This window comes from Rhodococcus qingshengii JCM 15477 (genome assembly GCF_023221595.1).
GTDB classification, from domain to species: domain Bacteria; phylum Actinomycetota; class Actinomycetes; order Mycobacteriales; family Mycobacteriaceae; genus Rhodococcus_F; species Rhodococcus_F qingshengii.
In genome coordinates this window covers 660172-890857 of record NZ_CP096563.1, presented here as the reverse complement: position 1 = coordinate 890857, position 230686 = coordinate 660172, and the positions used below count along the sequence as shown (strand labels likewise).

Here is a 230686-nt window from a genome sequence, read left to right as displayed (position 1 = left end):
ACGCCGCGGCCCGGACGCGTCCTCGAAGTCGTGCCGATCGACCTGCCGCGCCCACGTACACCCGAGATGATGCGTACACCCGAGTTCCACGAGATCCACGACTACCTCTCCGGACTGCTCTTCGGAAAAGCAGGCGTCGCATGACAATTACCGATATCGAGAACGTCGCGACCGCGGCGGCGCAGCCATCTGTGCCGCGCCGGATCCGATTGAAGCGTCCAACGTGGTTCGGCGGTGCAGTCGGCATCTGCGGACTGATCGCTCTCTGGTGGATTCTGGCGGCGGCCGGTGTTGCGGGAGGCACGATTCCGACGCCGTGGGTAGTTGTCTCGACGATGTTCGACGACGGTTGGTCGCTGTACGGACCCAATTTCACCGTCACGGCTTCCGGTGCGCTGCAGGGCTTCCTCTGGGGAAACCTGCTGGCGATCACGCTTGCCGTGCTTGTCGTTCTCATTCCGCCCATCGAGGGATTGGCCACACAACTGGCGATCCTGAGCTACTGCACACCGCTGTTGGCGCTTGGCCCAATCATCCTGGTCGTCTTCGGCGGCCGGACCCCCACAATCTTTCTCGCCGCAATGTACTGCTTCTTCACCACGATGGTCGGCACACTCGCCGGCCTGAGATCGGCCGACAAGACGAGCCTCGATCTCGTCGCCGCCTACGGCGGTGGGCGTTCGCAGAAGTTCACCAAAGTTCAACTTGTGAGCGCACTTCCGAGCACCTTTGCTGCCCTCAAGATTGCTGCACCTTCGGCCGTACTGGGTGCAATTCTCGGTGAGTATCTCGGCGGGGTGGACAGCGGGATCGGCGTCGCACTAACGGCCGCTCAGACGTCGTACAACGTCCCGCGAACGTGGGGAATGGCTATCGCCGCCGCCTTGCTCGCCGGTCTGGGGTACGCCGTCGTCGCAGCGATCGCCCAGCTCGTCACGCCGTGGACCAGCGCTCCGGGAGCACAGAAATGACTTCGGTACGAGGAACATTGAGATTCCTCGCCCCGATTGCCATCGCCTCGGCGCTGTTGCTTGTCATCTGGGTGGTCTTCCTCAACGCCTTCCCCCAGGTCGGCCCGCGTGTGGGAAAGACGCCGGCCGACGTCTGGGAGTACCTGTTCTCCGGCCCAAAATCCGCCGACGCTCGTTCGGGCATCATCGACAACCTGTTCATCACTCTGCGCGACGCCGGTGTCGGCTTTGCCGTCGGAATGACTGCCGCGCTCGTGGTGGCATCGATCTTCGTCGTTTCCCGCACTGTCGAACAGACTTTCATGCCCGTTGCAATGCTTCTACGATCTGTTCCTCTCGTTGCGATGACCCCGATCATCGTCCTGATATTCGGCCGCGGAATCGTGGGTGTGACGGTCATGGTTGCGATAGTGGTGTTCTTTCCGGCCCTGGTCATGATCATGGTCGGTCTGCGCGCCGCTCCAGCTCAGGCACAAGACCTCATCGCTGCGTACGGCGGGAGTCGTTGGACCGCATTGCGAATGGTGTCCGTACCGTCCGCACTTCCGGCGGTGTTCGCCGCCGCTAGGGTGTCAGTGCCCGGCGCTTTGATCGGAGCACTGATCGGCGAATGGCTCGGTAGCGGTCAAGGCTTGGGTTCGAGCATGATCAAAGCCATTCCGCGCTACCAGTACAACGAATTGTGGGCATCTATCGTGGTGATCACCGTGGTGTCGATCGTCCTCTACGCCGTGGTCGGGATCTTCGAAAGCATCGCTCTGTCTCGTTTCGGTCCTTCGGCGGGCAAGTCGTGACATCTGTTAACACGACCTCAACAAACTCTCTCTCCCAAGCAAACTGAACGAAACCGACTGGCCCTAGTGTTCCGATTCATGACGCCATTCAAGCCCGTCCGCCAGCTGGACCGCAGGGCCTTCTTCCGCTACTCCGCGCTGACCGGCATCGCAGTCGCCGGTAGTGCGTCATTGCTCGCGTGTAGCAGTGACTCCAGCAGTTCGAGTGGCGGAACCACGGACGACGGTTCCGAATTCGGAACAGTTGCAGTGCAGTTGTCCTGGATCAAGAACATCGAGTTCGCCGGTGAGTACTTCGCTCTCGACAAGGGGTACTACAAGGATGCAGGGTTCGGGAATGTAGACCTGGTGGCAGGTGGCGCAGCCGGCACCGGCGTCGAAGCCGGCCTGGACACCGGCAAGGTGTGGATCGGAATGTCCGCACCGCAGCTCACAGCCCCCGCCGTACTCGACGGACTGGAGGCAAAGATCGTCGGTGCGACATTCCAGAAGAATCCGTTTGCGATTGTCAGTTCCGCTGCGGCACCGATCAACTCACCACAGGACATGATCGGCAAGAAGATCGGCGTCCAGGATTCCAATCAGCTCGTCTTCGGAGCTCTCCTGGCAGCAAACGGCCTGACCGAAAGCCAGATGACGATCGTGCCCGCGCAGTTCGATCCGAGCCCCTTGGCGAACGGCGAGGTGGACGGCTGGGTCTCCTACGTGACCAACGAGCCGATCACACTGGCCGCCAAAGGTTTCCCCAACGCCCACTTCCTCTTCGCGGACTACAACCTGCCGTTGGTCGCCGAATCGTTCACGGTTCTCCAGTCCACCATCGACAACGAGAGGGACAAACTCAAGGCATTCCTGAAGGCCGAGATCCAAGGATGGAAGGATGCGGTCGCCGATCCGGCAGAGTCGGCACGGCTTGCCGTCGAGGTCTACGGCAAGGACCAGAACCTCGAACTCGAAGAGCAGATCAAGGAAGCCACCGCACAGAACGATCTTGTGGTGTCGGCAGATACCAAAGCAAACGGGTTGTTCACGATGACACCCCAACTGATCGAACAGAACATCGCGGCACTGTCGAAAGCTGGGCTGGAGATTACAGCGGAGCAACTGTTCGACATGTCGATCCTCGAAGAGGTGTACGCCGAGAATCCGGAGTTGATCTGACTGAGCCGAGCGTCAGCGAACCTCTCGCGCGAGTACGCCCGAGATGAATAGCTGTACAAGGACCTCGGCCTTGTACCGGTCATCGGACCCAGCACCGATACAAAGGTTCCCAATGCCTTTGAGCACGTTGTACGCATCGACCCGCGAAGCAGTGCCAACGGACTCGAGCGCTGCCGCGAGGAGGGAGTCACATACCGGGACGAGGCGGTCGACGAAGTAGGTATGCAGAGCGTCGGACCCGGCGCTGTCTCCCTGCAGTGCACCGGCGAGCCCATGCTTGGTGACCAGGAACTCCACGAACAAAGCCACCCATGCCCGCAAAGCCGCCTCGGGCGTTGCACTCTCCGCGAGCATCTGTGGGCCCGCGTCCGCACACGCCTCGACTTGGTGTCGGTATACGGCGACCACCAACTCGGGACGCGTCGGGAAGTGGCGGTAGATCGTCCCCATGCCGACGCCGGCCTTCGCCGCAATCTCCCGCACCGGAGCGTCGACCCCGGACTCTACGAACACTGCTGCCGCCGCGTCGAGCAGCGCCTGCTCGCTCCGACGTGGGCGACCGACTTGCTTGGGAGACGCGACGCGCGACTGCTCGTCCTGCGCATCAGCCATGTGCACTCCTCGCTGACTCACGACATATGTTTGCATTACGGAACAACGCTCCGTAATGTTGCGGAGCGACGCTCCGATAAAAAGTATCGCAGGGTGCAGCCTCAGCAAGGAACTTGCCATGACCTCATCAATGATCGACACTCTGAACGGCATTATCGGCGCCGGCGCCCCGGTCGTCTCCGTTGCCCCCGTCGAGTTGTTCGCCCCCGATCGACCTGTCCCGCTGGAAGTACGTGTGTCTGCTCCGGCAGCAGGCACGAACCTCCCCGTTGTGGTGTTCTCCCACGGCAACGGCTGGAACCTCGATGGATACTCGCCACTCACGGCATTCTGGGCATCCCACGGATTCGTGGTGATCCAGCCGACACATCTGGACTCGCGCCGGAACGGTTTCGGGTTCGACCACCCGGTTTTCCCGACGATCTGGACCGAGAGAATCGCGGATCTCACACGCATCCTTGATCAGCTCGACACCATCGAATTTGCCGTGCCCGGGCTTGCCGGCCGCATCGACCGCAGTCGAGTTGCCGCCACTGGTCACTCCTGGGGCGGGCAAACCGCTCAGTCGCTCCTCGGAGCAAGGATCTTCGACGAGGCCGGCCAGGTCGGCCAGGACATGTCCGACAGTCGCGTCACCGCGGGAATCCTGTTCGCGGCAACCGGTCTCGGCGGCGAGAACCTGCATCCGTTCGCGCAGGCGAACTTCCCGTTCATGCGCCCCTCGTTCCAGGAACTGACGACGCCGACACTCGTCGTCGCGGGCGACCACGACCAGTCCAAGATGTCCAGCCGCGGACCTGACTGGTTCACCGACGCCTACACGCACAGCCCCGGAGCCACCGACCTCCTGACCTTCTACGGTGCCGAGCACGCACTCGGCGGAATCGTCGGATACGAAGTCGCCGAGACCACTGACGAGAACCCAGAGCGGGTCGCCGCCATCCAACGGATGAGTACTGCCTACCTTCGGACCACGTTGCGCATCGATGAGACCAGCTGGCCAGCGGCCCGGGCCGCATTCAGCGACAACGCCGACCCGATCGGCCGAGTCGACACCAAGTAATGCGGCAGTGATCCGACTTATTGGCCGAAGTTGAACCTGAGATTCGCATTGATCAAGGTGTTGAGCCGCTTTCGCATTCTGACAACCTCTGCCTCGGGCGGTATCGGATCGTCCAAGAAAAGCGTCCAACGCAGCATCGTACTGTTTCCGACCGCCTCGATGTCGAATCGGATGACGGCGTCGGGTCGGTCCGGCCAGATCGACGACCAGATCACCAGCTCCGGTTCTTCAGCCCTGACGATCTCCGGTGCGATCTCGCTCTCGAGAAGTTCCAGCCAGTGCCGGGCGGGCTGGCGGTACGGATCGATCAATGCCTCGAACATGAAGCGCGCAGGCGGCGGCTGGCTCCGGCGCCTCGTCGCGACTTGCAGCATGGCACGAGCGTAACCGCCTCTCAAGGGCATACCTCTGCCTTCGCAGTGCTGGATCCACGAAAACTGGGATAAACCGGGCATCGACGGAGGACACTCAGGAGCACATCCGTCTGGGAGGGCCGCTCATGCGTAAACGCCATCAGGTTCTGCTTGCAGTGTCCGCAGCGATCGGGCTGTCTCTGACGCCGATCAATGCGTCGGCGACACCGAGCACGGGAGTACACGGTGAAATCCTCGGGCAGGTGACTTTCGACGGCAAGGACTACATCCTGCGCCAGATCACCATCGACCCCGGCGGTTCCACCGGTTGGCACTTCCACGACGGGACGCTCTACGCGCTGATCGCGCAGGGCACGTTGAGCCACTACCGATCCGATTGCTCCGTCGACGGGATCTACAGCGCCGGAAATACTTTGATCGAACCGAGCGGTTCAGATCATGTGCACATCGGAAACAACTCGCAGACAACACCATTGGTGCTCGAGGTCGTCTACGTCAATCCGGCGGGCAGCCCCCTCTCCGAAGATGCTGCGCCTCCTAACTGCCAACTACCCGGCTGACGGGGCAGAAGAGTTAAACCGCACCGGCATCGATTCGAGCCCGGACACGAAGTTGGCCGCACGCCGCTGCAACGGCGCGTCGGTGGCAAGTTCCATGTCCGGCAGCCTGGCGAAGAGTTGCTCGAACATGATCCGTCCCTCCAACCTGGCCAGCTGATTACCCAGACAGAAATGAGTTCCGAAGCCGAAGGCCACGTGCGGATTCGGTGTGCGGCCGACATCGAACCGTTCGGCGTTCAGGAACACGGACTCGTCGAAATTTGCCGATTCGAAGAGCAGCAGCATCTTCTCACCTGCCTTCAGCTGCGCGCCGAAGAAATCGGTGTCACGGGTCAGGGTTCGAGCCATGTTCTTGATCGGCGAGGACCACCGCAGCATCTCCTCCATTGCCAAGGGAATGGCATCGGGATCGTCGACTAGCTCCCGGCGCTGGTCCGGATGGCGCAGTAGCTGTTCCATGCCGCCGCTGAGCACGTGCCGTGTGGTCTCGTCACCGCCGATCAGGATCAGCAGGGATTCGTTGACGATTTCCTGATCGGAGAGGGCTTCGCCGTCGACCGCACTGTGAATCAACGTGCTCACCAAATCGTCGGCCGGGTCGCTCCTCCGCTCGGCGATGGTTCGCATCATGTACGCGGTGAAATCGACGTACGCAACCATCATGGCCTGCAGTTGATCCTGGGAAGCGTTGCTTCCCAATGCCTTCACCAGATCATCCGACCACCGCAGAAACAACGCGCGTTCCTCGGGACGGACACCCAACATGTCACCGATGACGGCCATCGGCAGCGGTGCTGCCAGGTCTGCGACGAAGTCGGCTTCTCCTTTCTCACAGACGGCGTCGATCAGTTGATCGCAGATCTCCCGGATACGGCCGGCCTTGGCTTCGACTTTCTTACGTGTGAAACCCGCGTTGACCAAGCGTCGACGTGTGAGGTGCTGCGGGTCGTCCATGTCGATCATCTGCGGCAATGGACCGGTTTCGGGGCGGATGCCACCGGCGTTGGAGAACAGTTCGGGATCCCGCTCGGCTGCGACGACGGCGTCGTAACTCGCGGCCGCGGTGATTCCGTTGGCGTCGTCTCGGTACGCGGGCTCGTGATCACGCATCCAGGCGTATGCGTCGCGCACATTCCCGAGGTCTCCGCTGTAGAAGCGTCCGTCGATCAAATCGAAGGTCGGTCTGGTAGCCATCACTCCACCTCTCGCACAACCCTTGCCTCAATAAGTAGAACCTGTTCCTATATAGCGTGGGGCGTTTTCACCGAAGCCGGACCGGAAAACCTCCAGAAGCAGCACGCGAGCCCGCCGGAGCAACGACCAGGAGACACGCATGGACGACGACACCGCCTCAGCGGGCATACCCACTTTCACCGGCACATCGATACTGGTGACCGGCGGCGGTAGTGGCATCGGCCTGGGCATCGCTCGTTCGCTCGTTGCGTCCGGCGCTCACGTCACGATCTGCGGACGCAACAAGGAGAAACTCGATGCTGCCGCCGAATCGATCCGGCAGGCGACTGCCGCAGGATCGGTCAGCGTCTCCCCCGCCGACGTCACGATCGAGACAGACGTCGTCGCCGCTGTCGCCGCGGCGGTGTCCGTCACCGGAAAGCTCGACGGAGTCGTGGCCTGCGCCGGCGGGAACGAAACCATCGCACCGGTCACGCAACTCGACGTCGACGCCTGGCGCCGCACCGTCGACCTCAACGTCACGGGGACCATGCTGACGATCAAACACGGCGCGCGGGCACTGGTGGCAGGAGGCGGTGGATCCATCGTCGCGATCTCGTCGATCGCCAGCAGCAACACACATCGCTGGTTCGGCGCGTACGGCGTCTCGAAGTCCGGCGTCGACCACCTGGTGCAATTGGCGGCAGACGAACTGGGCGCCAGCAACATTCGTGTCAATGCGATCCGGCCGGGTCTGACCCGAACGGATCTGGTCGCGCTCATCACCGACGGTGGCCCCATCCTGGACGACTACCTGGCCAACACGCCGCTCGAACGCGTCGGCGAGGTCGAGGACGTCGCCGGACTCGCTTCTTTCCTACTCGGACCGCAATCCACCTGGATCACCGGGCAGATCATCAACGTCGACGGAGGCCAAATGCTGCGCCGCGGACCGGATTTCCGCTCGATGCTCGAACCCGTCTACGGCTCCGACGGACTCCGTGGGGTGGTAGCGCCATGAGCTACACGATTCTGGGCAAGAGGGTCGAGATGCCCGTCGAAGTTCGCACCGCGTCGGCCTTCATGGCGTTGTACTCGGTACCGAGCACAACCGCGCAGTCGATCATCGACTACACCGGCTTGACCGTGCTCCAGTACCGCCCCGGCCGGGCGCTGTGCGGCCTGGTTTTTGTCGACTACATCGACGGGGATCTGGGTCCGTACAACGAATTCGGAGTGACGTACATGGTGCGCAGCCACACTGCGCCTCCCGAAACCTCGGTGCTGGGAGATCTACGTTCGCTCGCTGCCGGAACTGCAGGGGCACTCATACACGAGTTGCCGGTGGACGGAGAGTTCACCAAGGCCGCCGGCCGGGAAATCTGGGGATTCCCGAAGGTGCTCGCCGAGTTCGACACCGAGCACGTCGGCTCGGTCAAGCGCGGATCCGTCTCGCGCGACGGCAAACTCATCACACAGTTGAGTGTGAAATCCGGCGTCAGCGTGCCTGGCGGCGGAGCCAACATGTCGTTGGCCGCGTACTCACATCTCGACGGCGCCACCAGGTGCACGTCGTGGGACATGGCACCGACCGGCGTCAAATCTCGCCCTGGTGGAGCCGAGGTTCAACTGGGCAGTCACCCGATGGCGGCGGAGCTTCGGAAACTGGGACTCCCCCGCCGGGCCCTGATGACCACGACCATCAAGAACCTGGCGATGACGTTCGGGGAGGCCACAACAATCTGAGTGTCGGCCGACGGCACCCCTTTCGGTCACGTGTGACTCGGGCTACACTCCTGGACGGTTGACCAACTCGCGTCAGACCGCCCGAAAGGACACTCGTGCAGATCACCCGACGCACCGTACTGGCAGGCGCTGCCGCCGCACCTGCGCTCGCCGCTCTGTCGACGAACCAGGCCGTCGCAGCTTCGCCGGCACGCACCGTTTCACCCGCACGCACCGACAAGTCGTCGGCGTCACTGCAGGTGGGCGTCGGAATTTCCGACGTGACCGGACCGGTCGCCGAAGTCGGCATGATGGGCTACTCGAGCTTCGATCAACGCGCCGAAGGCCTGCACCAGCGAATGCGCGCACGCGCCTTCATCTTCGAGTCCGGCGGGTCGCGGGTCGCCTACGTGTGCGTCGACAACTGCATGATCTTCCAGTCCGTTCACGACGAGGTCCTGCGCCGACTGGCCGGGAGGTTCGGTGACATCTACGCCGAGCGCAACGTCATGTTGACGGCCATCCATTCACACGCGGCATGTGGTGGGGCCTCGCACAACTACGCGTACAACCTCGCAGTTCTCGGCTTCGAACTGCAGGTGTTCGAAGCCGAGGTCAACGGCATGGTCGAGGCGATCAGCGCTGCGCACGAGAACCTGGCGCCAGGCACGGTCCGTTTCGGGCGGTCCGATCTCACCGATGCCAGCGTCAACCGATCGCGAGTGGCGTTCGATCTCAATCCCGAAGAGGACAAGGCCTACTACCCCGGTGGCAACGACCACCACATGCGTGTCATGCGGATCAGTCGGGGCAGCAAGGACATCGGGGCGATCAACTGGTTCGCCACCCACTGCGCCTCGCTCACGAACGAGAACCATCTCATCTCCGGGGACAACAAGGGCGCCGCGGCGTACTTCTGGGAGCACGACGACCAGGGCGTGCGCTACCTCGACGGCGACACCAGCTTCATTGCTGCGTTTCCGCAGACCAACAGCGGCGACATGTCACCCAACCTCTTCCTCGAGCCCGGACGCGGACCGACCGAAGACGAATTCGAGAACGCACGCATCATCGGGCTGCGCCAGGTAGCGGCAGCTCGAACTGCCTTCGACGCGGCGTCCGACACCGTCACCGGTGGCGTCGACAGTCGGATCATGTACCTGGACATGGCAAATCAGGTGGTGAGCGGAAGATTCACCCCCGACGGACGCGAGCACCGCACCGCTCCGGCCGCGATCGGCGCGGCAATGAGCGCCGGAAGCGTCGAGGACGGACCGGCAATCCCGATCTTCCCCGAGGGCACCCGAAACCCCATGATCGACGCCCTGGGCGGTATGGATGCTCCTGTGCCTCAATGGCTTCAGGATGCACAGGCGCCCAAACTCGTAGTCGTTCCGGTCGGCCTGCTGCCACCGGGAGGATGGGTGCCGAACGTACTCAAGATCCAGATCCTGCGGATCGGTCAGTTCTACATCGTCGGTGGCCCTGCGGAATTCACCATCGTCTCCGGATTACGAGTGCGTCGAACCGTCGCCGAGGAGCTTGGGGTTCCCCTCGAGAACGTCATCTTCCAGGGATACGCGAACTCGTACTCGAGCTACTGCACCACACCACAGGAATACGATTCGCAGCAGTACGAGGGCGGTTCGACGATGTTCGGTCGTTACACACTGCCGGCCTATCAGCAGGGGTATGCCGCCCTTGCAGCCGCGATGCGCGACGGCACCGAACCTCCTCGCGGCCCCGCTCCGGCCGACCTGTCCGGGTTCCAACCCAGCTTCGGACCTGGCGTCGACTTCGACGAGCCCTTGCCGGGAACACAATTCGGCGACGCAACCGTCCAACCCGGCGACACCTCACCGGGTGGGCAGGTTGCCGTCGAGTTCGTCACCGGCCACCCCAAGAACGACACTCACCGAAACGGGACCTTCTACGAGATCCAGCGCAATACCGGCGGATCCTGGACACGGGTCGCCGACGACAACGACTGGTCCACCAAACTGCACTGGCGCCGGGTCGGGAGCAACGGTTCCGTCGTGCGCATCACGTGGGATGTTCCGGCCGATACTCCGGCGGGTACGTATCGAGTCCAACACTTCGGTGCGTCGAAGGCTCGGGGTAGCGGCGCGATTTCGCCGTTCTCCGGGGTGACCGCCGAATTCCGCCTCACCTGACCCGCGTGAACGTATCGCTCCCCTTGTTGGACAAGGGGAGCGATACGTTCACGCGATGGGGTCAGAGCGCAGTGGACAGGTTCAGGCGGCGGTCGGGTGCAGCGAGGTGCTCGGCGTCGACGGCTCTGACGCTGCCGGGCGGTCGATCTTCGCCGCGACGAGCAAGACCAGCAGACCGGCGACAGTGACTGCCGCTCCCATCCAGATCGGGGAGGTGAAGCCGAGTCCCGCGGCGATGGTGATTCCGCCCAGCCATGCCCCGAGTGCGTTGCCGACGTTGAAGGCGGCGATGTTGGCACCCGATGCCATGGTCGGTGCTGCCGACGCGTAGTTCATGATCCGCATCTGCAACCCGGGTACCGTCGCAAAACCGAAGGCGCCCATGAAGAACAGTGAGATCACTGTCATGACCTTGCTCTCCGCGGTGGCGGCGAACACGATCAGAACGACGGTCAGGATCGCGAGAATCCAGACCAGCGCCTTCGTGAGCGAACGGTCGGCCGCCTTGGCGCCGAGGAAGTTACCGACGAACAGGCCCGAGCCGAAGAGGATGAGCAGCCACGGAACGCTGGACGTCGCGAAGCCGGTGACCTCGGTGAGGGTGAAGGCGATGTAGGTGAAGGCTCCGAACATTCCGCCGTAGCCGAGGATGGTGATGGCGATCGAGAGCCATACCTGCTTGTTGCGGAATGCCCCCAACTCTCCGCGCAATCCGCCACCGGTCGTGCTGGCGGGCGTCGTCGGGACGAGTGCTGCAATTCCGATCAGGGCGATGACGCCGATGACGGTGATGGCCCAGAACGTCGAGCGCCATCCGAGTTGCTGGCCCAGCAGCGTGCCGAACGGAACGCCGAGAACGTTGGCGATGGTCAGGCCCGCGAACATCATCGCGATGGCGCCGGCGCGCTTGTTGGGCGCGACCATGTCGGCGGCAACCACCGAGCCGATTCCGAAGAACGCACCGTGGCACAGCGCCGCGACGATGCGTCCGCCCATCATGACCTCGTAGGAGGGAGCGAGCGCGGACATCAGGTTGCCGATGATGAACAGCACCATGAGCGAGAGAAGGACCTTCTTGCGCTCGAAGCGGGTGACGGCAGCGGTCAGGAGGATCGCGCCGATCGCCACCGACAGTGCGTAGCCCGAGATCAGGTAGCCCGCGACGGACTCGGTGACCTCGAAATCAGCCGAGACCTCGGGCAGGAGGCCCATGATGACAAATTCGGTGAGGCCGATCCCGAACCCGCCCATAGCGAGGGCAATGAGACCCAATGGCATCTCGATGTTCCTTTCACAGATTTACGCGTAAGCCGTTAGCGGGCGTGTGCATTAGTTGCAGGCGCGCTATAAATAGTTGCACGCGCGCGCTACATGCGCAAGCTGGTAACCTGGAGTCGCAGGAAACGGACAAGGAGAATCACATGGGGATCGCCGACGACGCCGTCGAAATCCGTTCGCAAGGGTGGCGCACGCTCGCAGCACTGCACGGCGCCCTCGACACCGAACTGGAACGCGCGCTCCAGCGTGAGCACAAACTGTCCGTCGTCGAATACACCGTGCTCGACGCACTGAGCCGCCAGGATGGCTGGCACATGCGGATGGCTCAGTTGGCTCGCGCTGCCGCACTGAGCAGCAGCGCCACGACGCGCTTGGTCAATCGACTCGAAGATCGAGGACTATTGACGCGCATCCTGTGCGCCGACGACCGTCGAGGCATCTACACCGAGCTGACGCCGGCCGGCCGCGAGCTTCTCGAAAGCGCACGGCCGACGCACGACGCCACCCTCGAAGCCGCACTCGACGAGGCATGCAAGACACCCGAACTCGCGCCACTGGTGCGCGCCCTCCACGAGCTTCCCGTCGGCTAGAAAGCTGCCGGAAGCAGCGCACGCTCTTTGATGCCCGAGACCACCTGAGCGACAAACACACCCGCGTCGACGACCGCCCGCCCACCACGCGCGGGGACCAGAACGTCGACGGTGCCGCCGTGCACCTCGTTGTCCCCGATCACCGCGATGTACGGGTCACGGTGAGTGCGTGCCTCGCGGATGCGACGTCCCAACGATCCGTCAGGCGCGATCGCCACTCGAACATCGCGAGCCTCGAGATCGGCCCGCAAACGCTCGGCCTCAACCTGGTGCCGGTCGCCGACGGGCAGAATCGAGACTTGGTTGGGTGCCAGCCACGGCGGCATCCGCCCTTCGAACCTTTCGATCAAAAGCGCAGTCATGCGTTCCATCGACCCGAGCAAGCCCCGATGGATCATGACGGGGCGAACCTTGGATCCGTCCTCAGCGGTGTACTCGAGGTCGAACCGCTCCGGTTGATTGAAGTCGAGTTGCACGGTCGAGAGTGTTTCCTCGCGGCCGTGCGCGTCTCGCACCTGGACGTCGATCTTGGGACCGTAGAACGCTGCCTCCCCCTTCGCTTCCACGTACTCGATCGAGCGTGCATTCAGTGCTCCGCGAAGGTGATCCTCGGCGTCCGCCCACTGCTCGTCGGTGCCGAGGTACTGCCCCTCTCCCCCTCTGATCGAGAGGCGGTACTTCCGTTCGGCAATCCCCAGAGTCGAGTAGCAGCGCTCGATCGCGTCGAGCGCGACGATCACTTCCGCTTGCACTTGTTCACGACTACAGAAGACATGTGCGTCGTCGAGATTGATCTGTCGGACTCGACTCAATCCGCTGAGAACTCCGGAGAGTTCGCTACGGAACATCGAGCCGAGTTCACGAACGCGGAAAGGTAGCTCGCGATAACTACGACCGCGAGCGGCGAATACCTGAGCGTGATGAGGACAGTTAGCCGGACGAAGGAGAAATGACTCTCCGCCTATCTTCATTTCGGGAAACATGTCTTCCGAGAACTTGGACCAATGACCAGATCTCTCGTACAACTCTTTCTTCGCCATAACCGGGGTATAGACACCCCGACAACCGGAGCGCGCTGCTTGTTCGGCGGCGAACTTTTCGAGTTCGTTCCTGATGACGGCGCCGTCCGGTAACCAGAGCGGAAGGCCGGCTCCGACTATGGGGGTGGTGGCGAAAAACTCCAGGTCGCGCCCGAGTTCGCGGTGGTCAACGCTCATGAGAGCTCTCCAAATCGTTCAAGGGGAGACGCACACGGAGCGACGAAACAGGAAAGCCCCGGGGCGATAACTCCCGGGGCTGAAAGGGTTCGGTCAGCAGTCGCTAAACGATGCGCCGGAAGAGAACCGGCGTCGTCGTGTTGTGCGCAATACTGACCATGTACGTGAGGTTACATCAACTTCCTACCCACCTACAGCCCGAATTGTCGGGCCTCTATGCTGACGCAACTGGGAAGGCGCAGCAGTAGCCAACGAAACACCCACGAAGAGCGAAGTTTCGGCAATCATGTCCGAACGTGAGGTTCTCGGATATGAGGAGGATGTGCGACGGTGCCGGACCACTTGCTCGAACAGTTGATCACCATTCCTTTGTTCACGGGAATCATCGGGTACATCACCAATTGGTCGGGCGTCCTGATGCTTTTTGCGCCGATCAACTTCCACGGGATCAAAGTGCCCGGACTCAAACTGCTCTTCCCGTTCCTCCCCCGGCGCGTTCAGGTGATCCCCGCGATCACCAGCGACGGCAGATTCGGTTGGCAAGGCATCGTCCCCTCGCGGGCGGAGAAGATGGCGTCGATCGCCGTCGACAAATCCCTCGCGAAAGTCGGCAGCATCGCCGATTTCTATCGCGTCCTGGACCCGGACAGCATCGCCGAGCACTTGGTGAACATTTCTCGCAGTGAAGTGCGCGGCGTGGTCACCAGAATCATGACGGCCGAGAATCCTCAGCTCTGGCACAACCTTCCGACGTCGGTGAAGGAAGCCGTCTTCCGCAAAGTGGAGGACGATCTGCCGGCCAGCGTGCGCATGATCACCGACCGCATCGAAGAGGACATCGACGAGTTCATCGACGCGAAGCTGATGGTGATCCGCTACCTCTCTTCGCACCCCAAACTGCTCAACGACATCTTCCGCACGATGGGCAACAAAGAGCTCAGGTTCATGCAGAACTTCGGCTTCTACTTCGGATTCCCGATGGGCTTCGTGCTCGTCGGAATCCTCCATCTGGTTCCGCAGTGGTGGGTGCTTCCCATCGGCGGTGTGATCATCGGATACATCGTGAACTACCTCGGCATCACGATGATCTTCGAGCCGATCACCCCCAACCGTTGGGTGCCGTGGAGGCAGGGGCTCTTCCTGAAGCGACGCACCGAGATCATCGCCGGGTACGCAAAAACCCTCGCCGATCACGTCGTGACGCTCGAGAACATCGGCACCGAACTCCTCGAAGGTCCCCGCTCGGACCGAACGCGGCGGATGCTCGATCAGGTACTGCGCGAATCCGTCGACGACGCAGCCGGCTGGGCAAAGTCGGTGGTCAAGATGACCGTCGGTTCGCAGAGCTACAAGCGTCTGCCCGGGCTGGCCACCACCGAAGTGCTCGACCTGTACCCAAGGGTCTTCGAGGACGCGGAGTTCGCCGAGAACCAGTCGGAGAAGATTCGTGTCTTCGTCACCGAACGCATGAGCATCCTTTCACCGGAAGATTTCAGCGAACTACTACGCTCAGCCGTCAAGCAGGACGAGTGGCTGTTGTTCGTTCACGGGGCCGTGCTGGGCTCGTTTGCCGGTTTCCTACACCTCGCAATATTCGGAGTATGAGCATGAGTGAGCACGACCATCGCATGATCGTCGAAGCGGAATCGTACGACTGGGCTGCGGACATCACGCCGGTCGAATCCGTCGAAAAGCGTCTGATCCGTAGCCTCGTCGGGCTGACCGCCACGACGACGCTCACGTCGATCAAGCTGACGGGTTGGGCTTTCGGAACGGCGAAGGAGGCGACGCGGCAGATCGTTCAGGCTGCGGCCGAAGCCGCGGCAGAGGCCGCTGAATCGGCCAATATTCAATCCGAACGTCGGGCCGAGAACTCCAACGGAGACGGCTCGCGGACCGAGAACCTACGGGCAGCAATGGCAACTCGTACCAATCGCAAGCAGAGCGTGGAGGCCACTCTCGCGGCGCTGCGGGCACGTGGCGACAGGTTGCTGGACCGTTCCGCGGACGTGACCGATCGTGACGATCTGCACCCGGCCTACGACCGGATCCTCGACGAGATCGCACCCGACGAAGCTCGAATTCTTCGGCTGTTGGCCACCTCCGGTGCGCAACCGAGCGTGGACGTACGCACGGCGCGGCCGTTCGGTGTCGGCTCGGAGATGATCGACGAGGGTCTGTCGATGATCGGAGAACTGGCAGGCTGTCGTCATCTGGACCGCATCAGCGCGTACCTGAACAACCTGCATCGGCTCGGTTTGGTGGCGTTCTCACGCGAGCCCGTCGAGGCCGACCGGTACCAGGTGGTCGAGGTGCAGCCGTCGGTGATCGAGGCGGTCAAGCGCGCAGGCCGATCGAACAAGATAGTGCGTCGTAGCATCCTGCTGACGCCGTTCGGTGACGACTTCTGTCATACCTGTTTTTCGCTGTAGGGCCTCCGGCCCTGTGCGCCTTTTTGGTAGTTACCACTACCAAAAAGGCGCACAGGGGGCTTGCCCCCTACAGCCAGGTATCTTCTGTCGTGGTCGTCAGGAACGCTTCCAGATCGTCACGCCAGGTAGCCGGAACAGTCTTGTCCGGCTCGATGCCCGTGTACTGCCCGCGATAGAAGAGCAGCGGGCGTTCGGTCTTGATCTCACTCATCGACGAAACCCGACCGAAGACGACGTAGTGATCGCCACCGTCGTGGACGGTTTCCACCGTGCAGTCGATGTGTGCAAGGGACTTGTCGATGATCGGCGAGCCCAGAGGCGATGGCGTCCAATCGATGCCGGCGAACTTGTCCGGCTCACGTGACCCGAAACGAGCACACACCGCCTGCTGTTCCTCCGCCAACACGTTGACGGCGAACTTACCGGTCCGCTCGATTGCCGCCCACGACCGAGAACCCTTGGTGGGGCAGAACAACACCAAAGGCGGGTCGAGTGACAGGGCCGCGAAAGACTGACATGCGAACCCGACAGGCTCACCGTCGTCGACTGTCGTGATGATGGTGATACCCGTGCAGAATTGCCCGAGAACCGTGCGGAACTGGCGTGGATCGATCGCCTGCTCCGCACTCACCGACGCGTCGGGCGAACTCACGGCTTCATTCCCACCGTGAAGTCGTGACCCCACAGGCTCACGGCCGTGCTTTCCCTCGCGATCCAGTTTTCGTCCTCGACCTCTAGCCCCTCACAACCGAATTCGATGTCGAACCCGCCTGGAGTCTTCATGTAGAACGAGAGCATCTCGTCGTTGACGTGGCGACCGAGAGTCGCCGACATCTTGACCTTCTTGCGCAGTGCCCGGTCGAGGCACAGTCCGACGTCGTCGGAGTTCTCCACTTCGAGCATCAGGTGCACGATGCCCGTCGGGTTGGGCAACGGCAGGAACGCCAAGCTGTGGTGACGCGGGTTGCAGCCGAGGAACCTCAGCCACGCCGGGTCGCCGTCCGCGGGCCGGCCGACCATCTGCGGAGGCAGACGCATCGAGTCGCGAAGCTTGAATCCGAGTACGTCGCGGTAGAACCGCAGCGAAGCATCGTCGTCATCGGTGGTGAGCACGACGTGGCCGAGGCCCTGCTCGCCCGTCACGAACCTGTGCCCGTACGGGCTCACGATCCGGCGGTGTTCGAGAGCAGCTCCGTGGAACACCTCGAGGGAGTTGCCCGAGGTGTCCTCGAACGCGATCATCTCGACGACGCGACGGTCCTTGAGCTGCTCCGCCGTGCCTTCCTTGAACGGAACACCGGCTGCCGACAACCTGTCACGGATATCCTGCAGCTCAGCGGCATTCGCGGTTTCCCAACCCGAGACGAGCAGACGGTCCGTGTCGTTCGGAACGATGACAAGACGCGCCGGGAAGTCGTCCATACGCAGATACAGCGATTCCGCGTCGACGCCCTTGCCCTCGATCATTCCGAGGATCTTGAGTCCGTATTCGCGCCACGCAGCCATGTCGGTGGCCCCGATGCGCATGTACGCCAGAGATCGAATACCCATCATTTACCTCCGTCGAGCAGGAAGTCGGTTGCGAGCCGGTTGAATTCGTCGAACTTCTCGAGCTGCGCCCAGTGACCGCAACCGCCGAAGACGTGGAGCTGCGCGCGCGGGATCATCTTGAGCGCGACCAGTGCGCCGTCGAGAGGGTTGACCCGATCCTCACGGCCCCAGATCAGCAACACACGCTGACGAAGCTTGTACGCCTCGCGCCAGAGCATGCCGAGCTCGAAGTCACCGCTGGAGAAGGACTTACCCATCGCCTTGGCCGCAGCCAGCGACTCGGGAGTGCTGGCGGCAGCAAAACGTTCGTCGACGAGTTCCGGCGTGATCAGCTTCTGATCGAAGACCATGATCCGCAGGAATGCTTCGAGGTTTTCTCGGGTGGGCTGGTAGCTGAACTTTCCGAGGTTCTTGACGCCCTCGGTGGGGTCCGGCGCAAACAGGTTGACACTCAGACCGCCGGGGCCCATCAGAACGAGGCGACCCGCACGGTCCGGGTAGTCGAGCGCAAAGCGAACAGCAGCGCCACCACCGAGCGAATTGCCCAGCAGATCAACGCGACCGGTGATCTCGAGCGTGTCCAGGAGATCGTTGAGCGCCGACGCACTGTGAACGAAGTACTGCGGATGCTCCGTCGGCTTGTCGGACTGCCCGTAACCGGGCTGATCGACCGCGATGACGTGAAAGCTCTTCGCCAACACCGGAATGTTGCGGGCGAAGTTAGACCACGACGACGCGCCTGGGCCACCGCCGTGCAGCAGCACGATGGTCTTGTCGTTTCCGACGCCCGCCTCGTGGAAGTGCAGTTTCAGATCGGGGCGCACTTGCGCGAACCGTGAAGTGGACTCGTAGGTGAGGGCTTCTTCGGTGGTTGTCACTGAGCCTCCTCTAGACCATCGTGTCGGTGATCGGCAGACCGAATTCGCCGGTTCCGAACATGACGTACGCGCGTTCGGGATCGTTGGCGGCGTGGACGCGACCAGCGTGAGCATCGCGCCAGAAACGCTGAATAGGAGTGCCGTTCTGCAGCGCCGTGGCGCCGGAGTTCTCGAAGAGCTTGTCGATCGAGGCGATCGCGCGGCCCGTGGCGCGCACCTGGTCACGTCGAGCGCGCAGCCGCAGTTCCATCGGAACCTCTTCGCCCGCAAGGATCAACGCGTACTCGTCGGCGACGTTGCCGGAGAGCTGACGCCACGCGGCGTCGATGTCGCTGGACGCTTCGGCGATGCGCACCTTGGCAAACGGATCGTCCTTCGACTTCTCGCCGGCGAACGCAGCGCGCACACGCTTGCCCTGGTGCTCGACGTGCGCTTCGTAGGCGCCGTAAGCCATTCCGACGATCGGTGCCGAGATCGTGGTGGGGTGAATGGTTCCCCACGGCATCTTGTAGACCGGCGCGGTGTTCTTCTCGAGGCCCGGGGCGGTCAATTCGCTCATCGCCCGGAAGCTCAGAACGCGATGCTTGGGAACAAAAACATCCTTGACCACAACGGTATTGGAGCCGGTTCCACGCAGACCGACCACATTCCACACGTCGTCGATCTGGTAGTCCTCGCGAGGAATCAGGTAGCTCACGAAATCGACTGCGCGGCCGTCCTTGAACACCGGACCACCGAGAACGGCCCAGCTGGCATGGTCGCAACCCGAGGACCACGCCCACGCACCGTTGACCTTGTATCCGCCCTCGACTACTTCACCCATACCCATCGGGGCGTAAGAGGACGAGATGCGAACGTCAGTGTCGTTGCCCCACACGTCTTCCTGCGCCTGCTGAGAGAAGAGGGCGAGGTGCCAGTTGTGTACCCCGATGATCGAGGAGACCCACCCTGTGGAACCGCACGCGCTGGCGATCTTCTTGACCGCGGAGTAGAACAGCACCGGATCGGCTTCGTATCCGCCCCACTGCTTCGGCTGCAGCAAGCGGAAGAAGCCTGTTTCCTGAAGAGCCTTGATGGACTCGTCGGGGATACGACGCAGATCCTCGGTCTCCTGTGCGCGCTCGCGCAGTGCCGGCAGTAGTGCGTCGAGCCTCTGCATCACCTCGTGGCTGTCATGGTTACCCACTTCGACGCTCCCGTCTTCCTCGATCGGTTGGTTCACTTACACTTGAGACTAGAACACGTTCTCTTTTCTGTCGAGACGCTGACAAAGGTCCCGTTTGTGGCCGCAATGCTGTAACAAGTGCTCCCAAAATCTGGCGGAACCGGATCGAGTTCTATAACGTGTTCTACTAACAGCTAGAAGGGATGTGAGGTCACAATGGCGCAGATTCGCGAGATCGACGTCGGAACGGTGCAAACTCGTTTCGCCCGCGGTTGGCACTGCCTGGGTCTACTGAAGACCTTCAAGGACGGCAAACCGCACGCGATCGAGGCTTTCGGTACGAAGCTCGTGGTGTTCGCCGACAGCAAGGGCGACATCAAAGTTCTCGACGGATACTGCCGTCACATGGGTGGTGACCTCACACAAGGCGAGGTCAAGGGCGATTCCATCGCCTGCCCCTTCCACGACTGGCGCTGGGGCGGCAACGGCAAGTGCACCGGCATTCCTTATGCTCGCCGCGTGCCTCCGCTCGCACGCACCCGCGCGTGGACGACCCTCGAGCAGAACGGTCAGCTCTTCGTCTGGAACGACCCCGAGGGCAATCCGCCGCCCGAAGAGATCGTGATTCCTCGTATCGAGGGCGCGTACAGCGACGAATGGACCGACTGGACCTGGAACTCCATGGTCATCGAGGGGTCCAACTGCCGCGAGATCATCGACAACGTGGTCGACATGGCGCACTTCTACTACATCCACTACGCCTTCCCGACGTACTTCAAGAACGTCTTCGAAGGTGAGATCGCCACTCAGTACCTCAACACCACGGGCCGTCCCGACATCGGAATGGCCTCCCAGTACGGCGGCGACACGCTGCTTCGCTCCGAAGCTGCGTATTACGGACCGTCGTACATGGTCAATCCCCTGTGGAACAGCTACAGCGGATACGAGGTCGAGAGTGTTCTGATCAACTGCCACTACCCGATCAGCCCGGACTCGTTCGTGCTGCAGTGGGGCGTGACGGTGAAGAAGCCGACGGGTGTCTCCGACGAGATGGCCGACAAGTTGGCCGGCAAGTTCACCGAGGGCATCAGCGAGGGATTCCTGCAGGACGTCGCGATCTGGAAGAACAAGACCAAGATCGAGAATCCCCTTCTCTGCGAAGAAGACGGCCCCGTCTACCAGCTACGACGCTGGTACGAGCAGTTCTACGTGGACAAGGCCGACGTCACCGAGAAGATGACGCAGCGCTTCGAGTTCGAGGTGGACACCACCAAGGCAAACGAAGCCTGGCACGCCGAGGTCGAGGAAAACCTCGCACGCCAGAAGGCCGAGAAGGAAGCTGCAGCAGAAGCGGCAAAGAAGGAAGCAGAGGTCTAGTCGTGAGCGCCTCGATCGGAACCGACGCACGGTGGGCTCGTTGGGCCAAGGCACCGGACTTTGCCGGGCAAACGGAACGACTCGAGGCGATCGCGGCCCAGACGATCGAGGACAAGCACGAATACCTCGACTCGGGTCTGCAGGAAGTCGACTGCAAGGCATGCGGCGCGTGCGTACTGGTTCGCAAGAACACGTACAAACACACCAGCGTTCAGTGGACTTCCGACCCGGCGCTGCGTTGCCACACCTTCAAAGAGGCAATTGCTTCCGGGCAGTCGTCGGCATTGAAAGACGGATGCCCGAAACTGCACGACAGCATCGCCGACGCGGTTAGGGACGGCACCATCACGGTGCGTGATCCCGAGGTCAGCTGACCTGATTGTGTAGAACGAGGGCCGACCCACGGGTCGGCCCTCGTTTTACGTTCCAGCGCCCGCGCGTCCGTCAGGCAGGCGGTCGCACCTTTCGTGCAGCCACCGCGTAGACGTCGCTCGACGTGGTGAGAGAGTTCTTTCCGCTGGCCGCCGGCACTCCCCCGCGTAGATTCACGGCCCAGTTGAGCGCACCCAGCGGTCCACACCCGCTGGCTCCCGGCGCCGCAAACACCGCATCCGAATGTGGGACTGCCGGGAACACTGCACCGGGGAACTCACCGATAGGTTCCGACGGAGGGTTTCCGGTTGTGGTCAGGTGAAGGTTGATCGGATTCGAAACCGAACCGATGTAGCAATCGTCACCGAGCAAGGGATTAGACAGTTTCAATCGAACAGGCATGGTGAGTTCCTGCTCGAGAACCTTCAGATCCGGCACTCCCACCGATTCCACCGTCGCGCTGATCTGAGTCAGTCCCAGCGGAGTATCGATCCCGAGAGCACCTCCCGGTACCGAAATCGGATTGGAATAGACCCCGTTGGACCCGTCCTGCTTGGCGACGAACGTCTCGATGAAACTGTTGTCCGGCTGGGTCGCGTATTTCACTCCGCCCGCAACCTTGAGGCTTCCGTCCGGGATCGGCACCGAAAGTGCGCCCAATTTCATGGTCCCTCCGCGAACTACGACGCTGGCGCACGTCGTCACCTCGAGATCCTCGATCGGGCACGTGCCCCAACCGTCGAAGGTCAACGGATCAACCGCTGCCGCACCGGAGGAACCGAGCGATCCGCTGCCGGAAGACCCTGACGATGATTCGTCGGCAATTGCCACACCTGCACCGGCCATGACAAATGTTGCAACTAGCGCGACTGTCGACATCACTCGAGATTTGTTGCGGCTCTTCATCTTCGAATTCCTCCACCGTTGACGGAAATTCACGAGAGCCACCCCCTGCGGATCGCACCTCGATCTACGCCCGGCACGCTACCGAGAAGTGAGACGCGGATTCACACATAACGACGATATTTCCCACCAAAGAACTACGGCGATCACGCTCGATCGAACTTCCGTCCTAGCCCGGAAACCGTATCGATCCTGTCGGCTCAGTTCGGTTCGACTGTGCCCGAACCGATGACCTGATCGAGGAACGGCCCGAACATCTCCCCCAGGTTCTCGGCGATCTGATCGGGGGTACCGAAAGACAACGTCACGTGACTGATCGCCAGACGCACTATCGTGCTGCCGAACATCTCGGCATGGATGCGGTCGACGTTCGCCCAACTGGTCATGAAGATCTCGGCCAACCTCGCGCTCGCATGTTCGAGCAGCGGAGTCCCGTCAGTGGTGACCAAGCTCAGCAGGTCGTGCTGCGGCCGGGGACCGACAATGCTGACCACCATCGGATCCCGGGCACCGGCGTCGAAGAAGGCACGGAAGGCTGCCGAGACCGCGCCCCGCGGATCCGAATGATGGAGCGTTACTTCGCGTTCCACCTCTTCGAGGAACTCGTCAACGAAACGGATGAGGTATCCGGACGCCAATCCCTGGCGGGACGTGAACTCCTTGTACAACGTCTGCCGGCTCATGCCCGCAGCTTCCGCGATATGCGCCATCGTGATGTCGTTCCACGATTTCTCGGTCAAGAGTTCGCGTGTGGCGTCGAGCGCTGACGCACGGAGGAGTTGACGAGCTGCCTCGTGGTACGGGACACGGGCACGAGCGGTGGACATATCGGGAAGATTTCCATCGCCCGTGCTCGGTGTCAAAACGGTGGACACGCAAGCCACAGAAGTCACGAGTGCACTCAGAGCACCGGTGAGGCGACAAGACCCGCCGCAAGTTCGGTCAGATCCCTGTTTGTATCGGCGAGTACGTCGGCGCTGATGTCCGGGGAGCGTTCGATAAGGGTTCGCACGGCACGAATGTCCTTCGGCCGGCCCACGCTCACAGCACCGACGATATTTCCGTCGCGCATGCAGATCGCAGTGAAGTCATAGGAGTCCAAGTCTCCTCGAACTATTACGGTGTCGTCCGCGCCTGGCCAACCAGCTACTTGAATGTTGCGGCCGAATTGGTTCGACCAACTCCAAGGGACGGATTCGAAGGGTTCTTCCTTCCCGACGATGGTCTTGGCAACTGCAACTGCGTGGTCCTGCGCGGTGTTCCAGTGCTCACCACGGTGCATGCCGCCGAGAAAACCGTTGGGCACGTTGGCCACATCGCCGATCGCGTACACATCAACGACGGAGGTCCGGAGGTATCGGTCTACCGAAATCCCGTTGTCCACCGCAATACCCGCAGCAGCAGCCACATCGGTATCGGGCAAGGATCCGATTGCGACGACGGCCAAGTCCGCTGTCCACTCGCGTCCGTCACGCGCGCGTGCGGTGACACCGTCGGCACCTGTCGTCAGCGTCTCGAGGTCGACTCCCGTCTGCAAGTCGACGCCCGCCAAGGCGTGCAGCGCGGCGATCTTCTCCGCTATCGACGGTGGAAGCAGCCTGGACAGGGGCAACGGTTGCGCTTCGAGAACCTGCACACTGCAACCCAAGTCGCGTGCCGTTGACGCCACCTCCGATCCGATCAAGCCACCGCCGACCACCAAAAGCGAGGATCCTTCGATCAGCTGGGATTGCAAGCGTCGCATGTCTGCGATATCTCGAAGATAGTGAACACGCTCGGAATCTTCGTTCTCCAACCGTCGGGACCGTCCACCCGTGGCAAGAATCAGAACGTCGTAGTCGATGCTGTCACCGTCGGCTAAAAGTACTGTGCGGGAATCTGTGTCGATACTCGTGACAGTTGCGCCGATCCGAAGATCGATACTCTGCTCGGTCCAGAAAGTCGACGGCCGCAACCGAACCCGATCGAACGACGCTTTCCCGGACAGTAGCTCCTTCGACAGCGCCGGGCGGCGGTACGGCTCCTCAGGTTCGCTGCCGATCAGGATGATGCTGCCGCCGAACCCTTCCTTGCGCAGGGCCTGCGCGGCACCGGAACCGGCGATGCCCGTGCCCACGATCACGACGGTGCGTGTGTCGGGCTCGCTGACCGCTGTCATCAGCGGTTCACCTCCACCATATCGATACTCTGCTCGGTCCAGAAAGTCGACGGCCGCAACCGAACCCGATCGAACGACGCTTTCCCGGACAGTAGCTCCTTCGACAGCGCCGGGCGGCGGTACGGCTCCTCAGGTTCGCTGCCGATCAGGATGATGCTGCCGCCGAACCCTTCCTTGCGCAGGGCCTGCGCGGCACCGGAACCGGCGATGCCCGTGCCCACGATCACGACGGTGCGTGTGTCGGGCTCGCTGACCGCTGTCATCAGCGGTTCACCTCCACCATTTCGAAATCGACTTTGGCGGCACCACAATCAGGGCAGGACCAGTCTTCGGGAATCTCGTCCCAGCGAGTACCCGGCTCGATACCGTCGTCGGGCCAGCCGATCGCTTCGTCGTATTCGAACCCGCACTGGAGGCAGCGGAACAATTTGTAAGCAGTGGCAGTCTCGGACATCGGTTTTCCTTTCACCGGTGGGTATTTCGATCAGGATTGCGTGACGAGGGTGAAGTCGACCTTCTCGCGGACGCCGCAGTCGGGGCAGCACCAGTCGTCCGGGATACTCGACCACGGCGTGCCGGGCGGAAAGCCTTCTCGCGCAGCACCTGTCGATTCGGTGTACGTGTAGTCGCAGATCGGGCAGATGTAGGCGTTCATGCGTTCACCCCGTAGGCTGCGAGGATCTTGGCCCGCTTCTTCGGCGCGATGTTGACCTGGGTGATGTCACCTCGGTAGTGCTCGAGAACGCGGTGGTCCATCACCTTGCGCCACAGGGGCGGAACTGTGGCGAGCATGATCATGCTGGCGTAGCCGCTCGGGAGCTGAGGGGCCTCTTCCATACTGCGAAGCGCCTGGTAGCGCCGTGTCGGATTCGCATGATGATCGCTGTGCCGCTGCAAGTGATAAAGGAAGACGTTGGTGCAGATGCGATCACTGTTCCAGCTGTGCGCCGGCGTGCATCGCTCGTACCGTCCGCTTGCGGTTTTCTGACGCAGGAGTCCGTAGTGCTCGAGGTAGTTGATCGCTTCGAGCAGCGAAAACCCGATGAACGCCTGGATCACGAGGTACGGCGCGATGCCGATCCCGAATACTGCAAGCGCGACACCGAACAGAACAACCGACATGAGCCAGGCGTTGAGCACGTCGTTCTTGATGCTCCAGTGCGTGGTGCCCAAACGCTCGAAGCGGGTCTTCTCGAGATGCCACGCCGACTTCAATCCCCCGCCGACGCTGCGCGGCCAGAAACCGTAGAGGGTCTCACCGAAGCGCGAGGTCGCCGGATCTTCCGGAGTCGACACTCGCACATGGTGGCCACGGTTGTGCTCGAGGTAGAAGTGACCGTAAGCACTCTGTGCGAGAACGATTTTGGACAACCAGCGCTCGACGCTCTCCTTCTTGTGCCCGAGTTCATGGGCTGTGTTGATGCCGATTCCGGCCGTCACACCGATCGTCACTGCGAGTCCGATATTGGAGAGAACGCTCAAATCCCAACGCGCCCAGATGTAGCAGGACAGGAAGAAGGCCGTGTACTGCAGCGGCAGATAGGCGTAGGTGCACCACCGGTAGAAGCGGTCGTTCTCGAGTTCGTCGATCACCTCGTCGGGCGGATTCTTCCCGTCCTCACCCGCCAGGATGTCGATGACGGGAATGAGAGCAAACGCGATCAGTGGGCCGGTCCACCAGAAGACATTCCATCCGGTGGCGGTAACAAGCCCCACGGCGATGAAAGTTGCCGATGACGGAATCAGCGCCAGCAGCCACAAGTAGCGTTTCCGGTCTCTCCAAGTTGCGAGCCGACCATCTGGCTCGGTGTACACCAACGCCGCCATCGAATTCTCCAGTTCTCGTTCGGATCAGTGAGTGCGTCCTGCGCGGCAATCCGCGACACGAACAACATCTATGTATAGAGAGTGGACAAATGATGGCGTTTTGTCAACGATTTTTGAGGTAAAAGTTTTACAAACACGCAGATTTGTACATCACTTGGATTTGGCGGCAGATCAGCGTTCAAGGAATCGAGGGCGCAAAAGTGCGCCGAAAGGCGCTCGCGCCTCAGGCGGAACGTAGGCCGCCTCGCCATGCCGGGAATACAGGTGGTCGTCCTCGTATCGCGGAAATACGTGGACGTGGTGGTGCCAGACGTCCTGGTTGCCCGCCGGTTCGTTGTGCTGCCGGGTCGAGACGCCGTCGCAGCCGTAGGCTTCACGAATTGCAACAGCCACGGCCTGAACCAGGTCGAAAACCGAGTGCCCGACGCTCGTGGGCAAAGTGTAGAGATTCTCGAAGTGCTCGATCGGCGACACAAGTACGTGGCCGGGGTTGCCCGGCCACCACTTCGGGGAAATCCGAGCGATTGCGTGGTCGGTTCGAGCAACCAGGTCGGTCGACGAGTTGTGCTCGTCGAACTCGCCCAGCGCGAAGCGACAGAACGGGCACCGGTACCCCGGCGGCTCATGATGCAACTCGCCTGCCTTCACGTCGCGATCTTCCCACGACCTCAACGTCTGCAACCCGTGCGGAAAGCCCCAAAATGCCCGATCTGCGCGAATTTCCCCAAAACAAAAGTTCGCTTACCCATACTGAAATGACCGACTGTCCCCGACGTGAGTGGGTCCTGATGGATACCGACGTATTGGTAGCGGGCGCCGGCCCGATCGGCTTGACCACCGCGATCGAGCTGCGCAGACGCGGTATCTCGTGCCGAATAGTCGACCCGCTCGACGAACCGCGGCAATACGCGAAAGCCGTCGGGATTCAGCCACGCACTCTCGAACTCTTCGAGAACATGGGGGTGCTCCGCCAGGCACTCGACGCCTCGACATTGATGCGCGGTCAGATCATGTACACGAACGGCGTCGAGGTCGGCCGCGTCGACCTCACCCTCCCCGACGACGTTCCTTACTGGTTTCTCTGCCTGCCTCAGTACTCGACGGAGCGCATCCTCACCGAGTTGGGAACAACCGTCGAACGCGGAGTCGGCCTCACTGCATTCGAACAGTCCGACGACGCCGTCACCTGCACCCTCAGCGACGGCAGCACTGTGACAGCCCGGTACCTGGTGGGTTCCGACGGCGCGCACAGCGTGGTCCGCAAAGGGCTGGGCCTGAGCTTCGAGGGCGGCGCGTTTGCCGAGAGCTACATGCTCGGCGACGTCGAAGTCGACTGGTCGATCCCCAGCGGCTACTCCGTCCGCGCCAACCACACCACCGACGACGGAACCACCGACGACCTACTCGTCTGCATCCCACTTCCCGGACACAAGCGGTACCGCATGTCGATGCTCGTTCCGGACGAGTTGATGCCGGGCGAATCGTCGAACAAAGCCGCTGTACAACACGGTTTTTCAACCGGCAAGAAACCGGAACTCCATCACATCCAGGCCGTGCTCGACAGACTGTCCCCAGAACCGACAACCGCCTCGATGCTGCGATGGTCCTCGGTCTTCCGCATCAGCCACCGCATCGTCGACGCTTACGGTCGCGGACGGGTTTTTGTCGCCGGCGACGCCGCGCACATCCATCCCCCGACTGGCGCGCAGGGCATGAACACCGGGATCCAGGACGCCCACAATCTTGCGTGGAAGATAGCGCTCGCCGTCAAAGGCGTTGCAACAGCAGATCTTCTCGAGACCTACGATGCCGAAAGACGGCCGGTCGGTGAAGAAGTCGTCGGGATGACCGTCCGAAATGCTCGAGAAGGAATCGGTTCGGGAGAGTCTTCCATCGACACGGCAATGCGGCGCCAGGCTCAATTGTTGATCGACTACTCGGAGAGTCCGCTGAACACCGGGCGTAATTCTTCGAGTCCACACGTTCAACCGGGCGAGCGTGCACCCGATGCACGCGGAATGCGCCGAGACGGTGTGCAGTATCCAATTCGGTTGTTCGACTTGCTGTCAGGAGTCGACCACACGTTACTGCTGACTTCGGACGGATCCGCGGAGAGCATCAACAGCTTGGAGAAGGTCGCCGACGCCGCAATTCGATCAGCGCACGGCTTGCTGGACGTCTACGCGATAGTGCCACCGGGAACCGTGACCGTCGACTCGCTGGTGCCGATCATCGAGGACAACGCCTCGCAACTGTGCGCCGCGTATGGGGTCGAAGGTACGGCGGCGCTGGTCATTCGCCCCGACGGCTACCTCGGATTCCGTGGTCACCCGGAGAACGTTTCCGATTACTTCACGAAAGTGTTTGCCGTCAATCAGGAATGAGCGAAGCGAACATCAACCGAATCTCGGGCGAGAGCTTCATCAACTCGACGTATCCACCCAACGGCCCGGCATCGAGGTAGGAGAAGTCCATGCCGGCGCCCTCTACCCGACCTTGTTGCACCACCGACATTCCGCGACGTTCGGCCTCGAGCAACGTCGCCTCGTAATCGCCTGGAACCCAAGCCATGTGATGAACTCCGACGCCGTGAGTCTCCAGGAACTCCGTGTACAGGTTGCGTCCGGACACTGGTTGGATCAACTCGAGCTGTTGGCTGCCCGCATATCCGATCGACACGTGAACGACATAGTCCGCGGGCTCACCTCGATACGTTGTGCTCTCGGGACCAAAGGCGATGTCTGGCATACGTAGCCATCGCTCCACTCCCCACTGCCGAGTGAACTCCTGTTCGGCGGCCTCGATCTCCTCGACCACCCAGCAGATCTGGAAGATCGGTCCCGAGACCAACGGGGTCATGCCATTTTTCCGTTGTCCACCGAGTAGACGGCCCCGTGTATCGCCGCGGCGTCGTCGGAGGCAACGAAAGCCACCATCTTCGCAACGTCCTCGGCTTCCATCAAGCCACGTGGCGAGGCAACCTTCATGACGAGGTCGAAGTCGACTCCGTCGGGGAAGGTGAATCCGGTAACTTGAGGAGTCATCATGCCGCCGGGGCAGATTGCGTTGACACGCAGAGACTTTCCGGTGAACTCCATCGCCATCGCTCGGGTCAGTCCGATGAGTCCGTGCTTGGCAGCACAGTATCCAGCCGAGTACGCCTGCCCTTCCAGCCCCGCGATCGAGGAGACGTTGACGATGTTGCCGCCCCGTTCCAGCAAGTGCGGCAGTGCTGCTCGGGAAAGGAAGAACGGTCCGTTCAGATTGACCGCAAGGTCATGTGCCCATTCGGAATCCGCAATATCCGCCGTATGACGAAGCGAGTGCGATCCCGCCACGTTGACGAGGATGTCGATACCACCGAGTTCGTCGACACACGCTTGCACGGCCGCATCACACTGAGCGGAATCCGAGACGTCCGTCGCCGCGAAACGACGCTCTCCATCCGCGCCGACCACCTCGACCATCGACTGTCGCAGCTTTTCCTTTTCGCGGGCGATACCGAAAACCTCCGCGCCCCTGCGGTGGAGAATCTCGGTGACGGCGCGCCCCAACCCTGAGGACGCGCCGGTCACCAAGGCCACTTTTCCGGCCAGTACGTCTGCCATGGGCTAGGAAGCCGCTGCTTCGCGCTGGAGTTCCAGCGCAATGTCGATCAACTGATCTTCCTGTCCGCCGACCAACTTGCGCTTACCTGCGCGCACCAACAGTTCCGCGGACGACACTCCGTACCGCTCGGCCTGACGCTCGGCATGCTTGAGGAAGCTCGAGTACACGCCGGCGTAGCCCATCATCAGTGCCTGACGATCGAGCAGGCACTCCTGCGGCATTGCCGGGCGCACAACGTCTTCGGCTGCATCGGCGATCGCGAAGAAGTCGATACCGGTCTTGACTCCGATCTTGTCGCAGACACCGACAAACGCCTCGACCGGGGCGTTGCCGGCGCCGGCACCGAACCGACGGGTACTACCGTCGATCTGCTTGGCTCCCGCACGAACTGCCGCAATGGAATTGGCGACGCCCAGGCCCAGGTTCTCATGTCCGTGGAAGCCGACCTGAGCGTCGTTGCCGAGTTCCTGAACCAGCGCCTCGACGCGATCGGATACCTGCTCGAGCACAAGTGCGCCGGCGGAGTCGACCACGTACACACACTGGCAACCCGCGTCGGCCATGATGCGAGCCTGCTTGGCCAGCTTCTCCGGCGGAATCGAGTGAGCCATCATGAGGAATCCGACTGTTTCGAGTCCACGCTCACGCGCGAGGCCGAAGTGCTGGATGGATACGTCTGCCTCGGTGCAGTGAGTTGCGATGCGGCAGATGGACGCACCGTTGTCCTGTGCGATGACGATGTCGTCCTTGATGCCCAGTCCGGGCAGCATCAGGAAGGCGATCTTCGCGTTGGTCGCCGTCTCGACTGCAGCTTTGATCAGTTCCTGCTCGGGAGTCTTCGAGAAGCCGTAATTGAAGGAGGACCCGCCGAGGCCGTCGCCGTGAGTGACCTCGATGACCGGCACTCCGGCTCCGTCGAGGGCACCGACGATGGCTCGTACTTCGTCAACGGTGAACTGATGACGCTTGTGGTGGGAGCCGTCGCGCAGCGACGTGTCGGTGACGCGGATGTCCCAGCTCGAATCGAAATGAATCATGTCGCTCATGCCTTCACACTCAGAAGCTTCTGGGCGATTTCCTCGCCCACCTTGGTGGCTGCTGCCGTCATGATGTCGAGGTTGCCCGCGTACGGCGGCAGGAAATCGCCTGCGCCTTCGACCTCGACGAACGTGGTGACCGTTGCATAGCCACCGGAAACGACGCTCGGTTCGTCGAACTGCGGTTCGTTGAGCAACCGGTAGCCGGGCACGTACTGCTGGATGTCCTTGACGACGCGGTGAATGGAGTCGGTGATCGCGGCCTGATCGGCGTCTTCGGGGATAGCGCAGAAGATTGTGTCGCGCATGATCATCGGGGGGTCCGCGGGGTTGAGGATGATGATCGCCTTGCCGCGCTGTGCGCCGCCGATGGTCTCGATACCGCGGCTGGTGGTCTTGGTGAACTCATCGATGTTCGCGCGAGTTCCCGGGCCGGCGGACAATGATGCAACGGAGGCGACGATCTCGGCGTACGCCACGTCGACGACACGCGACACCGCGTAGACGATCGGAATGGTTGCCTGCCCACCGCAAGTGATCATGTTGACGTTGGGCGCGTCCAGGTGCTCACGCAGGTTCGCGGGCGGAACCACAGCCGGGCCGACCGCGGCCGGAGTCAGGTCGACGGCACGGATACCGGCGGCCTCGTAGCGTGGTGCTGCCTCGCGGTGCACGTATGCCGACGTCGCCTCGAAGACCAGGTCCGGTTTCTCCGCCTGGCTGAGCAACCAGTCGACGCCCTCGGCGGAGGTCTCGAGTCCCATCTTGCGGGCGCGCGCCAATCCTTCACTCTCGGGATCGATTCCGATCATCCATCGCGGTTCGAGCCACTCGGAACGCTGCAGTTTGTACAACAGATCGGTACTGATGTTTCCCGATCCGACGATCGCCACACTTGCCTTGGTCATGACTACTCCTACGTGAACTGAAGAGAGACGGAACCGAGGCCGCTGAACTCGGCTCGGAAGTTGTCGCCTGGATGAGCGTCGATCGCTCGCGTGCACGAACCCGGCAGAACGATGTCGCCGGCCTTGAGCCGAACTCCGAACGTGTCGACCTTCTGCGCCAACCACGCGACAGCGGTGACCGGGTTACCGAGAACCGCATCGCTGCGCCCCTCCGCAATCCGCTCCCCGTTGCAGGTCAGCACCGCGTCGATGGCCTTGATGTCGATGTCCGACGGGCGAACTCGTTCCTTGCCGAGGATGAACCCGGCGGAGGACGCGTTGTCCGCGATGGTGTCCGAGAGGCCGATCTTCCAGTCCTTGATCCGGCTGTCGATCAACTCGATGGACGGCGCATAGGCGACAGTAGCGTCGATGACGTCTTGTTCGGTGCACCCGGCGCCCGGCAGATCTGCTCCCAGAATGAAGGCGACCTCCACCTCGACGCGCGGGAAGCAGAAGCGCGACGTGTCGACCGGACGGTTCTCGAACTCTTCCATCTCGGCGAGCAGGTGACCGTAATCTGGCTCGTCTACGCCCATCATCTGCTGCATCGCCAGTGACGAGAGTCCGACCTTGTGTCCGACCACCTTTGCGCCACCGGCAACACGACGCCGGATGTTGATGAGCTGGATCTCGTAGGCGTCGACGACGTCGATGTCCGGATACGTGGCGATCAGCGGGCTGATCGGAGCGCGATCCCGTTCCGCCGAATCAAGATGGTCGGCAAGTTCGCCGCGGATCTGCGTCGAGAGCATCGTTCAGGCCTTTCCGACTGTGGAGAATGCGGCTGCGTGCTGACCGGCTCGTCGTCCGGAGAATACGCAGTCGGCGAGCGACAAGCCGCTCACATACGAGTTGGAACAGATACCGACCGCGGTACGGCCGGCGGCGTACAGACCAGGGATACCCTCCCCGGCCTCGTTTTTCACCATGCCGGACGATTCGTCGACCACCAATCCACCGAGCGTGAGCATCGGGCACGGATTCATCATGTTGGGCTTGATCGAGACGTCGTACATCGTGAACGGCGCAGACAGTATCGGCCTGACGAAGTCCGACGGTTTACCCATCGGATCAGGTTGTCCGGCAGCGGCAGCGGAGTTGTGCGCGTCGACGGTGGCTTGAAGGCCGGCGACGTCTATCCCCGCTTTGCGGGCGACCTCGGCAATGGTGTTGCCACGCACTGCAGTACGCATCATTCCGGTGGTCTGCACCCGCTGGAACCACATCGACTGGTCACCTATCTGCGATTTCGCTTCGCGAACGAGTTCGGAATCTGCCAGCAGCCAACCGATTCCGCTGCTCTTCTCCGCCATCGCCTGACCGAGAGCGGCACCGTAACGGGACTCGTCGACGATTCGCGCACCGGATTCACCCACCAAAATGGAACCGAGAAAAGCACTCGGCGGGACGATGAATCGCCAGGCGGACACATTGCCGAGCTTGTCGGTGGCTCCCCCGGCTTCGACACCGAGGTTGATGCCTTTGCCATCGTCCCCGGAGGTGCCGAGCGGGATACCGCCCTTGTAGGCGGGAGCATGGGTACGCATCATCTCGCGATTGGACACGAAGCCGCCGGCGCTGAGGATCACGCCGCCGCGTGCCTGGATACGAATCCGCTTGGCGTGCTTCTTCTCGATCTTCGCGATCAGTGCGTCGAGAATCGTGCGCAACTGCGGTGCGTAGACGCCGGGCTTGGAGGACAAGGACCCGAGCGTCGCGTGACGGCGACGAACTCCGGCGGGTGCGTCACGCAGCGTCAGTGCTTCGACGCCGATCACCCGGCCGTCCTCGATGATCAGCCGGTCCGCTCGCGTCTGGCCGAGCAACTGGACGCCCTTCGCCTCCGCGGACTTCGCGAGCGGGCCGTACAGCATCTTTCCCGACGTGCCACGCCCCTTGGCGCGATGACCACGCGGAGCAGGTTTTGCGATGTCACGGAACCCGCCGGCCGATTCGCTACCCGAGAAGTAGAGGTAGTGCTTGTTGCTCGGGTACGACGTCTTGTACGGACAGAGTGAGGCCTCGAACGGCACGCCGTGACTGCGCAGCCAGTCGATCGACGCCGGGCTCTCGTCGACGAACCGGCGCAGAGTCTGCGGCGTCACCGCGTCACCGACCTCGCGGTTCAGGTAGGCGAGCATGGCTTCGGGACTGTCCTCGACACCGGCTTCCTTTTGAATCACGGTGCCGCCGCCGGCGTAGTAGATTCCTCCGGAAATCGTGCTGGCACCACCACCGAGTGCTCGGTCGATTGCCAAAACCGACGAACCGGCCGCTACAGCTTCGAGCGCCGCACTGGCGCCCGCCACACCGAACCCGACCACAAGGACGTCAACCGAAGTATCCCAGGTCACACCGCACCATCCTCAATCTCACTGCAACGTGTTTCGTTATCAATGACAACGTCCGGAAATACTTCCTGGCAGAAAGCATGGACTGACACCCCCATCATTCTATAACGTGTTCTACATGAGCAAGCAGGAATACGACATCGTCGTCGTCGGCAGTGGTGCCGCAGGTATGACAGCGGCCTTGACCGCAGCCCACCAGGGCTTGAGTGTGGTCATCGTGGAGAAAGCCGCCCACTACGGCGGATCGACCGCCCGTTCCGGTGGTGGGGTCTGGATCCCCAACAACGAGGCACTTCAAGCGGACGGTGTCACCGATACACCGGAGGCCGCACGTTCCTACCTGCACAGCATCATCGGCGACGTTGTCGCTCCCGAACGCATCGACACCTATCTCGAGCGCGGTCCCGAGATGCTCTCGTTCGTGTTGAAGAACAGCCCGCTCGAGCTGCAGTGGGTTCCCGGCTACTCCGACTACTACCCGGAAGCACCCGGCGGACGCCTCGGTGGCCGCAGTGTCGAGCCCACCCCGTTCGACGGCAACAAGTTGGGCGCCGACCGCAAGAACCTCGAGCCCGACTACGTCAAGGCCCCCAAGAACTTCGTCATCACCCAGGCCGACTACAAGTGGCTCAACCTGCTGATGCGCAATCCTCGCGGACCCCTGCGCGCCATGAAGGTCGGCATGCGATTCCTCGCAGCGAAGGCCACCAAGAAGGATCTGCTGGTTCGCGGCCAGGCACTGGTCGCCGGTATTCGACTCGGACTTCAGTCCGCCGGAGTACCCATCCTGCTGAACACCCCGCTGACCTCCCTGTACACCGAAGACGGCGCAGTTCGCGGCGTCAACGTCATCGTCGACGGCGAGGAGCAGGTCATCCGCGCTCGCCACGGAGTCGTGTTGGGATCCGGCGGATTCGAGCACAACAAGGAAATGCGTGAGAAGTACCAGCGCGCACCTATCGGCACCGAATGGACCGTCGGCGCGAAGGCAAACACCGGCGACGGTATCCGCGCAGGCCAAGAAGTGGGCGCTGCAGTCGATTTCATGGACGACGCCTGGTGGGGCCCGTCCATTCCGCTGACCGGCGGACCGTGGTTCGCTCTCTCCGAGCGCACCCTCCCGGGCTGCATGATGGTCAACATGTCGGGCAAGCGCTTCGGCAACGAGGCGGCTCCGTACGTCGAGGCGACCCATGCGATGTACGGCGGTGAGTACGGTCAGGGCGAGGGCCCCGGCGAGAACATCCCGACGTGGATGATTCTCGATCAGCGCTACCGCAACCGTTACACGTTTGCCGGTATCACTCCCCGCTCCCCCTTCCCCGGCCGCTGGCTCAAGGCCGGCATCGTGGTCAAGGCGGGAACCATCGCCGAATTGGCCGAGAAGACAGGGCTTCCCGTCGCATCGCTGACCGAAACCGTCGACCGGTTCAACGGCTTCGCACGCAACGGCAAGGACGAGGACTTCGGACGCGGTGACAGTGGTTACGACGCGTACTACGGCGATCCCCGACTGAAGAACCCCAGCCTCGCCGAAATCAGCAAGGCTCCGTTCTACGCCATCAAGATGGTTCCGGGTGACCTCGGCACCAAGGGCGGAATCTGCACCGACGTCAACGGCCGAGCATTACGCGAAGACGGAAGCGTCATCGACGGCCTCTACGCGGCTGGCAACGCGAGCGCTCCGGTCATGGGCCACACCTACGCCGGACCAGGCGCGACCATCGGTCCCGCAATGACTTTCGGCTACCTGGCCGTACTCGACATCGTCGAGCGTGCGAAGAAGGCCGAGACAACCGAAGCACCTGCAGCTGAAAAGACGGCGGTCGACCATGCCAATTGATCCGAAGATCGCACTCGGCGCCGAGCTTGCGCCACAAGAGTTCTCGTGGACCCCGTCGGACGTGCAGCACTACCACTTGGCACTGGGGGCAGGCGCTCGTCCGCTTGATCCGAACGAGCTTCGGTACCTCGACGACGAAAAGCCTCAGGTACTACCCACCTTTGCCACCGTCGCCGCCAACTTCCACGCCACCGAAGCACCGAAGGTGTCGTTCCCCGGCGTCGAAATCGATCTGGCGAAGGTGGTGCACGGAAGCCAGGAAGTGACTGTCCATCAGCCGATCCCGGCAAGTGGAAGTGGCCGCACCACAACTCGAATCGCCGAGATCTGGGACAAGGGCAAGGCCGCGGTGATCGTGCAGGAATCCGTCACGGTTGACGCCGAGGGCAACCCGCTGTGGACAGCTCGCTCGTCCATTTTCGCCCGCGGCGAGGGTGGTTTCGAGGGTGAACGTGGTCCGTCGGAGTCGATTACGCTTCCGGATCGCGAAGCAGATGAGACAGTGGTGACGCCTGTGCTTCCACAGCAGGCTTTGCTGTACCGGATGTGTGGTGATCGGAATCCGTTGCACTCGGATCCGCAATTCGCCTCCGCGGCAGGCTTTCCAGCGCCTATCCTGCATGGACTGTGTACTTACGGAATGGTCTGCAAGACCGCAGTGGATACCATGCTCGACGGCGACAGCAGTCGGGTAGCCGGATTTCGGGCCCGCTTTGCCGGGGTCGTATTTCCCGGCGAGAACTTGAGTATCCAGATCTGGAAAGACAATGGGCGACTCCTGATCTCAGCTTCCGTACTGGAGCGCGAAGCTCCTGCCCTGGCTGACGTAGTTCTCACTCTTGTCTGATACCAACCTGTCTGATACCCACCTGTTAGAACTCACCGTAGTTCTCGAACCCGATGGAGTAGCCCGAAGATGACGGCACAAGACGAAAAGTTCCGACTGTCCCGACGAGGTTTCATGGCCGCTGGAGCCGGCGCCGTGGCAGCGACCGCATTCGCCGGCTGGACGCCGGCCTATGCCGTCCCCGCCGGCTCCTCCGGCTCCGCGGGTGGTCCTGTCTCCACCCTCACGCCGCCGCCTGCCTTCCCCGAAGGCATCGCGCTGTACCAGCAGGCATATCAGAACTGGTCCAAAGAGATCATGCTCGACGCGATCTGGACCTGTTCGCCCAAGACGCCCGAAGACGTAGTCCGCCTCGCGAACTGGGGCCATGCCAACGGCTACACCATTCGTCCCCGCGGTGCCATGCACGGCTGGACGCCGCTGACCATCGTCAACGGTGCGCCGGTCGACAAGGTCATCCTCGCCGACACCACGGTCCACCTCACCGGCGTCTCCGTCAACGCCGGTGGCAGCCCAGCCACCGTCACCGCAGGACCCGGCGCGACCCTCGACGCCATCACCACCGCACTGCAGGCACAGGGCCTCGGGTTCGCGAACCTGCCGGCGCCGGGTGTGTTGACCATTGCCGGCTGCCTCGCCGTCGACGCTCACGGCGCAGCTCTTCCCGCCGAAGGCGAAGCACACGTTCCCGGACAGACTTTCGGCTCACTCTCCAACCTCGTCACGTCCCTGACCGCAGTGGTCTGGAACGGCAGCGAGTACGCACTGAAGACGTATGCACGTAGCGACGCGGCGATCAAGCCGCTGCTGACTCACCTCGGACGCACCTTCCTCACCTCCGTCACCTTGCAGGCCGCCCCCAACTACCGCATGCGCTGCGTCAGCCACACCGACATCGGTTGGCAGGAACTCTTCGGCGCCCGCGGAGCGTCCGGACGCACCTTCGAGAAGTTCGTCCGCGAAAACGGTCGCGCAGAAGCAATCTGGTACCCCTTCACCGAACGCCCGTGGATGAAGGTGTGGTCACTTGCACCCACCAAGCCGCCGTTCTCGCGTGAGGTGACCGGACCGTACAACTACATCTTCTCCGACAACCTCCCGGAGCCGGTCACCGACATGATCGGCCAGATCAACTCCGGAAACCCGGGCATCGCACCGGCATTCGGGCAGATCATGTACGCCACCACCGTTGCCGGACTCGCCGCGACGTTCTCCAACGACCTGTGGGGATGGTCCAAGGACGTCCAGTTCTACATCCGGGCCACCACCCTGCGCCTGACCGAGGGCGGCGGAGCCGTCATCACCTCGCGCGCCAACATCGGCCAGGTCATCCACGACTTCACCCAGTGGTTCAACGGCCGCATGGAGTACTACCGCTCTATCGGACAGTTCCCCCTCAACGGCCCCGTCGAAATCCGTTGCTGCGGCCTCGATCAACCGTCGGATGTCGAGGTCGACTCGGCAGGCGCCCCCACCATCTCGGCCATGCGCCCGCGCCCCGACCATCCGGAATGGGACACCGCCATCTGGCTCAACGTCCTCGGCGTCCCCGGAACCCCCGGCATGTTCGCGTTCTACCGCGAAATGGAACAGTGGATGCGTAATCACTACAACAACAACGACGCCACCTTCCGCCCCGAGTGGTCCAAGGGCTGGGCGTTCGGCCCCGACAAGCCGTACACCGACACCCCGATCATCACCCAGGGCCTCCCCCAGACCTACCGCGACGGCGTCCCATCGAGCGACAACTGGGACACCGCCAACGCCGCATTCAACGCGTTGGATCCGCACAAGGTCTTCAGCAACACCTTCCTGGACCAGTTGCTGCCTTGAGGTTCAAGTACTGAGCGCACACTCTGACAACTCGACGGTCGTCGCCACTCCCTTTACTTTCGGGAGTGCGGCGGCCGTCGTGCGTTGCAGTGAGCGGGATGAAGGAGTCCCCCCGCATCCCGACGAGGCAGCTGCCTCAATCGCGATCAGGATGGATCGCCTCGTGCATACTTTCCACTGCCCTGGCGTGAGTTGAGAGCTCGGACCGAGCCGACCGAATCGTGGCGCTGTCGCTGCGTGCCCCCGGCTCGGACGACGACGAGTCCTCTCCGGGGTTCGGCGCGCCACCAGCTGGATGCTCGGAGGAGCCGGTGCGCTCTTCCCTCTCCGCGCGGGCGCGCAACAACGACTCGGACTTCGGGGTATTTCGCATCGGAGCATTGTCCCAGATCCATCTCCTATGACTCACATTGAGCGCTCTCACCCCCGGCGACCAGGCCGTTCCTGAATATCAACACCTAGTATGTTCGCAACAAAATATCTACAGCGGTCAGGGTAGACATTCTCGCGAGGCTGTTGTATCTTTTTTCTCGTAGCAAGGAACGAGTCAAGAGATGCGGGAGAGATGAACTACCCGCAAGCAGTACCGCAGGGCAGGGACGTGCCGGGGCCGAATTCGTGTGTGAGTGTGTAGTCGGACCCGGCACCCCCCTTCAAAGCGGCTACCGGATGTCTTGTGCGAGTCCGGAAGTTCGAAAGAATGCAGTTATGTAAGTAAGTTCAACCCCATCCGGCCCCCGGCGCTCCTCGCGCCGGGGGCCCCGTCCGTTCAGCGAAAGAAGCGAGCCATTCCGGCAGATACACCACCGGGGGACCCCTCCGGCAGATTCGACGACGAGAACTATCCTGCGTACAGCATGGGACATGCGGCCGAGATCCTCGGTGTCAGGCAAGCTTTCCTTCGTAGCCTCGATGCCGCGAAACTGCTTACCCCACAACGCTCTGAGGGCGGACATCGCCGCTACTCCCGCTACCAGCTGCGCATCGCAGCCCGCGCGCACGAACTCGTAGCCAACGGCACGGCGCTCGACGCGGCTTGCCGCATCATCATCCTCGAAGACCAACTCACCGAAGCCCGTCGCATCAACGCCGAGCTTCAGCAAGCGCAGGACCTGCGAGAGGAACCGGACGCGGCACCCGAATGAGGACTGCACTGGAACAGCAGTTGCGCCTATACGGTCGATCTGACCCCTCCTCCTTCCAACTGCGGTAAATTCGGCCAATTGGGACATTGCTCGGCGTCGGTTGCTCGATTTCCACATCGAAGGGATCGCAGGCATGACTTCCTCCCACCACCGCGCTCGGGTGCGGCTGTCTGCTCTGTCGATCGCCTTGACCGTTGCCATTGCAACCGCTGCGTGCAGTTCCGACGATGACTCCGCAACAAACACGGGCAGCGCCTCTCCCAGCACCTCGAGCAGTCGGGAATCCACCGAGATCACGGACATCGTCCGCCGCCAAGTGGCCGACTTGGGCCTCAGTGCCGCTGTGTTCGGGGTGTGGCGAGGCGACGACGAAGTTGCTCTCGGCGCCGTCGGAGAGTCCCCTGTCGGAGTTCCGGCGACAACCGACATGCAGTTGCGCGTCGGCCAACCGATGGAACCGATGCTCTCGACAGTCCTGCTGCAACTCGACGAAGAGGGAACGCTTCCCCTCGATCAACCGATCGCGAAGTGGGAACCGAACTTTCCACGCGCAGACACCATCACTCCGCGAATGCTGGCCAACAGCACGTCGGGCATCTCCGACTACGTGACCGATCCACAGTTCCTCAAACTCTTCACGGACAACCCGATGAAGGGCTGGACTTCTCGAGAGATCCTGGATCTTGCCAACTCCCGCCCGCCGTTGTTCGAACCCGGCACCAGTTGGGCGTACGCGCACAGCGACCTGACGCTGCTCGGCGACGTCATGGAGAAGGCGACCGGAAAACCGCTGGGCGAACTACTTCAGCAGCGCGTCTTCGATCCACTCGGGATGGATCACAGCAGCGTTGTACTCACGTCGCAGATGGACGAACCGATCCTGCACGGTTACACCAATGAACGTGGAGTATTCGAAGACTCCACTTTCTGGAATCCGACGGCGTTCCTGCACAGCGGAAACATGAACGCGCCTGTCGCCGACGTCGGAAAGTGGGTGCGCGCGCTGGGAACGGGAGAGTTACTCTCCGACAAGGCTTTCGAGCAGCAGATGGCGCCGACGACTGCGGGCTTGGGAAGTATGACGGCGGACAAGTTCTTTTCCTTCGGGACCGGGCACCTCGACGGCTGGCTGGTGATGAACCCGTCGTACGGCGGTTACAACGGTCTCGCGCTCTACTATCCCGACTCGAAGACGACGATCGTCGTCTACGCCACACTCGGGCCGACAACCAACGCGGACCTCAACAACGCCGTGTCGATGGGGAAGGAGATCGGAACCCTCCTCGAGCCGGATCACCCGCCGCAGGTACCGACGCCGTGACGCCCCACACACGCTGGTAGTAAACAGCGCCGGTCGGCAACTTCCTGTTTACGCACGGATTACCTCCAGGACTTATCGCCCCATCACCATTCTCTTCAGTACCGAACGAAACGCGTCGGACCGCGGGTTGTCTCGCCAGTGAACGAGAACGTAGATAGATGGGGACAGGCCCGATGAGGAAATACGCGATGTCAGTGGCATGCACGGTTGCAGTCACAGCGGGGGTGACTCTTGTGATGTCGGTACCTGCCGGAGCGGACCCGAATGACGGTGGGTCGTGCCCGGCCGGTGCGGTATTCGCGGTCGGCGGAACGTGGGATCCGACGGGACAAACGACGCAACCCGTCACCGACCGCTACGTCGCCCAGGGTTACGCCTCCAAGCCGGTGACCTACCCCGCCAGCTTCTGGCCGCTCGGCGAACAGACGTACGACCAGAGCGTTGCCGCCGGCGCCCAGACGCTTCGCACCGAAGTCAACGCTTTCCACGCTCAGTGCCCGGGCAGCGAGATCGTCGTCACCGGATACTCACAGGGAGCACGGATTGCCGGCGACGTTCTCGGGGACATCGCACGTGACGGATCCATTCCCCAATCGCAAGTCGAAGGCGTCCTCTACGCCGACCCTCGCAACTCGGCCGGGGGCATCGAAACCGTAGTGCCCAATGTCGTTCCGGGAGCGACGATGTCCGGAGCACGCGGCGGATTCGGAGACATCGCAGTGCAGGAAGTCTGCATCGAGGGTGACGGCATCTGCAACATGCCCAAGCCGCGTGATGCGCCCGAGGTGTTCGTGGATTCGGTCTTCGGCTACTTCACGAAGCACAACACCTACACGCCGATGATGTCCGAGCCCGCTCCGCCTGCTCCCCCGGCGCTGCCGCAGACACCGTCGGTGCCACTGCAACCGGCTGACGTCGCCACTGCGATCGTGACACGGGTCGTCGAGAACATCACTCCGTATCTGAGCGCTGCACTCGCCACCGTGCTGACGAAGTAACGCGACACCGCTTGTTCGGCTGACTGAAAGTCGACCGATTCGTACAAGTCGAGGACCACCCGCGCCGTGCACCATCGAATACATGCTCACCTTCATCGTCAGATACGGGTACGTCCCGTTCATGCTCTTGGGAATCAACGGAGCCGCAATCGCGCTGGCGGCATCCGGCGCGCCGAAATGGTCACTGGTGGCATTGATTCTCTTCGCAGTGGCCTGCTCTTTCGCGGCCGAACGGGCGCTTCCCTACGAATCTTCGTGGAATGCCCCGGGACCGGACAGGTTTCGCGACGCTGTCCATGCGTTTGTCAACGAATCCCTCATCTTGGTCAGCGTCGCGGTAATCCCGTTGATGGCCGCGGTGATTCCGTTCGACGGGCTGTGGCCGAGCGGTCTTCCGTTTGTCCTTCAGGTCGTCTTCGCAGTGTTGGTTGCCGATTTCGGCATCACCGTGGTGCATTTGATCAGCCACAAGGTTGGATGGTTGTGGCGTTTCCACGCGGTTCATCACAGCCTCGAACGGTTCTACGGTATGAACGGACTGATGAAGCACCCCGTGCATCAGACTTTCGAAACCGCCGGTGGCGTCCTGCCACTGATCCTCCTCGGGATGCCCGTTCCAGTTGCCTCGGCGCTCGCGGTTTGTGTCGCTGTCCAACTCCTGCTTCAGCATTCGAATGCCGACTACCGCATCGGCCCCCTGCGCCCGATACTCGCCCTCAACGCCGGCCACCGATTCCATCACCTGAAGTGGGCGGGAATCGGTGACGTCAATTTCGGTTTGTTCACTCTGATCTGGGATCACCTGTTCCGCACTTATTCTTTCGATCCGGAAAAGCGCTTCAGCAGTGACGATCTCGGAATGGCGGCCAAGCCCGACTACCCGGACGACTACCTCGGCCAGTTGGCCGAACCGTTCCGGAGACAGAACTGACGGACGAGGGGCGGAGATTCAGCCCGCGAGTACCCGTCGCATGACGGGCTTGGCTGCAAACGCACTGGCCAACACCAACGCGATCCCCACAGCCAGGGTGACGCCCAACTGAACCAGCGCCATCGGAGTGGTCAATACGGCTGCCCCTGCCAGTGGGAAGAGGAACAGCAGTGCAGCGCCGGCACCGGCCAGTGCCATCACCACCACGGGAGTGCGAACGTGCCGCATGCGGGCGCTGTCCATCACCTCGACAGGTGTACCGGCCAGAGTCAGACTCCGATACAGCTCACGGTTGTCGAGGATCCCGGATACCTGGGTGAGCGCAGACGAGATTGCCGCCAACGTGAATGTTGCTCCGAGAGTGAACAACACGCCGGTTCTCATGTCCGCGAACAGGAACTCCTGCCCTGGCTGCAAATCCTGCCCTTCCCCGTTGCCTATCGCGGCGAGGAGAGATGTGCCTGCGGCAACAAAGCTGGCCATCGTCACACCGCTGACCGTGCGCCACACAGCCTTCGGATTGTCCAAGACCCGACGCGCCGCAATCAGCGAAGCACCGTCTTTGGCGCATTTGAGCATGATCCGTCCAAGCAGCGAAATGACGAACGGACCGACCAACGCAACAACGCCGAAGCAGAGACCAAGGCCCACCAGGATTGCCGCGATGCTTGCCGCGGAGCCCCCGAATGCACTCCATCCCACAAGAACCCCCACCCCAGCCACCGCGAAGATCATCTTCGGTGCGGCGCTGGGATTGCCCGCCGTGACGCCCAACGGGCTCACGAACACCTGGCGCATCCCGAGCATCGACGTCAAAGCAGCCAGGATGGTCATTCCGAATACGATGCCCACCAGCGGAAGTGCGCCTACCCAAAGCTCACTCCACTCGAATGTCCGACCTTGAAATCTCAAGAGAGCTACGAGCGGCAACGCGAGGAGGTATCCCACCACACCGATCAACGCACCGGCCAAGCCCTGGATACCCGATTCCGCAGCGCACAGCGCAACGATCTGGCGAGGGGTGGATCCGATGAGTCGCAGCGAGGCAAGTCGTTCGTCGCGACGGCGCGCGCCCAAGCGGGCCGCCGCCAGGCCGAGAGTGACGGCTGGAACGATCATCAACACCGAAGCAACCCCTGCGAGTGCTAGGTACGCCTCGGCTTCGGGTTCGCTCGATCTGCCCGCAAATGCACCGTAGCCGCCGAGCACCGTCAGCAACAACGTCGTCGAGGCGGCAAAGGCCGTTACGGGAAGCGCGAAGGTACTCAAGGCCTTTCGGCCTTCACCTCGCACCGTCATCAATGCAACGCGCGCTGTGGCCTTCATGCCGCCACCTGTGTCCCGACGAGCGAACCGGCCTGCATCATCATCGTGCGATCACACCACCGAGCGACTTCGGCATCGTGAGTGACGACGACCAACGCAGAACCGATCTGTTGAGCCGAATCACGCAACACCCTCATCACTTCCCAACTCGTCTGCGCGTCGAGGGCACCGGTCGGCTCGTCTGCGAAGAGAACGGCGGGTTTGGTCACCAACGCTCGCGCAATCGCCACACGTTGCGACTGCCCACCCGACATCTGACCCGGGCGACGGTCCTGCAGCCCGTCCAGTCCCAATGGCGCAAAGAAGCCGTGCGCCGTCCGCTTGGCTTCGGCGATGGACAACCCGTTGAGCACCAAGGGCAAAGCGACGTTCTCGATCGCCGGAAGCTCCGGCAACAGTTGGCCCGATTGAAAAACGAATCCGTACGACTCGCGTCGGAGGCGGCTGCGGTCGTTCTCACCGAGGTTCTCGATATGCCTGCCGCTCAGCAGGATTGCTCCCGAGTCGGGCTTGACGATTCCTGACATGCAATGCAGCAGAGTCGACTTGCCCGACCCTGAAGGACCCATGATGGCCGTAGCAGTACCGGCGCGCACTTCCAGCGATACACCTCGGAGCACTGGAACGTCGCCGTACGACTTGCCCAGCGCGTGGACCGACAGGACTGCGGGTGCTTGTGCGTTGTTCATGATTCCACCTTCTCGTGAACCCCCTCGCCAGCACATCGGCCCAGCGCACGATCTTCGAACCGAGTGCGGTCCTACCGGAGGATGACCGGACCCCGAGCTCTGTCAGGGTCGTCACTATGATTTCCGACATGACCTGGTCCGGCGCCGTCCACATGGAGCCCGGAATTCTCATGTTCACCGGCGCAGTGGGATCCGCGCACATGCATTCGCATGCCGCTGTTCAGATCATGATCGTCGACGACGGGGACGTCACGGTCACGGACGGGGACGGCCACAGTGAAGTCGTGCGGTCCGTGGTCATTCCATCCGGGGCGGTCCACGCGTTATCCGCCTCCGAGGGTGCGCGGGGACGAGCGATCTACGTGGACTCCACCACGGGGATGGGCCGGCGCATCAGGCCGCCTGTATCCGAGCACGGTGGTGTGGCCGACTGGTCGGACCGTGGGCGGACCGCAGTAGCGATGACGGACCGTGGCGCTGATTCGGATCTGGAATACGCAGCGAGGCTGATCGATTCACTGTCCGAAAGTAGACAGCCGTCGAGCGTACGCGCTCTTCACCCTGCACTCGAGCATGCTCTGACGATACTGCCCGAGCGACTTTCGGGGCCGATAACGATGACGGACACCGCCGCGCTGGTCTCCATCTCGCCCGGCCGATTGGGAAGAATCTTCAACGATCAACTGCAGATGAGTTTTTCGACCTACATTCGTTGGTTGCGGCTACGACGCGCCATGGAAGTGATGAGCGGTGGCGCAAGCCTGACAACCAGTGCCCACGAGGCCGGTTTCACCGACAGCGCCCATCTCAACCGGATCTGCCACAGCATGTTCGGACTCACGCCCAGCGCCGCGACCGGCGATCTCACCTGGAATTGACGCTGCTCCTCAACTGATGCTGCCCACCGCCGACCTCGCCAGTAGCGACAGACGACTGTAGAGGCGCGCCAACCCCGGCACGTCCCGGAGGCTGCCTGCCACTTCTTCGACGTAAGCGTCGGCGTAGATCGTCAGCCGCGCATCGACGTCATAGAGAACATCGACGACATTCGCGAAACGGCGAAGGGCAAATTCCGACGCCTCGGCGAGCACCGGCACTCCGAAGATCACCCAGTCGTCGAAGCGGGCGGCGAGCGCGAGATAATCGGCAGCCGCGGTCGAACCAGCGCACAGCACCTCGAAATCGAACCAGACGACACCGTCTCGAATCGCCGAGCACTCCAATGTGCGTGTGCCTATCGTCAATTCGACACTTTCGCCCGAAGGCCGCGTAATTCCCGAGCCGACGAGGAATTCCCCTGTCGCAAAACGGTAGTCCCCGGCACCTGGCTGTCCCGCCGTCCGATAGTCGACGGAGCCACCCAACTCGATCACCTCGAGAGTCCGTTCGATCAACTCGATCGACGGAACGAACTGCTCGTGAAAAAGCGGATTGGGAAGAAGATCGGTCGGCGGAACATTGGACGTGACGACAACAGTCACGCCTTTCGCGACGATTGTGTCGAGAACCCTTGCCATGAACATGGCGTCGGCGACGTCGTCGATGTGGAACTCGTCGAAACAGAGCACGCGGATTCCATCGACGACGTGATCCAGTGCCACGCCCATCGAGCCGAGTTCATGCGCCCGAGAGTGCAGATCTGCAAAGAACCGATGAAAGTGAATGCGCCGCTTGCCGACCGGGAGCCTGTCGTAGAACTCGTCCATGAGCATCGTCTTCCCGCGGCCGACGCTACCCCAGAGATAGATCCCACCCCCGACCTCACCGCCCGAGATCCGGGCCTGCAGTGCGTCGAGGGCTTCGCGTGCCGCCAACTGCTCTTCGTCCAGTAGCATAAGACTCCTCTACGTCTGTAGAGTCGAGGCTAGTGATCGAAGGCAAATCGAGTCAATGTGACCCTCACGACGCACCATCTGCAACATTCAACTCCGGCAGCATGCAACATCGACAACAAGGAACGACATGAAGCCTGATCGCAGAGCCCTCATCGCGGCATCCGCCGTCACGATCATCGCCGAGCAGGGCCCGCGTGCACTCACCCATCGGGCGGTTGATCAGTCCCTGGAACTTCCTGCCGGTTCGACGTCGTACTATTTCCGCACTCGCGAGGCACTACTCGAAGCAACCGCATTGCACATCGTGCACCGGTCACGTTCGATATTCGACGAACTCCGCGAGAGGCCCAGCGATCCTGCTGCCCTGACGGCCGAGTATCTCGATGATCTTCTCTCGCACCGCAGACACGAATTGATCGCGAGATATGCACTGCTCTTGGAAACTCCCCGAGATTCGGCATTGCACCAACTCCTCGAAGACAGCCTGTTTTCACGGGAGAAGGCAAGGCCTGTCTTCGACATCGTTGGCGTTGACGATCCTGACGTCGCCGCCGCAAATTTTCTGAGCCTTCTGGAGGGCTTGATCTTCGACTACTGCCTCGGAGCGCGTAGCCGAGATCCCCGCTCCTCCGAAACCGTTCGGCAACTTCGGATCCCGATCGACATCTATCTGCGCGGAGTTGGTTCCGCCTGAAAGGTGTTGGTCAGCAGAGGCTTCCGGTGCATGGCCGTTGACCAGAGAACAGTGCCGCGACAAACGGGGTACTGTCTGGAACCGAAGCCGGAACGGTTCCCAGATGATCAGTGGGATAGGTATGGAATGCAAAGTCGACACCGTTGGCAGTAAGGTCGGCCGCGAACTTCAGTGTCAGCGGTGCCGGAACATCGATGTCCGACAACCCCTGACCGATGAAGAACGGGCGGTCGTATCCTGCGGTCGGCACAGTGAGCAGGTCACGCGCAGCCTCCATGAATACTGGATTGTCCAGCGACTTCGTCAGCACCTGCCCGAGCGTGACGGTGCCGTACTTCGTGCGCGCCTCGGTGTAGCACATGTTGTTCTCGACGTCGTCGAGGATGGTCTTGCCGAGCGGGGTCAGATACGAGTCGATGTCGATATCCGGCCGCGAAGCACGCAGTCCGTCAAGAACGTTCGCGATGTAGACCGTCGAACCCTTGAGCGGAAGCGCCGGGAAAGCCGGACCACCGAGCGGTAGAAGATTCTCGATGTTCGAGGGGACACCAGTGGCGACAGCGCCGCGGTAGTCCAACTCCGGCGCGTAAGCAGTGGCAAGCGAAGCGGTGAACATAGTCGCCTGCCCGCCCTGCGACTGCCCCATCGCAACCCATGCGCTCGACAGGTCGTCGTCGACCGCACGAGCGGCACGCACCATGTCCACAACGCTGTGTGCAGCGGAACGACCGTCGAGATACGGGTGAACACCGGGTGTTCCGAGCCCCACGTAGTCGGTGGTCACGACCGCGTATCCCTGCTCCAGCCAGTGACCCAGATGCGTCGCGGTCCGTTCGAGTGGAACACTGCTGCTCGGCGCACACTGATCCGCGACACCCACCGTCCCGTGCGCGTAGGAGATGATCGGCCAACCACCCTCGGGCGGAGCTCCCTCTGGGCGATACACCACACCGGTACTCGTCATCGGCGCATCCTTCGGGCCCGTCGACCAGTACGTCACCTTCGTTGCGCTCACGGCACCCGGGATCACCCGGTCGGGACCGAGCAACTCCTGACTCACGACAGCACCCGGAGCATCGTTCGGTTCCGCTCCGGCCGGCGCCGCAACTGTCAACGCCACCAACGCACTCGCACTCAGTCCGACGAGCGTCCTACACAGTCGCTTACTCACGTACTTCTCCTACCGATTGCGGTGACGATGCATATGTGGTGATCGGCCCCACATCAGCTGATCGAGTTCAGACCATAGAACAGCCTTACCATTTGGTCAACCTAAATTCCCGCTCCGCATCGACCGTCGTGACACGCCTGCTCGGGTAGGGTGGCGGTGTTCGATACGTGCAGGTCCCCCGCGAGATCAGGAGGCCGAAAGGCTCTCTCATGTCAGCACCTGATCTCCCGACCTTTCCTGCTTCGCAGCAGAAGTCGGTGGCCGCGATCCTCCGAGCAGCAGGTTGCGTCTTCGCCGAAGACGAGGCTCGCCTACTTCTTCACACCGCACGCTCTCGCGATGAACTCGACGCGATGGTCGACCGACGAGTTGCCGGCGAACCACTCGAGCCCGTCCTCGGATGGGCCGAGTTCTGCGGCTTGCGCATTCACATCGACTCCGGAGTCTTCGTCCCACGCCGGCGCACCGAGTTCCTCGCCCGGCAGGCCTGCTCACTTGTCACCACAGGAAGCGTCGTCGTCGACATGTGTTGCGGCTCAGGAGCTGTCGGTGCTGTCCTGCAGTCGACGCTCGACGCCGTCGATTTGTACGCGGTAGACGTGGAACCGGCCGCAGTGCGGTGCGCTCGCCGAAACATCACACCGCCCGAGCGTGTACTCGAGGGCGATTTATTCGGACCACTGCCGACGAAATTACTCGGTCGCGTGGATGTCGTCGTCGCCAATGCACCTTACGTCCCCACCGAATCGATCAGGCTGATGCCGCCCGAAGCCCGTCTTCACGAACCGCTGGTCTCGTTGGACGGCGGTACCGACGGACTGGACCTGCAGCGTCGCATCATCGCGGACGCCGCGCCGTGGCTACGACCGGGTGGCTGTCTTCTCGTCGAGACGAGTACGGAGCAGGTCGAAATGACTGTTGAAACATTCACTCGGGGAGGGTTTCTCACTCGGGTAGCAACCTACAGCGAGACCGCGTCGACCGTGGTGATCGGTCAGCGTTGAAGGCGATCGGATCCTGGCGTGGACCACTCCCGAGCGCGGGCGGCAAAGCCGTCGACAAAAAGCCCGAACGCGCGATCGACGCGGGCCCGGTCCCCGGTGGCCAGAAGATCCATCGACAGACCCCGCATTTGCGAGAGCAACAGAGTAGCGACAGAGGCAACATCGTCCTCGGGGCAACCCGCTTGTCGTAGACCGGCTTCCAGTGCCTCGATCCAATCGCCCACAAAACGGTCCAGGAACCGTCCGTAGCGGTCGCGGTCGCCGAGCGCGAGGGCGTAGATCTCGACCATCACCCGGAACCGCGGCAGGACCTCCGGCGTCGTACGTTCGGTCCACCACGCAGTCAGCACTGTCGCCGGATCGACCCCCGGTTTCATCGGCACCGCAATCGGAATGGACTCACCACGCATGTTCTCGATGACCTCGGAGAGCAGATTCTCCTTGCTATCGAAATGGTTGAGCAACGACGCATGCGACACACCCACGGCCTTGGCGAGCTGCCTCACCGTCAATTCCCCGACACCGTTGTCGATGACGTAGCGGGTCAGCGCGTCGAGCAACTCCTCACGTCGCCCGGCGTATCTCAGGCTGCGTTTGTCGATGCGATCGGGCTCCGGCACATATCCACCCTACCGGCCGGAATCACCAGGTCAGCGGCTGACTGCCTTCTGATACCGACGAATAGCGAACGGCACGAAGACGATCAGCAAACCGAAAGTCCACAACAACGACGCAATGACCGGATTCTGCAGTGGCCACGCATCCGGAACCGTCATCGCAGGATTGGTATTGCCGAACAATTCACGCACCGCCTGGGTAACCGCCGACACCGGATTCCATTCGGCGATCACTTTGAGCGGGCCGGGAAGATTGGTGGTCTCGACAAAAGTGTTCGCGATGAACGACAGCGGAAAGATGACGATGAAGCTCGCGTTGTTGAATACCTCAGGCGTCCGGATCCAAAGCCCGACAACAGCCATGACCCACGACAACGCGTACGCGAAGAACAGAAGCAGCGCATAACCCGCCACCGCTTCGAGGAAACTGGAGTGAATCCGCCACCCGACCAGAAGACCGGTCAACGACATGACCACCAAACTGATGACGTTGATCAACACGTCACTCGATGTTCGGCCTGTCAGCACGGCAGACGGAGCCATGGGCAGCGATCGAAATCTGTCGATGATTCCTTTCTGAATGTCTTCGACCATCCCCAAACCAGTCCAGGTAGCACCGAATATGACCGTCTGCGTGAAGATTCCGGCGATCAGGAATTCTCGATACGACGTGCCCGGGACGGAGATCGCACTGCCGAACACATACGCGAACAAGAGCACGAACATGATCGGCGACAAAGTGGTGAACACCAGCAGATCCGGAACGCGCTTGATCTTGATCAAGTTTCGCCTGGCGATGGTCAAACCGTCTTCGAGCGCCATCTGCACGGTCATTTCTGATCCTCCAGTTCAGCCTGGTGCCCGGTCAGTGTGAGGAAGACATCGTCGAGAGTGGGTCTGCGCAAGCCGACGTCGAATACGCGGATGCCTCGTGCCGACAGAAGATTCAGCGCCGCGACCAACGCGTCGGTGCCGTCGTCGACAGGAACGGTGACGCGACGGACATTCTCTTGAACCTGAATGTCCCCCACGGCAAGCGAGCGCAATTCCTCGCGGACGATGTCGAGATGTTCGACCTCGTGCACGCTCAATTCGATGCGCTCACCCCCGACCCGCGCCTTCAACTGGTCTGCAGTACCGCGCGCGATGACCGAGCCGCGGTCGATGACGGCGATCTGGTCGGCCAACCTCTCGGCTTCCTCCATGTATTGCGTCGTGAGCAACAGCGTGGTCCCCTGAGCCACCAACCCTTCGATGACGTCCCAGAGACCGAGTCGCGCCCGAGGATCGAGGCCCGTGGTCGGCTCGTCGAGAAACAACACCTGTGGCCGAGCAACCAATGCGCCGGCGAGATCGAGACGTCGCCGCATTCCACCGGAATAGCCCTTGACCGGCCGATCTCCAGCCTCGACGAGATCGAACTGCGCGAGCAATTCACGCGCTCGGGCCTTACTGCTTCGGGCGCCGAGATGATACAGCCGCCCGACCATGTCCAAGTTCTCATAGCCCGTCAGGTACTCGTCGACCGCGGCGTACTGACCCGAAGCACCGATCTTGGATCGCAACGCCCGCGCATCCTCGACCACGTCCAGCCCGGCAACCTTGGCGCGTCCACCGTCGGGAATGAGCAGCGTCGTGAATATCCTTACCGCAGTGGTTTTTCCGGCGCCGTTGGGGCCCAACAGAGCCATCACCGAACCCTCGCGCACTTCCAGGTCGATGCCGTCCAATGCCGTGACGTCGCCGTACTTCTTGACCAGCCCCTCGGCCACAATCGCTTCGGTCATGAGCCCTCCCGCGTCGGTAATCCGTCGGTAGTCCGTTCCCCAGTGTGACCCAGGAGGCCGACACATTCCAGGAAATTTCGTCAGTTGCCCGGCTGCAATCACCTCCCTGGTTTCGCCGGTGCCTTTCGGCCACGAGGTACGGAACAGACCACACCTCCCAGTCCTGTCCAATACAGCCGATAAATTTCACCGACCTTTCGACGGATATATACCGGAAAGAAAAACCCGAAATTCTTGAACAAAGACCGCTTTCAGGTATTCATGATGAACGCGGCAGCGTTACACTCGTTCAGCAAGTGACACTCGGGCCGGTGACGGTTGACTTATGGTGTCGAATCTCGAATTACAAATCAGACAGAGGCCGAAAAGAATTGAATCACCGATTCAGTGCACGCGGGGAAGACTCACACTTCGGGGGATCGAGAAAGGCTGACTGTGCCATGAGTATCAGAACTCGATACATCCGAACTCCGTGGATCCGAAAAACGGCGAAATATTCCTTCGAGACCATCTGCTTCACCCTGGCCGTGATTGTCGCGGCCGCACTGATCGCCGCGTACAACACACAACCACGCTCCGCGTCGACGTACACGCCGGCCTCGTTCTCGGCGAATCCTGAATCTGCAGCGCTGCCCTTCGACATTCCACCCAAGTCAGCACTGAACGGAAAGTTGGTTTTCGCTCACTACTTCCCGCCCTATCCGGTTTCGATCGACAATGCGAATCCGTCTGGCGATTACTATGCGACACAATATCTTACGGTCAACGGCGAGAACAACAAACACGTTCGCTACGGAGGATTCCTCCGCGATCGGCCGACACCGCGGCAACCCATCGCCGATACGCAGTGGCGCCAACGCGACCTCGAAAACGAAGTTCGTTCGGCAATCGCCGCGGGCATCGACGGATTCTCCGTCGACATCATCGCCAAGGCAACCGACACCAGTTGGTGGGGTTCCACCGTGCCCACAGCCCTGATCAAAGCGGCCGCAGCAGTCGATCCGAATTTCAAGATCATGCTCATGCCTGATATGAACGGCGCGTTCAAAAACATGACCGCAGCTCAAATGGCAGCAGAGATGAAACCGTATTCGACCATGGCATCATCGTTCAAATTGAGCGACGGACGACTAGTGATCTCGCCATTTCTTGCCGAAAACAAGACTGCGGGCTGGTGGTCGGAGTTCATCACTATTATGAAAAATTCTTACGGAATAAATGTGGCATTTGTTCCGGTTTTCCTCGACGCTGCAGCCAACCGGAATTCTTTTGCATCGATCAGCTACGGGATGTCGAATTGGGGTAATCGAAATCCGGCAGGAAATCCGCTCTCGGGATCGAACCCGAACTCTCCGATGGGACTTGCCGCTGCCGCTCACTCCTTGGGAAAGATATGGATGCAACCAGTCGCCTTCCAAGATGTTCGTCCAAGTCAGTCGATCTACGACGAGGCACAGAATTCACAGAATCTGCAGAACATGTGGCAGATTGCGATTGCGTCCAACAGTGAATGGGTACAGCTCGTCACCTGGAACGACTACAGCGAGGGAACGTCGTTCGCACCCAGCGCCGGTCATGGGCGCGCGTTACTCGACATGAGTTCCTACGGGCTGTACAGCTTCCGCTCCGGCGCCTCAGCCGCGATTGTTCGCGACACCGCGTATCTCATCTACCGCAATCAGTCGGTCTCCGCGGTCCCCGTCAATCGCTCTGCTGCCCCTATGACACTGCGCCAATGGTCATCCCCCGCTCGCGATACCGTCGAAGTCCTTTCCTTCTTGACGGCGCCGGCGGTCGTCAAAGTGACGGTGGGAACCACGACAACCACCTGCAATGCCCCGGCCGGGATGAGCAGCTGCATCGCCCCGTTGAAAGTAGGTTCCATCAAGGCCTCTGTCGTTCGCGGCACTACCGAGGTGTCTCGGGTGAGTTCGCACGCGGCGGTGACGGCCACGCCGTACAACCAGAATCTCGAGTACCTGGTCGATTCCAGTCGGAGATAACGGTGACGAAGATCGGGTGAGTCCGTCGACTCACCCGATCTTCGTTGCGCCATCGGTTTCAGCGGCAATTGGTAACTCGGGCCGCGATACCGCCCCCGTCCGCTCCACCCTCACTGCCAAGGTCACCGCGGCCGCCAGTGCCGATACGCCCGCTCCGATCCAGTACAAAACCGCGAACGAATGCAGGGTCGGCACAGCGCTCGCACCGATCACCACCGTCGAACCGGCCAATACCGCTGCCGCAACGGCGCTTCCGGTGGAGGTACCGACCGAACGGAGCAGGCTGTTGAATCCGTTGGCCGAGGCAGTCTGATGGATCGGCGCAGATTCGGTGATCAGAGTCGGCATGGCTGCCAGGGAAAATGCCACACCGGCCGATACCACGGCAGCGCCGATCACGATATTGACCAGCGTCGGCGTCAACAGCACACGCAAGACGTATCCGATTGCGATGACGATCGCTCCTGAGGCCAACGTGGCCTTCGCTCCCCATCGCCTCGTCACCTTCGACGACACCGGCGCCAATCCGATCATCAGGACTCCGCCCGGCATCATCGCCAGTCCGGCTTCGGCAGCCGAGAGTCCGAGACCGTCCGCCGACGCCAGGGGCAACTGAAGTTCCTGCGTTGCCGCCAACGCGCTGATGAACATGGCAAAACCGAGTAATACTGCGCAGACGTTCGAAACCAGAATCGGAGCGCGAAGGGAAGTCCGCAGATCGACCAGCGGTGCCGGCGTGTGCAGTTCCCACGGAATCCATCCACAGAGCAAGACCACGCCGGACGCGATCAGAACCAGAACCTCGGGGCTTGCCCAGCCCCATTCGGTTCCTTTCGAAACGGCCAGCAGCAGTGCAGTCATAGCGAGCGTGAGGACTGTGGCTCCCAGAAAGTCGAAGCGTCCGCGACTCTTCACAGCCGATTCCGGCACCACCAGAGGCAAGACGACTATCAGTACGACCCCGAATCCACCGGTGACCCAGAAAAGCGCGGGTAGCCCCCAGTGCGCCGAGATCACCCCCGCCATCGGCATACCGAACATGCCGCCGATCCCCAACGTCGCACTCATGAGAGCTACTGCACCACTGAGCTTTTCCGGAGGAAGGACATCGCGCATGATGCTGATTCCGACGGGCAGAAGTGCCGTCGCGAACCCCTGCAACGAGCGTCCGAGGATCAGTAACCAGAAACTCTGGCTGAGCGCAGCAACCATGCAGCCGACGATCATCACGGCAAGGCAGACGAGCATCATCGCGCGCTTTCCGAACATGTCGGCGAGTCTGCCGATGAGAGGGGTCGCGACGGCACCGGTCAGCAATGTCGAGGTCACCAGCCACGAAGCGGTGGCCGACGATACTCCCGATGCCGTCGCGAACGCAGGCAGCACCGGCACCACCAAGGTCTGTTGCAGCGCGACCACCACGCCGCTCAGACTCAGGACGCCGACGACCCACCCGGTCCGCGCTTTCGCGCGAACGGTCTTGTCCGTCAAGCGTTCGAGCGAGCGGCGACTCCGGCGTCGACAGGAACCACGATGCCACTCATGTGGGCACTCGCGTCGGCGGCGAGGAACAGGACTACTCGCGTGATCTCGAAGGGATCCAGCCAACCGACCGGCTGCGCATGCAGAGTCGCGTACACGGGTTCGACGTCGTCTGCCGTCGGCGATTCGAGGTCAGGCCGCATCATCGCGTACATCATGTCGTTGTGAATCATCGGCGTCGAGATGTTCCCCGGTGCAATAGCATTCACGGTCACACCCGAGTTTGCCAGTTCGAGCGACACACTCTTCGTCAAACCGATGACGCCCCACTTGGAGGCGCCGTACGCAGCCATCTGGGTGCCACCGGAGCGACCCATCATCGAGGAAATCGTGATGATGCGACCGTAACCACGTTCCGCCATTCCACCTGACACGGCCGCAACGGTGTTGAACACACCTGTCAGGTTCGACGAGATGACTTCGTTCCACTGCGCCGACGTCATCGACGTGATCGGAGCGGGCACGGACACACCGGCATTCGCGACGGCGATGTCGACACGGCCGAACTCGGCTTCAGCGCGGGCAACGAGCGCGTCCATTGCGTCGCGATCAGCAGTGTCTGCCTTGACGGCAATGCACCGACGACCGGTGGCTTCCACCAAACGAACGGTTTCCTTCAGATCCTCCTCGTTTGCGAGGGGGTAGGCGACGACATCACTGTTCTCGCACCGGTCGCAGATCACGATGTCCGCGCCACGCTCCGCGAATGCGACAGCGTGGGCGCGCCCCTGACCGCGTGCGGCGCCGGTGATCAGTGCAACTTTTCCTTCGAAGCTGCCTTCGAGGCTGTTCATGCCGTCTCCTAGTTCGTCGTATGCAAGCGTGCGCTGTACTGCATGCGTACTCCGAACCCGCCCGAAAGAAACAGTCGATCCCGGACAGCGGGAATCCAGCCGGTTACTGGTAAACGGCGGTCTCGAATTCCAGGTATCCGTTGATGGATCCAGGGTCCGCGAACGGCAGAATCTGCGTTGCCCAGAACCCGCCGACGCCGGTCTGCCGGTCGATCCAGTAATAGAGGTTGGCAAGACCCGCCCAAGCCAGCGATCCGGCCGGCCTACCGGTGGGTGCCACCTCTTCATTTGTCATGAAGGAGTATGCCCATCCCTTGGGTACACCGGGGAAGAATTCCGCATCGTTGGACAGCGTCGGGAGAACTCCGGGCAACAACCCCACGTGCTGGCCTTCGAGCCCGTTCTGAACGGCTGCAGCTACCGTCTCCGGCGACAACACGCGACCGGATGTGCCCGCGCCGTCGTTGAGCCACATACGAATGAACTTCATGTAGTCGCCGACAGTGCCGTGCAAACCGTGACCACCCATGTGCACCTCGGGTTCGGCCGGAAGCTCGAATCCGATGAGCGGAGTGAGGCTTCCGTCGCTCTCACGCTGATGGATCGGCGCAAGTCGATCCTTCATCGACGGGCTCATCGTGAATGCCGTATCGGCCATCTCGAGAGGTTCGAAGATGCGCTCACGCATGACATCGCCGAGTCGATGACCTCGAATCGACTCGACGACCTGTCCGGCCCAGTCGATGTTGGTGCCGTACTCCCACTTCTCACCCGGGTCGAAGAGCAGCGGTGTCGTGAGCGCCGCTTTGCTACACGTGATCACGCTGGGCTGCCCATGTTCCTGCGAGAGCCGGTTGTACGACTCGTTGAAGAAGTCGTAGCCGAACCCTGCAGTGTGAAGGAGCAGCATGCGAGTGGTGATGTCACGCTTGGGTTCCCGAAGAACGGGGTTTCCGCCGGCGTCGAAACCGTCCAGGACCTTCAGCTCACCGATGTCGGGAACATAGGTCGCTGCAGGTGCATCGAGATCGAGCAACCCCTCCTCCACACATTGCAGGACAGCGGTACCGGTAATCGCCTTGGTGGTGGAGAAGAGCGCAAAGGTTGTATCGAGGGTCATCGGTTCGCCGTGACCGAGAGCCCGCTCACCGGCTGCACCCTCGTAGATGTTGCCTTCTCGATCCGTGATCATCGCGACGACACCCGGGACTCGGTCAGCCCGCTGAGTTGCTCGCGCCAGCACGTCGTCGAGGTGCTGCTTCGAAAGGGGCTTCCGCGCAATATCTTCGATCGTCACTGCATTTCTCCATCCGACTTGCAACTTGTCTTGTCGAACAGAATGTAACGTCGATCACATACCCGGTTCTGCCTCGAAACGGCAGGAAAACTGTCTCGTTTCGGCAGAACCGGGCAGAGCTTGGAGTCAGCTCTGGGGCGCTCCGATATTCACCAGCCAGGAAATGCCGAATTTGTCTGTACAGGCGCCGAATTCGTCGCCCCACATCTGCTTCTCGAGCGGAACGCTGACCGTACCTGTTCCCGACAACTGCTCCCAGTACCCGCGCAGCACGTCGCCGTCGTCGCCGCTGAGGCTGACCGTGATGTTGTCGCCGGGGTTGTACGGCATACCGGGCGGAGTGTCGGCACCCATCAGGGTGTATCCCTGATCGGTTTCGAGCATTCCGTGCATGATCTTGTCGCCGCCTTCACCGGGATTGCCGAACTCACCGAACGTGCTCAGCGCCAGCGTGCCACCAAAGATTTCTTTGTAGAACTCCAACGCCTCACGGGCATTGCCGTTGAAGCTGATGTACGGATTGAGTCGAGTTGCCATGACGTACTCCTAGCTCGTGGGATTGCTGTCACGTTCGATTTCAATCCTTGCAGAACGCTCCGACACGAAACAACGGATCACGGCAGTTCATCGAGTGCGTAAAACGATCGTCATGACCGTTCAAACAACTGTCCTCAGAGTCGATTCCGGGTCTCGGAAGGCAACTCTCCGAACCGTTTCCGGTATGTGGCCGCAAACATACCCAGATTGACGTAGCCCCAGGCGTTGGCGATTTCGGAGACGGTTCTCCCGTCGGAACGCAACAGTTCGCCGCGTACACCCTCCAACCGACGCGCGCGCAATCGTTGCCCCGGCGTGGTGTCTCGGTACCGTCGAAATCCCGCAGTGAGCGCCCGGACACTGACACCCACCGCAGCCGCGATCTCCGATGCCGTCGGCACCGAGCGAGCAAACGTATCGATGTACTCCTCTGCCGATCGCACGTAGGCAGGTTCGGCGGAGGCGACGTCGACGCCGAGTTGCAGCCCGGCCTGCGTCGCCCACTCGTCGAGAAGCTGAGCCGCGATGAGTTCTTGAACCCTGGCACCCAGCCTTTCGCTCGACATCGCCTCAGGCGACTCTGCAATTGCGCGAACGACGTAGTCCATCAATGCCAGCCAACTCGAGCCCCGCCCGCCGATGGTGCACTTGTGCCGCCACAGACGGTCGTCGGGAACCGACCCGAACCATTGCATGGCGTGATCGGCGACAAGCTGATGCGGCACAGTGAGATTCAGCTGCAGATGATCTTCGTCGAATTCGACGAAGTAGTCGGTCCGGCTACAGTCGGCGACAAAGGTCTCCCCCACGGCAGTATTCACCGCAGTTCCTCCGCCGAGGGCATGTCGACCGTTGCCTCTGATAGTCGTCAGAACCAGAATGTTTCCGGCCTCAGGCGAACATTCACCGACGGAGACCGGAATCCCGTAACAGAATCTGGTGACGTCGATCTTGCCGACTGCCGCGGAGTACATGTCCGAAGCCGGCTTCAACCGACTTCCGATCGGCGTGACCGTATACGGCATGTAGATGTTGTCGGACCACTCCTTGATGCGGTCCCAGTCCCGAGAAAAGGCCTGGTGATGCTGCATAGTGGGCCGGCCGGCCGCGTCGATGAGCAAGGCATCCTCGAACATGGTTCGAGTATCGCACCAGGGCCCGGGAAGGTCACGCGAAGTGAGATGACGTGATCTCTGGCTGTACGGCGGCGGGTCGTGTTGCAGCAAAAAGCAGCGAATCCACCGCGGTCCCCCGGATCACCATGTGTGCCCTCATTCGCCCCTCCTCCTCCATTCCGATTTTGGTGAGCACCGACGCCGACGCCGAGTTCTCGGGACGACACGTTGCTTGCACTCGCTGCGCTCCGAAGCGAGCAAAGGCGAATTCCAGAACCGCGCGCCCCGCCTCCGACGCATAGCCTCGCCCTTGGAACTTCGGGTCCACGACAAAACCGAGTTCCGCCCGCCTGTGCACGGCGGATACTTCCCACACAGCTACCGAACCGATGACCGTTCCATCGGCCTTCGACGTAATGGCCAGGGTGAACGTGCGACGTTCGACGAGCGCAGCTTCTAGTGCAGCGTCAGCCAGGAACGCCCTGGTCACCGCAGGGGTGTTCGGCCCCCAATCAACATATCTACAGACGGCAGGGTCGGATGCGTACCGATGGACGGCACCTTCATCCGCGGCAGTGAAATCTCGAAGAACAAGGCGTTCCGTAGTCAACGTGAACATCCAGCGATCCTAGAGCGAGCCCAAAAGCACCTCTTGACTCGAACGCATGTTCGAGTATGATTTGGGGAGGGGATCGGGGGATTCGATGAGTGTCTTGTTGTCGGACGTGGTTTCGGGTTCTGCGGTGGGGTTACGTGGACGTCTGTGGCAGTTGTCGGCTGCTGAGTTACGTGCGGCTGCGGTGTCGGCGAGCGCGGAGATTCTTCGTCTCGAGGCTGTGCGGGTGGCAGTGGTCGACGAACTCTCGATGCGCCCGGATGATCAGGTGATCGCCAGCCGCGGGGTCGGTTCGTGGTTGGCAGCCAACACGATGCTGCAGGTTCGGGACGGGAAGAAGATCGCCGCGTTGGGTGCTGCTTTGCGGCCGCTTCCGGCGGTGGCTGCTCGGTTCGATGGCGGGAATTGCTCGTTCGAGCATGCCGTGTTGATCGTGGCGTTCTGCGAATCACCACCGAAAGGCATGCCGGAGGAGGCGCTACCGAAGTGCATCGACCTACTGTTGGCTGCTGCATCCGGTGTCGAGTCCACGACCACGAAGGTGCGGAACGTGATCGCGACCTTGGAGCGGTTGTTCGAATCGGATGAGATTCCACCCACCGAAGACGTCGACCGGAACGAGTTGCGGATCGCGTCGACATTGAACGGTCGAGTGGTGGTGCGCGGTGATTTCGACGCCCTCACCGGCGAAATGGTGTTGTCGGCGTTGTCGAATCTGACGATACCGACCCCGGCACCGGACGGAACCCCCGATGCCCGGTCGGCGGCGAAACGCACGGCCGACGGGTTCACCGAACTGATCCGCCGCTATCTCGATTGCGCCAAGACCGGCACCGATGGTGGTCAGCGTCCACACGTGAACGTGCACATCAACGCTCGGGATCTGGCGGAGCACCGAGACTGCGCCGCCGCACCCGCTGCTTCTGATGACGGAATGGCTGTGTCGGATCTTGATGTCGGGCACATGCCCTGGCTCGGACCGCTGTCCGTGTCGCAGACCAGGCTTCTCGGGTGTGACTGCTTCCTGTCCACCGTCCTGCTCGACGATCACGGCGCGCCCTTGGATGCGCAACCAGGAAAGAGGCTGGCCACCGCCGAACAACGGACTGCGTTAATTGCCCGCGACAGAGGCTGCGCGTTCCCGGGCTGCACATGCGTGCCCGCCTGGACCGATGCGCACCATATCCGGCACTGGGCGAACGGCGGCCCGACGGTGATGAACAACCTGGTCCTGCTGTGCCGTTCACATCACCGACTGATGCACCGGAAATCAGGGTTCGTCGGCAAATGGGAAATCCGAATCGGCGCCGACAACAAACCCTGGTTCATCCCGCCGCCCTCGATCGACCCCGGGCAGCAACCCAGGCCGGCGAACACCACCTTCAAAACCTGAGAGGTCAAACCTCTTTGGCGACAACAGAACACGGACCGAGCACCGCATCGAAGGAGACCCCGATGCGGTGCCAACCGGCCGTGACGCTTGATGAAGCTGTGCCCACGATAATCAGCGAGTCAGCACAAGCCCCGATGTCGGAACGCCCGTTCCCGCAGTCACCAGTACATTCTCGACGGAGTCGACCTGGTTGACCGAAGTACCGCGGATCTGCCGAACACCCTCGGCGATACCGTTCATCCCGTGAATGTATGCCTCGCCGAGCTGTCCACCATGGGTGTTGATCGGAAGCTTGCCGCCGAGTTCGATTGCGCCACCGGCGATGAAGTCCTTTGCCTCTCCCCTGCCACAGAAACCGAGTTCCTCGAGCTGCATCAGAACATAGGGCGTGAAGTGGTCGTAGAAGATCGCCGTCTGCATGTCCGACGGGCGCAGCCCACTTTGTGACCAGAGCTGATCGCCGACAAGGCCCATCTCCGGTAGGCCGGTCAAACCGTCGCGGTAATAGCTGGTCATGATGTATTGATCTGCCCCGCTGCCCTGTGCGGCGGCAGCGATAACGGCGGGGGTGTTCTTCAGATCTTTGGCTCGTTCTGGCGAGGTGACGACGATCGCGATGCCGCCGTCGGATTCCTGGCAGCAATCGAGGAGATGCAAAGGTTCAGCGATGAATCGCGAGTTCTGATGGTCCTCGAGGGTAATCGGTTTTCCGTAGAAGAACGCCTTCGGATTGGTGGCTGCATGCTTACGGTCGGCGACGGCGATTCGACCGAAGTCCTCGCTGGACGCTCCGTATACGTGCATGTATCGCTGCGCGACCATCGCGACAAAGGATGCGGGAGTACCCAATCCGTGAGGATAGGAAAAGGCGTTGTCCGTTCCCGACGAATTGACCTGCGCCACAAGGCCGGAGTTCACCTGCCCGAAACGCGCACCCGATCGCTCGTTGAACGCGCGGTAAGCGACGACGACGTCTGCGACGCCGGTGGCAACAGCCATGGCGGCCTGCTGAATCGTCGCCGCAGCGGCACCACCACCGTAGTGAATACGACTGAAGAACTTGAGGTTCGGGATACTCACCGAACGAGCCACTGCCACTTCGGTGTTGGTGTCCATGGTGAACGAGGTAAGACCGTCGACGTCGGCGGGTGTCAGACCTGCGTCGTCCAACGCGGCTTGAACAGCCTCGGCGGCCAGTCGCAGTTCACTGCGACCGGAGTCCTTCGAGAAATCCGTGGCTCCGATTCCGACGATCGCTGCCTTGCCGGACAATGCGCTCATTCAATGTCTCCGTTTTCAATGTCTCCATTCGAGCCCGACGCCGGAAATGCCAGTGTGACCTGTGCGGTGATGTGATCTCCCAGGCTGTTCTTGCCGACCACCGCGAGCGACACGAGATCCTCGTCGTAGGAGGTCACCGTTCCGGAGAGCGTCAAGGTGTCGTAGGCGTACCAGGGGACTCCGAGGCGGAGTTTGATCGACGTGAGTACAGCCCGCGGTCCGGCCCAATCGGTCACGAATCGCTGCACCAAGCCGGTGTCGGTGAGGATGTTGACGAAGATGTCCTTCGAGCCGCGTTTCTGTGCGAGATCGCGGTCGTGGTGAACATCTTGAAAATCGCGGGTAGCGAGCGCCGCCGAGACCACAAACGTCGGGTCGCCGTAAATCGAGAGCTGCGGAAGAACCTCTCCCACAGTGATATCCGTCGTCAAAGTCATCGTCACTCCTTCACCGCAGAAACCGCAGACACCGAAACCGGCTGCCAGGCGTACAGAGTCCAGGGAGTTCCCCCGGTCTCGTCGTCTCCGGGGAAGTCGAGGTAGACCGCCTCCACCTCCATCCCGATCGACACACTCGACGGATCGATACCGCGCAATTCGCCGAGCATCCGCACACCCTCAGGCAGTTCGACCAGGGCAACGACGAACGGCAACGACCGACCAGGAACCTTGGGGGCGTGGTGAACGACAAAGCTGAAGACCGTTCCCCGACCTGACGCCACCACGTAGTCGGTCTGCTCCGACTTGTCTTTCCAGATCGCGGGCACCGGCGGGTGCTGTACCGAACCGTCCGCACGCAGTTGAATACGCAACTCGTGTGCGGCGACACCGTCCCAGAAGAACTGCGTGTCGAGGGATGCTGTCGGACGCAGCATTCGAGATGCGTCCAGGTCCGCAGGGACGTCAGTGGAGGAACTCTCGCTGACTGGCGGCGCGAACTTCAAGATCCGGAACATCATCTCCGAGACCAGTTCTTCGCCGACCCGCCAGAAGCTACGGGTAGTGAAGAACCACCCTTCACCAAGACCTGTCTTCTTGGGTCCCACTACGTCTTCCAACACCGAGGAGATGGTGACTTCTTCACCCGGCTTCAAGTAGCGGTGGTAGATCTGATCGCAGTTGGTCGCGACGACGGAGGTGAATCCGGCCTCGTCGAGGATGTCCGTCATCCGGCCCAACGGATCGTCGGCTTCTCGAATTGCCCCCAGACCGCGCATCGTCCATACCTGCGCCATCGCCGGCGGCGCGACTATTCCGTCGTGTCCGGCGGCGCGGGCAGCCGATTCGTCGACGTAGATCGGGTTCTCGTCACCGATCGCCTCGACCCAGTTGCGGATCATCGGCAGGTTCACGGGGTCCCGGCCGGCGCGAGGAGCGCTTGGCCCGTCCTCTCGAACCCGCTCGGCAGCAGTGAGAATGGGATCTGACACGATTTGTTTCCTATCTCGGAACGCGAGGAAGCTTCAGGCCGGCGGTCGCAATCAATTCGCGCATCACCTCGTTGACTCCACCGCCGAAGGTGATCACCAGGTTGCGCTTGATCTGCATGTCCAGCCACTCCATGAGATCAGCAGTTTCGGGATCGATCGGATTTCCGTACCGCCCGACGATCTCTTCCGCCAGTCGACCGACCCGCTGGATACGCTCGGTCGCAAACACTTTGGTTGCCGAAGCGTCGGCGATATCCACCGACTCCGAATCACTCGACGCCACTTGCCAGTTGAGCAGTTCGTTGAGGCGGTACGTCGCATGAATTTCGCCGAGCGCGCGCCGTACGTCAACGTGATCAAGCAGGTTTTCACGCTTGGCCCAATCGAAGACGTGGTCGTAAATCCCTGCGACACGACCTGCCGGACCGAGCATGACGCGTTCGTGGTTGAGCTGCGTCGTGATCAAGCGCCAGCCCTGATTCTCCTCACCCACAAGCATGTTCGCCGGAACGCGAACGTCCTCGTAGTAGGTGGCGTTGACGTGATGCGCACCGTCGCAGGTGATGATCGGGGTCCAGGTGTAGCCGGGATCTTTGGTGTCCATGATCAGGATGGAGATGCCGCGGTGCCTTGAATCGGCAGACCCTGTCCGCACGGCGAGCCACACGTAATCGGCGTCATGCCCGCCGGTGGTGAAAATCTTCTGGCCGTTGACGACGTACTCGTCACCATTTCGTGCCGCCGAAGTGCGCAGTGCTGCAAGGTCGGTGCCGGCTTCCGGTTCGGTGTAGCCGATCGCGAAGTGCACTTCACCGGCGAGGATCGCGGGCAGGAATTTCTGCTTCTGCTCCTCGCTGCCGTACTTCTGCAGGGTCGGACCGACGGTCTGCAACGTCACCGAAGGCAGTGGGACATCCGCCCGCACAGCCTCGTTGACAAAAATCTGCTGCTCGACTTCACCGAACCCACGTCCGCCGAACTCCACCGGCCAGCCGACGCCGAGCCAGCCGTCCTTGCCCATACGACGGATGACCTCGCGATAGGTAGGGCCATGCCGCTCCACGCGCATGATCTTGGCCTCTTCGGGCGAGATCAGCGTCGAGAAGTAGCGTCGAAGTTCAGCTTGCAATGCGCGCTGACTGTCGGTCAGATCGATGAACACCGGGCCCCCACGAGGTCGAGTCGCTGCGAAGCACCGCCGAGCAGGCGTGCCAGGTCTTTTGCAGTCGAGTAGTAACGATGAAGTGGATACGTGACGTCGACGCCCAGACCGCCGTGCAGGTGGTGAAGCACCTGCATCGTGGCAGGCACTTCTTGGGCGATCCAGTACGCCATGACGTCGAGGTCCGACTGGGCGTCCAGGCCCTCCGACACGCGCCAGGACGCCGACAACGCCGCGACATGAAGGGTCCGGGAGGTGACGTACGCGTCGGCTATCTGTTGTGAGACTGCCTGGAACGTGGCGAGCGGCTTACCGAATTGCTCACGCGAGCCGACATGTGCCGCAGTGAGATCGACGGCGCCGGACACCAAACCGTCTGCAACGGCTCCGATGCTTGCCGTGGCGATCCGGTACAGCGTCTGGACGGCTTCCTCGCCGGCACCGAGAAGTTCACCGACTGCCTCGTCCATGGTGACTGCGAACTCCGGACTGCCGGACGCACTGGGAGTCGGCGTCAATGCGACGCCGGCGGCGGTCGGATCGACGAGAACGACTCCGGCGTCGGTGGGCACAAGAATTCTGTGTGCGCTCGCCGCGAAAGGCACGGCAAGCACCGTCCCGCTGACGCGATACCAGTCGCCCGACTGATGGGCGGTGGTCGACGGCTGTGCCGGGAACTGCTGACCCGGCTCACCGAGCGCCGCGGTGAACACCCGTCCGGCGCCGACTCCGGTGAGCAATTCGTCCTGTTGAGCGTCGGTCCCCAGTGCGACTATGGGGAGTACACCGAAGCCGAGGGTTGCGAGAGCCGGAATTGGAGCGGCGGCCCGGCCGACCTCGACGAGGAGGGAACCGACGTCGGCGACGGAGAGTCCCTCGCCGCCCAGACGCTCGGGCAGGGCCAACGTGAGCAGGTCGGCATCGGCGAATGCCGCCCAGAGCGCGTCCGGCTCCAGTTCGCGGGCAAGGAGCGCGGTAGCCACCTCGGCTACCGCTTCCTGGGTTTCATCGGGAGTGAAGTCCACGCTGGCAATCCTGTCTCTGATGTAGAACGTGTTCTAGTTGTATCACCAACGTGGACATTTCTAAAGGCCTCTACTCACGCCGTCTAATCACGGGGCAGGCCCAGAATTCTCTCCGCGGCGACGGTCAACAGAATCTGCGTGGTTCCGCCGGCAATCGACAGGCATCGCGTGTTGAGGAACTCACGCGAAAGCGGGCCCTCCACCCACCCGGCAGTACCACCCAATTCCATGGCGAACTCCGCGACATTCTGACGCTGGCGCACGCCCACCAGCTTGCGGACGCTCGACGCCGGACCCGGATCCTGACCGTCCAATTGCCGCAGTGTCGTGCGCAATTCCAGCAGTGAGCCCACCATGGCGGTTCCGATCAGCCCACCGAGCTTGTCTGCCACCACAGGATCGGGGTCGCCGGCCAGCTCGAGCAATTCCTCCATCGCACCGCCGAGCGAAGAGCCACCGCTCATTGCGACCCGCTCGTTGGCGAGGGTCGTTCGGGCCAGTTTCCAGCCTCCACCGAGCTGGCCGACGACGCACTCGTCCGGGACGAAGACGTCGTCGAGGAAGACTTCGTTGAACAGGGCATCTCCGGTGATCTCGCGCAGCGGCGAGATCCGAATCCCAGCCGTCTTCATGTCGAGAAGGAAGTACGTGATGCCCTTGTGTTTGGGAACCTCGCGATCGGTCCTGGCGAGGCAGATGGCCCAGTCAGCTTCACGCGCAAGCGAAGTCCAGACTTTCTGGCCGTTCAGCTTCCAACCGCCGTCGACCTTTTCCGCGGTCGTGCGCAGTGCCGCAAGATCCGAACCTGCGCCGGGTTCACTGAAGAGCTGGCACCAGGTGATCTCGCCCTTGAGCGTCGGAGTCGCAAATCTTTCGATCTGCTCCGCACTGCCGTGCTCGAGGATGGTCGGCACTGCCCACCAGCCGATCACCAGATCGGGTCGGCCGATACCGACGGCCGCCAATTCCTCTTCGATCAGAATCTGTTGCGCGGCCTTGGCGCCCCGGCCGTACGGCTTGGGCCAGTGCGGTGCAAGGTAGCCCGATTCGGCCAACGCGTTGCGCTGCTCGGATTCGGGCAGCGCCACCAATTGCGCTACCTCTTCGCGAATTTCGGACCGGTCGGATTCGAGCTCACTCAAGTCGATCTGAAGGTGACGCCGTGCGCCGCCGATCGTCAATTCCGCGACGCGTGCGCGCCAATGAGACGATCCGCCCAGAATCTGCCGGAGCGACAGTGCTCGACGAAGGTAGAAGTGCGCCTCGTGCTCCCAGGTGAATCCGATGCCGCCGAGCACTTGAATGCAGTCCTTTGCCGTGTCGACAGCGGCATCCAGCGACACCGCGGCGGCCACTGCTGCGGCGATCGGAAGTTCGTCGCCCGACTCGGCAGCGACCGCACCATCCCAGGCGACGGCTCCGGCATTCTCTACGCGACACAGCATTTCGGCGCAGATGTGTTTGATCGCCTGGAACGAGCCGATGGGCTTTCCGAATTGTTCGCGAATCTTCGCGTACTCCACCGCAGTACGCAGGCTCCACGCCGCAATTCCGGCAGCTTCGGCAGCCCCCAGTACCGCCGCTAGGTCGGAAACCGATCCTGGCGCAATGTCATCGAGGATTCGGTCGGCATCGACCGTCACTCGATCGAAGGAGACTCGCGCCAGTGGTCGCGACTTGTCGATCGTGTCGACCGCTTCGTAGGTCACGCCTTCGCTGTCTCCGTCGACGAGAGCCCAGACGACACGCGAGCCTTCGTCTTCGGACACGACGCCCGCCGACACGAGTACCGATACGCCCGAATCGCCGCCCCAGGCGTAACCTCCTTCGCCATGAAGCTCGATGCCGCCGGACGCATTCGCCGTTGCCGCAACTGGACTTTCGTCCAATACGACGGCACACGGCAGCGCACCGTCGGCGAGCGTTTCGGACCATCGCTTGGCAGCGGGCGACGAACTACGCCCCACCACCAGAGCTGCGAGTGCAGTCGTGAGAACAGGACCCGGCACGAGTTCGATTGCCGCCTGCTCGAGCATTGCTGCGAGATCGACGATTTCGGCCCCGGCTCCGCCTACCGCTTCGGGAACGGCGACCGAAAATATCCCGAGAGACGCGAACTCGGACCATTTCTCCCGCCACGAAACTGCTGGTCCACGGCGTACCATGTCCATCGGCGTGGCCGAGCGAGCCCAGGCCTCTATCGATTCCTGGACCGCCCGCTGTTCATCGGTCGTGGCGATTGTCACAACTGGTTCCCGCCTCTCGATAAGTGACACAATTGTTTAGAACGTGTTCTAATATGACACCTGGCCAAGAGTCAAGGCGCGAAGGAATTTGTCGATGACCACAACATCCCGATCCCGCTCCAACGCGGTTGCTTCTGCAACGCTCGGGGACGACGATCTCAGCTCCAACGCGCAACGTGAACGCCGCAAGCGGATTCTCGACGCAACACTCGCCTTGGCGTCCAAGGGGGGCTACGAGGCTGTTCAGATGCGCGCCGTGGCCGAGCGTGCCGACGTCGCAGTCGGAACGCTCTATCGCTACTTCCCGTCCAAGGTTCACCTACTGGTGTCCGCCCTGGCACGCGAATTCGAGAAGATCGATTCCAAGGGCAAGATCCCACCTGGAACCAGCCCGCTCGAGCGGATGCAGCTGATCCTCAGCCTCATCACCCGCGCGATGCAGCGCGATCCGCTCCTCACCGAAGCGATGACTCGCGCGTTCATGTTCGCCGACGCCTCCGCAGCGGCCGAGGTCGATCAGGTGGGCCAGTTGATGGACCGCCTCTTCGCACGAGCGATGACCGAAGAGGAGCCAACCGAAGAGCAGTTGGCGATCGCGCGCGTGATCTCCGATGTGTGGCTGTCCAATTTGGTGGCATGGCTCACGCGACGCTCTTCGGCTACCGATGTCGCCAATCGACTGGAATTGACGGTTGAACTGCTGCTCGGTGACGGAACTCGGAAACCCGAATAGACATCCTTTGTCGCATCTGTCATTTTTGCACTGATCGGCCGGAAACGTATCGAGCCAGGAGTCGCTGCATCACCTAGATTTGAAGAGGTGAGCGCACAAGATCTGTCCATCGAACTCCGCCGAGCGCTGTCAGGCGTGGCACGCACGCCGCGTCTGCTCGTAGCCTCCGACTACGACGGGACGATGGCACCCATCGTCGCCAACCCGGACAAGGCGTATCCCCGGGCGGAAACGGTGCGTGCGCTTCGCTCTCTCGCCAGCCTCGCGTCGACGACGGCTGCCGTGATCTCGGGCCGCGCCCTCAAGGATCTGGCTGCGCTGTCCCGACTTCCCGCCGAAGTGCAATTGGTCGGCAGCCACGGCTCCGAGTTCGACATCGGATTCGTTCACGCGATCGACGCCGACGCCAGGAAACTGCTCGACGAGATCGTCACCGAGTTGGGCCGAATCGCCGCCGACACCCCTGGGGCAACGGTGGAGAAGAAGCCCGCCAGCGTTGCACTGCACGTACGCAACACCAGTGCCGACGACGCCGAGAAGGCGCTCATCGCCGTCCGCACCGAATCGGCACTCTGGCCAGGCGTTCAGGTCACCGAGGGCAAATCGGTGGTCGAGTTGGCTGTCATCGCCACCGACAAGGGGCACGCACTCGACTTGATTCGCCATCAGGACGGCGCAACCGCTGCCGTCTTCATCGGCGACGACGTGACCGACGAAAAGGCGTTCAGCAGGCTTCAGGGGCCGGACATCGGAATCAAGGTCGGCAGCGGGGACACCGTCGCCGACTATCGCGTCGACAGCACCGAGGACGTCGCTGCTGCTCTGGCGTTCCTGCTCGACGAGCGTCGTACGTGGCTTTCCGGCGCCGACGCTCCGCCCATCGAGCGGCTCTCGATGCTCGCCAGTCCGCGCACCGTCGCTTTGGTGACCCCGGATGCGACGCTGACCTGGTTGTGTCACCCGGAACCGGATTCAGCGGCCGTCTTCGCACACCTTCTCGGCGGAACCGGGGCCGGCCACTTCTCGGTCGGGCCTCGACGCACAGCCTTGCCGCTGAGCCAGAAGTACATCGACAGCACGATGACAGTTCAGACCCGCTGGGCGAGCCTGTCCGTCACCGACTACCTCCCCCACGACGTCCCACAGGGACGAACCGACCTGACCCGCATCATTTCCGGTCAGGCCGACGCGATCGTCTCGTTTGCACCCCGTCCCGAGTTCGGCCAGGGTCAGGTCACGCTCGAGGTCGTCGACGAGGGCATTCGGGTCCTCGGCACCAACGAGCCGTACGTGCTCCGCTCCCCCGGTGTGCTGTGGAACATCGCCACCGACGGAAACCAGCAGACCGCCCACGCCATCGTCGAGCCGTCCAAGGGTGACGTCGTCCTCGAATTGCGCTGCGGAACAGAAGAAATCGGCCCGTCCGACGTTCCGGAGCTCGAGCGTCGAGCGACCTCGGAGGCCTACTGGTCCGATTGGGCCAAGACGCTCGAACTCCCGAAGCTGAAGCCGGACTTGATGAAACGCTCTGCACTGACCTTGCGCGGGCTGGTCCACGCCGATTCCGGTTCCATCATGGCTGCCGCGACGACGTCCCTGCCGGAAGAGATCGGCGGAGTCCGCAACTGGGACTACCGCTATTGCTGGTTGCGCGACGCCGCCCTCACCGCAACAGCTCTCGTGAGCGTCGGATCCACCGACGAGGCCGAGAACTACCTGGACTGGGTCCACCGCGTGCTCGAAACACTGCCGGGACCCGAGCGCCTGCACCCCCTCTACACGCTCCACGGGACTTCGCTACCGCCAGAGGCCGTCATCGATTCACTCCCCGGATACGCCGGCTCCCGGCCGGTCCGCGTCGGAAACGCCGCGAATCAGCAGGTTCAACTGGACGTGTTCGGCCCGATCGTCGAGCTCATCGTCGAACTGGCGAATGCACGCGAAAAGGCCGGTGATCCCGATCCTTTGAGCGACCGCGACTGGGAACTGGTGTGCGCCATGGTCGAAGCAGTGCAGCGGCGCTGGTTCGAACCCGATCACGGCATCTGGGAAATTCGCGACAACCCGCGCCACCACGTCTATTCCAAGGTTATGGGCTGGGTCACCGTCGACCGCGCCGTCGATCTTGCGACCCGCTTTTCTCGCGAGGCTCTGCCGGAATGGGCGGAACTGCGTGACCAGATCGCCGACGAAGTACGACACAAAGGCTGGAAGGACGACGTCCAGTCGTACACCGCAGCCTACGACGGTACCGATCTCGACGCGGCGACTCTGCACATCGGACTGTCGGGGCTGATCGATCCGACGGATCCGCGCTTTGCAGCGACCGTCGTAGCCACCGAGGCTGAACTACGCAGCGGCTCAACGGTATACCGATACCATCACGACGACGGTCTGCCCGGCATCGAAGGTGGGTTCCACCTCTGCGCCGCCTGGCTCGTCGAGGCCTACCTGCTGATCGGACAACGCCTGCAAGCAGAGGCACTGTTCGATCAGTTGGTCGCGGCAGCGGGTCCTACCGGACTACTCGCGGAGGAGTACGACCCCATCGCGGAACGCTCGCTGGGCAACCACCCCCAGGCGTACAGCCATCTGGGATTGTTGCGCTGCGCCCAACTCCTGGCGTGAGCGCTACCCCTTGATCCGACCTGATGTTCGCCCGGCCAGTAGTTCGGTGTCGAGCATCTCGACTATCGGAACGCCGGATCCGGACGGCGACATCAGGAGCGCACCGGCGCGCCGGCCCTTCTCTTCCTGGGGCTGGCGCACCGTTGTCAGTGATTCGCGCAGCGCCTCGTCGACGCCGTCGAATCCGGTGATCGACAGTTGGCCAGGTACATCGATGCCCTGCCAGCGCGCCCAGTCCAAGGCGCCGAGAGCCAGCACGTCGGTGGTGCAGACCAGTGCGGTGATCTCGGGGTTGGTCGCGAGAGCTTCCGCCGCCGCCGAGTGCCCGGACTGCGATGTGTGGACGTACCGCTCGATCACGGTGAGTGAGAGTGGGTCCATGTCGGCCGCCACCATCGCGTCGCGCACTCCTTCGATCCGCTCACGCTGGACGTGGAAGTGTGGGGACTTGAGTCGTTCCTGGCTGACGACGCCGTCCATCCGGTCGCGCCCCAGCCTCATGCAGAGCACGCCGATGTCACGGTGTCCGAGACCGATGAGGTAGTCGGCGACCTTGCGCATGGCAGCGCGGTCGTCGATGCCCACGAGGGATGCACCGGGAATCTCGCGGGGCTGGTCGCAGACGACGATCGGAATGTGACGCTCGAGCACGGCGGCAAGATACGGGTCGTCGTCGGCCACGGAGTAGACGACAAAGCCGTCGACGCCCGCCTGCTGGACCACGGCTGCAGCATCCACCTCGTCGCGGCCGGGCCCGGCCGGGATGAGCAGCAAGCCCTGGCCGGCGTCCTCACACGATTCCGAGAGACCGGCAAGGAAGCTCATGGCGGCCGGGTCACGGAACGAATAACTGAGTGCTTCGGTGAGCAGAAGACCGACGGCACCGGCTTTGCGAGTTCGCAAGGAGCGGGCGACCGGATCAGGTCCGGGGTATCCGCGTCGCTTGGCCGCTTGGAGCACTCGATCCCGCAGCTCGACGGAGAGCTGATCGGGTCGGTTGTACGCGTTCGAGACTGTAGTTCTCGACACATTGAGCTCGGCGGCAAGCGACGCCAAAGTGGCTTGACGGCGTGGCTGACGGGACCGGGGCATAAACGGACGTTAGCCGTAGTGCCCGCAGACGGCGCGTTGGGGCTGAACCGAAGGTGAACTACCAGCGACTATGCGCTAATGTGTAACGGTAACGGTTTCCAATAGCATTTAGCCCAGCCTTTGTTCAGGAGAAAAGCACGTGCGTTCGTCGTCGAAATTCCGCACCGCCACCGCCCTCGCGGCCGTCTCGGTCGCCGCAGCATTCGCGCTCACCGCGTGCAGCTCAACCTCCTCGAAGGACGACGGCATCACCGTCGTCGCATCGACGAACGTGTGGGGCGACGTCGCGCAGGCCGTCGCCGGCGACAAGCTGACCGTGACGTCGATCATCAACGAGCCGTCCGCGGACCCGCACTCGTTCGAAGCGACTCCCGCCGATGCCGCCAAGATCACCGACGCATCGCTCGTCGTCTACAACGGCGGCGGCTACGACCAGTTCATCACCGACGTCCTCGACGCAGGCAAGGGCGAGCAGAAGACGGTCAACGCCTACAACCTGCTCGACGGCGGCATCCACGCCGGCGAAGCCGCGGGCGAATCGCATGACGGTCACACCCACGGCGCAGTCAACGAACACGTCTGGTTCGACATCCCGACCGTCGACGCCGTCGCACATTCGGTGGCCGATCAGCTGAGCGCTCTCGATCCGGACAACGCGGCGACCTACGAGGACAACGCGAAGGCATACAGCCAGAAGCTCGCCGGCGTCACAGCGATCACCGATTCCATCGCCGCTGCCCATGCGGGCGCACCGGTGGCTCAGACCGAGCCGATCGCGCACTACCTCCTGGTCGCAGCTGAACTGAAGGACGCAACTCCCGAGGAGTTCACCAGCGCCATCGAAGACGGCAACGATCCGTCACCGGCCGCAATCGCCGCAACCCGCCAACTCCTCTCGGAGAAGCAGGCCCGCGCATTGGTCTACAACATCCAGACACAGGACAAAGTGACCCAGGATATGCGCACCACCGCCGAAACCGCCGGAGTGCCCGTCGTCGAGGTTACGGAGACTCTCCCCGAGGGCCTGGACTACATTCAGTGGCAGACGCAGACCGCGGAGTCGCTCGCAAACGCCCTCTCTGCCCAGTAATTATTTGCCCCACCATTTCCGAGAAGAACCGATCGGCTTGTGACAGAAACTTCCGCGAATACTCCTGTGCCCCCTGGTAACACCGTGCCTTCTGGTAACACCGCGCCTTCAGCGGCCTCCGTGCCCGCTGTGACGCTGAAGGACGCTCGATTGTCCTTCGGCGCCCGCACATTGTGGGACGGGCTCGATCTCGAGGTACAGCCAGGTGAGTTCATCGCCGTACTCGGGCCGAACGGGTCGGGCAAGACCTCGCTCCTGAAGATTCTGCTGGGCCAACTACAACTCAGCGGCGGCAGTGCACAGATCGTCGGCACGCCGGCACGGGCCGGGAACTCACACGTCGGGTACATCCCGCAGCAGAAATCCATCGACGACGGCCTCCCGCTCCGCGGCCGCGACCTGGTCGGCCTCGGCGTCGACGGTCACCAGTGGGGTACGGGGTTACTGCGTCGGGGTCGTCGCCGCAAGATCGTCGACGACGCCATCGCACAGGTCAGCGCCCAGTCGTTCGCCGACGCTCCCATCGGTTCCATGTCCGGCGGTGAGCAGCAGCGACTGCGGATCGCACAGGCTTTGGTCGGCGACCCGCGGATCCTGCTGTGCGATGAGCCGCTGCTCAGCCTCGACCTCGCCAACCAGCACCTGGTCTCGACGCTGATCGACAAGCGTCGGCGCAGCCATGACACCGCGGTGCTGTTCGTGACGCACGAGATCAATCCGATCCTGCCGTTGGTGGATCGAGTGCTCTATCTGGTGGACGGCAAATTCCGGATCGGGACGCCGGCCGAAGTGATGACGTCCGAAGTTCTCTCGGATCTGTACAACACCGACGTCGAAGTGTTGCAGGTTCGTGGCCGCCTCGTCGTGATCGGCACCGGCGACGCCATCGACGCGCTCGGCAGCGCAGGCGGACTACGCCCGGGAGAAGGCGTTCACCATTCTGATGAGGATCACCACCAGTGAGTAACAAGTTCACCGACGCGATGTCGCGGATGTTCGACGTGTCCGCCACCGTCGACCTACTGCAGTACGACTTCGTCCAACAGGCGTTGATTGCCGGTGCCATCCTCGGATTGTTGGCAGGCATCATCGGGCCGCTGATCGTGAGCCGTCAGATGTCGTTCTCGGTGCACGGAACGAGTGAGCTGTCACTGACGGGCGCATCCGCCGCACTTCTCGTCGGTGTGGGCGTCGGCTTCGGTGCCATCGTCGGATCCGTGGTCGCGGCAGTGCTGTTCGGACTGCTCGGAGCCAAAGCGCGCGACCGAGATTCGGTGATCGGCGTGATCATGGCTTTCGGCCTCGGCCTGTCGGTGTTGTTCCTCTGGGCGTACGACGGTCGCACGGGAACCAGCTTCTCGTTGTTGGTCGGACAGATCGTGGCGCCGGGAAACAGCGGTCTCGAACTTCTGCTGCTGTGCGCGGTCATCGTGATCGGCACACTCGGATTCATCTACCGCCCTTTGCTGTTCGCAAGCACCGACCCCGAAGTTGCTGCAGCTCGCGGTGTTCCGGTTCGGGCACTGTCGATCGTGTTCGCAGTGTTGGTCGGCATCACCGCAGCACTCGGCGTACAGATCGTCGGTGCTCTGCTGGTGATGTCGCTGCTGATCACCCCCGCAGCGGCCGCCGCGTACGTCACGGCAAGCCCACTCAAGGCCACGATCCTCTCCGTCGTGTTCGCCGAACTGGCAGCCGTCGGCGGCATCCTTCTCTCGCTGGCCCCCGGCGTTCCCGTCTCGAGTTTCGTCACCTCGGTCTCGTTCGTGATCTACCTGATATGCCGACTCTTCGGATCCGCACGTCGCAAGAATGCCGGACGGATTCCGGCGCACGCCTGAACACCGAGAGCCCATACCTACCTAGAATCGAGGTATGGGTTACAGCGTTGATCTGAACAGCGACCTCGGCGAGGGCTTCGGAGCCTGGACCCTGGGCGACGACGACGCCATGCTCGAACTTGTCACCAGCGCGAACATCGCCTGCGGATTCCATGCCGGCGACCCGACGACGCTGTTGGCGACTTGCGAATCCGCCGCCACCCGCGGCGTCCGGATCGGCGCGCAGGTGGGGTACCGAGACCTCGCCGGTTTCGGCAGACGCTTCATCGACATGTCCCCGAAAGACCTCACCGCCGACGTCATTTATCAAATAGGGGCACTCGACGGTTTGGCTCGTGTCGCCGGATCGCGGGTCACGTATGTCAAACCCCACGGCGCGCTCTACAACGCAATAGTCCATCACCGACGGCAGGCGCGGGCAGTGGTCGCCGCCGTCGTTGCCTACGACAGTTCGCTACCTGTTCTCGGACTACCAGGTTCGGTGTTCCTGGAAGAGGCGCGCGAAGCCGGTCTCGACGTGGTCGCCGAGGCTTTTGCCGATCGTGCGTACACGGCGGAAGGCACCTTGGTCCCCCGCACCGAGTCGGGCGCCGTTCTGCACGACCCGACGCTTGTTGCAGAACGGGTTCGGCGAATGGTCGTAGACGGCGAGTTGGACGCAGTCGACGGGAGCACGTTGAAAGTCGCTGCCGCATCGGTGTGCGTGCACGGTGACAGTCCGGCAGCCGTCGACATGGCCGTGGCAATCCGCGCTCTCCTCGAATCTTCCGATGTCGAGATCACGCCGTTCACATGATCGCGATCCTGCCCGCCGGTGAATCCGCAGTCCTCGTCGAGTACGACGAACTGCCGAGTGTGCTGGGCAACTTCAGGGCTCTCGACGCCAGTCGGATCCCCGGAGTGATCGACCTGATTCCCGCGGCGCGAACCATCTTGATCGAGTACGACAACACGATCACCGCGCACCAACTGGTGGAGAAATGGGTACGTGGGGCCGTACCGATCGAACTCACAGCTGACGAGAGTGGGCGGCCTGCCGTCGAGATTCCGGTCCGCTACGACGGCCCCGATCTCGTAGAGGTGGGCAAGCTGACCGGCCTCGGGGTCGACGGTGTGATCGACGCTCACACGGCTGCGTCGTGGACCGTCGCGTTCATCGGTTTCGCCCCCGGCTTCGCGTATCTGACCAGCAACGAGAGAAAGCTCGAAGTTCCACGTCGATCGGACCCGCGCAGGCAGGTCCCGGCCGGTGCAGTCGGGTTGGCCGGACCGTTCTCGGGCGTCTACCCGCGTAGCTCCCCGGGCGGCTGGCAGTTGATCGGAACGACGGAACTGTCGGTGTGGGATGCCGAGCGCCGCCCGCCGGCGCTGCTTCTACCCGGCACCACAGTCACCTTTGTCCGTGCATGATTTGGGTGCAAGCATGATTTTGGTGTCTTCACCGCGCTGTTGCGGGACAATGGATTCATGGCCTGGCTCGAGGTTGTGCGTACCGGCCCGCTCGCCACAGTTCAGGACCGCGGGCGGAGAGGCTACGGTGCCCTCGGGGTCGGAAGATCCGGCGCCGTCGACATGATCTCGCACGACAGCGCCAACAGACTCGTAGGCAACACTTTTCGAGCAGCAACCATCGAAGTCACCGCTGGCGGTTTCGCTATGCGGGCCGTCGGTTCGATGACGGTGGCAGCGACAGGCGCGCGGGTGCCGCTGGCCGTCGACGGACGGCCGGCACCTGACTACGCGAGCATCCATCTGGGTAGTGGCAGCATTCTCGAATTGGGTTACAGCACAACCGGGTTGAGAACGTATATCTCTGCACGCGGTGGCGTCGACGTCCCGCAGGTACTCGGAAGCAGATCCACCGACACGCTCTCCGGACTCGGGCCGCCGCCGCTCGCCGCCGGCGATCTAGTCCTCCTCGGGGCCGAGGAAGGGACGTGGCCCACCGAAGAGTTGATTCCACCGCCCGCACCTGCACTCGGCGCGGTTCCGATCGAGATCACGCTCGGCCCCCGAAATTCCTGGTTCACCGCCGCATCCGTTCACGCGCTCCTTCACACCACGTGGAAAGTCACCGAACACACCAACCGAGTCGGGGTCCGGCTACAGGGCCAAGGGCCTTTGCATCGCTCACGCACCGGGGAATTGCCGAGCGAAGGCGTCGTGACGGGATCCATCCAGGTGCCGCCAGGCGGCCAGCCCGTCGTGTTCCTCGCCGACCATCCCGTGACCGGCGGATACCCGGTCATCGCCGTCGTTTCCGACGCCGGGATTGCGTCGCTGGCACAGCTGCGGCCCGGCAGCACCATTACCTTCAAGGCCACTACTCGGCCGTCGTAGCGCTGATAGTCTCAGCCGCGCCAGCAATGCTGCCGGCGGCGCTCGGCCGTCGCCAAAACCTGAAGGACTGTCACACTATGAGCCCTAAGAGCAGCACACTTGCTCTCGGAATAGCGTCACTGATCACTGCTGCACTCGTCTTGTCCGGATGCAGCAGTTCGGAAAGCGGCGACGCCGTCTCCAGTGATACCAACACCAGTGAGACCACTGCTTCCGAAAGTTCTGCATCCTCGTCGTCTGCCGCTGCCGCGACGCCGACTTTGCGGGACGGAACACCGTTCATCGGTGAGCGGACGACGATCGAAACCGGCGACGACCCCGAAGCGCCGAGCATCAGCGTCAGCCTCCCGCCGAGCTGGACTCACGGCGAGAACATCCCTGCCGGCGTTACGGACGCATTGTCCAGCAACAGCCAGGAACCCAGCGGTTTCATGCCGAACACCACGGTGACGGTCGAAAACCAGGGCACCGCAACAAAAGACGAGGTTCTTGCCGCTGCGCGTGAAACGATCGCCACTCTCGACGGGTGGACCGAGGTGAAGTACACCGAGATCGACGTCGACGGACAGCAGGGTTTCCGCCTCTCCGGAACCTGGACCGCCCCAAACCTGGACGTTCCGCTCTACGCCGTCATGACGGTCGTCGCTTACCAAGCCGACGACAACTCGCCGGTCTACCTGGTCAGCTTTGCAAACCAGTTCACCGACACGACGAACATGCAGACCTCCAACCAGGTGGAAGAAATCAACACCTCGATCGAATTCGGCTGAGCACCTGATGGTTTGAATACCCGATCACCGAACAACCGCGGCGGGCCGAGACCACGACAGTCTCGGCCCGCCGTTTCACAACTCTCGCCTAGCTGGAGCCGAACAGGCCGCTGAGGGAACCGAGGCCACCACTCAACGAGCCGAGCGATCCGGTTCCGCCACCGGTACCGGGGTTCGTGCCGGGGTTGGTTCCGGGATCAGTACCAGGATCAGTACCTGGGCCGGTCGGATCCGTCGTCTGCACCACGATGGCGGGCCCCATTTCCGGGAAGCTGGCGCTGGTTCCGGCCCCACCACCCATGAGCGTCGCGTCGACAGTCAACCCACTGCCGTAGGTACCCGGATCACACTTCACGACATAGCTGGTCTTCATCGTTATCGGGTTCTTGCTGTTGTTGTACCAACCGTTACTGGTGAAAACCTTCGTGGTTGCGGTCGACTGGGAGGCATTCGGGGTTTCCACAGTTTCCTTCATGACACCTCCCAAACCTGGGAGGCCGCCCATCAGTTTCGAAATCTTTGCCGAGCCCGGCACGAACTCGAGACAGCCGGCATGAATCTCGGTCAGCCGGTTGACATACCCTTCGAGCCCGTTCTTACTCGACACTGTCGTGTAGGTGATCGTGTCACCGACCTTCGGGGATGCATTGTCCACGGTCCGAGTAAATGTGTAGGCACCGGAAGTTGCTGTCTCGGCAGTCGCGACTCCCGCACCCAGCGCGCTTGCACCCACAGCAAGAGCGATCACCCCCAAACCAACACCAACGGTGGACAGATTACGATTCCTGGATCCGAACTTTGCCACGAACAATCTCCACTCTGTGAGGTTCCAGGACAACTGAATTCGTTGATTACTGAAACTTGTTGCAACCCGACTCTCGAAGTACGATACAGTCGACCTGGACATTCGCCCAGCTTTTCGTCGAAATAAGCGACAATCAGTTAACGGCAGGCAATCGACACCGAAAAGGTCCTCTCAATTCGGACTTTCCCGTAAATTCTGCCGAACTGATACATAGGCAAGCGTCCGATAGGTTTCAATGGTTACCGCGACGCAACCTTTGAAGAGTCATCCCATCGCCGTCAGCGTGAACCCCTCGAACGGAGAATTTCATGTCACGTTTTTCAATGCGCAAAACACTCACCGGAATCGCAATCGCTGCACTTGCCACCAGCGGACTCGTGATGACCGCAGGCACCGCGAGCGCCGATGCCACCCACCCGTCCGCGGCAACGGTCAACTCCTCCAACGTCCGGATCACCAAGAGCATCGTGGGCGACGGCGAAGTTGCACCCGGCGGCAAAGTCACCGTACGCACGGTCATTTCCACAACAGGCCACCCCGAGCGTTACGTCGACCAGTTCGTCGACCGCTACCCCGCCACGTTCAAGTACATCCAGGGCACGGCGACGGTCAACGCGTGGCACTTGATCGGCGGTCAGAAGACCGAATCCGTCACGCCTTCGGTTGACACTGCCGCCCGAACCGTGAATGTACCCAGCACCGGCTGGCTGATCTCACCCACCGGAAGCAAGACCGTGACGATCGAGGCGCAGTACCTCGTCGCCGCCGATGCACCGATCGGCTCGTACCAGGAAATGTCGAGCTCGATCGGTATCTCGACGTTCAAAACTGAACAGAACATCAGCGGCGTCTACGCCAAGATCCGCGCCAAGAACCCCGGCGAGGCGGCCGCATCGGGCTCGGCAGATCTGGGCTTCGGCTCTTCTGACGGCGAGGGCGGAACCGGTTCGGCCGGATCCTCCATCCTCGACAACCCGGCCGGCTTCATCTCCGACATCATCAGCGGTGTCCTGGCCAACGGCAGCTGATTCACTCGCTCCGCCTGCTCCACCTGTAAACACTCCGTCGGGGAATGTGTTCGAGGGTGGCATCGAGTCTTCGGACTCGGTGCCACCCTCGATCTTTTGTGGCGATCACACTTCCGTCGCGCCTGCATCAAGAATCAAATAGGAAAGCATTACCTAAGTCATTCGCGGTATGATCCACCGATGAGTTCCACAGGATTTCCGTACTGGGCTGTGCCGGCAGGCCGGTACGTTCCGCTACCCTTCTCGATGACGACGTCCACCATCGGGCGTGATCAGAAGCGCGCGTGGCGTGAGATCCGCCATCCCGAACACGAACTCCTCTGGGGCGCTTCCGGCGAGATGAGCGCGTACATCGACGACGTTCGTTGGCAGATACCACCGACGGTCGGCATGTGGATTCCGGCTGGAACTCCACGGCGCATCACGCTCGGCGCATCCACCGAGGCTCGTTTCACCTATTTCCGGCCCGAGTCGTTCCCCCACCCGTGGACAAAACCCGCGATCATCGGCATCGACGACGTCGTCAAGACGATGCTCATCCATCTGCACCAGCGAAATATGCCTACCGAGGCTCGCTTGCGCGCCGAATCCGTAGTCTTCGACACGCTCGCGCCCATCGAGGCGGCTGATGTCGCAGTACCGATGCCCGCCGATCCCCGGGCCCTCGCCGTCGCACGCCGCCTGATCGCCGACCCCGCCGATCAACGCGGGCTTGCCGATTGGGCCTACGTGGTCGGCGGAAGCCCCCGCACCCTGAGCCGCGTGTTCTCTCAAGGCACGGGGATGTCCTTCACCGAGTGGCGAATTCAAGTTCGCGTCCGCGCTGCGATGTCCTATCTCGCTGCGGGCGTTCCTGTTTCGACGGTAAGCCGTCGCGTCGGATACGAAACCCCCAGCGCCTTCACCAGCGTGTTCCGCAAGGTCACCGGACGCACACCGAAGAACTACTACTCGGACGCGTGCGAGTTGTCAGCCTAACTGGTCAGAACCCGTTCATCTTCGAGACCAGTTCCGCGAAAGCATATTTGACGCTCAGCGACGTGGGTGAAGCCAAGGCCATGACTCGTGCCAGACCGAGCTGCTGAATCAGCCTGCCGTCCTTGACTGCCGGCAGGTCGGCAAACAACTTGTCCCCCATCAATCCGGGGAGCCCCTGCCCACTCGCGTCGTTGAGCACGATCACGTCCGCGTCCAGTTCGTTGTACTGTTCGCGCGATGCAGTCACCGACCCCTGGGTGTCGCCGCACAGCTCTGCGCTTCCGGCCGACTGCTTCAGTCCGAGCTGGGACATCAGGATGACTCGGCCGTCGTCAGCGCAGTAATTGGTGAGCCCGTCGATGTTTCCCGAGAGGAAGGTCAAGGTTTTCCCGTTCAGATTCGGGGATCCGGCAGCCAGGTCGGCTATGGAATCGTCAGTTTCCTCGATCAGCTCGGCAGCCCGCTTCGGTTGGCCGAGTACTGATCCGATGGTCGACAACTGTTCCTGCCACGTGGTCGCCCATGCGGTCTCCTTGAACGGAATGGTGGGTGCGATCTGGGAAAGACGTGCGTAGTCGTCTTCGGTGATTCCCGAGACCACTGCGATGATCACGTCCGGCTCCAACGCCAGGATCTGCTCGAACGGCACACCGGACGTGCTGTCGAGCAACGTGGGTTCGACATCGCCCAACAATTCTTCGTCCCACGGCAGGATGCCGTTCTCCAAGCCTGCCCCACTGAACGACTCCATGGCGACGGGTGTCTTGCCCAGTGCGAGGACCGAATCCTGGCTGTTCCAGCCGATCGTCACGATCCGCTGAGGTTCGGTCTCGATGGTGGTCGACCCGTACGCGTGATCAACGGTGACCGGCAGCGCGCCGGCCTCGGCCAACTGCGTCGTGCCCTCCGACGCTGTTGACTCGGTGCTGCTCTGGCAGCCTGCGAGCAGGGCAATCGCGGCCAACGCAGCCACTATTCGGGTAGTGCTCTTCATCTTCTGTCAGCTCTCTTCGCAAACGTACTTTGTTTCGACCAGCCAGGTATATCGAGACCCGATCCCGGTAATGGGGTGTCGATACTCCATCTGGCCGCTGCCGCGTAGCCCTTGGCATCTGCGAGCACTTTCCGCACTCGCACCGGCTCTACCGTAGAACTGCACAACGAGTGTTCAGATCTGGGCGAGGAGTTTCACGAGTGTCAGCGCTGCCCGAAACTCGTTCCGGTCCGATGGAGATGATCCGAGTCGGATCATTCTCCTCCGGACGCGGCCCGCGACTGGTTGCAGCCGTCACCGGGCAGGCGTCGTATCAGGTAGCTCAAGCCCTCATCCCGGTGCTGATCGGCACCGTCGTCGACCGGGCAATCGGAAAGTCCGACAGCACAGCACTTCTCGTGTGGCTTGCGGTGCTGTGTGCTCTGTTCGTGGGACTCGCTCTGTCGTGGCGCATCGCAGTTCGCCTGAACACGCAGGTCTTCGTCTACGGCGAACACGACCTACGACTGAATGCTGCCAGACGAGTACTCGATGCCAGGGGGATGAAAGCTCAGCGTTCGACCGGTGAAGTTCTCACCATCTCTACCTCGGATGCCTCACACGTCTCGGGCTTTTCCTGGGTTGTCGCCGAACAGGGCTCGGCTTTTGCGGGGCTCGCCGCGGCAGTGATTTCGCTTGCCTTCGTCTCGTGGCCGCTCGCACTGATCGTCGTACTCATCACCGCTGCGCAGCTCATATTCATCCACAGGATCAGCGGTCCACTGGACGAGCGCGTGTATGCAGAGCAGAAGAAGGCAGCCGAGGCAGGCATGCTTGCAACGGATTTCACGCTGGGCCTACGAGTACTGAAGGGTTTCGGGGCTGAACCCACCGCCCTGTCGCGATACGTCAACGCGAGCCGGGAGTCGATGAAGGCAGCGATCCGGACGGTCAGAGCAATGTCCAGCCTGACCGCGCTCAATTCCGGGGTCTCCGCGTTGGTGCTGGCTTCGGTTGCGCTTGGAGCCGCGTGGATGGCGCATCAAGGCACGATCACCGTGGGCAATTTCGTCACCGTTGTCGGCTTGAGCAGAGTGATTGCCGGTCCGATGGAAACGCTGGGGTTCTTCGGTGCCGAACTCGCTGCCAAGCGAGGTTCCGCGCGCAGACTTTCCGAACTTTTGGCCGAGCCACACCTGATCGAATCGCTGGCCGCCACGGCCACGACCGAACCTGCCAGAAGTGAAGACGCCCTATTGATTTCGGCGGACAACGGAACTGTCGTCTCAGCTCGACGCGGAGAAGTGGTGGGCGTGCGCGCTGACGATTCCGCCGATCGACTGGCACGACAACTCGCCTTTCAGACTCCGCTGGACCCCGACTCTTACTTCGTATTCGGCACCGATGCAACCGACCTCGGCCCGGACGGAGTTCGTGATCAGGTGTTCGTCTCCGCTCATGAAGGAACCGTGTTCACCGGCACCGTCTTCGACAATCTGGCTGCACCGAACGTCGACTCGTCGGCAATGACGTCATCTGCGCTCGACGACGTGTTGACGCATCTGCCCGACGGCCACCTCTCCGAGGTAGGCGAGCAAGGAAAGAAACTCTCCGGAGGTCAACGCCAACGCCTTCTCCTCGCCCGCGCTCTCCATCAACCCCAGCCGATCCTGGTCCTCCACGAACCCACCACTTCCGTGGACTCTGTCACCGAGCATCGAATTGCACACTCCCTGAGAAACTTCCCCGACAAGGCCATTCTGGTGATCACCTCGAGCCCGACCCTGCTCCATTCGTGTGACCGTGTCGTCACGATCGACCACGGCGTTCGGGAGGGAGAGTCGCTGTGACCGATACCCTTCCGGATGCATCTGCTGTTCCGGTTGTATCTGCCCTGCCGATCGCGTCGACCAAGCAGACCGTCCGCGCATTGATCGCACTGCTTCGGCCACGCAAGCGAGCGCTCGCACTCACGACCGTCGTGCTTCTCTCTGCTACGGCCTGCGGCCTGTCCACCCCGGCACTGCTCGGACTCATGGTCGATGCGGTCACGGAGGGCAAACCGTTTGCCTCACTCCTGCGTATCACCGCGTTCATGCTCGGCGCAGCGGCAGCAGGAGTTGCGCTGACCTGGTGGAGCACACAGCTTCTGGCGAATGTCGCGCAGAACGTGCTGGCCGATCTTCGCGAGGACGTGTTCGCCGCCACCCTCGCGCAGCCGTCGTCACTGGTCGAGGATGCCGGAACCGGTGATCTGATTTCCCGGGTCTCGGGCGACGTCGAAGCGGTAAACACCGTCATCGCGCGAGTACTACCCGCCACCGTGTCTGCCCTGTTCATGATTTCACTGACGCTTGTCGGTGTGGGAGTGATCGATTGGCGCTTCACCGTGGCAATCGTTGCCGTTGCGCCGATTCACTATTTCGCTCTTCGTCATTTCCTCCGACGCTCCGGACCCGTCTACCGACGCTCTCGCGCTGCGCAGGCCAGGCGGGGACAACAGCTCATCGAAACTCTCGGAGGCGCAGGCACTGTCACTGCCCTGCGGCGAACAGACGAGCACATCGGCCGAATCGCCGAGACCTCCGAGCATGCCATCAGCTTCGACATGCAGGCAGTTCGCCTGCGCACCAACTTCTTCGCCCAACTCAACGGCGCCGAACTGCTCGGACTGGCCGCCGTCCTGAGCGTCGGCTACTGGCTCGTGACCACAGGCTCGGTGTCCATCGGGGCCGCTACCGCCGCCGCCCTCTACTTCCACAGTCTGTTCAGCCCCATCGCGGTATTTCTCTCGAACATCGACGAATTGCAGGATGCGGGTGCCAGCCTGGCTCGCCTGATCGGAGTCACCGCGATGCCCGGGCGGCCCACGAGCATTCCTGCCTCGGCTCGGTCCGAACCCATCGGCGTCGAGGTGGACCGGGTTTCCTACTCGTACGACAACTCCACCCCGGTGATCGATTCGATCTCGATCTCGATCGCACCGGGGGAACGAATCGCCGTCGTCGGAAGCAGCGGCGCCGGAAAGACCACGCTCGCCAAACTGATTGCCGGCATCATTCCCGTCGGGGACGGGCGAATCACCGTCGACGGCACACTGATTGACGACCTGAGTGATGCCGAACTTCGGCACGACGTCGTCCTCGTCAGCCAGGAAGTTCACGTGTTCGTCGGGACGATCGCCGACGATCTCCGGTTGTGTGCACCAGATTCGGACGATGCGAAGATCGCCGAAGCCGTCGACACGATGAAAGCTCAATGGATTCATGAACTTCCGGACGGACTCGAGACCAGGGTCGGGGCCGGTGGGTACCAGTTGACGGCGGCGCAGGCACAGCACATAGCCCTCGTCCGACTGGCTCTGCTCGATCCTCCCGTCGTCATCCTCGACGAGGCGACTGCCGAAGCCGGAACCACCGCAGCCGGTCTACTCGATCAGGCAGCCGAGCTCGCAGTCGCCGGCAGGACCGCCGTGGTGATCGCACACCGGCTGAGCCAAGCAGTCCGCGCCGATCGCATACTCGTCATGAGCGGTGGCCGCGTAGTCGAGAGCGGGACACATGACGAACTGATCGGCGCGGACGGTTCCTACGCTGCACTGTGGGAAGCCTGGTCGGTGCGGAGCTAGAACCCCGCCAGACTCACCCGAAAGCCGTTACAACTCAGCTGCTACGACGCCTGCGGGCGATGTCCGCCAGGACGACTCCGGCGGCAACCGAGGCGTTGAGCGACTCGACCGGACCTGCCATCGGAATCGACAGGATCGCGTCGCAGTTCTCGCGGACGAGGCGCGAAAGGCCCTTGCCCTCGGAACCGACCACGATCACAACGGGACCGCTGCCGTCGAAATCGTCGAGAGTGGTGTCGCCCTCGGCGTCGAGACCGACGACCTGAACACCCTTCGATGCCCAGTCCTTGAGCGTGCGGGTGAGGTTGGTTGCCCGAGCAATCGGCAAACGAGCGGCAGCGCCGGCGCTGGTGCGCCAAGCGACAGCACTCACGCTCGCGCTACGACGCTCCGGAATCACGACGCCGTGTCCACCGAAAGCTGCGACCGAGCGCACGACGGCACCCAGGTTGCGGGGATCGGTGATGTTGTCCAGCGCGACGAGCAGCGGCGGCTCGGCATGCTTGCGTGCCTCCGAGAGAAGATCGTCCGGGTGCGCGTAGCGGTACGGCGGAACCTGCAGGGCGATGCCCTGGTGAAGACCGTTGGCGCTGAGGCGATCCAGATCGGTGCGGGGGACCTCGAGGATCGAGATGCCGGCATCCGCAGCGAGCTGAACGGATTCCTTCAGTCGATCGTCGCTCTCGGTGCCGACGGCGACCCACAGTGCAGTCGCCGGAACGCCGGCGCGTAGGCACTCGACCACCGGGTTGCGTCCGAGCACTGTCTCGGGACCGTCGAGAACCTTGCGGCCCGGACCCGGACGGCCACCGCGGCCCTGCTTCTCGTCGGCACGTGCGGCGCGCGCTGCACGCTTTGCCGCGGGATGCTTGGTGCGTGCCTCGGCGGGCGGCGTAGCGCCACGCCCTTCGAGACCGCGACGGTGCTTACCGCCGGAACCGGCAACCTGGCCCTTCTTGGTGCCGCCCTTACGGACTGCGCCGCGCCTGCTCGAGTTTCCAGCCATTGTTACTGCCCTGCCTTAAGGGACCATTCGGGTCCGTCGGGAGTATCGGTTACTTCGATACCCGCCTTGATGAGGCGATCGCGGACCTCGTCCGCCACCGCCCAGTTCTTTTCCGTACGTGCCTGCTGCCGACGATCGAGATCGGCCCGCACCAACACGTCCAAAGCTTCCATTGCCGTCTCGGTGTCGCCACCGGACTGCGTCCAATGCTCGTCGAGTGGGTCGACGCCCAGGATCGCGAGCATGGCCCGCACCTGGCCGGCAGCCACCCGAGCCGCGTCGAGATCACCGGCAGCGAGCGCGGAATTACCCTCGCTCGCCTTGCCGTGAATCTCGGCCAACGCGATCGGCACCGACAAGTCGTTGTCGAGAGCCGCCGCGAAACCTTCGGTCCACGTACCGAGTTCGACGCCGCCCGCACGCTTGTGTGTGCGCAGGACGAACGACTCGAGCCCCTGGTAGGACTTCGCACTTTCGTCCAACGCCTCGTCCGAGTACTCGAGATTGGAACGGTAGTGCGCACTACCGAGGTAGTACCGAAGTTCTTGCGGACGAACCTTCTTGAGCACGTTCGGCACCGAGAGAACGTTGCCCAACGACTTGGACATCTTCTCGCCACTCATCGTGACCCAGCCGTTGTGCAACCAGTACTGAGCGAAATCGTCGCCGGCGCACTTGGCCTGCGCAATTTCGTTCTCGTGGTGCGGGAAGACGAGATCGCGTCCACCACAATGGATGTCGAATGCCGCCCCGAGATAGAACTCCGCCATGGCCGAGCACTCGAGGTGCCAGCCCGGACGGCCGGGTCCCCACGGTGTCGGCCACGAGGGCTCACCGGGCTTGACGGCCTTCCAGAGGGTGAAGTCGCGAGGATCACGCTTTCCCTCGGCAGCGCTCTCGCCCTGATGAACGTCGTCGAGTTTGTGGCCGGACAGTGCGCCGTACTCGGGGTAGCTCTGCACGTCGAAGTAGACGTCACCGCCCGCCGCGTACGCGTGGCCGTTCTCGATCAGACGTTCCATCATCTCGACCATCTGCGTCACGTGGCCGGTGGCCCGTGGCTCGATGGACGGTGGCAGCACACCCAGTTGGTCGTAGGCCCACGTGAACGACCGCTCGAACGTCGCCGCCCACTCCCACCAAGGTCGACCGGCGCCGGCGGCCTTGTTGAGAATCTTGTCGTCGATGTCCGTCACGTTGCGCACGAAGGCAACGTCGTTGCCGTGCGCCAACAGCCAGCGACGCAGCACGTCGAAAGCGACGCCGCTGCGAACGTGTCCGATGTGAGGATCACCCTGAACTGTCGCCCCACACAGGTACACCGATGCATGTCCGGGGGCCAACGGAACAAAATCCCGAAGGGCCCGCGTACCGGTGTCGTATAGGCGCAGGGTCACGACCAGCGATCTTACCTGTCGTGTTCGGTTGTCATGACCAACGCGGTGGCCATGGCGGCGATCCCCTCGCCTCGACCGGTCAAGCCGAGGCCGTCCGTGGTGGTCGCGGACACAGAAACAGGCGCGCCCAGTATCTCGGAAAGCACCTTCTGCGCCTCGTCGCGACGCGGCCCGATCTTCGGACGGTTGCCGATGACCTGCACCGCGGCGTTGCCGACGGTGAACTGGTTCACTTCGAGCAGTCGACGAACCTCGGCAAGCATTCGAGCGCCGCTCACGCCGTCCCATTCGGGCCTGCCGGTGCCGAAAACCGAACCGAGGTCACCGAGGCCCGCCGCAGAGAGCAACGCGTCACACAGCGCGTGGACGGCGACGTCGCCGTCCGAATGGCCCGAGCACCCGTCTGCTTCCTCGAACAGCAACCCGGCCATCCAGCAAGGACGACCGACCTCGATGGGATGAACATCCGTGCCGAGACCGACGCGCATCTAATTTCCGTCCTGTGAATCCGCACTCAACGCTGTCTCCGAGCTCAGGAGCGCCCGTGCAAGGACCAGGTCGAGCGGAGTGGTGATCTTGAAGGCGAGAGCGTCGCCGGGAATCGTCTGCACCGAAACACCGAGACGCTCGACCAGAGCGGCGTCGTCGGTCGCGGCGACGTCACCGGCGTCGTACGCACTGCGCAGGACGTCGGTGGAGAATCCTTGGGGAGTTTGAACCGCACGCAACTCCGAACGCAGAGGCGTACCGGTGACTGCGCCGAGTACGTCGACCGACTTGATCGTGTCGGTAACCGGAAGTACCGGGATAACAGCGGAGCTGCCGGCTCGGAGAGTGTCGACGACGCGCGCGATCAACGCCGGCGGTGTCAATGCCCGTGCGGCATCGTGCACGAGCACAAAATCTGCGTCGCCGGCAGCACTGAGGCCGGCTCGAACCGAATCGGTTCTTTCGGCACCACCACCGACGACGTCGACGTCCGCTGCACGACCGAGGTCGGCTACGACGGATTCGACCAGTTCAGGCGGCACAATGACAACAACGCGGTCGATCGCTCCGGATTTCCGGAGTCCATCGACCGCGCGTGCAAGCATGGTGCACCCACCGAGTTCGACAAATGCCTTGGGCAACTTCTCGCCCAATCGCACTCCCCGACCTGCGGCAGGTACCAGGGCTACTACTGCCACTGTCAGCTTTGTTGTGTTGCAGTCAGGACGCGGCCGCGAGGACCTCGTCGAGAATGGTCTCTGCCTTCTCGGTGTCAGTGCCCTCGGCGAGCGCGAGCTCTCCGACGAGAATCTGACGAGCCTTGGCGAGCATGCGCTTCTCACCAGCGGAAAGTCCGCGGTCCTGCTCACGACGCCACAGGTCACGAACAACTTCTGCAACCTTGTTCACGTCACCTGAGGCAAGCTTCTCGAGATTTGCCTTGTATCGACGAGACCAGTTGGTGGGCTCTTCGGTGTGCGGTGCTCGCAGAACCTGGAAAACCTTGTCGAGGCCTTCTTGGCCGACCACGTCACGAACTCCGACGTACTCTGCGTTGTCTGCAGGAACCCGTACTGTGAGATCGCCTTGAGCGACCTTCAGAACCAGGTACTCCTTCTGCTCACCCTTGATGGTGCGGGTTTCGATAGCTTCGATCAGCGCCGCACCGTGATGGGGGTATACGACGGTGTCTCCGACCTTGAAAATCATGTGTCCCGTGCCCCTTTCGATTCCACTAGTTTAACACGTGAAAGAACCGACCACTCATCAACTGTGCAGGTCAGGGGCATCCTTGCTCGAGCGTAGGGGTTGACAGGGCTTGTTGTACGTGCATTCAACTGGTCTGGAGCACCCCTGCGTAACGGACTGAAAGCCCACGCAGACAACCGTTGTGGCGACCCGACGGCCAGCCCGCGGGACCTTATCTACTACTCTGCCTAGTGGAGTGCGAACCTGACGCCGTGGAGGACAAATCGTGACTGCTATCCGTAAGCCGACTCGTCGAGTCGCTACCGCCATTGCACTGGCTGCAGGCGCAGCCATCGCGCTGTCCGCTTGCGGTTCCGGACAGGTGAGCCAGACCGCCGTCCAGCAGGCCGCCGTGAACGGCAACAGCGCCGACCTCGGTGAGATCGCACTGCGCAACGTGCACATCGCTTACCCCTCGTCCGAGGAGTACAGCATCGAGCCGGGCGGCAACGCCGTGCTCGCGTTCACCGTCGTGAACGACAGCGCCGAGACCACGGACAAGCTCGTCAGCATCACCACCGATTACGCAGCACGCGTCATCGCAGGTGAAGAGGTAGGTGGCTTGACGATCAAGCCGCAGACGTCGCTGCAGGCCGGTCAGTTGCCCGCAGGCGAAGGCGCCGCGACCGAGGCCGAGACCCAGATCAAGAACAACGAAGAGAACGACGACGCACCCGCTGCGCTCTCTCTCGTCGTTCTGCAGGACATCAAGGCAGGCGTTCGCCCCGGCTTGACCGTCCCGATCACCTTCAAGTTCGAGAAGGCCGGATCGGTCACCGTCGACGTACCTGTCGACGCAGGCCCGCAGCTCGAGCGCAACGAGTCGGACAAGTCACCCGACGTTGCAGAAGCTGGGCACTGAGCCTCGAATCACCAAGGCGCACAATGCGCCTCGCAGAACAACTTCAGAATCACAATAGAGGCGGGGTCCATGTCGGACCCCGCCTCTAGTCTGTCCCGGTGGCCAAAGTGAAATCGAACTACCGCTGCTCCGAATGCCAGTCGGTAGTGCCCAAGTGGGTCGGTAGATGTCCGGACTGCGATTCGTGGGGCTCGATGACCGAGGTCGCCGTAGTGGCACCCGTCGCCAGTCGCGCCGGCGCCTCACTCGCCAAAGCAGGATCAAGCGCCGTGCTGCCTACGACGCCGGCCACGCCGCTGACACAGATCGACAGCACCTCGACGCAGGCCAAACCCACGGGGATCGGTGAGTTGGACCGCGTCCTCGGCGGTGGCGTCGTACCGGGTTCGGTGGTGCTGCTCGCCGGAGAACCCGGCGTCGGAAAATCGACGCTACTTCTCGAGGTCGTCTACCGCTGGGCGATGCGCAGCGCGGATGATCGAGCGTTGTACGTCACGGGCGAGGAGTCTGCCGGTCAGGTTCGGCTTCGGGCAGATCGCACCAACTCTGTCCACGAACGGATGTATCTGGCGGCCGAATCCGATCTCGCGACCATCCTCGGCCACATCGAGCAGGTCAAACCGACACTGGTCATCGTCGACTCGGTGCAGACCATGCTTGCTGCCGACGTCGACGGGGTCGTCGGCGGCGTGACTCAGGTCAAGGCCGTCACCAGCGCCCTGACCTCCCTGGCCAAGGCCAGTGGAATCCCGGTGCTTCTGATCGGCCACGTCACCAAGGACGGCGCCGTCGCCGGTCCGCGCTCGCTCGAGCATCTCGTGGACGTGGTTCTGCACTTCGAAGGTGACAAGCACTCCACCCTGCGCATGGTCCGCGGCGTGAAGAACAGATTCGGTGCGGCCGACGAGGTCGGATGCTTCGAGCTGAGCGAGCAGGGCATCAACGAGATCAGCGATCCGTCCGGCCTGTTCCTGCATCACCGTGAAGAAGCTGTGGAAGGCACTGCCGTCACCGTGATGATGGACGGTAAGCGACCTCTACTCGGTGAAGTTCAGGCGCTCGTCGCCGCCACGCCGCTACCGACACCTCGCCGAGCCGTCAGCGGGCTCGACACCGCCCGTGTGGCCATGGTTCTGGCCGTGTTGGAACGCCGCGTCGGAGTGTCGATCTCGAAGGCCGACGTCTACGCCGCGACCGTCGGCGGTATGCGGATGACCGAGCCGGGTGCCGATCTGGCTCTCGCCATTGCGGTCGCTTCCGCCGTGAAAGCCAAACCCGTCCCCAAGGGGCTCGTCATCCTCGGCGAGGTCGGACTCGCCGGGGAGGTTCGACGGGTTGCCGGGGTGAACCGACGGCTGATCGAAGCTGCCCGACTGGGATTCACCAGCGCCATCGTGCCGGTCGATTCCGGCCCGAACATTCCCGGCATGCGCGTCAACGAAGTGGCGAATCTGGCCGAGGCACTGGCCTACGCCGGATTGATGGGCGGCAAACAAGCCCCGTCTCGCCCCAAGCTCACGCCGGTGAAGTGATCGTCGTTCGGCCGACTACCTCGTCAGACCGACGAGGTGCCGAACGGGGACGTCGGTTCGCCGTCCACGAACTCCTTGGTCTTGGCGAAGTGTTCCGAGGTGATGGTCAGAAACAGTCCGCGGGAGGTTCCCACCACCGTGTCCGGATCCGCTGTCGGACCTTCGACGATCACCGCTTCTGCACTGGTGTAGACCTTGCGGCGTACAACACCGTCGATGCGAGCCCGGAATTCGAGCACCGATCCCAACGGGATCGGCCGGGCGAAGTCGATCTCGAGGTGCCCGGTCACCACCGGCGAGCCGAGAGCCATACATGCCATACCTTGAGCCTCGTCGAATGCCGTCGACAGAATGCCGCCGTGAATGACACCTGGACCGCCCTGATACTTCTTGGCGACCTCCAGACGACCGGTCACTTCCAGTCCGTTACCAGCCCTGAAACTCATCGCCATTCCCGCAGGCTGGTCGTCGCCGCAGCCGAAGCATTTCGACCAGTGCTGAGGCAGCTTCTCGCCGGCGGCCGGAAAGAATTCGACCGGCTCCGGGACAGTCAGGTCATCAGGCAGGGTCCAGGTACTACTCATGGATAGGTAATCTAAACGGGGATCCGTCCGGCGCAGGCATCGGACCCGACCGAAGTGACATCGACCTCAGCAGGGAGTTTCTCAATGATCAGTGCGATGGCGGACACACAGTCGTCGTCGGCATTGCGAGAGACCATCGCCAGGTTGGCGCCGGGTACCGCTTTGCGAGACGGGCTCGAACGAATTCTGCGCGGCCGTACCGGCGCGCTGATCGTCCTCGGATACGACGAGGAAATGGAAGCGCTGTGTGACGGCGGATTCAACCTCGACGTGGAGTTCGCACCGACCCGATTGCGCGAGCTGTCGAAGATGGACGGCGCGGTTGTCCTCTCGACGGACGGCACACGCATCGTGCGTGCCAACGTCCAGCTGGTTCCCGATCACAAGATTCCCACCGTCGAATCCGGCACGAGGCACCGCGCTGCCGAGCGCACGGCAATTCAGACCGGCTATCCCGTGGTCTCGGTCAGTCAGTCGATGTCGATCGTCAGTGTGTACGTCGGCGGCATTCGGCACGTCATCGACGGCTCGGCCACCATACTTTCGCGCGCCAACCAGGCCGTCGCGACGCTCGAACGATACAAAGCGCGACTCGACGAAGTGACACGGCAACTGTCGGTCGTCGAGATCGAGGATTTCGTGACTCTGCGCGACGCGTTGACCGTCGTACAGCGCCTCGAAATGGTTCGCCGCGTGTCGATCGAAATCGAACAGGATGTCCTCGAACTCGGCACCGACGGTCGCCAGTTGGCACTGCAGCTCGAAGAACTGGTCGGCGACAACGACATTGCACGTCAACTCATCGTTCGGGACTATCTTGCCGGTCCCGAACCCATCGGCACCGCGGCGATGGACAACGTCCTCGTCGCACTCGATCGCGTCACCGACGCCGATCTACTCGATCTCACGACTCTTGCGCGTGTTCTCGGTTATCCGGGCACGATCGAAGCCCTCGACACTCCGATGACTCCTCGCGGATATCGCGTGCTGATGCGTGTACCTCGATTGCAGTTCCATCAGATCCACCGGTTGGTCGGATCCTTCGGCACTCTCCAGTCGCTGCTGGCCGCTACGGCTGCCGATCTGCAGTCGGTCGAGGGCATCGGCGGGCTGTGGGCCCGTCACATCCGTGAGGGACTTTCCCGGCTCGCGGAAACGTCGATCACCGGATCCTTCAACTAGCGGGCCTGTTCAGGCTTGCCCGCGCTCATGCGATGTTGAACGGCTCCGGGGAGCTTCGCAGTGCACCGAGCTGCCCGACAACCGTGTAAGCGCCTGCGCCCACCGGATTGCGCTCGGGGTTCTGCGCGGTCGCGCACTCGGGGGTCGACGTCGTGGCCGACCAGGCGACCTTGAACGCAGCTTGCTCGCCGGGCGCGAGATTGCGTACGTCGGCTGCGGGCTGTGGGTAGCAGTCGACGTTGGACCACAACCGGGTCTTGCCGTCGATGCTGTAGACGAGCACCTGCTGAAGGCCGCCCGCCAGATCTCGATCACAGGGTGCCGAACCGATGTTGGTGATGACGATCGTGAACGACGGCTCTTCGCCGGGAGCGAAGGTCGCCTTGTCTGCGGTGGCCTTGACTGCCAGCGACGAGTCGGCGCACTGACCGGCCGGGACCGGAGCCCCGGTGGTCGACGAAGAGGAAGAAGACGAAGACGATCCCGAAGCCTGCGTGCCCGAGCCACCTGATCCACCGGCAGCGCCGCCACCCGAGCCACCGCCACCCTCCGGCGCGTTGGAACCGGAAGGGTTGGGGGTGAAGGAGACGTCCGTCGTCAGCGAGGAACTCGCAGCGGCCGAATCGGCCTCCGGGGTATCACTTCCACCGCCGAAGAGGGCGGACGCCGCCCAGATGATCAACGCCAGTGCAATGACGGCGGCACCAATGGCCAGCGCCCGGCGACGCCAGTAGATCTCGGGGGGCAGTGGTCCATTAGGTTCCAACACGGACTCAACGGTAGTTGGCGCAGGGTCCACTAACCGTCAGCTGAGGCGGCGTGTCGGTACCCATTGTCTGCTGCCAGGTACCACTGCCCCGGAAGATCTAACCCTCGACGGTCTCGACGCTCTCGCCGATGTCGCCGACCGCGCCCTGAACTCGCATGTGACCGTCGGACAACGTGTACGTGACGCCGACGATCGCGCACGCACCCTTGTCCACCTTGTCGGCGATGATCCGGGACCTCTGCATGATCAGCGAGCCGGTCTCCACGACGTGACGGCCTTCGAGTTCGTCCACGGTGGACAAGCCCTCGTTGCGGCCCATCAGGATGGACGGAGCAACACGCTCGACCACACTGCGGATGAATCCGTCGGGAACTGCGCCCTTGTCCAGGGCGTCGAGCGTTGCCTTCACGGCACCGCAACCGTCGTGCCCGAGGACGACGATGAGCGGCACGTTGAGCACGTGAACCGCGTACTCGATGGAACCGAGCACCGAATCGTCGAGCACGTGACCTGCAGTGCGCACGACGAACATGTCGCCGAGACCCTGGTCGAAGATGATCTCGGCGGCTACGCGCGAATCACCGCAACCGAACAGCACCGCTGTGGGGTGCTGCCCATCGACGAGTTTCGCGCGGTCCGCGATTCCCTGGCTGGGGTGAATGGACGCGTCGTTGACAAATCGCTCGTTGCCTTCGCGAAGGGACTTCCAAGCGGAAATGGGGCTTGATCGTGGCATTCACTCATTGTGCACCCGCCGCATTTCGGGCTCTCGCCGGGAAGGTTGCGTGGACGCAAACGAAAGTTCCGCGTCGACATTCGCGCCCGGTGATGAAGTGGCCGAAATGGAACTTACTTCAGAGTCAGTTTCCTGATACCGTCTCCGAACGTGACCTGGAGCACTTCGAGCTCCCGAGTGTGATCGAAGAAACCCGACCAGAACGATTCGGCCGGAGAGGGGGATGGCGTGAGCACCGAAGCTACGACGACCGGGAATGGAACAACCGGGGAAACAACTGCTGTCTCCCCCGCCAAGACGAACATGTTCTCGAACCTGCTCTCCGAGATCGGACTGCTCTTCACCTTCACCGTTCGCGTGTGCGTTGCGGCGTTCACATCTCTTCGACACAAGCGCCTCGCCTGGCGTGAGGCGCTCGACCAGATGTGGTTTCTCGCCAACGTCACCTCGGTCGCATCCGCTCTGGTGATGATTCCCCTCGGTGTCGGGGTAGCACTGCAGATCGGTGCGCTCGCAGATCAAATCGGCGCGGGTGCGTACAGCGGTGCCGTCGTCGCGTTCCTCATCATCGGACAGGCCGGCCCCCTGGTGTGCGCCCTGATCATCGCCGGTGTCGGCGGTTCCGCAATCTGCGCAGATTTGGGAGCGCGAACGATACGCGAGGAAATCGATGCACTCGAAGTGCTCGGTCTACCCGTGCTCGAACGCCTGGTCGTACCCCGGATGATCGCCATTGCCGTCGTCTGCCTCCTACTGAACTCGATAGTTCTCGTAATCGGTTTGGGCGCAAGCCTCTTCGTTCACGTCCTGATACTCGACGGCAACGCACAGAGTTTCCTGCGCAATCTCGTTCAATTCAGTCAACCCAGCGACTTCGTCGTCTCCGGCATCAAAGCCGTTGCCTTTGCTCTCATCTCGGGAATCGTGGCCTGCTACAAGGGCCTGACCGTCAAGCGCGGAGCTCAAGGCGTCGGCGACGCAGTCAACGAGACCGTCGTGCTCTCGTTTGTCCTCGTGTTTGTCGCCAACCTCGCAATTACTCAGTTCTACCCACTGTTCGTCTCGGTGAAAGGTGCCTATTGATGCACCTGCCCATCGCAATTCGTGCCAAGCGGGTCAGTTCGCGGACCGTCGACGGCCTGAGTCGACTCGGCGATCAGTTCACGTTCCACGCGCGTGTCATCACCTCGATTCCCGCAACCCTCAAGCGCTATTGGCGTGAAGTCGCCCGTCTCGTCGCCCAGGTGGCATTCGGTTCGGGCACCCTGCTCGCCGGAGGCGGCAGCGTCGTCGTGATCTTCGCGATCTCGTTCTTCGCCGGTTCCCAGATCGGACTCGAGGGCTACCGCGGACTCAACCTCGTCGGCCTCGCACCGCTGTCCGGCGTGATGTCCGCCATCGCGAATACTCGCGAGGTGGCACCACTCGTTGCCGCAATCACCCTGGCAGCCAAGGTCGGAACCGGATTCACCGCGCAGCTCGGAGCGATGCGGATCTCCGAGGAAATCGACGCGCTCGAAGTCATGGCGATTCCCTCGCTGCGGTACCTGGTCACCACCCGAATGATCGCGGCGCTCATCGCGGTGGTCCCGCTGTACCTGGTCGGCCTGTTTGCTTCGTACATGGCAACGGCGCTTGCGGTGATCCGGGTCAAAGGCCAGTCGGAGGGAACGTACGGCTACTACTTCAGTCTTTTCCTCTCTCCCAACGACATCTGGTTGTCCTTGATAAAAGTCATGGTGTTCGCGGTCGTCGTGACCCTCGTGCACTGCTACTACGGTTACACCGCGACGGGTGGACCCGAAGGCGTCGGACGAGCCGCCGGACGAGCGTTGCGCACCAGCATCGTCTTCCTTGCATTCACCGACGTCGCGATGACCATTGCGCTGTGGGGACTCAAACCTCACGTACCCGGGCTGACCGGATGATCGTCACGAATTCCAGCCGAATCACCCTGGCACTGCGGGGTTTACTCGCCGTGGTCATCCTGATCCTCGCCTACGTCTTCTTGTTCAGCAGAGGTACGGACTCCACCGGTTCCACACCGCAGGTCAGTGCTGTCGTCCCCGCCAGTGCCGGTGCGCTGCGAGTCGGATCCTCGGTACAGTACCGCGGCGTCGTCGTCGGCGCTGTGGCCGAGATCGAGCCGGGCACCACCGCTTCGACTGTCTCACTCGCGATCGACGAGGGAGCGTTCGAGGACATACCGTCGACAAGTCAGGTGCGACTGATGCCCCGCAACATCTTCGGTGACTTCTTCGTAGACTTGATTCAACCTGACGGACTCTCGCGTGGTCCTGCTCTCGTGCCGGGTACCGAATTGGTATCCGATCAGTCCGAAGTCGCGGTCCAGCTCTACCAATCGATCTCACGGATCTACTCGCTCGTTTCTTCCCTCGACCCCGCCGACATCAACGTCGCACTCACGGCAGTCTCGGACGCGTTGAGCGGCAAGGGAAACCAGATCGGCGAATCGCTCGATTCAGTCCACCAAGCGTTGGTCGGTGCGCAGCCCGTCATCGACGGACTCGGTGACGACCTCGACGACATAGCCACCCTCGCCGACAGTCTCTCGACGAGTGCGCCGGACATGCTCGCCGCATTCGAGAACTCCATCACCACATCCAAGACCGTCGTCGAGAAATCCGACGGGTTGGCGGGGCTTCTGCGTGCCGGCACCAGCACGGGAGCTGCTGCCACGAGTCTGATCGGTGACAATCGCGACCGCATGATCACCTTGGTCGACGACGCCGATTCCCTGACCGGCGCAATCACTTCGCGGCCGGACCACATCACCACCTTCTACAACGGCCTGCGCAATCTCACGATCAAGCTCCCGCCCGCGTTGGCGCATGGTCCGTGGCTCAGCACCGATCTACGGCTGTCCGTCACAGATCTGTATCCGTACGGAAAGACCGACTGCCCACGGTACGACGGAACACGCGGACCCAACTGTCCTGCCGCCGCGACCGCGTTCGGCGGAACCGTCGGCCCGGTCGGCAGCCCTGCCGAACAGTCCCTGATCTTGGCTCTCACCCAGGGCGGTACAGCTTTGGACACTCTCGTGGCGGGGCCGGTATTTCGCGGCACGACGGTGGTGGGCGGATGAGCGTGAAGAAATCTCTGATCAGGTTCGGACTGTTTGCTGCACTGTCGATTCTCGCCACCGTGGTTGTGGTGAGCACCCTGATCAACCCAGTCTCCGGGTCGAGTTCGCAGTACCGGGCCGTCTTCGTCAATGCCTCCGGCCTGGTCACCGGCAGCGATGTTCAGATCGCCGGGGTGCGAGTAGGGCGCGTCGACAGCGTCGAGTTGGTGAACAACCAAGCCGTCGTCGGCTTCGAACTCGAATCTGCACAACGTATTCCGTCCGACGGTCGCGCTGTGGTGAGGTACGCAGACCTGTTGGGAGCGCGAACAATTTCGATCGAACCCGGACAGGCCGAACGCGCAACAGGCAACTACCTCTCCCCCGGGGCCACAATTCCCGTGGAACAGACTCAGCCGGCGATCGACCTCACCGACATCCTCGGCGGATTCCGTCCCCTGTTCGACGCACTTGACCCCGCAGAAGTCAACGAACTTGCCGCACAGGTCGTCCAGGTATTCCAAGGACAAGGTTCCACCATCGAAAGCCTGCTGGAGCGCACTGTTGCCGTCACCGAGAACTTGACGTCCCGGGACGCGATCTTGGACCAACTACTGAACAACCTCGACCGGGTCCTTACCGTGACCACGACGAATCGACCCAACTTCGTCGAGATGATCAACACGCTCGACACACTGGTCGGCGGTTTGGCACAGGACCGCCAACAGATCTCGGCCGCAGTGGATTCCGCAGGCGCCCTGACTTCTTCACTTCAGGACTTGGTGACGCGCGTGGAACCGGACTTGGCTGGCGCGCTGACTTCGATCGATCAGTCGGCTCGCGTCGTCGTCGACAATCGTGAGTCGCTGGCGACCGGTATCACCGCTTTCGATCAACTGTTCACCCAGTTGGGGATCGCGATGAGCTACGGAAGCTGGGCGAACATCTACATCTGCAACTTCCGGCTCAGCGCGCTGGACCAATCGGTGACCCTCGGCGGCCCCGAGCGTTCGGCGGTGTGCCGATGAACTGGCTCACCGTCAAGAACCCGGTCCGCAACGGAATTATCTGCATCCTCGTCGGAGTCGGTGTGGTTCTGGCCGCACTCGTTGTCCCTCAACTGATCTTGAAGGTCAAGACCAACGAGTACCACGCCGTCTTTGCCAACGCCACCGGGTTGACGCAGGACGATCCGGTCAACGTCGCGGGAGTCCCGAGCGGGGTGGTCACCTCGTTGGCGGTCAGCGGCAACTCGGTTGAAGTCACCTTCCGACTCGACGACGGCGTCACTCTCGGCGAAGACTCCCGTGCGGACATCAAGATCTCGACTCTGCTCGGCCGACGCTCGCTCGACGTCACTCCGAACGGATCGCGCTCGTTACCCGCAGGTTCGACCATCCCCATCGAGAACACGAGCGTTCCGTTCACTCTCGACGATCTCGGTCGAGGAGCACAATCCACGTCGGAAAACCTTGATCTGCAACAACTGCGAAACATGCTGACCGTGGTGTCCGACAACTCACCGGACGATCCCGAACTCATTCGCCGCTCACTCGAGGGAATCGACGCACTCTCCGGAGTAGTCAACGACAACGACGTTGCGCTCCGTTCCCTTCTCACCGGAGCGCAGCAGACGACCGCAACACTGATCGAGCAGAAGGACACTCTGGAAACCCTTCTGGGGAATGCGGATCTGGTGATGTCCACGATCGCCGACCGGCGAGATGTGCTGAATGCGCTTGTACAAGACCTGAATCAGTTGAGCACCACACTTGCCCAGTTCCTGGGCGACAACCAGGCTTTGATCGACTCGGTCATGGGAGACATCCACGTGGTGACGGGAGTTCTGTCCGAAAACGAACAATCACTGACCACACTGCTCGACAACTTCGCCCCCAGCGTCCGCTACGTCACCAACGCGACCGGTAACGGCAACTGGCTCGACCTCAACTCGCCCTCCACCCTCATCCCGGACAACTGGTTGTGCGTCGTCGGGCTCGTTCAGGGGTGTCGATGACCACGACCGTCAAGAAACTCGCCGTGCTGGCAGCGATTGTGATCTGCGCGATCGGTGCCGTCCTGTTCGTCACGCGTGACGAACACAGACTCACTCTCACCGCCGAATTCACCTCGACCGACGCTATCTTCACCGGGAACACAGTGACGATTCTGGGAGTTCCCAGCGGGAGGGTCGAGAGCGTCACGCCGGAAGGGTCCCGGGTACGAGTGGCGCTGAGCCTGCCATCCGGAACACGTATACCCGCCGACGCGCAGGCCTGGGTCCTGTCTCCCTCGGTCATCAGTGACCGCACGATCGAACTCGGGCCCGGCTACGAGGACGGTGAGTTCCTCACCGACGGCGCGGTGATCCCTCTCGAACGCACTCACTCCCCGCTGACGTGGGACCAACTCACCGCATCGGTGAACGAATTGACGGTGGCGCTCGGCCCTGGCGCCGACGGCGGCGGGATCGGTGACCTCATCGGAGAAGGCGCCCACGCGTTGGACGGCAACGGGCAAGCATTCAACGATGCCGTTCGGTCCATCTCACAGGCCAGTTCGGTACTGGCGGGTGCAAGTCCCGACATCTCCGAACTGGTGAAGAACCTGAACACCCTCGTGCAGTTGATCGCGGACAACCAGACCAAGGTCGACTCCCTGTCGAACTCGGTGACAGTCACCGCCCGCACGTTCAGCGCCCAGCGAGAAGACATCAGCGGGGCGCTCGATTCCCTGACCACGTTGCTCGGACAGGTCTCAGCGCTACTCGCCGAACACGGCGAGGCGGTCACCGCCGATCTGGGTACGCTCGCACAGTTGGCCGGTGCAGTCGCGACCAAACAGGATCAACTGCGCGAGATCATCGAAACGGCACCAACGGGATTCGAGAACGTCGCCAACCTCGTCACCGAAGAAGGCCGAGCCAGAGCACGATTGAACGTCGCCACCGATCTCTCACAGTTCGACACGACGCGAGAACTGTGCGAGAAGATGCCGATACCGCTGTGCACAGGGCCGGGAATCGTCAATCCCATCGAATTTCCTTCGGCAGGCAGCTCCGACCTGGCACGCATCCTCGGTGGGGGCAACTGATGGCGTCGAACAAGTCCGTAGTGAGCGTTGTCGTGGCACTTGTCATCGCGGCGCCATTGACCGGCTGCAGTCTCAACTTCCAGCACCTCCCCCTCGGACGCGGTCTGCCAGGAGAGTCGTACCCGCTGAACATGGAATTCGTCGACGCGTCGTTACTTCCCGTCGGCGGTGAGGTGCGGATCGGCCAGGCAGTGGTCGGCAGAGTCATGTCGATGAGCGCGCAAACCTTTGCAGCCGTGGTACATACCGAAATCGCGTCGGACATCGAACTACCTGTCGGCACCCGCGCTCGGATCGAACTGTCGACCCCGATCGGCGATGCGTTCGTCAACCTCGAAGTTCCGGTCGATCCAGCGGGCCCCATTCTCGAACCGGGTTCCACCATCGAGCGATCGGAGACCGTGCGCGGACCCGATGTCGCACAACTGCTCGGCGCCGTCGGAACTCTGTTGAACGGCAGTGGGTTGGCGCAGGTCAAGAACATCGTCAGTGAGGCTGATCAGATTCTCGACGGCAGGGAGGAGACGATCCGCGATCTGCTTGCACGCCTTGACACTTTTCTCGGAACACTTGACGACCGAAAGGAATCGATCAATTCGGCACTGGATTCACTGAACCGGCTCAGCGCTCTGATCGGAGACGAGAGCGCCACCATCGACGAAGGCTTGCGCACACTCACACCCGCATTGGGCGTGATCGCCGACCAACGACAACCGCTCCTCGATCTACTCGACGAAACCGATCGGCTCAGTACCGCAACCAATTCCGTACTCGACCAGTCGGCCGACCAGATTTCCGAGATCACCGGACGACTGTCACCCATCCTCGACCAGTTCTCGGCAATGGGCCCGACACTGGGTGAGACGATGGCCAACCTGGACAACGCAAGAGTGCTCCTCGAGCGTGCCAGCCCAGGCGATTACGTGAACATCGACCTCGACGTCGATGTCGAGGGCACCGTGACCGGAGTGCTCAACGAGATAATCCCGGGCGCCGCACCGCCACTGCCACCTCTGCCCGCCTCCGATCGGGAACTGCCGATCACGACACCCCTGCAAGGAGGAACGCGATGAAGAACCGAACCGTCTATTTCGAGATCGCCGCCTTTCTCCTCATCGCGGTGGTCAGCACGACGTACGTACTCCGGCAAGTCGGTGCCGGAGATCCGTTCACCGGAACCTTCTCGGTCATCGTCGAATTGGAGAACGCGGCCGGAATCGCTCCCGGTTCGGAAGTGGCCTATCGCGGAGTCACCGTCGGCGACGTCGAGTCGGTGGAGGTGGACTCTGCCCAGGACCTCGTCGTGATGACGTTGAGCATCGCCGCCGACAAACAGATCCCCAACGATTCGCATGTGGCCATCAGCCAGGACACCGCCGTTCCGGTATTGAAAGTTCAGTTGTCCTCGCAGACCGACGGCGGCCCGTATCTGGTTGAAGGTTCCGTCGTTCCGACTGAGCGCACTTCGATCCCGGTCGCGTTGGGAACCGTGATTGCGAATTTCAACGCTGCTGCCGACACCGTCGATCCGGCAGACCTGCGAACCCTCTCGCACGAACTCGGCGAGGGATTGAACGGATTGGGTCCGGATCTGCAGGCGCTCGTCGACAACTTCGACGTGCTCGCGCGCACTGTCCAATCCGATCAACCGCGTGTCAACACACTCGTCGAGAACTCGCGCTCACTGTTCACTGCGAACGAGGAAAATGTTGACGCTCTTCCCGAAGTTGCACTCACACTTCGCCAATTGACAGATCAGGTACGAAACTCCGATCCGCAACTGCGCACACTCCTCGATCGAAGCCCGAGTGTTCTCGACAATCAGATACTGCCTCTCATCGAACAGAGTCGTGAGCCGTTCAGTCTGCTGTTGGCCAATTCTCTCGTCTCCACTCAGATCGTCACTGCACGGATGCCCGCCGTCGATGCCTTGTTGGTGGTGGTGCCCAAAGGATTCGAGAAGTTCGGAAGTATCGTCAAAGACGGACGGGCACAGCTTGATCTGATCACAGCACTCGGCCCGGTCTGTATCTACGACACGCCCCGGCGATCGGTACAGGACACCTCACCGACCACGCTCGACAAGAACCAACACTGCGCGGACCAGTCGGGCCGGATTCAGAATCGCGGATCGCAGAACGTCCCCACCGGAACTGGAACGATCGACGGGGTTGCTGAATACGATCCTGCCCTCGGAACGGTCGCAGCCGGTGACGGAACGTCGATTCGTCTGGGCCTCAACGGTGGTCAGAACACCGTTCTCGGTGACAACTCGTTTGCCGCACTACTAGTACAAGGAACGCAATGACCGAGACAACCGAACCCCAGACGCCCACAATCGTCGACAAGCCCAAGCGGCTTCGCAAGCAGACCGTAGCGATCGTTGCCGGCGCCCTGGTCGTGGTCGCGGCGCTCGGATGGGGCGCATTCGCGACCTGGCAGAAATCGGTCGACGAAAACGCGCGTATCAGCGCCCTGGACAGCGGACGGCAATTCGCCACTGATCTTGCGACGTACAACTTCCAGAACCTCGATCAGAATCTCTCCGTGGTCCGTGACAATTCTGTCGGCGAATTCGCCGGTCAGTACGCCCATGTGGCAGCCAACCTTCAGAATATGATCGTGCAGTATCAGGCGACCTCGTCCGCTCAGATCATTTCAGCCGGGCTGGCGAGCAGTGATCGCGACAACGCCGAGGTTCTCGTGTTCCTCGATCAGACGATCACGAACACCAACTCCCCCGATCCGAGAATCGACCGCAACCGGATGCAACTTTCTCTGGTCCGCGAGGACGGCGAGTGGAAACTGAGCAACGTGCAGTTGTTGTGACCCGGCGGTCGGGCGTCAAAGACAGCCGTGTCGGCGACTGCCGATAAAGTGGCCCCCACAAGTCGACGTCTCCTTCGTCGACCGGGAGCGCAGGTTCGAGGAGTGTGTCGGTAGCAGTGGCAGTGGAATCTTCGGTGCTGCTGAAGTGGTACTCCGAGACGGCTCGCGACCTGCCGTGGCGACGCGAGGGCGTCAGTGCCTGGCAGATCCTGATGAGCGAGATCATGCTCCAGCAGACGCCGGTGGTGCGCGTTGCGCCAATCTGGGAAGAGTGGGTCGAGCGCTGGCCGGTGCCGTCGGCGATGGCAGCGTCGAGCCAGGCAGAGGTGCTTCGCGCGTGGGGCAAACTCGGTTATCCACGACGCGCGCTGCGGTTACACGAATGCGCGGGCGTCCTGGCTGCCGAGCACGGTGACGTGGTCCCGGAAGACGTCGATACCTTGCTCTCGCTACCGGGAATCGGTTCGTACACCGCCCGCGCCGTCGCGTGTTTCGCCTACGGACAGCGAGTGCCTGTGGTGGACACCAACGTACGACGCGTAGTTGCGCGAGCCGTCCACGGCAATGCGGAACCCGGGAACCCGTCCAACACGCGAGACCTCGCCGACGTCGCGGCGCTGCTGCCGAGGACGCGTGCGCGCGCCGCCACCTACAGCGCAGCTCTCATGGAACTCGGTGCACTGATCTGCACGGCGCGGAACCCGAACTGCGAGAACTGCCCTTTGCCGAACTGCGCGTGGGTCGCTTCGGGCAAACCGGCACACACCGGACCACCCAAGAAGGTGCAGAAGTTCGCGGGCACAGATCGCCAGGTTCGTGGAAAATTGATGGCCGTTCTTCGCGAGAGTCACCGTCCGGTCGAGCGCGCGCAACTCGACATCGTCTGGCCGGCCGATCCGGGTCAGCGTGACCGTGCGTTGCATTCACTGCTGGTCGACGGACTGGTCGAGCAGACCGACGACGGCCTGTTTGCGCTGGCCGGAGAGGGTACGGCTTAGCCGACTCGCAGCGGGGTGCATTCTTCGGCTGTGGGTTCGTCGGTCTGGAGCGGTGCGACTTCCGGATCAGAACGCCGAAGTACTGCAGGAACGGCAGGCACCACTGGATCGCAAGGCGCAAGTGTCGGAATCTGTAGGGCAGCGCCGGGCGGGGGCCCGCTGGTGGAGGTCGCCGACTCGGCGCCGATGTTCGGGCTATCCGTGGACACCGCGCGCGACCCGTCTGGGGACAGCGCGATCAGCAACCCCGTCAACATGAGTAGAAGCGGCAGTACTATTGCCGCCGCCCACCGGACCCTGTTGACGGGCCGGACAGCCATGCCGCCACCGGACCGAACTTCGCTTCCGCGATCGGCCGCTACCAGCGCAGCCCCTATCGCCAGTTGGGTCCGCTCGCCGAGAAACAGGAAGCCGAGACCTGCCAGTTCAGCGGCTTCCGCGGACGGCTGCCGAGAGTCTTCCTTCACGAGCATCGCGACGAGCATCTTGGGCACAGGGTCTCGTTCGGCGACGAGGAGGTCCAATGTCGCAGCAAATGTCGAGCTGTCCGCAAGCAACTCGGCCGTGTCGTAACGATGCGCCGAGTCCACGACGCCTGCTCTCGGGTCGACGGCCGCGATCACGGTCTCACTGCCGTCCGGCCAGAACGCGAGAATCGGCGAAACACCAATGAGAGCGTCGACCGTCCGCAGGTAGGCAAGCCGTGCGTCGAGACCGTTGACCAACTCGATGTTCTCGAAAGGACTGGAGGACAACGAATCCGAGACATGTTCGCGCACGTCCGCACGCTCGCACATCACTCCGACGACGGTGGGGCACAGATTCGAGCGCAGGGCTCGACCGGTGGCGACCTCGGCCGCGGAGGCGAGTGCGCGCGCCGACGCTTGCGGAGAGGGAACAGTCCCGTCTGCACCCCAGGGGTGACGGAACTCGTCGATCGAGCCAAGAAGGGGTGTGTCCGCATCTACGAGAGCTGTTGAAATTGACTGATTTTCGAATACAACGCCCAGGCTTTCACGCACTGGATCCTCCATTGACTGCTACTGACTGTTACGAGTGTTGCCATTCCTGCGAAGCTGTATCAGAACGTCAGGCCACCGACCGCCATTGCACCTGGTTCCAGCACCACATCCACCGGCGCTCGGCCGTCGACCGTGACGCGATACGTCCCCGGTAGCAGTCCGACAAACGAGAAGTGACCCTCGAACGGTTTCACCGTCCGCGCTGTCGCGTGCCCGCATTGATCGACGCCGTCGATCACCACCGCCTCCGAGATGCCCGATGTCACCAGACCTGAGATTCGTCCATCTGCCGAGACAGCAGCCCACTGGCTTCTCTGACCACCAACAGAAATCCCGTACGGATCACACACTCCCGGGGTGGTCGCCACCCGCACCGTGACATCGCCCGACCGCACGCGAACCGCCCCCCGATCTGCGGTGACCAGTGCAGCGATCGGTAGACCGTCGGCGTCTTCCCGCTTTCCCGCAGTCATCGTCGCCGTTCGGGTGAAGTACCGGTCCGCTTCCAGATTGCCTATCAGGCAATGTAATCCGACCTCGTCGACACCCGAGCCGTCTCCGCAGTAATCAGGCACGGACGGCAGAACGAAACCTCGAGGCACCGGAAGTTGCACGACCACGTCGGAGAGCGGGTTGCCCCGGACACCGATGTCGATGACATACGTCACCGGATCACCCTCTCGGACAATGCCGTTGGACGGTCCCGAATCGAGCCCTGGACCGTCAGCGGGATCGAAGGGCGGTGCACCGTCAATCACCGTCAGCTCGACGGCGAAGGGAGGCACGAACTCTCCCTCGGCCGCCAATCGAACATCCGACTGCATCGGCAGCAAGCCGAGCGCAGCAGCGCCGACCACCAGAGCTCCGGTCACGACAACTATGCCGATACCTCGCACTCCTCGGCGCCACGCTCTCGGCCGGAGTCCGACGACAACGGCCTTCGACCGCACCTCTGACAGACGAGTTCTCACGACGCTCCTTCGATGTCTGACTCTCGGGCCTCCGACAGGCGCTCGCGGCCACATTTGGCGAATCCCGAGCTACGTTCAATAGAAGTCGCTCGAGGGACTCGAAAGCCAATGGTGACGGCGTGATTGTGTGGGTGAACTTCTCTCAGCCGGGGTGAATTCCCGGGTGAATTGCCCGGGATGGCACGCTCTGGATTCGCACCAGCTACGCTCCTCCCTGTAGATAGATGGATCGAGACAATCCGCCCAAACTCTTCAATCATTGCGGGGCGCGAAAGCAGAAAGGGTCCGCGTTGATGTTCGGGATGGACGGCCACGACTGGGCAGCTATTCCCGAAAGGCGCACCCTCGCGACGTCGATTCCCCGGCAAGCGCTCTTCGACAAACTTGACCGACGTGCCGCGCTGACCATCGTCCGTGCACCGAACGGCCACGGGAAATCGTCGTTGATCGCATCGTGGCTGCGCGCCCATTTGGCATCCGAACGAATACTCGTCTGGGTCTCGGCCCCACGGCCCTCGTCGACACTCGAAGATTTCTGGGCCGTTGTCCTCGATCGAATCCACGCTGCCGGAATCGCACTGCCCGACGTCGACGATCTCGCCGATCCTTTCACCGCTGTCGCCAAATCCCTGAACGCCCTCAGCCGCCCCGTGCTGCTCGTGCTGATCAGGCCGGATCTGATATCGGAACCAGAGTTGGACGATCAGTTGATCGAACTCCTCGCCCTCTGCCACAACCTGGACCTCGTGGTCACGCTCTCGGGCTTCGGCATGTTCTCCGAGCCGTACCTGCTCGACACGGACCACGAGGTGATAAGCGCGAGTGAGCTGTTGTTCACGAGAGCCGATACCGCCCATTTGCTCGCACAAGCTGACGTACACACGACTGACGGTGATGCCGAACAAATCACATCCCTGACAGGTGGGCTGCCAGCGCTGGTTCGTGTCGCCGTTCCCGCCGTCCAGACATCGGGTAGCCGCAACCGCGAGCAGATGATCAGGAAGAACATCGCGCAGGCGATCGACGACTACGTGAACAAATCCGTTCTCATGACCGCTGATCATGTGGAACAACTCGAGTTCCTGCTCGCGACGGCCTTTGCGCGATCGATCACCGTCGACATCGCCGCCATGCTGTTCGAGTCCCAACACCCTGAGGATGGCGAGACCGTTCATCAGATTCGCGTGCGCCTGGCGATACTGGAGACAGCCGGGTTGTTGTCACGGGTCGAGACCGAAGCCGAAGAAACCTGGGAGCTGCCTCCCGCCATTCGTCGATCGATACTCGCGCACCAAAAGCGCGCTGGAGTCGATCCGGCGCAACGTCTTTCGTTCCTCGCACACAACCGACTCGACCACGGTCATCACGCGTCGGCGCTGGACTACGCGGTCGAGGCACAGAACTGGACCCTGGCAGTAGACATCGTCGAGCAACACTGGGTGACGATGATCGTCCACAATCTGGACTCGGTTCGCTCTGCTCTCCAACGGATTCCGGCGGAAGCAGCGGACAAACACTCTGCCGTGGAGGCAGGGCGCGCACTGTTCACGATGCATCCTAGCGAGCGCTCGACGGTAGTCGACTTGCTACCCGAATCGCCGGCAGAACTGTGGGCTCTCGGCGCTGAAGCCGGCGCGAAGGACGCCTTGAGCATTGCCTGCGTTCAATCGATCATGCTCAGGATGGCAGGCGAGTACGGGCTCGCAGCAGAAACCACCAGGCGCCTGTCTCATCTCAGTCGCAGTGCGCTGGAGAACAACCCGGAAGCGGTCAGCGCACAGCTCCCTCTCATGCGACTTCAATGGGCGATCAATTTTCAATTGAGCGGCAGGTTCACAGAATCCACGATCAAGGCTCGAATGGCGTACCACGGCGCCCTGTCTCATGGAGTCGACTTCATCGCTCGTAACTCTGCGGGAAGTGCCGCCCTGAATTGGGCGCTGGCTGGTGAGCCGCGGCAGGCCACACACTGGTCCGAACTCGAACAGAAGCATCCGGACCCCGGCGGTTGGCTCGAACCTGTGGTCAAGATCGCCGGCCTGACAGCACGGGCGCTCACTGCTCTCGACACACTCGACTTCGACGACGCACGTCTCGCATTGACCGAACTCGGTCTTCCGTCCGACACCGAGGAACTGTGGGCATTCGTCGTCTATGCGCATTGCCAATTCGCCTTGACCTCCGGCGACCACACTGCGGCACTACTGTTGCTCCACAATGCGATCGAAGCACATTCCAAGCAGTACACGGCTACATCTTTCGCGCTTCCTCTGTTGCAATCCGCAGAGATCGATCTCTTGCTCGCTCTCGGACAGGGGAACAATGCCGTAGCACTGGCCAAGGAGATCATCGATCCTGCAGCCAACCCGTGGACGCTCACGTCGGTGGCGCGTTTACGTCAGCGGATCGGCCAGAACGAGGCCGCGGTGGCGCTGTGTCACCAGTTCGACTGGTCTGGCGTATCCTATCCGCGGGCACAGATGGAATCGCTTCTGGTGCAAGCGGTTGCCCACTCCGAGCTGGGTGAGCCACGCCTCGCCTCTCAGGAGTGGTCCAGAGCGTGCAGCATCGCGGATCAGACCGGACTTCTACGTTCGTTCGCGACCATCGCATCGTCGGACGTCGAGAAACTCGAATCGATGGCCGAAACGAAATCGCGTGCACTGGCCGAATTCTCGAAAAGGGCTCCTGCGGAATCTTTTCCGGAATTCGTACATATCGTGGAGCTGACCGAACGCGAACAGAAAGTCCTCTCACTCCTGGCGCTCGGCATGGGGTCGGCTGCGATGGCCGACAAACTGTACGTGTCCGTCAACACCGTCAAGACTCAACTGCGCACTCTCTACAAGAAGCTCGACGTACACAATCGAAACGAAGCGATCACGAGGGCACGCCAACTGCGCTTGCTGTAGTCGGGGTCGGATCTGATTTCGGACTACATTCTGTAGGCATGAGCACCGATTCCTGCGTCTTCTGCAAGATCGTCGCGCTGACCGAGCCGGCGATTCTCGTTCACGAGAGCGAGACAACTCTCGCATTCCTCGATGCACGGCCGGTGAGTCGCGGACACACCCTGGTGGTCCCCAAGCGTCATGCAGAGAACCTCGATGCTCTCGAAAGTCACGAAGGCGCAGAGATGTTCCGCGTCGGCACGCTCATCGCCGGAGCTCTACGCCGCTGCGACATCGCCGCTGACGGAGTCAACTTTCTCGTCAACGACGGGCGTGCCGCGGGCCAAACCGTGTTCCACTCGCACCTGCACGTCGTCCCCCGCCATCGCGGCGACAAGGCGAAGTTCGCTGCTGGACTCCTCGCCAGGCGAGCCGTCGAGCTGGAGCAGGTGGGCGCGTCGATCCGAAGTCAGCTCACGGTCTGAAGGAATTCCGTCACCACTTCGCGATAGCGCTGCGGTTGATCGTCGTGGACCAGGTGGCCTGCATCGGCAATACGTACGTACCGAGTTCCCGGCCTCTCGGCCATCTCTCGCATCTGTCCCTCAGGGGTGATGGTGAACTCTCCCTCGATCAGCAAGGTCGGCACCTCGATCGCCTTCCACTGATCCCAGAAATGCCTCGTGCCCCACTCCTCCGAGATGTCGCGGAAGGTCGACACGTCGCCGTGCAGGTACCACCCGTCGTCGCGGCGGTCGAAAGAATCGAGAAAGTACTGGCCGGCGACGGGGCCGAAGAATTCCTTCATCGCCTCCTCGGAAGCAAACGGCTGCGGCCACGCCGAGATCATCTGCGCCCAGTCCGCAGCGGTGCGTCCACGAAAGTCCGGGGCCATGTCTTCGAGGACCAGCGCACAAACCTTTTCGGGATGCGCGGCGGCGAAGCACCACGCATGCAGAGCCCCCATCGAATGACCGATCACGATCATCGGCTCCTCGATGGACGCAACCGCCGATGTCAGGTCCTCGACGAATGCCTCGGTAGTCAGTGCCGCTGGCGCCGGCCTGCCGTGACCGGCAGCGTCGAAGGTGTAGACGTGGCCGAACTCGCGGATCCACGGCACCTGGCGTAGCCACGTTCGGGAGCTGCCCATGAGGCCGTGCAACAACAGAATCGGTTGTCCCGTTCCACCTTCGTCATGCAACACGAGTGTCACGGTACGCGGTGAAGGTGCGCGGGTAATGTCGCTTGCATGGCAGTCGTGAAGATCAATGCAATCGAGGTCCCCGAGGGCGCCGGCCCCGAACTGGAGAAGCGCTTCGCAGCACGCGCTCACGCAGTCGAGAACTCCCCGGGCTTTCTCGGATTCCAACTCCTCCGCCCCACCGCCGGTGAGAGCCGCTACTTCGTGGTGACCCAATGGGAGTCCGAGCAGGCGTTCGCCGATTGGCGTGACGGCCCCGCCCGTGAAGCCCATTCCGGCGAGCGCGCGAAGCCCGTCGCTTCGGGTGCGTCGTTGCTCGAATTCGAAGTTGTCCTGGACGTCGCCGCAAAGAGCTGATCTCGAGCGATTGTGCCTGCCTTGGCGGGCACAATCGACGGTCATCTCGGCTTCACGCGTTGACACGGTGCGGGCTGTAGTGCAAAAGTTCGCATGTAAACGCGATGGTCCGACAGGAATCCGGTGAAAGCCCGGAGCGGTCGCGCCACTGTAATTCGAGGTGAAGTGCCTTTTTCGGCACGACAATTTCGACAGCCAGACACTTCGGCCATCGCATGGACCTAGGGGACGCGAAAATCCCAGGAGGCTTCGATGGCTCTCGCCTATTCTCCCGATACGTCGATCGATTCGACTCGTCTTGCTTTCCTCGCCGCTGCAGTAGTTCTGTTCGCGATGCTGGCTCTCTACCTGGTCGGATTCGACCAGGGCGCTATCTCTCGCACCGGCATGTACATGCATGAATTGATGCACGACGGTCGACACTTGATGGGCCTGCCGTGCCACTAGCCGACAATTTCACGAAGCTTCTCATTCGTGGTTTGTTGGCTGGTCTGATCGCAGGCATCCTTGCCGGCGGAGTTGCATTCGTGCTGGGTGAACCGCACGTCAACGCTGCCATTGCGATCGAAGAAGCCAACAGCGCCACCGGTGAGGTTTCCGGCGAAGCCGCTGGGCATTCGCACGGTGACGAAGAAGAACCACTGGTGAGCCGCGACGGGCAGCGCGCCGGGCTGTTCCTGGCCACAGCGCTTGCCGGACTGGCACTCGGGGCGATCTTCTCGGTCGTTGCCAATTACGCTCGACGACTCACCGGAATGTCCGGGCCGTTGTTGGCGATCGCCATCGCCGTCGGTGGTTGGCTGGCTATCGAGGCCGTCCCCTTTTTCAAGTACCCGGCCAATCCGCCGGCCGTCGGAGATCCCGACACCATCAACCAGCGCACACTGCTGTGGCTGGCCGCCGTGATTCTCGGGCTGCTGTCCGTCACCGCGGCAGCAGCGGCGGCAAAGGCAGTTTCCGGGCACGAGTTCCTCAGCGTGCGCATCGCTGCTCCGGTGGCTGCGTTCCTGGTGATCGTCGCGATCGGTTACGTCTCGCTTCCCGGCATCAACGAGGTGGGCGAGGACTTCCCGGCAACTCTGCTGTGGGAGTTCCGACTTTCCTCGCTCGCTACGCAGGCGACGCTCTGGCTCGTGCTCGGGTTGGCATTCGCCTTCCTCACCGAGCGCGCGACCAAGGACACCGAAGTAGCAAAGAAGTACGCCCTTCGCTGAACCTGCTGTGCGCCTTTATTAACCTCCCGCGGTTAATAAAGGCGCACAGCAGTTCTGTTTCAGCTCAGATGATGCACTTCCTGCAGTCCGTACACCGGTGTCGGGATGCCCTCGTAACGCGCCTTCAATTGCAACGCCAAGTACAGCGAGTAGTGGCGCGACTGGTGCAGATTGCCTCCGTGGAACCACAGCGCTTCCTGCTGCGTCGGCTTCCACATGTTGCGCTGCTCGCCTTCCCACGGTCCCGGATCCTTGGTGGTATTCGAGCCCAGGCCCCACACCTTGCCGACCTTGTCGGCGGTGTCCTGACCGATCAGATCCGCCACCCAGCCATTCATCGAGCCGTAGCCGGTCGCGTAGACCACCACGTCGGCAGGCAATTCCGTACCGTCTTCGAGGATCACGCTGTTCTCGGTCAGCTCACGAATGTTGCCGTGCGCGAGCTTGATGTCTCCATTGGCAACCAGTTCGGCAGCGCCGACATCGATGTAGTAGCCCGAGCCACGGCGTAGGTACTTCATGAACAGGCCCGAACCGTCGTCGCCCCAGTCGTGCTCGAAGCCCGCCTTCTCGAGGCGATCGTAGAAATCCTTGTCGCGCTCACGGATTGCGTCGTACACCGGGATCTGGAACTCGTGCATGATCCGGTACGGCAGCGAACCGAACGTGAGGTCCGCCTTGTGTGTCGTCATGCCGGCGGCCAGTGCTCGCTCCGAGTACAGATCGCCCAAGCCCAAATCCATCAGCGAATCCGACTTCACGATGTGCGTCGAGCTGCGCTGCACCATCGTGACGTCGATGCCGTTCTCCCACAGTGCACCGCAGATGTCGTGCGAGGAGTTGTTGGCCCCGATCACGACGACCTTCTTGCCCACGTACTGATCCGGGCCGGGGTGCTTGCTCGAGTGGTGCTGATCGCCGAGGAACTTGTCCTGCCCGGGGAACGTCGGAACGTTGGCCTTGCCGGACATACCCGTCGCCATCACCAACTGCTTGGGACGCAACGTCAGCTTCTCGCCGTTGCGGTTGACCTCGACGGTCCATTCCTGGGTCTTCTCGTCGAACGACGCCGAGGTGCAGGTCGTGGAACTCCAGTACGGAACCTCCATGACCTTGGTGTACATCTCGAGCCAGTCGCCGATCTTGTCCTTGGGCGCGAACACCGGCCAGTTGTCGGGGAACGGCATGTATGGCAGGTGGTCGTACCAAACCGGATCGTGCAGGCACAGGGACTTGTAGCGTCCGCGCCACTGATCGCCGGGTCGCTCATGGCTGTCGATCACGATGGCCGGTACTCCGAGCTGACGCATCCGGGCGCCGAGCGCGATGCCGCCCTGGCCGCCGCCGACGATCACGACGTAAGGCTGTGTGGTGTAACCGAGTTCGCGGTCTTCGATCTCCTTCTGCTCGGCCCACGTGATGCGGTTCGGGTCTGCCCCATGCTTGGCGCCGCGCGGACGACGAGTGCCCTTACCTTCTTCGTACCCCTTCAACTCCTGCAGCGACGTCAGCAGGGTCCAACCTTCATCTCCCTTCAAACGAAGGTGCCCGTGCGCACGCCCGGTTGCAGTCTCGAACTCGATCCAGGCTGACGTGACGCCGTCGGCCTCGTCGGGCGTCTCGGTCGTCCGGAATCCCGAAGGATCGGTGTCGTCGAGTCGCGCGGAGAGCATGTCGGCGATCTGCTCGCGACCTTCGACGGTCTTGATGTTCCAGGTGAACGACACCAGGTCTCGCCAGAAGCTGTCGAGTGCGAATTTGCCTGCCACACGCTCGATGTCACGAGCCGCGAGGGCCGACTCGAAATCCGCCAGCCAGGCGTCGACGCGCTCCTGAGGTGTCACCGCCGTCAACTTCACCTCGGGGGTGACTGCGGAATCGATGGTTTGCGTCATCACTTCTCCTTGTTTGTGAATGTGACACACAGCACATCCCATAAGTGGCCCCGGTCACAAGCGTTGCAGTCTGTTGCAATCAGTGGACGCGGTGCCGGCGTCCGATACCGGTTACCCGCACCGAGGTGCGGGCAACCGACTCACCCCTCAGCAGGCTTGAATCTGCCGAGTCCCAGCGACTGAAATCCCACGACGTAGAACAGCGTCCACAACACGGCCCAATCCACGAAACCCAGTGCATTGCCGTGCAATCCGTCGACAACTGCCGGCTCGTGAAGAATGTACTCTGCCGCAAAGCGGTAATAGAACAAGAATGTGACCACCGCGAGCGCAAACGTGAGCAGCGCGCGGATCGCCAGGTTGACCCCGTCCGCAAAGCCCGTGGGCTTGTTACCGAAGGCGTTGGCCCAGAAGATCATCCAGAAAGCCCAGCACACCCCGAGCTGCGCCGGGAATTGATGGATCACACCGCCCAACTCGGCAACGGCATCGCTTCCCACCAGCGCCTTCACGACCGGAAGTGCCACGAAGTACAAGCCGGTTCCGACGGCGAAGTTACCGATCGTGGCTGCGAGCGCCGTCTTACCCCCGCCGCCGAACAGTCGCCACGGCCAGTTGTCGAGCGTCTGGCCAGTCAGGATCACGACCACCACGACGCAGTAGAACCACCCGAGTACGGTGTCGACGGTCATCAACGGATCCGTGGCGGACAGCGACACGGACGGCAGACCGAACACGAAGTACAGCGCCAGCGTCGGAACGGCGACAAACGCGATCTCACACAAACCCACCAACGGCTGCTTCATCCCTAGGGAAGTCCACGGCCAATGCTGCCAGTTCAGGACCACCATCACCCAGGTCCCGAAGCCGAAGAGCACGAACAGCGCACCCGCGAAATATCCGAGGCCGCCCTCACGATCGGCCGCGAAATCCGGGTACAAACTCCCCAAGCCGTTTGCCAGGAGCCACGTCACCACGACGGCGAAGACCGCGGTCGCGACCATGATCGCCAGGCCTTTCGCCGGCTGCGGGAGTCGGTCGAAGCCGGCGAACTCGCAATTGAAGCCGATGAACACCACAAAAAGGATTGCCCAGAAAAGCGCCGCGTTGAACGGCAGAGGATAGAAACTCCAGGGACTGGTGGTCGGATCGGCGAGCAGGTACCAACTCGCAACCGCCAGCACGAGAACGATCACGAGGTTCGCGATCCCGAACCCGATCCAGCGGCGTGACGGTTGTCGGCTCGGCGTGGCCGGTTCCGTGGGTGTGTCGACTGTAGCGGTCATGTTCCCTCTCCCAGATTGTCTCGCAAGATGATTCGCGAAGTGGTTGCGCAACTATGGAGCCGTCGCGCGGGACATCGGGAGGGTTGCCGAGGGTTGCAACCGCTGCCCCATTCTGCGGAATTGCAACACGGTGCAACCCTTCCGCATTGTGGTCGCCGTCACATACAAATCACTCACCGGTTCACAACCGACTGGTTCACTGCTTACGAGGAGATCTGCATGAGCATCACGGGCAAGGTAGTACTGGTCACCGGCGCCGGCCAAGGCATCGGACGCGGAATCGCTCTCCGCCTCGCCCACGACGGCGCCGACATCGCGTTGGTCGACCTCGACCAGACCAAGCTGGATGCGGTTGCCGACGAGATCAGACGGATCGGCCGTCGTGCAACGACGTTTGTCGCCGATGTCAGCGATCGCGCGCAGGTTCACGCCGCAGTCGAACACGCGCACAGTGAGTTGAGCGGATTCGACGTCATCGTCAACAACGCGGGAATCGCTCTCGTCGGCCCGATCTCCGACGCGACGCCGGAAGAGGTCTCCAAGATCTGGAGCGTCAACGTCGACGGCGTCCTGTGGGGAATTCAAGCTGCAGCAGCAAAGTTCCAAGCTCTGGGTCAGCGCGGAAAGATCATCAACGCGTCATCCATCGCCGGCCACGACGGGTTCGCCATGTTAGGTGTTTACAGCGCAACAAAATTCGCGGTCAGGGCCCTCACTCAGGCTGCAGCCAAGGAATACGCGTCCGACGGAATCACCGTCAACGCGTACTGCCCCGGCGTCGTGGGCACCGACATGTGGGTGACGATCGACAAGAGGTTCGCCGAATTGACCGGTGCACCAGAGGGCGCCACGTACGAGAAGTTCGTCGGCGGAATTGCGCTGGGTCGAGCTGAAACCCCCGACGATGTCGCCGGTTTCGTCTCGTACCTTGCCGGGCCCGATTCCGACTACATGACCGGTCAGGCCGGTCTCATCGACGGCGGCCTCGTCTACCGCTGACCGCGGTGTCTTCACTGAAAGCGGTGTCTTCACTGAAAGCGGTGTCTTCGCTGAAAAAGCGGTTGCCCGAGCCCGCGATGCCGCCCGGTGAGGATCCTCGCGACTACGCGAGGACCCTCGCCGCGGTGTACGACGCGACGATGGCCGGAGACCGCGCACCGGCCCGCCCCAGGGACGTGGTCCGCCAATCGTGGCAACGCCTGCGCGAGTTAGGTATCGACCCCGAACACAACCGGGTCGAACCGTCCATGGACGTCGCCGAACTCGATCTCCGTCGTCGTGAGTCCGGACTGTACGACGTGCTCGACGACGTGACGCGTGGACTCGAATCGGTTACCGCGAGCGGTGAGAACATCATGGTCGTCGCAGATCTTCGCGGAACTGTTCTGTGGCGCAGCGGGTCCCATCGAGTACTGGACCAAGCTGCGCGTCTGGGATTTGTCGAGGGTGCGAACTGGGCCGAGGACAGCGTCGGCACCAACGCCATCGGAACGGCATTGGTGTCACGACAGGCGGTTCAGATCTTCTCGGCGGAACACTATGCGCGCAGCCATCATCCGTGGACCTGCGCGGGGGCACCCATCCGCGATCCGCGGGACGACCGTGTCATCGGCGTCGTCGACATCAGTGGTCCCGCCAAGACCGTCCACCCCACCACACTCGCTCTGGTCGACGCCGTCGCACGCCTCGCGCAATCACACCTGCGCGACAAGCATCGGGACAATCTCGATCAATTGCGTTCTGTTGCAGGGCCGATGCTTGCTCGTAGCGGATCACCGGCATTGGTGATCGATACTCATGGCTGGGTAGCGGCGGTCGATGCGCTACCTCATCGCTCGCGCGTGCTGCTCCCCGCGGCTTTGGCTCCCGGCAGGACGTGGTTCCCCGCTTTGGGTCTGTGCGAACTGGATCCACTTCCCGGCGGGTGGGTGGTCCGGCCGATCGCCACCGGCGAGAAAATCAGTGCGCCCACGGTGCATATCGATCTGCGCGATTCCGAGAACATGTCGGTGACCGTCACGTCGGGGTTGGGCGAATGGGCCTACTCCCCGACCCAGCGGCATGCGGAGATTCTGTTTCTCCTCGGATCCGAGAGGCGTGGACTGACCGCATCGCGGTTGGCGCAGGATCTTTTCGGTGACCCGGCCCGCACGGTGACCGCGCGGGCCGAGATGTCGCGTCTGCGCAAGAACCTTGCCGGAGTTGTTGCAGCGCAGCCGTACCGGTTCGTCGATGCAGCGCACGTCACGCTTTCCTGCCCCGACGACGGTGCACATCTGTTGCCGTTCTCGAACGCCCCGGCAGTTCGTGCCGCTCGCCTTACTCAGGCCGGTTCGGAGGCCTGAGTAAGCAACTGCAGAAACACCTCTTCGGGTTGAGCGCCGGATACTGCGACCGCACGGTTGGCGACGAAGAACGGAACGCCGCTGACCTGCAGTTGGCGGGCCATGGACAGATCTTCGCGAACAGCCTCGGCTGCGGCATCGGAGCCCAGTTGCTCGCGCACGACGTCGGCGTCGAGGCCGACGCTCACGGCCAGCTCGACCAGCACCTCACGGTCGTCGATCACCTTGCCGTCGCTGAAGTGCGCTTTGAACAGCGCTTCGAGGAGTTCGTTCTGCCGCTCACCCGCGAGATGCAGCAACCTGTGCGCATCAAAGGTGTTGGCGGCGATCACGGTGTCGAAGTCCAAGGTCAAGCCGACCTCGGCTGCCGTCGCGCTGACGTGGGCGAACATCTGACGTACCTGTTCAGGCGCCATCCCCTTCATCTCGACCAAGGCGTCGAGTTCGGTTCGTCCCTCTCCCACCGGGGTCTCCGGAGCGAGCTGGTACGAGCGCCAGATGACGTTGACGCGGTCCTTGTTCTCGAAACGATCCAGAGCCGAAAGGAACCTGGTCTTTCCGATGTAGCACCACGGACAAGCGACGTCAGACCACACTTCGATGGTCACGTCTTGGTCAATCACGATTTGATCAGTCACCGACGGTGCAACAACGAACAGGGCCGGGATTAGTCCCGGCTCGCGTCACGAGGTCACAGAATCACGTGACCAGACCACACCGGAACGCGATCAACGACGCACTCACCCGGTTGGGCACACCGAGCTTGGCGAACAACGAGGAGATATGCGTCTTGACGGTGGTCTCACCGAGGTACAGTCGCTCCGCGATGACGCTGTTGGCCGCGCCTGTCGCCAGGATTGTCAGCACTTCGCGCTCACGCTCGGTGAGCGAAGCGAGGGGAGTCAGGTCGGGTGCTTGCCGACGCGGCGCCGAGGCCACGATGGCACGTAGAGAATCGGAGCTGAACAACGAGTGGTCCGACGCCACCACCCGTACTGCCTGCTGGAACGCCTGTGGGGCCGCGTCCTTGCTCAGAAAACTGTGCGCGCCCGCCTCGACCGCTTGCACGACCATGTCGTCGACGTCGAAGGCGGTCATCGCGATGACCTTCGGCGGATTGCTCATGGTCATCAACTCTCGGGTGGCCTCCAAGCCACCGACCCGTGCCATCTTCAGATCCATCAGCACCACGTGCGGACGAAACCGAGTGACTTTGGCTGCGACCTGATCGCCGTCCTCGGCCTCGGCAACCACCACGATGTCCGGCGCTGCTTCCAGGATGTCCTTCATTCCGCGCCGAACCCAGGCGTCGTTGTCGACGATCAAAACTGTGATGCGCGAGTCAGCGTCCATAGTGCGCTCAGATTACCCAGAGCCCCCGACAGTCGGAGGGTGGGAGGGTTACGACGACCAGGGCACCCAGCAACTGACGAGGAAATCGTCCCCCAGCGCGCCTGCCTCCACCTTGCCGCCGATTTCTCTTGCCTGTTCGGCCAACCCGCGTAAGCCGGACCGCGAACCGATCGACGTCATGGGTGCAAGCTCGCTCAGCTTGTTGCGTGCGAGGATACGAATTCCGTCGTGCGGCGACCCGGTCACCGAAATGACGAGCATCTGGTCGCTCGCGTACTTCTGGACGTTGGTCAACGATTCCTGAACGACGCGATAACAGACGTGGCCCGCCAGCATTCCGACATCACCCGGGAGCAACTCCGATTCGAGACGGCAGTGAATGCCCGCGGCGCGTGCACCGTTGACCAGATCGCCGATCGCGTCGATCCCCTGGTGCCCGCCGTGTTCGCGGCGATCACCGCTTCCCCTGAGCACTCCGACGATTCCCTTCAATTCGTCCAAAGCCTCGTGCGCGGTGGTTCTGATCATCGCAGCGGTGTTGACGACCTTCTCGGGATTGTCTGCCGCGCTGACCTGTAACCCACCGGCGAACAACGAAATCCGGCTCAGACTGGCCGCGATCGTGTCGTGCATGTCGCGCGCGATCCGCGTTCGTTCCTCGGTGCGAATCATCTCGTCGCGCATCACGTCTGTTTTCTCGGTGGCAAGATCCCGTACGTGTTCGGCCTCGACGAGTTCGGTTCTGGTCCGAATCAGGAGCGAGAGCGCCACGACGATGCCGACCATGACGGCTGCGACGAGCCACGGGATCCAGATGGCGACGTCGTATTGAACAACCGCCGAACCGTCCTTGGGTTTCATCGTTCCCATCGTGAGAACGGAGTACTCACGATTGCGAAAAGCGTCGTAGGTCAACGAAATTCCGCACGCGACGAAGACAGCTGCCGCAGCGGCAGCAAGCCGAGGCCCACGCGCGATCCGAGCAACGGCGAACAATGCGATGAGCGCCGCCGTCGCATCGGTGGGGAAGAACAACGGGCCGACCAGCGTGATCGCCAGAACCACCCAGGGATACTGATGGCGCCACACAAGCGATATCCCACCGGCCACGCCCAGGACGAACCCGATACCGACCAATACCGGTGGCATATTTCCCGACGCGCCTGCGATGCCCACCGTCATGAAGGAACAGAAAAGGCTGAACGCGACAGCGGCGGTAGTCCATACGCGTCGTCGCACAACGGTTCCTTTGGTGGTGATCACCGAGCAAGCGTATCCACCGCCACCGACGCCTCGAATCAGCCGAACGGGTGGACGAACCGCCAGGCTCCGACCGAAAGGATGAGGCGGACCGATCTTTCGACCGAAGCGGTGAGCAGTCCTCACATCGTTGACTTGTGCCATACCAACTCTCGAAAGGCGCACATCATGCGATCACTCCGCACTCCCCTCGCCCTCCTCGCCGTCGGCGCAGCCCTGTTCGCAACCATCGCCTCGGGCGAGACCGACGAAGCGAAGAAGGTCGACGACAACGGTTCTTCCGCCGCACCTGCGGCCGCCTTCGGAATCGGTGACGTCGTCGAACTGGGCGACTGGCGCGTCCAGGTACACGGCGTCGTCGATCCCTACGTCTCGACCAATCAGTTCATCACCGCTGATCCCGGAAACCGCTACGTCGTGGTCGACACCGAGGTCACCAACAACAGTGACAAGCCGTCGACGGTCTCGTCGATGATGTGCTTCGAACTGCAGGACTCGGCAAACAAGTCGTACAACATCACGTTCACCGACAGCAGCACGTCGAGTGTCGACGGAGAGCTCGCGCCGGGCGCTGCCAAACGAGGCGAATTGGCGTACGAGGTCCCCGAAGCCGCCACCGGTCTGCGCCTTCAGTTCAAGTGCGATTTGTTCTCGTCCGGCTCGGCAACCATCAACCTGTCGTGAATCGTCCGGGCGATCTGCTGCTGAATCCGTGGGCACTGGTCTCGGTGGCCGTCATCTTGATCAACGACCACGTACTCAAAGGGGCATTCGGGAACACGATGACGGGCAAGCTGTCCGACGTCGCCGGTGTGTTCCTGCTTCCCCTGCTTCTGATCTCGGTTCTCGAGGTGCTCAGGCGAAGTCTGGTGGGGCGAGCAGCGATCGCCTGGTCCATCGCGGTCACGGGGATCGGCTTCGCCGCCGTGAAGGTGATACCGCCGATCGGCGACGCATACGAGTGGGTGATCGGGTTTCTCCGCCTGACCGCAGGAGGATTCCGCGGAGATCTCTTGCCGATCCTGGTCTATCGCGATCCCTCGGACCTGTGGGTGCTCCCGATCCTGTTCGCGAGCTACCTGGTCGTCACACACAACCGCACTCGGGCGCCGGAGGGGGCGCCCGAGCGCGAGATGATCAGTCCAGGGCCGCATCCAACGTGATGTCGACGCCGGTCAGTGCCTTGCTGACCGGGCATGTTTCCTTGGCCGCCTGGGCAACCTTGGCAAAACCGTCGGCGTCGAGGCCGTCGACCTCGGCGCGAACGGTGAGCTTGATTCCGGTGAGCTTGAATCCGACCGTGTCGGGGCCGAGTGACACGTCCGCGGTGATGTCGAGGCTCTGGGGGGTCCCGCCGGCCTCGGCGATCAGGGCCGACAACTGCATCGCATAGCAGGACGAATGCGCCGCGGCGATGAGTTCCTCGGGGCTGGTGGTTCCGCCGGCCTCCTCAGCTGCGCGCTTGGGGAACGACACGTCGAAGGTGGCGACGCCCGAGCTGGTGAGTTCCACCTGTCCCGATCCGGCCTCGAGGGTGCCGTTCCAGGCGGTGCGTGCGGTACGAGTTGGCATTGCTGTCCCTACTTCCGTCTTCACATGATTCGGTGAACGCCTTGCGATCACGAACCTACCCGCGATACGTGAAGTCACACCTACTGTTTCGGGCGGGACTACCCGAGGAGCGTCGCGGACAGCAGTTTCTCGACGCGGGCCTGCGCGGAGTTCTCCGAGGAAAAGTGCACGATTCGGCCGATGTCGAAGACCAGTCCGAGCGCCGCGTGGACGAGGAACCGCGCTTGGACGATCGTCAACTCCGGACGCGCCTCGACACACAAGTGCGCCCACTCCTCGACGTTCAAACGCTGAATGTTGCGCAACTCGGTCCGTGATCGATCCGGCAAACTGCCGATCTCGGCAAAGTACACGGCCAACAGTTCGCTGGTTCCGAACGAAACCTCGACGTACATCTTCGCCAACGTCTCGACGGCCGCGAGAGGAGTCTCCGACTCAGCCAACGCCGAGCCCAACGTCATAGTCAGACGATCGGACGCACGGTGGAAGGCCGCAGCAAGAAGGTCAGCCTTGCTCGCGAAGTGCCGATACACACTCGACGCGTTGATACCCGCCGCGGCACCGATCTCCTCGATGCTCACGTCGTGGTAGCCGCGCTGATAGAACAGCAACACTGCTTCCTGAAGCAGCACTTCGCGTTTCGACGTCCGTACGAGGCCTGTTTTGCGTTCGGACGCCCCTGCCCTCGCGCCGTCCTCCTCGGCAGCGGGCAATTCGACGCCGATGACGGACCAGCATGCCGCAAGAATCAGCGCTTCGATCTGCTTGGCGGACAACGCGGATCGATGACCGGTGATACTGGCGATCACACTGAGCACGGCGGGCGCGATGAGTTCTACATCCGCCGGGTCGAGTTCCGGACGAACCGCTGCCAGCGGCTCGGCGATCCGAAGATTGAGCGTGCGCATTCCCACCCGCAATTGCTCACGATCCTCGTCGACCAGGTACCTGCCCTCCCATCGGTAGAGCCCTCCCCGGCGCCGATTCTCGATCGTCGCGCGGATGACACCCACCATCGTGGAGTTCAACTGCTCGCGTGGATTTTCGTTTCCGTGCACAGCTGGATCGCTGGCATCCAACAACGCCTGCGTCAGGTTGTTCACGGTGTAGACGAACAGGGCGTATTTCGTGGGGAAATGACGATAGAGGGCCGGACCGGAAATTCCGACCTTCGCGGCGATCTCGTCGATGCCCACCGCGTGGTAGCCACGTTCGCTGAATGCTTCCGCAGCAGCGGCCGCGATTTGCGCCTTCCGATTCTTCGGACGCGTCCGTGGTGCAGGGTCGCCGCCACGCACGGAGACGCGTGTCTGTCCGGGCACCTGACCCTCCACTTCCGTTGCTTTCTCTTGCACTGCCTTCGTCCGCTGCACCGCACTTCCACGGGCGCGAGTCCGAACGGATCATGTTAACCGTCGCGAAGGTCGCAATTCGCGCCCGGTACTGCTTCACCCGAAACCCTACAACGCAGTTGTAGCGGCGGACGGATTCCGGAAAAAGAGTCTTGACACCCGCTCTCTCAGCGGTGTTATGTTAGTCACGATTCGCACAACCTCGCACGTAGTCCGCTGGCGGGCTCGTTCCCTGCGGCGTGAAGTTTTCTTCGCCCGCAAGAGGGTTCGATGCCGAATGACCGACCGTAAGAAAGTAGTTGTGAGCAGATGATTCGCACTCGCTTCACCGAAATGTTCGGCGTTGACCATCCCATCGTGCAAGGGGGCATGATGTGGGTGGGACGGGCAGAACTTGTTGCGGCCACGGCAAATTCCGGCGCCCTCGGGTTCTTGACGGGCCTCACTCAACCCACACCGGAAGACCTCGTCAAGGAAATTGCTCGAACCCGCGATCTCACCGACAAGCCTTTCGGCGTCAATCTCACTATTCTGCCGTCGATCACGCCGCCGCCGTACGCCGAATACCGCCAGGCGATCATCGAATCCGGGATCAAGATCGTCGAAACCGCCGGTTCCAATCCGATCGATCATCTTCCGCATTTCAAGGACGCGGGCGTGAAGGTTATCCACAAGTGCACTGCAGTTCGACATGCGGTCAAAGCCGAGAGACTGGGCGTCGACGCCGTCAGCATCGACGGCTTCGAATGCGCCGGGCACCCAGGCGAGGACGACATACCAGGGCTCATTCTGATTCCGGCGGCCACGCAGCAACTCACGATTCCGGTGATCGCTTCAGGCGGAATCGCAGATTCACGTGGACTCGTCGCGGCGCTTGCGCTCGGAGCAGACGGCGTCAACATGGGAACTCGCTTCATGTGTACCGCGGAATCCCCTGTCGCACAATCGGTTAAAGAGCAGATTGTCGCAAACACCGAACGCGACACCAAGCTGATCTTCCGGACGCTTCACAACACCGCGCGCGTAGCCGCGAATGCGATCAGTGCCGAGGTCGTCGACATCGAAGCACGTGGCGACGCGCAGTTCAGCGACATTCAGCATCTGGTAGCCGGAGCCCGCGGACGCAAGGTCTTCGAGGACGGCGACCTCGATGCAGGCATCTGGTCCGCCGGACAGAGCCAAGGATTGATCAACGACATCCCGACCGTCGCAGACATGATCGACCGCATGGTCTCGGAGGCCGAACACCTCATCACCTCACGGCTTTCCGGATTCGTCACGGCTGTGAGCGCGGCATGACCGCCACCGCCGAGACGGGCTTTCGCTCCGAAATCACCGACGGTGTACTGCGATTGACCTTCGACCGCCCGAAGCGGATGAACGCGATCGATCTGCCCACGATGACTGCTTTCGCAGCTGCCGTCCACGACGGCGGCGCAGACCCGGCCGTTCGCACCATCGTCATCACCGGATCCGGTCGAGCGTTCTGCACCGGAGCCGACCTCGCCGCAGCGGCCGTCAACCCCGCAGACCCGAAAGTCGTCATGGATGCGGCGACTTCGCTGATTCGCGCCATCACCAGCGCCCCGGTCCCGGTGATCGCCGCGGTCAACGGCCCGGCCGCCGGCGTCGGAGTGTCCATCGCTCTAGCCGCGGACCTGACGTACGCCGCATCGAGCGCCTATTTCCTCCTCTCCTTCGTCAACATCGGTCTGATGCCCGACGGCGGCGCCAGTGCGTTGGTACCGGCAGCGATCGGACGCGCCCGAGCGGCCGAGATGGCATTGCTGGGCGAGCGAGTTTCCGCCGAGGACGCAGAGCGGTTCGGGCTCGTGTCCCGCACCGTCGCCGACGACGCGTTCGACGCACTCGTCGACTCCGTCGTCGATCGCACGTCGAAGGCTCCCCGACGCGCCCTCGAACTCACCAAGCGCGCACTCAATGCGGCGACACTGGACCGCCTCGATGCTGCGCTGGAGCTCGAAAATACCGGTCAGGCAGAACTTCTCACTGGCGAGGACTTCAAAGAAGGCGCGATGGCGATGCTGCAGAAACGCGCACCCCACTTCAAGTAATCACTGCGAATTTTCGTTAACAAAACCACTGTACGAATCGACGGCTCACTGTAGCCTGAGTCACACAATCACCCACGCATGAGAGGAACCCATCGATGGCCTCCACCGATGCAGTCTCCGAGGCGCAGCGTTCACGCCGCACCAACTGGAACAATCAGATCGCCAGGCATGCGCAGATGATTCCCGATCGCACCGCACTGCGATTCCTGGGCGATTCCATCACCTGGAGCACCCTCGACGCACGCGTCGAGAAGCTGGCGGACGCTCTTGCCCGACGCGGCGTCAGCTTCGGCGACCGCGTGCTCATCCTGATGCTCAACCGCCCCGAATACCTCGAGGTCGTGCTCGCGACCAACGCACTGGGCGCCATCGCTGTTCCGGTGAACTTCCGTCTGACACCACCCGAGGTCGCTTATCTGGTAAACGACTCCGGCTCCAAAGTCATTGTCGCCGAAGGACCGTTGGCTCCGTTGGCCGGAGCTGCGCGAGCCGCGTCCGAGGGTATCGACATCTCCATCACCGTAGGCGCCCCCGCCGAGGGTGACAGCCTGAATTACGAGGACTTGATCAGCGAAGAGGGCGAGTCGCACGCGTTCGTCGACATCCCGGACGACACTCCTGCACTCATCATGTACACCTCGGGAACCACCGGTCGCCCCAAGGGCTCGGTGCTCTCCCACTCCAACCTGTCTTCGCAAGCATTGACCTGTATCAGGGCCTTCCACCTGTTCAATGCCGATTCCATCGGCTTCTGTGCGTCGCCCATGTTCCACATCGCAGCCCTCGGTTCCATAGCGCCGAGCCTGCAACTCGGCACGACCACGGTGATCCATCCGGTCGGCGCATTCGACCCGGGTCAACTACTCGACATTCTGGAAGCCGAGAAGGTCACCAGCTTGTTCCTCGTGCCCGTGCAATGGCAGGCCGTGTGCGCAGTACAGAAGGCGCAACCTCGAGCACTGTCGCTGAAGAACATCTCGTGGGGCGCCGCACCGTCGTCCGATACGATCCTGCGGGCAATGGCCGAAACCTTCCCGGACGCATTCAATGTCGCGGTCTTCGGTCAGACCGAGATGTCGCCCATCACTTGCGTTCTCGACGGCGAGGATGCGATTCGTAAGCTCGGATCCGTCGGTCGGGTCATCCCGACCATCTCGGCCAGGGTCGTCGACGAGAACATGGACGACGTGGCGCCCGGTGAAATCGGTGAAATCGTCTACCGCGGGCCCACGATGATGAGCGAATACTGGAACAACCCCACCGCCACCGCTGACGCCTTCCACGGTGGATGGTTCCACTCCGGCGATCTCGTTCGAGTCGACGACGAAGGCTTCGTCTACGTCGTGGATCGCAAGAAGGACATGATCATCTCCGGCGGAGAGAACATCTACTGCGCGGAGGTGGAAAACGTTCTCTACGAACACGAATTGATCGTCGAAGCGGCCGTCGTCGGTCGCCCCGACGCCAAGTGGGGCGAGGTGCCGGTAGCGATCGTCGCGATGGCGCCAGGTTCAGCCGTGGACCTGACCATCGAGGAGCTGAGCAGCTTCCTCAACGATCGTCTCGCGCGCTACAAGCACCCGAAGGACATCGTCGTCGTGGAAGCACTGCCGCGCAATGCAAGCGGCAAGGTCGTCAAGGGTGAACTGCGAGAGAAGGTTCGAGCGGTCGACGCAGTTTCCTGACTTCACACGCAAACGGGCGGCACCTCCAGCGAGGTGCCGCCCGTTTGTGTGTGCCCGTCAAGCGCTCTGCGAATGCAACTTCCGATGCAGTTCTCGCACCAGCGGAACCAACTCCGGCACCGGGCCTTCGACCGGGACGTTCGGCGCAACCTCGTTGACGGACAGAGACTTCACCGGCGCCGGGGACACACCCCACTCCGCGAGCCAGTCGCCGAGTTGAGCCGAAGAGCAGATGTAGACGATACGTCCGAGGCCCACCCACGCGTGCGCGGCCGAACACATCGCGCAGTGCTCTCCCGAGGTGAACACCGTTGCCGTCGAACGCTCTTCCGGCGTCAGGTACTGAGCCGCCCACCGAGCCAGCTCGAACTCGGGGTGGCGAGTGTTGTCGCCGCCCGCGATCCGGTTTCGATCTTCCGCCAGAAATGTTCCGTCGGCCGCTGCCAGGACGGAACCGAAAGGTTCGTCGCCCGCATCCAATGCTTCCGTTGCCAATTCGACGCAACGACGCAGGTGACCCAGTTCGATGTCGTTCATGTGTACGCCCTCTCCCGTGATACACGAAACGGGCGGCACCGGTGAGGTGCCGCCCGTTCGTTACCTACTCTGCTGTACTACTCTGCTGCGCTTTCGCTTTCGCCGGCCTTGGTCAGCTCGATCGGCGGTGCGTCCGGCACGTCGATCGGCTTCTTGGTGGGCGTGAACGTGAACTTCGCGTCCTCACCCGAGCCTTCGCCGTCCCAGTTCTCGACGTCGACGAGCACGATGTGGCCGGGTCCGATCTCTCCGAAGAGGATCTTCTCGGACATCTGGTCCTCGATCTCGCGCTGGATGGTGCGACGCAGCGGTCGTGCACCCAGTACCGGATCGAATCCGCGCTTGGCCAGAAGCGACTTGGCCTTGTCGGTGACCTCCATGGCCATGTCCTTGTTCTTGAGTGCCGCCTCGACGCGAGCGAGCATCAGGTCGACCATCTGAACGATCTGCTCGTTCGTGAGCTGATGGAAGACGACGATGTCGTCGATACGGTTCAAGAACTCGGGACGGAAGTGCTTCTTCAGCTCGTCGTGAACCTTGAGCTTCATGCGCTCGTAGTTCGACTCCGTGCCCGTTCCCGAGCTGAAGCCCAGGCCGACTGCCTTGGAGATGTCAGACGTACCGAGGTTGGACGTGAAGATCAGCACCGTGTTCTTGAAGTCGACGGTACGTCCCTGACCGTCGGTGAGACGGCCGTCCTCGAGGACCTGCAGGAGGGTGTTGTAGATCTCCTGGTGTGCCTTCTCGATCTCGTCGAACAGGACAACGCTGAACGGCTTGCGGCGCACCTTCTCGGTGAGCTGGCCACCCTCTTCGTATCCGACGTACCCGGGAGGGGCACCGAACAGACGCGAAGCGGTGAAGCGGTCGTGGAACTCGCCCATGTCGATCTGGATCAAGGCGTCGTCGTCACCGAACAGGAAGTTGGCGAGCGACTTCGCGAGCTCCGTCTTACCGACACCGGACGGGCCGGCGAAGATGAACGAGCCCGAGGGACGCTTGGGATCCTTCAGACCTGCACGCGTACGACGGATCGCCTTCGAGACGGACTTGACCGCCTCTTCCTGGCCGATGATCCGCTTGTGCAGTTCCTCTTCCATGCGGAGCAGACGAGTGGTCTCCTCCTCGGTGAGCTTGAAGACGGGGATACCGGTCCAGTTGCCCAGAACCTCGGCGATCTGCTCGTCGTCGACCTCGGCAATGACGTCCAGGTCGCCCGCACGCCACTGCTTCTCACGCTCAGCGCGCTGAGCAACGAGGGTCTTCTCCTTGTCACGCAGGTTCGCAGCCTTCTCGAAGTCCTGCGCGTCGATCGCGGACTCCTTCTCGCGACGCGCGTCGGCGATGCGATCGTCGAATTCGCGCAGGTCCGGCGGTGCAGTCATCCGACGGATGCGCATTCGCGCGCCCGCCTCGTCGATGAGGTCGATCGCCTTGTCCGGCAAGAAGCGGTCGTTGATGTAGCGGTCGGCCAGCGTCGCCGCTGCCACGAGAGCACCGTCCGTGATGGAGACACGGTGGTGAGCCTCGTAGCGGTCACGAAGACCCTTGAGGATCTCGATGGTGTGCTCGACGGTCGGCTCGCCCACCTGAACGGGCTGGAAACGACGCTCGAGGGCAGCATCCTTCTCGATGTACTTGCGGTACTCGTCGAGCGTGGTGGCACCGATGGTCTGCAGCTCACCGCGAGCAAGCTTGGGCTTGAGGATGGAGGCCGCGTCGATAGCGCCCTCGGCCGCGCCCGCACCCACGAGGGTGTGCAGCTCGTCGATGAACAGGATGATGTCGCCGCGGGTGTTGATCTCCTTGAGAACCTTCTTCAGGCGCTCTTCGAAGTCACCGCGGTAACGGCTGCCGGCCACGAGCGACCCGAGGTCGAGCGTGTACAGCTGCTTGTCCTTGAGGGTCTCGGGGACCTCGCCGTTGACGATTGCCTGAGCCAGGCCCTCGACCACAGCGGTCTTACCGACACCGGGTTCACCGATGAGAACCGGGTTGTTCTTGGTACGACGCGAGAGAACCTGCATGACGCGCTCGATTTCCTTCGAGCGGCCGATGACCGGGTCCAGCTTGCCTTCGAGGGCAGCTTGCGTCAGGTTGCGACCGAACTGGTCGAGCACGAGCGAGGTGGACGGCGTGCCGGCCTCTCCGCGAGTGCCACCGGTTTCGGTGGGCTCCTTGCCCTGGTAGCCCGACAGCAGCTGGATGACCTGCTGGCGGACGCGGTTGAGATCGGCACCGAGCTTGACCAGAACCTGGGCTGCTACGCCCTCACCCTCACGGATGAGACCGAGCAGGATGTGCTCCGTACCGATGTAGTTGTGTCCGAGCTGCAGCGCTTCGCGCAGACTCAGCTCGAGGACTTTCTTGGCGCGCGGTGTGAAGGGGATGTGACCGGACGGAGCCTGCTGGCCCTGGCCGATGATCTCCTCGACCTGGCTGCGGACTCCCTCGAGGGAGATACCCAACGACTCCAACGACTTGGCTGCGACACCTTCGCCCTCGTGAATGAGGCCGAGAAGGATGTGCTCCGTGCCGATGTAGTTGTGGTTGAGCATCCTGGCTTCTTCTTGAGCCAGGACAACAACGCGCCGCGCGCGATCGGTGAACCTCTCGAACATCGCTCTCCCTCACACTCTCCGGCGGGCAGGTTCGAGACCGGATGTCTCGTCCCTGGTCGCCGCGTTTCGCTCCGGCACTACAGACTGATCGCCTCGCCGGTCAGCGGACTGACGTCCACGAATCGACAAAGGTTGCACGACCCCACTTATTACTCTAGAGGGCGCGAAGTCCACCTGCTGCTCCTCCACCCGATTGGCGGCGGAAGCCGGACTGCTTACCGTTCACAACGTCGCAGCTGAGGGAATCGTTTCCCGGTTCCTGTACGCCTGAAGCGAACAGCGATTTTCGACGCCTGATCAGCCGAATATCGGGAGTACCCGAGCGCACGGCACCTCACGCGGATTCGACGGATCCAGCGCGTTGAGCGTCAGAGTCGCCGTTCGCTGCGACGCCACCAGCGCGATGTGATCCGACAGGTCCTGCTCGCAACCGTCCTGAACAACTATGTTCGACGCGTTCGACGCGGCCAGTATTCCGCTGCTGTACGGAACGACCACTTGATCGAACCGAGTCACGATGTTGGTGTACTCGACGTCATCGGAGTAGACGCCCGCGTCGCGCAGTTCGGTGACGAAGCTGGCGTTGTCGAAATCCGGTCCCCCGACGCCTTCCGGCGGGCCGACCTCCGAGCCGTCCCACAACGGAGCGATGGAGACGATCTTGGAAACGTGCGTGTCACCGCCGAGGAACTTGGCGTAGTAGGCACTGACCGTCGTCCCCTGGGAGTGCCCGATCAGGTCGACCTTCGAGGCACCCGTCGCAGAGAGAACGTCGTCGACGAAGTCCGACAGCTGCCCTGCGCTGTCTCCGAGTGGTGCGAGACCGCCGGCCGCGGAAATCGGCCACGGCTGGTCCGTTCGATTCCCGAAGGTGAGCGCAAAAACGCAGTATCCCTCGTTGGCCAGTACGGGTGCGAGTACGCCCCAATTGGTCTGACGGTTGGCCGCCGTCCCGTGCACAAGGACGACTGGATCAGGATGAGCAGCGGAAGGCGTGCACGAGAAGTCGTTGGTGCCAGGGGCCGATCCGCCCGGGTTGGTCGCTTCGAGGGCGATTCCACTGAGGAAACCGGACGGAACGGGAAGAGGTTCGTTCGCCGACGCAAGAGACGGCGCGGACGCGGCCACGGCTCCCGCCACAGCGAGAGCGCCCACGCATGTTCGAATCCCCACCGAAGGCCTCCACATAGTGATCAACCCACGACGGGCAATACCGAGTTGCACGGTACCGGCCGCTGATGCGCGGGGTCGAGTGCATTGAGAGCAAAAGTCGCGGCGCGCAGCGATGCCGCGATTGCCAGGTGATCGGAGATGTCTTGCTCACAACCGTCCTGGACGACGATGTTGGTGGCGTTCGGCCCAGGCTCCAGCCCATTTGTATACGGCAGCACCAGTTCGTCGTAGCGGGTCGTGATGTTCGTATAGTGAACACCCGGCGCGTAAACGCCTCCCGCACGGAGATTTTCGATGAACTCCGAGCCTGCCCCCATGTTCAGACATGCCTTGCAGATCGGGAATCCGGCCTGCGCTGCCTCGGATACCCCGAGTTCGCGAAGGCTGCGGCCGACACTTGCCTGCTCGTTTCCGAGCGTTCCCTTCCACAGCGACGCCACCGAGACGATGTTGTCCACTTTGTCGGCACCACCGAGGAACTTCGCGTAGTACCCGTTGATGATGGTGCCCTGGGAATGTCCGATCAGATCTACCGATGTAGCACCCGTGGCATCAAGTACTTGATCGACAAAATTCGACAATTGCGCTGCGCTGGAAGGAATTTCCTGCATTCCACCGATGGCCGACAACGGCCACGGCTGCTCGGGGAAGTTGCCGTATGTCAGCGCGAAGACGCAGTAGCCCTCGTTGGCGAGCAACGGCGCATAGGTGGCCCAGTTGGTCTGCCTGTTTCCACCCGTTCCGTGAACGAGCACAACCGGATTGGGATGTTCGGCAGTCGGTTTACACGAAAAGTCATTGGATCCAGGAGCTGAACCGCCAGGATTTCCCAACTCCTGAGGAACACCGGCAAGGAAGGCATTGGGCACGGGCAACGGGGCCTGAGCCGAAGCCACGGAGGTGAACCCGACGAGCATCAGAGCGGCAAGAACCACGCCCCCGAACAACCTGTTTCTGTGCACGACCGACTCCTCTACGAGAGATGCGAACCGTGCAGACGCTAACAAACTAGAACGCGTTATCAATCCGTTTCGGCAAAATGCGCCCGAATCCATTCGCGATCCATTTCAGACTGCCTTTTCGTAGGCTCGGCGCACCTCGGTGGAAATACGACCGCGGGCCGAAATCTCGAAGCCGGCACCCTTGGCCCATTCGCGGATGGCGGCACTCTGATCGCGGTCCGCAACGGGACGGGATTTGGTCACCGCTCCGTTGACTGATTTGGCGGAATTCGACTTTCTCGCATGAGGAATCCACTTTTTCAGTGCATCGCGCAGTTCCGCGGCGTGGGCGGCGGTGAGATCGATTTCGTAAGCAACTCCGTCGACGGAAAACTCCACAGTTTCGTCCGCGGGCGATTTTTTGTCCAGATCGTCAACCATCGTGACAACAACCTTTTTCACCACGACCATTCCTCCCCAGATCCTTCGATAAGCAGCGACAATAGCACCTGGACAAACGTCCTGTCTTGGCTCGTCAGGATGATTGGGACTTCTCGCCGCCGGGTATGCCGGTCGACTTGTCTTGCGACAAGGACAGTGCCGATACACTCCTCGCGACGCATCGGGGGATGCATCCAGACGGGGGAATCATGACAGACGACGGCTCGAGAAAAGACCTCTACCGAGCGCAATCTTCGCCTCCAAGAACAGCACTCTCGCCAGTATCGCTTACGGCGGACCCACGAATTTCACCATCTCCGGACGCCCTGCGATCCGGTACACCGCAACCGTCACAAATATCCCGGCGGACAACGAATGCGATCCGCCCTCAGCACAATTCGATGTCGTCACCACACCCGGATACTCCACAGCCGAGGTCATGGTCTTCCTTGTCCAGTCGGATCAGGGACTACCTGACGCACTCAACCAGGGCACGATCGACCAAATCATCGCAACAATTCGTAAGTCCGAAACTCGGGCGACCGCGCATGGATGAATCCTTTGCCGCAGGCGAATGTCGTTGGGAACTATCGAATACCTTGGGAGCGCCCCAACTGAAAAAGGTTCGGCCGCAACATGTGCGGCCGAACCTTGATCGAAGTAAAGCTAGCGAGCGGACGGACGAACGATCGGGAAGAGGATCGTCTCGCGAATACCGAGACCAGTCAAAGCCATCAGCAGTCGATCGATTCCCATGCCGGTGCCGGTGGTCGGCGGCATGCCCTGTTCCATCGCGGCGAGGAACTCCTCGTCCAGCACCATCGCTTCGTCGTCGCCTGCCGACGCGAGGCGCGCCTGGTCGACAAAGCGCTCACGCTGGATGACCGGGTCGACCAGTTCGGAGTAGCCGGTCGCCAATTCGAATCCGCGGATGTAGAGGTCCCACTTCTCGGTGACACCCTTCTTGCTGCGGTGATCACGGGTCAGGGGCGACGTCTCGACCGGGAAGTCACGGACGAACGTCGGCCCGTACAGCTGATCGCCGCACTGGTGTTCCCACAACTCCTCGACGAGCTTGCCGTGGCCGTAACCCTTGTCCTTGGGAACCTCGAGGCCGACCTTCTCCGCCAGAGCGAGAAGCTCGTCGACCGCCGTATCCGGCGTGACCTCGGTGCCGATGGCAGCCGACAGCGACGGGTACATCTCGAGAACCTGCCACTCGCCACTGACGTCGTACTCGGAACCGTCGGCGAGGGTGAGGACCTGCGTGCCGAATGCTTCCTGCGCAACTTCCTGGACGAGTTCACGAATCATCTTCGCGGAATCGTCGTACGTGCCGTAGGCCTCGTACGTCTCGAGCATCGCGAACTCGGGCGAGTGAGTGGAGTCGACGCCCTCGTTGCGGAAGTTGCGGTTGATCTCGAAGACCTTCTCGATACCGCCGACGACGCAACGCTTGAGGAACAGTTCCGGCGCGATACGCAGGTACAGGTCGATGTCGAGGGCGTTCGAGTGCGTGACGAACGGGCGAGCTGCCGCGCCGCCGTGCAGCGTCTGCAGCATCGGCGTCTCGACCTCGAGGAAGCCGCGGCTCTCGAGCGCATTGCGCAGCGCACGGACAACAGCGACGCGCTTGCGGGCGTTGTCCCGAGCCTCGGGGCGAACGATCAGATCCGCGTAGCGCTGACGCACCCGGGACTCTTCGCTCATTTCCTTGTGAGCAACCGGCAGGGGGCGCAGCGACTTGGACGCGATCTGCCACGCGTCGGCCATCACGCTGAGCTCGCCGCGACGGGAGCTGATGACCTCACCGTGGATGAAGACGAAGTCGCCGAGGTCGACGTCGGACTTCCAGGCAGCCAGTGCCTCTTCGCCGACGCCGGCGAGGCTGATCATGGCCTGCAGCTGGGTACCGTCGCCTTCCTGCAGAGTCGCGAAGCACAACTTGCCGGTGTTGCGCATGAAGATGACGCGGCCGACGACACCGACCAGCACGCCAGTCGCCGTGTCCGGCTCGAGTTCCGGGTACTCCGCGCGGATCTGCGCGAGCGTGTGGGTGCGATCGACCGAAACCGGGTACGCCTCCTGCCCCTGCGCGAGGATCCGTTCACGCTTCTCGCGCCGGATACGGAGCTGCTCGGGGGTGTCGTCGACTGGCTGGGCTTCTACATCACTCACGGGGTACAAGACTACTGGGCCGTGTCCACCGCGTTTGTTGCTGGTAACACCGCGGCAACCGCGAGCACGATTCCCGACAGCAGGTACAGCCCGACCCGAACGTGATTCCACATAGTCCAACCCGCCTCGTACGACGCCCATGCGGCTGCGTCGGTAGCGCTGACCGAGGCAAAAGCGTCGTTGCGAGGGACGTGGTAGGACGCGGTCACCGCGAAGGACGCGAGCACCCCGACGCAACCGACGACAGCAAGGACCCAGCCGTCCGGTCTGGAGATCGATGCCCAGATTCCAGCGGCGATCGCGGTGAGCGCCGATCCGACCAGCGGCAGCATCAACGCACTACGCGGCGCTTCGACGTTGATCGCCTGCATCGACGTGATCGCGGTATGTGCATCGACCGACCGCAGAGCGGGCATCACGAAGGACGAGAAGGCAAACAACGCACCACCGGCGACGAGCGCGCCGAGCGCAGTCACCCCGAGCAGCAGCTCCAAGAAAATCTCGGATTCCTTCACGACCAGACCCCCGTTCGGGCAGCCTCGGCGGCAAAAGTGGTGAAATCTCGAGCGGGTCGTTCCAGGACCTCTTCGACGACGCCGGTCACACTTTGATTTCGTCCGTCGAGAACCTCGGCAAACAGGTACCTGAGTAACTCCACGACGTCACTCGGGACGCCGACCTCCGCCATGCCGTCGGAGAACTGTTTGAGTCCAATTCTTTCGAATGTCACGAGACGACCCGACGCCGTCGAAATCGCATCCACCGCCGCCGCGAAGGTGAGCAACTCCGGACCTGTCACCTCGAGAACTCGGCCGAGGAGGTCGGTTCGAGTCAATGCGGCCACCGCCACGTCGGCGAGATCGTCGACGTCGATGAACGGCTCCCCCACCTCACCGACCGGAAGTGCCAGGTGGCCTTCCCGAATCGGATCGAGTAGGTACCCCTCACTGAAGTTCTGGGCAAACCAACTGGCCCGCACCACAGCCCATTCCAGACCGCTGTCGGCGAGAACCTGCTCGGCTTTCTGCGCCGCCGGTTCACCGCGCCCGGACAAGAGCACCATGCGACGAACCCCTTCGCGGTACGCAAGCTCCGCGAACTCCTCGATGTGGGTGCTCGATTCCGGAACAGCCAGATCTGGCGCATACGTCACATATGCCACGTCGACGCCGGACACTGCTGGCTGCCACGTCGCCTGATCGTTCCAGTCGAAACGCGTCCCGGATGTTCTCGACGCGATTCGGGTACGGATTCCCACCGCCGTCAGCCTCTGCGCAACGCGCGCACCGGTCTTGCCGGTACCACCGATCACTACTGCCGATTGAATGTCGCTTGTTGTCGTCATGCACTCATTCGACCGCGGAGCATCAATACGATCCATAGCCGAAGATCGCAAAAACATACGCCAGCGTCTACCGTCGAAGCATGGATGCATTGTCGATGATGCTGGCCGGATCGCGGGCGGAGGGCGCTTTTCTACTGCGCTCGCTGCTCGATCCACCGTGGTCATTACGTATCGAGGACCACGCACCGATCACCGTGCTGGTTCTGGTTCGAGGCAGCGCGGTCGTCGTCTCCGACACCGGACAGACAGAAGATCTCGAGGCCGGCGACGTTGCACTCCTGCGCGGCCCCGATCCGTATACGGTCGCCGATCACCCGACACACCAGTCCACGTACTGATCGACGAAGCACAGAATTGCGCTGCGGTCGACGGATCACCACTCGAGGACATGTCAGTTCACGGCATTCGCACCTGGGGCAACTCGACCAGTGGTCAGACCGTCATGCTCACGGGCACATACCGTTTGGACTCCTATGTCAGCCGTCAGATCCTCGACAGCCTGACACCCGTCGCGGTAGTACGACGCAGCATCGAAACCGCGCCGATGACAAACCTTCTGGAACAACAGATCGCCGCCGACGGGCCCGGACAGGAAGTGTTGTTGGACAGGCTCCTGGACCTGGTCCTGATCTCAGCGGCCCGGACCTGGTTCGCCGAGAACCCGAATCGATCACCGCGATGGATCAAGGCCTACGAGGATCCCGTCATCGGGCATGCCTTGCGGCTCATACACAATCGGCCGGAACACCCCTGGACGGTCGCGAGCCTGGCCCAGGAGTCCGGCAGTTCACGAGCAGCCTTCGCGCGCCGGTTCACCAGCCTCATGGGGATCGGACCCGTCGGCTATCTGACCGAGTGGCGACTGTCCGTGGCGGCAGATCTGCTCGCAGACCCGGCACGAACGGTGTCGTCGATCGCGCGAGAAGTGGGCTACTCGAGCCCCTTTGCCCTCACAACCGCGTTCACCCGTCATCACGGAATGAGCCCGAAGATGTACCGCCAGACCCGCTGTGCGCCTTTATTAACCGCCCGCGGTTAATAAAGGCGCACAGCAAATACCTCAATGAGCCGAAACCGCCGCCAACTCGCGGGAGCAATGACGCACTCCGCTGAGCGCACCGAGCAGGCCGGCGGCCTTGATCGCCTGGTATCCACCCACGAGATCGGTGGCCTTGTGCAGACCCAACTGCTGCAACGACGCTGCGGCCAGGCTCGAGGTGTAACCCTCGGAGCAGACGATCACCCACTCGACGTCGTGGTCGGTGGCCAACGCGAGGTGCGCGCTGCTGGTGGGGTCGAGGCGCCATTCGAGCACGTTCCGCTCGATCGCGAGTGCACCGGGAAGAGTTCCCTCGATGGCGCGCTGCGCCTGCGGGCGAATGTCGACGAAGAGCGCGCCGCGGTGGAAGGCTTCGGTGAGCTGGAAGACGTACATACGATCGATCTGTGCGCGAGCGTCGTCGAGCATTTGGTCGATGGTCATTTGGTGCCCCCCTCGGGCAGGTCGGTCAGCTCGGTACGGGTGCGGCGAAGTGTCCGGTGATCCGTCACTTCGTAGAAGGACATTGCCGTCAGCGGCGGCGAGTAGGCGTGAACACTCAGAGTCGGTGCATCAGAGCTGATTTCGATCGGAGCACCGGGAGCATCCGTCGAACGCACGACATCGTGAACCCATCCGAGCGGGAACGAAGCCTGATCGCCGGCGTCGAGCTGGCGTTCCACCAGGGAGTCACCGGCCCAACGGAATTCGGTGAGCGAACCACTGAGGACGGTCAAGGCACCGAACGAGCCTGCGTGGTCGTGCAATTCGGTGTTGCGTTCGGGCACCCAACTGATGAGCCACACATCGACGTCGTCGTCCGCGTGCAAGCGGGTGGACCAACGGTCGAGCGTCGGGAAGGTGTCGGGGATGAGGTGATCGAAACGGCCGTCGAGCACGCCGTTTGCTCCCTCGTCGGTCAGACGCAGCAGATCGGCCGGGCGAAGGCGGGTAGGCAACGACGCACCACTCGGGCGACGTCCGGACGCCCCACGGTTAGCGCTACGACCTGCGGAAACAGCACGGTCAGCAGTAAGAGTCGGGGCCAAAACAGAGAGATCTGCAGAATATGTGGATAGCACGAGCTAGCTCCAAGGAATGTGAATTGGTCAAGGCAGCGGTCAGCCTCGACAACACTCCTGAGCACCCATGCAGCGATTCACGAGCACCATTGTGGCATAACTTTTGCAATCGCGAAACCGCTGGAACGAAACCATCGATCAGGCGACGGGTCGTCGACCGGATCCACGACGCGCCTGATTGCGCTCGAAGACCAACCTCAGCCCCTCGAGGGTGAGGTCCCGTTCGAGGTGATCGATGGTGTCGGACTCGGGAATGATCAGCGGTGCGCTGTCCCCGGTCGCGATCACGGAGACGTCGTCACCACCAAACTCCGGTAGTTCGTCGCGGACGCGGTTGACCAATCCGTCGACGAGGCCCGCAAAGCCGAATACCGCACCGGACTGCATGCATTCGACGGTATTCTTGCCGACCACCGAACGCGGGCGCACCAATTCGACCTTGCGCAGCGCAGCGGACTGCGACGCCAAGGCATCGGTCGAGATCTCGAGTCCGGGCGCGATGCAGCCGCCCAGAAACTCACCCTTGGCGGAAACGACGTCGACACAGGTCGACGTACCGAAGTCCACGACAATGCATGGCCCCTCGTAAAGATGGTGAGCGGCAAGGCTGTTGACGATCCGGTCGGCTCCCACCTCTTTGGGGTTGTCCACCAGCAGTGGCACACCGGTGCGAATACCCGGTTCGACCACCACATGGGGAACGTGACCCCAGTACCGCTCGAGCATCACACGGATTTCACGCAAGACGGACGGCACTGTCGACAGCGCCGCAACGCCGGTGATCTGATCGACATGAGAACCCAACAGCCCACGGAAGGTCAACGCCAATTCGTCGGCAGTCATCCGAGGATCGGTTCGCATTCGCCAGTCCTGCAACAGCTTCGAATACTCACCAGTCCCGGAGAACAGACCGAGAACGATGTTGGTGTTCCGGACGTCGACCGTGAGCAGCATGGATTACACCAGGCTGGATTCGCGCGAGGCCTCGAGCGTCGACAGCATGCGTGGGGTGATCAGACCCGAACCCTCCGGCGCGTGAGCCGGGTCGGAGCCGAGTTCGATCTGCTTGTTGTCGGCATCGACGAAGACTACGCGCGGGGAGTACTCCTTGACTTCCTGCTCGTTCATCACGCCGTAGGCGATGAGGATGACCAGGTCGCCTGGCTTGACCAGATGCGCTGCCGCACCGTTGATTCCGATGACACCAGTTCCGCGCTCGCCGGCAATGACGTACGTCTCGAGACGCGCACCGTTGTCGATGTCGACGATGCACACCTGTTCGCCTTCGAGGAGGTCTGCGGCGTCCATCAGATCCTGGTCGACGGTGACGGAGCCGACGTAATGCAGGTCGGCGTGAGTCACGGTGGCGCGGTGGATCTTCGACTTCATCATCGTGCGAAACATATCCAGGTCCTTACTCGTGAAAAGTGCTCAGTGAGACAGCAGGTCGTCGATGGCGTCGGCGGATGGGTCGGTGTCACGCTCGAGGAAGCCGGTTCCCACCGCGACACCGACGTTGTCGATCAAACGGGTGGTTCCGAGCTTGGCGGCCACCAACAGTCGACCGTCACCTCGCTCGGGCGCGGGGCCCAGATCGACGCCCCGAACCTCGAGGTAGTCGACCTCGATTTCCGGAACAGCTGCCAGAACAGCGCGTGCGGTTTCCAGGATTGCTTCCGCTCCCCCAGCCGCCGCGTGTGCACCGGCGATCAGAGCGGCGGACAGCGCGACCGCTGCCGCGCGCTGGTTCTCGTCGAGGTAGCGATTGCGAGAGGACAACGCGAGACCGTCGAACTCGCGAACCGTCGGAACTCCGATGATCTGTACATCGAAGTTGAGATCCCACACCATCTGACGGATGAGCGTCAGCTGCTGGTAGTCCTTCTCACCGAAGTACGCGTGATTGGGTGCCGCGATCTGCAGCAGCTTCGCCACTACCGTCAGCATTCCCGCGAAGTGAGTGGGGCGCGCTCCGCCTTCGAGTTCGCTACCCAACGGGCCCGGCACGATGGTGGTGCGCTGACCACGCGGGTACATCGTCTTGGCGCTCGGCGCGAACACCAATTCGACGCCCTCGGCGCGCAACAGGTCGAGATCCGCATCGAGAGTGCGCGGGTACGCGTCCAGGTCTTCACCGGCACCGAACTGGAGCGGGTTCACGAAGATGGAAACGATCACGACGGCGCCGGTGACCTTGGCCTGACGAACCAGTTCGATGTGGCCGGCATGCAGCGCACCCATCGTCGGAACGAGCGCCACCTGACGCCCGACACCTCGCAGTGCCCGCGAGACGCGCCGAAGCTTGTCCGGATCGTGGTGCACCGTCAGTTCGCCGCGCTTGTATCCGCCCTGCAGATCACTCACGACGGTCACCTCCCGTTTCAGTCAAGATGTCGAACAATTCGGTGGGGGCGCCCACCCGCTGGGCCGATCGCAAGGACATCGCCCGATAGCCGGCAGCGAGCTCCGGATCCAGGTCTGTCAGTACGCGCAAATGTGTGTCGACGGCAGCAGCGTCGCCGCGTGCCACCGGGCCGGTCAACGCCGAGGGACCGCGTCGTAGCGCGTTGTCCAAGGCCGCCGACAGCAGCGGCTGCAGGACTCGCTCGGCCACTCCACCCGGATCGCCGTCGACCAACTGCTGACCGAGCAGCTCGTCACCTTGCAACGACGCTCGCAGTGCCTCGACGGCGTCGACCACGAGCGTGACCAGGTGATTACTGCCGTGAGCCAGTGCGGCGTGGTAGAGCGCGCGGTTCTCCTCGCGCACTCGGACGGGCTCGCCGCCGATCTCGAGGACCAGTGACTGCGCGATCGCGTAACCGATGTCGTCGGCAGCGGTGATTCCGAAGCAGGCCGACGACAGCCGTGCGGTGTCCTCGTCGTGACCGGTGAACGTCATCGCCGGATGGATAGCCAGGGGCAGTGCGCCCAGTTCGGTGAGTGGAGTCAGGATCGCGATCCCGTTGGCACCGGACGTATGGGCGACGAGCGTGCCGGGCTTGACGGCATGGGTGGCCGCCAGACCTCGAACAAGATCCGCAAGTTGATCGTCAGGAACGGCGAGAATCAGCAACTCGGAACGAGCTGCGACGTCGGCAGCCGGAAGAATTTCGGTATCGGGAAGCCGCTTCACAGCGCGGGCAACCGAGGCGCTGGAAACGGCGGAGCAAGCGCTGACAACATGACCGGCTCGCTCCAATGCGGCACCGACAGCTGTTCCGACCCGGCCTGCGGAGACAATTCCTACCGTCAATCGCGCAGGTGCAGGTCCATTAGTGATCCCGAAGGAAGTCACCGGATTCCTCTCGTTCGTTCCAGTCCCGCTCGGCGGGTACCAGACGTTCTGCGTCCGAGGATATCCTTCGCCCGAACCGTCATGCCATGGCCGGGCGAGTGATCTGCGACTCAGTCCTCTCGGCGACGGCGTCGACCGGAGCCTTCGGACGGGTTGTTCGAACTCAGATTCGCCATGATTTCGGCGACGGTCAATCCGTTGGAATGAGCACCACTGGCGGCATCTTCCGGAGCAGCACGGCGACGACGTCGCGGCTCCGCGTCAGGCTCCGCAGCGGATTCGGGTTCAGCTTCCGCGACAGCTTCGGGAACAACCGCGCGAACAACCTCGGGCACCTCTTCGACGACAGCGTCTTCGATGACGGCATCTTCGATGTTCGGGGCCTGGGCGGGAGCCTTGACTTCGGGCTCGACCGGCGCGACCGGCTCCGAATCCTTCTTCACCGGAACGTCTTTCACCGTTCGTGTCGGCGAGGAACTCACCGGAGAACTCGGTACTTGGTTCCCGCTCTGGGGCTTCTGCGTCTCTTGTGGCTTCTGCGTCTCTCGAGACTTCTGGGTCGGGATGACGCGCGGCGCCACGAAGCTGCTGTCACGCCACGACGTCTCCGCGAACACGACGGTTGTCTCAGCAGTCACCGGATCGTCGTTGGGCGAAGCCAAGCCGCCGACGTTCGGTGCCGGTTGGCTGGGCCCGCTCTGGCCGGCGCCGGGAACGTACAACCCCGACGGTGCCGGCTGGTACGCGCCGTACGAACTACCGCCAAGTTCCGGCACTCGCGTCGAATCGGTCTTGAGCGCGGTCTGTTCGGGCAGCAGCCCACCTTCGAACAGTGCTTCGAGGTTTCGGCGCAGCGCCACCAATTCGGCGCGCAACCCGGCCAGCTCCTCCGCGTCCGCGGTCACCTCACGTCGCACGCGACCTTCGACGCTCAGTTCGTACTCGCGTCGAGCAGAAATTTCACGTTCGAGCTGCAGTTCGTACACGGTCTGCAGATCGGCAACCTTGGCTTTGTCCAGTGCCGACTCACGCCGATACTTGGTCATGGCGATAGCGCCGAGGGTGGCTGCCCACAGAGCGACGACCAGACCCACCCGAAGAAGCTGAACGCTGTTACTGAAAATCAGAAACAGCGAAGCAATGACAGCAAGTGCCAGAAGAGCAGCAATGATCATCTGGCTCGCGCTGCGCTTGCTTCGGCGCGCAGACTTCGATCGACCAGAATTTGTCATGGTTGCCAGGGTACTTGCCGAGACCGGGGTCGCCACGTACCTCGGTGGGTGATTTGCCGACCAGGCTGTCAGTGCGCAGGCTCGTCAGGTGTATCTTCCGGCGTCTTGCAACAATGTTCGAGCCACAGAGCTGCCGCTACCAGCGCAATTGCGGCGCCCAACCCCACCCACGCGCCCGGCGTGTCGGAGGCTGCAGCCTGCAGAACCGAGCGCTGTGGGATGAGATACACCAGCACTCCGACCCAGACACCGACGGTAGCTGAACCGACCAAAGCGGATGCTTTGGCCAATGCCAGCGCTCGGGCGGCGGTGATCGGATGAAGCTGTCTGAGCCCGTCGCCGACCTGCCGGTTTTTGACGCGTGAACGAATGACAAAAGCGAAGACGGCCTCGGCAACGGCCACGAAGTACAGCGACGCTCCCGCATAAACAGGGATGGGCGGCATCGAACCGTAGAACACGCGAATCAGAATCCAGGTGGCCACGGCCGCCACTGCGGCGAGTACCGCGAGTTCACTGATCCGGGTCGGCTTCAAACCCTTGTCGTTTTCGGTCACCGCGCAAGCACCACATCGGTAGTGCGGACACCTTCGCGCTCAGTGCGATCGAGGCCGTCGAGAATTTGTGCCACCGGCAACTCCTGGCCGTCGACGATCAGCGTCGCGTCAGGCTCGACGTCCAGCCAGGGAACGAGAACGAATGCCCGAAGATGCGCGCGCGGATGCGGAAGTGTGAGCACGGGATCGGAACTGACGACGCCTTCGCAGTCGACTACGTCCACGTCCAGGCTCCGTGGCCCCCACCGCTGTTCGCGCACCCGGTCTGCGGCTTCCTCTAGAGCTTGCGAGCGGCGAAGCCATTCAGCGGCATCGGCTTCGGGATCGTCGACCACCACCACCGCGTTGTAGAAATCCTGCTGCTCGACGCCACCCCACGGCGCGGTCGAGTAGACCGGTGAGACAGCAACGACGGCGCTGCCCAACCCGTCGACAACGGACTGTAGGTGAGCCACACTGTCGCCGATGTTGGAACCGATCGACAGAACAGCGCGCGTCATGCCGATCTGGTCCGATGTGCGACGACGGCGACGTCCGCAAAAACCAGCGGAATCGGTGCCGACGGTTTGTGGACAACAACCTCGACGCTCTCGACTCGCGAATCTTTCATGACGTCGTCGGCGATCTCCGCGGCGACGGTCTCGATGAGATCGCGCGACGGGCCGGCGACGATCGCTGCGGCGGCTTCCGCCAACTCGCCGTAGTGGAGGGTCTGCGTCAGGTCGTCCGACGCCGCGGCGGGAGCCAAGTCCATCCATACGGTGATGTCGATGAAGAAGTCCTGACCGTCACGCTTCTCGTGGTCGAACACTCCGTGATTGCCGCGAACCTTCAGTCCGCGCAATTCGATTCGGTCCCCCATGTCAGGCCCTTTCTCGTCCACGGTTCCAGGCGTCGACCACGGCAATGGCGTCGAGCGAAGCTTGTGCGTCGTGCACCCGAACTCCCCAGGCGCCTTCGCGCGCTGCAAGGGCGGAGACCACGGCCGTCGCAGTCTCGCGGCCACCAGGTGGACGCGGATTGCCGTCGGGATCGCTGAGCAGAGACCCGAGGAACCGCTTTCGGGAAGCGCCGACCAGTACCGGGAATCCGGTCGCGTTGAACTCGGGTAGTGCGCGCAACAGTGCCCAGTTGTGGTCAGCGTTCTTAGCGAACCCGAGGCCGGGGTCGAGGATGATCGACGACGAATCGACCCCTGCCTTCAACGCCAGATCGACCTGCGACAGCAGTTCGTCACGGACATCGCGGACCACGTCGTCGTAGTGATCGGCGCTGCCACGATGGACGTAGTCGCCGGCCGAGCGCCAATGCATGAGGATCCAGGGCACTCCGGCGTCGGCCACAACGGAGGCCATGTCGGGGTCTGCGCGACCACCCGATACGTCGTTGACGATGCCTGCGCCCGCTTCGATCGCGGCGGCGGCAACGGAAGCACGCATCGTGTCGACGCTGACGCGAATTCCGGCTGCCACCAGTTCTTCGATCACCGGGGCAATTCGGTCCGCCTCGAGTTTCGGATCCACGCGGGTGGCTCCGGGACGCGTCGACTCGCCGCCGACGTCAACGATGTCGACGCCGATGCGTTGCAGTTCGAGTCCGCGAGCGATCGCCGCGTCACGATCGAGAAATTGACCACCGTCGGAAAACGAATCGGCGGTGACGTTCAGAATCCCCATCACGACCATCCGGGCCGGATCGCTGCCTGCAACGGGAGCCGCGGACATCTTGCTCACTTACGCAGGATGAGGTCCAGCGCTTCGGACCGCGAGGCCGCGCTGGATTGCAGGAGCCCACGAACCGCAGACGTGGTCGTGCTGGCTCCGGGCTTGCGGATACCGCGCATCGCCATGCACAGATGCTCGGCTTCGATGACGACGATGGCTCCGCGCGGGTCGAGCTTGCGCATCAAAGCATCCGCGATCTGACTGGTCAGGCGTTCTTGAACCTGCGGACGCTTGGCGTACAGGTCGACGACGCGCGCGAGCTTCGACAAACCGGTGACCTTGCCCGACTTTCCCGGGATGTAGCCAACGTGAGCAACACCGTGGAAGGACACCAGGTGGTGCTCGCACGTCGAGAACATCGGAATGTCTCGCACGAGCACCAACTCCTGGTGACCCTCGTCGAAAGTTGTGTTCAACGCGTCGTCAGGTTCGGAGTACAGACCCGCGAAGATCTCCTTGTACGAGCGCGCAACCCGGGCCGGCGTATCGAGCAGGCCTGGGCGCTCCGGATCTTCACCGACCGCGATCAACAATTCCCGTACGGCAGCCTCTGCCCGCGCCTGATCGAACGGGCGGCCCGTTCCGAGCGACACCAGTTCACTGGCCACATCATTCACCGACAACCGAACTCTCCTCGAGAATTGTTCACAGGTCCCCCGCCGCAGAGCCTAGTGGCGCAAGGTCAGCGAGATCCGTCCGGTCCGTCCCAGCGAACGGTGCTCGGTCCCTCGTCCTCAGCCGAATGGTGCGGCGGAGGAGTTTGCGGCTGTTCCGGTGCGGGGCTCTGCCACTGGTTTTCGCCGGTCGGGTTTCCCCGGTTCGGATCGGCGAAGGGTCCACTGTCCGGGTACTGCACCGGGTAATCGGGCTGCGCGGGGTAACGGCGGCCGGGATGCGGCTGCTCCGGGTACGCCTGCTGCCCCGGGTGCGGTTGACCGTACTGCCCCTGATCGGGCTGGGGCTGACCGTGTTGGGGCTGACCGTACTGGCCCTGCGACTGGTTCGGCGGGGTCGGATTCTGTCCACCGGTGTACCCACCCGACTGCTGTCCGGGGTACGTCGGCGACGGGTTCTCACGCGGAGGCCAACCCGGTGCCGACCATCCGGCGGGCGCTCCGTAGTCGGGTGTTCCCGGTTGCGGAGTCTGCTGCGGAGCACTCGGCTGCGGGTACGAAGGCTGTGCGTAGCCGTTCGAAGGTCCCTGGTTGCCGTTGTTGGGGAGACCACCGTTGTTGGGGAGACCACCGTTGGGTGCACCGCTGTTGGGTGCACCTGCCTTGACGAGAACAGGTGCGGCAGCGGGCTCCGGCCAGGTTTCGCCGCGCTCGATCGCGAGTTCGCGAGGAGTCTTCACCGGCGGACGATCCGAAGGCGTGCGCCCACCGAAATCGTTGAAAGCCGTGATGCGCGGACGCTTTTCGACGCCGGCAAGGATCTTCTCGAGGTCCTTGCGAGTCAACGTCTCACGCTCGAGCAGTTCGGTAGCGATGAGGTCGAGCGCATCGCGGTACTCGTTGAGGATTGCCCACGCTTCGGTGTGCGCTGCCTCGATGAGGTTGCGCACCTCTTCGTCGATTTCACGGGCGATCTCGTGTGAGTAGTCGGACTGAACGCCCATCGAACGGCCGAGGAACGGATCCCCGCCCTCCTGTCCGTAGCGAACCGCGCCGAGCTTGGCACTCATGCCGTATTCGGTGACCATCGCGCGGGCGATCTTGGTCGCCATGTCGATATCGGACGACGCTCCGGTGGTGGGCTCGTGGAACACCAACTCCTCGGCGGCGCGTCCACCCATTGCCATGACGAGACGAGCGATCATCTCCGAACGCGTCATCAAACCCTTGTCGTCCTCGGGCACGGTCATCGCGTGACCACCCGTGCGACCGCGAGCGAGGATCGTGACCTTGTAGACCGGCTCGATGTCAGGCATTGCCCAAGCAGCCAGCGTGTGACCGCCCTCGTGGTACGCCGTGATCTTCTTCTCGTGCTCGCTGATGATGCGACTCTTACGCCGCGGTCCACCGACAACACGATCCACCGATTCCTCGAGCGAGGCTTCGGTGATGACGGTTCCGTTTTCGCGTGCGGTGAGCAGCGCAGCCTCGTTGATGACGTTGGCGAGATCAGCACCCGACATTCCGACGGTCCGCTTGGCGAGACCTTCGAGGTCGGCGTTGGGATCGATCGGCTTGCCCTGCGAGTGCACGCGCAGGATCGCGCGGCGACCGGCGAGGTCGGGGGCGCCGACCGGAATCTGGCGATCGAAGCGTCCCGGACGCAGCAGTGCGGGGTCGAGGATGTCGGGGCGGTTGGTTGCGGCGATCAAGATGATGCCGGTGCGATCACCGAAGCCGTCCATCTCGACGAGCAACTGGTTGAGTGTCTGCTCGCGCTCGTCGTGTCCGCCGCCCAGTCCTGCGCCGCGCTGACGACCGACGGCGTCGATCTCGTCGACGAAGATGATGCAGGGGCTGTTCTGCTTGGCCTGCTCGAACATGTCGCGAACACGCGAAGCACCGACACCGACGAACATCTCGACGAAGTCAGAACCGGAGATGGTGAAGAACGGGACGCCGGCTTCGCCTGCGACAGCGCGTGCGAGCAGTGTCTTACCGGTTCCGGGAGGGCCGTACAGCAGGACACCGCGCGGAATCTTGGCGCCGAGCGCCTGGTAGCGGGCCGGGTTCTGCAGGAAGTCCTTGATCTCGTACAGCTCTTCGACAGCCTCGTCCGCGCCGGCGACGTCGGCGAACGTGGTTTTCGGCATGTCCTTGGTGAGCTGCTTGGCCTTCGACTTACCGAATCCCATGACTCCGCCGCGACCACCGCCGCCCTGCATCCGGTTCATGACGAAGAAGAAGATGCCGAACAGAATGATCATCGGCAGCACGAACAGAAGGATCGACGTCAGCCAGCTCTCCTGAGTGACCGTCGTGTTGAACTTGTCCGCACCGGCGCCTTCGACCTTGTCGAAGATCTGCTCCGACGCACTCGCGGGGTACTTCGCCAGGATCTGCGTCTTACCGTCGGTGGCGTCGTTGCCGTTCTTGAGCCACAGACGCACCTGCTGCTCACGGTCGTCGATCTGCGCCGACTCAACGTTCTTGGCGTCGAGTTGGGAGATCGCGACCGAGGTGTCGACGGTCTTGAAGTCGCGGGTGTCGTTGCTGAAGTAGCTGAAGGCATAGATCACCAACAGCACGACGGCTACGAGTAGCACGTTACGGAACACAGTCTTACGGTTCATACAGGTCGGCCGATGTGGCCGGTCCTTTCGAGAGTGCGGGTCTGCCAGGTCGCCTTCCGGCTGCCAACCGGACACCTGCAGGTTACCGCGATCGGCCCCATCGATGCCCGCCAGCGGCCGTGCCGCTTGGTTGGAACGGTCGTCACTGTGTTCAACGTGCGCATTACCGATCAGGTTCCCGGGCTACGTCGCAGCACAGTTTCCTGTGAGCGAACATGCTCATAGTGGTTATCGTGCGCTTTTCCGACGCTTGTCCGTCGTTATTCGTCAGGCCGTGTCGGAGAGGATTCCCGCAACAGCGTCAGCGGCGCCCGATTGGTCACCGTCGATGATCCGGTGGGCGAGCTGATCGAGTCGCGCAGACAGTCGCGCCGAGGATTCGGGCGCGTCTGCCTGCTGGGCGATGGTCTCGTCGAGGTCAGCCAATAAGCCGCCACCGGCCAGGTGCCTGACGCAGCGCCATGTCTCGGCGAAGTTTCTCGCGGTCCCGTCGTCGGTCAACATCGCGACCCGAAGCGCAGCGTTGGGATTCGACGCCGCCGCCCGAGCCAGGCCGGCCATGATCGCTTCCCTGGCGGCAGTCAGTTCGTCGACGGTTCGGTCCTGTAGCCGCACTCCCGAGTCCGCAGAGCGGCCCGCGTCGGGCGTCGGAGCTTCACGAATCACTGCACCGTTACCGTGCTGGATTTCGACTCGGCCTCGGATTTCGAGGGCAACGAGCGCTTGAGCCAGCGACGCGCGACTCACGCCGAGTTCGGCAGCCAGGCTGCGTTCGGGAGGAAGCCGATCACCGGGCGAAAGACCTTGAGCCTCGATGAAATTCGAAATGTGCTCGGCCAACTGCTCGTACAGGCGCGGACGCTTCAATCGTCCGGGCAGGCCCGAGCGCGAGCCGGGCGATGACGTCGAATTCATGCCTCGGAGTGTACTTGACAAATGGAGCAGTGGCAGAGAGGCTAGGCCAATTCCAAGTGATGCAGACCACAAGCTGGTCGCGAACGGATTGAGAGTTCGATGGCAAATGTCATAGCCCTGTCAGTACTTGTCCTGGTGTTCGTCATATCCACCGCGAGGTCGGTGAACATGGGTGCGCTCGCCCTGGTGGCTGCCTTCGTCGTCGGAACACTGGTCTTCACCGTCGATACCAGCGAGATCCTCGACGGCTTCCCGGCCAGCCTCTTCGTCATCCTGGTCGGCGTCACCTACCTGTTCGCGCTGGCCAGAAACAACGGCACGGTCGACTGGATCATTCACGCGGCAGTCCGCGCGGTCAGAGGACGAGTGGCCCTCGTGCCGTGGGCGATGTTCGCGGTGTGCGCAGCCGTGACCGCCATGGGCGCGGTCAGTCCCGCTGCCGTCGCCATCATCGCGCCGGTGGCAATGGGCTTCGCCACCCGCTACCGGATCCACCCCATGCTGATGGGCTTCATGGTCGTCCAGGGCGCAACGGCGGGCAGCTTCTCCCCTATCGGGATCTTCGGCGTGATCACCAACGACGTCATGCGTCAGAACGGCCTCCCGTCGAGCCCGGCCTTGCTGTTCGTCTCGACCTTCGCGGCCGCGGCCGTTGTTGCTGCCATCGCGTACGTCTCGTTCGGCGGACGCGCGTTGATTGCGCGCGGCGCCTCCGAACGCGTGCTCGTCAACGCAGTCGGCAATGCGTCTGGCGGGAGCGACACCATCACCGGTTCGGGTTCCGGCGACAGCTCGAAGGGTGGCGGCAAGTCCTCGGGTGGGACCGCTCCGCACGAGGGAGCACTCAACCTCGAGCGCCGACTCACCTTGCTCGGACTGGCGTCGCTTGCACTCGGCGCCTTGGTGTTCGACCTCGACGTCGGATTCACCGCACTGACCGTCGCGGTACTTCTCACCCTGATCTTCCCTGCCTCCGCCCGCGGCGCCGTCGACAAGATCAGCTGGGGCACCGTGCTCCTCATCGGCGGAATCGTCACGTACGTCGCTCTTCTGCAGAACCAGAACACCGTCCAGTGGCTCGGGGATTCGGTTGCACACGTGGGGATTCCACTTCTCGCGGCGTTCTTGATCTGTCTGATCGGCGCGATCGTGTCGGCGTTTGCATCCACCACGGGAATCCTCGGCGCACTCATCCCTTTGGCAATTCCATTCCTCATGACCGGTCAGGTCAATGCAACCGGTCTGGTCATCGCGCTGGCAATCTCCTCGTCTCTGGTCGATTGCAGTCCGTTCTCGACCAACGGCGCGCTGGTGGTCGCGAACGCCGCTCCGGAAGAACGCGACGTGGTGTTCGGGCTGACGATGCGGTGGGGCATGACCATCATGGTGGTGACGCCGATTCTCGCCTGGCTGCTGTTCGTTGTTCCCTGGTCCGTCTGAATCTTCGCTCAAAGAAAGGGAACTCGCGATGAACAGCGAATCCACACTTCTGCGCTCCCTCGACCCCCGCATCTTCGACGATCACGGAGCGGCGGTCAGTTTCGGCGAAGGCGCAACCCTCTCTCGCGCCGACTTGTTTGCCGCCGCCACCGCGGTCGCCGATCGAATCCATGGTGCACAGCGAGTGGCAGTACAAGCCGCCGCCGGCCTCGAGACAGTGGTCGCCGTCGCCGGCGCACTGATCGCCGGTGTTGCCGTGGTCCCGATCCCGCCCGACTCCGGCCCGCTCGAACGTCAGCACATCATCGCCGATTCCAAGGCCGAACTGATACTCGGAGAAGGGCCGACGGATTCGAGTATCCCGTTGATTCCCATCGATATTCACGCGCGATCCGCGACGTCCTATCCCGAACCGAGTGCGGCAGCTACTGCACTGATCATGTACACCTCGGGAACCACCGGAGCTCCGAAAGGCGTTGTCCTCTCGCGAGCATCGATCGCAGCGGATCTCGACGCGCTCGCTCATGTGTGGAATTGGACGCCAGAGGACACACTCGTCCACGGACTGCCCCTCTTCCACGTCCACGGGTTGATTCTCGGCGTGTTGGGCGCCTTGCGCGTGGGTTCGCCGCTGATTCATACCGTCAGACCAACTCCGGATTCGTATGCCGCAGCGGGTGGCTCGTTGTACTTCGGTGTTCCGACCGTCTGGTCACGCGTGTGCGGTGATCCCTCGGCGGCAGCAGCATTGCGATCCGCGCGCTTGCTCGTGTCCGGAAGTGCACCACTTCCGGTTCCATTGTTCGAGCGGATGAAATCGCTGACCGGGTTGGCTCCCGTCGAGCGCTACGGAATGAGTGAAACCCTCATCACCGTCAGCACGACGCACGACGGCGAACGTCGCCCGGGTTGGGTCGGGCACGCCGTTCCGGGAGTCAGGACGAGGTTGCGCGGCGAGAACGGCGAACTGTCGGCGCACGACGGAGAGCAGCTTGGGCAACTGGAAGTTGCGGGCGCCGTTCTCTTCGACGAGTACCTCGGGAACCCCTCGAAGACAGCGGAATCCATGACCGAAGACGGCTGGTTCCGCACCGGCGACATCGCGGTGATCGACGACAGCGGATTCCACCGCATCGTAGGTCGCGAGTCGGTCGACATGATCAAGTCCGGTGGATACCGCATCGGTGCAGGCGAGGTGGAACAGGCACTTCTGGCATACCCCGGCGTTCGCGAGGCCGCCGTCGTCGGTATGCCGGACGACGATCTCGGCCAGCGCATAGTCGCCTTCATCGTCGGGGACGTAGCCGACTGCGCTGTGGTTTCGGACTTCGTCGCCGAATCACTGTCGATCCACAAGCGCCCACGCCAGGTTTGTCTGGTGGACAGCTTGCCCCGCAACGCTATGGGCAAAGTCCAGAAGAAGCTGCTGACGCCCTGAAGGTGTGCTTGTTTCACTCGAAGCGTGCTCGCTCACTGCCTGGTGACCACGACGACGGCATCAGCCATCCGATCGTGGAAGCCGCGTACGTCCCGTGCGCTACTGATCGAAACGATGATCGCGATCGAAATAGCGACTGTTACCAGAGAACCGAGAATGCTCGCGACACTGCCCAACGACATCGAATTCAGCATGCCGACGAGCTCGTCACCACTACCGAGCATGGCCAACGCCGAAACAGCCGATCCGAGGTACATGGGGATCACGAATGCATTCCGTTTGAAGGACTGCGCCAGGGCCGGACGCGCACCTCCTACCGAGCGAACGCCTATTCCGAGGGCGAGTTTGCCCAGGGTTACCCCGAATGCCGACTCTCCCCATACGAAGTACACGATCGAACCGATCCCGATCAGCAGGCCAATCAGACCCGAACTTGTCCGGTAGGAATCGAAGTCGAATCCGTTTCCGAGCGTCGCGGTGGAGATCATTCCGCCGACGACCGACACAACTGCGAGAATGGCAAAATCGATGAACCGCGCGGCAACTCGTATCCCGGCTCCGGCCGGCCGAAACCCACCAGGCCGGAGTGGAACGCCGGTCGGCCCATACCCCGGGTCCGGTGGCGGCACGGCAAATTGCGGCACAGCCGATCGCGGTGCGAACGGTTGCACAATTTCGCCGCTGGAGCTGGACTCCGGTCCGCTCGAAATGAACGTCTCGGTCGCAGGTTCGGGTTCGGATCCGAGTAGACCGAATTGCCCGGCAGCCCTTCGGTCCAAAGCTGCATCCACAGCCGGATCACCCAGCGCTTCGAGCCACGTCACAAGATCGTCGTACGTCGACGGATTCGCAGCAATCGCCGGCCGCAACTCCGGCGAACTCGACGCAATCTCAAACAGCACCGCCGCCGGAGTCCGCGGATCTGCAGCCTCGAGAGCACGTCTCGAAGACTGCACGGGCACGGGCACCGGCGCAGGCACGGGCACGGGCACGGGCACACGGCCAGGTTCAGGTTCAGGTTCAGGTTCAGGTTCAGGTAGACCGAATTGCCCAGCAGCCCTTCGGTCCAACGCCACATCCACAGCCGGATCACCCAGCGCTTCGAGCCACGTCACAAGATCGTCGTACGTCGACGGATTCGCAGCAATCGCCGGCCGCAACTCCGGCGAACTCGACGCAATCTCAAACAGCACCGCCGCCGGAGTCCGCGGATCCGCAGCCTCGAGAGCACGCCCCGAAGGCCGAACGGGCTGTCCGAGATTCGGTACCGCAGCTGTAACCGTGGTGGCCGACGCGAACAGTTGCACCCCCGCATACAAATTCCGAACAGCCGGTGAGACTGTGAGAGCGAGAGCGACCAGAACCACCAGCATCGCCATGGCGAGATCGAATATCCATGCACTGTAATATATTTCGCCATACATGGCCGACTGCACCACGAGACGAGCGATCATCAGGACGAGCAAGCCGAGACAGACTCCGAGACCGACCTCGCGTGACGGGCGAGGGTCGAGCGAAAAATACCGAAGCGACAGTGATCTGACTCCGACAACGGCAAGAATCCCGAAGAGTATCGCGAGAACAGCGAGCACTAACGCATCTCCCCACGGCACGATGCCAAATTGCGTTGCTGCCATTGCGATCTGAGAGAATCCAACACCGAAGCTCCACACCGCGATCAACAGCATGCCGTTTCGTGCCGCTGCGAGCCAGACGTATCCGGGGTGCGTCCCGTCGCCGACGGACGCAACACCGAATGGAATGAATGTAATTGCGGCTGCGGCAATCAAGAACGTGATGCCGTAGTAGGGACTAGCCGTGACCGTGTGGAACAGCTCGACACTTGTGCCCTCGCTGATCGAGTGGAGTAATCCGGCTGCGAGGAGAGCGATGCCGAGCGCGGCGATGGTGAGGCGCCAGGACGCAAACCGTCTGGCGAGACCGACTGCCGCAACACCCACCACGACGATCGGAACGGCCGACGACACGAAGAGAACGATCAGGCTCTCGAATGTCTGCGGCCCGTCGTAATATCGGTAGCGACTGACGGAGACCAGGATGTAGATCAGCGCGAGTAGCGCCGAGGCCACTGACGACCCCCAAGCCACAAACACAAGCGGCTTCACCAACGCCAACCATCGCGGCGCGGTTCGAGGGTCGATGCGAATTTCGGCCGCGCGCGGTTGAGCTGCGAGCAGGGCGCCGGCAAGCCCGAACCACGCTCCAGCGCCAACCCCGTTGCCGGTGAAAATACTCGAACTCTCACTGAATCGGAACATTCCACGAATGACGTCGTAGACGACAAGACCCCCAACAGTGGCAATGAGGGGTCCGTTGGCCACCAGACGCAGCACACGTATCTGCCCGACATTCCAATTCGGCCCGAGCATTCCGAGTCGCGCCACGTACGGCAGTAACAGCGACGCCAGCGACAGCAGTGTCGGCAGAACCAGAAGCAGCACAAGAGCACTCGAACCGACGCGGGCTATTCCGACGGTCGCACTCCACGGTAAGAAGAGCGACACGAACAGCAGTGCCGCGGCTGTCCCGTCGCGGGTGTAGTCACCGATCCGAATATCCACGAACGCAGATCGCGTCGGTGAATAGCTCTGTGGCGGTGGATACATGCCGTGCGACTGGGGCGAACTGCTTATTGATGGTTCACCGGGTTGACGCGAGTTGTCTTCGGTCATTCGCCAAGCTCCTCAGATGTGGGAAGTGCGCCGAACGGGTCAGGCACTATCGCCGATATTTGGTGGTCCCCGACGAATCGCGATCGTTACTGACGATCTTGGCGAAGCATTGATCGTTGGCAATCCGCTTCGAATCGCACCACCCGTTGGCCGCATCCGCATCCGCAAACGTCAAGCCTGCGACGGTTATCCACCAACCCCGGAGATCGAAGGTCCGCCATTCGTCACTCCAGAGCAGACGCACCTCCGGATACATGAGACGAAGTTCGAGATGCTGTCGCAGGATCTGGGCAGCAGTCCAATGCACCTGAGCGCCATTGATATCCGCCGCATCGAGTCCGACCCGCTTGGAGGAGATCTGAGCCACCCACCTATTCGCGAGGTCACCGATCACAAAGGGGCGATCGGCGTCGGCCTGAGCCCGGAGGGCTTCGAGACTCGCAGATTCGACGTCGCCCGTTGTCGGCTGCGCGCTACGTGTGGGTCGGATCGGCGTATTGGTGTCACTTCGCGATGCCGGCCCGGATGTCAGGCTGGTATCACTCGTCCCGTCGTCCTCGCATTCGACGAGTTGAGCACCTGACGCTCTCGAATTGGTCAGACTCGAAGACTCACCGAGAGTGTTCGGCAGCCTCCAGAAGCTACCGAGGTCGTACAGGAACTCGCGATGGATCGAGTTCGTCGTGTTCGTCCCATCGGTTCGGGGAAGATAGATCGGCGCATCGGAGAAGTCGAACACCGCCGATGCAACGCTCTGGCCGGTGTCGGTGATCGATACACGAAGCGCGTCGGTGGAGACGATGTCTCCGCCGGGACATGATGCTTTCATTTCCATTAGAACGACGAGACCCTCTGCCTGCGTGCGGTATTCAACCGGCGTCAGGGTCGGTGTCCGGCCGCATTTCGTGACGTACTCGTTGCCTCCGTCGAATTCAGGGACAGCGGGCAGCCTGCCCGGTGCTCCTGACGGTCCGCCGGTCGGTGGGTAGTAGAGGAATCTGTCATTGGAGATCGAGGCGAGTCCGTCGTGGGCCTTCGACCAAGACCAGTGGTTGGTGTGGGAATCGAGGGACCAACTGACAGAGCCGTCGTCGAGTTCGACGGCGAGCACCCTGCCGTCGTTAGGATGGACGAGAATTCGCTCACCGTCCGAGACCGAGTAAGAGAAGTAGTCGCCGATCTTGGTCGACCACAACTGTTCCCCGGTGTCGATTCGGTAGGCCGAGAGCGTGTCCGAGTCGTTGCCCAACACGATGTCGCCGACGATCCGGCGTAGCGAGAAGTGGTCTCCGCCGATGACCGACCACAGCTCGGTGCCGTCGTTCATGTCGTAGGCACCGTGCGAGCCGATGTACGGACGAGATTTCGATGCCGAGACAAGCCACGGTGATGCCGGTGCGTCTTCGTCAACTCTAAATCTCTCGGCACCGTCACGGTCGGACACGATGCTGGAGTATCCGTCCGACGCAAATGGCATCGCACAGAGGACGCCGGCAAAACCTTGTCCTGGAAGTGCCTCGTAGCCACCCAGATTCGGATTCGAAAGCAGTGCGCCATCGACCGCGTTGAGCGCCGTAGATCCGATGCTCGAGTAATAGACGATGCCGTCGACGATCTCGAACGAATGCGAATCGCCGGATCCGACGCAGTCGGTTTCCGGTGGAGTTGTCGTTGTCCACGCCGCATCGAGGTCAGTGGGGGTTCCGCGCGAAATCACCAGCCCGGACTGGCTACCGCCGACAGTGAAGACCGCTCCGTCGGAAACCTCGACCAAGGTGGCCGTATCGGTGTCGACACTCGAACGAATCGCCCCCGAGTCGAGCGAGAAGGAAACGACTCGAGCTGTTCCACCAGGGTTCCTGACGACACAAGGTAGGGCTGCATCGATCGCGGTGGTCGCACACGACACCGTGCCGGCGACCGGCGTTTGCCACCGAATGGATCCGCTCTCGGCGTCGACTGCAACAAGTTGGGACTGCTGGCCCTGCTGTGGACCGACCGTAGTTATCAGAGTCTGTCCCACGTCGATGAATCTCGCCGTTCCATAGCTCGCACCGAGCGAATCCGGCCACAGAAATCTTCCGCCCGGCAGAACCTCGTCAACGTCCAACGACCACCCTGGCGTCGGCTGCGTCGGGTAAGTGTTGACCAGCTGGCCTGCCACCGGTCCATCGGTGTCTCCCGACCGGAGAATCGTGACAACGGTGACGGCGCCTGCGGCGAGGGCCGCGACGGCGGTAAGGGCTGCAACGGCAACAATCCATCCTCGGCCACGAGATCGAGAGGGCGGAGGATGTCCGGCAACCAGAGCCTGCGGTGGTGAAGGTGGGGGTGGTGGGGGAGGTGGGGGCGGGGGCGGGGGCGGCAACGTCATCGGTTGTGTCTCCCTCTGTCGATCATTCGTCCGCTAGGCAAAGCACTACGACAGGACTCTCTTTGCGAACCCAATCGGCGGTGCACGAAGATGTGGACGTGCCGCGGCTGACTACCCGGTGAGTGGCGCTGCTCGAGCTGCATGAGACCGGACTGACGTATGTCTCGCTGGTCCCGTCGCCCTTGTCTGCCCCGAGCCTTCGTACGACGCAGTCACCTACCGAGGCATTGGCGATGACCGACGCCGTGTCGCTTCCGCTGTACGTCGGCGCCACCGTCCGGGATGTGGTGGTCGCATACGTCGGATAAGTCGTACTCGACGATTCAGATGTGTAGTAGAGAGAAGACGCGCTGTCGTAGTCGTCGAACGCGCGGGTGACTGCATTGGCAATGAGAAACATCCACACGATCGACAGCACCAGAAGCGCGGTGAAGATGTAGCCGATGACCAGACCGGCGATTGCAAGTCCTCGCCCCTGCTCACCGGTTCGTTTGATCTGCGCGAGCGAAATGTGGCCGAGCACAATGCCGACCGGCGCCAGCACGAGCGCCCCGACCAGGGCGGCAATTGCGAGGCCGTTTGTGGTCGGAGGTTGGTACAGAACGCCCTGCGGTTGGGCACTCCAGTACTGCTGCTCCCCACCAGGCGGGGGCGGTGGTGGCGGTGGCGGTGGTGGCGGAAGGGTCACCGAATAAGCCGTCGATAGCGCATTCCGTGAATCTAGCGACGCCTCGGAGACCTGTCTGTCGTCCGTTCGGCGGACTGATGCAGAGGTGCCGAAATGTGAAGAGTTCTAACCGGCGAGCAGGCTCAGCCGCCGTAGACCTCGGGGTCCAGGGTGCCGATGTACGGCAGATCGCGGTACCGCTCGGCGTAGTCGAGGCCGTAACCTACGACGAACTCGTTGGGGATGTCGAAGCCCACGTCGCGGACGTCGACGTCGATCTTGACCGCGTCCGGCTTGCGGAGCAGAGTGACGACCTCGAGCGAAGCGGGATTACGTGTCTTGAGGTTGCGCATCAGCCACGACAGCGTGAGACCGGAGTCGATGATGTCCTCGACGATCAGCACGTGGCGACCGGCGATGTCCTTGTCGAGGTCCTTGAGGATGCGGACGACGCCCGAAGACGAGGTCGAGGATCCGTAGGAGCTCACGGCCATGAATTCCATCTGCGACGGGATCGGCAGCGCGCGGGCGAAGTCGGTCATGAAGAAGACCGCTCCCTTGAGGACGCCGATCAGCAGGAGATCCCCTTCGGGGGCGCCTGCCGGGTAACGCTTGGCGATGTCCTCAGCCAGTTCCGCCGTTCGTGCACGGATCTGTTCTTCGGAGATCAGTACCGATGCGATGTCGCCCTCGTACACGCGTCAAACCCTTCGTCGGTCTTCGAATCCGAGGATCAGCCTGCCACGTCGCCGGGCCGCCACCAACCTCGCCTCCGGTGTTCCGCCGCCGATCGCGACGCCGCCTTGCCCCCGCCAGTCGGTCACCAGGGCGTCGACTGCGCGTAACTGTTTGTCCGTCAATGCTTTTGCGCCGCCCTGCAGCAGCCAGGCGCGCAGAGCGCGTCGACGGATTGCGGTGGGCGCTTCGGCAAGTGTGTCCACTTCCACTTCCCCGTCGACAACAACCCGTAGGAGTAGGGCCTCGGCGTACTCGTCGAGCGCCTCACCGTCCTCACGCAACTGCGTCGCGGTTCGGGCCAATGCTTCGGGAACTCCCCCGCCGAGAATTTCTTCGAGCAGCGGCAACGCCTCGTGCCGCAGACGTACGCGAGTGAACTCGGGATTGTTGTTGTGCGGGTCCTCCCACGGCGTGATTTCCAGGTCGACGCAGGCCGCCCTGGTCACCGATCGCCGGATGCCGAGTAGCGGCCGTCCCCAGGGAGCGTCGAATGCCGTCATACCTTGAATCGATCGCCCACCGGACCCGCGGGAGAGTCCGAGAAGCACGGTCTCGGCCTGATCGTCGAGCGTGTGTCCGAGTAGAACCGGGAGGTCAGTTCTGGCGCCGCGCAGGGCGTTGTACCGAGCCTCACGCGCAGCGGCCTCGAGACTCCCACCTTCGGCTACGTCGACGGTCAGGACCGTCGCGGTCCGGCAACCCAGCGCCAGCGCCTGGTCTGCGGCCGAGCGTGCGACGGCATCGGAACCGACTTGCAGGCGATGGTCCACGATCAATGCGTCGACCGATCCGGTTTCCGCCACGGCTGCTGCGGTGAGCGCCAGCGAATCGGCTCCCCCGGACAGGGCGACGACCACGCGGCGTCGTGGCTCGAATGCGAGCGTCCACGCCCGCACGGCCTGTCGCAGCGCCAGGAGGGCGGGCGTCTCAGGCAGCAGCATCTAGCCGAGAACGCGCTTTACCCACGCGTCGGGATTGTCGATCTCGTCGAGCAACGGCAAGGTCTCGGGCCCGGTCCAGATGGTGTTGAACTGCTCCATGCCGACCTTGAGAACCACCGCGTCGACGAAGGCCTTGCCGCGCACGTACTGCGCCATCTTGGCGTCCATGCCGAGAAGCATCTTGATGATCCGCTGCACGGGGTTGGACTTGCGCTGCCGACGCTTGTCGAAGGCCGCGCGGATCGTTGCCACCGACGGCACCACGGCGGGGCCGACGGCGTCCATCACGTGGTCTGCATGCCCTTCGAGGAGGGTGCCGAGTACAAGCATCCGATCCAGCGCGTCACGCTGAGGTTCCGCCTGCGAGGCGCGCAGCAGGCCGATGATCCCGCCCGCCGTCGCACCGTCACTGGAGTCGGGTTCCTTCCGCGAGCGCAGCTCTGCAGCAAGGCGCCCGACAACGTCGGTCATCGACTCGTCCACCGTCGCACCGAGCGTTTCGACGGATTCCTTCATGTACTCCGCTAGCCACGGCGAGGACGAGAACTGAACCCGGTGCGTGACCTCGTGCAGGCAGACCCACAACCGGAAGTCACTCGGGTTCAGCCGAAGGGACCGTTCGACGGAGACGATGTTCGGTGTGACCAGAAGCAGGGTGCCGTGCTCGCCGGTGAACGGGTCGTACTGCCCGAGGATCGCCGAAGACAGGTACGCCAGCATTGCACCGGCCTGCAAGCCCGCCGGCTTTCCGACGATGAGATTGCCACTGCCGTCAGGGTCGGCGCCGGTGAGATGTGCCATCGACCGCGAGGCCGCCGTGATCCACCCGGCCCGGTCAAGCACGTCAGCAGCCGGGACCGGTAGACCGTCGGCCAGCCCGGTCACTTCACGAACCGGCAGTTCTGCGCGCTCGGACGCTTCGGCGAGTTCTGCGGTTGCCGTCTCGGCCGTGTAGCGAGACATCGCGGGGCCGCCGCGCGCCAGTTTTATCCCGGCTTTGGCGGCAAGACTCCAGTCGACGGCACCACCGAGCGGAGCCGAGGCTTCATCATCTTGTGGAGTCTTTTCGGCCACTATTGGCACCCGCAATTCCTCAATGCTCCGGCAATCGCGTCCAGGGCAGGACGGCTCACTTCTGGCGGCCGGTCATTGGACATCAGTGCGAAGGTGAGCACTCGCCCGTTCTGATCGACCACGAACCCTGACAACGCGCTGGCCGTTGAGAGAGTTCCCGTCTTGGCTCGCACCCAACCCGCACCGGTTCGGTTTCCGGACGCGTAGCGGTCGGACAAACTTCCTGTTCCGCCGGCCACCGGAAGGTAGTCCAGCAGCGGACGCAGTTTCGGATCACCGTCACCGGCCGCAGCCGTCATGACGCGATCGAGTACCTGAGCGGGAATGAGATCGTCGACGGACAGTCCGCTGGAATCGTGCAGCGATACACCGGTGTAGTCGAACCCGGCCGCCTGCAGGGTCTTGCCGGTCGCGTCGACTGCTCCGGTGAACGAGGCTTCGATTCCGGAGGCAATCGCGACCTCACGCCCGATGGTCTCGGCGAGCACGTTGTCGGAATGTTCCATCATCTGCAGCAGCCGGTCGCTCAGCGGCGCCGACTGCACGGTGGCGATCGGCTTGGCACCGGCAGGCGCCGCGCCGAGACTCACGTTGGCGGGATCGACACCGAGGGCCTGAGCGAGGACCTTGCCCGCGTCCAACGCGGGCGTTTCCGAACGCGGCGACTCGTCTTGAGTGCCGTCGTACCGACCACCTTCGATCATCACCGATTCGATCGGGGTGATGTAGCCGGCCGCGATGTCCGCGGGGAACCAGCCGGTGGCCATGTTGTCGCCCTTGAACAAGCTCGAGTCCACCACGACGCTGGTCACCGGCGTACCGGCAGCCTTGATCTGGTCGACGAGATCCGCGATGTGAGCAGCATTGGCGTAATACCCGCTCTGCCCCTTCGGCGTGGCCGTCAGCGTCGGGTCACCACCGCCGACCAGAACGACCTGCCCGGGGCTCGCTCCGGGAACCACCGTCGTGGACAGCCGGTGGTCGAGCGGCAACTTCAGCAGTGCCGCCGATGCGGTCAGCACCTTCGTCGTGGACGCAGGCGTCATCGGCGTCGACGGGTCTGCGCTCCACAGAATGTTTCCGGTGAGTGCATCAGCGACAACTCCGGTGAACTTCCCCAGATCCGGGTTGGCCACAGCCGGGCCGATCGCCGCGGCGATTCCCGCCGCGCTCGGGATCGGTGCGTCCGTCGGGACGGGCACCACCTGAGGTGACGGCGTCACGAGCGCAGGCTGCGGCGACGTAGTCACGGTCGCGCTGCCCGCGGTGTCGTTCGACGTACCGAGTTTCACGACGACAACTCCGGCGACGGCCAGTACAACCACTGCACCGACCGCCAGAAGGATGCGGAAGTTACGCCGTCGACTCTCTTCCAACGAGCCGATCTTCTTCTTTCCTTGGCCCGCCAACGCCCCTCCGTCTGTGCTCTGCCTACTGGGTGGTCAGGCAACCTTATCCTTGACCCGATATCCTTCCGACGAATCATTACCGACACGACAGCGAGGAATCGGCGTGGAGTTCGACGTCACCATCGAGATCCCCAAGGGTCAGCGCAACAAGTACGAGGTCGACCACGTAACCGGTCGCGTCAAACTCGATCGCTACCTCTACACAGCTTTCGGCTACCCGGCCGACTACGGCTTCATCGAAAACACCCTGGGTGAGGACGGCGATCCGCTCGACGCCATGGTCCTGCTCCCCGAGTCGGTCTTCCCCGGCGTCATCGTCGAGGCTCGCGCAGTCGCGATGTTCAAGATGGTCGACGAGGCCGGCGGAGACGACAAGGTCCTCTGCGTTCCGGCCGGTGACCCCCGCTGGGATCACATCCAGGATCTGGGTGACATCTCACAGTTCGAGCTCGATGCGATCAAGCACTTTTTCGTCCACTACAAGGACCTCGAGCCGAACAAGCACGTCGAGGCAGCCAACTGGGTCGGCCGCGCCGAGGCAGAGGCCGAGATCGAGGCTTCGATCAAGCGTCTCGCTGCCAACGGCGGTCACTGAGCTCGAGTTCTCAGGCCTAACGAAAATCCCCGCACATCGGAAGATGTGCGGGGATTTTTGTGCTGTTTTTACTCGCTCTTGCAGTTCCTACTCACCCTTGCAGTTCCTACTCACCCTGGAAGACTGGCGGGCGCTTCTGGAAGACGGCGGTGATGGCCTCGGTCAGATCCTGCGAAGGCAGGAACGCCGCGTTCCAGGCTGCGACGTAGCGAAGGCTGTCGTTCACGCTCGCGCTGCGGGTGTGATCGAGCACGTCCTTGATCCCGTGGACGACGAGCGGCGGGTTGAGCGCAATCTCCTTGGCGGTCGCGCGCGCCGCTGCCAGTACCGCGTCGGCATCTTCGAAAACGTCGTTGACGAGGCCGATCTTCTCGGCGCGCGCTGCGTCGATGTCCTTGCCGGTCAGAGCCAACTCACGCAGGTGTCCGTCGCCGATGATCGCGGGCAGACGCGCGAGGCTGCCCATGTCTGCGACGATCGCGACCTTGACCTCGCGGATGCTGAACTTGGCATCGGCACTTGCGTAGCGGATGTCCGCCGCCGTGATCAGGTCGACGCCGCCGCCGATGCACCAGCCCTGCACAGCTGCGACGACGGGCTTGCGGCAATCTGCGACGGCATTGATGCCCGACTGCATGCGCTTGATCATGTCGTGGAACTTGGTGCGCGGGCCTGCCTGAGCCTTGTCCGCGAGGACGGCACCGAATTCACCGCTCATCGCCGGCAGGTCCAGTCCGAACGAGAAGTGCTTGCCGGAACCGGCGATGACGATTGCACGCACCTCGGGGTCGGCGTCGAGGTCGGCGAAGATTTCGGGGAGTTCACTCCAGAAATCCGGCCCCATCGCGTTGCCCTTGCTCGGCCCGATCAGCGTCACCTGGGCGATGTTGTCTTCGCGCTCGACGGTGAACGCATTCCAGCTCTTCTGTTCAGTCATTACTCAAGAGTAACTAAAGGTCCGGCTCAGCCGAAGACCGCTGCCTTCATCCGAAAATTCCTGCCTCGTCAAGTACCAGTACGACGAGGGTGACGGCCATCAGGGCGAACATGATGAGCATCGCCATCCTGGCCGCCCGCTCACTGGTCGGTGGGAAAACGCGCTGCGCCGGATGCTCGGCCACGTACTCGGACAAGGACATGGTCCTGGCACGTGAGCGTGTCGGATTCTGTACCGCTGCTGTTGTAGCCATGTCGGTGATCCTTTCAACTACGCAATCTCAGTCAGGTACCCCAAAGGTGAAGTACCCGACTGAGTTCGACTTCTCCAATGTAGACCCGCAGATCGAAGAAGTCAGCGTGAGTTTGGTGCGAATTACCTGAGAGTCAGTCCACACAGGGAATGCCGCCATTCGCGTCGGCCCGGATGGGTGATCCCTGCGCTCCCGTATCGGGAACGGTGCCGGCGGATACCGACGAGTCCGACTGCGCCGGAGCGGCCGAGAACACGGTCTGCGCATTGTCCTCACCGATCAGTACAGACACTGATTCGGCCGCTGCCTGCTCGTTAGGCACTGCGGCCACGCCCAACTGCTCGGCCAGCGCCTCTGCGACGGCTTTGGCGCCGACTCCATAGCTGACCACCGACTTTGCCGTCGCAACTGCGGTGCTCACCTCTCCGACTTCGACTCCCGACGCTTTCGTCGCCGCTGCCAACGCGGCGCCCAACCCGTCCGTCGCGGTTCCGTTGCGGATGTCCACAACTTCGTTCCCGGTCGAGACAGCAGTGTCCATCGCAGGTGCAGATGCCGAGTCACCTCCCGCGAAGATCCGCGACACTTCACTACGCAGACGCGCCGGATCGACCATGTTGACGTCCTGGCCGTCGACGGTCTCGTATCCCTCGATGGGCAGGGTGTAGAAGTCGATGTTCCCACCTGCGAGAGCGCTTGCCTGAGAAGCGAATCGGACGGGATCCATGGCAGAATCGATCACCACGTCCTTCTTCACCACGTCGGTCAGTGCCGTCATCTTCGGAATGTTTCCGATGACGCCGGAGCCCTTCAAGTTGGCGATCACCGCGCTGATGAAAGCCTGCTGCCGGTGGGTGCGATCCAAGTCCCCGTTGTCCAGGCCGTGGCGTTGACGGACAAACGAAAGTGCCTGTGACGCATCGAGAGTCTGAACTCCGGCCGGGAAGTTGGCGCCCGAGAAGTCATCCTGCACCGGATTGTTGAGGCACACCTGAACGGGGCCGATAGCCGAGACGACGTCGTAGAAGCCCATCAGGTTCACTTCGGCAAAGTGATCGATCGGAACCTTGAGCAGATTCTGCACGGTGGTCAGTGTCGACCGTCTTCCGACTTCACGCGCTTGTTGTTCTCGTGCAGCAGGATCCGTCACACCGTCCGCTATGAGTTTGGCGTCCGCATCAGCCTTCGCCATTCCGTACGCTTCCTTGATCTTGGCCATTCCGTAGCCGGGTACCGCGACGTAGTCGTCGCGTGGGATCGCCACTGCACTGGCCTTGCCGCCATCGCCCGGAACATGGAGCAGGATAAGCGTGTTCGTGTTGTATCCACCCACATCACTGTCCCCCGCATGCAGCTTGTCGGTGACGAACTCGGCCGGCAGGTCGCTGCCGTCCATCGCTTTACGACTGTCGAGCCCGATCAACAAGATGTTGGTATCCCCGTCGAGCGAACTGCCGGCGTCGTCACCGAGGGCGGAGAGCGCGTCCGATCGATACAGCCCCGACGTGAGATCCGACTGCACGTACCAGCCGATTCCGACGCCCACCAGAATCGTCGTCGACAGGGACGCCGCCGCCAGCTTGCGCCCCACCGAGAGCGTCGACCGCTGCGGTTGACGCCTACGCCTGTGCCTGGTTGCCGAGTGTCGAGGTCGCGGTTCCACGGCCGACACGCTATCCACCGTTCCTGAGTAGAACCTGTCGATACCGGACACGGCTGGTCATTGGCTGAAAGAACGCTGAGAATGAAGTCCGAATTAGGCAAATCTGCTCTAGGCTCCGCCCTGTGGACCGCCGACGCTTCCTCAGTACCCTCGCAGCAGCAACTCTGACCGGAACCGCCGCGGTGACCATGGGAACCGCGTGTTCGTCACGTTCGGTCGGGACGGCAATCGCTGCAGCCGACGAACCAACCGACCCCGTCCCTGTCCCGGATCTCCCGCCTGCCTTGTTGCCGCCTCCACCGCCGTCTGCCCGGGTGCCGCTGCCCGCCGGCGGATCGTTGACCGCGTTACCCGGCGGTGGGGATCTGTTTGCCCTGACGGTTGACGACGGAGCCAGCTCCGAAGTCGTGCGCCTCTACACACAGTTCGCAAAAGACACCGGCATCCGTTTGACGTACTTCGTCAACGGGCAATACAACTCGTGGACCGAAAACGCCGGACTTCTCAGACCGCTGGTCGAGAGCGGACAAATTCAGCTCGGCAATCACACCTACTCGCACCCGGATCTGACGTCCGTGTCGAAGCAGCAGATCGCCGACGAGCTGACGAAGAACGGCACGTTCCTTCGCAACACCTACGGCGTGGACGCGGCGCCGTACTTTCGGCCGCCGTACGGAAGGCACAACGCGACAGTCGATTCCGTGGCCGCGAGCGTCGGCTACACCGTGCCCACCCTCTGGTACGGGTCGCTGTCGGATTCTTCGTTGATCACCGAGGAGTACATCCTCCAAATGGCGAACCAGTACTTCAATCCGGGGGCCATCGTGATCGGGCACCTCAACTATCTGCCCGTGACCCACGTGTATCCGCAACTGGTGGACCTAATCCGGAGCCGGAACCTGCGGACCGTCACGCTCAACGACGTCTATCTGAAGCCGTGACGCCGTGGTGACCGCAGCCGACAACGAGGTTCCGGCCGACAACACGGCTCCGTCTGTGAAACAACGCACCGAGTCCTGGCTGCTCGCGGACATCACCGAGGAACCAGCCGGACATCTGGGGCCACACCGGATGGCGCCGAAGAAGGAGAAGCGCCACCCGTGGTGGAAGGTGATGTGTCTGACGGGTGTCGATTACTTCTCCACTCTCGGTTACCAACCCGGTATCGCGGCACTGGCGGCCGGCACGTTGGCTCCCATCGCGACAGTCGTATTGATCCTGCTGACACTCTTCGGCGCTCTACCGGTCTACCGGCGAGTGGCTCGCGAGAGTCCGCATGGCGAGGGTTCGATCGCCATGCTCGAGAAGCTGCTGCCCAAGTGGCGCGGCAAGATCTTCGTTCTCGTGCTTCTCGGCTTCGCAGCCACCGATTTCCTCATCACCATGACGCTCTCGGCTGCCGATGCCACGGCGCACCTCGTCGAGAACCCTTTTGCTCCAACCTTTCTCTCCGGACACACCGTCGCCGTCACCCTGGTTCTGCTCGCGCTCCTCGCTGCGGTCTTCCTCCGCGGATTCACCGAAGCGATCGGTATCGCTGTCGGATTGGTCGCCGTCTACCTCGCCTTGAACGTGGTGGTCATCTCCGTAGGTCTGTGGCACATCGCGACCGCGCCGTCGTTGGTCACCGACTGGACGCGCGCCATGACCACCGAGCACGGAAACCCGGCGATGATGATCCTGATCGCGCTGATCGTCTTCCCGAAGTTGGCTCTCGGTCTGTCCGGCTTCGAAACCGGCGTCGCGGTCATGCCGCAGATCAAGGGCGATCCGCACGACACCGAACAGAATCCACGTGGCCGCATCAAAGGTGCGCGGCGCCTGCTCACCACGGCGGCGCTGATCATGAGCGGATTCCTGCTGACGTCGAGCCTGGTCACCACCATCCTGATCCCAGAAAACGAGTTCCAACCCGGAGGCGCTGCCAACGGTCGCGCGCTTGCCTTTCTCGCCCACGACTATCTGGGTGAGATCTTCGGAACCGTCTACGATCTCAGCACGATCCTGATCCTTTGGTTTGCCGGTGCGTCGGCAATGGCAGGGTTGCTCAATCTTGTTCCGAGGTATCTCCCCCGCTACGGCATGGCGCCGTCGTGGGCCCGCGCCGTGCGTCCGCTGGTCCTCGTGTTCAGCGTCATCGCCATCACTGTCACGATCTACTTCGACGCCGGTGTCGACGCTCAGAGTTCCGCGTACGCAACCGGTGTCCTCGTGCTCATCTCGTCGGCGACCGTCGCCGTTGCCCTGTCCGCTCGTAAGCACGGTCAGCGAAAACTGTTCGTAGGGTTCAGTTTTGTTGCAGTTTTGTTCGTCTACACGACGATCGCGAACATCTTCGAACGTCCAGACGGTGTGAAAGTGGCGTCGTTCTTCATCGCCGCGATCATGGTGGTGTCCTTCCTTTCCCGGATCTCGCGAGCCTTCGAACTTCGGGCAACCTCCGTCGAACTCGACGAGACTGCGCTGCAATTCATCGCCGAGGCAGCCGAGAAGGGTTACCTCGCGATGGTGGCGCACGACGTCGACCGTCTCGACGAGGACGAGTATCGGCAGAAGGAATCGCAGCAGCGCGCCGAAAGCAACATCCCCGAAGGCGAGTCGATCATCTTCATCGAGGTAAACGTCACGGACTCCTCCGAATTCAGCACCGACCTCCTCGTCCACGGCCGACAGCGCGGTGAGCACCGGATTCTGTGGGTCGACAGCCCGGCCGTCCCCAACACCATTGCGGCGGTTCTCCTGCGGACGAGGGACATCACCGGCGTGATTCCCGACGTCTACTTCGAGTGGACGGAGGGAAACCCGATCATGTACCTGCTCCGCTTCCTGTTCATCGGTGAAGGCGAAACAGCTCCCGTGACCCGTGAGGTCCTCCGCCGCGCCGAACCCGACCAGTCCCGCCGGCCACACGTCCACGTCGGTTGACGCCCACTCCCACAACCGCTCACAAGCCCGCTCGCGATTGCTGTCGAACATCGCTGCATCCAGGGCTGTGGTGGCCGAGGTGGCGGGCGACCAATGCGGGCGCGATGGTGAGGGGCGTCGTTCGTCATGGCGACCTTCCATTCGCGTCTGGGGGCCAATCTCGGTCCCCTTCATGGATTTCGCCTTCTGACAACGGAAATTGCACCGGCAAGAGGGACTGGCGTGCAACTGGTGAGCGAAAAGTCTGTCCGCACGCGCGAGTGCAGATTGAAAGGCCTTTCGACCCGCAGGTGGACGGGACGATGCGACGGAGATCGAGAATGACCGCGACATGCAATCGCGATCAGAGCGAAGCTCCAGGCCGAGATTCCGGCGCCGCTGTGATGGAGGGGTCAGGATGTTCGGTTGGAAAAAGAAGCGCAACGATTCAAAGATGACGCTCGACGATGTGATGTCGAAGCTCAGGCCTGACCTGAGTCGGGAATCACTCGGCGTCGGACCCGACTTTCCGGGCGTCGCCCCGAACCCGCTCATGAGCAGTGATGCACGCAAGCGCAATGCGGAACTGCGGACGGGGGTGCTTGCGCTCGGCGTTCTCGTCGACTGGCGGGAGGTCAACAGCAATCCACGCGTGGTCCTGATGTTCGACGTGGAGACCTCCGACGGCATCTTGTTCCGCGGTATCGCAGACGAAGACCTCACGATCACCGAGCTGACACGACTCGCCCCAGGACAGACGTTGCCCGTGCGCTACCGGCCGGCCGTCATGGACCACTACGTCGCCCTTGCCCGGGACGCGGACGCCGCCCACGTTCAGCAGCTCTCCGACGAGATCGCGACCCGCAAGCGGACCTGACCCGAAGCCTTGGCCGGATCCTAGGTCGCCGGCACTCCGATGATGGCGTCGGCGGTCACACGCATGTCGATCACGACGAGACTGGTTGGTAGATGCATTCTCTCGGTTGAAAATAATATGTAGACCGGTCTATTGTTGACTCATGGCATCCAAAGGAGACCTGACAAGGGCACGGCTCGCAGAATCCATGCTCGAGCTCATCCAGACCAGCGGCTACAGCGGCACGGGCCTGAACGCCGTGATCGAACACGCCGCAGCGCCGAAAGGGTCGATCTACTTCCACTTCCCCGACGGGAAGGAAGGCCTGGGCGTCGCAGCGATTGAGCTCGCCACGAAGGCATTCGGGACGCTGATTGCAGAGGCCGCGATTTCCCGGGTCGATGCGGCCGAGGCCGCACGCGCCGCGATCGAGGCCCTGACGACCATCGTCAGCGAGAGCAACTTCCGGCGGGGTTGCCCGGTCTCTGTCGTCACCCTGGAGATGGGCGCGGAGAACGAGCGTCTGCGGCAGGCGTGCGCCGCTGCCTTTGAGTCGTGGATCGCCCTGACAACCGCGTTTCTCGAGGCCAGCGGCGTTCTCCCCGACGAGGCCCGATCCCTGGCGACCGTTGTTGTGTCGACGATCGAGGGGGCGGTCATCGTCTCTCGCGCTACGCAGAACACGCAACCCCTGATTTCGGCCGCTGACATCGTTGCGGAGCTCATCAACCAGCGCTGCCAGACCGTTGGCGGAACGCGATGACTCCACGCGACGTCTCCCGTCACGCCCTGGTCTTCGGGGCCTCAGGTCTGGTCGGTCGGCACCTCGTCCTGACTCTCGCCGAGGCTGGTACGAACGTCACGGCGGCAGTTCGGACCGCCGAGTCCGGGGCCCGTGTCGAGCGATGGGTCAGAGAGCATGGCCTGACGCGGAGCATCAGCACGACGATCGTCGACTTCGACGCTCCTGAAATCGTCGCGGGTGGCCCATCGGCGTTCCCTTTCATCACAGAGATCCACAACTGCGCCGGGTCCTACCGATTCGGAATGACCGCCCAGGAGGCACGCAGCGCGAACGTCGGCATCGTCGAGAAGCTGATCGACTTCGCCAAGGACCTCCCCAACCTGCAGCGCGTGATCCACGTGTCGGGCTACCGCGTCGGCGGACAAGACCCCACAACGGTTCCATGGCCCGACGATCACCGCACCGCGGTTTACAAGGACCTTGGCGCCTACGAAGCGTCAAAAGTGGAATCCGACGCAATCTTCCAGGCCCGAGCCCTCAAGCACGGAGTTCCCTGGACCATTGTCAATCCGTCCAGCGTGATCGGCGACAGCGCCACCGGGGAATCCGACCAGCACATCGGGCTGGCCAGCACAGTCGAGCAGATTTGGAACGGCACCGCAGCAGCGTTGCCTGGAAACGAATCGACGTTTCTCCCGATCGTCACGGTCGACTATCTGGCGGCCTTCATGACGGCAGCTGCGGTCGATCCCGCTGCTGAGGGCATGGCCTACTGGGTTCTCCACGACGACACCCCACCGCTAGCGGACCTGCTCACACACGTCGGTCGGCATCTCGGTGCGAAGGTCCCGCGGGTCAGGATTCCGATCGGCGTCATCAAGCGGCTCCCGCAGCAGATCACCAAGGCCGATCCCGAGACCCTCACCTTCATGTCCGCCGACCGCTATCCGACAGAGTCCGCCGTCGAGTTCGCCGACAGACACGGGATCCTGATGCCCGACGTGCTGGTGTCCCTCGAACGGTGGGCCGACTACCTGGCAGCGCATCGGTTTGGTGCCGTCATGTCCGCCGACCGTCGATTCGTCGACGTCGGCGGCCTGAGGACATTTGAGCTCGGCGTACCAGGATCGAGTCGGGTGATTCTTCCCGGCTTGCCCGTGAACGCGGACACGTGGGCAGAGGTAGCTGCCGGCATCGAGGGGCGGGTCGTCGACTTGCCCGGGCTCGGCCTCAGTAGCGGGGCCGGCGTTCAGGACTGGGATGAGTGGCTGCCGGCGGTAGTAGCTGGTGAACCTGCTGACCTCGTCGGCCACTCCATCGGTGCGGCTGCTGCAGTAGTTGCGGCTGACCGGTTCCCGGCGCAGGTGAAGTCCCTCACGTTGATCGCACCGTTCTTCCTCCAGGCCCCGATGGGTGCCTCGGCCAGACTGAAGCCGCTCGTACGCGCCTACTTGCGACACGCAGACCCGGCACGGCTCTCACGCAAACTGACCGGATCAGAAGCGAGCGCGGATTCTCTCGTTTCCAGTCTCAGTGACCTCGAGCGAAGCAGTTCCAAGAGCGTGGCCGAGCATCTCGCCCGTGCGGGATCGAAGCGGTGGCGTGCTGAACTCCAAGAAGCGCTTAGGCGATTCAGTGGCCCGGTCCGCATCATCACAGGAAGCAAAGACCCAATCGACCCCGCCGCGGTTGCGCAGCTCGAGTCACTTCCGAACATCAAGCTGATCTCGCTGCCGGGTGCCGGGCACCATCCGCAACTAACCCATACCGATGCTCTCGTCGATCTGCTCGAGGGATCGCTCGCATGACATAGACGCCTGCGGTTTCAGCAGCTGACAGAGATACGGGCATCCAATCTGTAGCTGGCCAGTCTGTCGGTGACCATCACACTCAGCACAACTCCAGTCCTTTGAGCAGTCGACGTAAGAGCTTCATGGCTGCCGAAGTGTTCACCAGGGCGTCAGTAAAACTGCGTTCGGCTTGAGCTCGCATGGAGTCACCTAGGAGAGCGCTATCCGCCATTCCCACGGCAATGGAAGCCACCGAATCCCACCCCAGCAATCATCTGAAGCCTCCTCGAATGCGTTGTTGCTCCGGATCAGTGACAACCGGGGAGGTCGACGGGCCGTGCAGTATTCGAATCGCGCAGTGTTCCTTCACTTCAATTGCAACGGAGGGGAGCGTTGAGTGGCTCGAGGCCGCATAACCGGAACCCGATACGAGTAGCGAGGCAACATGATCGGCGGGGCCGGCGCTGCAGCTTCGAGGGTGCCCGCCGCGAGCCTGGTGAGCAACACCCCATCGCCGACGGCATCAACCTAGTCGGCATCAGGCGGGTCCTCGAACTCGAGGACAGCACCGCAGCACTACGCCGCGACAACGCGCAAACAACACTGAAATCCGCACAGCCAGAAGGACACACCGCACAGTAAGGACCACCGCCATGGAAAACGACCGCGTACCCGCAGCCGTCGACGCGACACCCGACGCCGACTACATCGAACAATCAATACCCGTCGTCCAGGACGAAAACCTCTGAGTGAGTCACGGCACCTCATGGAGAGTTCGCCGTTCACACACCAAACGGCGCAGATAAACCGTGGAAGATCGTGACGTCTACGAGCTACTTCCGAGGCAGCGAGCGCTTGCGTCGCCCCACAAAAAGAATCGCCGAGCTACTTGCGTTCGAATGGCGTAGCTGCGAGGACGGTTACGTGAAATTCCGGTTTCCCTGCCACCGCCGCCATACGGACTCACATGTTCAACGTCCCCACATCACTACGCCCCTTCCGTCGAGCCGGCCACGCCCGAACTGCCTTCCGCCCGGAGAAAACCGCCAACGCTCCCGTCACCAATGACAGCGAACTGCTCAAAGCCACGATCAGCGTCGGACTCGATCCGACCAAGTGACCACTCGAACCCCGCCACAACCTGACCGTCTGCCCCACAGCGTATTCGTGCGCGCTGGAGCACTCGACGAACGATTCGATGTGGTCCACCTCCTCCTGCGCCCATCCCACCGTATAGGTGCGCGGATGCACACAACGGCCCAGCGTGGCACCGTCCTCCACGTCCAGCACCCTCGCTTCGACAGCAGGACCCATACCACCGGAGATCGACTGCACAGCAATGCTGAACGTCACCACCGCGCAGATGAGTGCTGCTGTCAAGGGACAGTAGGAACTGCCCAGGGGCGGTCGTGAGACCTGCCCGCTGACGGTCACGAGAACTGCCCGGTGGTGGCCATGGGATCTGCCCAGTGGGCTTGCGGCCACCACCGACCAGAGCACTCAGCTCAAGGGACTCACCCCTCGGCCGGCGAGTGCCTGGGTAAGTCGCACGGAGTCTCCGCTGGTCTGGCACACGTGGGCGTGGTGCAGTAGCCGGTCGACGGTGGCGGTCGCCAGCGTCTTGGGCATCAGCTCGTCGAACCCGGACGGGTGCAGGTTCGAGCTGATCGCGACCGACCGCTTCTCGTAGGCGGCGTCGACGAGCCGGTAGAGCCCCTCGGCGGCATCCTGGGCGACCGGCAACAGGCCGATGTCGTCGACGACAACGAGATCGGCGCGCAGCACACGGGCGATGGCCTTGGACACCGTGTCGTCGGCACGATGGCGGCGCAGCAGGACCCCGAGGTCTTCCAGGGTGAACCAGGCGACCTTCAACCCGGCCTCGACGGCTTGGTGACCGAGTGCCTCCAGTAGGAACGTCTTCCCGGTCCCCGACGGCCCGCACACGACGAGGTTTTCCCGACGGTGGACCCATTCCAGGGTGCGGAGTGCCTGCTGGGTCGGTGCCGGGATCGAGGATGCCTCGGGCTGCCACGCATCGAACGTCTTCCCGGTCGGGAACCCCGCAGCCGCCCTGCGGGTGGCCAGTGCGGAGCGTTCCCTTCCGGCGACCTCCTCGGCGAACAGAGCCTTGAGCACCTCGGCGGGCTCCCAGCGTTGGGCCTTCGCGGTCGCGACGACCTCCGGTGCGTGGCGACGGATGTGGGGCAGCCGAAGCCGCCGCAAGAGGTCCTCCAACTCGGCCGGCAACGGCGGCGCGGACGCCATCGATGGTGTGGTGGTCTTGGTCGTCATCGGGTCACCTCGTTCCCCTCGCGGCTGTCGTGCTGGCTGTCGTGCTGGCCGAGACGTGCCCATCCGGCGGTGCCCTGGGTCAGCGACCGTTCTTCGCCGGCACGGTGCTCGCCAACAGCGGGTTGCCGGGCGTGGTGGTCGAGGATCGAGGACAGATCGGCCTCGGCGAACCGGCCGTGGACGGCGGCGTGGCCGAGTGCCCAGTCGACCTCGACGGGGTCGAACAGCTTGGCCAGGCTGAGGGCTTCGGCCATCTTGACCCTCATCCGCGGCGTGCCCGCCGCAGCGGCCTCGACCAGCCACAGGCGGGCGCCCTCGCCCAGGTCGAGGAACTCGGCTTCCGCTGGGTTCTTCGCTCGCGGCTGCCGGTTCAACGGACCTTCCGGCTGCGGTGGGAAGTGCTCGTCGTTGATCCTCGGCGTGCCCGGCGTCGCGCGCGCGTGGCGGGCGACCTCGGCGGGTCCGTCCTCGCCGACGTGAACGATGACGACCTCCTCGCCGTCGCCGAGTCCTTGGGCACGAACCCACACCGTGGCGCCGAGCAGGGTGTGTGGCACCGAGTACTGGCCGGACTCGAACATCACCATCGGCGTGTTGCCCGGCACTACCCGGGTGGTGCCGAACGCGACTGTGTGCGGCTGTGTCGGGACCGGGTGTAGCCGTGTCCGCTCTTCGGCCAACATCTCGACCGGTGGCCGCTTCGTGGTCCGGTGAGCCCGGGTGTTGACCTTCTGACAGAACGCCTCACACGCCTCCTCGAGCTCGCTAAACGACGCGTACTCCTCACGCAGGTTGGTGTCCTTGGGCACCAGGTCGGCCTTGCTGATCTTCACCGACGACTCGGTGCCGCCCTTGGACGCCGGATCCGCCGGCACACAGGTGTGGACCACGACCGAGTAGTGCTCGGCGAAGGTGACGAGCTGTCCGTTGCGGACCGGGATCCCGGCGATGTGCTCGGTCGTGACGGTCTTCTCGTTGTCGGTCAGCACGTAGGTCGGCACCCCACCCAACCGGCGGAAGGTCTGGTCCAGCGCGGCGAACACGGACGGCATGGTCTTATCGCGCAGCGCGATCACGACCCGGAACCGCGACCACGCCAGCCACGCCACGAACAGAACCGTCTTGACGCCGTCGACGACAGGTCCGTCGCCGTAGTCGTACTGCAGCCACATCCCCGGCTCGGTGACCCAGGGCCGGTGGACCCGCACATGTCCTGACCGGTATGACTTCTTCACCGATGCGACCGCACGACGGGTGGTGCGCTCCGAACCCTTGTAGCCCATCGCGAGCAGCTTCTCGTGCGCTCTGTCGGCACGGACCTTGCCCTTGGACCGCTCGACCCACTCCTCGACCTTGGGCAGGTACTCATCGATCAACTGCGGCCGAGTCACGGCCTTGTCCAGCTCACCCCCGGCAGCACGGCGGTCCACGTAGTGCTTGACCGTGTGGTGCGAGCATCCGGCCAGCTCGCCGGCATCACGCAACGACCCTGTCAGGTCGTAGGCATCCAGGATTTCCATGATCTCCTCGGCAGACTTCAAGTTGTCCCTCCTCAGGGCGACGGGCGCTTCAGCACCGCCGATCGCACCTGAGGAGGGGCCTCAACCGTCGGAGCCGGTGAGGCAGACGACGTCGTGTCGGGCAGATCCCATGACCGCCACCGGGCAGGTTTCATGTCCGCCAGCGGGCAGTTTCGTGGCCGTCTCCGGGCAGAATTTCATGGCCGCCGACATGCTGCCAGAGCAAGTATCGACAATGCGGCGACGATCCACATCCCCCTCCGCTCGCCCACCGTATCCACCCTCGACCTCATAGATTCTTGATATGACATCTACGGCCCGATACAAAATCGAGCCAACCGCGAACTCGCGCGGAGCCTCCACGACTGCCAGCGAACGAGACACACTCCCGGCCCATTGCAGGGGCCGACGCCGAGAGCCTCAAACGAGAGCCGACCCTGTCAAGCCGCTGGTCGCCTTTCGGAGACGGCGGGATCGCCAACCGATCTCCGTGAAGTTGCATCAGACGCAACGTTGATTGGCCTCTTTTCGGGACAGATTGCTCGCCATCTCCTGTAGTCATCGGCGCCCGGGTGAGTCGGCTTCGTCAGCGAACCTTGTCGGGTGGAGATCGTGTCGGTCAGCTCGTTACGCCGCGTTAAGAACCTGAAAACTCGGTGAGCAAACCTTCCTTTCCCAGGTGAAGCAGTGAATTATCGATATGGTCGCGCATCTGGTTACCGCGCGGCATGTCGAGCGCGCCTGAAGGCACAACGGGCCGGGAGGTCACATGCTGCTACATCAATCGATCGGGTTGGAGCGCTTCAACGAACTACCGCGGCAGAAGGCGGTTCACGCATTGTTCGAGTGCTGCTGCTCGCTGACGTGGGCCGGGTGGGTCAGCGACGGACGTCCGTTCGCCGACCACGCGGAGATCCTCTCGCGCGCCGAGGACGCGATTCTCAACCTCTCGGACGTCGACGTCGAACGCGCCCTGCAATGCCATCCACCGGTCGGCGTCCGTAGGAACAGCGTGCCGTCCCACCTCGAGCAATGCTCGATCTGGGTTCCGGACGACGCCGTCATGGCAACCATCTATCGCGCCGGCGAGGAGTACGAGCGGAACTTCGGCTTCCGGTATCTGTGGTGTTCGCACGGCCACGACGCCGACGACCTGCTCGAAAACATCGGCCAGCGCATGTCCAACGAACGGTCCGTCGAGCGCAAGGTCTGCGTCGACGAGCTCGCCAAGATCACGCGGACGAGGATCGAGCGCATGCTGGGACCCGAGGACGGTTATCCCGAGTACTGAAAAGAAGAGCGGGTGCAGCGCTTTCGCGCCGCACCCGCTTTCATGCTCTGAATCGATCAGAGATCGAACTCGGCCGGAGAGATTCCGACTGCAAAACACATGTCGCGTACGACGCCGCGCTCGTGCTCGTCGAAGTTGCCGTCCGCGCCGCCGATGATGATGCCGATCTGGATGACCGCGCGGGCCTGATCCTGCTTCGACTTGAGCTTGGCGATGGTCGCGGTTGCCTCGACCTTGCCGAACTCGTAGTCCGAGGACAGCTTGCTGCAGTACCAGTCGAACTGCTCACGAAGCTCGTCCGGCGGGAAGACCGCGAGCGACTCGTTGCTCATGATCAGCGCGGCGGTCTTCTGACGCTCCGACGGATCGATCGAACCGTCTGCGGCGGCGATCAACGCGCACATTGCCATGCTCGCGTTCTTGAATTCCTTGTTCTGGAACTGGCTGGTCTTTGTCTTGAGCTGGCCGTTCATCTCCTGAGCCTTAGCCTTCAACTGATCCCAGAATGCCATGAGTCTCCTCGAGTATTGCCGCCACACACCGCGCGTGGTCGTACCACCACTCTGCCTGTGCGCTCGGCAATCCGCCATCGGCCACTAGGTACGGTCGAACACTGCCAGAATTCGCGACTCGGAGATCGGGTCGAGCACGTCCGGGGTGAAGTGCCATTGCGTGCGGGTCCACGGATCGTGAACCTCCGTCTGCCCTGCTGCCGAAAGATGTTGGCACCCCTCGGACAGTGCGGCGACGGATTCTTCCGCGAAGTTCGACTCGTCCTCTCCGACAATCAGTATCGACAAACCGATTCCCGGTCCGCGTTCGGCGAGGAACATGATGGTCTGTGCGTCTTCGGCGGAGTACCCGTGCGGGAAATCGCTGAGGATCAACAGGCGCAGGGAACTCGGGCCATCTGCGACACCACTCATTCGCGCGAGTTCGCCCATGTCGACGGCCTCGGCCAGTGCCCGCAAGCGTGCTGAGATCTCGGTGTGAGCGGTGATGACCGGGCCCGCGAGCATCGGTGCCAGTCGGTCGGTCAGTGGAGTGAGCGAGCCGGTCAGGTCGACGACGTCGAGTAGCGGCATCGGGCCGGCGGCCATGACACGCACGGTGACGGCACTGATCAGACCGAGCGCTGCTTTGCTCGACGTGCTGTCCACCCAGATCGGCCGGCGCAATGGCAACGGGACGCAGTACGGAACGGTGAGTGTGCCGCGGTCCGGAGCCGACAGCTCGCCCAGACGCATTCCGTCGCTGACGGCTGTGATCTGGGCCGGATCAGTTGTGCCCGCCCACGACACCGACTTCCACGACGCCATCGACCGCGGGAGCACGCCGTCGATCACGCCGAGTTCGTGGGCAAGCTGAGCACTGTCGCGAGCGTGATTGTCCCTCGCGAGCGAGACGAGGTCGTCGTGACGCTTCTGCGCGGCGTCGCGCGCAGCCACTCCCGCTGCCGAGTTCCGCAACGACGGATCTGCGACGGCTGCGGTCAGATCCTCGTCCAAACGGGCAAGCGCGTACTCACTGCTGGAGACGAAGGAAGCGGCAGATCGTGAGGCGTCCTCGAAGATCATCCACGCGCGCTCGAGGCCTCGGCCCACCTCCAACGGCTCCACCGCGGAGTCCCACGCGGGCGCGGCTGTCGGGGCTGGTTGTGCCGGCTCGTCGTCGACCTCGACGCCGTGCACCGAGATCAGTTCCGCCAGACCACCCGCATAGCCCTGCCCGACGGCCCGGATCTTCCAGGCACCGGACTTTCGGTACAGCTCCCAGCAGATGACCGCTGTCTCGGTACCTGCGGTGGGGATCGCGAATTCGGCCAGGACCGAACCGGATTGATCGCTCAGGGTGGCGGAGAGCCCGGCCGTGCGAAAGGCTCCCGCGGCCGTCGCTGCCGGATCCACGCTCACGATGCACAACACCGCTGCCGCATCGGGGTGAAGTCGATCGAGCTCCACCCGGATGCCACTCTCGTCGAGTTGCACTCCAGCGGTGGACGGTTGGTTGTAGAACACGAAGTCCGCGGACGTCAATGCCCGCAGGTTCGCGTCCGCTACCAGCGCCGACACGTCGAACGGCGTCTGGCTCTCGGCTCGAAACGTCACCACGGGCGCCTGCAGCGGCGCGTTCTGTCCGGGAACAAAAGTCATACCCACAGCAGCGAACTATGCCATGACCGGGCTCTCTCGGTCAGCCTTGCACGTCCGCCACCACTAGATCGGCCACCGCGGTCATCCCAGCGTCCGTGAAGTGCAAGCGCTGCGCCGTCGACTCCGAGAACAGGCCTTCGAACCAACGCTGATCTGCACTCGCACATGCGTCGTGTCCGCCGGCGATGCTCGCCGCCGCAATGTCGACAGTGCGCACACCGTGGGCGTGGGCGACCTCGTCGAACTTCGTGTTGTAGCGAGCGAAGTAGTCCATGAACCAGGATGCGTCGGCGTCTGAGAACGGAATGTTCGGCCAGCATCCGCGAGAGGAGATCATGCCGCCCTCACCGATCAGGTAGATGCGAGCGTTAGGCGCGCGCTGCGTGACCGCAGTCAGGATGCGATCCAATTCTCCGGCAGCCCGGTCGATTCCGGATTGGGCGACGGAATTCGCGAGCGGGTCGTACCGGCATCCACGATCGGTTCCTGGCCCCGGAGCGACGCACAGGGGGCCGAGGAAGATGCTGTTGGAGTCGTTGCCGCCGATCGAGATGGTGATCAGGTCGGTGTCCGGGTGAACGGCATCGAGTTGGACAGGCCAGTAGTTCGGAATCAGCTGTGGAGTGTCGATGATGTTCTCGGCGCGTGCCGCGCTGCAAGAGACGTCGGTGAACTCCGCGACCTCGAGTGCCCGAGAGATCTTGCCCGCGAAGTTCTCGTACGAACGCGAACAGGCGTCGGGGTACATCGGTTCCAGCCTTGGGCCGGAGGCGCGGGAGTCACCGAGGGCGACGTACTTGATCCCGGTGCCGGATACTCCTGACCGAGTTTCCGACTGGGGCACCGAAGCCTGCGCGATTCCGGTGCTCACGAGCGCCAGCACAACGCCTGCGACGGCCGCCGCCCGACCGAGAAGTTTCCCTCGAATGATCATCTACTGTGCCAAGTCCTCTCGCGCACGGCCGCTCGACTGACGGCTCGACATGCCGCATGAGGTTAACGCACAGAGGGGGAAACGATGTCCGGTTCGACGGACGGCGATCGAAATCACCTACCGCCGAACCGGATTCATCTCGAGTATGCAGTCTCGACTCAAGCAGTGAGGAAACGGCCCAGCTGCGGCGCAGCTTCTCCTGCGTGCTTGGCCTGGATACCTTCACCGATGGCCTGCAGCTTCCATTCACCGTTCACGCGGTACACCTTTGCCATCACCATTCCGGTGAAAGCCATGCCGCCCTGGAGCGTGTATCGAGCGAGCTCGGAGTTGGTGGTGCTGTCCACGAGACGGCAGAAAGCGTTGGAGACCTGCTCGAACGTGTGTCCGCGGTACGAGGTCACGGTGAAGATCACGGTGGTCACGTGAGCCGGGACCCGCTGAAGATCGACGAGCATGACCTCGTCGTCGCCGTCTCCGTCGCCGGTCAGGTTGTCACCCATGTGACGGACCGAGCCGTCCTTGGACGTCAACTGACCGTAGTAGCAGACGTCGACGAGGTTGCCGTCGGCGTACAGGAGTGCCGAAGCGTCGAGGTCGACATCGGCGGTACGGCTTCCGAACAGGCCGCTCTTCTTGATCGGATCCCAACCCAGACCCATCTGGATCATGGTGAGCGCGACGCCGCCCTCCTTGCGGAGTGTGACCTTCTGGCCCTTGGTCAGGCTGACGGGGCGTCCCTTGACCAGGCTCACCTCGGGCTGCTGCGCCGGCGGCTGGTTCTGCACGGGAGGCGCCGGGGGTGCCTGGTTGTACGTCGGCTGCTGGTTGTACGCAGGCTGTTGGTTGTAGGCAGGCTGCTGCGCCGGCGGGTAGGCCGGCGGCGTCGGTCCCTGGTTGTAGGCCGGCGGCTGGTTGTACGCGGGCGGGGCCGGCGGAACCGGCGGCGCGTTGTACGAAGGCTGCTGCTGCGGCGGCTGGTTGTACGCCGGCGGTGTAGGAGCGACGGACGAGGGCGGGGTGATCGGCGCCGGAGCCGCGACCGGAGTGGGAGGCGGCGGTGGTGCATCGTCGACGGACACACCATGATCGGTGACCAGCGCGGCAAATCCACCCGCGTACCCCTGGCCGACGGCGCGCACCTTCCATGCACCCTGGCGTCGGTACACCTCGAGCGCGATGACGATGGACTCGGTGGTGAGGCCGTCGATCACGTACTCGTACAACACGTTCCCGGCCGCATCGGAGACCCGAGCGGTCGGTGCAGCAGTGCGCCCGAAGTTCGACGAAGCGTCGTCGAGCGTGATGACGGCGCGAACCTGCTCGATATCGGCGGGTACGCCGGCGAGTGAGACTCGGAGTGAGGCAATGCCACCCGGGTTGGGTACCAATTGCACGCCGGGTCCGGTCGGCTGGTTGAAGAAGACGAAGTCGGCGTCGGAACGAACTTTTCCGTTGCTCGTCACGAGGAGTGCAGACAGGTCAGCGGCCGCAGCCAGCTGAACCGAGACAACTACATCCGAGACGTCCAGCGGGCCGTTCTGCCCTTTGGCAAGCGATACAGACAACTAAATCCCCTTCATAGAGAGCGTGTATTACCCGAGCGCGGAAGAGAACCACCGCAAGATCTCCGCGCTCGCTGCGATACCGGACCTTTCTGTCACAGTAACGGTCGGCCGTTGCCAATTCAGTTCTTCCAGCTCACCGTGCCTGGGCCTGATCGCGAAATCGGAGTATTCGAGCATGTCCGCATCCAATGCGCCGTCACCAGCCGAGATCACGACGGCGGACTGATCCAGATCACCCGACTCGACCAGTCTGCGGCGCACCTCTGCCAGCGCTCGTGACTTCGAGACCGCGTCGGGCATCGTGTAGATCTTGCGGCCTTGACGCGAGACGTTCCAGCCCCGCGTCACGCACCACCCATTCCATTCGGTTTCGAAATCACTCGGCATCACGGCCAGATCGACGACCAGGTATGGAAACAGGTCGTCGGCAACACGAATGGAGCTGACCCAGCTCGAGTCGATCCGCGATTCCAGTTCCGCCTGAACCTGCGGCAACTCGGCGCCGGACTTACGGGTCGAACGGTCGATCTCGTTTCGCCAGTCGCGATCGGCTTCGCCGTCTACGAGGATGTTTCCGCCGTTGCTCGTGATCGCGTACTTCCACGGTCCGCCGGGAAGATCGATCCGCTGGAACTGCGCAATGGTCCTGGTCGTCGTCGGAATTACCGGAACCCGCGAGCTGAGCGCGGTCAGCAGTTCGATCGATTCGACGCTCATGTGCGAGAGCGGACCGCCGTTGTAGTACTCGACGCACAGCGGGCTCGGTGCCGAATCCAGGTCGGAGCCACTGGGATCGCCGCCGATCGCGGCCTGCGAATAGATCATCGTGCGGTCCAGATCCGTGGCGATCAGGACCTGGGACGCAGCGGTGTCCACACGGCTCACGTGATGTCCTTGATCAGGCCGACACACGAGTAGGCGAGATCCGGGACGACCTCGACCGGGACCCCACGGGCCTGTGCCAACAACCGGATGTGTGCGTGCTCCGGGGCTTCGAGTTCGCGCACCAGAACCTTCCAGGGAAGCCGGCGCAGCAGCACCCTGGTTGTTTCTCCGACACCGGGTTTGACGAAGTTGACCGTCGAGATCCCGTACTCGGCCTGCACCTTCTCCACCGACTCCCAACCGGCCCAGGTCGGCGTCCGATCGGAATCGAGCACTGCAGCAAGAGAATCCGCTGCGTCGCCGCGAACCGAATCGAACTCGGCCGAGACCACGTCGAGCAACCTGTTGGAAACGTCGACGTCGGCGAGGTCGGCGTAGAACTTGGCGCCGTGGAAATCGCCGGGCCCGATGAGGGTGTCGTTGAGGACAGTTCGTGAGACCAAGCCGGACACCGTCGAATTGAGGCACGCCGACGCGATCAGGAAGTCGTCACGGGTCCCGTACGTTCGCACGCAGTGTCCGGGGTCGGCGAGAACAGCCAGATCGGAGTCGAACTTCGCTCCGCCTGCCTCGTGGTACTCCGTCAACGCTGCGTCGAGTTCGCGGGCGATTGCGCCCTTGCCCGTCCAGCCGTCGACGAAGACGACGTTCTCCGAGTCGTGATGGTGCGCAAGATAATCGAGTGCGACGGAATCGATACCTTTGCCACGCACGATGGACACCGCGTAGTGCGGCAACGTCAACCCGCGGGTCTGCTGGGCCCAGCGCCGCATCAGAATCCCGATCGGTGTTCCGGCCCGGGCGAGTGAGACCAGCGTGATGTCACTCCCCCGCTCGGCCAAGACCAGGTCCATCACGGTCCCGACAGCGCGCGCCAACCGTGGAGCGCTCTCGGCGAGCACCGTCTCGAAAAGATCCCGGTATGCCTGATCGGGTTGGTACTCGATGGGAAGAGATTCGGCATAGTGAGCCTCACCCGACTGAATACGCTTCTCGCGCACGGATACATCCGCTTCGAGATCCACGTGCGAGAGATCCTTGAGCAGCCACTTCACTTCGCCCGGCGCGTACGAACCGAATTCGGGCCCGACCAATGGTTCGTTCATGACGAGCTCCCTGCTCTGGAATCTCGCAGCGCCGACGGATCGGCCCCGCGAACGGTGGCGACCAGGACGTCGGTGCCGGAGTTCCGCAACACCTCGACCACTCCGTCCATCGCCGTCAACCGATCGGTGTCGGCGGGCTCGTCGATGACCAGCAACGCAAGGGCGTCGACCGCCGCATCAGGCCACTGCGCGTTGTAGACGTATCGAGGGTCGTTCTCACCCAGTTCGGGTGCCGGAAAGGTGAACCCGCGACGCAGCGGGTATCCCGGCACGTCGACGACGTACGCGGGTGAGCGAGTTGTGGTCTGGTACCGAACCGCTCGCCCAGAGCTTTCCAAGCCTGCAGCGATGCGCAGTGGCAGGTACATCAACTCCTCGTGACCGATCACGATCACAGCACGCGACGCGTCGATCGACGATTTGAGAATGGACACCGCTGCCTCGACGGCTGACTCGAATGCCGCGGTGTCGCCGTCGAGAAAGCCGTGCCTGCCACCGTCGGGGACATGTGCCGGCCACGGCAGATCCATCTGAGACAGCGTGCCGCGGCGGTCACCGATCGGATTCAGATCCGGAGCATCCAGCGCCGTGACGCGCTCGGTCAGGCCGTCGGGCAGGACCGTCGAACCCGAAGCGAGAGAGACGTAGTCGATTCGTACATTCAACTCTGCCGCCGCGGCTTCGCCGGCGACTCGGTGTTCCTCGGTTCTCATGTCCACCAGCGAGGCCACGACGTAGCGGCTTCGCGGGCATTGCCCGTGCAGCGCCCGGATGGCATCGATCGCGGTGGCGCCGGTGGAGATCTCGTCGTCGACGAGGACCAGAGGCAGGTCGTTCTCGAACAGTTCGGCGGACGTCGGCTGCATCAGATGGCTCGTGGCGTGCGAGTGCCCCTCCTCGAACCCGGCGAGCGTCGTAGCACCTGGTACGTCGCGACGAGTCGAGTGCAGGTAGCAGTGAGCGCGCAGACGGGCCGCAACGCAATGACCCAAACCTGTTGCGGTTTCGGCAAACCCGAGCACGACGACGTCGACACCCTCACCGAGGGTTGTCCGCACCAGATCGCCGAGGTCGTCGGCAGCACCGATGACCACGGACGGCTCGGTGGGCACGTGCTTTCCCAGCACAGTGGACACCAGCAGGTGAGCGCGACGCGGATTCCGCCGAAGTCCCGGGATCACCAGATCGGGCACCGAATGCCCGAGTGACGAATCACCGTGAACGAGGTCCAAGCCGAATTCTGCTGTAGCCCAGGGAACGTCCCGGGACTGGACAACCTCTGTCATCGATCGACCAACGCCGTCAGCAACTCGACGAACGTGATTCCCTTGTTGGTCACACCGAACACGTGAGCTCGGAGCGCAGTCTGATGGGCCCAATTGCGGTGCGGCTTCATCTCGTTCATCTTGTTCCGGTAGCCGGACGCCTGAACTCCCCCGGCGTCGGCACCGAGAATGTCGAGGGCATCGTGATATTCCTCGTGCGTGACGGCGGACAATGCATTGACCGCTGCGACGTGCGACGGGTGGATGACCGTCTTGCCCTGGATTCCGTTGGCTCGGTCCAGCGCGATCTCACGGAGCAGACCGTCGAGGTCGCGGCTGACGAGATGCTGACGGAACCGGACGGCGTCGTGTTCCTCGAACGGGGTGGCGCGCAGCATCGGCCGGAACATGCGTTCGTGATCGGCGAAGTACTCCCACACGGGCCCGGTGATGACAAAACCCGAACCGTCCGCGCGCCCGAGATAGTTGACGATGTCGGCGATGACGTCGACCACCACGCGCACGTCGTAGATGGTCAGATCGCGGTCACGACGGATGCCGAAGGTGCTGCACATGTCGGTGGCGCCGATGCGGACGGCAAGGATTCGATCGCGGTGTTGCGCGAGAATCCCACTGATGGTGCGCAATTCGAGATCGCGAGTATCGCGGTGCACAAGCGCGGGTGATTCGAGTACCGGCATCGCGTAGAGATGCTTGCCCAGCAACTCGGATGCGTCCGCGACGGCGTCGAGAAACACGGGGCCGGACTCGCTGCCGAACTTGGGGATGACGAACCCGGTGAGCGCGGCGCGCCCCTCGGTCAACGACGCGACGACCTTGTGGATGTCCGCGACTTCACGAACCCGCACGAACAGCAGCATGCCGACGGCGTCGGTGGACGCGATCTTGTCGAGAGCTTCGACCGCGTTCGCTCGCGCCGATTCGACCTCGTGATCGGCGACGGCATCCTCGAGATCGAGCACCATCGAACTGACGCCCTCGGACGCACGCTTGGACACGATGTCGGCCAACCCGGCCCGGGTGGCAGGAACGTAGAGAGTTGCACCCAGAGCAATCGCGAGCAGATCCCTCTCGTCGGAATCCGCGAACGATCGAGGCGCATGCAGGAACAGTTGCTCCCGCACGTCATCCTCGAGATGTTGAAAGTGCTGCATTTCTCTTCTCTCTGTAACCGCAATCAAGTCCATGAAACGACCCCCTGTGACAACGCGTCGGGCAACTCCGATCCCCCGATCGGCCCGACCATTCAGTTTTTGCCGGCTCGCGCCCGCATCTTCTCGACAACTTCGGTGATGAACGTCGATACCGAGTCCAGCTGTAATACATACGACCAGTAGTCCGGATGAGTTCCCGACAGTGACGCACTCGCTCGCTCGATCCTTGCTAGTTGAGCATCGAGTACAGAGCCCCACTCCGCCACCAACCCTTGGTTAACAGCGAACATCTGGGCGTCTTTCAGCCGGAAACGAACCTCACGTTCCTTTTGGCTCGGATCTGCCCGAACTGCACGCAGAGTAGCGAGACGGTCCGTCACGGCGTCGGCACACGCTTCGGCGTCGGCGAGGTGCACGCGGGCTTCGGCCATCAAAGCCAGTGCATGTTCGGGGTTTCCCGCAGCCAACGACTGCTTCGCTTCCTTGAGATCGATGTCGGCCTGATCGATATGTGCTCGGCTGCGACTGCTGTTGTCGACGAGGTCAGCGGAACTCGCGGCGTTGAACTCGCGCAGCAATGCGGAGTACGCCGGATCCAGGCGGTCCACTCGAGTGCGCACTGCCGACAACCTGGTCGAGACCGAGGAAATCGTCATCTCGGCACGGTGCTGGGTCGACGGGGCTTCTGCCAATGCTTCCTCGAGCGCCGATACCGCTTCGCGGACACTCTCGGCCCGCGTGCGGACTGCGTCGGCGCGACCGGATGAGCGCGCATTGTCGAGCGCTGCAACCGCGTCGTCGAGGTGTTCGGAGGCCGTCACCACCGACGGGTACTCGCGATAGCGCTGATCGGTGGCAGCCAGTTTTTCCCGGACGGCGTTCGCCAGGGTTCGGGCCTGCTGGCCGAGGACGGGAATGGCGGACATCGTGACCGTCGCCTGCTCGAGGTGCGCACGATGCCCGTTGTAGAAGGCGTCGACGCCCTTCGCCGCCTCGACGAGTTCGGCTACCGACTTTTCGAATGCCACCCGAGCACCGTTCGGGTTCTGGTGAAGTACCTGATCGTTGCCATAGCGCTCGGATGTGTCGAGGTAGTCCGACGCAGCCTGGAAGCACCGATCCCGAACGGGTTCCCACGCAGCGCGCAGCCCTCGCTCGGGGTACAGCTCGGCGGAAGCGTCGACTGCTGCCGACGCGATGGTCTGCCGCTTGTCCATGTCGAGGAACGCCGAAACCATGGCCGTCTGCGCCTCCCGCGCACGACTGACCGACTCCCCCACTCTTGCCCCCCGATTGAAGCGCTCCGACCATCTTCCCACCACGATTGAATCCTACGGGTCCAGCACTTCGCTTCTCGGTTCGTAATTCTGCTGTTACGGCGAACACACCGGAACTGCGGTTAGGGTGGTGGAGGTAAACACACTCCCAAGACGACTTCGCGTCGTAGTGGGCCTTGTCTCTCCTCTTGAAAGGACCCCTGAATGGGCGTCAGCTTGACCAAAGGCGGCAATGTCTCTCTCACGAAGGAGGCCCCGAACCTGACTGCAGTGGTCGTCGGCCTGGGCTGGGACGCGCGTTCCACCACCGGAGCTGCTTTCGACCTCGACGCCAGCGCAATCGGCGCAGGCTCGAACAAGAAGGTCCTCTCCGACCAGCACTTCATCTTCTTCAACAACCTCCGTTCGCCCGACGGCTCGATCGAGCACAAGGGTGACAACACGGACGGCGAAGGCGAAGGCGACGACGAGCAGATCGACGTGAACCTCGCAGCGGTTCCCGCCGAGGTCGAGAGCGTTGTCTTCCCCGTCTCGATCTACGACGCAGAAGCTCGCTCGCAGTCCTTCGGCCAGGTCCGCAACGCGTACATCCGCGTCGTCGACAAGTCGAACGGCAACGAGCTCGCTCGTTACGACCTCTCCGAGGACGCTTCCACCGAGACCGCCATGGTCTTCGGTGAGCTGTACCGCAACGGTGCAGAGTGGAAGTTCCGCGCAATCGGCCAGGGCTACGCGTCCGGCCTCGCGGGCATCGCGCGCGATTACGGCGTCAACGTCTGATCTTCGCTCTCGACGAGCTGACTCGGGGAAGGTTCCGCAGTAGTCTGTGGAACCCTCCCCGTTTTCACGTTCGGATGCGGTGAGAGACCGCTTGCAGTAACCACTCTGCATTGACCAACTAGAAAGGGCCACGCTCCGTGGTACTGCGAATATTCGGTTTATCCATCGCAATTTCGATCCTCGCGATGATCGTTGCGTTCATCTACGGCGGACCCGAGGCACTGTTCCTCGTCATCATCCTGTCGATTCTGGAAATCTCGCTTTCCTTCGACAACGCCGTCATCAACGCCACTGTTCTGCAAAGAATGAGTGAATTCTGGCAGAAGATCTTCCTCACCATCGGCGTCATCATCGCCGTCTTCGGTATGCGTCTGGTGTTCCCACTCGTGATCGTCTGGGCTGCATCCGGTCTCGGACCCGTTGCTGCACTCGACCTCGCGCTCAACCCGCCGCCGGACGGTGCAGCGTACTTCCCCGGCACGAACGAGCCGAGCTACGAAACCATCCTCACGGACGCTCACCCGCAGATCGCTGCCTTCGGTGGCATGTTCCTGCTGATGCTCTTCCTCGGTTTCATCTTCGAAGAGCGTGAGATCACCTGGCTGTCTTGGCTCGAGAAGCCCCTCGCTCGCATCGGCAAGCTCGATCAGCTCTCCGTCGTCGTGGCCGGCATCGTCCTGGTACTGAGTGGTTCGTTCCTCGCCGCTGACGACAAGGTCTCCACCGTCATGATCTCGGGCGTTCTGGGCATGATCACCTACATCGCGGTCAACGGCTTGGGTGAACTGTTCAATCTGCCGGAAGAAGGCGAAGAGGAAGAAACCGCCAAGTCCGGCGGCCCCACGCAGCTCGCGAAGGCGACCGGTAAGGCCGGCTTCTTCCTGTTCCTCTACCTCGAGGTCCTCGACGCGTCCTTCTCGTTCGACGGCGTCATCGGCGCATTCGCCATCACGGCAGACCCGATCATCATCGCCCTCGGCCTCGGCTTCGTCGGCGCGATGTTCGTCCGTTCCATCACGGTCTTCCTGGTCCGCAAGGGCACGCTCTCCGATTACGTCTACCTCGAGCACGGTGCGCACTGGGCCATCGGCGCTCTGGCCGTCATCTTGATGGTGTCCATCGGCGTTCACATCAACGAGATCATCACCGGCCTGGTCGGTGTCTTCTTGATCGGCGCTGCTTTCATCAGCAGCCTCATTCGCAACAAGCGAATCGCGAACGAAGATCCGAAGTTGGACGAGAACACTCCGGCAACTGTCTGACGTTCTTTTTCGAAACGCCCGCGACCAATTGGTTGCGGGCGTTTTGTTTGTTATGCCTGAATTGAAACTCTCTGCATTCCCAGCCGCGCGCCAATTGTTCAGCCGCGCGCCAAATTCAGCCTGCGGCTGAACAATTGCCCTGCGGATTCGAAACCACACAAAATTCGATCTGCCCCTGGACAATCAAGATGCGAAATCCGACTGTGCACAGCGATGAGGGGAAATTCGTGGAAGACCAATTTCTGTCCAAAGGCCAGAACATCGAGCTCCCCGACGAACTCGATCAGATCGACATCGTGATCACCTGGGACAATACGGAATTCGGTGTCGATGCCTCGGCATTGCTTCTGGGTGCCGACGGAAAAGTCAGGTCCGACGCGGACTTCGTCTTCTACAACCAACAGGAATCTGCTGACGGCTCGGTTCGCTATCTCGGCCGCCGCGAAGCCGAATCCGGTCCGCACGAGCGCCTCCTCGTCCACCTCGCTGCTGTACCCGATCAGGTCGACGCGATCGCTTTGATAGGCAGCGTCGACACCGGCTCTTTCGGCGACCTCGGCAAACTTGCGCTCCAACTGGTTGATTCCGGTGGCTCTCCTATCGCCGAATACGTCACCGCCGACGCGTCCACCGAAACCGCATTCGTCTTCGGCCAGGTCTATCGACGTAGCGGGAAGTGGAAACTTCGCGCAATCGGCCAAGGTTGGGCATCAGGCCTCGCCGGGCTCGCCGAAGACTTCGGAGTCGACGTGAGTGAGGATGCCCCCGTCGAGGAGCCTGGGTCACCTGAGCTCGAGGCAATCCAACCGATATCGGAACAGGAACCGTCAGTCACAGAGCCCTCAACGCCCGCGAAGCCCGTCCGACAGCGTGGTGTTCGTACAGCGAAGCCGGTGCCCAAGAAAGCCCCACTACCCGAATTCAAGCACGCAGAGTCCGAGGCCTGGCAACCTGCACGACTCTTCTCGGTGATCGGCGTCGGAACCGGTGAGGAACAAGAACGACGCACAACGTCGGCATTGGTTTCCACGATGCAAGCGGTTCCATTGTTTGCGCGGGCGGTTTCGTCCCGCGTGGGCGCGCCGGCCGGCTCGTTCGAGGGCTATGTCGAAGTTCCCTACGTCAAAGGTGAATCTCGGGTGATCCCGGATGCGGTGTGGCGCATCGCCCGCGGAAGCCGGCTCTGGACCGGCTTGCTCGAGGCAAAGACTGGAGCAGGCACCCATACCCGAGAGCAGCTCGAAAACTATCTCGACGTCGCCAAGAAGAACAAGTACGACGTCGTGATCAGCCTCTCCAACGACTTGCCTGCCGGCGCCGGCGAATTACCCGTCGAGGTGGACAAGCGCAAGCTCACCAAAGTTGCGCTGCGGCATCTCTCTTGGGCAGAAGTCATCCACGAGGCTCGGATGGTGCTCTCGCACGGCGGAATCGACAATCCGCTGCAAGGTTGGATTCTCAGCGAATTTCTCCGGTACATCGAACATCCCAAGTCCGGGGCCGCGGAGTTCGTCGACATGGGTCGGCACTGGGTATCGATACGCGATTCCGTGAGCGCCGGAACTCTACGTCCTGGAGATCCGAAGGCAGCGGCGGTCGCTCAGTCGTGGATCGCGCTCGCGCGGAACCTTGCGCTGCGGTTCACTGCAGATCTCGGTGTCGTCGTCAAACACGTGTTGCCCCGTCGGGTGGTCAACGATGCGGATGCGCGTACCGCGCTGACGGTCAACGAATTGGCGAACGACGGCACCTTCAGCGCCACCCTCCGAATCCCCGACGCAGCCGGAGAGCTACGGGTTACTGCTGATTTGAGAACCAACAAAGTGAGCTGCAGTACAACGGTTTCTGCACCAGACGAAGGCACTTCGGGAAAACGAGTCACCTGGGTTTTGCGTCAGTTGAAGAATGCTCCTGCCGAATTGTTGGTCGAAGCGTTGTTCACCGGCCCGGCCTCGTCGACTTGCGAGACCGTTGCATCCGCGCGCACAACGCCACGTCTGTTGACAGACAGTCAAGGCGGCCAACTCAGTTCATTCGTACTGACACAGTCCTTCACACTCGGCAGCAAGCGTTCGGGTACTGCTGCGAGTTTCATCAACAGTGTGACCAGTTCGGCCGAAATCTTCTACTCCGAAGTCGTTCAACCGCTCCGTGAATGGGTCCCCGCCGCCCCGAAGGCGTCCGATCTCCCTCGTGAAGAACAAGTCGACAACGAAGACTGACAATGAACGAGATAGTCATAGAGCGCGCAACGGACGAGGACGCCGCGGAAATCCTTGTTCTACAACGCTGTTGCTGGGTTTCGGAAGCAATCTCCAACAACAGCATGGACATACCCCCGCTCCACGAGGACCTACCCACGGTCCGAGCCTGGGTTCAGGAGTCGACTGTCTGGACCGCACGACGCGGCGGCCGGCTCGTCGGGGCCGTGCGAGGAACCGCGGACGGAACCGCATGGCAGATCGGTCGCCTCATGGTGGCACCGGACTTGGCGGGCAACGGCCTCGGCCGACGCCTCTTGCAGCACGTGGAACAGAACGCTCCGGAGCACATCACACGTTTCGAGCTGTTCACCGGAAGCAGGAGCCTGCGGAACATTCGCCTGTACACCCGAGCGGGCTACTCCCAATTGCCGCCGGACCCCAGCCACATCCCCGGAGTCGTCTACCTGTCCAAGCCGAACGCCATCAACTCCGACTGAACGGCGATACTGACTTCTGTGGTGAACATTCGCGTCGCAGCGCAGACAGACTTGCCGTTCTTACGTGAGCACGACTCGCACGTCGCTGCCGAGGAACTCGCGTCAGTGGTCCAACGCGGCCGGATACTCATCGCCGAGGACAACGGTAATCCAATCGGATGGCTGCGCTGGGGCTTGTTCTGGGACGAGATTCCGTTCATGAACATGCTGACCGTCCTGTCTTCGAACCGCGGCCAAGGCATCGGGCGCGCTTTGGTCACAGGTTGGGAAAAACGCATGAGCCGCGCGGGACACTCGCAGGTCCTCACCTCCACACTCGCCGACGAATCAGCCCAGAACTTCTATCGCGCAATGGGATACACCGACGCGGGAGTTCTGTTACTCCCAGGCGAGTCCTCCGAAATCTTCCTACGTCGAGACCTCGATACGACGACCGATCTGACCGATCCCCACATTACCCACGAGTAATATATGGTGGTCGTCACACCACGATCTCAGGGTGGGGCGTGGCACACCAATGTGGAGGACGAGTATGTCGTCAAGGGTCTTATCTCGCGCAGTTGTCGGAGTACTCGCGCTTGCACTGACAGGCGTCGGCGCACCGGTAGCGCTCGCGCAGCCAGTCCTTGCCAAGTCCCCCGATGACGGTTTCTACAGCTACGACGGCGCGGCACCCCTCTCGTCGTACGCCCCGGGTGCGGTACTCGAGACTCGCACCGTGCCGTACACCGTGCTCAACATCCCGACCCCGATACAGGCAGTCCAGGTTCTCTACCGATCAACCGACGCCCTGGGACAGCCGTCCGCCAACGTCACCTCGATCCTGCGCCCGGCCAACGCCCAACCGAACAAAGTTGTTTCGTACCAGTCCTTTTACGATTCGCTGAACCCCGACGACAGCCCGTCGCGAGCCATCGCGGGTAACACCCCGATCGGCGACTGGACTCCCAGCGGACGCAACTTCAACATCGGCGGTACCTTCACGTCCATCGAGGCAGCCTTGTTCGGGCCGCTCTTCGCATTGGGCTACACGATCGTCGTCCCGGACACCGAGGGCCCGGATGCAAACTTCGCTGCCGGACCCGAATACGGGATGATGACGCTCGACGCTCTGCGTGCCGCCCGCGATGTCCCGGAAACCGGAATCACCGACGACGCAGAGATCGCGCTGATGGGTTACTCCGGCGGAGCGATCGCCACCAACTGGGCTTCGATCCTCGCTCCCGCGTATGCACCGGAGATCAACGACAACTTGATCGGCGCCGCGCAGGGCGGCGTGCTGGTCAATCCGGCCAACAACCTTCGCTACGCAAGCGGAAGCATCGGGTGGGGCGGCGTTGTCGGCATGGCAGTCGTCGGCGTTGCGCGTTCGTACGACATCGATTTCGGGAAGTATCTCAGCGACCGTGGACGCGACGTCATGGCTCGACTCGAAGACGCGTCCATCGGCAATGTGCTGGCACAGTATCCCGGACTGACCTGGCAGGATCTGGTCAAACCCGAGTACGCCGATCCCAATACGGTTCCCGAGTACGTCGATGTCGTGAACAAGATCAACATGGGCACCGCGGCGACACCGACCATTCCGATGTTCATCGCGCAGGCGGCCAACGGCACCATCGAGGGCACCCAACCCGGAGGCCCCGGTGTCGGAGCGGGAGACGGCGTGATGATCACGGGCGACGTCCGCACCCTCGCACGCAAGTACTGCGACGCCGGCCTGGCGATTCAGTACGACCAGTACGACACCATCAGCCACTTCCTCGGCGCCATGCTCTGGCTCCCCGGTGCGCTCGCCTGGGTCGACGACCGCTTGAACGGCAAGCCTGCACCGTCCAACTGCGCGAACATTGCACCGGGGAACTCACTTGCGCCGCAAGAACACGCGCGCTGACTGACAGCGAGCCTGAATCTACTTCGACGGTTCCACCTCCCACCGAATGTGAGTCACCAACGGTTCAAGGCTAAGTCGGCTGACGGCGGATTCCAGGAGTCCGTCGTCTCGCTCCGCGGCAGCCAGTTCGGCCACCACCCGCACGCGGTCGCTGTCCGGGATGTCGAAGGACTGCACTGACCGGAGCTGAAACTCGGGCCTCGAAATGGACTGCACGGTAAGACCTCTGATGTGAGCTTCGGCGTCGCCGTGACAGGTCACCTCGAAGGTGTAGTCCGCGGGTGGTTCTTCGCGTCCGGTTCGGGCAGGCTGGTGATCCATCATCCGGCCCAACGGCCTCAACAGCGTGTTCGCCAACATGATTGCGCCGGCACCGAACACCGCGACCCAGTACATTCCGCCGCCTGCCAGTGCGCCGACGGCGGCAGTGGCCCACAGAGTGGCGGCAGTGTTCAGGCCGGTGACCGACGCACCCTGCTTCATGATCACTCCAGCACCGAGGAAACCGATCCCCGAGACGATCTGCGCTGCGACGCGCGTCGGATCGGCGTCCGGGCCCTGAAACCCGTACGCGCCCATGATGACGAAGAGCGTCGCACCCAAGCTCACCAACGCGTTGGTTCGCAGACCCGCCATCCTTGCGCGCCATTGCCTTTCGATCCCGACGGCAGCGCCGAGGACGAGCCCGAGCGCTATCCGCACAAGGATGACGTGGATTTCCACGGTGAACTCCTAGAGCCAGGTCGCGAATCGACGGATGAACATTCCCTTGGCCACCTGCGTGACGACGCAGTATGCCGCGAGAGTGAGGACCAGCCACGGGAAGTAGTTCCACGGCAGTGAAACCAACCCGAGGGAATGACCCCAGGACGTGAACGGGAACACCAGCGCGAAGACGCAGGCGGCGCCTGTGCTGAGCAGTACCGGCAGCGATGCACGCGACTGGATGAACGGGATCTTGCGGGTGCGGATCATGTGAACGATCAGCGTCTGCGAGATCAATGACTCGATGAACCAACCCGATTGGAACAGCGCTGCATGCTCGGGAGAGTTGGCGGCGAACACGAACCACATCAGCGCGAACGTCGAGATATCGAAGATCGAACTGATCGGGCCGATGAACACCATGAACCGGCGAAGGCTCTTGGTCTCCCACTTGCGGGGCTTCGCGAGGAAGTCGTCGTCGACACGGTCCCACGGGATCGTGAGCATCGAAAGATCGTAGATCAGGTTCTGCAACAACAGAACTACGGGAATCATGGGGATGAACGGCAGCAGGGCACTGGCGACGAGCACCGAGAAGACGTTCCCGAAGTTCGACGACGCAGTCATCTTGATGTACTTCTGGATGTTTCCGAAGGTACGACGCCCTTCGATGACTCCTTGTTCGAGTACACCGAGGTCCTTCTCCAGCAAGATGATGTCCGCGGATTCGCGGGCGATGTCCGCCGCTGTGTCAACGGAGATGCCGATGTCCGCAGCCCGCAGTGCGGGTGCGTCGTTGACACCGTCACCGAGGAAACCAACCGTGTGGCCGACCCGGCGCAGCGATTCGACAATGCGTGCCTTCTGCATCGGATCCGTCTTCGCGAATACGGTTGTCCGTTGCACCAACTCGTCGAGGGCGTCGTCGCTCAACGCTTCGATCTCTGCGCCGGAGACCACGGTCCCCACGTCGATACCGACTTTGCCGCAGACGGTTTCGGCGACCAGTTCGTTGTCACCCGTCACTACCTTGACCGCGACTCCGTGGCTCGCGAGGGCTTCGATCGCCCCGGCCGCAGATTCCTTCGGCGGGTCGAGGAAGGCCAGCAGACCGACCAGGGTCATGCCCTCTTCGTCGGCCTTCGAGTACTCGCGGCGCTGCTCTTCGACGACTGTCTTGGTTGCCACCGCAAGCACTCGCTTGCCTTGACCGTTCAGCTCCGCGACCAGACGGTCGACTCGGGCCAGCCATCCCGGTGTCAATTGGTGGGTCACCCCGTCCAGTTCCACCGATTCACAGACCGAAAGGAGCTCTTCCACTGCACCTTTGGTTACGATCAGATCGGCGTCTCCGTGGTCGACCACCACGGAGAGTCGACGGCGCTTGAAGTCGAAGGGAATCTCGTCCACCAACCCGTGCCGACGCGAGATCTCCTCGACCACTTCGGGACCGGCGGCCTCGATCACCGCGTCGTCGAGAAGACTGCGCAATCCGGTCTGATTCACGGAATTGACCGCCGCTAGCCGCAATACGTCCTCGGACTTACGTCCGGCAGTATCGAGATGCTCACCGAGAACGATGCGGTCCTCGGTGAGAGTTCCGGTCTTGTCCGTGCACAGAACGTCCATGGCACCGAAGTTCTGAATCGCGTTGATCTGCTTGACGATCACCTTCTTGCGCGACATGTGGAGCGCACCCTTGGCCAGGTTCGCCGTCACGATGAGCGGCAACATTTCCGGAGTCAACCCCACGGCGGTGGCGACGCCGAAGAGTAGTGCTTGGCTCCAGTCCTTGGTCAGTCCGTTGATGATGAACACCGCGGGAACCATGATCAGCATGAACTTGATCAGCAGATAGCTGACACTGCGCACCCCGACGTCGAAGCTGGTTTCGGGTCGCTTGGACGCCAATTGTGCTGTCATGGCACCGAAGTAAGTCCGCTTGCCGGTGTGCACCGCAACGGCGGTGCCACTGCCCGACACGACGGAAGTACCCATGAACCCGATGTTCTCGGCTTCGAGCAGCCGATCGACGTCGATCCCCGACGACGGGTCCGCCGACTTCTCGGCCGGCATCGATTCACCGCTGAGCATGGACTGATTGACCTGTAGATCCTTGGCCCGGATGATGCGGACATCGGCCGGGATCATGTCGCCGGCGGCAAGCTGGACTACATCCCCCGGCAGTAACTGCTCGATCGGAATCTCAGCCGTGACCACGGTGTTGTTGATCTTGCGGGTGGCCGCGACGGTCGTCGTAACCATCGCCTTGAGCGCCTCGGCGGCGCGACTCGAACGGTATTCCTGCCAGAACCTCAGTGAGACACTGACAAAGATCATCAACCCGAGAGTGATGATGCCCTCGTAGGAAGGACCGTCCTCGGGGTCCGCCCAGACCACGTCGGTCCCGACCATGATCAGGGCGAGGAATACCAGGATCAGGATGAACGGGTTCTTGAAGGCTCCCGCGAACTGCACGATTGCCGGCGCCGGGCGGTCGTGGCGGACATCGTTGCGCCCGTATTGCCGACGAAGATCGTCGATCTGATCGTCACGAAGGCCGTTGGCCGTCGTGGTCAGATCCGCGAGAACGGTGCGCGTGTCCGAGGCCGAGAAATCGACCAATTCCTGTGCGCTTTCCTTTGCCAGGACTGTTGAATGTGTTTGTTGTGCAATGTTTCTCGTGGGCCGTGGCCGCAATGCGAGAACGGAAAATGACATGACGAATCTCCTCGGCTGCCCGAACACGCCGGACCATGCCAGTGCATGAGGGCAGCAGAATGCGCTGAGCGACAATGGAAGTCGTCAGCGGTCGCGGCAAAGCCGCGCAGATGAAGCCGAGGATGCAAAGAGTCAGTGACTGAAGAGCAAAAGACCGGGGTGAGCATCGTCGGCAAGAACAGAAGGATGGGTCGAATATCGACTCGGCGGGTCGTCCACGATGGTCACCTCCTGAAAGTTCGGGGCGTCCGATGACGCCACACAAGTACATGCGCACAGCACACGCCAGGAGAACCGAATATCGACGTACTCTCGCCTTCGCCGGAAGAAACCGGCATCAAGCTGCGAAAACACCTCCACGTCCGAGTTTTGGCACTGCACGACGTGTCCCGATCAAGAACGGGAAGCCACTTTGGATCACCCCTTAAGCCGGGGAGATCTGTCCTAACCTTGGGCGTCTCTCGACGTCGTGAGATCAGTGGCCTGTGTTCGTGCAGAAGCCTCACCTAACGAGGTACTGCACCCAGAGGGTAGTTCTCAAATCTGTTGCCTGTCAACCGAGCAACTCAGACGGCGGGCAATCCTGCCCGTGCGACGGCGCCGGCGAAGAGTGCCGTCACGGCGGCACCCATGACGCTCTGATCAACCTCTTCCGGATCCACGGAGTGTTCGAGAACGAGCCCGGATATCAACGCCATCAACGAGATTGCAGTGGTCCGCACATCGAAGGAATCGTCCACTCCCCATTCACGGGCACGTTCACCGATCAACTCCACGAGTTGACTGCGCAAGTGGCGACGCTCACGTAAGTACGCCTGAGCGATCTGCGGATCACGTCCGGCGAGCACTCCGAATTCGAGGACGAGCAGTGACCACCCCGGGTCGTCGACCATCCATGTTGCAATGGCCTCGCCACCTTTGCCCGCCGCGTCGGCCGGGTTCATCCCGGCGATCTCGGCAAGCACACGGCCGGCCAGTTCGAGAGACCGTTGCGCGAACAGTTCGGCGAACAGATCTTGTTTCGACTCGAAGTTGGAGTAGACAGCCCCCTTGGTGAAGCCCGCGCGGCGGGCAACTTCAGTGAGACGTGCAGCACTGAATCCGCGCTCCGCAAACTCTTCCGCCGCAGCGTCGAGCAGTCTTTGCCGCACCACGTCACGTCCGGGGCGGGTTACCGGCGTCCAGTCCGGTTGACGAGATTCAGTCACGATACCTAGAGTATTCAATACCTCGGGTATTGACAAGCTCTTTACTTTCGACAAGATCAGGACTCTTTCGTGACCACTACGCATCCGGCACACGCCGCACCAGACAACAGCTCCACCCACGACGAACACCACCACGACAATCTGCTCGTGAAATACGGCGCGCCCAAGGTGATGGCCGCGCTGTTCGTCGGCGTGCTCCTGCTGCAGATGGGCTTCATCCTCAGCTACGTCGCCGCCTTCCATCAGCCGACTCCGCGAGACATCGAAATCGCGGTCATCGCCGATCAGGGCACACCGGACGGCATGGATCAGCAGATCGCCGACAAACTCAACGCCATCGACGGCAGCCCGCTCGACGCTCAGGTGGTCGACAGCACGGCGACCGCTCGCCGCATGATCAACGACCGCGAGATCCAGGGCGCGTTTGTCATCAACCCGGCCGGACCGGACACCCTGATCACCGCGAGCGCGGGAGGCAGCTCCATCGCGACGTCGCTCGAAGCGGTGTTCACGAAGGTCGAGGCGACACAGGACCGACAGTTCGTCGTCCGCGACGAGATCCCCGTCGGAGCCCACGACAACCGCGGCCTCTCCGGCTTCTACCTCTCGGTCGGCTGGGTCGTCGGCGGCTATCTCCTTGCGGCAGCCATCGGACTGTTCATCGGTGCGCCGAAGACTCTCCGCCAGGCAAGCGCACACACGGGCGTGATCGCGATCTACTCGATCATCTCGGGAGCCCTCGGCGCCCTCATCACCTCACACGTACTCGGAACTTTCGCGGGCCACTGGTTCCCGCTCTGGATCCTGGGAACAGCCGTGGTGTTCGGCACCGCCATGTTCACACTCGGATTGCGCGCCGCCATCGGCGTTCTGGCAGTCCCGCTGGCTATCGCCGTCTTCGTGATCCTCGGCAATCCCAGTGCGGGAGGCGCATTCGGCTCCAACGTGATTCCCTCGTTCTACGCCGCCATCGGCCGGTGGATCACACCCGGCGCCGGCACCGAAGGCGTCCGGAGCATCGTCTACTTCAACAACGTCGGCGTCGGCCAGCCTGCTCTGACGCTGTTCCTTTACGCGCTGATCGGTGCGGTCATGCTGTTCGGCTTCACGATCCGTCGTAACCGAAAGTCCACCGACACGACGCCGACTCCAGCTGTGGCGAACGCCGACTAGTCCTAGTCTGAACTCATGACGAGCCTCCTCCACCCCAACGCCTCGCACGTCGCCGAAACACTGATCTCGCGGGGTCACCACGGCGTCATCGTCACGCAGCCCGACGCCACGCACACCGCGGCCGAGGCAGCGGCGGCCGTCGGGGTGGAGGTAGGCGCGATCACCAAGTCACTGGTGTTCCTTCTCGACGACGATCCGGTCCTGCTGCTGGTCTCCGGCGCGCATCAGGTGAATCTGAAGGCCACCGGCGAACGCCTCGAAGGCAAGCTCACGCGGGCGCCGCTGGAGATGGCGAAGTCGGCGACGGGCCAGCCGATCGGTGGGGTCGCTCCGCTCGGGCATCCCACCAACCTGCCGACGTACATCGATACCGCCCTCGAGCAGTACCCCGAGTTGTGGGCAGCCGCCGGGCACCCCAACACGGTCTTTCGCACGACGTACTCCGAACTCCTCCGAATCACCGCCGGCCTCGCCGTCGACATGGACTGAAGCACTTCAGCCAGCCCGGTCCGAAACCACTCAGACGTGCGTCCACCTATAGTTGGACGCACCATGTGCACTGCAACCAGGACCCCGGCCGGCAACCACTGGCGTCGACGGCACGTAGATCTGTGCCGCACCGACGCATGTCTGTGTATGCCGAGCGCAGTCACCTCGACCACACCGCACACCTCGAGTTCCAGCCGGAGAGTTCCCGTTGTCTGACAAGCCGAATGCCGTTTCCAGCCACACCACCCCCGACGTCCCCGAAGTAGCGGCGACGCCCGAGTTGTCCACCGGCATCTGCGCCGGTGACTACCGCGCTGCGCTTCGCCGCCACCCCGCCGGTGTCACCGTCGTGACCCTCGATTCGGGTACCGGCCCGGTGGGTTTCACCGCCACCTCGTTCTCGTCCGTCTCCCTCGAGCCGCCGCTCGTCTCGTTCAACATCGCGGAGACGTCGTCGAGCATCAATGCACTCAAGGCAGCCGAGTCCTTGGTGATCCACCTTCTCGGCGAACATCAGCAGCATCTGGCCCAGCGCTTTGCGCGTAGTGCCGATCAGCGTTTTGCAGACGAGTCACTGTGGGCAGTGCTCGACACCGGGGAACCGGTGCTGCACGGCACCCCCAGCTGGATGCGCGTCAAGGTCGACCAGCTGATCCCTGTCGGCGACCACACGCTGGTCATCGGACTCGTCACGCGGGTTCACGCCGAAGAAGACGACGAATCCGCTGCCGCGCCGCTGCTCTACCACGAGGGCAAGTACTACCGCCCGACTCCGTTAGGTCAATAGACAACTGTGCGCCTTTATTAACCGCCCGCGGTTAATAAAGGCGCACAGCAAGTTAGAGCGCTACGTACTTGGTATCGAGATACTCGTCGATACCCTCGGTTCCGCCTTCACGGCCGAAGCCCGATTCCTTCACCCCACCGAACGGCGCGGCAGCATCGGAGATCGCGCCGCGGTTGACGCCCACCATGCCGGTGTCCAGCTTGGCCGAGACGCGCATCGCACGGTCGATGTCGCGGGTGTAGAAGTACGCCACGAGGCCGTATTCGGTGTTGTTCGCAGCCGCGATCGCTTCGTCTTCGGTGTCGAAACCGACCACTGCCGCAACGGGTCCGAAGATCTCTTCCTTCAGCAGGCGCGCGTCGGCGGGCACCTGGTCGAGGACCGTCGGGGTGAAGAAGAACCCGGGGCCTTCGGGTGCCGATCCACCGGTGCGAACGCGAGCACCCTTGGACACGGCGTCGTCGACGAGTCCGGTGACGGTTGCGAGTTGCTTGGTGTTGATCAGCGGGCCGATGTTGGTGCCCTCGGCGTCACCGGCGCCCACCTTCAAGGCCGCAACCTTGGCGGTGAACTTGTCGGTGAACTCTTCGCGCACCGAGTTGGCGACGTAGATGCGGTTGGCCGCGGTGCAGGCCTCGCCGCCGTTACGCATCTTCGCGAGCATTGCGCCGTCGACAGCTGCGTCGATGTCGGCGTCGTCGAAGACGATGAACGGCGCATTGCCACCGAGTTCCATCGACGTGCGGAGCAGCTTGTCAGCAGCATTGCGCACCAACAACTTTCCGACGCCAGTGGAGCCGGTGAAGGTGACCTTGCGCAGACGCGCATCTTCCATCAGCGGTCCACTGATGGAGGCCGCGTCGGACGTCGGGAGGATCGAGAGCACACCGTCGGGCAGACCTGCGTCGGCGAACACCTGACCGAGGAGCTGCATGGTCAGCGGCGTGTCCTCGGCGGGCTTGACGATGATGGTGCAACCGGCAGCCAGCGCCGGTCCGATCTTGCGTGTGCCCATGGCGAGCGGGAAGTTCCACGGGGTGATCGCGAGGACCGGTCCGACGGCTTCCTTGGTGACCAGGATGCGACCGTTACCGGCCGGAGCCTGCGTGAAACGTCCGCCGATGCGTACTGCTTCCTCGCTGAACCAGCGCAGGAATTCGCCGCCGTAGTTGACCTCACCGCGGCTCTCTGCCAACGACTTACCCATTTCCAGGGTCATCATCAGCGCGAAGTCCTCGGCGCGGGCGTGCAGCAATTCGAAGGCGGTGCGCAGAATCTCGCCGCGTACACGTGCCGGAGTGGCCGCCCAGTCTTCCTGCGCCGCAGCGGCGAGGTCGAGCGCGCGGATACCGTCGGCAGCGGTGGCGTCGGCTACCTGGGCGAGTTCCTCACCCGTTGCCGGGTTGTAGACCGCGAAGGTCTTCTCGGCCGGGACGAGCTTGCCGCCGAGCCAGAGATCCTTGGGTACCGAGTCGAGAAGATCCGAGACGTTGGACATGTCAGTTCCCCTGTGCTGCAGTGCGGATGGCGGTCTCGAGGACGGTCAACGCGTCGTCGAGCAGCTCTTCGGAGATGACCAGCGGCGGGAGCAGACGGATGACGTTGCCGTAGGTACCGCAGGTGAGGATCACGACGCCGGCAGCGAGGCATTCGGCGGCGATCTTCTTGGTGATGTCGGCGTCCGGCTCCTGCCCACCGGGCTTGACCAGCTCGATGGCGAGCATGGCGCCGCGACCGCGAACGTCGCCGATGACGTCGAGTTCCTTTGCCAGTGCGTTCATTCGGCCGACGACGGTCGACTCGATGGTGCGTGCGCGGCCACAGAGGTCGAGCTCACGCATCTGGTCGATGGACGCCAATGCAGCGGCGCAGGCGACGGGGTTACCGCCGTAGGTGCCACCGAGGCCGCCGGGGTGGACAGCGTCGATGAGCTCGGCGCGGCCCGTGACAGCGGCGAGCGGCATGCCGCCTGCGATGCCCTTGGCGAGCGTGACCAGGTCGGGCACGATGCCCTCGTGATCGCTGGCGAACCAGGCGCCGGTACGAGCGAAGCCTGCCTGAACCTCGTCGGCGATGAAGACGACGCCGTTCTCCTTGGCCCACGCGACGAGCGTCGGGAGGAATCCCTCTGCGGGAACGATGAATCCGCCCTCACCCTGAATGGGCTCGATGAGGATGGCGGCCGTGTTGGCAGCGCCGACCTGCTTCTCGATCATCGTGATGGCGCGCTGTGCGGCCTGCTCACCGGTGATCTTGGAGCCGTCGACATTGAGGCCCTCGCGGTACGGGTAGGACATCGGGACGCGGTAGACCTCGGGGGCGAACGGACCGAAGCCGCTCTTGTACGGCATGGACTTCGACGTCAGTGCCATCGTGAGGTTGGTGCGGCCGTGGTACGCGTGGTCGAAGACGACGACTGCGTCGCGACCGGTTGCGTGACGGGCGATCTTGACGGCGTTCTCGACGGCTTCTGCGCCGGAGTTGAACAGCACGGAACGCTTCTCGTGGTCACCGGGGGTGAGTTCGGCGAGACGCTCGGCGACCTCGACGTAGCCCTCGTACGGAGCGACCATGAAACAGGTGTGGGTGAAGTGCGCGACCTGATCCTGAACTGCGGACACGACGGCCGGGTTGGAGGCGCCGACGCTGGTCACCGCGATACCGGCACCGAGGTCGATCAGCGAGTTGCCGTCGACGTCGACGATGACTCCGCCGTCTGCGTCGGCGACGTAGACCGGGAGGGTGGATGCGACGCCGGCGCCGACGACCTTCTTACGGCGTTCGGCGAGCGCAGCCGAGCGCGGGCCCGGGAACTCCGTGACGATGCGACGCTCCTGCGGAAGCCGGTATTCGATTGCACTCATGTGACCACCCTCTCGGTTGTGTATTGCATTCGAGTATGCGACGCGCGAAGCATCGCAAGCACTGCCGAAATGGATACCCGGAGCTCCAGGGCTACTCCATATCGGCAACGACAGCTAGCCTTGATCAGGTGACGGTTCCGATCTCGTGGCTCTTGCGCCAGAAACACCTCTCGCTGGCTCTGCTCACCGACCGAGCAGCTGCCACCCACCCCGTCACGTTCGCGCAGGCCACAGAGCTGACGGACCCCACCCCGTGGCTTTCCGGCGGCGAATTGGTGCTCACCACCGGGCTGGCACTGGTGGGCGCGGACGCCACCGACTACAGCGAGTACATCGGCCGTCTGGCCGCCGCAGAAGTATCGGCTCTGGGTTTCGGGACCGGCCTTTCCCACGAGAGTGTGCCCGCAGACCTGATTGCCGCCGCCCGCAGTCGCGGGCTCCCCCTGCTGGAAGTGCCGTTCACGACCCCGTTCGCGGCGGTCACGCGCGCGGTGATGACCCGTCTGAGCCAGCAGGAATACGAATCGGTACTCCGCGCGGCAGAAGTACAGACACGCATCACCCGCGTTGCACTGCGCGGTGGCGTGTCGGCGATCGTGCGTGAACTAGCCACGGCCACAAAAACTTCGGTGGCGTTTGTCGGTGATCGGATCACCGCGGTGCATCCGGCAAACCAGAAGTCGTTGATCACCGAGGTTCGCGCGGTCGCGGCCACCACCCGCGATCCCAACGCTCCGGCGTCGATCTCGCAGAGCACACCCGAACGGACGCTGACACTGTCCCCCGTCGGCGTCACCGACAGTTGGCACGGCTACCTCGCCATGGCGGGCGCCGGGCCCCTGAGCAATATCGACAGAGTGTTGCTCGGGCATGCGGTCTCGCTGCTCACTCTCGAACTCGAGAAACCGGTTCGACTACGGGCCGAGCGAACTCGACTCAACGCCATGGCTTTCGGGCTCTTACTCGACGGCCGAATCCCCGAAGACAGTGTGCCGTCGTACTTGGACGAGGCAAGCGACACGCACGGCAACATTCGTGTCGTCCACGTTCGCGGATCCGGACTCGGCCCAGTTCTTCGCGAACTCGACAACGCTCTCGCGCGAGCAGGCCGGCCGTTGTTCGCGCAATCCGAGGACGGTTCGCTGACCGTCCTCCTCCGCGGAACCGACACAATCGACACCGCCAAAACACTACTGGCGCAGCTCTCCCCCACCGAAGCGAAAGCCGTGCGTGCCGGAATCAGCACCCCTCACCGTCTTCTCGACGCACCCCGCGCACTCGTCCAGGCCCGCGCCGCGGCCAACCTCACGACGGCTACGGCGCGTATTCTCGAGTTCGACGCTCTGAGTGGTTCGACGATTCTGGCATCCGAGTCTGCCCGTGAGGCATTGATCGCCATGGCTGCGGACACCATCCCGGTGCTGACGGAACACGACCAGGCACACGGAACCGCACTGGCCGCGTCTTTGCGCGCCTATCTCGAGGCAAACGGCCAATGGGAGTCGGCCGCAGCCGAACTCGGTGTTCATCGGCACACCCTCCGAGGCCGCATCGCACGCATCGAGGAACTGCTGCAATGCGACCTCGGGCAGGCCAGGGTCAGAGCCGAACTACTGCTATCGCTACTCGCCTGGGAGGGCCGCTGAACGCTCCTCCGCATGCACCGAAGCGAAGCTCGACGCACCGCGGACGAGTAGTTCGAGTTCGGCGTCGACCGTGCAGAGACGGGCGGTGTCCAGCGCTCCACTGCGGCTCACACTCGACATCAAAGCCGTGAACCGGCGCACCGCTTGCGGATTGGCGGCGGTCCACAGCTCGACGACCTCCGGAATACCTTCTCCGAGCGCTCCGGACACGAGGTCTGCGAAACGCGCCGTCAACCTGGCGTGGACGGCAGCGCTGCCCATGACCTCCCAATGCGAGGCACCGACGGCAACGTCGACGCCCCCGAGAACATCGCCCAGATCGAGAGCGTCGGAGAGTTCCCGATAGATCGCGGCTGCGGCCGCGGCCGTCGTATTCTCCTGCAGTGCAATGTCTGCCAGGGCGAGCGCTCCGAAAGACGCCTCGATGCGCTCGCTTGTCGACAAACCGTCGGTGAGTTCCCGCACCGGGGCTGCCCACCGATCGATGTCGGCGCGCGGGTTCACGGTGAACCGGCCGGCAGCACCCGGGCGGCGCAACACCCAGCTCATTTCGGATTCCAACAGCTGCTGCAAGCGATCGAGAGCCTTCAGCTGTTCGGTGGCACTGAGATCGGAGTTCAGGATTTCACGTCGAAGGTCCTCCGTTCCAAGCACTTCGCTGACCACTGCGTAGGCCAGAGCCGCTTCCGGACTGTGGACTCCGAGGTGTTCCTCGAGCCGGAACAGCACGCCGGGGCCGACGCGGTTGACCAGTTCGTCGACCACCGAGGTGATGATGATGTCGCGGCCCAACCGATGTGCGCGGACTGCGTCCGGTGCGGCCTCGACGACGGAGAGCGGGAAGTACTGCGGGAGACGATCGGCGAAGATCTGATTGTCCGGGACCGTCGATGCGCCCAGTTCCGCAGTCAGTACGTTCTTCGACTGCGCCACCAGCACAGCAAGTTCCGGCCGCAGGAGACCCTGCCCGGCACGCGCCCTGACCGCCAGCGCCTTGGCGTCGGGCAGAGATTCTTCCAGTCGCTTCATGGCGCCCGCCGAGACGAGGTTCTCGATCAACCGTTCGTGCTGATCGAGTAGGGCGGGAGCGCGGTGCTCGGCCAGGCTGATCGCGAGGGTCTGATCTTCGCTGGCCTCGAGTACCGATGCGGCTACCTCGTCCTGGGCCGCCGCAAGTAGTTCATTGCGCAAGGTCGCGTCCAACTCTGCGAGTGCGATCTTGATGTTGACCTCACGGTCCGAGGTAGCCACGCCTGCCGCGTTGTCGATGAAGTCGGCGTTGATTCGTCCTCCGCCAGCGGCATATTCGATGCGGGCACGTTGGGTGAAACCCAGGTTGCCGCCCTCACCCACCACGGTTGCACGCAACTCGTCAGCGCTGACGCGAACTGCGTCGTTGGACGGATCGGCCGCGTCGACGTTGCTTTCGGTCGACGCTTTCACGTAGGTACCGACGCCGCCGTTCCACAACAGGTCCACCGGAGCACACAGGACCGCTCGGATCAGTTCCTGCGGGGTCAAGTTCTCCTCGGTGATTCCGAGGGCCGCACGCGCCTCGAGCGGAAGGCGGATCGACTTCGCGCTCCGCGGCCAGACGCCACCGCCCGGCGACATCACGGTGCGATCGAAGTCGTCCCAGGACGAGCGCGGCACGGTGAAGAGGCGAGCGCGTTCGGCAAAGCTCGTCTCGGTGTCAGGGTTCGGGTCGATGAAGATGTGGCGGTGATCGAATGCCGCGACCAGACGGATCTTGTGCGAGAGCAACATTCCGTTGCCGAACACGTCGCCGGACATGTCCCCGATACCCGCGACGGTGAACGGATCGGTGTCGACATCGAGGTCGCGCTCGGCGAAGTGCCGTCGTACCGCCACCCAGGCTCCGCGAGCGGTGATGCCCATCGCCTTGTGGTCGTATCCGGCCGAACCGCCAGAAGCAAAAGCGTCGCCGAGCCAGAAACCACGCTCGACGGCGATGCCGTTCGCGACGTCCGAGAACCGCGCTGTCCCCTTGTCTGCTGCCACGACGAGATAGGAGTCTTCACCGTCGTACTCGATTACTTCTGCCGGGTGTACCGCAGCGCCGTCGACGATGTTGTCCACCACGTCCAGCAAGCCGCGAATGAAGGTGCTGTACGACTCCTGCACCTGCGCCGGAGTCGGTGACGACGTGCCCCGAACCACGAACGCGCCCTTGGCACCCGAAGGAACGATCGGGGAATTCTTCACGCTCTGGGTCTTCATGAGGCTCAGGGCCTCGGTGCGGTAGTCCTCGTATCGATCCGACCAACGCAGGCCGCCACGGGCGACGGAGGAACTACGCAGGTGAACGCCTTCGACATTGGGTGCGCTGACGTAGATCTCGCGGAAGGGAACGGTCTTCTGCGGAGTGGAGAGCAACTGCGAGTCGATCTTGAACGACGCGTACGGTAGCGGTTCGCCGCTCTCACCGCGCAGGTACCAGTTGGTGCGCAGAGTCGCCTGCAGGAACGAACGCACGCCGCGCAAGACGCGATCCTCGTCGAGAGTGTCTGCACCGTCGACTGATTCGTCGATAGCTGCCGTTGCGGTAGCCACAGCTGTCTCACGCACACCCGCCACGGCGGGGTCGAAACGCGCGGTGAAAAGTTCGATCGCCTGCCGTACGAAGAGTGGCTTCGCTGCCAACACTCCGACGATGTAGCTCTCGGACAAACCGATACGAGCCTGAGCGAGGAAACGGCACGCAGCGCGCAGCAACTCTGCATCGCGCCAGGTGATGTCTGCTCGTCCGATCAGACTGGAGAACGCATCCATCCGGGTCTGTCCGGCGATGACGGCTTCGAAGGCGTCCGCCATCTTCTCCAGCGCACTGCCGTCGAAGGTGCTCGGCTCGAAGGTGAAGTAATGCGCCGAACCCAGAACGGTCGGAAGCGGGCGGTGCGTCGAAACTCGGAGTCCGAGAGACTCGAAGTTCTCGCACAGATCGGAGAGGGAGGGCTCTCCGGACGGCCACAGCACCACGCAGGTCAGATCGTCACTGTTCAGGTTGTCACCCTGACGGAAGACGAGTCGCTGGCCCGCTGCTGCCAATTCGGCGACCAGTTCGAGCGCCGGGTCACCGGATCGATCACCGCCTGCCGGTCTCGATTCTGCAGCTGCGGTCTTGGTCGCCGATGATGTGCTCGCCATTGAACACCCTCCTGGAAATTATTGGATCCGAACACTTTCCAGTGTTGCGTGGATCACCGGAAAGAGGTCGTGCCCGATAGGAGTACCAACCCCCATCGGGCACGACATTTCGGCAGTTGCGGTGAGCTCAGTCGCCCAACCTGATCGGAGCAAGCTCCTCGAACACGTCGCCGGGTCCGGGATTCTCGGCAGGCGCAGCGCCGCCGAGATGGTTGACGACGCCCCATACCGCGTTGATCGCGGTCTGGATCGCGCCCTCAGCCCAGCCGGCGGTCCACGACACGTCGTCACCGGCGAGGAAGATTCCCCGATGACGCGGTTCGAGATCATTCTGCACGAAGTGGGAGAACAGGCGCTCCTGGTAGCGGTAGTGCCCCGGAAGGTTCGCCTTGAATGCGCCCATGAAGTCGCGCTCGGTTTCCCACGACAGCGTCACCGGGCTCGAGATGATGTGGCTGCGGAAGTCAACGCCGGGGTAGATCTCTTCGAGAGAGCGCAGCATGATGTTCATGCGCTCGGTGGCGTCGAGCGCCAGCAGCTTCAGCGAATCGTCCGACCAGGTGTACGACAAGCAGATCAGGCCTGGCTTGCCCTCGCCTTGATCCAGCAGGTAGGTGCCGCGACTCATACGGTCGGTCAGTGTCATCGACACCGAATCACGGCCGGTCACGGGGTCCTTGTCCTTCCAGAACGGGCGGTCGACGAGAACGAACACCTTGGTCGAACCCATGTAGTGAGTTCGCTCGATCGCAGTCCAGTGGTCGATCGGGAACAGATCGTCGTCACACCTGATATTGTTCAGCAGCATCCAACTCTGCACTGTCACAACGGCACTCGCATACGTGCGAATGAAACCTTCGGAGTCGGTGACCGTGATGTTGCCGGGCTCGGTACGCCGGAGTTCGGTGACGCGGGGACGCGTCTCACCGTCGTTGAGCGAAGCGACCGTAGTACCGGCAGGCCAATGCGCCATGTGCGCCGGGGCGCGGTTCCACAACCGCATCGGCAGCTGCTGCGATCCACCGACGATGCCGCGGTGGTCGTCGTCGGCGGCCGTGATGACCACACGAAGGATTTCGAGGATCGAATTGGGGTAGTCGGTATCCCAACCGCCCGTACCGAATCCGACCTGTCCGAACACTTCCCGCATGTGGAAGGACTTGAAGTGCTTCGACGCGGCGAGGAATCCGTAGAACGTCTGGTCGTCGTAGCGCACCACGAGGTCGTTCCAGATCCGCTTGATTTCTGCGGTGTCGCGGTCACGAATGGCCTGCTGCAACGGAATCAGATCGGCATGCTCTTCGAGAGTGCGCTGCCAGGCCTGCGCCACCTCGGTGTAGATCGGCGGCAGATCCTCGAGAGTGTGCGCGTAGTGGCTCTCGCCCTTGAGATCGATGACGGTGCTCGGCGTGACCTCGGCAAGGGGATTGGGGAACTCTTCGGTCTGCAGACCCAGTTCGTTCAGGTAGTGGAACAACGTCGTCGACGATGGTGGGAAACGCATTGCGCCCATCTCGGCGACCACCCCGGGGTGCCCGTCGAACTCGACCGACCGCATCCGGCCACCGATCTGATCAGCTTCGTAGACAATCGGTTTGAGACCGATCTTGAGCAACTCGTAGGCCGCGATCATGCCGGAGAGTCCGCCACCGATCACGGCAACCTCGGTACCCAGTGCCAGGTCGGGCACCGAGCCGAGTCCCGCCGGACTGGAAACGTAGTCGTCGTACGGGAACGGAAAATCCGGTCCGAACATCGTGAGGGGCGGCTGCTTGCCGGGTTCCGAGGAACTGTCCGGAGCTACTGGGATGGTCATCTACGGTTCTCCTTGGAGACAGTCGTGACAGGAAGGTCTGGATACAGATCGAGGCGTCGATCGTCGAGATGTGTATTGAGAGTGCGCGATTGCGCGACGGTGGCGGCGGCGATGTCCGCGAAGAGCAATTCCTGGTCGCCGCCGGCCCTCGCCAACTCGGCACCGTCTGGTGCGATGGCGCACGAGAGACCGCAGTAGGTCAGCTCGGTTTCGGCACCGCAGCGATTGACGTAGGTGACGAACATCTGACTCTCGTAGGCGCGGGCCGGAACCACTTGCTGCGCAATGTGTTCGTAAGGAGTCATCAAGCCTGTCGGCACGATGAGCCATTCGGTACCGGCGTCGGCATGGGCCCGAACCGCTTCCGGAAATTCCACGTCGTAGCAGATCAACAACCCGCAGCGGATGCCCTCGAAATCGAACCCGACCACCAGGGTCTCACCTGGCCGGAAATGTTCGCGGTCGAGCGTGCCGAACAGGTGCGTCTTGCGGTAGTGCGCAAGCGAAGTGCCGTCGCGGTCCACCACCTGCACACTGTTGTAGACATCTCCCCCGTCGAGTTCGGGGTAGCCGTAGACGACTGCGATGCCTGCACTTCGAGCAATCGCGGCGACGGAATCGAAGATCGGGCCGTCGGCCGGTTCCGCGCGTAGCGACACCAGTTCGCCGATGTCGTAGCCGGTTGCGGACATCTCCGGCGTCAGCAGGATCTTCGCACCGGATGCTGCAGCCTCGCGGGCAGCAGTGTCGATTGCAGCGAGGTTGAACTCCACCGACGCAAAGGTGTCCGGGGTGGTGAGCGGACCTTGGAACAGGCCAACTCGAACTGAATCGACATGCATGGTGCGCTCCTTCAGGAGTTCCGTGACGCCAATTTTCGACGGTGTGTGTGACGGGGACAACTACCAGCGTGACGGGTGCCGCCAATCATGTCAACTCTTGTTTCCTAAGAATCAACATTCGCGGATTCGAGTCTCACGAAGACGACGCGCGGGGCCCTTCCGGCAATGCCGGATTCAAGACCCACAGAACCTTCGCCAGAACCGAGCCTTCGGCCTGAAAACTATGGTTGTGCGTCGGCGTGAATGTGAAGGAATCGCCCGCCGCAAGTACGACGTCTTCGGCATCGACGGCCTCACCGTTCGGATCCGTCCGACCGCCCTCGAACGAGACCCGCAAGCCGCCCTCGAGCACGTGCACGAAGTTCACGTCGATCGGCAGACTGTAGAACTCCCGACCACTTCCGCCGCCTGGTTCCAGCTCGCCGAGCAGCACCTGAATTCGACGCTCGTTGGTAGGCGTGAGCAGGTACTCCGTCATCTTTTCGCCACCGAAGCTGATTTGCGGCATGGCGTCGGCGCGGACTACTTCACCGGCGGACGCATTCTCGAACAGGGATCCGACGGGGATCTCGAGCACCGCGCACACCTTTATCAGGGTCGCCACCGACGCGTTGACGTGATCGCGCTCGAGTTTCGAGAGATACCCCTTGGTCACACCACAGGCCTCGGCCAGGTCGTCGAGGGTCAACCGCTTCGATTGACGTGCCGCCTTGAGCCTCGCCCCGATGCGCGGTCCGACCGGCTCGACCGCTTCCTTCGCCTTGGCCACTGAACCCACTCCTTCACGACCGCCGTGTCCCTTTCAGGAAACAGGGGTTGACAACCGAGCCTCTTGAAGAAACCATACTTGCTCAGAGAGCTACATCACTGAAGGGCGCCCGGTGTGCGCCGAATCGAGAGCAGGGACCTCTGCACATGGCTACCAACAACCCCGGATCGTTCATCGGACCCGTCGACGCCACGCGCGTCCCCCGCTACGCCGAGCCGACCACCTTTGCGCGGCTCCCGCGCCTGGACGAGGTCTCGCGCGCCGACGTGACGATCCTCGGCATCCCCTTCGATTCGGGTGTCAGCTACCGCCCCGGTGCCCGGTTCGGTCCGGGGCACATCCGCGCTGCGTCGAAGCTCCTGCGTCCGTACAACCCGGCGCTGAAGGTCTCGCCCTTCGCCAACCAGCAGGTAGCCGATTTCGGCGACATCGGCGTCAACCCCTTCGACATCCAGGAAGCTCTCACGACGGTTCAGTCCGCCGTTACCGACCTGCGCGCCGACGGTTCCTCCGTGCTCACGCTCGGCGGCGACCACACCATCGCACTGCCGATCCTGCGCTCACTGGCCCGCGATCACGGCCCGATCGCCGTCCTGCACTTCGACGCTCATCTCGACACCTGGGACACCTACTTCGGTCAGCCTTTCACCCACGGCACCCCCTTCCGCCGCGCCAGTGAAGAGGGCCTGATCGACATGGAGCGTTCGCAGCACATCGGCATCCGTGGACCGCTCTACAGCGAGAAGGACCTCGAAGACGACCGCGTCCTCGGCTTCCAGGTGATCCGCAGTGACGACTACGAGGTCGACGGTGTCGCCAGCATCGTCGAGCGCATGCGTAAGCGCCTCGACGGTGGGCCGGTGTACGTCTCCGTCGACATCGACGTACTCGATCCCGCCCACGCTCCGGGCACCGGAACACCCGAAGCGGGCGGCATGACCTCGCGCGAATTGTTGAACACACTGCGTGGGTTGGTGGGACTCAACGTGGTCGGCGCCGACATCGTCGAGGTAGCGCCGGCGTACGACCACGCCGAGATCACCGGTATCGCAGCGGCCCACGTCGCTTACGAGTTGCTGTCGGTGCTCGCACTCAATCGCTGAAGCAGCACAACGGTATCCGTCGTGTGATGCATCTCGGGGTTCGCGGGAAGATCACGTTCCCGCGACTCCGAGACCAACACCTTCCAACCATCGGTGAACAGCGACTCCACGTATTCGGGTGTATGGAGCATGGCCCGATGGTGCTCGGTCGGCGACTCGTGAGGTGAGTGGCCCACGATCAGCAAATGCCCGCCGGGCGCGACCAGATCTCCGAGAGCACGGAACAATTCCCCGCGCGCGGGTTCGAGCATGTGGAAGAACTGCGCGGACACCAGATCGAACGAGCGCCCCTGCGGATCCCACTTCGTCAGGTCGGCTTCCAGCCATTCGATGTCGACGCCCTCGCCGTCGACGTGAGCCTGGGCGCGGCCGAGCGCAACCGACGAGATGTCGGTGCCGGTGACCTTCCACCCGCGACGCGCCAACCACAAAGCGTCGGCACCTTCGCCGCAACCGACGTCGAGTGCCGTGCCCGGTTCCAGGTCGGAGGCTTCGGCAATCAACTGTGGGTTGGGATTTCCGCTCCAGCGCGCGGGGCGTTCCTCGTACAGCGAGTTCCAGAACTGTGCGTCCGCCTTGGCGTACGGATTCTCGGTGGTATCGGAGTTTTCGTGGTGATTGTGGTGTTCGTGGCTCATGCACCCAGGATGAACGACCTTCCACAACTCACGCAACCATCTTTGCTGAAACAGCAACTTCTCCATTTCGACGCCCTGCTAACGTCACGTCGTGGCCGGTGGATTTCCCGTGTTTCGTCTCTACTGCAACTCAGCAGGCCCATACGTTTTGTGTTGTGCGCATTTCCCCGAGTTCACCGGTTCGAACTCGGACGAAGAGTTCAGCGTCCAGCAGAGCTTCGACCGCGCAGTCGAGAAGATTCTGCGCGATGCATCCTTCGAACCGACTACCTTGACTTTGGTCGGCGAGCAGCAGGGCTATCCCGTCGGAGACCGACTGTTCGATACGACAATTCCGCGTACCGGAACCGTCTCGTACGCGTTCCAAGAAGCCGGACCGCCGTGGATCGCTCTCGGCCTTGATGTTTCGGCGGACGAATTCTGGTCCGAAATCGACGACGACGCAGACCTCCACGGTCTCGGCCCCACCTCCCCGTTGAGGTCAGTTCCAGCAACCGTGCTCACGGAGACCGGGTGGCCACGACGAAGTGACCTCGACTCCCCGTGAACTGAACCAGAACTCCAACCTTCGTGAAATCGAACAAAAATCCGCCCGATTTTCGTGAGGATCGACCGAGATGCCCGTCACGTCCTACGCCAAGATTTAGCGGTCACACTCGACTGCGCCCTCACGATTCACTCCCGGGCCCCGGCTCCTTCACGGAGGCACAATGAAACACCGCTCCTATTCGACGCTTGCCGCGACCGCGGGGCTCGCGCTCGTATTGTCGGCTTGCAGCTCGGGAGGCACGTCCTCGGGCTCCGGCGGCGGTGAGCCTCTGACTGACGGAACCTTCCGGTACGCGTTGCAAGGCGATCCAGGTGCACTCAACCCGATCATGTCCGGCTCTGCGGCAACCGCGGAAATTTCGAAGCTGGCGTACGACTCCTTGGTCTACCAGGATCCTGAAACCAGTGAATTCAAACCATGGTTGGCCGAGAAGTGGGAAGAAACGCCGACCTCCGCGTCCTTCACCATTCGTGAAGGCGTGACCTGTACCGACGGGTCGACGCTGACTGCGCAGACCGTCGCGAACAACATCAACTTCGTAGCCGATCCAGCCAAGGGTTCACAACAACGCGGCACCACAGTTCCCATCGGCGCTTCGGCCACTGCCGATCTCGCCACCCGCACCATTACGGTAACCACTCCGGCGCCGACCCCGTTCCTCCTCCTCACCATCAGTCGCCTCCCGATCATGTGCGATGCCGGACTCGAAGATCCGACCGCCTCGAACAACAAGTCGCTGGGCTCCGGCATGTTCGAAGTCACCGAAGTCTCGGCCAATGACCACTACACGTTCGAGCGTCGTGACGGTTACAGCTGGGGGCCCGACGACACCACCTCCGACACACCGGGTGTCCCCAAGACAGTCATTGCTGTCATGGCACCCAATGTCAGCACCGCAGCAAACCAGCTTCTCTCAGGCGAACTGAGCGCATCTCCGATCGCCGGTCCGGACAAGGATCGCATCGATGCCGCCAATTTCGACTCGGTCCAGCGCCCACTTCCCGCCGGTCAGATGTACTTCAATCAGATTGCGGACAATCCGACCAGTGATCCCGCCGTTCGAAAAGCTCTCGTCCAGGCTGTCAATCTCGACGATCTCGCTGAGGTCATCACCGGCGGCCAGGGCACCCGTGCAACAAGTCTTGTCTCCGTCGAGCCCCGAGCCTGTGTGTACGACTCTGTCGCAGGCAACATTCCGGACTTCGACCTCAGCGCAGCAAAGGCAACACTGGACGCTGCAGGTTGGACCGCCGGCTCCGACGGCAAACGAAGCAAGGACGGAAAGCCGCTGACCCTCCGCCTCTTCTACGCTGCCGGCGAAGATGCGCGCAGCGCGGCGGCCGAGCTCACCCAGTCGGCATGGTCCGACCTCGGTGCGACCGTCGAGGTGACAGGAGCCGACCAGACCAAGGTTGTCGACGTCATGCTCAGTGGCAAGGACAACAACCAGTGGGACATCGCGTGGATCCAGATCAACAATTCGGTTCCCAGCGGGTTCGTCCCGTTCTTCTCCGGTCCTGCTCCGGCAGCAGGTAAGAACTTCTCTTCGATCAACAACCCCGCCTACGAAGCAGCCGTTGCCAAGGCATCCGGCTTGACCGGCGACGCAGCGTGCGCGGAGTGGGCGGACGCCGAGTCACAGATCACCAAAACGGTGTCCGCAGTCCCGTTTGCAGATACGGTCTTGAGCTTCTACTTCAACAAGGCCGGACTCGCATTCGGTAAGACCTTCATCGGTTCTGCGTTGCGCCTCTACCAGTAGGCCGGTCGACCGAACGCGGTGCGTCAACGAGATACGTCAGATCATTGTGATCTGACGTATCTTGTTGCCACACCGATCGTCTCGTTGTCGAGTTCGACGTAGGTCAGCTGAGGAATGCTGGAGGCAAGTTCAGTGAAAGCCCACTTCGAGACATTCTCGAATGACGGACGGAAATCGAAAATCTCCGGCCAGGCACCGCTCGCCAATTGCTCGGCACATCGATCGACGGACTCGTCCAGAGCGTCCGTGTCGACAAACCATCCACGTTCTCCGAGTTGGTCGTCCTCGAACGAGAACGCCACTCGCATCGTCACGCGAAATCCCTCGGCAGGCATCAGCGGCGGCAAGTTCTTCGCGTCCCGCACCGGTGCCGGAAGCCCCTGCCTCACAGCGAATGTACGACGGATCTCGATACTGAACATGCGCACCAAGGTATCAATGTTCATCACAATTCTATGAGCGGACCAATCGCGCAATCGCATCGTTCGCTTCTTTGATCTTCGCGTCCGCCTCGGGCCCACCGGCAACAGCGGCTTTGACGACGCAGTGGCCGATGTGGTCCTCGAGCAGGCCCATGGCCACCGCCTGGAGGCCCTTGGTCATCGCCGACACCTGCGTCAGGATGTCGATACAGTACTTGTCCTCGTCGACCATGCGCTGCAGGCCGCGAGCTTGACCTTCAATGCGACGCAGACGCGCCAGGTAGTCGCCCTTGGCGGTGATGTAGCCGTGCGAATCTCCCGTGCAGCACACATCGCCGGTCGCATCACTGCCTTGGACACTGTTTGGAGCGCTGCTTGGCGCACTGCCAACTTCTGCCGCTTCCGACATTCGATGTCCTCCTGTTCGTCAACGCATGACTTCGCAACAATTCTCGTTACCGGTGCGATGTGCGGATACTCTTCGACTTCCCTTGTCTTGCAGAGCAATCACTGTGCACATCGCCACGCACTTCGCTACTGCACGAACAGATGGGTGCATGGCGATTGCCCATGCCCGTTTTCCCGCTGCTGCGAAACGCATTCGGTCTCAGTGCCCGTGGTGCGCGTGGTTCGCATGTTCGGACGCAGGTGGGGTCGCATTGTCGGCCGTCAGCGTGAATTCCGCCGTACGCACCACTCCGCCGTGCTTGAAGTCCAAAAACAACCGGTAATCCTCGGCGCTCGGCATGTTGGCGTAGAAGGTGATTGCCGGTCCTGCCGGCGTGACACCGTCACCGGGGTAGCCGTCCGGATGGACATGGAGATAGGCGAGGTCGGAGGCACGTAACGCGACCAGATGCCCGTATGCGGCAAGGTAGGGCTGCAAGTCTGTGACCGGGATTCCGTCACGACTGACCGAGAGTGTGAGCTTCGATGTCTGCCCTGCGTGGGCCGCGCCTTCGAGAGAGACTGCGTAGCCGTCGACCGTCGTGGCGGCAGTAGCGGCGGGCAACGACCGAGGATCGTAGGATCCGGCGACGCGCACATCCGCACTGAGCGTGATTCCGTCACCACCGTCCGGAGTGAAATCAGCGAAGACTCGATAGTCTCCCGCATGATCGAAATCGACTGACACATGCCAGTTTCCGTTCTCGTCCAATTCGGGATGCACGTGCTGGAATCCGGTCAGGTCCAGACCGACCACGATCAGATGCAACTGCTTGTCGTGGGTGTCCGTGTACCGGATCAAGGGAGTTCCAACCGGATCCAGGATCCGGAACTGCAAGGGGACATGGTTGCCGACGGTCGCCTCCGACGTTGCCAATTCCAGTGTGTAGCCGTTGTCGCTGAACATCTTGCCCTCCAAAGTTTGGGTCGGCAGCACTCTCGTTGCCGTCTGCGTCAGGTTCTGCACTCCTTGACATCGAACCTGTTGCAATTTGTACCATACCCCCCTAGGGTATGCAACGAACTACTCGAACACCCTGAATTCACTCGAAGGAGATCCGATGCGCATCTACGCAGAGCGCCGGCCGAATGAGTTCCAAGAACAGCATTTCCCCGCGCACCTCAACGAAGCGCTGCGCCGATGTCGCCCCGGCTCGCTTTCGACACCCCCCGACCACACGAGCATCACCTATACCCCGTACAGGTAAGGAACTCAGAATGTCCACACAACCGAAATCCACCCGTAAGTGGTGGGCGTTGGCGTTGATCGCCGCCGCTCAGTTCATGGTCATCATGGACACCTCCATCATCGGCGTCGCTCTCCCCCAGATGCAGAGCGATCTCGGCTTTTCCCAAGAAGGCCTGACCTGGGTCTTCAATGCGTACGTCATCGCGTTCGGCGGGCTACTCCTCCTCGGCGGCCGCCTGTCCGACCTGTTCGGCGCCCGCAGAGTGTTCTCCGCTGGTTGGCTGATCCTGCTGATCGGTTCCGTTGTCGCCGGTGCCGCCGGTAACGTCGCCGTCGAACTTGCGGGCCGTGCAGTCCAGGGCGCAGGCGCCGCACTCATCGCGCCGTCGGCGCTCACCTTGCTGATGATGCTGTTCGGCAGCACGCAGAAAGAGATGACCAAGGCGCTGTCCATCTACGGCGCTGCCGCCCCGGCCGGCGGTACGGCCGGCGTGTTCCTCGGCGGCGTCATCACCGAATACACCAGCTGGCCTTGGGTGTTTTACCTCAACATTCCCATCGCTGTCATCGCGCTGATCGCTACTCCCCTCCTGATGCCGAACGCACCGGCACGTACCGGGTCGATCGACTTCCTCGGCGCACTCGCTGTCACCGCAGGTCTTGCTGTCGGAGTCTTCGGCATCGTCAGAGCACCTGATGTCGGATGGGGATCCGGGCAGACGTGGCTGGCGCTCGCCGTTTCGGCCGCTCTGTTGGGTGCATTCGTGTTGATCCAGTCCAAGCGTCGGGAACCTCTGGTGCGTCTGGGAATCTTCAAGGCGCCCAACCTCGGTGCCGCGAACATCGCTCAGCTCGTCCTCGGCGCTGCCTGGATACCGATGTGGTTCTTCCTGAACCTGTACCTGCAGCAAGTGCTCGGATACAGCGCCTTCCCGGCCGGTGCGGCGCTGCTGCCGATGACGATCTTCGTCATGCTCGGCATGGTCGTCGTGGCACCACGGGCCATGGCACGCTTCGGTGCAAAAGCGATGATCGTGACCGGATTGCTGGTACTGGGAATCGGTTTGGGTTGGATGTCGTTGATCCAGCCCACCGGCAACTTCTGGGTCGACGTACTGCCGGCATCGCTCGTGGCTGCGGCAGGTATGACGCTGGCGTTCATTCCCTCACTCGGTACGGCGATTTCGGCTGCGCGCCCGGAAGAGGGCGGATTGGCTTCCGGCATCGTCAACGTCAGCTACCAGGTCGGCTCGGCTGTCGGCCTCGCGGTGATGACCGCGATCGCAGCAGTGTTCGGCGCTGATCAACTCGGTGACCTGACGGAGTTGACGAACGGTTTCTCCGCCGTGTTCCTCGGAGCAGCCGCCATCGCAGTGGTTGGCGCAGCAATCACCGCGATCGTGATGCGGTCGACCAAGGTCGACGATCCTCGACCCGTTCAATCCACCGTCAATTCTTGACCAACTCCGGTGGTGGGTTCGGCCGGCTGTCACCAGCCGAACCCACCACCGGCGGAACCACTTAGGACTCGTTATGTCGCGCCTTGCTTCTCTCACGCCCACCACCGCTGTCGGTGCATCGAAAGACCTTCTCGCCGAACTCGTCAACCGTCACGGACAGGTCGGTGACATGGTCGCGGCGATGGCTCATTCGCCCGCTGTGCTGGGCGGCTATCTGCAACTCAGCCGAGCAATGAAGCGAGCGAAACTGAGCCGCAAGATCACCGAGCGAATCTCTATCGCTGTGCAGGTCCAGCAAGGTTGCGCTGTTTGCCTCGAAGCCCACGTCGCCGCCGCGCGCGCCAACGGCGTCGAGGCGGACGAGATCGAGCGTGCCCGCGCCGGCACCTCGGCCGATCCCGCCATCGCGGCAATGATCGACCTCGGACTTCGCGTCTATCGGGAGCCTGCCTCGATTTCAAACGAACACATCACGGGCCTTCGAGCGCACGGCTACGGTGATCGCGAGATCGCCGACGTAGTCGGAATCGTCGCCCTCAATGTCCTGACCGGAGCTTTCAATCTTGTCGCGGGAGTGAAACCAAATGAACCGGATCGCTAAGTCCGCACCGGAACGGAACATTTTGCGTCTGTTCTTGATTCGCGACTATCGCCTGCTCTTCAGCGCCCAGATCATCGCGCTGTTCGGCACCGGGTTGGCGACGGTTGCGCTGGGTCTACTCGCCTACGAACTCGCCGGACCGAGCGCCGGAGCCGTGCTGGCCACCGCGCTGACGATCAAGATGTCCCTGTACGTCGTGATCGCTCCACTCGCGGCGGCGTACGTAGACCGGTTGCCGAGACGGGCTTTCCTCGTTGCCCTCGACGCCATTCGTGCAGCAGTCGTGATCGCATTGCCCTTCGTCAGCGAGATCTGGCACATCTACGTGCTGGTGGGCGTTCTCCAAGCTGCGTCGGCAGCGTTCACTCCCACGTTCCAAGCGGTCATCCCTGACATCGTGACCGACGAGGCCGATTTCACCCGCGCACTGTCGGCATCGCAGGTCGCTTACACGATGGAAAGCCTGCTCAGCCCTGTTCTTGCCGCAGTCGCACTGTCCTTCATGACATTCAACCTGTTGTTCGTCGCCACCTCCGTGGGCTTTGCGGTCTCGGCACTGCTCGTGCTGGCCACCCGAATCCCCAACGCTCGCCGAAGTACTCACCGCAAAGCGTGGGATCGGATCGCGTCGGGGGTGCGGATCTTCGTGACCACGCCGCGACTGCGCGGCATCATGGCACTCAATCTCGTGGTGGCAGCAGCCGGATCGATCGTGGTGGTCAACACCGTCAACTACGTCCGCGACGAGCTCGGTGGAACCCAATCCGACGTGGCGTGGATGCTTGCCGCGTCAGGCACCGGCACGTTGGTGACCGCGCTTCTTCTTCCACGCGTTCTCGACAGAACCGCTGAACGAACTGTGATGACAGCAGGTTCCGTTGTCCTGGTCGTCAGCGCCGGCGCGGCAGCAGCCCTCGCCGTGGCCGGTGTATTCACGTGGATGCTCACTGCCGCAGTGTGGGCGCTCGTCGGCGCCGGCATGGCCATGATCGTCACTCCGACCGGAAAAGTACTTCGGCGCTCCGTCGAACCCGCAGGTATACCGGAGGTGTTCGCAGCCCAGTTCTCCCTGTCGCACCTTGCCTGGCTTGTCACCTATCCGATCGCCGGATGGGTTGGTTCGAGCGCGGGATTTGCGGTCACCTGGAGCATCCTTGCAGCGCTTGCCGCAGTGGGAGCCGTTGCAGGATTTGTACTTTGGCCTCGGGAGACGGTTGTTGAATTGCCCGGACAGGCGACGTACGAAACCACCCGAGGCGAATGCACCTTGGCGGCTGCCCAGTGCGCGTGCGCTCGCACCGTCTGACGTCGACGGTCCGACTGAACCCCGACAGCGCTACAACGAAAGTGGTGGTGCAGCCATCGCCTGCACCACCACTCTTGGCTCAACTCACGTCGGCGTACTTCCTCGGATTTGCGTCGAATCGAGGACCACATCCCTTGCAGCAGAACCAGTACCGATTACCTTCGAAGTCACGGAACAGGCCTTCCGCTTCGGCACGCACCTTCTCGATCACGCTGCCGGGCATGACCCGACATTCGACAAGTTCACTACTGCCAGCGGTGAGTAGGTCTTTCACACCGGTCGGCATCGCCGAACCGACAGCGCCGACATCGCCTTTGGCGTCAGACTTCGGGGTGTTGCCACAGCCACAACTGCTCATTGGGATTCCTGTTCTTTTGCGGGACGGATGCGGCCCGCAAAGCGAGCCCGATACAACCGCCAATATACCCCCTATAGGTATCTTTGACTGAGCCTAAGGGTGCGTTCAGTTGACATCTCGCCGTATAAACCATTGCGGGAGAAAGAATAATGCGTCACCAGTCTCGGATCACCTGCAGCATCACGACACAGTCAACCTTATACCTACTGGGGGTATAGGGTAGGTCTGGCATCAACCAGCCATGTCCGCGAGGTCGTCGACGAAGAGGAGCAATGAAGAACTGGAAAGCAATCGGCAGCAGCCGATTCGCCGTAGTTGGAGCTTTGCTGTTGGTCGGCATGCTTTGGGGAAGCTCGTTCCCCCTGGTTGCTGTGGCAGCACCAACTCTCGGCGCCGTCGGCACGACGCACGGCCGCTTCATTGTTGCAGCGTTGGTTCTCGCGCTGATAACTGCTTCCAGCAGATCGACCTGGCGCGCGGTCGGTCATCGGTTTCCTGCATTCCTACTGCTGGCTGCCCTCAACGTCGCTGGGCCCCTGACACTTGTCGCAACTGCGATCGTCGGCCTCAACTCGTCGACGGCGTCGATCCTGAACGCCACGACTCCGATGTTCACCGTATTCGTCGCCGCTTTCTGGCTTCGACAAAAGATCACCTGGCGAAAACTCTCGGGGGTCGCGATCGGCATCGTCGGCGTCTCGGTGCTTGTCGGCGGAATTCCGTCAGCGATCGACAGTCGCGCAATGCTGGCCATTGGCGCATCTTTGACCGCGGCGCTGCTGTACGCAGTCGGAGGTGTCTACGCACGAAAGTCGTTCCAGGACACTCCACCCCTGACGCTGGCCCTCGGCCAACAACTTGCCGCGGTCGCCCTCTTGGTGCCGGTGTCCGCCGTCGCTCCCCCTCCGGGGCCCATAACCGTCGGCCCACTCATCGCCGTGGTAGTCCTGGGGCTGGGGGCTACCGCCGGTGGCTACCTGGTCTACTTCTGGATAATTCGTCAGGCGGGTCCAGTCGCGGCATCGGCCGTCACTCTTCTCGTTCCGATTTCGGCATCAGCTATCGGAGTGCTGTGGTTGAACGAGCCTGTTACCTTCGCGCTCGTTGGCGGTCTTGTCATCATTCTTGCCGGAGTCGGCTTGCTCCTGGATCTTCCGCCGACGCGAGATCCATTGCGCAGGGTTGCCCCGGGGCGGGCGGCTAGCGCGGACAAACGGCCGGTCAGCGGCTGATCGGAGCCGTCCAAAGTCCGACCAGCGCGTCGACGAGGTCGGTCGTGAAGTCCTCCCATGACGTGACCGCGTCCGGCCCCTCTTCGGCAAGCGTGCGCTCACGTTCGGCGAACATGTGCACGATCGCATTGCGTCCGATGTCCGCGCGGGCGCGTCGAACACTCATCGGCATGTCGGCCAGACAGTCAGAGAGTCCCCGAAGCGTCTCCTGCAGGGTGGGCGAGGCCAGTACCTCGTCGTAGACGATTTTCCGCAGGACCGGGTCGGTGAGAATCTGTGCACTGAACCGCGCGTACCAAGTCGGGCCACCCATTTCGGCGTAGTGATCGGTCGACGCCCGAACCAGACACGAAATCCAGTCACGAACGTTTGTGGACCCTTCGATCTCACACAGCAGTTCGCCACGCTTCTTCTCGACCTGCTGGGAATGCTTGTTCACGATCGCGCGGACCAGATCGGTCTTGGTCCCGAAGTGGTATCCGACGGCTGCATTGTTGCCCTGACCCGCCGCTTCACTCACCTGGCGGTTCGAAACCGCGAAGACACCGTGCTCGGCGAACAACTGCTCGGCGACGGCGAGAATGCGGTCTCGGGTTGCAGCAGAGCGCGCGGAATTTGCGGCGCCGCCGACGTCGGCCGACGCGTCCTCAGTCCTCGTAGTCATGGGCACCATCATCCTCGACCATCCGAAGCTGCTCGGCACCGGAGATATTCGTCACGATCGGAGGCGCACCCTTCCGTTAAGTCAGTCACTTGATTTAACTTTAGTTCAATCAACTGACTTAAACCATTATTCGTTCTTCCTCCGATGGAGTTACCGCAATGTCGTCAACCACTTCTCCACCACCGACAACGCCGCCACAGACAACGAAGTCGCCAGCCACCACCGCAGTGGTGGCTGTTCTGGCGTTTTCCGGCATCGTCGTCTCGCTCATGCAGACGCTGGTCATCCCGATCATCCCGCATCTGCCCGAGTACCTGAACGCGCCGGCGTCCGATACCGCGTGGGCTGTGACCGCCACGCTGCTCGCCGCCGCCGTCGCCGTCCCGACCATGGGCCGCTTGGGCGACATGTTCGGCAAACGGCGTCTACTCCTGATCAGCATGGCGCTGTTGGTCACCGGTTCGGTGGTCGGAGCCCTCAGTTCGAGCGTTATCCCCCTCGTTGCCGGCCGAATCCTGCAAGGCCTTGCTGCCGGCGTCATTCCGCTGGGTATCAGTGTGATGCGCGATGTACTTCCGCCCAAGAAGCTCGCCGGCGCTGTTGCGATGATGAGCGCTTCGCTGGGAGTCGGTGGCGCTCTGGGGCTTCCGATCGCGGCTTTGATCGCCGAGTACGCCGACTGGCACGTCCTGTTCTGGGCGTCAGCCGTGCTCGGCGCTCTTGCGGCCGTTCTTGTTGTCGTCCTGGTCCCCGAATCGGCGGTTCGCACAGGTGGCACGTTCGACTTCGGTGGGGCAATCTCGCTCTCAGCCGCCCTCATCGCTCTACTACTGGCCATTTCCAAGGGTGGCGACTGGGGTTGGACGAGCACGCTCACGCTTTCCTTGTTCGGCGCCGCGATCCTGATATTCGGATTCTGGGCTTGGTGGGAACTACGCACCCCCAAGCCGCTGGTGGATCTACGCGTATCCATCCGCCGCCAGGTGCTCTTCACCAACCTCGCATCGATCGTGTTCGGATTCGCGATGTTCGCCGCCAGCATGGTCTTTCCCCAGGTAGTCCAGTTGCCTGAAGTCACTGGTTACGGCCTAGGCGGTTCGATGCTCACCGCAGGTCTGGTCATGGCTCCCTCCGGCATCATCATGATGCTGATCTCTCCGCTGTCCTCACGCATCACCAATTCGCACGGCCCCAAGGTGACGCTCATGCTCGGCGCCGTTGTCGTCGCAATCGGTTACGGCATCGGCATTTTCGCCATGCACTCGATTTGGGAACTGATCGTGATCGCAGTGATCATCGGCGCCGGTACCGGTATGGCTTACGGCGCGATGCCCGCTCTCATCATGGGGGCTGTTCCTCCGTCCGAGACCGGTGCAGCCAACAGCTTCAACACCCTGATGCGCTCCCTCGGTACATCATTCGCCAGCGCCATCGCGGGTGTCGTCATCGCCCAGATGACCATGTCCATCGGTGGGGCAACGCTGCCGTCGGAGAACGCTTTCCGCGTCGTCATGGCCCTCGCTGCCGGATCCGCCGTCGTCGCACTCGTCCTGGCCGGTTTCCTCCCTCGGTTCAACAGCTCCAACTCCCGCAAGGAGATTGGTAGCCAGCACACCGATACGTCCCCGACCACGTCGAAGGAATCCGTTCCGACACACTGAGCCAGCGCGCAATACATACTGCGCTGTACACACAGCCCGGCCCCGGCGGAGTCCAACTCCGTCGGGGCCGACGCGTTTCACACATTTTGCTGTTGATACACCTGCGGACGACAGTTTCGTGACATGCTCCGTTGAGATGGGTGCTCGTTCGATACTCGGGGAAAGGATGCCGCGATCGCCGCTCCTCGTGCTGACGTAGCCCTTGCTGTCGCCGCCGCTGCCGTCCTGGGCATAGGCGTCGGTGTCCTTCTTGCCGATGTCGTCGCCGGCCTGGCTGCAGGTGCGGGTGCTGCGGTGGTATTTCGGTTTGCTCTTCGGATGATCAATACCCGAAAGTGAGCGTTTGCCGAGGGTCCTACTTCAGGACACGGATCGCCGAGCCCGGAAGGATTCCGCTCGATGGCGGATAGATCGACGTTGCCCCGTTGAAGAACATGTGAGCGGGAGTCGTGGATACCGGCAGCAGGTCGACGTCCTTGAACAATGCCCGCTCACTTTCCTCCCAGACCTTGCAGGACTCGTCACCGGGAAGAAGCGAAGCCTCAGTGGACAATTCGATGTACTTCTTGTTGTCGAGGGAAGCGAAGTTCACTCCTTCAGGCTTCGGTGGGCCGGTGAAGTACTTCGCAAAGATACTCGGCGTATCGCTCCCCAGCGTCAAACCGATGGAAACGTCCCACGACGACAGGTCGGTGGTGCTGAATGTGTTGGCGATGACAAAACTGTAGTCGCCGCCGGTCAGTTTCACTCTCGCGCCCAGTCCTTCCCACTGTGTTGCCACGTATTCCGCGGCGGCAGAGTTCGTATCGCGTGAGTTGTTGAAAATCACGTTGAGGGCAAGCGGTCGCCCGTCCTTCGTCAGGATGCCGTCGGGACCCGCCTTCCAACCTGCGTCGGACAGCGTTTTCTTTGCTGCGTCGACGTCGAACTCGGGAATCGTTCCTTCAACACTGTTGTAGTCGCAGGCAAGGGGTTCCGAAACCGCGAGGGCACGTGCGCGGGTTCCTTTACCGCCGGTGGTGATCTCGGTGTAGTCGTCCAGGTCTACTGCCTGCACGAGGGCCTGCCGTACAGCACGGTCTGCCGTGGGTAGGGCCGCGAAATGATTGAAGATGAACTCGCCGGACAACGTGGTGTAGGTCTTCGAATCCAGACCCGCGGCCAAGACTCGTTCCTCGTCCGAACCGGTGACCGCTGCGGCATTCACTCCGCCTGTGAGAACAAGATTCGCCGTCGTACTGGGATCGGTGACAATCTTGATCGTCACTGTCTTCGGCACTCCGAGAGTGTCGGAAGTGGTCTCGCCGTTCGGACTCCAGGTGTAGCCGTCGCGGCGTTCCATCGTGATGTGATCGTTGGGAACAACTTCGGTGACCTTGAACAGACCCGTTCCGTTACTACTGGAACGGATACTGGCCGGGTCTTCGAGCGTCGCAGCGCACGGAAGCCGCAACGCGCCGATCCGAGAGAGCAGGAAGGGCGCTGGCTCGGCGGTAGTCACCGTCAGTTCGTCACCGTCCGCTGAGGCCGAAGTCGACATCGGCACAGTAGATCCGCGTAGCGGTGAAGCGTTTTCAGGATCCATGACCCAGTTGATGTCATCGGCCGCGGTCTGTGCGGTGAAGGAAGTGCCGTCGGCACAAGTGATGCCCTTCTTGAGCACGAACTTCAGCGTGTTCCCTTCTTCACTCCAGCTCTCCGCCAGATAGGGACGCACAGTGCGTGTTTGCGCGTCGATGTCGATCAACGAATCGTACGAGTACGCGTTCACGATCTGAGTCGACGTAAGGTTGGTGATCAGAGGGTGCAGATTTCCGGGATCGGCGTTGATGACAGTCGTGAAACTGCCGTTCTTTGCATACTCACCGACTGAACCTTCGGGACTGGATGCGCCGCCACACCCGGCCAGGGTGAAAACGCCAACGCTGATAACTGCTGTCGCGGAGACAGAACGGGCTTTCATACGAGCCGCCATCTACTAGGAGTTGCCATGGCGACAATCGTGCGGGATTGACGTGGTCTGTATCTCGTTGAAGTTCCCCATACAGTCGGCCGTACTCTGTTCGATTGTCACTATCGACCGGGCAAGCGCAGACGCTAAGTACGACGCTGCCGTTGACGGTGATTCGCGACGTTGATTCGGTTGCCGCACAACGCCGGCATGCAGTATCGGCGTCGCCCTCCCCTGCTCGTATCGACAAACACCCCGTTGCACGTCGGCGATGCGCATGGACGGAATCGTTCGTACCCCAATGTGCGCAGAGTCCCCAGCAACGAGTATCCGATCAACAACGTGAGTTCACCCGCGAGATCGATTGTGTTGTCCGGTACTGCATTCCACCGATAGCCGTTCTGGGAATCTGGCGTAAGTCGAACGTGATGCGGGACGGCCTGGAGAAGTTGATGAGTGCGATCGACTAGTTCGCCGGCAGTCGGAGCATCGAGAACCGAACGAATTTCCTCTCTGAGCCCCTGAACGTCCGCAAGTTCACCGCTGGTCGGCCCGCGTCCGTTGGTGAGCGCATCCGGCGAGAGTCCATGTTCGTCCAGTAGATCGTGAAGCGTCTGGGAGTCTGGCAACGCGTCACCAGCCTCCACCCACACTCGGGGTGAGGTGTTGACCAGGTCCGTCGCAAACGACGCACCGGATACGTAATCGTCTAAAACTACTTGCATCCCTTACCTCCCTGCTTTACCGTAATTGAATAACCTAACTTTACACCTTACGGAGGCGGCGGGATGGAACACTGCGCAGACCACGGACTGCCCGAGATACTCCTCGACACCCACAACCGATTACGCCGCGCCGGCACCGTGGCGTCGGGGACACCCGTCGTTGCAGCCGATCTCTACTGGTCGATCGGAGCGCTCGCCCAATGCCTGACCGCGATGGACGAGGTCATTTCACAACTGGGAATCAACGCCCGAAAGCAGTTGCGAGCTGGAAAGTTCGATGTCGAGAGCGGACCGTTCGAAGGACAACCCGACGCTGCCCTGCTCACCGCAGTTCTTGCGCTCGCCCGAGCATCGAGCAGTTGTGAACCAGTTCAGACGGCAATCGGCAATGCCCAGATCGCGGTGAGCGATCTCGTCGTCTCAAGGCCCACCAGCGCTTGACGCCCGCGCTCGCAGCCTGTCCCAATAGAGACTGTATGGTTGGTTTTCAGG

At 62.5% G+C, this 230686-nt stretch carries 219 protein-coding genes, 1 pseudogene and 2 riboswitches (1 of these 222 cut by a window edge); of the genes and pseudogenes, 95 read left to right on the top strand and 125 right to left on the bottom strand.

Translation table 11 applies throughout. The annotated features are described in order from the left end of the window. The 4 genes from M0639_RS04095 to M0639_RS04080 all read left to right on the top strand — a co-directional run. Positions 1-144 carry the 3' end of an ABC transporter ATP-binding protein gene (locus M0639_RS04095; protein WP_003945415.1) on the top strand. The gene continues 690 nt to the left of window position 1, outside the view, so the window shows 144 of its 834 coding nt (coding positions 691-834); its start codon lies off the left edge, out of view; the stop codon is at positions 142-144. After that, positions 141-971: an ABC transporter permease gene (locus tag M0639_RS04090; RefSeq protein WP_064075151.1), complete on the top strand. Its 831-nt coding sequence runs from the start codon at positions 141-143 to the stop codon at positions 969-971. Before M0639_RS04095 ends, M0639_RS04090 begins: the two co-directional genes overlap by 4 nt. Then, positions 968-1765, top strand: coding sequence for an ABC transporter permease (locus tag M0639_RS04085; RefSeq protein ID WP_042449420.1), 798 nt, complete (start codon positions 968-970; stop codon positions 1763-1765). The genes M0639_RS04090 and M0639_RS04085 overlap by 4 nt, the downstream gene beginning before the upstream one ends. A gap of 78 nt (positions 1766-1843) precedes the next feature. Then, complete coding sequence (locus tag M0639_RS04080; RefSeq protein ID WP_031332841.1) at positions 1844-2926, top strand: ABC transporter substrate-binding protein; 1083 nt, start codon at positions 1844-1846, stop codon at positions 2924-2926. A gap of 12 nt (positions 2927-2938) precedes the next feature. Here M0639_RS04080 and M0639_RS04075 read toward each other — a convergent pair whose 3' ends face one another. Continuing rightward, complete coding sequence (locus M0639_RS04075) at positions 2939-3538, bottom strand: TetR/AcrR family transcriptional regulator (protein ID WP_031332839.1); 600 nt, start codon at positions 3536-3538, stop codon at positions 2939-2941. 118 nt (positions 3539-3656) lie between these two features. On the opposite strand from M0639_RS04075, the gene M0639_RS04070 reads away from it, so the two are divergent. Further along, on the top strand, positions 3657-4601 hold the full coding sequence (locus M0639_RS04070) for an alpha/beta hydrolase family protein (protein WP_064075150.1): 945 nt from the start codon (positions 3657-3659) through the stop codon (positions 4599-4601). Between the two features lie 17 nt (positions 4602-4618). Here M0639_RS04070 and M0639_RS04065 read toward each other — a convergent pair whose 3' ends face one another. Beyond that, positions 4619-4975, bottom strand: coding sequence for a hypothetical protein (locus tag M0639_RS04065; RefSeq protein ID WP_050655893.1), 357 nt, complete (start codon positions 4973-4975; stop codon positions 4619-4621). A 125-nt stretch (positions 4976-5100) separates the two neighbouring features. On the opposite strand from M0639_RS04065, the gene M0639_RS04060 reads away from it, so the two are divergent. Then, a complete protein-coding gene (locus M0639_RS04060) occupies positions 5101-5535 on the top strand; it encodes a cupin domain-containing protein (protein ID WP_003945598.1) in 435 nt (144 codons plus the stop codon). On the opposite strand, the gene M0639_RS04055 is transcribed toward M0639_RS04060, so the two are convergent. Beyond that, positions 5524-6729 carry a cytochrome P450 gene (locus tag M0639_RS04055; protein WP_064075149.1) on the bottom strand — a complete coding sequence of 402 codons (1206 nt, stop codon included), beginning with the start codon at positions 6727-6729 and terminating at the stop codon, positions 5524-5526. The two genes, M0639_RS04060 and M0639_RS04055, sit on opposite strands and share 12 nt — an antisense overlap. 139 nt (positions 6730-6868) lie before the next feature. Here M0639_RS04055 and M0639_RS04050 point away from each other — a divergent pair, with 139 nt between their 5' ends. From M0639_RS04050 to M0639_RS04040, 3 genes are all read left to right on the top strand, one after another. Next, a complete protein-coding gene (locus M0639_RS04050) occupies positions 6869-7729 on the top strand; it encodes an SDR family oxidoreductase (RefSeq protein ID WP_064075148.1) in 861 nt (286 codons plus the stop codon). Further along, positions 7726-8454 (top strand): acetoacetate decarboxylase family protein, encoded by a 729-nt coding sequence (locus M0639_RS04045; RefSeq protein ID WP_042920495.1) that lies wholly within the window; start codon positions 7726-7728, stop codon positions 8452-8454. Before M0639_RS04050 ends, M0639_RS04045 begins: the two co-directional genes overlap by 4 nt. A gap of 95 nt (positions 8455-8549) precedes the next feature. Then, positions 8550-10607 (top strand): neutral/alkaline ceramidase, encoded by a 2058-nt coding sequence (locus M0639_RS04040; protein WP_064075147.1) that lies wholly within the window; start codon positions 8550-8552, stop codon positions 10605-10607. Between the two features lie 81 nt (positions 10608-10688). Here the strand turns inward: M0639_RS04040 and M0639_RS04035 are convergent, their stop codons facing one another. Next, on the bottom strand, positions 10689-11885 hold the full coding sequence (locus M0639_RS04035) for an MFS transporter (RefSeq protein WP_064075146.1): 1197 nt from the start codon (positions 11883-11885) through the stop codon (positions 10689-10691). A gap of 143 nt (positions 11886-12028) precedes the next feature. Here M0639_RS04035 and M0639_RS04030 point away from each other — a divergent pair, with 143 nt between their 5' ends. After that, positions 12029-12475 carry a MarR family winged helix-turn-helix transcriptional regulator gene (locus M0639_RS04030; RefSeq protein WP_003945852.1) on the top strand — a complete coding sequence of 149 codons (447 nt, stop codon included), beginning with the start codon at positions 12029-12031 and terminating at the stop codon, positions 12473-12475. On the opposite strand, the gene thrS is transcribed toward M0639_RS04030, so the two are convergent. Then, the gene (gene thrS / locus M0639_RS04025) at positions 12472-13692 is read right to left on the bottom strand and encodes a threonine--tRNA ligase (protein ID WP_064075145.1); all 1221 of its coding nucleotides are present in this window, start codon (positions 13690-13692) and stop codon (positions 12472-12474) included. The two genes, M0639_RS04030 and thrS, sit on opposite strands and share 4 nt — an antisense overlap. 330 nt (positions 13693-14022) lie before the next feature. On the opposite strand from thrS, the gene M0639_RS04020 reads away from it, so the two are divergent. Next, positions 14023-15297, top strand: a complete 1275-nt coding sequence (locus M0639_RS04020; RefSeq protein ID WP_003945674.1) for a DUF445 domain-containing protein — start codon at positions 14023-14025, stop codon at positions 15295-15297. A gap of 2 nt (positions 15298-15299) precedes the next feature. Further along, positions 15300-16124, top strand: coding sequence for an Abi-alpha family protein (locus M0639_RS04015; protein WP_054800623.1), 825 nt, complete (start codon positions 15300-15302; stop codon positions 16122-16124). 67 nt (positions 16125-16191) lie between these two features. Here the strand turns inward: M0639_RS04015 and hsaB are convergent, their stop codons facing one another. The 4 genes from hsaB to hsaA are packed head-to-tail and all read right to left on the bottom strand — an operon-like array spanning position 16192 to position 19739. Beyond that, positions 16192-16776: a 3-hydroxy-9,10-secoandrosta-1,3,5(10)-triene-9,17-dione monooxygenase reductase subunit gene (gene hsaB, locus M0639_RS04010; RefSeq protein ID WP_003945677.1), complete on the bottom strand. Its 585-nt coding sequence runs from the start codon at positions 16774-16776 to the stop codon at positions 16192-16194. Next, a complete protein-coding gene (gene hsaC / locus M0639_RS04005; RefSeq protein ID WP_003945585.1) occupies positions 16773-17675 on the bottom strand; it encodes an iron-dependent extradiol dioxygenase HsaC in 903 nt (300 codons plus the stop codon). Before hsaC ends, hsaB begins: the two co-directional genes overlap by 4 nt. After that, complete coding sequence (gene hsaD / locus M0639_RS04000) at positions 17675-18553, bottom strand: 4,5:9,10-diseco-3-hydroxy-5,9,17-trioxoandrosta-1(10),2-diene-4-oate hydrolase (RefSeq protein WP_003945808.1); 879 nt, start codon at positions 18551-18553, stop codon at positions 17675-17677. Before hsaD ends, hsaC begins: the two co-directional genes overlap by 1 nt. A gap of 10 nt (positions 18554-18563) precedes the next feature. Beyond that, on the bottom strand, positions 18564-19739 hold the full coding sequence (hsaA, locus tag M0639_RS03995) for a 3-hydroxy-9,10-secoandrosta-1,3,5(10)-triene-9,17-dione monooxygenase oxygenase subunit (protein WP_029254465.1): 1176 nt from the start codon (positions 19737-19739) through the stop codon (positions 18564-18566). 195 nt (positions 19740-19934) lie between these two features. On the opposite strand from hsaA, the gene M0639_RS03990 reads away from it, so the two are divergent. Further along, positions 19935-21095 (top strand): 3-ketosteroid-9-alpha-monooxygenase, oxygenase component, encoded by a 1161-nt coding sequence (locus M0639_RS03990; RefSeq protein ID WP_003945847.1) that lies wholly within the window; start codon positions 19935-19937, stop codon positions 21093-21095. A gap of 2 nt (positions 21096-21097) precedes the next feature. After that, positions 21098-21469, top strand: a complete 372-nt coding sequence (locus M0639_RS03985) for a hypothetical protein (protein WP_003945499.1) — start codon at positions 21098-21100, stop codon at positions 21467-21469. Between the two features lie 70 nt (positions 21470-21539). On the opposite strand, the gene M0639_RS03980 is transcribed toward M0639_RS03985, so the two are convergent. The 8 genes from M0639_RS03980 to M0639_RS03945 all read right to left on the bottom strand — a co-directional run bounded on the left by M0639_RS03980 (position 21540) and on the right by M0639_RS03945 (position 27003). Further along, entirely contained in the window at positions 21540-22373 is an 834-nt protein-coding gene (locus tag M0639_RS03980) for a hypothetical protein (RefSeq protein WP_003945441.1), read from the bottom strand. Between the two features lie 197 nt (positions 22374-22570). Further along, on the bottom strand, positions 22571-23197 hold the full coding sequence (locus M0639_RS03975) for a TetR/AcrR family transcriptional regulator (RefSeq protein ID WP_007734097.1): 627 nt from the start codon (positions 23195-23197) through the stop codon (positions 22571-22573). 74 nt (positions 23198-23271) lie between these two features. Then, complete coding sequence (locus tag M0639_RS03970; RefSeq protein WP_058227280.1) at positions 23272-24528, bottom strand: NAD(P)/FAD-dependent oxidoreductase; 1257 nt, start codon at positions 24526-24528, stop codon at positions 23272-23274. Further along, positions 24528-24791 (bottom strand): FAD-dependent oxidoreductase, encoded by a 264-nt coding sequence (locus tag M0639_RS03965; protein ID WP_064075144.1) that lies wholly within the window; start codon positions 24789-24791, stop codon positions 24528-24530. Before M0639_RS03965 ends, M0639_RS03970 begins: the two co-directional genes overlap by 1 nt. After that, positions 24791-24982 carry a rubredoxin gene (locus M0639_RS03960; RefSeq protein ID WP_050655879.1) on the bottom strand — a complete coding sequence of 64 codons (192 nt, stop codon included), beginning with the start codon at positions 24980-24982 and terminating at the stop codon, positions 24791-24793. The genes M0639_RS03965 and M0639_RS03960 overlap by 1 nt, the downstream gene beginning before the upstream one ends. Positions 24983-25012: 30 nt before the next feature. Then, the gene (locus M0639_RS03955; RefSeq protein ID WP_007734092.1) at positions 25013-25183 is read right to left on the bottom strand and encodes a rubredoxin; all 171 of its coding nucleotides are present in this window, start codon (positions 25181-25183) and stop codon (positions 25013-25015) included. Then, the gene (locus M0639_RS03950) at positions 25180-26355 is read right to left on the bottom strand and encodes an alkane 1-monooxygenase (RefSeq protein ID WP_003945652.1); all 1176 of its coding nucleotides are present in this window, start codon (positions 26353-26355) and stop codon (positions 25180-25182) included. Before M0639_RS03950 ends, M0639_RS03955 begins: the two co-directional genes overlap by 4 nt. Before the next feature lie 171 nt (positions 26356-26526). Next, on the bottom strand, positions 26527-27003 hold the full coding sequence (locus M0639_RS03945; RefSeq protein WP_007734089.1) for an HIT family protein: 477 nt from the start codon (positions 27001-27003) through the stop codon (positions 26527-26529). Positions 27004-27143: 140 nt separating this feature from the next. Between M0639_RS03945 and M0639_RS03940 the strand changes: the two genes are divergently transcribed. Further along, on the top strand, positions 27144-28739 hold the full coding sequence (locus M0639_RS03940; RefSeq protein ID WP_082893267.1) for an FAD-dependent monooxygenase: 1596 nt from the start codon (positions 27144-27146) through the stop codon (positions 28737-28739). On the opposite strand, the gene M0639_RS03935 is transcribed toward M0639_RS03940, so the two are convergent. Genes M0639_RS03935 through M0639_RS03910 form a run of 6 tightly spaced genes read right to left on the bottom strand, consistent with a single transcriptional unit; the run spans position 28726 to position 34305 of the window. Then, complete coding sequence (locus tag M0639_RS03935) at positions 28726-29214, bottom strand: VOC family protein (RefSeq protein ID WP_064075143.1); 489 nt, start codon at positions 29212-29214, stop codon at positions 28726-28728. The genes M0639_RS03940 and M0639_RS03935 overlap by 14 nt on opposite strands. Beyond that, entirely contained in the window at positions 29211-29963 is a 753-nt protein-coding gene (locus M0639_RS03930; RefSeq protein WP_064075142.1) for an SDR family NAD(P)-dependent oxidoreductase, read from the bottom strand. Before M0639_RS03930 ends, M0639_RS03935 begins: the two co-directional genes overlap by 4 nt. Positions 29964-29966: 3 nt before the next feature. Continuing rightward, positions 29967-31010: a 4-hydroxy-2-oxovalerate aldolase gene (gene dmpG, locus M0639_RS03925; protein ID WP_007734084.1), complete on the bottom strand. Its 1044-nt coding sequence runs from the start codon at positions 31008-31010 to the stop codon at positions 29967-29969. Then, on the bottom strand, positions 31007-31909 hold the full coding sequence (locus M0639_RS03920) for an acetaldehyde dehydrogenase (acetylating) (protein ID WP_054826815.1): 903 nt from the start codon (positions 31907-31909) through the stop codon (positions 31007-31009). The genes dmpG and M0639_RS03920 overlap by 4 nt, the downstream gene beginning before the upstream one ends. 8 nt (positions 31910-31917) lie before the next feature. Further along, on the bottom strand, positions 31918-32703 hold the full coding sequence (locus tag M0639_RS03915; protein ID WP_042449395.1) for a 2-keto-4-pentenoate hydratase: 786 nt from the start codon (positions 32701-32703) through the stop codon (positions 31918-31920). A gap of 3 nt (positions 32704-32706) precedes the next feature. After that, positions 32707-34305 (bottom strand): FAD-binding protein, encoded by a 1599-nt coding sequence (locus M0639_RS03910; RefSeq protein ID WP_064075141.1) that lies wholly within the window; start codon positions 34303-34305, stop codon positions 32707-32709. Positions 34306-34420: 115 nt separating this feature from the next. Here M0639_RS03910 and kstD point away from each other — a divergent pair, with 115 nt between their 5' ends. From kstD to M0639_RS03895, 3 genes are all read left to right on the top strand, one after another. Continuing rightward, complete coding sequence (kstD, locus tag M0639_RS03905; protein WP_007734077.1) at positions 34421-36145, top strand: 3-oxosteroid 1-dehydrogenase; 1725 nt, start codon at positions 34421-34423, stop codon at positions 36143-36145. Then, on the top strand, positions 36135-36992 hold the full coding sequence (locus tag M0639_RS03900; RefSeq protein ID WP_064075140.1) for a MaoC/PaaZ C-terminal domain-containing protein: 858 nt from the start codon (positions 36135-36137) through the stop codon (positions 36990-36992). Before kstD ends, M0639_RS03900 begins: the two co-directional genes overlap by 11 nt. 69 nt (positions 36993-37061) lie before the next feature. Then, a complete protein-coding gene (locus tag M0639_RS03895) occupies positions 37062-38825 on the top strand; it encodes a cholesterol oxidase substrate-binding domain-containing protein (protein ID WP_007734073.1) in 1764 nt (587 codons plus the stop codon). Between the two features lie 136 nt (positions 38826-38961). Here M0639_RS03895 and M0639_RS03890 read toward each other — a convergent pair whose 3' ends face one another. Further along, a complete protein-coding gene (locus tag M0639_RS03890) occupies positions 38962-39198 on the bottom strand; it encodes a hypothetical protein (protein ID WP_007734072.1) in 237 nt (78 codons plus the stop codon). A gap of 484 nt (positions 39199-39682) precedes the next feature. Here M0639_RS03890 and M0639_RS03885 point away from each other — a divergent pair, with 484 nt between their 5' ends. From M0639_RS03885 to M0639_RS03870, 4 genes are all read left to right on the top strand, one after another. After that, positions 39683-39970 carry a MerR family transcriptional regulator gene (locus M0639_RS03885; RefSeq protein WP_003945791.1) on the top strand — a complete coding sequence of 96 codons (288 nt, stop codon included), beginning with the start codon at positions 39683-39685 and terminating at the stop codon, positions 39968-39970. A gap of 133 nt (positions 39971-40103) precedes the next feature. Further along, positions 40104-41291, top strand: a complete 1188-nt coding sequence (locus tag M0639_RS03880) for a serine hydrolase domain-containing protein (RefSeq protein ID WP_050794088.1) — start codon at positions 40104-40106, stop codon at positions 41289-41291. A gap of 188 nt (positions 41292-41479) precedes the next feature. Beyond that, positions 41480-42289, top strand: a complete 810-nt coding sequence (locus tag M0639_RS03875; protein WP_003945630.1) for a PE-PPE domain-containing protein — start codon at positions 41480-41482, stop codon at positions 42287-42289. 82 nt (positions 42290-42371) lie between these two features. Beyond that, positions 42372-43220 carry a sterol desaturase family protein gene (locus M0639_RS03870; protein WP_020906136.1) on the top strand — a complete coding sequence of 283 codons (849 nt, stop codon included), beginning with the start codon at positions 42372-42374 and terminating at the stop codon, positions 43218-43220. A gap of 18 nt (positions 43221-43238) precedes the next feature. Here the strand turns inward: M0639_RS03870 and M0639_RS03865 are convergent, their stop codons facing one another. Continuing rightward, a complete protein-coding gene (locus M0639_RS03865) occupies positions 43239-44546 on the bottom strand; it encodes an FtsX-like permease family protein (RefSeq protein WP_054188044.1) in 1308 nt (435 codons plus the stop codon). After that, a complete protein-coding gene (locus tag M0639_RS03860; RefSeq protein WP_020906134.1) occupies positions 44543-45235 on the bottom strand; it encodes an ABC transporter ATP-binding protein in 693 nt (230 codons plus the stop codon). The genes M0639_RS03865 and M0639_RS03860 overlap by 4 nt, the downstream gene beginning before the upstream one ends. A 128-nt stretch (positions 45236-45363) precedes the next feature. On the opposite strand from M0639_RS03860, the gene M0639_RS03855 reads away from it, so the two are divergent. After that, positions 45364-46113, top strand: coding sequence for a helix-turn-helix transcriptional regulator (locus M0639_RS03855; RefSeq protein WP_063315161.1), 750 nt, complete (start codon positions 45364-45366; stop codon positions 46111-46113). A gap of 9 nt (positions 46114-46122) precedes the next feature. On the opposite strand, the gene zapE is transcribed toward M0639_RS03855, so the two are convergent. Then, positions 46123-47070 (bottom strand): cell division protein ZapE, encoded by a 948-nt coding sequence (gene zapE, locus M0639_RS03850; RefSeq protein ID WP_063315040.1) that lies wholly within the window; start codon positions 47068-47070, stop codon positions 46123-46125. A gap of 127 nt (positions 47071-47197) precedes the next feature. Here zapE and M0639_RS03845 point away from each other — a divergent pair, with 127 nt between their 5' ends. Continuing rightward, positions 47198-47764, top strand: a complete 567-nt coding sequence (locus M0639_RS03845; RefSeq protein WP_063315041.1) for a TetR/AcrR family transcriptional regulator — start codon at positions 47198-47200, stop codon at positions 47762-47764. Positions 47765-47774: 10 nt separating this feature from the next. Here M0639_RS03845 and M0639_RS03840 read toward each other — a convergent pair whose 3' ends face one another. After that, entirely contained in the window at positions 47775-48935 is a 1161-nt protein-coding gene (locus M0639_RS03840; RefSeq protein WP_063315042.1) for a lipase family protein, read from the bottom strand. 209 nt (positions 48936-49144) lie between these two features. Between M0639_RS03840 and M0639_RS03835 the strand changes: the two genes are divergently transcribed. Continuing rightward, positions 49145-49939 (top strand): putative protein N(5)-glutamine methyltransferase, encoded by a 795-nt coding sequence (locus tag M0639_RS03835; RefSeq protein WP_063315043.1) that lies wholly within the window; start codon positions 49145-49147, stop codon positions 49937-49939. Here M0639_RS03835 and M0639_RS03830 read toward each other — a convergent pair. From M0639_RS03830 to M0639_RS03820, 3 genes are read right to left on the bottom strand one after another with little or no spacing between them, the layout of a single operon-like run. After that, positions 49930-50559: a TetR/AcrR family transcriptional regulator gene (locus M0639_RS03830; protein ID WP_063315044.1), complete on the bottom strand. Its 630-nt coding sequence runs from the start codon at positions 50557-50559 to the stop codon at positions 49930-49932. The genes M0639_RS03835 and M0639_RS03830 overlap by 10 nt on opposite strands. 30 nt (positions 50560-50589) lie before the next feature. Further along, complete coding sequence (locus M0639_RS03825) at positions 50590-51390, bottom strand: ABC transporter permease (protein WP_003945537.1); 801 nt, start codon at positions 51388-51390, stop codon at positions 50590-50592. Continuing rightward, the gene (locus tag M0639_RS03820) at positions 51387-52343 is read right to left on the bottom strand and encodes an ATP-binding cassette domain-containing protein (protein WP_054188040.1); all 957 of its coding nucleotides are present in this window, start codon (positions 52341-52343) and stop codon (positions 51387-51389) included. The genes M0639_RS03825 and M0639_RS03820 overlap by 4 nt, the downstream gene beginning before the upstream one ends. A gap of 440 nt (positions 52344-52783) precedes the next feature. Here M0639_RS03820 and M0639_RS03815 point away from each other — a divergent pair, with 440 nt between their 5' ends. After that, on the top strand, positions 52784-54346 hold the full coding sequence (locus M0639_RS03815; protein ID WP_064075139.1) for a glycoside hydrolase family 71 protein: 1563 nt from the start codon (positions 52784-52786) through the stop codon (positions 54344-54346). A 30-nt stretch (positions 54347-54376) separates the two neighbouring features. Here M0639_RS03815 and M0639_RS03810 read toward each other — a convergent pair whose 3' ends face one another. The 6 genes from M0639_RS03810 to M0639_RS03785 all read right to left on the bottom strand — a co-directional run bounded on the left by M0639_RS03810 (position 54377) and on the right by M0639_RS03785 (position 60250). Next, complete coding sequence (locus M0639_RS03810) at positions 54377-55837, bottom strand: MFS transporter (RefSeq protein ID WP_064075138.1); 1461 nt, start codon at positions 55835-55837, stop codon at positions 54377-54379. Beyond that, entirely contained in the window at positions 55834-56682 is an 849-nt protein-coding gene (locus M0639_RS03805; protein ID WP_003945658.1) for a mycofactocin-coupled SDR family oxidoreductase, read from the bottom strand. Before M0639_RS03805 ends, M0639_RS03810 begins: the two co-directional genes overlap by 4 nt. A 103-nt stretch (positions 56683-56785) precedes the next feature. Beyond that, on the bottom strand, positions 56786-57979 hold the full coding sequence (acmB, locus tag M0639_RS03800; protein ID WP_007734031.1) for a methyl acetate hydrolase AcmB: 1194 nt from the start codon (positions 57977-57979) through the stop codon (positions 56786-56788). Between the two features lie 126 nt (positions 57980-58105). Continuing rightward, positions 58106-58516, bottom strand: a complete 411-nt coding sequence (locus M0639_RS03795; RefSeq protein WP_047269632.1) for a VOC family protein — start codon at positions 58514-58516, stop codon at positions 58106-58108. Positions 58517-58650: 134 nt separating this feature from the next. Further along, positions 58651-59652, bottom strand: a complete 1002-nt coding sequence (locus tag M0639_RS03790; protein ID WP_007734026.1) for an AraC family transcriptional regulator — start codon at positions 59650-59652, stop codon at positions 58651-58653. 31 nt (positions 59653-59683) lie between these two features. Further along, the gene (locus M0639_RS03785; protein WP_064075137.1) at positions 59684-60250 is read right to left on the bottom strand and encodes a GNAT family N-acetyltransferase; all 567 of its coding nucleotides are present in this window, start codon (positions 60248-60250) and stop codon (positions 59684-59686) included. An 85-nt stretch (positions 60251-60335) separates the two neighbouring features. Between M0639_RS03785 and M0639_RS03780 the strand changes: the two genes are divergently transcribed. Continuing rightward, entirely contained in the window at positions 60336-61640 is a 1305-nt protein-coding gene (locus tag M0639_RS03780; protein WP_064075136.1) for an HNH endonuclease signature motif containing protein, read from the top strand. Between the two features lie 111 nt (positions 61641-61751). Here M0639_RS03780 and M0639_RS03775 read toward each other — a convergent pair whose 3' ends face one another. The 6 genes from M0639_RS03775 to M0639_RS03750 all read right to left on the bottom strand — a co-directional run bounded on the left by M0639_RS03775 (position 61752) and on the right by M0639_RS03750 (position 68783). Further along, the gene (locus M0639_RS03775; RefSeq protein ID WP_064075135.1) at positions 61752-62921 is read right to left on the bottom strand and encodes a lipid-transfer protein; all 1170 of its coding nucleotides are present in this window, start codon (positions 62919-62921) and stop codon (positions 61752-61754) included. Then, positions 62918-63358 (bottom strand): MaoC family dehydratase, encoded by a 441-nt coding sequence (locus M0639_RS03770; RefSeq protein ID WP_020968404.1) that lies wholly within the window; start codon positions 63356-63358, stop codon positions 62918-62920. The genes M0639_RS03775 and M0639_RS03770 overlap by 4 nt, the downstream gene beginning before the upstream one ends. 2 nt (positions 63359-63360) lie before the next feature. Then, positions 63361-64353, bottom strand: coding sequence for a bifunctional MaoC family dehydratase N-terminal/OB-fold nucleic acid binding domain-containing protein (locus M0639_RS03765; RefSeq protein WP_064075134.1), 993 nt, complete (start codon positions 64351-64353; stop codon positions 63361-63363). Positions 64354-64360: 7 nt separating this feature from the next. After that, positions 64361-65512, bottom strand: a complete 1152-nt coding sequence (locus M0639_RS03760; protein WP_058227266.1) for an acyl-CoA dehydrogenase family protein — start codon at positions 65510-65512, stop codon at positions 64361-64363. Next, a complete protein-coding gene (locus M0639_RS03755) occupies positions 65497-66537 on the bottom strand; it encodes an acyl-CoA dehydrogenase family protein (protein ID WP_050657065.1) in 1041 nt (346 codons plus the stop codon). Before M0639_RS03755 ends, M0639_RS03760 begins: the two co-directional genes overlap by 16 nt. 83 nt (positions 66538-66620) lie before the next feature. Continuing rightward, positions 66621-68783: an acyl-CoA dehydrogenase family protein gene (locus M0639_RS03750; RefSeq protein ID WP_064075133.1), complete on the bottom strand. Its 2163-nt coding sequence runs from the start codon at positions 68781-68783 to the stop codon at positions 66621-66623. A gap of 94 nt (positions 68784-68877) precedes the next feature. On the opposite strand from M0639_RS03750, the gene kstR reads away from it, so the two are divergent. Together kstR and otsB are read left to right on the top strand one after the other, a co-directional pair. Beyond that, positions 68878-69516 carry a cholesterol catabolism transcriptional regulator KstR gene (gene kstR, locus M0639_RS03745; protein WP_003945752.1) on the top strand — a complete coding sequence of 213 codons (639 nt, stop codon included), beginning with the start codon at positions 68878-68880 and terminating at the stop codon, positions 69514-69516. An 87-nt stretch (positions 69517-69603) separates the two neighbouring features. Beyond that, a complete protein-coding gene (otsB, locus tag M0639_RS03740; RefSeq protein WP_064075132.1) occupies positions 69604-72144 on the top strand; it encodes a trehalose-phosphatase in 2541 nt (846 codons plus the stop codon). 3 nt (positions 72145-72147) lie between these two features. On the opposite strand, the gene M0639_RS03735 is transcribed toward otsB, so the two are convergent. Further along, positions 72148-73236: a LacI family DNA-binding transcriptional regulator gene (locus tag M0639_RS03735; RefSeq protein ID WP_003945452.1), complete on the bottom strand. Its 1089-nt coding sequence runs from the start codon at positions 73234-73236 to the stop codon at positions 72148-72150. 139 nt (positions 73237-73375) lie between these two features. Here M0639_RS03735 and M0639_RS03730 point away from each other — a divergent pair, with 139 nt between their 5' ends. The 7 genes from M0639_RS03730 (at position 73376) to M0639_RS03700 (ending at position 79277) form a co-directional block, all read left to right on the top strand. Next, positions 73376-74326, top strand: a complete 951-nt coding sequence (locus M0639_RS03730; protein ID WP_003945647.1) for a metal ABC transporter solute-binding protein, Zn/Mn family — start codon at positions 73376-73378, stop codon at positions 74324-74326. 84 nt (positions 74327-74410) lie between these two features. After that, the gene (locus M0639_RS03725) at positions 74411-75289 is read left to right on the top strand and encodes a metal ABC transporter ATP-binding protein (protein WP_047269722.1); all 879 of its coding nucleotides are present in this window, start codon (positions 74411-74413) and stop codon (positions 75287-75289) included. Next, positions 75286-76167, top strand: a complete 882-nt coding sequence (locus tag M0639_RS03720) for a metal ABC transporter permease (protein WP_003945811.1) — start codon at positions 75286-75288, stop codon at positions 76165-76167. The genes M0639_RS03725 and M0639_RS03720 overlap by 4 nt, the downstream gene beginning before the upstream one ends. A 34-nt stretch (positions 76168-76201) precedes the next feature. Then, the gene (locus M0639_RS03715) at positions 76202-76963 is read left to right on the top strand and encodes a LamB/YcsF family protein (RefSeq protein WP_047269640.1); all 762 of its coding nucleotides are present in this window, start codon (positions 76202-76204) and stop codon (positions 76961-76963) included. After that, positions 76960-77577 (top strand): 5-oxoprolinase subunit PxpB, encoded by a 618-nt coding sequence (pxpB, locus tag M0639_RS03710; protein ID WP_007733990.1) that lies wholly within the window; start codon positions 76960-76962, stop codon positions 77575-77577. The genes M0639_RS03715 and pxpB overlap by 4 nt, the downstream gene beginning before the upstream one ends. A gap of 57 nt (positions 77578-77634) precedes the next feature. Then, positions 77635-78507, top strand: a complete 873-nt coding sequence (locus M0639_RS03705) for a 5-oxoprolinase subunit C family protein (RefSeq protein WP_007733989.1) — start codon at positions 77635-77637, stop codon at positions 78505-78507. A gap of 77 nt (positions 78508-78584) precedes the next feature. Beyond that, on the top strand, positions 78585-79277 hold the full coding sequence (locus M0639_RS03700; RefSeq protein ID WP_058039314.1) for an LpqN/LpqT family lipoprotein: 693 nt from the start codon (positions 78585-78587) through the stop codon (positions 79275-79277). 88 nt (positions 79278-79365) lie between these two features. On the opposite strand, the gene M0639_RS03695 is transcribed toward M0639_RS03700, so the two are convergent. Then, positions 79366-80082 carry a hypothetical protein gene (locus M0639_RS03695; protein ID WP_231915057.1) on the bottom strand — a complete coding sequence of 239 codons (717 nt, stop codon included), beginning with the start codon at positions 80080-80082 and terminating at the stop codon, positions 79366-79368. 308 nt (positions 80083-80390) lie between these two features. Between M0639_RS03695 and M0639_RS03690 the strand changes: the two genes are divergently transcribed. Continuing rightward, positions 80391-81110 (top strand): hypothetical protein, encoded by a 720-nt coding sequence (locus tag M0639_RS03690; protein WP_231915056.1) that lies wholly within the window; start codon positions 80391-80393, stop codon positions 81108-81110. Between the two features lie 180 nt (positions 81111-81290). Continuing rightward, positions 81291-82088 (top strand): helix-turn-helix domain-containing protein, encoded by a 798-nt coding sequence (locus M0639_RS03685; protein WP_031332820.1) that lies wholly within the window; start codon positions 81291-81293, stop codon positions 82086-82088. Between the two features lie 4 nt (positions 82089-82092). Here M0639_RS03685 and M0639_RS03680 read toward each other — a convergent pair whose 3' ends face one another. After that, complete coding sequence (locus tag M0639_RS03680) at positions 82093-83082, bottom strand: iron-siderophore ABC transporter substrate-binding protein (protein ID WP_003945426.1); 990 nt, start codon at positions 83080-83082, stop codon at positions 82093-82095. Between the two features lie 200 nt (positions 83083-83282). Here M0639_RS03680 and M0639_RS03675 point away from each other — a divergent pair, with 200 nt between their 5' ends. Both M0639_RS03675 and M0639_RS03670 read left to right on the top strand, forming a co-directional pair. Continuing rightward, positions 83283-84911 carry an ABC transporter transmembrane domain-containing protein gene (locus M0639_RS03675; protein WP_058039249.1) on the top strand — a complete coding sequence of 543 codons (1629 nt, stop codon included), beginning with the start codon at positions 83283-83285 and terminating at the stop codon, positions 84909-84911. Continuing rightward, positions 84908-86689: an ABC transporter ATP-binding protein gene (locus M0639_RS03670; RefSeq protein WP_064075130.1), complete on the top strand. Its 1782-nt coding sequence runs from the start codon at positions 84908-84910 to the stop codon at positions 86687-86689. Before M0639_RS03675 ends, M0639_RS03670 begins: the two co-directional genes overlap by 4 nt. Positions 86690-86723: 34 nt before the next feature. Here the strand turns inward: M0639_RS03670 and rlmB are convergent, their stop codons facing one another. The 5 genes from rlmB to carD are packed head-to-tail and all read right to left on the bottom strand — an operon-like array spanning position 86724 to position 90790. After that, entirely contained in the window at positions 86724-87695 is a 972-nt protein-coding gene (gene rlmB / locus M0639_RS03665) for a 23S rRNA (guanosine(2251)-2'-O)-methyltransferase RlmB (protein WP_003945749.1), read from the bottom strand. A gap of 2 nt (positions 87696-87697) precedes the next feature. Next, on the bottom strand, positions 87698-89092 hold the full coding sequence (cysS, locus tag M0639_RS03660; RefSeq protein ID WP_003945830.1) for a cysteine--tRNA ligase: 1395 nt from the start codon (positions 89090-89092) through the stop codon (positions 87698-87700). Between the two features lie 11 nt (positions 89093-89103). Continuing rightward, entirely contained in the window at positions 89104-89580 is a 477-nt protein-coding gene (gene ispF / locus M0639_RS03655) for a 2-C-methyl-D-erythritol 2,4-cyclodiphosphate synthase (RefSeq protein WP_064075129.1), read from the bottom strand. After that, positions 89581-90279, bottom strand: coding sequence for a 2-C-methyl-D-erythritol 4-phosphate cytidylyltransferase (ispD, locus tag M0639_RS03650; RefSeq protein ID WP_003945606.1), 699 nt, complete (start codon positions 90277-90279; stop codon positions 89581-89583). Between the two features lie 22 nt (positions 90280-90301). Further along, complete coding sequence (gene carD / locus M0639_RS03645; RefSeq protein WP_003945666.1) at positions 90302-90790, bottom strand: RNA polymerase-binding transcription factor CarD; 489 nt, start codon at positions 90788-90790, stop codon at positions 90302-90304. 265 nt (positions 90791-91055) lie between these two features. On the opposite strand from carD, the gene M0639_RS03640 reads away from it, so the two are divergent. After that, complete coding sequence (locus tag M0639_RS03640) at positions 91056-91691, top strand: copper chaperone PCu(A)C domain-containing protein (RefSeq protein ID WP_007726888.1); 636 nt, start codon at positions 91056-91058, stop codon at positions 91689-91691. Between the two features lie 98 nt (positions 91692-91789). Beyond that, positions 91790-93223, top strand: coding sequence for a DNA repair protein RadA (gene radA / locus M0639_RS03635; protein WP_003945739.1), 1434 nt, complete (start codon positions 91790-91792; stop codon positions 93221-93223). A gap of 23 nt (positions 93224-93246) precedes the next feature. Here the strand turns inward: radA and M0639_RS03630 are convergent, their stop codons facing one another. Further along, positions 93247-93807, bottom strand: coding sequence for a PaaI family thioesterase (locus tag M0639_RS03630; protein WP_003945494.1), 561 nt, complete (start codon positions 93805-93807; stop codon positions 93247-93249). Positions 93808-93903: 96 nt separating this feature from the next. On the opposite strand from M0639_RS03630, the gene disA reads away from it, so the two are divergent. Further along, a complete protein-coding gene (gene disA, locus M0639_RS03625; protein ID WP_024487741.1) occupies positions 93904-94989 on the top strand; it encodes a DNA integrity scanning diadenylate cyclase DisA in 1086 nt (361 codons plus the stop codon). Positions 94990-95014: 25 nt separating this feature from the next. Here the strand turns inward: disA and M0639_RS03620 are convergent, their stop codons facing one another. Continuing rightward, positions 95015-95758: a DUF4232 domain-containing protein gene (locus M0639_RS03620; protein ID WP_003945615.1), complete on the bottom strand. Its 744-nt coding sequence runs from the start codon at positions 95756-95758 to the stop codon at positions 95015-95017. A gap of 97 nt (positions 95759-95855) precedes the next feature. Beyond that, entirely contained in the window at positions 95856-96494 is a 639-nt protein-coding gene (locus M0639_RS03615; RefSeq protein ID WP_007726896.1) for a carbonic anhydrase, read from the bottom strand. 228 nt (positions 96495-96722) lie between these two features. On the opposite strand from M0639_RS03615, the gene M0639_RS03610 reads away from it, so the two are divergent. The 10 genes from M0639_RS03610 to M0639_RS03565 all read left to right on the top strand — a co-directional run bounded on the left by M0639_RS03610 (position 96723) and on the right by M0639_RS03565 (position 106502). Then, positions 96723-97577 carry an MlaE family ABC transporter permease gene (locus M0639_RS03610; protein ID WP_231915117.1) on the top strand — a complete coding sequence of 285 codons (855 nt, stop codon included), beginning with the start codon at positions 96723-96725 and terminating at the stop codon, positions 97575-97577. Beyond that, complete coding sequence (locus M0639_RS03605; protein ID WP_003945610.1) at positions 97577-98422, top strand: MlaE family ABC transporter permease; 846 nt, start codon at positions 97577-97579, stop codon at positions 98420-98422. Before M0639_RS03610 ends, M0639_RS03605 begins: the two co-directional genes overlap by 1 nt. Then, positions 98383-99603, top strand: a complete 1221-nt coding sequence (locus tag M0639_RS03600) for an MCE family protein (protein WP_231915116.1) — start codon at positions 98383-98385, stop codon at positions 99601-99603. The genes M0639_RS03605 and M0639_RS03600 overlap by 40 nt, the downstream gene beginning before the upstream one ends. After that, on the top strand, positions 99600-100610 hold the full coding sequence (locus tag M0639_RS03595; protein ID WP_064075126.1) for an MCE family protein: 1011 nt from the start codon (positions 99600-99602) through the stop codon (positions 100608-100610). Before M0639_RS03600 ends, M0639_RS03595 begins: the two co-directional genes overlap by 4 nt. After that, positions 100607-101599, top strand: coding sequence for an MCE family protein (locus tag M0639_RS03590; RefSeq protein WP_063892124.1), 993 nt, complete (start codon positions 100607-100609; stop codon positions 101597-101599). Before M0639_RS03595 ends, M0639_RS03590 begins: the two co-directional genes overlap by 4 nt. Continuing rightward, complete coding sequence (locus tag M0639_RS03585) at positions 101596-102675, top strand: MCE family protein (protein ID WP_037132219.1); 1080 nt, start codon at positions 101596-101598, stop codon at positions 102673-102675. Before M0639_RS03590 ends, M0639_RS03585 begins: the two co-directional genes overlap by 4 nt. Then, positions 102675-103748, top strand: a complete 1074-nt coding sequence (locus M0639_RS03580) for an MCE family protein (RefSeq protein ID WP_058227253.1) — start codon at positions 102675-102677, stop codon at positions 103746-103748. The genes M0639_RS03585 and M0639_RS03580 overlap by 1 nt, the downstream gene beginning before the upstream one ends. Beyond that, positions 103745-104983 (top strand): MlaD family protein, encoded by a 1239-nt coding sequence (locus tag M0639_RS03575; protein WP_042923604.1) that lies wholly within the window; start codon positions 103745-103747, stop codon positions 104981-104983. Before M0639_RS03580 ends, M0639_RS03575 begins: the two co-directional genes overlap by 4 nt. After that, entirely contained in the window at positions 104980-105504 is a 525-nt protein-coding gene (locus M0639_RS03570) for a hypothetical protein (protein ID WP_064075125.1), read from the top strand. The genes M0639_RS03575 and M0639_RS03570 overlap by 4 nt, the downstream gene beginning before the upstream one ends. 116 nt (positions 105505-105620) lie before the next feature. Beyond that, positions 105621-106502 carry an HhH-GPD family protein gene (locus tag M0639_RS03565; RefSeq protein ID WP_007726916.1) on the top strand — a complete coding sequence of 294 codons (882 nt, stop codon included), beginning with the start codon at positions 105621-105623 and terminating at the stop codon, positions 106500-106502. Here M0639_RS03565 and M0639_RS03560 read toward each other — a convergent pair. Both M0639_RS03560 and M0639_RS03555 read right to left on the bottom strand, forming a co-directional pair. Beyond that, a complete protein-coding gene (locus M0639_RS03560; RefSeq protein ID WP_230691625.1) occupies positions 106499-107524 on the bottom strand; it encodes a hypothetical protein in 1026 nt (341 codons plus the stop codon). The genes M0639_RS03565 and M0639_RS03560 overlap by 4 nt on opposite strands. Before the next feature lie 59 nt (positions 107525-107583). Further along, a complete protein-coding gene (locus M0639_RS03555) occupies positions 107584-108495 on the bottom strand; it encodes a hypothetical protein (RefSeq protein WP_063315057.1) in 912 nt (303 codons plus the stop codon). Between the two features lie 224 nt (positions 108496-108719). Between M0639_RS03555 and M0639_RS03550 the strand changes: the two genes are divergently transcribed. Further along, on the top strand, positions 108720-111407 hold the full coding sequence (locus M0639_RS03550) for a helix-turn-helix transcriptional regulator (protein WP_082893266.1): 2688 nt from the start codon (positions 108720-108722) through the stop codon (positions 111405-111407). A gap of 38 nt (positions 111408-111445) precedes the next feature. Beyond that, positions 111446-111871, top strand: coding sequence for an HIT family protein (locus tag M0639_RS03545; protein ID WP_003945905.1), 426 nt, complete (start codon positions 111446-111448; stop codon positions 111869-111871). On the opposite strand, the gene M0639_RS03540 is transcribed toward M0639_RS03545, so the two are convergent. Beyond that, complete coding sequence (locus M0639_RS03540) at positions 111856-112593, bottom strand: alpha/beta fold hydrolase (protein WP_064075168.1); 738 nt, start codon at positions 112591-112593, stop codon at positions 111856-111858. The two genes, M0639_RS03545 and M0639_RS03540, sit on opposite strands and share 16 nt — an antisense overlap. A gap of 45 nt (positions 112594-112638) precedes the next feature. On the opposite strand from M0639_RS03540, the gene mhuD reads away from it, so the two are divergent. The 3 genes from mhuD (at position 112639) to M0639_RS03525 (ending at position 114161) form a co-directional block, all read left to right on the top strand. Continuing rightward, entirely contained in the window at positions 112639-112947 is a 309-nt protein-coding gene (gene mhuD, locus M0639_RS03535) for a mycobilin-forming heme oxygenase MhuD (protein WP_007726927.1), read from the top strand. Between the two features lie 88 nt (positions 112948-113035). Further along, a riboswitch (cobalamin riboswitch) is annotated at positions 113036-113174 on the top strand. A 25-nt stretch (positions 113175-113199) separates the two neighbouring features. After that, a complete protein-coding gene (locus M0639_RS03530; RefSeq protein WP_003945915.1) occupies positions 113200-113394 on the top strand; it encodes a CbtB domain-containing protein in 195 nt (64 codons plus the stop codon). Beyond that, entirely contained in the window at positions 113385-114161 is a 777-nt protein-coding gene (locus M0639_RS03525; RefSeq protein ID WP_054801320.1) for a CbtA family protein, read from the top strand. Before M0639_RS03530 ends, M0639_RS03525 begins: the two co-directional genes overlap by 10 nt. Positions 114162-114220: 59 nt before the next feature. Here the strand turns inward: M0639_RS03525 and M0639_RS03520 are convergent, their stop codons facing one another. Further along, positions 114221-116056: a flavin-containing monooxygenase gene (locus M0639_RS03520; RefSeq protein WP_058039316.1), complete on the bottom strand. Its 1836-nt coding sequence runs from the start codon at positions 116054-116056 to the stop codon at positions 114221-114223. Between the two features lie 140 nt (positions 116057-116196). Continuing rightward, positions 116197-117342: a hypothetical protein gene (locus M0639_RS03515; protein WP_058039258.1), complete on the bottom strand. Its 1146-nt coding sequence runs from the start codon at positions 117340-117342 to the stop codon at positions 116197-116199. 219 nt (positions 117343-117561) lie between these two features. On the opposite strand from M0639_RS03515, the gene M0639_RS03510 reads away from it, so the two are divergent. Together M0639_RS03510 and M0639_RS03505 are read left to right on the top strand one after the other, a co-directional pair. Then, the gene (locus M0639_RS03510; protein WP_042451932.1) at positions 117562-118341 is read left to right on the top strand and encodes an acetoin reductase; all 780 of its coding nucleotides are present in this window, start codon (positions 117562-117564) and stop codon (positions 118339-118341) included. Between the two features lie 77 nt (positions 118342-118418). Beyond that, complete coding sequence (locus M0639_RS03505) at positions 118419-119687, top strand: GAF domain-containing protein (protein ID WP_020968367.1); 1269 nt, start codon at positions 118419-118421, stop codon at positions 119685-119687. Here M0639_RS03505 and M0639_RS03500 read toward each other — a convergent pair. The 3 genes from M0639_RS03500 to M0639_RS03490 all read right to left on the bottom strand — a co-directional run bounded on the left by M0639_RS03500 (position 119666) and on the right by M0639_RS03490 (position 122444). Beyond that, a complete protein-coding gene (locus tag M0639_RS03500) occupies positions 119666-120310 on the bottom strand; it encodes a DsbA family oxidoreductase (RefSeq protein ID WP_007726933.1) in 645 nt (214 codons plus the stop codon). The two genes, M0639_RS03505 and M0639_RS03500, sit on opposite strands and share 22 nt — an antisense overlap. A 76-nt stretch (positions 120311-120386) precedes the next feature. After that, positions 120387-121040: a response regulator gene (locus M0639_RS03495; RefSeq protein WP_042451934.1), complete on the bottom strand. Its 654-nt coding sequence runs from the start codon at positions 121038-121040 to the stop codon at positions 120387-120389. 48 nt (positions 121041-121088) lie between these two features. Continuing rightward, the gene (locus M0639_RS03490) at positions 121089-122444 is read right to left on the bottom strand and encodes a sensor histidine kinase (protein ID WP_054781748.1); all 1356 of its coding nucleotides are present in this window, start codon (positions 122442-122444) and stop codon (positions 121089-121091) included. A 24-nt stretch (positions 122445-122468) separates the two neighbouring features. Between M0639_RS03490 and M0639_RS03485 the strand changes: the two genes are divergently transcribed. Continuing rightward, positions 122469-122984, top strand: a complete 516-nt coding sequence (locus M0639_RS03485) for a DUF4352 domain-containing protein (protein WP_003945701.1) — start codon at positions 122469-122471, stop codon at positions 122982-122984. Then, positions 122981-123463 (top strand): hypothetical protein, encoded by a 483-nt coding sequence (locus M0639_RS03480; protein ID WP_064075124.1) that lies wholly within the window; start codon positions 122981-122983, stop codon positions 123461-123463. The genes M0639_RS03485 and M0639_RS03480 overlap by 4 nt, the downstream gene beginning before the upstream one ends. Here the strand turns inward: M0639_RS03480 and M0639_RS03475 are convergent. Both M0639_RS03475 and M0639_RS03470 read right to left on the bottom strand, forming a co-directional pair. Beyond that, a complete protein-coding gene (locus M0639_RS03475; RefSeq protein ID WP_007726950.1) occupies positions 123438-123872 on the bottom strand; it encodes an OsmC family protein in 435 nt (144 codons plus the stop codon). The two genes, M0639_RS03480 and M0639_RS03475, sit on opposite strands and share 26 nt — an antisense overlap. Before the next feature lie 98 nt (positions 123873-123970). Then, positions 123971-125194 (bottom strand): TetR/AcrR family transcriptional regulator, encoded by a 1224-nt coding sequence (locus tag M0639_RS03470; protein ID WP_039972781.1) that lies wholly within the window; start codon positions 125192-125194, stop codon positions 123971-123973. 339 nt (positions 125195-125533) lie between these two features. On the opposite strand from M0639_RS03470, the gene M0639_RS03465 reads away from it, so the two are divergent. From M0639_RS03465 to fadD5, 3 genes are all read left to right on the top strand, one after another. After that, positions 125534-126523 (top strand): NAD(P)H-dependent flavin oxidoreductase, encoded by a 990-nt coding sequence (locus M0639_RS03465; RefSeq protein ID WP_064075123.1) that lies wholly within the window; start codon positions 125534-125536, stop codon positions 126521-126523. Beyond that, the gene (locus tag M0639_RS03460) at positions 126520-127299 is read left to right on the top strand and encodes an enoyl-CoA hydratase (protein ID WP_003945899.1); all 780 of its coding nucleotides are present in this window, start codon (positions 126520-126522) and stop codon (positions 127297-127299) included. The genes M0639_RS03465 and M0639_RS03460 overlap by 4 nt, the downstream gene beginning before the upstream one ends. Before the next feature lie 95 nt (positions 127300-127394). Beyond that, positions 127395-128984, top strand: coding sequence for a fatty-acid--CoA ligase FadD5 (fadD5, locus tag M0639_RS03455; protein WP_003945871.1), 1590 nt, complete (start codon positions 127395-127397; stop codon positions 128982-128984). A 57-nt stretch (positions 128985-129041) separates the two neighbouring features. On the opposite strand, the gene M0639_RS03450 is transcribed toward fadD5, so the two are convergent. The 5 genes from M0639_RS03450 to M0639_RS03430 form a co-directional block, all read right to left on the bottom strand. Beyond that, the gene (locus M0639_RS03450; protein WP_054187906.1) at positions 129042-129521 is read right to left on the bottom strand and encodes a nucleoside deaminase; all 480 of its coding nucleotides are present in this window, start codon (positions 129519-129521) and stop codon (positions 129042-129044) included. 77 nt (positions 129522-129598) lie between these two features. Next, a complete protein-coding gene (locus tag M0639_RS03445; protein ID WP_003945604.1) occupies positions 129599-132142 on the bottom strand; it encodes an ATP-dependent Clp protease ATP-binding subunit in 2544 nt (847 codons plus the stop codon). A gap of 297 nt (positions 132143-132439) precedes the next feature. Then, a complete protein-coding gene (locus M0639_RS03440; RefSeq protein ID WP_422662726.1) occupies positions 132440-133330 on the bottom strand; it encodes an esterase/lipase family protein in 891 nt (296 codons plus the stop codon). 5 nt (positions 133331-133335) lie between these two features. Next, positions 133336-134277 carry an esterase/lipase family protein gene (locus M0639_RS03435; RefSeq protein WP_007726972.1) on the bottom strand — a complete coding sequence of 314 codons (942 nt, stop codon included), beginning with the start codon at positions 134275-134277 and terminating at the stop codon, positions 133336-133338. Positions 134278-134382: 105 nt separating this feature from the next. Continuing rightward, positions 134383-134721 (bottom strand): histone-like nucleoid-structuring protein Lsr2, encoded by a 339-nt coding sequence (locus M0639_RS03430; protein ID WP_003945673.1) that lies wholly within the window; start codon positions 134719-134721, stop codon positions 134383-134385. Positions 134722-134800: 79 nt separating this feature from the next. Between M0639_RS03430 and M0639_RS35360 the strand changes: the two genes are divergently transcribed. Beyond that, positions 134801-135253 (top strand): DUF8017 domain-containing protein, encoded by a 453-nt coding sequence (locus M0639_RS35360; RefSeq protein WP_064075122.1) that lies wholly within the window; start codon positions 134801-134803, stop codon positions 135251-135253. 110 nt (positions 135254-135363) lie between these two features. Here the strand turns inward: M0639_RS35360 and lysS are convergent, their stop codons facing one another. Genes lysS through M0639_RS03410 form a run of 3 tightly spaced genes read right to left on the bottom strand, consistent with a single transcriptional unit; the run spans position 135364 to position 138220 of the window. Next, a complete protein-coding gene (gene lysS, locus M0639_RS03420) occupies positions 135364-136875 on the bottom strand; it encodes a lysine--tRNA ligase (RefSeq protein ID WP_064075167.1) in 1512 nt (503 codons plus the stop codon). Positions 136876-136886: 11 nt separating this feature from the next. Continuing rightward, complete coding sequence (locus tag M0639_RS03415) at positions 136887-137390, bottom strand: anthrone oxygenase family protein (RefSeq protein ID WP_064075121.1); 504 nt, start codon at positions 137388-137390, stop codon at positions 136887-136889. Then, complete coding sequence (locus M0639_RS03410) at positions 137387-138220, bottom strand: NAD(P)H-binding protein (RefSeq protein ID WP_042451954.1); 834 nt, start codon at positions 138218-138220, stop codon at positions 137387-137389. Before M0639_RS03410 ends, M0639_RS03415 begins: the two co-directional genes overlap by 4 nt. 80 nt (positions 138221-138300) lie before the next feature. On the opposite strand from M0639_RS03410, the pseudogene M0639_RS03405 reads away from it, so the two are divergent. Beyond that, positions 138301-139259 (top strand): annotated as a pseudogene (locus M0639_RS03405) (AraC family transcriptional regulator). Between the two features lie 21 nt (positions 139260-139280). On the opposite strand, the gene M0639_RS03400 reads toward M0639_RS03405, so the two are convergent. From M0639_RS03400 to M0639_RS03335, 14 genes are all read right to left on the bottom strand, one after another. Continuing rightward, positions 139281-139703 carry a rhodanese-like domain-containing protein gene (locus tag M0639_RS03400; protein WP_064075120.1) on the bottom strand — a complete coding sequence of 141 codons (423 nt, stop codon included), beginning with the start codon at positions 139701-139703 and terminating at the stop codon, positions 139281-139283. Then, entirely contained in the window at positions 139700-140218 is a 519-nt protein-coding gene (locus M0639_RS03395; RefSeq protein ID WP_058039264.1) for a cysteine dioxygenase, read from the bottom strand. Before M0639_RS03395 ends, M0639_RS03400 begins: the two co-directional genes overlap by 4 nt. Positions 140219-140479: 261 nt before the next feature. Then, positions 140480-141295, bottom strand: a complete 816-nt coding sequence (locus M0639_RS03390) for a type III pantothenate kinase (RefSeq protein WP_007726991.1) — start codon at positions 141293-141295, stop codon at positions 140480-140482. Positions 141296-141298: 3 nt separating this feature from the next. After that, a complete protein-coding gene (panD, locus tag M0639_RS03385) occupies positions 141299-141745 on the bottom strand; it encodes an aspartate 1-decarboxylase (protein ID WP_003945761.1) in 447 nt (148 codons plus the stop codon). A 27-nt stretch (positions 141746-141772) separates the two neighbouring features. After that, a complete protein-coding gene (panC, locus tag M0639_RS03380) occupies positions 141773-142705 on the bottom strand; it encodes a pantoate--beta-alanine ligase (RefSeq protein WP_003945953.1) in 933 nt (310 codons plus the stop codon). Then, on the bottom strand, positions 142698-143639 hold the full coding sequence (locus M0639_RS03375) for a Rossmann-like and DUF2520 domain-containing protein (RefSeq protein WP_003945822.1): 942 nt from the start codon (positions 143637-143639) through the stop codon (positions 142698-142700). The genes panC and M0639_RS03375 overlap by 8 nt, the downstream gene beginning before the upstream one ends. 110 nt (positions 143640-143749) lie before the next feature. Continuing rightward, complete coding sequence (locus M0639_RS03370; RefSeq protein WP_197486205.1) at positions 143750-144871, bottom strand: DUF6779 domain-containing protein; 1122 nt, start codon at positions 144869-144871, stop codon at positions 143750-143752. A 68-nt stretch (positions 144872-144939) separates the two neighbouring features. Then, positions 144940-145407 carry a DUF3180 domain-containing protein gene (locus M0639_RS03365; protein WP_153213529.1) on the bottom strand — a complete coding sequence of 156 codons (468 nt, stop codon included), beginning with the start codon at positions 145405-145407 and terminating at the stop codon, positions 144940-144942. Between the two features lie 17 nt (positions 145408-145424). Next, positions 145425-145928, bottom strand: a complete 504-nt coding sequence (gene folK / locus M0639_RS03360; RefSeq protein WP_064075118.1) for a 2-amino-4-hydroxy-6-hydroxymethyldihydropteridine diphosphokinase — start codon at positions 145926-145928, stop codon at positions 145425-145427. Next, positions 145925-146290: a dihydroneopterin aldolase gene (folB, locus tag M0639_RS03355; protein WP_003945780.1), complete on the bottom strand. Its 366-nt coding sequence runs from the start codon at positions 146288-146290 to the stop codon at positions 145925-145927. The genes folK and folB overlap by 4 nt, the downstream gene beginning before the upstream one ends. Before the next feature lies 1 nt (position 146291). Beyond that, a complete protein-coding gene (gene folP, locus M0639_RS03350) occupies positions 146292-147152 on the bottom strand; it encodes a dihydropteroate synthase (protein WP_020968349.1) in 861 nt (286 codons plus the stop codon). Positions 147153-147157: 5 nt separating this feature from the next. Next, positions 147158-147775 carry a GTP cyclohydrolase I FolE gene (folE, locus tag M0639_RS03345; protein WP_019746783.1) on the bottom strand — a complete coding sequence of 206 codons (618 nt, stop codon included), beginning with the start codon at positions 147773-147775 and terminating at the stop codon, positions 147158-147160. Between the two features lie 59 nt (positions 147776-147834). Further along, positions 147835-150399: an ATP-dependent zinc metalloprotease FtsH gene (gene ftsH, locus M0639_RS03340; protein WP_064075117.1), complete on the bottom strand. Its 2565-nt coding sequence runs from the start codon at positions 150397-150399 to the stop codon at positions 147835-147837. Between the two features lie 267 nt (positions 150400-150666). Next, the gene (locus tag M0639_RS03335) at positions 150667-151314 is read right to left on the bottom strand and encodes a FadR/GntR family transcriptional regulator (RefSeq protein WP_064075116.1); all 648 of its coding nucleotides are present in this window, start codon (positions 151312-151314) and stop codon (positions 150667-150669) included. A 99-nt stretch (positions 151315-151413) separates the two neighbouring features. Here M0639_RS03335 and M0639_RS03330 point away from each other — a divergent pair, with 99 nt between their 5' ends. Both M0639_RS03330 and M0639_RS03325 read left to right on the top strand, forming a co-directional pair. Next, complete coding sequence (locus tag M0639_RS03330) at positions 151414-152754, top strand: SLC13 family permease (RefSeq protein WP_064075115.1); 1341 nt, start codon at positions 151414-151416, stop codon at positions 152752-152754. 28 nt (positions 152755-152782) lie between these two features. Next, the gene (locus tag M0639_RS03325) at positions 152783-154192 is read left to right on the top strand and encodes an acyl-CoA synthetase (RefSeq protein ID WP_064075114.1); all 1410 of its coding nucleotides are present in this window, start codon (positions 152783-152785) and stop codon (positions 154190-154192) included. Between the two features lie 32 nt (positions 154193-154224). Here M0639_RS03325 and M0639_RS03320 read toward each other — a convergent pair whose 3' ends face one another. The 7 genes from M0639_RS03320 to dacB all read right to left on the bottom strand — a co-directional run bounded on the left by M0639_RS03320 (position 154225) and on the right by dacB (position 164088). Continuing rightward, positions 154225-156885 carry a DUF7937 domain-containing protein gene (locus M0639_RS03320; protein WP_156525073.1) on the bottom strand — a complete coding sequence of 887 codons (2661 nt, stop codon included), beginning with the start codon at positions 156883-156885 and terminating at the stop codon, positions 154225-154227. A gap of 46 nt (positions 156886-156931) precedes the next feature. Continuing rightward, the gene (locus tag M0639_RS03315; RefSeq protein WP_248671222.1) at positions 156932-159259 is read right to left on the bottom strand and encodes an outer membrane protein assembly factor BamB family protein; all 2328 of its coding nucleotides are present in this window, start codon (positions 159257-159259) and stop codon (positions 156932-156934) included. A gap of 22 nt (positions 159260-159281) precedes the next feature. Beyond that, on the bottom strand, positions 159282-159947 hold the full coding sequence (locus M0639_RS03310) for a DUF4190 domain-containing protein (RefSeq protein WP_020968343.1): 666 nt from the start codon (positions 159945-159947) through the stop codon (positions 159282-159284). 122 nt (positions 159948-160069) lie between these two features. Further along, the gene (hpt, locus tag M0639_RS03305) at positions 160070-160624 is read right to left on the bottom strand and encodes a hypoxanthine phosphoribosyltransferase (RefSeq protein WP_003941159.1); all 555 of its coding nucleotides are present in this window, start codon (positions 160622-160624) and stop codon (positions 160070-160072) included. Between the two features lie 3 nt (positions 160625-160627). After that, on the bottom strand, positions 160628-161605 hold the full coding sequence (gene tilS / locus M0639_RS03300; RefSeq protein ID WP_064075733.1) for a tRNA lysidine(34) synthetase TilS: 978 nt from the start codon (positions 161603-161605) through the stop codon (positions 160628-160630). Further along, positions 161606-162679, bottom strand: a complete 1074-nt coding sequence (locus tag M0639_RS03295) for a zinc-dependent metalloprotease (protein WP_047269664.1) — start codon at positions 162677-162679, stop codon at positions 161606-161608. Beyond that, on the bottom strand, positions 162679-164088 hold the full coding sequence (dacB, locus tag M0639_RS03290; RefSeq protein WP_058227233.1) for a D-alanyl-D-alanine carboxypeptidase/D-alanyl-D-alanine endopeptidase: 1410 nt from the start codon (positions 164086-164088) through the stop codon (positions 162679-162681). The genes M0639_RS03295 and dacB overlap by 1 nt, the downstream gene beginning before the upstream one ends. A 103-nt stretch (positions 164089-164191) precedes the next feature. On the opposite strand from dacB, the gene M0639_RS03285 reads away from it, so the two are divergent. Continuing rightward, positions 164192-164683: an inorganic diphosphatase gene (locus M0639_RS03285; RefSeq protein ID WP_003941181.1), complete on the top strand. Its 492-nt coding sequence runs from the start codon at positions 164192-164194 to the stop codon at positions 164681-164683. Between the two features lie 106 nt (positions 164684-164789). Here the strand turns inward: M0639_RS03285 and M0639_RS03280 are convergent, their stop codons facing one another. The 3 genes from M0639_RS03280 to M0639_RS03270 all read right to left on the bottom strand — a co-directional run bounded on the left by M0639_RS03280 (position 164790) and on the right by M0639_RS03270 (position 167536). Beyond that, positions 164790-165620 (bottom strand): crotonase/enoyl-CoA hydratase family protein, encoded by an 831-nt coding sequence (locus M0639_RS03280; protein ID WP_007727023.1) that lies wholly within the window; start codon positions 165618-165620, stop codon positions 164790-164792. A 46-nt stretch (positions 165621-165666) separates the two neighbouring features. Then, complete coding sequence (locus tag M0639_RS03275; RefSeq protein WP_124568973.1) at positions 165667-165873, bottom strand: hypothetical protein; 207 nt, start codon at positions 165871-165873, stop codon at positions 165667-165669. 133 nt (positions 165874-166006) lie between these two features. After that, positions 166007-167536 carry an LCP family protein gene (locus M0639_RS03270; protein WP_231915144.1) on the bottom strand — a complete coding sequence of 510 codons (1530 nt, stop codon included), beginning with the start codon at positions 167534-167536 and terminating at the stop codon, positions 166007-166009. A 122-nt stretch (positions 167537-167658) separates the two neighbouring features. On the opposite strand from M0639_RS03270, the gene M0639_RS03265 reads away from it, so the two are divergent. The 5 genes from M0639_RS03265 to M0639_RS03245 all read left to right on the top strand — a co-directional run bounded on the left by M0639_RS03265 (position 167659) and on the right by M0639_RS03245 (position 173849). Further along, entirely contained in the window at positions 167659-168477 is an 819-nt protein-coding gene (locus tag M0639_RS03265; protein WP_064075731.1) for a polysaccharide deacetylase family protein, read from the top strand. A gap of 4 nt (positions 168478-168481) precedes the next feature. Continuing rightward, complete coding sequence (locus M0639_RS03260) at positions 168482-170461, top strand: amino acid permease (RefSeq protein ID WP_082893349.1); 1980 nt, start codon at positions 168482-168484, stop codon at positions 170459-170461. Between the two features lie 433 nt (positions 170462-170894). Beyond that, positions 170895-171317 (top strand): hypothetical protein, encoded by a 423-nt coding sequence (locus tag M0639_RS03255; protein WP_228232423.1) that lies wholly within the window; start codon positions 170895-170897, stop codon positions 171315-171317. Positions 171318-171459: 142 nt separating this feature from the next. Further along, positions 171460-172059, top strand: coding sequence for a TetR/AcrR family transcriptional regulator (locus M0639_RS03250; RefSeq protein ID WP_064075730.1), 600 nt, complete (start codon positions 171460-171462; stop codon positions 172057-172059). Next, positions 172056-173849, top strand: coding sequence for an alpha/beta fold hydrolase (locus tag M0639_RS03245; RefSeq protein WP_064075729.1), 1794 nt, complete (start codon positions 172056-172058; stop codon positions 173847-173849). The genes M0639_RS03250 and M0639_RS03245 overlap by 4 nt, the downstream gene beginning before the upstream one ends. Positions 173850-174794: 945 nt before the next feature. Here the strand turns inward: M0639_RS03245 and M0639_RS03240 are convergent. From M0639_RS03240 to istA, 3 genes are all read right to left on the bottom strand, one after another. Next, positions 174795-175211, bottom strand: coding sequence for a hypothetical protein (locus M0639_RS03240; RefSeq protein WP_156525124.1), 417 nt, complete (start codon positions 175209-175211; stop codon positions 174795-174797). Between the two features lie 120 nt (positions 175212-175331). Beyond that, the gene (gene istB, locus M0639_RS03235) at positions 175332-176126 is read right to left on the bottom strand and encodes an IS21-like element helper ATPase IstB (RefSeq protein ID WP_183591811.1); all 795 of its coding nucleotides are present in this window, start codon (positions 176124-176126) and stop codon (positions 175332-175334) included. Beyond that, the gene (istA, locus tag M0639_RS03230) at positions 176123-177667 is read right to left on the bottom strand and encodes an IS21 family transposase (protein ID WP_064075337.1); all 1545 of its coding nucleotides are present in this window, start codon (positions 177665-177667) and stop codon (positions 176123-176125) included. Before istA ends, istB begins: the two co-directional genes overlap by 4 nt. A gap of 748 nt (positions 177668-178415) precedes the next feature. On the opposite strand from istA, the gene M0639_RS03225 reads away from it, so the two are divergent. Next, complete coding sequence (locus tag M0639_RS03225; protein ID WP_003941084.1) at positions 178416-178937, top strand: 2-oxo-4-hydroxy-4-carboxy-5-ureidoimidazoline decarboxylase; 522 nt, start codon at positions 178416-178418, stop codon at positions 178935-178937. A 56-nt stretch (positions 178938-178993) separates the two neighbouring features. Here the strand turns inward: M0639_RS03225 and M0639_RS03220 are convergent, their stop codons facing one another. The 9 genes from M0639_RS03220 to M0639_RS03180 form a co-directional block, all read right to left on the bottom strand. Then, positions 178994-179449 (bottom strand): tellurite resistance TerB family protein, encoded by a 456-nt coding sequence (locus M0639_RS03220; RefSeq protein WP_003941110.1) that lies wholly within the window; start codon positions 179447-179449, stop codon positions 178994-178996. An 84-nt stretch (positions 179450-179533) separates the two neighbouring features. Beyond that, positions 179534-181090 carry a TerD family protein gene (locus tag M0639_RS03215; RefSeq protein ID WP_082893195.1) on the bottom strand — a complete coding sequence of 519 codons (1557 nt, stop codon included), beginning with the start codon at positions 181088-181090 and terminating at the stop codon, positions 179534-179536. A gap of 40 nt (positions 181091-181130) precedes the next feature. Further along, positions 181131-182024, bottom strand: a complete 894-nt coding sequence (locus tag M0639_RS03210; protein ID WP_042922710.1) for an SGNH/GDSL hydrolase family protein — start codon at positions 182022-182024, stop codon at positions 181131-181133. Between the two features lie 158 nt (positions 182025-182182). Beyond that, on the bottom strand, positions 182183-183592 hold the full coding sequence (locus tag M0639_RS03205; RefSeq protein WP_054187881.1) for a TerD family protein: 1410 nt from the start codon (positions 183590-183592) through the stop codon (positions 182183-182185). 27 nt (positions 183593-183619) lie between these two features. Next, positions 183620-184477: a hypothetical protein gene (locus M0639_RS03200; RefSeq protein ID WP_007727039.1), complete on the bottom strand. Its 858-nt coding sequence runs from the start codon at positions 184475-184477 to the stop codon at positions 183620-183622. Further along, positions 184474-185583 carry a cysteine protease StiP family protein gene (locus M0639_RS03195; protein WP_003941082.1) on the bottom strand — a complete coding sequence of 370 codons (1110 nt, stop codon included), beginning with the start codon at positions 185581-185583 and terminating at the stop codon, positions 184474-184476. Before M0639_RS03195 ends, M0639_RS03200 begins: the two co-directional genes overlap by 4 nt. Then, the gene (locus tag M0639_RS03190) at positions 185580-186869 is read right to left on the bottom strand and encodes a phosphoribosyltransferase family protein (protein ID WP_064074528.1); all 1290 of its coding nucleotides are present in this window, start codon (positions 186867-186869) and stop codon (positions 185580-185582) included. The genes M0639_RS03195 and M0639_RS03190 overlap by 4 nt, the downstream gene beginning before the upstream one ends. Beyond that, positions 186866-188023 carry an HpcH/HpaI aldolase/citrate lyase family protein gene (locus tag M0639_RS03185; RefSeq protein WP_064074529.1) on the bottom strand — a complete coding sequence of 386 codons (1158 nt, stop codon included), beginning with the start codon at positions 188021-188023 and terminating at the stop codon, positions 186866-186868. Before M0639_RS03185 ends, M0639_RS03190 begins: the two co-directional genes overlap by 4 nt. Positions 188024-188115: 92 nt before the next feature. Further along, positions 188116-189261, bottom strand: coding sequence for a hypothetical protein (locus M0639_RS03180; protein WP_064233754.1), 1146 nt, complete (start codon positions 189259-189261; stop codon positions 188116-188118). Between the two features lie 243 nt (positions 189262-189504). Here M0639_RS03180 and M0639_RS03175 point away from each other — a divergent pair, with 243 nt between their 5' ends. The 6 genes from M0639_RS03175 (at position 189505) to M0639_RS03150 (ending at position 195937) form a co-directional block, all read left to right on the top strand. Continuing rightward, complete coding sequence (locus M0639_RS03175; RefSeq protein ID WP_003941199.1) at positions 189505-190080, top strand: TerD family protein; 576 nt, start codon at positions 189505-189507, stop codon at positions 190078-190080. Positions 190081-190217: 137 nt separating this feature from the next. Further along, complete coding sequence (locus M0639_RS03170; RefSeq protein ID WP_029254390.1) at positions 190218-191342, top strand: DUF475 domain-containing protein; 1125 nt, start codon at positions 190218-190220, stop codon at positions 191340-191342. A gap of 227 nt (positions 191343-191569) precedes the next feature. Continuing rightward, positions 191570-193564, top strand: a complete 1995-nt coding sequence (locus M0639_RS03165) for a TerD family protein (protein WP_042922784.1) — start codon at positions 191570-191572, stop codon at positions 193562-193564. A gap of 2 nt (positions 193565-193566) precedes the next feature. Continuing rightward, the gene (locus tag M0639_RS03160; protein ID WP_042922718.1) at positions 193567-194043 is read left to right on the top strand and encodes a GNAT family N-acetyltransferase; all 477 of its coding nucleotides are present in this window, start codon (positions 193567-193569) and stop codon (positions 194041-194043) included. Positions 194044-194061: 18 nt separating this feature from the next. Beyond that, the gene (locus tag M0639_RS03155) at positions 194062-194511 is read left to right on the top strand and encodes a GNAT family N-acetyltransferase (protein WP_052417027.1); all 450 of its coding nucleotides are present in this window, start codon (positions 194062-194064) and stop codon (positions 194509-194511) included. 64 nt (positions 194512-194575) lie between these two features. Beyond that, positions 194576-195937 (top strand): lipase family protein, encoded by a 1362-nt coding sequence (locus tag M0639_RS03150; protein WP_064074530.1) that lies wholly within the window; start codon positions 194576-194578, stop codon positions 195935-195937. 18 nt (positions 195938-195955) lie between these two features. Here M0639_RS03150 and M0639_RS03145 read toward each other — a convergent pair whose 3' ends face one another. The 3 genes from M0639_RS03145 to M0639_RS03135 form a co-directional block, all read right to left on the bottom strand. Beyond that, complete coding sequence (locus M0639_RS03145) at positions 195956-196660, bottom strand: MgtC/SapB family protein (RefSeq protein ID WP_064074531.1); 705 nt, start codon at positions 196658-196660, stop codon at positions 195956-195958. A 9-nt stretch (positions 196661-196669) separates the two neighbouring features. Further along, the gene (mgtA, locus tag M0639_RS03140) at positions 196670-199363 is read right to left on the bottom strand and encodes a magnesium-translocating P-type ATPase (RefSeq protein ID WP_064074532.1); all 2694 of its coding nucleotides are present in this window, start codon (positions 199361-199363) and stop codon (positions 196670-196672) included. A 347-nt stretch (positions 199364-199710) separates the two neighbouring features. Further along, a riboswitch (M-box (ykoK) riboswitch) is annotated at positions 199711-199884 on the bottom strand. A 45-nt stretch (positions 199885-199929) separates the two neighbouring features. After that, positions 199930-200514, bottom strand: a complete 585-nt coding sequence (locus M0639_RS03135) for a TetR/AcrR family transcriptional regulator (protein WP_029254386.1) — start codon at positions 200512-200514, stop codon at positions 199930-199932. A gap of 126 nt (positions 200515-200640) precedes the next feature. Between M0639_RS03135 and M0639_RS03130 the strand changes: the two genes are divergently transcribed. The 3 genes from M0639_RS03130 (at position 200641) to dszD (ending at position 203020) form a co-directional block, all read left to right on the top strand. Then, positions 200641-201744 carry a membrane protein gene (locus M0639_RS03130; RefSeq protein WP_003941129.1) on the top strand — a complete coding sequence of 368 codons (1104 nt, stop codon included), beginning with the start codon at positions 200641-200643 and terminating at the stop codon, positions 201742-201744. Between the two features lie 15 nt (positions 201745-201759). Next, on the top strand, positions 201760-202233 hold the full coding sequence (locus M0639_RS03125; RefSeq protein ID WP_003941167.1) for a YbaK/EbsC family protein: 474 nt from the start codon (positions 201760-201762) through the stop codon (positions 202231-202233). A 208-nt stretch (positions 202234-202441) separates the two neighbouring features. After that, positions 202442-203020: an NADH:FMN oxidoreductase DszD gene (gene dszD / locus M0639_RS03120; protein ID WP_003941189.1), complete on the top strand. Its 579-nt coding sequence runs from the start codon at positions 202442-202444 to the stop codon at positions 203018-203020. Between the two features lie 52 nt (positions 203021-203072). On the opposite strand, the gene M0639_RS03115 is transcribed toward dszD, so the two are convergent. Next, the gene (locus M0639_RS03115; RefSeq protein WP_064074533.1) at positions 203073-204518 is read right to left on the bottom strand and encodes an NAD-dependent succinate-semialdehyde dehydrogenase; all 1446 of its coding nucleotides are present in this window, start codon (positions 204516-204518) and stop codon (positions 203073-203075) included. A 1-nt stretch (position 204519) separates the two neighbouring features. Then, entirely contained in the window at positions 204520-205884 is a 1365-nt protein-coding gene (gene gabT, locus M0639_RS03110) for a 4-aminobutyrate--2-oxoglutarate transaminase (protein WP_007727077.1), read from the bottom strand. Positions 205885-206012: 128 nt separating this feature from the next. On the opposite strand from gabT, the gene M0639_RS03105 reads away from it, so the two are divergent. Next, positions 206013-207530, top strand: coding sequence for a PucR family transcriptional regulator (locus tag M0639_RS03105; protein ID WP_064074534.1), 1518 nt, complete (start codon positions 206013-206015; stop codon positions 207528-207530). Here the strand turns inward: M0639_RS03105 and M0639_RS03100 are convergent. The 4 genes from M0639_RS03100 to M0639_RS03085 form a co-directional block, all read right to left on the bottom strand. Then, complete coding sequence (locus M0639_RS03100; RefSeq protein ID WP_064074535.1) at positions 207507-210698, bottom strand: NAD-glutamate dehydrogenase domain-containing protein; 3192 nt, start codon at positions 210696-210698, stop codon at positions 207507-207509. The two genes, M0639_RS03105 and M0639_RS03100, sit on opposite strands and share 24 nt — an antisense overlap. 127 nt (positions 210699-210825) lie before the next feature. Continuing rightward, positions 210826-212514, bottom strand: coding sequence for a flavin monoamine oxidase family protein (locus tag M0639_RS03095; protein WP_007727084.1), 1689 nt, complete (start codon positions 212512-212514; stop codon positions 210826-210828). Continuing rightward, positions 212511-213356, bottom strand: a complete 846-nt coding sequence (locus M0639_RS03090) for a carbon-nitrogen hydrolase family protein (protein ID WP_050655995.1) — start codon at positions 213354-213356, stop codon at positions 212511-212513. Before M0639_RS03090 ends, M0639_RS03095 begins: the two co-directional genes overlap by 4 nt. Positions 213357-213489: 133 nt before the next feature. Continuing rightward, positions 213490-214125, bottom strand: coding sequence for a helix-turn-helix domain-containing protein (locus M0639_RS03085; RefSeq protein WP_007727089.1), 636 nt, complete (start codon positions 214123-214125; stop codon positions 213490-213492). A 146-nt stretch (positions 214126-214271) separates the two neighbouring features. Here M0639_RS03085 and speB point away from each other — a divergent pair, with 146 nt between their 5' ends. Next, positions 214272-215228 carry an agmatinase gene (gene speB / locus M0639_RS03080; protein WP_003941134.1) on the top strand — a complete coding sequence of 319 codons (957 nt, stop codon included), beginning with the start codon at positions 214272-214274 and terminating at the stop codon, positions 215226-215228. Here the strand turns inward: speB and M0639_RS03075 are convergent. Further along, entirely contained in the window at positions 215192-215866 is a 675-nt protein-coding gene (locus tag M0639_RS03075; protein ID WP_064074549.1) for a class I SAM-dependent methyltransferase, read from the bottom strand. The genes speB and M0639_RS03075 overlap by 37 nt on opposite strands. 91 nt (positions 215867-215957) lie before the next feature. Here M0639_RS03075 and M0639_RS03070 point away from each other — a divergent pair, with 91 nt between their 5' ends. Both M0639_RS03070 and M0639_RS03065 read left to right on the top strand, forming a co-directional pair. Further along, on the top strand, positions 215958-216413 hold the full coding sequence (locus tag M0639_RS03070; protein WP_231915067.1) for a hypothetical protein: 456 nt from the start codon (positions 215958-215960) through the stop codon (positions 216411-216413). Between the two features lie 163 nt (positions 216414-216576). Beyond that, entirely contained in the window at positions 216577-218178 is a 1602-nt protein-coding gene (locus M0639_RS03065; protein ID WP_050655997.1) for an ABC transporter substrate-binding protein, read from the top strand. Between the two features lie 41 nt (positions 218179-218219). Here M0639_RS03065 and M0639_RS03060 read toward each other — a convergent pair whose 3' ends face one another. From M0639_RS03060 to M0639_RS03050, 3 genes are all read right to left on the bottom strand, one after another. Continuing rightward, positions 218220-218624 carry a 6-carboxytetrahydropterin synthase gene (locus tag M0639_RS03060; protein WP_054801109.1) on the bottom strand — a complete coding sequence of 135 codons (405 nt, stop codon included), beginning with the start codon at positions 218622-218624 and terminating at the stop codon, positions 218220-218222. Positions 218625-218631: 7 nt separating this feature from the next. Then, a complete protein-coding gene (locus M0639_RS03055; RefSeq protein ID WP_064074536.1) occupies positions 218632-219009 on the bottom strand; it encodes a metal-sensitive transcriptional regulator in 378 nt (125 codons plus the stop codon). Positions 219010-219207: 198 nt separating this feature from the next. Further along, the gene (locus M0639_RS03050) at positions 219208-220014 is read right to left on the bottom strand and encodes a hypothetical protein (RefSeq protein WP_064074537.1); all 807 of its coding nucleotides are present in this window, start codon (positions 220012-220014) and stop codon (positions 219208-219210) included. A 251-nt stretch (positions 220015-220265) separates the two neighbouring features. Between M0639_RS03050 and M0639_RS03045 the strand changes: the two genes are divergently transcribed. From M0639_RS03045 to M0639_RS03035, 3 genes are all read left to right on the top strand, one after another. Beyond that, entirely contained in the window at positions 220266-221696 is a 1431-nt protein-coding gene (locus tag M0639_RS03045) for an MFS transporter (protein WP_064074538.1), read from the top strand. Positions 221697-221769: 73 nt separating this feature from the next. Continuing rightward, complete coding sequence (locus tag M0639_RS03040) at positions 221770-222297, top strand: carboxymuconolactone decarboxylase family protein (RefSeq protein WP_064074539.1); 528 nt, start codon at positions 221770-221772, stop codon at positions 222295-222297. Beyond that, entirely contained in the window at positions 222281-223603 is a 1323-nt protein-coding gene (locus tag M0639_RS03035) for an MFS transporter (RefSeq protein WP_020906028.1), read from the top strand. The genes M0639_RS03040 and M0639_RS03035 overlap by 17 nt, the downstream gene beginning before the upstream one ends. A gap of 79 nt (positions 223604-223682) precedes the next feature. Here M0639_RS03035 and M0639_RS03030 read toward each other — a convergent pair whose 3' ends face one another. Next, complete coding sequence (locus M0639_RS03030; RefSeq protein ID WP_041814605.1) at positions 223683-223961, bottom strand: YHS domain-containing protein; 279 nt, start codon at positions 223959-223961, stop codon at positions 223683-223685. A 272-nt stretch (positions 223962-224233) separates the two neighbouring features. Between M0639_RS03030 and M0639_RS03025 the strand changes: the two genes are divergently transcribed. Beyond that, positions 224234-225193: a DMT family transporter gene (locus M0639_RS03025; RefSeq protein WP_064074540.1), complete on the top strand. Its 960-nt coding sequence runs from the start codon at positions 224234-224236 to the stop codon at positions 225191-225193. Here M0639_RS03025 and M0639_RS03020 read toward each other — a convergent pair. Continuing rightward, the gene (locus M0639_RS03020; protein ID WP_007727120.1) at positions 225183-225857 is read right to left on the bottom strand and encodes a TetR/AcrR family transcriptional regulator; all 675 of its coding nucleotides are present in this window, start codon (positions 225855-225857) and stop codon (positions 225183-225185) included. The genes M0639_RS03025 and M0639_RS03020 overlap by 11 nt on opposite strands. A gap of 158 nt (positions 225858-226015) precedes the next feature. Between M0639_RS03020 and M0639_RS03015 the strand changes: the two genes are divergently transcribed. Continuing rightward, on the top strand, positions 226016-227518 hold the full coding sequence (locus tag M0639_RS03015; protein ID WP_064074541.1) for an MFS transporter: 1503 nt from the start codon (positions 226016-226018) through the stop codon (positions 227516-227518). A gap of 355 nt (positions 227519-227873) precedes the next feature. Here the strand turns inward: M0639_RS03015 and M0639_RS03010 are convergent, their stop codons facing one another. After that, positions 227874-229481 carry an ABC transporter substrate-binding protein gene (locus M0639_RS03010; RefSeq protein ID WP_054781975.1) on the bottom strand — a complete coding sequence of 536 codons (1608 nt, stop codon included), beginning with the start codon at positions 229479-229481 and terminating at the stop codon, positions 227874-227876. A gap of 134 nt (positions 229482-229615) precedes the next feature. Beyond that, positions 229616-230194, bottom strand: a complete 579-nt coding sequence (locus M0639_RS03005) for a CGNR zinc finger domain-containing protein (RefSeq protein ID WP_050655927.1) — start codon at positions 230192-230194, stop codon at positions 229616-229618. A 63-nt stretch (positions 230195-230257) separates the two neighbouring features. Between M0639_RS03005 and M0639_RS03000 the strand changes: the two genes are divergently transcribed. Beyond that, a complete protein-coding gene (locus tag M0639_RS03000; RefSeq protein WP_050655926.1) occupies positions 230258-230635 on the top strand; it encodes a hypothetical protein in 378 nt (125 codons plus the stop codon). The last annotated feature ends 51 nt before the right edge of the window (positions 230636-230686 follow it).

Coding starts and splice junctions, on each gene's coding strand:
- M0639_RS04090 (WP_064075151.1), top strand. CDS start 141: ATGACAATTACCGATATCGAGAACGTCGCGACCGCGGCGGCGCAGCCA.
- M0639_RS04085 (WP_042449420.1), top strand. CDS start 968: ATGACTTCGGTACGAGGAACATTGAGATTCCTCGCCCCGATTGCCATC.
- M0639_RS04080 (WP_031332841.1), top strand. CDS start 1,844: ATGACGCCATTCAAGCCCGTCCGCCAGCTGGACCGCAGGGCCTTCTTC.
- M0639_RS04075 (WP_031332839.1), bottom strand. CDS start 3,538: ATGGCTGATGCGCAGGACGAGCAGTCGCGCGTCGCGTCTCCCAAGCAA.
- M0639_RS04070 (WP_064075150.1), top strand. CDS start 3,657: ATGACCTCATCAATGATCGACACTCTGAACGGCATTATCGGCGCCGGC.
- M0639_RS04065 (WP_050655893.1), bottom strand. CDS start 4,975: ATGCTGCAAGTCGCGACGAGGCGCCGGAGCCAGCCGCCGCCTGCGCGC.
- M0639_RS04060 (WP_003945598.1), top strand. CDS start 5,101: ATGCGTAAACGCCATCAGGTTCTGCTTGCAGTGTCCGCAGCGATCGGG.
- M0639_RS04055 (WP_064075149.1), bottom strand. CDS start 6,729: ATGGCTACCAGACCGACCTTCGATTTGATCGACGGACGCTTCTACAGC.
- M0639_RS04050 (WP_064075148.1), top strand. CDS start 6,869: ATGGACGACGACACCGCCTCAGCGGGCATACCCACTTTCACCGGCACA.
- M0639_RS04045 (WP_042920495.1), top strand. CDS start 7,726: ATGAGCTACACGATTCTGGGCAAGAGGGTCGAGATGCCCGTCGAAGTT.
- M0639_RS04035 (WP_064075146.1), bottom strand. CDS start 11,885: ATGCCATTGGGTCTCATTGCCCTCGCTATGGGCGGGTTCGGGATCGGC.
- M0639_RS04030 (WP_003945852.1), top strand. CDS start 12,029: ATGGGGATCGCCGACGACGCCGTCGAAATCCGTTCGCAAGGGTGGCGC.
- thrS (WP_064075145.1), bottom strand. CDS start 13,692: ATGAGCGTTGACCACCGCGAACTCGGGCGCGACCTGGAGTTTTTCGCC.
- M0639_RS04015 (WP_054800623.1), top strand. CDS start 15,300: ATGAGTGAGCACGACCATCGCATGATCGTCGAAGCGGAATCGTACGAC.
- hsaC (WP_003945585.1), bottom strand. CDS start 17,675: ATGGGTATTCGATCTCTGGCGTACATGCGCATCGGGGCCACCGACATG.
- M0639_RS03990 (WP_003945847.1), top strand. CDS start 19,935: ATGGCGCAGATTCGCGAGATCGACGTCGGAACGGTGCAAACTCGTTTC.
- M0639_RS03980 (WP_003945441.1), bottom strand. CDS start 22,373: ATGAAGAGCCGCAACAAATCTCGAGTGATGTCGACAGTCGCGCTAGTT.
- M0639_RS03975 (WP_007734097.1), bottom strand. CDS start 23,197: ATGTCCACCGCTCGTGCCCGTGTCCCGTACCACGAGGCAGCTCGTCAA.
- M0639_RS03970 (WP_058227280.1), bottom strand. CDS start 24,528: ATGACAGCGGTCAGCGAGCCCGACACACGCACCGTCGTGATCGTGGGC.
- M0639_RS03965 (WP_064075144.1), bottom strand. CDS start 24,791: ATGACAGCGGTCAGCGAGCCCGACACACGCACCGTCGTGATCGTGGGC.
- M0639_RS03960 (WP_050655879.1), bottom strand. CDS start 24,982: ATGTCCGAGACTGCCACTGCTTACAAATTGTTCCGCTGCCTCCAGTGC.
- M0639_RS03955 (WP_007734092.1), bottom strand. CDS start 25,183: ATGAACGCCTACATCTGCCCGATCTGCGACTACACGTACACCGAATCG.
- M0639_RS03950 (WP_003945652.1), bottom strand. CDS start 26,355: ATGGCGGCGTTGGTGTACACCGAGCCAGATGGTCGGCTCGCAACTTGG.
- M0639_RS03940 (WP_082893267.1), top strand. CDS start 27,144: ATGGATACCGACGTATTGGTAGCGGGCGCCGGCCCGATCGGCTTGACC.
- M0639_RS03935 (WP_064075143.1), bottom strand. CDS start 29,214: ATGACCCCGTTGGTCTCGGGACCGATCTTCCAGATCTGCTGGGTGGTC.
- M0639_RS03930 (WP_064075142.1), bottom strand. CDS start 29,963: ATGGCAGACGTACTGGCCGGAAAAGTGGCCTTGGTGACCGGCGCGTCC.
- dmpG (WP_007734084.1), bottom strand. CDS start 31,010: ATGAGCGACATGATTCATTTCGATTCGAGCTGGGACATCCGCGTCACC.
- M0639_RS03920 (WP_054826815.1), bottom strand. CDS start 31,909: ATGACCAAGGCAAGTGTGGCGATCGTCGGATCGGGAAACATCAGTACC.
- M0639_RS03915 (WP_042449395.1), bottom strand. CDS start 32,703: ATGCTCTCGACGCAGATCCGCGGCGAACTTGCCGACCATCTTGATTCG.
- kstD (WP_007734077.1), top strand. CDS start 34,421: ATGAGCAAGCAGGAATACGACATCGTCGTCGTCGGCAGTGGTGCCGCA.
- M0639_RS03900 (WP_064075140.1), top strand. CDS start 36,135: ATGCCAATTGATCCGAAGATCGCACTCGGCGCCGAGCTTGCGCCACAA.
- M0639_RS03895 (WP_007734073.1), top strand. CDS start 37,062: ATGACGGCACAAGACGAAAAGTTCCGACTGTCCCGACGAGGTTTCATG.
- M0639_RS03890 (WP_007734072.1), bottom strand. CDS start 39,198: ATGCGAAATACCCCGAAGTCCGAGTCGTTGTTGCGCGCCCGCGCGGAG.
- M0639_RS03885 (WP_003945791.1), top strand. CDS start 39,683: ATGGGACATGCGGCCGAGATCCTCGGTGTCAGGCAAGCTTTCCTTCGT.
- M0639_RS03880 (WP_050794088.1), top strand. CDS start 40,104: ATGACTTCCTCCCACCACCGCGCTCGGGTGCGGCTGTCTGCTCTGTCG.
- M0639_RS03875 (WP_003945630.1), top strand. CDS start 41,480: ATGTCAGTGGCATGCACGGTTGCAGTCACAGCGGGGGTGACTCTTGTG.
- M0639_RS03870 (WP_020906136.1), top strand. CDS start 42,372: ATGCTCACCTTCATCGTCAGATACGGGTACGTCCCGTTCATGCTCTTG.
- M0639_RS03865 (WP_054188044.1), bottom strand. CDS start 44,546: ATGAAGGCCACAGCGCGCGTTGCATTGATGACGGTGCGAGGTGAAGGC.
- M0639_RS03860 (WP_020906134.1), bottom strand. CDS start 45,235: ATGAACAACGCACAAGCACCCGCAGTCCTGTCGGTCCACGCGCTGGGC.
- M0639_RS03855 (WP_063315161.1), top strand. CDS start 45,364: ATGACCTGGTCCGGCGCCGTCCACATGGAGCCCGGAATTCTCATGTTC.
- zapE (WP_063315040.1), bottom strand. CDS start 47,070: ATGCTACTGGACGAAGAGCAGTTGGCGGCACGCGAAGCCCTCGACGCA.
- M0639_RS03845 (WP_063315041.1), top strand. CDS start 47,198: ATGAAGCCTGATCGCAGAGCCCTCATCGCGGCATCCGCCGTCACGATC.
- M0639_RS03835 (WP_063315043.1), top strand. CDS start 49,145: ATGTCAGCACCTGATCTCCCGACCTTTCCTGCTTCGCAGCAGAAGTCG.
- M0639_RS03825 (WP_003945537.1), bottom strand. CDS start 51,390: ATGACCGTGCAGATGGCGCTCGAAGACGGTTTGACCATCGCCAGGCGA.
- M0639_RS03820 (WP_054188040.1), bottom strand. CDS start 52,343: ATGACCGAAGCGATTGTGGCCGAGGGGCTGGTCAAGAAGTACGGCGAC.
- M0639_RS03815 (WP_064075139.1), top strand. CDS start 52,784: ATGAGTATCAGAACTCGATACATCCGAACTCCGTGGATCCGAAAAACG.
- M0639_RS03805 (WP_003945658.1), bottom strand. CDS start 56,682: ATGAACAGCCTCGAAGGCAGCTTCGAAGGAAAAGTTGCACTGATCACC.
- M0639_RS03795 (WP_047269632.1), bottom strand. CDS start 58,516: ATGGCAACTCGACTCAATCCGTACATCAGCTTCAACGGCAATGCCCGT.
- M0639_RS03790 (WP_007734026.1), bottom strand. CDS start 59,652: ATGTTCGAGGATGCCTTGCTCATCGACGCGGCCGGCCGGCCCACTATG.
- M0639_RS03785 (WP_064075137.1), bottom strand. CDS start 60,250: ATGTTCACGTTGACTACGGAACGCCTTGTTCTTCGAGATTTCACTGCC.
- M0639_RS03780 (WP_064075136.1), top strand. CDS start 60,336: ATGAGTGTCTTGTTGTCGGACGTGGTTTCGGGTTCTGCGGTGGGGTTA.
- M0639_RS03775 (WP_064075135.1), bottom strand. CDS start 62,921: ATGAGCGCATTGTCCGGCAAGGCAGCGATCGTCGGAATCGGAGCCACG.
- M0639_RS03770 (WP_020968404.1), bottom strand. CDS start 63,358: ATGACTTTGACGACGGATATCACTGTGGGAGAGGTTCTTCCGCAGCTC.
- kstR (WP_003945752.1), top strand. CDS start 68,878: ATGACCACAACATCCCGATCCCGCTCCAACGCGGTTGCTTCTGCAACG.
- M0639_RS03735 (WP_003945452.1), bottom strand. CDS start 73,236: ATGCCCCGGTCCCGTCAGCCACGCCGTCAAGCCACTTTGGCGTCGCTT.
- M0639_RS03715 (WP_047269640.1), top strand. CDS start 76,202: ATGGGTTACAGCGTTGATCTGAACAGCGACCTCGGCGAGGGCTTCGGA.
- pxpB (WP_007733990.1), top strand. CDS start 76,960: ATGATCGCGATCCTGCCCGCCGGTGAATCCGCAGTCCTCGTCGAGTAC.
- M0639_RS03705 (WP_007733989.1), top strand. CDS start 77,635: ATGGCCTGGCTCGAGGTTGTGCGTACCGGCCCGCTCGCCACAGTTCAG.
- M0639_RS03700 (WP_058039314.1), top strand. CDS start 78,585: ATGAGCCCTAAGAGCAGCACACTTGCTCTCGGAATAGCGTCACTGATC.
- M0639_RS03690 (WP_231915056.1), top strand. CDS start 80,391: ATGTCACGTTTTTCAATGCGCAAAACACTCACCGGAATCGCAATCGCT.
- M0639_RS03685 (WP_031332820.1), top strand. CDS start 81,291: ATGAGTTCCACAGGATTTCCGTACTGGGCTGTGCCGGCAGGCCGGTAC.
- M0639_RS03680 (WP_003945426.1), bottom strand. CDS start 83,082: ATGAAGAGCACTACCCGAATAGTGGCTGCGTTGGCCGCGATTGCCCTG.
- rlmB (WP_003945749.1), bottom strand. CDS start 87,695: ATGGCTGGAAACTCGAGCAGGCGCGGCGCAGTCCGTAAGGGCGGCACC.
- ispF (WP_064075129.1), bottom strand. CDS start 89,580: ATGCGCGTCGGTCTCGGCACGGATGTTCATCCCATCGAGGTCGGTCGT.
- carD (WP_003945666.1), bottom strand. CDS start 90,790: ATGATTTTCAAGGTCGGAGACACCGTCGTATACCCCCATCACGGTGCG.
- M0639_RS03630 (WP_003945494.1), bottom strand. CDS start 93,807: ATGAGTAGTACCTGGACCCTGCCTGATGACCTGACTGTCCCGGAGCCG.
- disA (WP_024487741.1), top strand. CDS start 93,904: ATGGCGGACACACAGTCGTCGTCGGCATTGCGAGAGACCATCGCCAGG.
- M0639_RS03615 (WP_007726896.1), bottom strand. CDS start 96,494: ATGCCACGATCAAGCCCCATTTCCGCTTGGAAGTCCCTTCGCGAAGGC.
- M0639_RS03605 (WP_003945610.1), top strand. CDS start 97,577: ATGCACCTGCCCATCGCAATTCGTGCCAAGCGGGTCAGTTCGCGGACC.
- M0639_RS03595 (WP_064075126.1), top strand. CDS start 99,600: ATGAGCGTGAAGAAATCTCTGATCAGGTTCGGACTGTTTGCTGCACTG.
- M0639_RS03590 (WP_063892124.1), top strand. CDS start 100,607: ATGAACTGGCTCACCGTCAAGAACCCGGTCCGCAACGGAATTATCTGC.
- M0639_RS03585 (WP_037132219.1), top strand. CDS start 101,596: ATGACCACGACCGTCAAGAAACTCGCCGTGCTGGCAGCGATTGTGATC.
- M0639_RS03580 (WP_058227253.1), top strand. CDS start 102,675: ATGGCGTCGAACAAGTCCGTAGTGAGCGTTGTCGTGGCACTTGTCATC.
- M0639_RS03575 (WP_042923604.1), top strand. CDS start 103,745: ATGAAGAACCGAACCGTCTATTTCGAGATCGCCGCCTTTCTCCTCATC.
- M0639_RS03570 (WP_064075125.1), top strand. CDS start 104,980: ATGACCGAGACAACCGAACCCCAGACGCCCACAATCGTCGACAAGCCC.
- M0639_RS03550 (WP_082893266.1), top strand. CDS start 108,720: ATGGATCGAGACAATCCGCCCAAACTCTTCAATCATTGCGGGGCGCGA.
- M0639_RS03545 (WP_003945905.1), top strand. CDS start 111,446: ATGAGCACCGATTCCTGCGTCTTCTGCAAGATCGTCGCGCTGACCGAG.
- mhuD (WP_007726927.1), top strand. CDS start 112,639: ATGGCAGTCGTGAAGATCAATGCAATCGAGGTCCCCGAGGGCGCCGGC.
- M0639_RS03530 (WP_003945915.1), top strand. CDS start 113,200: ATGGCTCTCGCCTATTCTCCCGATACGTCGATCGATTCGACTCGTCTT.
- M0639_RS03520 (WP_058039316.1), bottom strand. CDS start 116,056: ATGACGCAAACCATCGATTCCGCAGTCACCCCCGAGGTGAAGTTGACG.
- M0639_RS03515 (WP_058039258.1), bottom strand. CDS start 117,342: ATGACCGCTACAGTCGACACACCCACGGAACCGGCCACGCCGAGCCGA.
- M0639_RS03510 (WP_042451932.1), top strand. CDS start 117,562: ATGAGCATCACGGGCAAGGTAGTACTGGTCACCGGCGCCGGCCAAGGC.
- M0639_RS03505 (WP_020968367.1), top strand. CDS start 118,419: ATGCCGCCCGGTGAGGATCCTCGCGACTACGCGAGGACCCTCGCCGCG.
- M0639_RS03495 (WP_042451934.1), bottom strand. CDS start 121,040: ATGGACGCTGACTCGCGCATCACAGTTTTGATCGTCGACAACGACGCC.
- M0639_RS03490 (WP_054781748.1), bottom strand. CDS start 122,444: ATGGCACAAGTCAACGATGTGAGGACTGCTCACCGCTTCGGTCGAAAG.
- M0639_RS03485 (WP_003945701.1), top strand. CDS start 122,469: ATGCGATCACTCCGCACTCCCCTCGCCCTCCTCGCCGTCGGCGCAGCC.
- M0639_RS03475 (WP_007726950.1), bottom strand. CDS start 123,872: ATGCCAACTCGTACCGCACGCACCGCCTGGAACGGCACCCTCGAGGCC.
- M0639_RS03465 (WP_064075123.1), top strand. CDS start 125,534: ATGATTCGCACTCGCTTCACCGAAATGTTCGGCGTTGACCATCCCATC.
- M0639_RS03460 (WP_003945899.1), top strand. CDS start 126,520: ATGACCGCCACCGCCGAGACGGGCTTTCGCTCCGAAATCACCGACGGT.
- fadD5 (WP_003945871.1), top strand. CDS start 127,395: ATGGCCTCCACCGATGCAGTCTCCGAGGCGCAGCGTTCACGCCGCACC.
- M0639_RS03450 (WP_054187906.1), bottom strand. CDS start 129,521: ATGAACGACATCGAACTGGGTCACCTGCGTCGTTGCGTCGAATTGGCA.
- M0639_RS03445 (WP_003945604.1), bottom strand. CDS start 132,142: ATGTTCGAGAGGTTCACCGATCGCGCGCGGCGCGTTGTTGTCCTGGCT.
- M0639_RS03440 (WP_422662726.1), bottom strand. CDS start 133,330: ATGTGGAGGCCTTCGGTGGGGATTCGAACATGCGTGGGCGCTCTCGCT.
- M0639_RS03410 (WP_042451954.1), bottom strand. CDS start 138,220: ATGACGACAACAAGCGACATTCAATCGGCAGTAGTGATCGGTGGTACC.
- M0639_RS03400 (WP_064075120.1), bottom strand. CDS start 139,703: ATGACCATCGACCAAATGCTCGACGACGCTCGCGCACAGATCGATCGT.
- M0639_RS03390 (WP_007726991.1), bottom strand. CDS start 141,295: ATGCTGCTCACGGTCGACGTCCGGAACACCAACATCGTTCTCGGTCTG.
- panD (WP_003945761.1), bottom strand. CDS start 141,745: ATGTTTCGCACGATGATGAAGTCGAAGATCCACCGCGCCACCGTGACT.
- M0639_RS03370 (WP_197486205.1), bottom strand. CDS start 144,871: ATGACAAATTCTGGTCGATCGAAGTCTGCGCGCCGAAGCAAGCGCAGC.
- folK (WP_064075118.1), bottom strand. CDS start 145,928: ATGACGCGCGCTGTTCTGTCGATCGGTTCCAACATCGGCGACAGTGTG.
- folB (WP_003945780.1), bottom strand. CDS start 146,290: ATGGGGGACCGAATCGAATTGCGCGGACTGAAGGTTCGCGGCAATCAC.
- folP (WP_020968349.1), bottom strand. CDS start 147,152: ATGTCCGCGGCTCCCGTTGCAGGCAGCGATCCGGCCCGGATGGTCGTG.
- ftsH (WP_064075117.1), bottom strand. CDS start 150,399: ATGAACCGTAAGACTGTGTTCCGTAACGTGCTACTCGTAGCCGTCGTG.
- M0639_RS03335 (WP_064075116.1), bottom strand. CDS start 151,314: ATGAATTCGACGTCATCGCCCGGCTCGCGCTCGGGCCTGCCCGGACGA.
- M0639_RS03330 (WP_064075115.1), top strand. CDS start 151,414: ATGGCAAATGTCATAGCCCTGTCAGTACTTGTCCTGGTGTTCGTCATA.
- M0639_RS03325 (WP_064075114.1), top strand. CDS start 152,783: ATGAACAGCGAATCCACACTTCTGCGCTCCCTCGACCCCCGCATCTTC.
- M0639_RS03320 (WP_156525073.1), bottom strand. CDS start 156,885: ATGACCGAAGACAACTCGCGTCAACCCGGTGAACCATCAATAAGCAGT.
- M0639_RS03315 (WP_248671222.1), bottom strand. CDS start 159,259: ATGACGTTGCCGCCCCCGCCCCCGCCCCCACCTCCCCCACCACCCCCA.
- tilS (WP_064075733.1), bottom strand. CDS start 161,605: ATGCTGCTGCCTGAGACGCCCGCCCTCCTGGCGCTGCGACAGGCCGTG.
- M0639_RS03280 (WP_007727023.1), bottom strand. CDS start 165,620: ATGACTGAACAGAAGAGCTGGAATGCGTTCACCGTCGAGCGCGAAGAC.
- M0639_RS03275 (WP_124568973.1), bottom strand. CDS start 165,873: ATGGCTACAACAGCAGCGGTACAGAATCCGACACGCTCACGTGCCAGG.
- M0639_RS03255 (WP_228232423.1), top strand. CDS start 170,895: ATGACGCTCGACGATGTGATGTCGAAGCTCAGGCCTGACCTGAGTCGG.
- M0639_RS03250 (WP_064075730.1), top strand. CDS start 171,460: ATGGCATCCAAAGGAGACCTGACAAGGGCACGGCTCGCAGAATCCATG.
- M0639_RS03245 (WP_064075729.1), top strand. CDS start 172,056: ATGACTCCACGCGACGTCTCCCGTCACGCCCTGGTCTTCGGGGCCTCA.
- istB (WP_183591811.1), bottom strand. CDS start 176,126: ATGACGACCAAGACCACCACACCATCGATGGCGTCCGCGCCGCCGTTG.
- M0639_RS03225 (WP_003941084.1), top strand. CDS start 178,416: ATGCTGCTACATCAATCGATCGGGTTGGAGCGCTTCAACGAACTACCG.
- M0639_RS03220 (WP_003941110.1), bottom strand. CDS start 179,449: ATGGCATTCTGGGATCAGTTGAAGGCTAAGGCTCAGGAGATGAACGGC.
- M0639_RS03215 (WP_082893195.1), bottom strand. CDS start 181,090: ATGACTTTTGTTCCCGGACAGAACGCGCCGCTGCAGGCGCCCGTGGTG.
- M0639_RS03210 (WP_042922710.1), bottom strand. CDS start 182,024: ATGATCATTCGAGGGAAACTTCTCGGTCGGGCGGCGGCCGTCGCAGGC.
- M0639_RS03195 (WP_003941082.1), bottom strand. CDS start 185,583: ATGAACGAACCATTGGTCGGGCCCGAATTCGGTTCGTACGCGCCGGGC.
- M0639_RS03190 (WP_064074528.1), bottom strand. CDS start 186,869: ATGACAGAGGTTGTCCAGTCCCGGGACGTTCCCTGGGCTACAGCAGAA.
- M0639_RS03185 (WP_064074529.1), bottom strand. CDS start 188,023: ATGCAGCACTTTCAACATCTCGAGGATGACGTGCGGGAGCAACTGTTC.
- M0639_RS03180 (WP_064233754.1), bottom strand. CDS start 189,261: ATGGTTTCGGCGTTCCTCGACATGGACAAGCGGCAGACCATCGCGTCG.
- M0639_RS03175 (WP_003941199.1), top strand. CDS start 189,505: ATGGGCGTCAGCTTGACCAAAGGCGGCAATGTCTCTCTCACGAAGGAG.
- M0639_RS03160 (WP_042922718.1), top strand. CDS start 193,567: ATGAACGAGATAGTCATAGAGCGCGCAACGGACGAGGACGCCGCGGAA.
- M0639_RS03150 (WP_064074530.1), top strand. CDS start 194,576: ATGTCGTCAAGGGTCTTATCTCGCGCAGTTGTCGGAGTACTCGCGCTT.
- mgtA (WP_064074532.1), bottom strand. CDS start 199,363: ATGTCATTTTCCGTTCTCGCATTGCGGCCACGGCCCACGAGAAACATT.
- M0639_RS03125 (WP_003941167.1), top strand. CDS start 201,760: ATGACGAGCCTCCTCCACCCCAACGCCTCGCACGTCGCCGAAACACTG.
- M0639_RS03115 (WP_064074533.1), bottom strand. CDS start 204,518: ATGTCCAACGTCTCGGATCTTCTCGACTCGGTACCCAAGGATCTCTGG.
- gabT (WP_007727077.1), bottom strand. CDS start 205,884: ATGAGTGCAATCGAATACCGGCTTCCGCAGGAGCGTCGCATCGTCACG.
- M0639_RS03100 (WP_064074535.1), bottom strand. CDS start 210,698: ATGGCGAGCACATCATCGGCGACCAAGACCGCAGCTGCAGAATCGAGA.
- M0639_RS03095 (WP_007727084.1), bottom strand. CDS start 212,514: ATGACCATCCCAGTAGCTCCGGACAGTTCCTCGGAACCCGGCAAGCAG.
- M0639_RS03090 (WP_050655995.1), bottom strand. CDS start 213,356: ATGCATGTCGATTCAGTTCGAGTTGGCCTGTTCCAAGGTCCGCTCACC.
- speB (WP_003941134.1), top strand. CDS start 214,272: ATGGCTACCAACAACCCCGGATCGTTCATCGGACCCGTCGACGCCACG.
- M0639_RS03075 (WP_064074549.1), bottom strand. CDS start 215,866: ATGAGCCACGAACACCACAATCACCACGAAAACTCCGATACCACCGAG.
- M0639_RS03065 (WP_050655997.1), top strand. CDS start 216,577: ATGAAACACCGCTCCTATTCGACGCTTGCCGCGACCGCGGGGCTCGCG.
- M0639_RS03060 (WP_054801109.1), bottom strand. CDS start 218,624: ATGAACATTGATACCTTGGTGCGCATGTTCAGTATCGAGATCCGTCGT.
- M0639_RS03055 (WP_064074536.1), bottom strand. CDS start 219,009: ATGTCGGAAGCGGCAGAAGTTGGCAGTGCGCCAAGCAGCGCTCCAAAC.
- M0639_RS03045 (WP_064074538.1), top strand. CDS start 220,266: ATGTCCACACAACCGAAATCCACCCGTAAGTGGTGGGCGTTGGCGTTG.
- M0639_RS03040 (WP_064074539.1), top strand. CDS start 221,770: ATGTCGCGCCTTGCTTCTCTCACGCCCACCACCGCTGTCGGTGCATCG.
- M0639_RS03035 (WP_020906028.1), top strand. CDS start 222,281: ATGAACCGGATCGCTAAGTCCGCACCGGAACGGAACATTTTGCGTCTG.
- M0639_RS03030 (WP_041814605.1), bottom strand. CDS start 223,961: ATGAGCAGTTGTGGCTGTGGCAACACCCCGAAGTCTGACGCCAAAGGC.
- M0639_RS03025 (WP_064074540.1), top strand. CDS start 224,234: ATGAAGAACTGGAAAGCAATCGGCAGCAGCCGATTCGCCGTAGTTGGA.
- M0639_RS03020 (WP_007727120.1), bottom strand. CDS start 225,857: ATGACTACGAGGACTGAGGACGCGTCGGCCGACGTCGGCGGCGCCGCA.
- M0639_RS03015 (WP_064074541.1), top strand. CDS start 226,016: ATGTCGTCAACCACTTCTCCACCACCGACAACGCCGCCACAGACAACG.
- M0639_RS03010 (WP_054781975.1), bottom strand. CDS start 229,481: ATGAAAGCCCGTTCTGTCTCCGCGACAGCAGTTATCAGCGTTGGCGTT.
- M0639_RS03005 (WP_050655927.1), bottom strand. CDS start 230,194: ATGCAAGTAGTTTTAGACGATTACGTATCCGGTGCGTCGTTTGCGACG.
- M0639_RS03000 (WP_050655926.1), top strand. CDS start 230,258: ATGGAACACTGCGCAGACCACGGACTGCCCGAGATACTCCTCGACACC.